Genomic DNA, 226,378 nt, shown 5'->3' with positions numbered 1-226,378 from the left:
CCGTCAGCCGCCTCCTCCTGACCGGCCCGGCGCCGGGTCCGCTTGGCGAGGCCGCGCCCGGTCTCATCCTCAGCCGCCCCACGACCGGCGACGATCTCGCACGGCTGACCGACAGTTTTCACCTCAACCTCACCGCCTTCGGCCTGCTGGCCTTCGCGGTCGGGCTCTTCATCGTCCACGGCACGCTCTCTCTCGCCTTCGAGCAGCGGCGGGCGATGCTGCGCACGCTGCGCGCGCTCGGGCTGCCGCTTCGCACCGCGCTGGCGCTCATGCTCGGCGAGACGCTCGCCCTCGCCCTCGTCGCGGGTGCGGCGGGCGTTGCGGCCGGCTACCTCGTCGCCGGCGTGCTCCTGCCGGATGTCGCGGCGACCCTTGGCGGGCTCTACGGCGCCGAGGTTCCGGGCACCCTCGCCTTCCGTCCCGGCTGGGCGCTGGGCGGGCTGGCGCTGGCGGGCTTCGGCACGTCCCTTGCCGCGGCGTCCGGCCTCGCGGGTCTTGCCCGGATGCCGCTCCTGCAGGGCGCCGTCCCGCGCGCCTGGGTCAGGGGCGGCACGGGCGCGCTCGCCATGCAGGCGGCGGCGGGCGGTCTTCTCATGCTTGCCGGGTTCGCCGCGGTGCAGTGGGGACAGAGCCTGACTTCGGGGTTCATCTTTCTCGGAGGACTGCTTCTCGGTGCGGCGCTGATCCTGCCGGCCGCCCTGGCCCTGATCCTCGCCGGCGCGCGGCGGCTGGCGCGGGGACCGGTGTCCGAATGGTTCTGGGCCGATACGGGACTTCAGGCGCGGGGGCTGTCGCTCGCGATGATGGCGCTCCTTCTTGCTGTGGCGGCCAATGTCGGGGTCTCGACCATGGTCGGCTCCTTCCGGCAGACCTTCACAGGCTGGCTCGATCAGCGCCTCGCTGCGGAGCTCTACGTCGCGGCCGAGACCGAGGCGGAGGCGACGCGGCTCGCCGCGTGGCTGGAGGGGCGCGCCGACGCCGTCCTGCCGATCCGCTCGGCCGAGGCGGAGCTCGGCGGCGCACCGGGCGCGATCAGCGGCGTGGTGGACGACCCTACCTACCGGGAGAACTGGCCGCTTCTCGCCGAATCGCCGGGGGCGTGGGACAGGCTGGCGGCGGGCGAGGCCGCGCTGGTCAACGAGCAGCTGGCGCGGCGCACCGGCCTCTCCGTCGGCGATCCCGTGGCGCTCGGGCCGGACTGGAGCCTGCCGATCGCGGGAATCTACTCCGATTACGGCAATCCCTCCGGCGAGGCGATGGTGTCGCTGCCGCTGCTGGAGGCCCGCCGCGCCGGAGCGGTGACCGGCCTGCGCTTCGGGGTCCGCACGCCCGAGGCGGAGGCGCTTGTGGCGGAGCTTCGGGAGTTCGGCCTGCCCCCGTCCCGGATCACTCGGCAGGAGGAGATCAAGGCCGCCTCCCTCCGCATCTTCGAGCGGACCTTCGCGGTGACCGGCGCGCTTGGCGTCCTCACCCTCGGCGTGGCCGGCTTCGCGATCCTGACGGGGCTTCTGACGCTCGCGACCATGCGCCTGCCGCAGCTCGCGCCCGTGTGGGCGCTCGGCCTCGGCCGGCGGCGGCTGGCGATACTGGAGCTGGTGCGCGCGGCGCTCCTCGCCGGGATCACCTTCGTCCTCGCCCTGCCACTCGGCCTTGCCCTCGCCTGGGCTCTGCTTGCGTTGGTCAACGTGGCGGCGTTCGGCTGGCGGCTGCCGATGGACATCTTCCCCGGGCAATGGCTCTGGCTTCTCGTCTCGACGCTCGCCGCCGCGCTGATCGCCGCGGCGATCCCTGCCCGGAAGCTCTGGACCGCGCCGCCCGCGCGGCTCCTCGCGACCTTCTCGGCCGAGCGCTAGCCCCGCCGGGCGGCGAAGAAATCCTTGAGGAGCCGGGCCGCCTCCCGCTCCCCCACGCCGTCGATCACCTCCGGGACGTGATGCGCCTGCGGGTGGGAGAAAATGCGCGGGCCCTGCGCGATGCCACCGGACTTGGGGTCGGAGGCGCCGTAGATCAGGCGTGCAATGCGCGCGGCCGAGATCGCCGCGGCGCAGATCGGGCACGGCTCCAGCGTAACGTAGAGAACATGGCCCGGGAGCCTGTCGGATCCGGCGGCGGCGCAGGCGGCGCGCAGGACGAGGATCTCCGCATGAGCGGTGGGATCGGACCGCTCCCGGGTGCGGTTGCCGTCCTGCGCCACCACGCGGCCCGCGGGATCGAGCAGCACGGCGCCGACCGGCACCTCGCCGCGCAAGGCGGCGGCTTCCGCCTCCCGGAGGGCGATGTCCATATGCGGGGCGAAGCGGCTCATCCTGCGACGCGCGGTAGCCGAGGTCTCGCAGCCTCCGCAAGCGTCATGGCGATTGCGTAGTCTGGCGCCCTCCCCTATGGCCGGAGCCATGACCGACAGCCCCACCCCCGCCGGCGAGCGCATCGCCAAGGTGATCGCCCGCTCGGGCCGTGCCAGCCGCCGCGAAGCCGAACGGCTGATCGAGGCCGGGCTCGTGTCCGTCAACGGCAAACGCATCGACAGTCCCGCGCTGAACGTGACCTCCGCTGACCGGATCGTCGTGGAGGGCAAGGCGCTCGAGGCGGCCGAACCGCCCCGGGTCTGGCTCTATCACAAGCCCGCCGGCCTCGTGACGACGGAGCGGGACGAAAAGGGTCGCGAGACCGTGTTCGACGCGCTCCCCGAGACCATGCCCCGGGTGATGAGCATCGGCCGGCTCGATCTCAACTCCGAAGGCCTGCTTCTTCTCACCAATGACGGCGCGATCAAGCGGCGGCTCGAACTGCCCTCCACGGGCTGGCTCAGGCGCTACCGGGTGCGGGTGAACGGCGCGCCGGGCGAGGCGGCGATGGCCGAACTCCGCGCCGGAATCGAGGTGGACGGCGAGCGCTTCCAGCCGATGAGCGTGACTCTCGACCGGCAGCAGGGCGCCAATGCGTGGCTGACCGTGGGCCTCCGCGAGGGACGGAACCGGGAAATCCGGCGCGCCGCCGAGGCGGTCGGCCTCGTCGTCAACCGGCTGATCCGGGTCAGCTACGGGCCGTTCCAACTGGGCCAGCTCAAGCGTGGCGAGGTGTCCGAGGTGAAGGGCAGGATCCTGCGCGATCAGCTCGGCATGGCTCCCGAGGATGTTCCGGAGGGCGCCCCTGTGAAGAAGGGACGCGGTCCCGCCGCCTCATCGCCCGCAAGGGACGCTCGCCCGGCAAGCGCCGGCGCGTCCGGGAAGAAGATTCGTCCGGCGGGCCGGGATGCACCCGAAAAGCCGGGCCGCGCGCCGCGCCGGATCTCCGGTGGAGGCTCGAAGCCCGGTCGCCCTCCCCGTTCGCGCTGAGGAGCACGCCGTCATTCGGGCGAAGAGGCCGCGCATCCTTCCAGTGATGTCATGCTCGTTAACCTGGTTTAACGGGGCGCATGTCTTGAAAGCTTGATTGCGGGGCACGTTGCTGGACGAATGGACCGGACGCTACAGGGCGTCTGTGCCCCCCCCGTTCCGACCGGCGAGGACTTCACATGCGCGCGCACCGCAACGAGACCGGACGACCATGATCGTCGATGCCCCCGAGGGCATCACCTCCGCCATGCTCGGGCGTCTCTATGTCGACGCCGAAGTCGGAATTTGCCTTTGCCGCCTCCTTCGGGACGATTCGGGGCGCGTCTCCGGCCTCACGGTCATCGACGGCAATCCCGTCTTCGTCGCGCTGGCCGAACGCGCGCCCCGGACCGCGGATGACGCGCTCGGCTTCCCCAGCGTCGAGGGGGATTCCCTGGAGCTCTACGCGTCCGCGGCGTCTGGCCTTCGGCAGTCCTTCACCGGCTACGCGCCGGAGCTGTCAGAGTGGCTGCGCGTCACGGCTGTCCCCGCGGGTCCGGCCGATCACGTCATCCTCATGATCCGCGACGTAACCCCGGAACGGCGGGCGGCGGACGCGCTCAGGGGTGAGTTGTATCACGCCGAAACGCGCCTCACGGACCTGAACCACCGGATGATGAACTCGCTGTCGATGATCGCCTCGATCATCGCGATGGAGAAGCGCGCCCGGGCGGAGGGGGCCGGCCTGCAGGTTCTGGAGCGGATCGAGGGGCGGGTGCGCGCGGTGGCCGATCTCTGCCGGATCCTGCTCACGAGCGGTGACGCGCCTGAAATCCAGGCCGACGATTACCTCGCGCGGGTCATCGCCTCGGCCTCCGACTCCATCGGCTCCCGCGACGGGATCGAGCTGGACACCGACCTCGCCCCCCTGATCCACAGCTCGCATACCGTCACGCTCCTCGGCCTCATCGCCAACGAGCTCCTCACCAACGCCTTCAAGTATGCCTTCGCGGAAGGCGACCGGGGGCGCATCTCGGTGCGGCTCTTAGCCGAGGACGGAAAGACCGTCCTGATCGTCTCGGACGACGGACGCGGGATGCACCGGACCGGCAGCGGAAACGCGGACGGCGAGCAGAGCGGCGGGATCGGCCACCGCATCGTCCGCGCCTTCGTGAGCCAGCTCGGCGGTGAGGTCGTGACCGACAGCGCAAGGACCGGCACCTGCATCACCGTCCGCATCGAGGGGGCCGGCAAGCCAGCTTCGCCGCCCGCCTGATCCCGGCCTCCGGCCCACGCCGCGATCACGGCAATGTTGCCCTCGCCGGCCTGCCGTGCCTTTCTGGACCCGACACACCCAATCAGGCGATGACCCTTTTTCCGATGACAGATCTCTTCACGCTCCAAAACGGCGGCAACCTCTTGATGCTGCTCTTCCTTCAGGCGGTGCTCGGCTTCGACAACCTCCTCTACATCTCCATCGAGAGCCAGCGCGCACCGCTCGCGCAGCAGCGCTCGGTGCGATTCTGGGGCATCATCATCGCCGTGACGCTGCGGATCGTCCTGCTGTTCGTGATGATCCAGCTTCTGGGCATGCTGACCGCTCCGTTCTACGTCTTCGACTGGGACGGGATCCTGACCGGCGGCGTGAACTTTGCGACCTGCGTCTTCCTGATCGGCGGCATCTTCATCATGTACACCGCGGTGAAGGAGATCGGTCACATGCTTCGGATCGAGCATCTCGATGTCGATCTCGACAACAAGTCCGGCAAGTCCGCCACGCGCGTCATCATGCTGATCGTGTTCATGAACCTGGTCTTCAGCTTCGATTCGGTGCTGTCGGCGATCGCCATCACCACCGTCTTCCCGGTCCTCGCCGCCGCGATCCTGCTGTCCGGCCTCGCCATGCTCCTGCTGGCGGATTCGGTGACGGCGTTCCTCGAGAAGAACCGCATGTACGAGGTGCTCGGCCTCTTCATCCTGCTGATCGTCGGCGTGGTGCTGATCGGCGAGGCGGGGCCCGCCGCGGCCCATGCCGCGCATGACGACGCGCTTCAGCTGCGGATCTTCGGGTACGAGCTGCTGCCGATGTCCAAGACGACGTTCTACTTCTCGGTGGTCGTCCTCGTGATCGTCGAGGTGGTGCAGTCCGGCTACAAGCGCAAGCTGGAGACGGAGAGCCGCTCCCGTCTCCGCGGCCACAAGCAGAAGTCCCGCATGGAGAGCGGAACCCGGCTCTGAGGGGCTCTGCCCCCGGCCGCCCGGAAAACGGGCGGCCTCCCCCGGGGTATTTCCGGGAAAGGCGAAGGGGGCCTTGGCCGCGCGGATCGGCAGCCCCATCTTGAAGGCCATGAATAACCCAAGCGAGAGGGGTGCGGCGTGCGCTTCGTGATATTTCTCGGCTTCATCGCCCTCGTCGGGGCGGCGCTCCTGCTCGGTATCGTCGCGGCGGGGCGGCTCCTTCTGAGCGCGCGCGATTCGCAGCCGGCCGAGGGGCCGATCGGGAGTGGAACCGTGCAGAAGGTGGCCTTCGGCATCCTGTGGCTCCTCGTTGCCGGCGTCTCCACCGGGCTGATCGGGGCGGAGTGATGGCCGAACGGTTCGGCGGACGCTATTCACCGGGTCCCGGCGGGACGGACAGGCCGCCGCGCGGCGCCGGTCGCCGGATGGCGGACACCCCGGCGCGCACGGGCCCGCGGCGCGGACGCGGCCGGACCAACCTTCTCTATCTCGCGCCGTTGCCGCTCCTCTGGACCGGTCTTGCGTCCTCTCCTCTCGGAATGGCAGCCGATTTCGCGGCCTGCGCCGTGCTCGTCTTCGCGGCCTGGATGCTGTCCGAAGGGCTCGAGGCGGAGCGCGCGTTCCAGGCGCGCAAGATCGCCCGTCGCCCGGCCCTGCCCCGGAAGATCCTCGCCTCGGTCCTCACCGGCGCCGGCGTGGCGCTCGCCGCATTCCCGGCCGAGGCGCCGGCGCTTCTCGGCCCGGCCATCCTCGGCCTCATCGCGACGATCCTGCACGTCACCGCCTTCGGTCTCGACCCCCTGCGGGACAAGGGCATGGGCGGGGCTGTCGGCGCGCAGGCCGACCGGGCGCAGCGGGCCGTCGAGGAAGGCGAAGCGGTCCTGTCGGACATGGAAGCCGCCGCCCGCCGCACCGGCGAGCGCAAGGTCGTCGTCCGCGTGGCCAGCTTCGCCGCCGCCGCCCGGCGCATGTTCCGCACCGTCGAGGAGGATCCGAGGGACCTTGCCGCCGCGCGGCGCTACCTCTCAGTCTACCTCGTCGGCGCACGGGACGCGGCGGTGAAGTACGAAGAGCTGGCCCGCCGCCGGCCCGATCCCGGGGCGCGCGCCGACTTCCTCTCGCTTCTCGACGATCTCGAGGCGAATTTCGCCGCCCGGACGACGAAGCTTCTCGACAGCGACCGGCAGAGCCTCGATATCGAGATCGACGTTCTGAGGGACAGGCTTGCCCGCGAGGGCGTGGACCCCGAGCGGAACTGATCCGCAGGTCCGGCGCTGAAGCGGTGCGGGACAAGTCAAGGAGACCGGAAATGTCGAGGATCAAGGAAAAGGGCCAGGGCGCCGAGACCGCGGCCGGCGACGTCACGAAGGTTGCGCTGCCGGAGCCCTCGCCCGCCAACGCCGTCACACCGATGGCACAGGCCGACCCCGCCGTTTCCGCCGAGATCTCGCGACGGATGGCGGAGATAGACCTGACCGATACCGGTTCCATCGTCTCCTTCGGCGCGGGCGCACAGGGCGAGTTGCAGAGCATCAGCCAGTCCATGCTCGCCGACGTGAAGAGCAAGGATGTCGGCCCCGCTGGCGACAGCCTCCGCAGCATGGTCACGGCCATCAAGGGCTTCTCCGTCACCGAGCTCGATACCCGCCGCAAGCGCACCTTCCTCGAGCGCATCATGGGCCGGGCCGCGCCGTTTGCCCGGTTCATGGGGCGCTTCGAGGACGTTCAGGACCAAATCGACCGGATCACCGATGAGCTTTTGTCCCACGAGCACCGCCTTCTGAAGGACATCAAGGCGCTCGACCTGCTCTACGAGAAGACCCTGGCCTTCTACGACGAGCTGGCCCTCTACATCGCCGCCGGCGAGGAGAAGATCGCCCGGATCGACGCCGAGGACATCCCGGCCAAGGAAGCGGAAGTAAATGCCGCCCCGGAAGACCGCCAGGTCATGCTGGCGCAGGAGCTGAGGGACCTGCGCGCCGCGCGGGACGACCTCGAGCGCCGGGTGCACGACCTGAAGCTGACGCGGCAGGTGACGATGCAGTCCCTGCCCTCGATCCGGCTCGTGCAGGAAAACGACAAGAGCCTCGTCACCAAGATCAATTCGACATTGGTCAACACCGTCCCGCTGTGGGAAACGCAGCTGGCGCAGGCGGTGACGATCCAGCGCTCCAGCGAGGCCGCCGAGGCGGTGAAGGGCGCGAACGACCTGACCAACGATCTACTGCGGTCCAATGCCCAGAACCTTCGGCAGGCCAATTCCGCGATCCGCACCGAGATGGAGCGAGGCGTGTTCGACATCGACGCGGTAAAGGCGGCGAATGCCGATCTCATCGCCACGATCAACGAAAGCCTCGCCATCGCCGACGAGGGCAAGGCCAAACGCGCCGCGGCGGAGAAGGATCTCGTGGAGATGGAGGGCGAGCTGCGGCAGACGCTCGCCTCCGCCCGCTCCCGCCAGACCGGCCCCGGCGACAGCGCCGCCACATCGCTTCCGCCCGGCTGAGAGGATCGTGACCGGGCGCACCCTCCTGCCGCTTCAGCGGATCGGCGCCCTCGCGGCGCTGGCGCTCCTGTGTGCCTGCACGGAGCCGCCGGAGGATGCGATGCGAACCGCGCCCGCGGCGACCTCCCCGCGTCCCGAGGCGCGAGAGGAGGCGAAGCCCGACCTTCCCGTCTCGACGGAGGACCTTCGCCTCGCCGCCTACTACAATCGCGTCCAGACCACCCTCAAGTCGCAGGGGCTTCTGCGCACAGATGGCGGCGGGCCGGACACGCCGCGCAGCGCCTTTCGCCTGACGGAGGACTTCGTCCGCGTCGCGCTCTATTCCGAGTATCGCTTCCTCAGCACCGGCCTCGTGCCTGAGGAGACCGCGTCCCGCCTGCACCGCTGGGACGTGCCCGTGCGCATCCGCCTGACTGTGGGGGATGGCGTACCGGCGCGGAAACGGGCGCAGGACCACAAGTCCCTCTCGGACCTCGTTCCGCGGCTGGCCGCCGCCACCGGCCACCCCGTGTCCGTCACGACAGGGTCCAACGCAAATTTCGACGTGCTGATCCTGACGGAAACGGAGCGCCGGTCCTCGGGCGCGCTCCTGCGCAACCTCGTGCCGGGCCTCTCCAGCAGCACCACGCGGGAAATCGAGAACCTGGCGCGGGAGACATACTGCGTCGTGTTCGCCTTCGCGGACGGTCCCTCGGCGCCCTACAATCGCGCCGTTGCCGTGATCCGGGCGGAGCATCCCGACCTTCTGCGGACGTCCTGCATTCACGAAGAGGTCACCCAGGGGCTCGGCCTTGCCAATGACAGCCCCACCGCCCGGCCCTCGATCTTCAACGATGACGAGGAATTCGCGCTGCTGACCCGGCATGACGAGGACATGCTGAGGATCCTGTACGACCCGCGCCTGCGGATCGGCATGGCGGAGCCGGAGGCACGCCCCATCGTGAAGCGGATCGCCGAGGGCTTGTTCGCCACCGGCAGCTGAGCCGCCCCGCTCACCGTCCCTGACCACACACCCCAGAAGAAGACCGCGGCCCGCAGGCTTTGCCCTTCGCGAGTGGCGCAAGGTCCCCTTTTGAGGATATACTTGCCGCAGCGCGCCCGTACCCGGGCACACCTGACAACCACGTCACGAGACGGATCGCATCCCATGGGCATTTTCGACTTCCTGTCCGGCCAGTTCATCGACGTCATCCACTGGACCAGCGACACCCGCGACACGCTGGTCTGGCGGTTCGAGCGCGAGGGGCACGAGATCAAGTACGGCGCCAAGCTCACCGTCCGGGAGGGCCAGTCGGCGGTGTTCGTGCACGAAGGGCAGCTTGCGGACGTCTTCAGCCCCGGTCTCTACATGCTCGAGACCAACAACATGCCGATCATGACCACGCTCCAGCACTGGTCCCACGGCTTCAAGTCGCCGTTCAAGGCGGAGGTCTACTTCGTCTCGACGAACCGCTTCACCGATCTGAAGTGGGGCACCAAGAACCCGGTGATGCTGCGCGATCCCGAATTCGGGCCGACGCGGATCCGCGCCTTCGGGACCTACGCCATCAAGGTCACGGATCCCGGCCTGTTCATGAGCGAGATCGTCGGCACCGACGGCGAGTTCACCATGGACGAGATCAGCTTCCAGATCCGCAACATCATCGTCCAGCAGGCGAGCCAGGTGATGGCGGCCTCCGGCATCCCGGTCCTCGACATGGCCGCGAATACCTCGGACATGGGCAAGATCATCGCCACGGAAGTCTCCAAGGTGCTGGCCGAGTACGGCCTGATCCTGCCCGAATTCTACATCGAGAACATCTCGCTTCCGCCCGCCGTCGAGAAGGCGCTCGACAAGCGGACGTCCATGGGCGTCGTCGGTGATCTCGGGCGGTACACCCAGTACCAGGCCGCCGAGGCGATGGAGCAGGCCGCGCGCAATCCCGGCGGCGGTGGCGGCATGGGCGCCGGTCTCGGCATGGGCATGGGGATGTCCATGGGGAACATGATCATGGGGCAGCCGGGCGGCATGGCCCGCGGACCCTGGGGCGCCATACCGCAATCGTCGCAGGGACAGGCAGGCGGTCATGGCGGTACGCACGCCCATCAGGAGGCGCATCAGCCCCCCGCGCAGGCCGCACCGCCACCGCCTCCCCCGGTGGAGAAGGTCTGGCATATCGCCGAGAACGGGCAGACCCACGGCCCCTACAGCAAGGCCCGTCTCGGGCGGATGGCGCAGGACGGCGGCCTCACCCGTGCCACGCTGGTCTGGACCGCCGGGCAGGATGGCTGGATGCCGGCGGACGACGTGGCCGAACTGGCGCAGCTCTTCACCGTCATGCCACCGCCCCCACCGCCACCGCCGCCTGCTGCGGGCTGAGGCGCCGGGGAGAAGAGAGCGGCGCGCGCCGCCCCTGATGCCTAGCGGAGAGCGGACCGGGGCTCGGGAGCCAGCATCGACAGGAGGGGCGCGGCGCGGCACGCGCCCTCCGGGAAGTCGATCGGAGCATCGGCGCGCAGCGCTGGAAACGGCGTCTGTGGCCGACGCTGGCTTTCGGTGACCAGACGGCCGTCGAGGCAGAGATCCTGCGCTGCATTGCCGATGTTAAATCCGAAACCGCCCGGCCCGCAATCGGTGCCGTACCCGTCCATGTTCCAGGCCTGCGGCATCCGGATCCCCTCGCCCTCGACGACGAAGGCTCCGGCGCCCGGGTCAAAGGTGAGGCGCCAGGTCGTGTCCGGCGTCAGATCGCCGAGGCCCCAGCGGCCGACCTCCTCCTCCCCGGCGAACCCGCGGATGGCGAAGCAGGAAACGTCAGCGCCCGTGACGAGCTCGCCGTCCTGCTCGGGGTAGGACATCGCGCCCTCGAGCCGCCAGTCGCCGGCCCCCTCCCAGTCGAATGTCCAGTAGGCCATGTCCGCCGCGGCTGGGATCGGCAGGAGGAGAAGCGCGAGGCAGAGACGGAGCATGACGATGGCCTGGTCTGGGATCGGCGGCCAGATGGGCCGGGGGGAGGCGCGCCGTCAAGCAGTTGCCCGGCGCGCATCGGCGGCACCGGATGATTGCCGCCGATGCGCGCCGGGCGGCTTGACGCGCTGCGCGGCTGGCGGGAACACTCCCCCCGCGCCGCGGACCGCGCCCTCGATCGGACTTGCGCGCCCGCAGGCCGCGCCCGTATGCCGCCCTCGTATGCCGCAGACCCGAACCGCCGGAGAATTCACGTGCCGCCTCCCCTGCCGCCAGCGCCCGCCACAGACGAAGCGGCCCCCGGAGGGATCGAGAAGCATCGCTTCCCCTGCCCCGCCTGCGGCTCGGACATGCGCTTCCGTCCTGGCGGGATGGAGCTTCTGTGTGACCATTGCGGACACGAGGAGGCGATCGAGGCGCCGGGCGGGGCGCGGCTGGCCGAGGCGCTGCGCGAGCTCGACTTCGCCGAGGCCGCGCGGGGCGGCCTGCCGGAGGCGCAGATGGAGACGACCCGCACCGTCCATTGCGACAGTTGCGGGGCGAATGTCGAACTGGGTGAGGCCGGGACGGCGCGGGAATGTCCGTTCTGCGGCTCCCCCCTCGTGGCGGGCGCCGCGGCGCACCGGCATGTCCGGCCATCCGCCGTCCTGCCCTTCAAGGTCACCGAGGAGGCGGCGCGGCGGCACATGACCGACTGGCTCGGCGGCCTGTGGTTCGCGCCGAACGGGCTGCGGGACTACGCCCGCAAGGGGCGCCGGATGCAGGGGATCTACGTGCCCTACTGGACGTTCGATGCGGCCACCGCGACCCGGTATTCCGGCCAGCGGGGGGACGATTACTGGACCACCGAGCGGCGCGTCCGCAACGGCAAGACGGAGACCGTGCGGGTGCGCAAGACGCGCTGGCGGTCGGTCTCGGGCCATGTCTCCCGCGCTTTCGACGACGTGCTCGTGGTCGCCTCGCGATCCCTGCCGGTGGAGCATACGGACGCGCTCGAGCCGTGGGATCTGGGGGCACTCAGGACCTATCTTCCGGCCTATCTCGCCGGGTTCCGGGCAGAGGGATACTCGGTCCCGATCGAAGAGGGGTTCGGTGTCGCGAAGGGCAAGATGGAGACGGTGATCCGGGGCGATATCCGGAGCGACATCGGCGGGGACCACCAGCGGATCTCCGGCCTGTCGACCGAGCATCGGCAGGTGACGTTCAAGCACATCCTGCTGCCCGTCTGGCTCGCTGCCTACAAGTTCCGCGGCGAGTCCTTCCGGTTCGTGGTCAACGGCCGCACGGGAGAGGTGAAGGGCGAGCGGCCGTGGTCGAAGTGGAAGATCGCATTCGCCGTCCTCGTGGCCGCGATCCTCGCCGGCGTTTTCGCTTACTTCTACGGGACGTACGGCTGAGCCGGGAGAGGGGCGAAGGTGGGGCGGATCGGTCACGCCCCCTGCCGCGGATGCCGCGCCGGGGCTTGCCCGGCCGGTCGGAGGCGCTCAGGTAAGGCGGGTAACAGTTTCATGACACTACCCGCCCGGAGAGCTCCATGGCGCCTGCCGCCCCCTTTCGTTCCCGCTTTTCCGCGAAGTGGGCCACGCTGCTTCTCGCGGCGGATATCGCCCTTATCGCAGTCTTCCTGATCGTCGCCTTCCGCAACGGCGGGGACCTTCCGAACCTCCTCGATATCGAGAAGCAGGACAGCATCGCGTCGTCCTACATCTACGCCAAGTGGCTGGCCGCGGCCGTTGCGCTCCTGATCGCGGCGAAGCGCGGCGCCGGCGAGATGACGAGATCCTTCGGCTACATCTTCCTGATCATCCTTTTCGACGACTCGCTGGAGCTGCACGAGCGGGTCGGCGAATGGGTCGCGACCGGCCTCGGCGTTCCGGCGCTGCCGGGTCTGCGGGTGGAGGATAACGGCGAGTTGATGATCTGGGCGGTCTGGGGCGTGATCGCGGCGCTTCTGCTCTTCCGCGGCTGGCGCCGTGACGGGCCGGAGGGGCGCCGGTTCGGCCTGATCCTGACGGGCCTGATCGGACTTCTCGCCGTCTTCGGCATCCTCGGCGACATGGCCCATGTCGTGGCCGCGCGCGGCGGGATGGACGACAGCGCGGCGGCCATCATCCTCGCCGCCGTCGAGGACGGGGGCGAGCTTCTCGTGGCCTCGCTGATGGTGGCGTTCGCGATCCCGCGCGTTCCGCCCAAGACGCGCGCCTTGCCGTAGGGGCCCGCCTTCGCTAATCGCGACTGCGCGAGTACCAAAAGGGTGATGCGATGATCCTCTGCGCGGGCGAGGCCCTGATCGACATGCTGCCGCGGACGAGCACCGCAGGCGAGGACGCCTTCGCGCCGGTTCCGGGCGGGGCCGTCTTCAACACCGCCATCGCGCTCGGCCGGCTCGGCATCCCTGTGCGCTTCTTCTGCGGCATCTCCCGCGATCTGTTCGGCACCCGGCTCATGGCCGCCCTCGAGGCGAGCGGGGTGGACGCCGCCCCCGCCCTCCGCTCGGACCGGCCGACGACGCTGGCCTTCGTCGAGCTCGTGGACGGACAGGCGCGCTACGCCTTCTACGACGAGGCCTCCGCCGCGCGGCAGATCCGCCAGCGGGACCTTCCGGGGGCGAGGAAGATGGAGGGCGTGGATGCGGTCTTCGTCGGCGGCATCTCCCTCGTGCCGGAGCCGTGCGGCGGGGCGTACGAGGCCCTCGCGAAGCGGGAATCTGGAAAGCGACTGGTGATGCTGGACCCGAATATCCGGCAGAGTTTCATCAAGGAGGAGCGCCCGTTCCGGGACCGCGTCTTTCGCATGATCGCCTCGGCGGATGCGGTGAAGGTCTCGGACGAGGATCTCGAATGGATCCTCGGCCCCGGCGACATCGCGACGCGGGCGGAGCAGATGCTGGCGCTCGGCCCGGATCTCGTCTGCGTCACCCAGGGCTCGAAGGGTGTCACGGCGTATCTTCCGGGACAGGAACACCTCGTCCTCGCGGACCGGGCCCAGGTGGTGGACACGGTGGGCGCCGGTGACACGTTCAACGCAGGGCTCTTGGCGGGGCTTCACAAGGCGGGGCGGCTGTCGCCCGGCGCGCTCAAGCGGATCCCGACGGACGACCTTCTGTCCGCCCTGCGCCTCGGAGCGCGAGCGGCGGCGATCACCGTCTCCCGCGCAGGCGCCAATCCCCCCTGGGCGGACGAGCTGGCATGAGGGCCCTGATCCAGCGCGCCACGGAAGCCGCAGTTGCCGTGGACGGCGAGACGATCGGACAGATCGGGCCGGGCGTCGTCATCCTGATCTGTGCCATGCGGGGGGATACCGAGGCGACCGGTCGGGCGCTGGCCGCGAAGATCGCGAAACTGCGCATCTTCCGCGACGAGGACGGGCGGATGAACCGCTCCCTCCTCGATGCGGGCGGCGCGGCGCTGGTCGTGTCGCAGTTCACGCTCGCAGCCGATACCAGCCGCGGCAATCGGCCGGGGTTCTCCGCCGCCGCGCCGCCGGAGGAGGGCGAGGCGCTCTACCTCTCTTTCGCGGAGGCGCTGAGGGCCGCCGGCATCGAGGTCGCCAAGGGGCGGTTCGGAGCGGATATGGCCGTCTCGCTGGTCAATGACGGGCCGGTGACCATCTGGATGGACACCGACGGGAGCTGATGCCGCGGCGTCATGTGCGGGGTGCGGGGGACCACGGGATCGTGGTGCGCAAGCCATGGAGAACAGGCGTCCGGACCGGGGAATGCTCCCCCTGCCGGGGCGCCGGTTGCGCAGCGCGCCTCACGTTCACCTCACGGCTGCTTGACTTACGTTACAGCGGCGCCATTCTGCTAACCCATGAACAGCGGCCAGAAATTTTTCGACGAGATGCTGGCGGCGGATGGCAGTGCCCGCTCCGCCTACGCCGGATACAGCCATTGGTACGAGGCCGAGGAACTCGCCCGTCTGCGCAAGAAGGCGAGCGAGGCGGAAGGCTTCTTCCGTCGCACCGGCATCACCTTCAACGTCTACGGCGAGACGGAAGCGAGCGAACGGCTCATCCCCTTCGACATCGTCCCGCGCATCCTCTCGGGGCGCGAATGGTCGCGCCTGACGAAGGGCATCGAGCAGCGCGTCCGCGCGATCAACGCGTTCCTGCATGATATCTACCACCGGCAGGAGATCGTCCGCGCCGGCCGGGTGCCGCAATCCCTGATCGAGAACAACGAGGCTTTCGAGCCGAAGATGATCGGCGTGTCGCCCCCGGGCGGTGTCTATACCCACATCGTCGGCGTCGACCTCGTGCGCACTGGGCCGGACGAGTTCTACGTTCTCGAGGACAATGCCCGCACGCCCTCCGGCGTCAGCTACATGCTGGAGAACCGGGAGACGATGCTGCAGATGTTCCCGGAGCTCTTCGGCGCGATCAAGGTGCAGAGCGTCCAGGATTATCCGCTGCGGCTCCGTCGCTCCCTTGCCGCTTGCGCGCCGCCTGCAACGTCCGGAAAGCCGCGCGTGGCGGTGCTGACGCCCGGCATCCACAACTCCGCCTACTACGAGCATTCCTTCCTGGCCGATCACATGGGCGCCGAACTGGTGGAAGGCCACGATCTGCGGGTCGACAATGGCCGCATCGCGATGCGCACGACGAGGGGGTACACGCCGATCGACGTGCTCTATCGCCGGGTGGACGACAATTTCCTGGACCCGCTCAATTTCCGTCCGGACAGCTATCTCGGCGTTCCGGGCATCATGGACATTTACCGAGCGGGGGGCATCACCATCGCCAACGCCCCGGGAACCGGCATCGCCGACGACAAGGCGATCTATTCCTACATGCCCGAGATCGTCGAGTTCTATACCGGCGAGAAGCCGATCCTGAAGAACGTGCCGACGCATCGGTGCTCCGATCCCGAGAGCCTCGCCTACGTGCTCGACAACCTGTCCGAACTCGTCGTCAAGGAGGTCCACGGCTCGGGGGGCTACGGGATGCTGGTCGGCCCGGCGGCCTCCAAGGAGGAGCTGGAGACGTTCCGCGCCAAACTGCAGGCGAAGCCGGGAAACTACATCGCCCAGCCGACGCTCGCGCTGTCGACCGTGCCCATCCTGTCCGAGGCGGGGCTCGCCCCGCGGCATGTCGACCTGCGCCCATTCGTTCTCGTCTCCCCCGACCGGATCGACATCACGCCGGGCGGACTGACCCGCGTGGCGCTGAAGGAGGGCTCGCTCGTGGTCAATTCGAGCCAAGGCGGCGGGACCAAGGACACCTGGGTGCTGGAGGAGTAACGCCATGCTGGGCAAGACAGCCGGCGGACTCTACTGGATGTTCCGCTATCTCGAACGGTCCGAGAACATTTCCCGCCTGATCGAGGCGGGTTTCAGGATCGCACTCACGCGCCCGTCGAGTTCCGAGGACGAGTGGGCCGGCATCATCGATGCCGCGGGCTGCCGCAGGGCTTACGAGGCGCGGCATTCGGAGTTCACGCAAGGGAACGCCATCGACTTCCTGCTGCGCGATCCCGCGAACCAGTCCTGCATCCTCAACGCCATCGAGAATGCGCGCAACAATGCCCGCCTCGTCCGGGTCGCCCTGTCTAGGGAGGTCTGGGAGGCGACGAACGAGTGCTGGATGGAGGTCCGCCAGGCGCTCTCGCAACCGGTGAAGGACAGGGACCTGCCCGAGGTGCTCGCCCTCATCCGCAAGCAGAGCGCTCTCGTGCGCGGCGCCCTCCACGGAACGATGCTGCGCAACGATGTCTTCAACTTCGCCCGCATCGGCACGTTTCTCGAACGGGCGGACAGCACGGCACGTATCCTCGACGTCAAGTATTACGTGCTTCTGCCCTCGGCGAGCCAGATCGGCTCCGCCCTCGACAACGTGCAGTGGGAGAACATCCTGCGCTCGGTCGGCGGAGCGCGGGCCTATCGCTGGCTGAACGGACCGGACATCTCGTCCGCCGGGATCGCGGAATTCCTGATCCTCGACCGGCAGATGCCGCGCTCGCTCATCTTCTGCGCCGAGAACATCGCTGGGAACCTGTCCTACCTCATGCAGCAATACGGCGATCGCCTGACCTGTCACGATTATGCCGACGGCCTCGTCGGGCGGCTCGGCTCCACAGCGATCCAGTCCATCCTCGATGCCGGTCTGCATGAGTTCATCGTCGATTTTCTCGAGACGAACGCGGCGCTCGGGCGGCAGATCGAAACCGAATACCGCTTCTACGGGTAACCAGATGCGCCTCAGGATCAGACATACCACGTCCTACGAGTTCGGGGCCCCGGCAAGCTACGGGCTGCAACAGATCCGGCTCACGCCGAAAAGCCGGATCGGGCAGAGCGTCCTGACCTGGGACACGCAGATCGAGGGCGGCAGGGTCGAGACCGAGTTCGACGACCACAACATGAACCGTGTCATCCTCGCCTCCTTCACACCCGGCGCCGAGCACGTGACGATAACCTGCGACGGCGAGGTGGAAACGGCGGACACCAGCGGCGTCGTCGGCCAGCACGCGGGCTACACGCCCCTGTGGTACTTTCTCTGGAACACCGATCTTAGCCGCCCCGGCGAGCGCATCACGTCGCTGATCGAGGGGCTGAAGGACGAGGGCGACCTCGTGACACGGATGCATGCCCTGTCCGGCAGGATCGCCGAGAGCGTCGCCTACGAGACCGGCCGGACCTCGGCCATCACCACGGCCGAGGAGGCGCTCGGCGAGGGCCGCGGCGTCTGCCAGGACCACGCCCATATCTTCTGCGCCGCCGCCCGCGCCATGGGACTGCCGGCGCGCTACGTCTCGGGCTACCTGCTCATGGACGACCGCACCGAGCAGGAGGCCACCCACGCCTGGGCGGAAACGCATATCGACGGGCTCGGCTGGGTGGGCTTCGACGTCAGCAATGCAATCTCCCCCGACATGCGCTATGTGCGGGTGGCGACCGGGCTCGACTACAAGGAAGCGGCCCCGATCGCCGGTCTACATTACGGCGCCTCCTCCGGTGCGATGCCGAGCGTGCAGATCGAGGTGCAGCAGCAATAAGGCGCCCCGTCGCCGGGGCGAACACGGGATCCATGACCTACTGCGTCGGGCTACGGCTCAACCGCGGCCTTCTCTTCATGTCCGACACCCGCACGAACGCCGGTGTCGACAACATTTCCACATTCCGGAAGATGCAAACCTGGCAGGGCGAGGGACGTTTCCTCACGCTTCTGTCCTCGGGCAACCTCGCCACGACGCAGGCCGTGGTCTCCCATCTCGAGGAGCGCACCAAGGCAGCCGAGGACCGCAGTCCGTCGATCCTCGAACAGCCGTCGATGTTCCAGGCGGCGCTGACCGTGGGCGAATGTCTGCGGGAAACGATCGCGCGCCAGAAGGGCGAGGGCCAGAAGGCGGCGAGCACCACTCCCTTCAACGCCACGCTCATTCTCGGCGGTCAGATCGAGCCCGGCCCGCCGCGGCTCTTCCTGATCTATCCCGAGGGCAATTTCATAGAAGCCTCGGATGACACCCCGTTCTTCCAGATCGGCGAAACCAAGTACGGCCGCCCGATCCTCGTGCGCGCCTACGATCCCGACATGAGCTTCGAAGCGGCGATCAAGCTGCTGCTGGTGAGCTTCGATTCCACCATCAAGGCCAATCTCTCCGTCGGCCTGCCCCTCGACCTTCTGACCTACGAGGCGGACAGCTACGCGCCGGGCGAGGAACGCCGCATCGAGGCGGACGATCCCTATTTCGCTCAGGTGTCCGAGGGATGGGGCGAGGCCTTGAAGAATGCGCTGGAATCGCTGCCCGATTTCGTTCTCGACTGACGCCGGGCGGACTTGCCTCCGGCGTGGGTATGCGCCGTTTGCATCGGGGCGCAGTCCGGGCTTCGATGTCCATAGGCTCGGGGCCGCACCCGGAGCATGGAGACTGGAAACCGCCGGAGCGCCCTACCCCGGGCCCGGCGCGTTCCGGGCGTAGTCGCTTTGCGGGTGTCCGGCGTCGGGTTCCGCTGGGCGGCGGATATCGGGGCCGGCGGCGAGGACGGCGGCGGGCAGACGGTCATCCCCCGCTTCGATGAGCGCGATGAGAGGGCGACGCATGCGGGGCTCCCAGAAGTCGTTCACATGCGCGGCGATCGAGCGGGCGGCCTCTCCTTCGGACAAGTGCGCGAAGGCCGTTGCGATCTGTCGGATCATCCGGATCAGTGTCTCGTCTTTCATCCATCGATCCTTTGAGGATGGGCGAGGCAGCGCGGCCCCGATTTGAGGTTGCAGACGAGCGTGAGCCCGGCCGCCTGCGCCATGCGCACGGCGCGCTCGGTGGGCGCAGAGACCGACAGGATCGCCTCGGCGCCGACGGCGCAGGCCTTCTGGACCATCTCCACCGAGACGCGGGAGGTCAGCACGATCGCGGAGCCGGCCCCCTGCTTGCCCGCGCGCGCCATTGCGCCGGCGAGCTTGTCGAGGGCGTTGTGGCGGCCGACATCCTCCCGCACCACCACGACCCCCTCCCCGGGGCGCCAGAGGCCGGCGGCGTGAACCGCACCCGTCGCATCGTGAAGGGGCTGACTGTCTCGCAGCGCATCCGCCAGTCCGGCAAGGGGAGGGCGGGGAATGCGCAAGGTCGCCGTCTCGATGCCGGGGGGCGTCCTCAGGGCGGAGGAGATGGATTCGATGCCGCAGAGACCGCAGCCCACGGGCCCCGCGGCGAGGCGGCGGCGCTCGGAGAGATGCGCCGCGCGGTCGCCTGAGAGCCACATCCGCAGCTCGATGCCCTCTCCGTGATCCACCGCCTCGAGATCCTCGATGTCCCCCTCGCGTTCCACGATCCCCTCGGTGAGCGAGAAGCCCACCGCGAAATCCTCGAGGTCCTGCGGCGTCGCCATCATCACGGCCTGCGTCGAGCCGTGATAGACCAGCGCGACCGGAACCTCCTCGGCAAGCGTACGGCCCTCGTGGGGCGGGCGGAGCGGGTCCATCCTCATTCGGCGGCAAGCACCCGGCGGGCGCGCGCGGCTTGCGCGGCATAGTCCTCCTGCCAGTCGGAGGGGCCGTTGGAGGGGGAGACCTGAACCGCCGTCACCTTGTATTCCGGACAGTTCGTCGCCCAGTCGGAAAACTCTGAGGTGACGACATTGGCCTGCGTGTCCGGGTGGTGGAACGTGGTGTAGACCACGCCGGGCGCCACGCGGTCCGTGATCTTCGCGCGCAGGGTCGTCTCGCCCGAACGGGAGGCGAGGCGGACCCAGCCGCCCTCCCTGACGCCCCTCTGTTCGGCATCGTGGGGATGGAGCTCCAGCACGTCTTCCTCGTGCCAGACGGTATTCCCGGTCCGCCGGGTCTGGGCGCCGACATTGTACTGCGACAGGATCCGGCCCGTCGTGAGCAGAAGCGGGAAGCGCGGGCCGGTGCGCTCGTCCGTCGCGACATATTCGGTGACGACGAACAGCCCCTTGCCGCGCACGAAGCCATCCATGTGCATGACGGGGGAGCCTTCGGGCGTGGTCTCGTTGCAGGGCCACTGGACGGAGCCCAGCTCCTCCAGCCGCTCGTAGGAGACGCCGGCGAAGCTCGGCGTGGTCGCGGCGATCTCGTCCATCACCTGGGCGGGATGCGTGTAGCGCCAGTCCGCGCCGAGCGCGCCGGCCAGGGCCTGCGTCACCTCCCAGTCGGCCAGACCCGCCTTCGGCGCCATGACCCGGCGGACGCGGTTGATACGGCGCTCCGCATTGGTGAAGGTCCCGTCCTTCTCGAGGAAGGTCGAGCCGGGCAGGAAGACATGGGCGTAATTCGCCGTCTCGTTGAGGAAGAGGTCATGCACGATGACGCAGTCCATCGCCGCGAGACCGGCTGCGACGTGCCGCGTGTTGGGGTCCGACTGGAGGATATCCTCGCCCTGGACGTAGAGGCCGCGGAAGGAGCCGTCGACGGCCGCGTCGAGCATGTTGGGGATCCGAAGGCCCGGCTCGTCCTGGATTGTGCCGCCCCAGATCGCCTCGAAGGTCGCGCGGACGTTGTCGTCGTGGACGTGGCGGTAGCCCGGCAATTCGTGCGGGAAGGAGCCCATGTCGCAGGCGCCCTGCACGTTGTTCTGCCCCCGGAGCGGGTTCACTCCGACGCCGGGACGGCCGATGTTGCCCGTCGCCATGGCCAGGTTGGCGATGGCCATGACGGTGGTCGAGCCCTGGCTGTGCTCCGTGACGCCGAGGCCGTAATAGATCGCGCCGTTGCCACCGCCCGCGTAAAGGCGCGCGGCGGCGCGCATCTCGGCGGCGGGCACGCCGGTCAGGGCTTCGGTCGCTTCGGGGCTGTGCCGCTCGCCCGCGACGAAGGCGGCCCAGTCCGAGAACGCGTCCCAGTCACAACGCTCGCGCACGAAAGCCTCGTCCACCAGCCCCTCGGTCACGATGACATGGGCGAGCGCGGTGAGAACCGCGACGTTCGTGCCAGGCGTCAGCGCAAGATGGTGGGAGGCGGCAACATGCGGGGACTTCACGAGGTCGATCCGGCGCGGGTCGATCACGATCAACTTCGCGCCTTCCCTCAGTCGCTTCTTCAGGCGGGAGGCAAAGACCGGATGTCCGTCCGTGGGGTTCGCGCCGATCACAACGGCCACGTCGCACTCCTCGACGCTGTCGAAATCCTGCGTTCCGGCGGAGGTGCCGAAGGTTGTCTTCAGCCCGTAGCCGGTCGGCGAGTGGCAGACACGGGCACAGGTATCGACGTTGTTGTTGCCGAAGACCTGCCGGATCATCTTCTGGACGAGGTAGGTCTCCTCGTTGGTGCAGCGCGAGGAGGTGATGCCCCCGATCGCGCCGACCCCGCTCTCGGCCTGTATGCGACGAAGACGGCCCGCGGCAAAGGAGAGGGCCTCTTCCCACGACACCTCGCGCCACGGCTCGGCGATGTCCTCCCGGATCATCGGGGACAGGATGCGGTCCGAATGCTCGGCATAACCATAGGCGAAGCGGCCCTTGACGCAGCTATGGCCGCGGTTCGCCTTGCCGTGCTTGTAGGGCACCATCCGCACGAGCCGGTCGCCTGACATCTGCGCCTCGAAGGAGCAGCCGACGCCGCAATAGGCGCAGGTTGTGACCACCTTGCGGTCCGGCACGCCCAGCTCCGCCACGGACTTCTCCTGAAGCGTCGCGGTGGGGCAGGCCTGCACGCAGGCGCCGCAGGAGACGCATTCGGAAGAGAGGAAATCGTCGAACCCCGTCCCGGCGGACACCCGGCTGTCGAACCCCCGCCCCTCGATGGTCAGCGCAAAGGTGCCCTGAACCTCTTCGCAGGCCCTGACGCAGCGAGAGCAGACGATGCATTTGGAGGGATCGTAGGTGAAGTAGGGGTTGCTGTCGTCCTTCGGGATATAGGCCGGGTTCGCGATCCCGTCCGGCATCCGCGCCCGTGCCTCGGCCTGGCTCCGCGCGCCCGTGGCCGATGGGTCGTAGTGGTTGACGCCCGGCTCGTAGCGCACATCACGCAGCCCCACGGCGCCGGCCATGTCCTGAAGCTCGCAATCGCCGTTCGCGGCGCAGGTCAGGCAGTCGAGCGGGTGATCGGAGACGTAGAGCTCCATCACGCCCTTCCGGAGCCGCCGCAGCCGTTCGGACTGGGTCGTCACCACCATGCCCTCGGCGACCGGTGTGGTGCAGGAGGCCGGCGTGCCGCGCCGCCCCTCGATCTCCACGAGGCAGAGCCGGCAGGAGCCGAACGCCTCGATGTTGTCCGATGCGCAGAGCTTGGGAATTCGCGTTCCCGCCACCGCCGCGGCGCGCATGACCGACGTGCCGTCCGGAACAGTGATCTCCGCACCGTCGATGATGAGCGTGACGGGCGCGCCATGCTTCTCCGGAGTGCCGAGATCGTAATCGGACGGGAACCTGAAGTCCTTCATGCGTGCCTCCCCTCGGCGCCCTGCGCCGGACGCTCTTCCAGCATACCCGCAGGCAGCTCGAAGAGATGATTGTCCTCGTCGCGGATGTAGATCGCCCGTCCCCCGCCGGCCACGTGCGGAGGCGGCGGGCGGATGTCGCCCCCGCGGATCGCCCCTAGCCGCGCCCGGCCACCGTCTCCTGCGAGGTCGCTCCGGCAGATGACGGCCGCGTGCGACAGGCCCCGGCTCACTCCGCAGCCTCCCTCGCCGGCGCGAACTCGCCGGGGAAGTGGCGGAGCGCGGAGAGGACGGGATAGGGGGTGAACCCGCCAAGGGCGCAGAGGGATCCGGACGTCATGGTCTCGCAGAGATCCTCGAGGAGCGGAATGGCAGCGGCGTCGCCCCGTCCGATCCGGTCGATGGTCTCCACGCCCCTGACCGCGCCGATGCGGCAGGGCGTGCACTTCCCGCAACTCTCCACGACACAGAATTCCATCGCGAAGCGGGCCTGTGCCAGCATGTCCGCCGCGTCGTCGAACACCACGATGCCGGCATGGCCGATGAGGCCGCCCTGCCCGTCGAACTTCTCGTAACCGAAGGGCGTGTCGAAGAGCGAGGGCGGGAAGTAGGCGCCGAGCGGGCCGCCGACCTGAACCGCCTTCACGGGCCGTCCGCTGGCCGTGCCCCCTGCGATCTCCTCCACCAGCGCGCCGAGCGTCATCCCGAAGCCCGCTTCGAAGAGGCCGCCGCGTGCGACGTTTCCGGCGATCTGGATCGGGATCGTGCCGCGGGACCGGCCGAGGCCGAAGGCGGCATAGGCCTCCGGCCCGTTCGCGAGGATCCACGGCACGGAGGCCAGCGTGATCACGTTGTTCACCACCGTCGGGCGCCCCATGAACCCTTCCAGCGCCGGCAGGGGCGGCTTGGCACGCACCACGCCGCGCTTTCCCTCGAGGGAATTCAGAAGGCTGGTCTCCTCGCCACAGACATAGGCGCCCGCCCCGATGCGGAGCTCGATGTCGAAGGCGCGGCCGCTGCCCAGCACCGACGCTCCCAGCATCCCGGCGCGCCGCGCGACATCGAGCGCCCGGCGGAAGGCGGCGATGGCCAGCGGGTATTCCGAGCGCAGGTAGACGAAGCCGCTCTCGGCCCCCGTCGCGAGGCCCGCGATCGCCATTCCCTCGATCAGGCAGAGCGGATCGCCCTCGATCATCATGCGGTCGGCGAAGGTTCCGCTGTCGCCCTCGTCGGCATTGCAGACGATGTGCTTGATGGCGCCCGGAGCCCCCCGCACCGTGTCCCACTTGATCCCGGCGGGAAAGCCGGCGCCACCGCGCCCGCGCAGTCCGCTCTGTGTCACCTCGCGGACGATCTGCCCGGCGGACAGCGAGGCCGCGCGGCGCAAGCCCGCGAGACCGCCCTCCGCCTCGTAGGCGGCGATATCGAACGGGTCGATCCGGCCGCAGCGGGCGAAGGCGAGCCGCGTCTGCGCGGCGAGAAAGGGGATCTCCTCCGTCGGACCGAGCGCCTTGGCGTGGCCATCCGGATCCGCGAGCAGCGCCGGCACGTCGCCCGCCTCGAGCGGCCCGAAGGCATGGCGCACGCCGTCCCGCTCCAGTTCAGCCATCGGCTCCAGCCACGCCATTCCGCGCGAGCCCGTTCGCACGGGGGTGATGCCGGCGGCCTCGAACGCCCCGGCCACATCTTCCGCGCCGAGCGCCGCGGCGAAGCTGTCGGCGGAGAGATACCAGGTCATTCCACGTCCTCCGCCATGTCCGAAAGCGCGCCGGCGGTCGCGCGACCGACGAGCCGCTCCCCCACCATCGCCGCCGGCGCCGCGGCGCAAAGGCCGAGGCAGTAGACCGGCTCGAGCGTCACGCCGTCCGCACTCGTCTCCCCCCAGCCGACGCCGAGCCGCTCCTGCACCTCGCGTTCGAGCGCCGCCCCGCCCATCGACTGGCAGGCCTCCGCGCGGCACAGCTTGAGGATCGTCCGGCCCGCGGGGGCCTCCCGGAAGTCGTGGTAGAAGGAAACGACGCCGTGCACCTCGGCGCGGCTGAGGTTCAGCGCGTCGGCAATCACGGGAATTCCGGAAGGCGGGACATGCCCGAACTCCGCCTGGACCGCATGCAGAATGGGAAGAAGCGGCCCCTCGAGGGCGCCATGCTCCGCCACGATCTCTCGCAGGCGGGTTTCCAGCCGGGTTGCATCGAGCGCCATGTGCCGCGCGCCTTTCGCTGCCTCGTATCCCCGTGCTCTACCCGCCCCATGCAGCGTCGATCAATATCGATGTTGCGTTGAACGATAGACGGCGCCTATCGATCAGGGGCCCGTCCGGGCGGCATCGAGCAGCGCGGCCAGCGCCGGCACCTGCGGCTCGCGCGCTGTCGCGACGAGGCCGACGACCGGGGCGGCTCCCTCCTGTGCGACGGGGCGGGACACGAGCGAGGGATCGCCTGCGAAAAGAGCCGCCGTCGCTTCGGGCAGGACCGTTTCCCAGCCACCGCTGCGCACATGAGCGATCAGGGCGATCACGGAATTCGAGGTCAGCCGCGGCGCCCGCCCTGCCCCGGCGCCCAGCATCAGCGCATCGAGGATCCGGCGGTTCTGCATGTCCTCGGTCAGAAGACAGAGCGGCCGGGCCGCGACCTCCTCCCACGGGATCGCGCCGTCCTCGGCGCCGGCCCCGCGGGACAGCAGGTAATAGCGCTCGGCATAAAGCGGGATCTCCACGCGCCGCGCGGAGGGGGTTCCGAGATAGGTGATCGCCGCATCCGCGTCGAGCCCGTCCAACCGCTGCGCCGCCTCGGCCGCGGTGGAGGACCGGATCTCGACGGTCAGCCCGGGGGACCGCGCGAGGAGAGGCCGGGTCAGCCGCTCTGTCATGGCAAGCGCCGTCGGGATGACCGCAAGGCGCAGATGCCCCGCGATGCCCTCCCGCGCGGAGCGCATGTCGTCCCGCAGGGCGCGGGCATCGGCGACGATCCGGTGCGCCCAGTCGATCGCCCGGCGCCCCTCCGGCGTCAGACCGCGGTAGCGCGAGCCGCGCTCCACGAGCCGGACGCCGAGCTGATCCTCCAGCCGCTTGATCGCCGCCGAGAGCGAGGGCTGGGTGACGCCGCACCGCTCCGCCGCGCGCCCGAAATGGGCCTCGTTGGCCAGAGCGACGAACATCTCGAGCTCGGCCAGCATCGGCGGTCAGCTCACGCCGTGCCTGGGCGCAGCACGCGCGCGACCACCGCCGGCAGCTTGTCGAAATGATCGAACGCCTCGTGATGCTCGATATCCCCCACCGCGGCGTGACGGTAGCCTTGGGTGTAGAGCGCGAAGGGAATGCCGGCGGCCGTGGCGGTCTGCGCGTCCACCTCGCTGTCGCCGACATAGAGAACCGGCCCGCCCCCCAGATCGCCGGCCGCCTTCAGAAGCGGCGCGGGATCGGGCTTCTGCACTCCGACCATGTCACCGCAGACGACGGTGTCAAATCGCGCCTCGAGATCGAAATTGGCGAGGACGGCGCGCGTGGGTCCCGTGGCCTTGTTGGTACACAGGCCGAGCGCGAAGCCGTACGTCGCCAGGAGCTCCAACGTGTCCACCACGCCGGGATAGACCTTGGTATTCTCGTGCTGGGTCTCGTAGCGATCGAGGAACGCCGCGGTGATCCGCTCCCGGAGATCCGAATCCTCGGGGTCGAGCCCGGCGGCCCCCATCGCCTTGCCGATGCAGTGATCCGTGCCCCAGCCGATGAAGCCGCGCACCTGACCCTCCGAGAGCGAGGTGCCGCCCTCCTCCGTCAGGATCGCGTTGAGGATGGCGTGGATCTCGGGCGCGCTGTCGATCAGCGTGCCGTCGAGGTCGAAGATGACGATTCCGCGGCTCACGAGGCGGTCCTTTCGAAACGGGCAAAGATCATGGGCGGCCTTTCAGGCGGTCAGGAGAGGGCGGCGCGAAGCGAGCGGATGTTGTCGGCATAGGGGCCCGGCGCATCGGCAGACCCGCCGCGGAAGACCGAAGAGCCCGCGACGAGCACGTCCGCCCCGGCCTCCACGCACAGCGGCGCCGTCTCGGGATCCACGCCGCCGTCGATCTCGATATGCACCGGCCGATCCCCCAGCGCCTCCCGGAGGCGGCGGATCTTGGCAAGCTGGGAGCGGATGAATTTCTGCCCGCCGAAGCCGGGATTGACGGTCATCACGTCGACGAGGTCCACGAGGTCCAGCACGTCCAGCACCGCCTCCACCGGCGTTCCGGGATTGAGCGCCACGCCCGGCCGCATCCCGCTTGCGCGGATGGCCTGCAGCGTGCGGTGGATATGCGGCCCGGCCTCGACATGGGCGGTCAGGATGTCCGCCCCCGCCTCGGCGAACGCCTCGATATAGGGATCGACGGGCGCGATCATCAAATGAACGTCCATCACCGTGCCGATATGGGGGCGCAGGGCCTTCGCGACGGGTGCGCCGAAGGTGATGTTGGGCACGAAATGCCCGTCCATCACGTCGACATGGATCCAGTCCGCCCCGGCGGCCTCGATGGCGCGGATCTCCTCGCCGAAGCGGGAGAAGTCGCTGGAGAGAATGGACGGGGCGATGAGAACGGGTCTGTCGTCGGGCACGGGGGAAACCAACTCCTTGGCGCTTTGCCGTCCTGTCGCACAGCGAGCGCGTCCAGGAAAGACCGCAGCCGCCCGGATCGCCCACGGCGATGGGTCTCACTGAAAGATGAAAAGGCGCCACCGGCACGGGTGGCGCCCCTTTCCTCTCAAATCGGCGGCAGACAGTCCCGCCCGAACGTGCCCCGCCTCCGCCCTCAGACGTAGCGGTTGACGATATTCTCGAGCCGCTCCTGCCGTCCCGAGACCGGCTCCGGATTGATCCCCTCGCGCAGGACCCGGGCGTGGATGTCCTCGATCGAGGCTGAGAGAAGCCCCTTGCCGGCCTCCGTCTCCCACCCGGCATACCGCTCCCGGCGGGCGTCTTCGAGAGCGCCGTCCTTCAGCATCGCCGCAGCCGCCTTGAGGCCGCGGGCGCAGACATCCATGGCGCCCGCATGGGCTGCGACGAGGTCGGCGGGCTCGAGGGACTGGCGGCGGAGCTTGGCGTCGAAATTGGTGCCGCCGGTCGTGAAGCCGCCGGCCTTCAGGATCTCGTAATAGGCAAGGGCGACCTCGGGGACGTTGTTCGGGAACTGATCGGTATCCCAGCCCGACTGGTAGTCGTTGCGGTTCATGTCGATGGAGCCGAGCATGTCCAGCGAAGCCGCAAGAGCAAGCTCGTGCTCGAAGGAATGGCCCGCGAGGATGGCGTGGCCCTGTTCGAGGTTCAGCTTCACCTCCTTCTCGAGCCCGTACCGCTGCAGGAAGCCCGCCACCGTGGCGACATCGTAATCGTACTGGTGCTTCGTCGGCTCCTGCGGCTTCGGCTCGATCAGGATCGTGCCCTTGAAGCCGATCTTGTGCTTGTACTCGACGACGGCATTCAGGAACCGGCCCATATGGTCCATCTCAAGGCGCAGGTCGGTGTTCAGAAGCGTCTCGTAGCCTTCCCGGCCGCCCCACAGGACGTAGTTTTCGCCGCCGAGCCGGTGGGTCGCGTCGAGGCAGTCCTTCACCGTCGCCGCGGAATAGGCGAAGACATCCGGATCGGGGTTCGTCGCCGCGCCGGACATGAAGCGGCGATGCGAGAAGAGGTTGGCCGTTCCCCAGAGGAGGCGCGGCCCGCCGTTCGCCATCTTCTCGCCGATATGATCGATGATGCGCGCGAGGTTGTCCGAGCTTTCGGCGAAGGACGCCCCTTCGGGCCGGATGTCCACGTCGTGGAAGCAGAAGAACGGCTGGCCGAGGATCGCGAAGAGGTCGAAGGCGGCATCCGCCTTGGCCTTGGCCGCCGCGATGTCGTCCCCGAACCAGGGCCGGTCGAAGGTGCGCCCGCCGAAGGGATCCCCGCCCTCCCAGGCAAAGGAATGCCACCACGCAACGGCGAAGCGAAGGTGATCTTCCATGCGCTTGCCATCGACCATCTCGTCCGGGTCGTAATGGCGGTAAGCGAGGTCGGTGGTTGCGTCCGGGTCGAAGGAGATGGGCGCGATGCCGTCGAAATAGGAGGTCATGGCTGGTCCTTGAGGGCCGTGTAGAGGGATTGAAAGGCCTGGAAGCTCTCGGTGAAGGCGTCCGCGAGGGCCGGATCGGGCTCGAAGGAGCGCGCGATCTGCGGCGGCGGAGCGAGCTCAGCCGCAGTGGCCGCATCGGTCACGCCGCCGCGATCCGCCATGAGGGCGAGCCGCGCCGCGCCGAAGGCGCCGCCGAAATCGCCGGAGACGGGGCGGTCGACCGGGCGGCCGAGGACGGAGGCGAGCATGGAGAGCCAGTGATCCGAGCGCGAGCCGCCGCCGACCGCCGTCAGACGCTCGATCTGCGTGCCGGTTGCGGTGAGCGCCTCGAGACTGTCGCGGAAGGCGAAGGAGACGCCTTCGAGGATCGCCCGCGTCATCGCGGCCCGGTGGGTGGCGTGTTCGATGCCGGTGAGAGCGCCGCGGATGTGGGCGTCGTTATGCGGCGTCCGCTCGCCGCCGAGATAGGGAAGGAAGCGCGTGCGCCCGGGCGCCTGCACGTCGCCAAGCTCGCTGGTGAGCTCGGCGGCGGGCGTACCGGTCAGCTGCGAATGCCATTCGAGCGCGTCCGAGGCCGCGAGGATCACGCCCATCTGGTGCCACGTCCGCGGGACGGCGTGGCAGAAGGTGTGGACGGCGGAGGCGGCATCCGGGGCATAGGAGCCGGCCGCGGCGAAGAGGACGCCCGATGTCCCGAGAGAGAGGAACGCCTGCCCCTCCTGCACCACGCCGACGCCGATCGCGGAGGCCGCGTTGTCCCCTCCGCCGCCGGCGACGATGACGCCCTCCGGCAGGCCGAACCGGGCAGCGAGATCGCCCCTGAGGGTGCCGGATGCGTCCGATCCCTCGACGAGGTCCGGCATCGCGTCGCGGCTGAGGCCGGTCGCGTCCAGGAGCGGCTCCGACCAGTCGCGTCCGCCCACGTCGAGCCAGGCGGTCCCGGCGGCATCGGACATGTCGGAGACGGCGGCCCCGGTCAGCCACAGGCGGAGATAATCCTTCGGCAGCAGCACCCGTTCGATCCTCGCCGCGATCTCGGGCTCGTTCGCCCGGACCCAGGCGATCTTGGGCGCCGTGAAGCCCGGGAACACGATGTTGCCGGTGATGTCGCGGAAGCGGGGATCCGCGTCGAGCGCGGCGGCCTCGACATGGGAGCGCGTGTCGTTCCAGAGGATGCAGGGCCTGAGCACCTCGTCCCCTGCCCCGAGGAGCACCGCGCCGTGCATCTGGCCCGACAGCCCGATGCCGCGCAGGCCGGAGAGGTCGGCGCTGTTTCCAAGCTCCTCCAGCACCGCCTCGGCGGCGGCGATCCACGCGGCCGGATCCTGTTCGGACCAGCCGGCATGGGGCCGGGAGACGGTGAGCGGAGCATGGGCTTCGGCGAGGACGGCCTGGTCCTCCCCGATCAGAAGCGCCTTGAGACCGGACGTGCCGAGGTCGAGACCGAGATACATCGAATATGTGCCTTCCTGCCGGGGCGGACGTCGCCCCGGCGTTCTTCGTTTGAGATCAGGCGGCGCGCTCGGGCGCCTTGCCGAGGATGATCATCGACAGGATGTCGTCCTCTGTCACGTCCTCGACGCGCTCGGTACCGACGAGCTGGCCGTTCTTCATCACGCTGACCCGGTCGCAGAGATCCAGCATCTCCCGCGTGTCGTGACTGATGAGGAAGATGCCGAGGCCCTGCTTCTTCAGCTCCTGGATGAGGTCCGCCACCATCTGCGTCTCGTGCACGCCAAGGGCCGCCGTCGGCTCGTCCATGATGAGGATCTGCGCGTTGAAGTAGACCGCGCGGGCAATGGCGACCGATTGGCGCTGACCGCCCGACAGGGCGCTGACGGGATCGTTGAGCTTGCGGAAGTTGGGGTTGAGGCGCTGCATGATCTTGCGCGTCTCCGACTCCATCCGCGCATCGTCCATGAAGCCGATGGACGTCGTCAGTTCCCGCCCGAGGAAGAGGTTCTGCGAGGCGTTGAGATTGTCCGCCAGGGCGAGCGTCTGGTAGATCGTCTCGATGTTGTGGCGCCGCGCGTCGCGGGGGGAGGTGATCTCCGCCCGTTCCCCGTTGATGCGGATCTCGCCCGAATCCATCCGGTAGGCGCCCGAGAGGATCTTGATGAGCGTCGACTTGCCGGCGCCGTTATGGCCGAGGAGCCCGACGACCTCTCCGGGATGCAGATCGATCGAGACGTGATCGACCGCCTGGACCCCGCCGAAGGACAGGCAGATGTCCTGCATCTCGACGAGGGGTGTGCCGCTATGTCCGGTCATGCTGTCAGGCCCCCGTCCGCTTGCGATAGATGATGTCGATGAAGACGGCGAGGACGAGGACCGAGCCCACCACGATGTTCTGCAGCGGCGCGTCGACGCCGACCATGGCCATGCCCGATTGCAGCGATTGCATGATGAGCGCGCCGAGGATCGCGCCGTAGATCGTTCCGATGCCCCCGGCGAGCGCGGTCCCACCGATGACGGCGGCGGCGATGACGCGGAGCTCGTCGAGCGTGCCGATATCGTTGCCGTGGTTAGCAAGGCGGGCCGAGGCGACCACGGCCGAGATCGCGCAGAGCGCCCCCATGATGGCGAATACCTTGACCGTCAGGAGCCGGGTGTTGATGCCGGACAGCTCCGCCGCGTCGGGATTGCCACCGGTGGCGAAGATGTACCGCCCGAGCCGCGTGCGCCGGGCGATGACGGTCATCACGATGGCGACCCCGATCAGCAGGAGCACCGAGACGGGAAGGCCGTAGCCGGTCGAGAAGCCCTCCGGAAGGGGCTCGCCGCGGGCCGCGAAGATGCGCTCGAGCCGGCCCGGGGGAATGTCGTAGGAGTTCAGGAGCCAGATGAAGCCGAGGATCGCGACGGCGATGATCGCCGCGACGACGGCTTCGGCCCAGATCGGCTTCACCGGCATGTCATGCGCCGTCTTGTTGCGCCGTGCCTGCATCAGCACCCAGACCGAGAAGGCGACCGCGACGAGACCGACGATCCAGGACCACGTTTCCCCCAGCGTGCCGTTCACCCCGCCGAAGAGAAGGTAGGGCTCCGAGAGCGGCCCGATGGTCTGGCCGTTGGTGAGGTACCACGCGACGTTGCGCCAAACGAGAAGCCCGCCCAGCGTCACGATGAAGGCAGGGATGCCCAAGTACCCGACGAGCCAGCCATGAAAGGCGCCGATCAGCGCGCCGCAGGCGACGCCGATCAGCACCGCGAGAAGCGCGTTCATCGGATCGTCGAGGGTGAAGCCGAGGAGCGAGGGCAGCCATGTCGTCTGGCTCATGGCCATGATGGCCGAACAGGTGGCGAGGAGCGAGCCCACGGACAGGTCGATATGGCGGGTGACGATCACGAAGACCATGCCCGTGGCCATGATGGCGACGGAGACGGTCTGGATCGACAGGTTGAAGACGTTGCGGGGCGTCAGGAAGCGCCCGTCCGACATCACGTTGAAGACGACGCAGATCAGAACGAACGCCCCGATCATGCCCACGAGGCGCAGATCGAGTTCGAGCTGATGGACAAAGGAACGACGGGGCCTCGCGGCGCCCTCGGAAATATCGGACATGCGGACGATCCCGTGTCGCAGAGGGAAGGAAAGGCCCCGCCTGGCGGGGGCCTTCTGGGAAGAGCCGGGGCCGCCGCCTGCCCCCGGGGGGGGGCCGGCGGCGGCAATCAGGGCTTACTGATCGCAGGGCGCGGGGCCGTCCTCGACGCCCTGGCAGAGCGCCTCCTGGCTGATCCAGCCTGCATCGACGACGACGCCCAGGTTGTCCTGCGTCACCGGGACCGGCGCGAGGAACTTGGCCCAGAGCGTCGTGCCGTCCGGGGAGGTCCACTCCTCGGCACCTTCGACGTCGCTCATTTCGGTGCCGCCGGCCATGGCGAGCGCGATTTCGCCGGCTTCGCGGCCGAGATCGCGGCTGTCCTTCCACACCGAGACCGTCTGCGTTCCGGACGCGATGCGGTTGAGCGCGGCATGGTCTGCGTCCTGGCCGGAGACCGGAATGCCCTGCATCCCTTGCGCGGTCAGCGCGGCCACGGCGCCGCCGGCGGTGCCGTCGTTGGAGGCGACAACGGCATCGACGTTGTTGTCCTCGGCCGTCAGGATCTGCTCCATGTTGCGCTGCGCGTTCGCGGGAAGCCACTGGTCGGTATAGGCTTCGCCGACGATCGTGATGTCACCGGAATCGATCGCGTCCTGCAGCACTTCCTGCTGACCGCCGCGGAGGAAATCCGCGTTGGGATCGGTGGGGGAGCCCTTGATCATGACGTAGTTGCCGGTGGGCTGCGCCTCGAACACCGCGCGGGCCTGCATCCGGCCGACCTCGACGTTGTCGAAGGTCAGGTAGAAGGCGCGGTCATCGTCGATGAGGCGGTCATAGCCCACCACCGGAATGCCCTCGTCCGCGGCGGCCTGGACGGCGGGGCCGATGGCCTGGCTGTCCTGCGCGAGGATGATCAGGGCATCGGCGCCCTGCGCGATCAGGCTTTCGATGTCAGAGAGCTGCTTGGAGGAGGAGGATTGCGCGTCGGTCGAGATGTAGGAGGCCCCGGCCTCCTCGAGCGCGGCCTGGATCGCGGCCTCGTCGGTCTTCCAGCGCTCCTCCTGGAAGTTGGACCAGCTCACACCGACGGTGAGATCGTCCTGTGCGGCGGCAGGAAGCGTCAGGCCGGCGACGGCGGCAAGCGCGGCAACGGATAGAATCGTGGATTTCATGAGTCTGGTCTCCTCCCAGGGTTCCCCACCCGGCTGGTTCCGGTTCGGGGGTCGTTTCTCCCACGGGGGATAGATGCAGGTTTTATTTCGTCTGTCAAAATTAATTTGACGCCTCAGACGCGGAGTGCTCTAGAATTGGGCACCGATCGGGCGCCGGAAGCGGAAACGTGCGCTGCATCGCAGCGATTTAGGGCGGAGCTTCGAAGGAATGACCGACTGGGCGACGATCGACGAGACGCGGGAGCGGCCGCCGGGCTGCGGCCCTATTTGGCCCGTCGCCGCCGAGCCCGCCGCCCCCTTGCGCCAGCAGGTCTTCGAGGCGGTGCGCTCCGCTGGTCAGATCAGCCGCGCGGAGATGGCGAAATCCCTGAATGTCAGCCCCGGCACCGTGACCCCGATCGTCTCGGACCTCATCGCTGAGGGGTACCTGGAAGAGACCCAGGCCACAGAGGCGCCGTCCGGCCGGGGGCGCCCCCCCGTCGCGCTTCGTGTGCGGCCGGAGGCAGGCTACGTCGTCGGGATGAAACTGTCGGACGAGGTACATACCGCCGTTCTCGTCGATTTCGCCGGTGAGCCGGTGGCCGAGGCGATGTTGCCGCTGCGCGATCCGCAGAAGAGCATGGAGCTGCGGCTGAACGAGGCGGAGGCGCTGTTTGCCGACCTTCTCGGCCAGTCGGGCCTTGCCCGCGAGCAGATTCTCTCCGTGGGCCTCGGCCTGCCGGGCGTGATCGACACCGGCGGGCGGGTCATCTGGTCCCCGGTGTCCGACCGGCGGGACGTGCCCTTGCGCGACTTGGCCGAAGCGCGTCTCGGCCTGCCCGTCCATGTCGACAACGACGCAAATCTGCTCACCATGGCGGAGCTCTGGTTCGGGGCGGGGCGCACCATGTCCGACTTCTGCGTCGTCACCATCGAGCATGGCGTGGGCATGGGCCTCGTGCTGAACCATCGCCTCCATCGCGGCGCCGGCGGCCAGGGCATGGAACTGGGACACACCAAGGTGCAGATGGACGGAGCGCTCTGCCGCTGCGGATCCCGCGGCTGCGCCGAAGCCTATGTCGCCGATTACGCCCTCGTCCGCGAGGCCGGCCTCGCGCTCCGCCGCCCGCATTCGGCGGCCCTCGGCGGCACGCAGGCGACGCTGGAGGCGCTCTTCGAGCAGGCCCGCGCCGGCAACGAGACGGCCCGCGCGATCTTCCACCGCGCCGGTCGCTACCTTGCCCTGATCCTCGCGAACACGGCGAACCTGTTCGACCCCTCGCTCATCATCCTGTCCGGCAGCCGGATGCGCTACGATTATCTCTACGCCGAGGAAGTGCTGGCGCTGATGCGGGACTGGACGCTGAACGAGGCGCCGAAGATCGAGATCAACGCCTGGGGGGATCACGTCTGGGCGCGCGGGGGCGCGGCGCTGGCGCTCGAGAGGGTGACGGCCTCCCTCATTGGCCGGGGGGCTTCATGAGGCTCTGTCTCGCGGGCGCCCTCGCCCTTATCGCCGCGACGCACGCCCATGCCGATCCGCGCTTCACCGATCGCGCAGGCGCCCTCGGCGCCGAGCATGTCTATTCCGGCGGCTGGGAGCATTTCGTGGGTGGCGGCGTCGCGGTGTTCGATTGCGACGGCGACGGCTGGCCCGAGATAGCCGCGGCCGGCGGCGCCTCCCCCTCCCGGCTTTTCCGGAACCTCGCGGATCCCGATCTCGCATTTTCCCCCGGCGATTTCCCGGCCCTGACCGGCGTCACCGGGATCTACCCCGCCGAGATCGATGGCGACGGGATCGGCGACCTCCTCGTCCTGCGCGCCGGCGGGAACGTCCTGCTCAAGGGAGGTCCGGACTGCGCCTTCACCCCGATGGGCCGCGGTTTCGAGGGGGGCGACGGATGGTCCACCGCCGCCTCCCTCACATGGGAGGGGGAGAACCTCCTGCCCACCATCGCGATCGGCAACTACGTCGATCGCACAGACCCGGACGGTCCCTTCGAGGCCTGCGACGAGAACGAGCTGCACCGCCCCGACGGGGAGACCTACGGTCCCCCGACCCTCCTCTCCCCCGGCTTCTGCGCCCTTTCCATCCTCTTCAGCGACTGGAACCGGGACGGAACGGCGGACCTGCGCCTGTCCAACGACAGACACTACTACGTCCGCGGCGGAGCGGAGCAGATGTATTCGCTGCGCGAGAACCGGTTCCTCGGCCCGGAGGATGGCTGGGACGGCCCCTCGATCTGGGGCATGGGAATCGCGAGCCGCGATCTGACCGGCGACGGCCTCCCCGAGATCGTGCTGACCTCGATGGGGGATCAGTTGATGATGATCGCAGGGCAGGACGGCTACACCCTCGCCCCCTATTCCATCGGCACGTTTGCGCACCGCCCGTTTCAGGGCGATGATGGGCGCCCCTCCACCGGGTGGCACGCCGCGTTCGGCGATGTCGACAATGACGGGCGCGACGATCTCTTCATCGCCAAGGGCAATGTCGACCAGATGCCATCGAATGCCATGGCGGATCCCAACAACCTGCTCGTGCAGAAGGCCGACGGCACCTTCGAGGAGCGCGCCGCGCAGGCGGGCATCGCCACCACCGACCGTGCGCGCGGAGCCGCCCTCGCTGACCTGAACCGGGACGGGCGCCTCGACCTCGTCGTCGTCAATCGCCGGGCCCCGATGGAGCTCTGGCGCAACGACACGGAAAGGACGGGTGCTTGGGTGGCCCTCCTGCCCCGCCAGCCCGCCCCCAATACCGATGCGGTCGGGGCCTGGATCGAGCTAGAGCGCGAGGGGGCGCCGACGGCCTTTCGCGAAATCACGGTCGGCGGCGGTCATGTCGGCGACACGCGCGGGCCGCTCCATTTCGGGCTGGGCGATGCGGACACCGCAAGAGCGCGCGTCATCTGGCCGGACGGAGCGATATCGCCCTGGGTCGTGGTGGAGGCCGGGGGGGAGGTCGCGCTGGAGCGCATCGACGCGGCCGGTGGAGTGCGGCTGGCGCCGATCCCCTGACCGGCCCCGCGGGGCGGACGCATCAAGGCGCCCTCCCCTCTCAAGTATGATCCCGGATCATGACGGGATCGGGACGCCATCGCCTAGCGTTCGACCGGCAGACCGCTTGGCACGCTCTTGGGGATCCCGAGCCGGCCGGTGGAGGCGCCATCGCCCGTGAGACTTTCGAGGAACGCAACGATCGCCGCCACCTCGTCCTCCGGGAGGGCGGTTCCGGGCGAAAGGCGCGCGCCGATGGCCCCCGTTTCATCCGCACTGTCCAGGATCTCCCAGTCGGACACGTGTGGGAGACGCGGAAGTGCCGCTTGCGTCCTGTCGTAGGAGAGAAGCGCCGTCGCGGGATCGGCATGGGCGGCCACGAAGCCCGCGAGATCCGGGTAGGCGCCGGTATGGCCGTACGGCGCGGTCAACTCGACATTTCGCAGCGACGGGGTCCGGAAGGCGTAGGCATCCTCCGGCTCACCGGTCACGCGCATCCGGCCGAGATCCCGGCTGTGCAGCTCGAACCGTTCCGACTTTCCCGGGCCGAATTGCGGCACTCCCATCGCGTGGAAATCATGGTCCGTCTGAAACGGCCCGGAATGGCAGGAGACGCAGCCTGCCTCCCCGTAGAAGAGCTGCAATCCCGCCCCCGCCGCTCCCTCGAGCTGTGCCGTGCCGCGCAGATGCCGGTCGAAGGGGCTGTCGTCACTGCGCCATTCGAATGCGACGAAGGCGGCGATCATGTCCGAGATGTCGGTGAAGCCGATGGGGCGGCCGGAGGCGATATCCGGGTCAGCGGCCTCGAACATCGCCCGGTATTCGGGGATGCCGCGCACGCGCACGGCGATCCTGTCCCATGCGCCGTCCAGCCCGGTCAGGCGGCCCTGCCGGACGGCCTCTGACACCTCGTTCTCGGAATAGTGCCCCGCCATCTCGTCCGGCGAGAGCACGGGGAACATCGTCTGCGCGGAGAGGAGGGAAGCGAAGCCCTGAACCATCTCGTCCTCTAGCGGCGTGCGCAGGCCGGAGGGCCGCCTTTCGTCCACCTCGATCCGTCCATCATGGAACAGGACGGTGAATTCGGTGGCACCGAGGTTCCAGAGCCCCTGGGCATTTCGCGGGACGCGCTCCTCGGGCATATTCTCAGGGTCGGCGATGCGCTCCGGGCCGAGGCCGATACCGCCCTCCCCGAGCGCGAGGCTGGTCCCGTCGGAGGTGCCGAACCTCGGGTGATGGCACGTCGCGCAGGAGATGTTGCGATTGCCTGACAAAATCGGATCGTAGAAGAGCAGCTGTCCGAGCCGCGCTTCCGCCTCAATGACCGGGGCGAACATCTCGTCCGTCACCGGGGGCGGAAGCTCCGGGCCCGCGAGGGCGGTCGTTCCGAGACAGGCGGCCAGACACGCCCCGCGCAGCAGATGCATCGAACTTGCGCCTCCTCCCAAAGGTCGCTCCTTGATGCACGGAGCCCGGCGACGAGACAAGACGCGTCCTACGGCTCCTTGACGCGGAACGTCCCCTGGGCGGTGGCAAGGACGGTGCCGTCCTCATCCCTTACGACGGCCTCGGCGAAGACGGTCGTTCGCCCGCCACCCGTGCGCCAGCCCTCGGCCGTGATGGAGGCGCCCGTCGCCGCGGCGAGGAAGCTCGTGGACATGTTCAGCGTCAGGCTGCGGTAAGGAGGCAAGCCCTCGCGGTGGGATACGGCCTCGCCCATGGCGCAGTCGAGCAGTGTGCAGATCAGGCCGCCATGCGGCCTGTCCTGGCGGTTCATGTGGTCGGGGCCGAGGACAAGCCGGATCGTCGCCCGCCCGTCTGCGATCACGGGCGCTTCGAGGCCGATCAGCCTCTGGAACGGTCCGGGGGCGAACCCCTCGCCCATGGGTGTCTCTCGCGCGCTCATGACCCCTCTCATGCGGCGGGAAGACCGGGCGTTCAAGGGCCTGAATGGTGACAGGACCGCCGCGCACCCTTCCCGTGCGCGGCCGCCAAGGAGAGTGCGAGGGCGTCAGATCCTGCGCAGGCCGGCGTCCACGGAGCGCGCGCGATGAGCGGCGACCGGATGGAGACTGCGCCGCTCGGACTCCCGGCGTGCCAGCATCGCCGCCGTCACGAGAACCGTGCCGCCGGGCGTACGGCGGAACCATGTCGCGTCCTCGGCGGGATCTTCACCGATGGTCACGCCCGAGGGGATGCGGGTGCCGCTGGCGACGATGGTCCGGCGGATGCGCGCAAGCGGCGAGACGAACGCGCCCGGAAGAACAACGCTGTCCTCGATGCTGCCGGTCAGACCTTCGCCGAAGCCCGCCAGGGCACGATGGACCTGAGCCGCGCCCCCGATCCGCTCAATCCGGTCCCGCCCCGTCTCGACCCGCCCGGACAGCGGCAGGTCGCACGGCGTCGTTCCACGGACGAAGTCCATCTGGGCCGCGCGGTAGGCGTCGAGAGTGCCGACGTCCCGCCAGTAGGCGGTCTTCCGGTTCCCCGTCGCGGTGAGACGGTAGGACTGGACGCCCCCCTCGGCGACGGCTGTTGGAAGGATGTCATGGCCGAAATCGTGGCTCGAATTGCGGTCCTCGGCGTCCGCGATCAGCCTTTCCCGCAACCAGCTCCAGGTGAAGATGTAGATCCCCATGCTGGCAAGCGAGTGCGTAGGGTCATCGGGAAGGCCCGGCGGATCGGAGGGTTTCTCGAGGAAGCGGATCACGCGGCCGCTGGCATCCGTGTCCGCCACGCCGAAGCCGCTCGCGGCCTTGCGGGGCACCACGTCCATCGCGACGGTGACGGGCGCGCCGGACGCGGCATGCTGGGCGAGCATCGCCCCGTAATCGATTTCGTAGACGTGGTCGGCAGCCAGGACGAGGACGTGCTTCGGCGCGGCCCTGTCTATGACGTCGATGTTGCGGGTGACGGCATCGGCCGTGCCGGCGTAGCCCGCCGCGCCAACCGATGCCCCGTCCCTGATCTCGAGACCCCGACCGGGTCCGGTGAACGCGCGCGACCATCTGGTCGCCATGTGCTCCGTCAGCGTCGCGGGGCGGTACTGCGTGGCCACGATCATTCGTCCGATCCCGGCCTTCACCACGTTCGCCATGGCGAAATCGCAGATGCGGTGGCGCCCGGCAAACCACAGCGCAGGCTTGCACTCGTCGTCCGTCAGCTCATGGAGGCGCGTACCCCGGCCTCCTGCAAGCAGCACGGCGAATGTGTCCTGGGCGGGATCGGGAGGGGAAACTGGCGCGCCTCTGCGCGCCGTGCTGACTTGGGGCATGAGGTCGACTTTCTGTCCAGTATTTTCCAACTGAACGCCGCCTCACGCCCCCTGTTCCCCACGCCGCAGTGCAGAATGTGGCAATAACTAGAGTGGTTTAATCTACCGTGAGGCGAACGGTGACGGAGCCTTCGCGATCCCGCTCATCCGTCGGATAAAGCAGGTCCCCGCCGGTTTCCTCACCGACGTCGTAGGGGTGCCCGGACAGATTGATTTCCACCGACAGGCGAGCTTCCTCCCCCTCCCGGCAGACGATGAGGCCGGCCTCCGTGGGGACGGCATCGGCCGCGCCGCCGGCGAAGAGGCCGGGACGTTCCCGCCGCAGTCGCAGGAGAACCCGCGTCAGCCTCGCCTTGCTCGCGGAGAACCCCTCTTCGTCCACCAGCGCGGCCATGCGGCCCCAGTCGACCGGCTGACGGTTGTCGGGATCGGTCAGGGCGAAGCTCGCGCCCTCGCACCCCTGGTAGATGTCGGGAATGCCCGGCATCGCCGCCTTGAGCGCGACCTGCGCCAGCGACAGGCGCTCGCCGCTCTGCATCAGTCGCATCGCCGGCGGAGGGACCTGGCCGCTCCAGCGTTCGGCAAGTGTGCGCGTGAAGCCCAGCGCCTTGCCCTCGGCCTCTTCGTCCGGGAAGGCCCAGGTGGTGATCTCCTTGGCCTCCCGGATCGCCTTCTCGACATGGGCGACGAGACGGTCCGGAATGTCCTCCCGGTCCGGCTCCCAGATGGCGAGGAACGCCTGCACGACGTACCAGCGCAGGTTCGGATCGACCTCGTCATGGCCGGGGATGAAGGCGCTGGCGTCGAAGAGGGAGATGAAGGCGTCCGCGTCGCGGGACATCGCGACGAGGCGCATCCGCGCGTCCTCGCTGCGCTTGGTGTCGTGGGAGGAGGTCAGCGTCAGCCCCTTCGGCTGCGCCTCCATCCGGCCTGTCATGTAATCTGCAAACGCCTCGATGCTCATCTCCGGCTCATCCGGCTCCGCGCCGACCTCGTTGGCCGCGAGATACCGGTTGAAGCGGAAGCCGGCCGTATCCTCCTGCCCTTTCGCAAGAAGCGCGCCCGTCACCTGCTGGAACCTTACGCGGAAGCGCTCCTCGGCCGGGGTCGCGGCGGCTCGAATCATGCGGGCGAGTTCCCGTACGATGGTTTCCGAGCGGATCACCGCGGCGGAGGCTTCGGCGACCGCATCCATGATCTCGTCATCGCCGTCCCGGCCCTCGTTGCCGGCGTAGTACGTCCGATAGCGGGGGAACCGGACCAGAAGCTCACGGACCGCCTGACGGAGGGCTTCGTCCCCCGGCTCGGCCTCTCCGGTGGCGAAGACCGCGGGACGGGCGAGATCGATGAGCTGACGCAGTTCCGCCGCCAGTTCCTCGGTCAGCACCTCGCGCTTGGAGGCGTCGAGCACCTCGCCGAACTCCTCCTCGCGCCCCGAGCGGTCGCGCCATGCCTCGTCCAGCTTCTCGATGCCCTCGGCCTCGGTCAGGACCCGGGCAATGGCGCGGCCGGCCTCGTACCCGGTCGTCCCCTCGATGGGCCAGTCGGGAAGCAGCTCCTCACCGACGAGGATCTTCTCCACCCAGACCGGCACATCGGGACCGATCCGTCCGCGCAGGCGATCCAGATAGGCGGCCGGATCCGCCAGGCCATCGATATGGTCGATGCGAATCCCGGTGACCTCGCCGGCCTCCACGAGATCGAGCACCAGCGCGTGGGTGTCCTCGAAGACCTGGCTGTCCTCCACCCGCATTCCGACGAGGCCGGTGATCTGGAAGAAGCGGCGGTGGGTCACGCCGTCCCGCTCGAACTCCCAGTGCGTAAGGCGCCATGGCTGCTTGCCATGTGCCTCCCTCAGCGCATCGGCATCATCGCCGTCGGGCTCGGTTCCGGGAGCCATCGGCACGTCGAGGCCACCGGCGCAGAAGACCGGGCCGTCCTCACGGCGATCCACCGACAACTGTCCCTCGCGCAGCATCTTCTCGAACGGCGCTGGCAGGAACGGCAGGACGAGCTTGTAGTCCCAGTTGATATCGAAATGCGGAGCGTAGCGGCTGTCCTGTCCGTGACGCAGGACGTCCCTCAGCCACGGGTTCTCGAGGCTGAAGGCGGTATGGTTGGGGACGATGTCGATGATGACGCCGAGGCCCGCTTCCTTCGCGGCGACGGCGAGGCGGGAAAACCCCTCCCGCCCCCCGAGGTCAGGCTCGATCTGGGACGGGTCGATCACGTCGTAGCCGTGCGTGGACCCCGACCCTGCCGCGAAGATGGGCGAAAGATAGATGTCCGAGATGCCGAGGTCGGTGAAGTAGGGGATGAGCTCCCGCACCCGGTCAAAATCAACACCCTCCCGAAGCTGAACACGGTAGGTGGCGGACAGATCTCTCATTTTCGGTTCACGCTCATGGCAAAGGCATAGGGATCCGCGGCGATGTCACCGCGGGCGAAATCGGGATCGAAGGTCGGGGCGCTTTCGGGCGGCGCGCCGAAACTGGCGGCGACGCGAAGCGTACCGTCCCGGAACGGCCATTCGGCGGCAACGGACCCGGGGCCGGTCCGCGACGCCGAGGCGCTCCCCGACCGGCCGGATCGCGACAAGGGCACGATGACGCCCGAGCGCAGGCGCAAGAGCTCTTTCGTCAGGCCGCGCCACCGATCCTGCTCCGCGGGATCGCCCCGGAACGGACGGCAGGCCTCGAAGGTCTCGCGGCTGCAGGGATCGGGGACCTGTCCGGTGAAGCCGGAGAAGTTGGCGAACTCAGCCTGACGGCCCTTCCGCGTCCCCTCGGCCAGGTCGCCGGTGAAGTCCGCGAAGAAGAGCCACGGCGCGCGCTCCCCGGCCTCCTCGCCCATCCACAGCATCGGCGTGAAGGGGGAGAGGCACAGCAGGCAATGCGCGATCTCCACCGCGCGGGGATCGTCCGCAAGCTCCAGAAGCCGCTCGCCGCGGGCACGGTTGCCGGTCTGGTCGTGGTTCTGGTTGAAATTGACGAAGGTACTCCACGGCAGATGCGCCGACGGCTCGCCCCTCGGCGGTCCCGCGGGCGCCTGCTCCCGCGTCTGTCCCTGCTCGATATACCCGTCCTTCAGCGCGATCACGAGATCATCGAGGGGCGCGACGGCATAGGTCGCATAGTAGTCCTCGCTCTCCCCGGTCAGAAGCGTGTGGATGGCATGGTGCCAATCGTCGTTCCATTCACCGGTATAGAGGTTCGCCTCGGGGTCGTGCAGCCGGGTGATGTTCCGGTTGTCCTCGGTGGTGAGGTGGATCGGGCGGCCCCAATCGCGGCGGCGGACCTCCTCGGCCAGCTCCACCATCAGTTCGGGATCGCTGCCGGGATCGCGGATCTGGTCCGTCGCGTCGAGGCGGAGCCCGTCGAGGCGGAACTCGGTGAGCCAGTAGAGCGCGTTCTCGATGAAGTAGCTGCGCACGGCAGGTTCGCGGTAGTCGATCGCGTCGCCCCACGGCGTCTGCCGGTCCTTGTCGAAGAAGCCGGGGGCGAGGGCGTGGATATAGGCGCCGTCCGGCCCGAAATGGTTGTAGACCACGTCGAGAAGCACCATCAGCCCCATGCCCTGGGCGGCTTCCACGAAGCGCTTGAAGTCCTCCGGCGTGCCGTAGGCATTGTGCGGCGCGTAGCTCAGGACGCCGTCGTATCCCCAGCCGAACGTCCCCGGGAACTGCCCCACCGGCATGATCTCGACAGCGGTAATGCCGAGGCGCTCCAGCTTCGGCAATTCGCGGGCGGCGGCGGCGAACGTTCCTTCCTCGGTGAAGGCGCCGACGTGAAACTCGTAGATCACCGCCTCGTCCCAGGCGCGCCCCTCCCACTCTGTCCGCCACTCGTATCCGCGCGGATCATGCAGGATCGAGGGGGAATGGACGTCCCCCGACTGCTGCCGCGAGGCGGGATCCGGAGCGCGGAGCCCGTCCACCTCGAACATGTAGGCCGAGCCGGTCTCGGCCGGGACCTCGGCCTCCCACCATCCGCCGTCGCCACGCTCCATGGCGTGGCGCGTCTCGCCGGCCGTGAGGATGACCTCCGCCACTTCGGCCTGCGGCGCCCAGAGCCGCGCGCGCCACAGGCCCTCACCGGCGGGCTCGGTACCCCACCGGCGCCGAAAATGATGGGTCGCGGGAGTTTGCTGGCTCATGGCTGGGGCTTTCAGTGGTCGGACGACGGCGCAACGTATGGCGCATGCCGAGCCGAAACACGCCGGCGGAAGCTCTGTTCCACGCCGGATCGCGCAAAGCCTGCGCTGCGGCAGATGCGTCACGGGCCGGAACAATGCCGCGCCTCGCGGGTCTTCCGCCCGGATGCGCCCGAAGCGGCGCGCAGCACGACATCATTTCAGGAGACGACCATGGATCTCGGCATCAAGGGCAAGACCGCCCTCATCACCGGCGGTAGCGGCGGAATGGGACGGGAAGTCGCCCGCGTCCTTCTGGGCGAAGGCGCGAACATCATCCTGTCCGACCTCAAGCAGTCCGACGTGGACGACGCGGTGAAGGAACTCGGCGACGAGCGCGTCACGGGCTGCGCCGCCGACCTCACGGCGAAGGACGGTTTCGACGACCTCGCCGCTCACGTGGAGGAGCGCGGCGGTGCGGATATCCTCGTCCACGGCGCAGGGATCACCGGCGCCAAGGGCGATCCGCTCGAGATGACCGACGAGGACTACGAAGAGGCCTGGCAGATCGACTTCATGTCCGCCGTGCGTCTCAGCCGGAAGGTCGTGCCGCACATGGTGGAAAAGGGCTGGGGCCGGGTCGTCTTCGTGACCTCCGAGAACGCCGTGCAGCCCTACCCCGACGAGGCGGTCTACAATGCGGCGAAGGCGGCGCTTCTCAACTTCACGAAAGCCGTGTCGCTGCCCTATTCGGAGAAGGGCGTCCTCTTCAACGCCGTCTCTCCCGCCTTCATCGAGACGCCGATGACGGACGGCATGATGGAGAAACGCTCCGAGCAGCTCGGCGTGTCGAAGGAGGAGGCCATCGAGAGTTTCCTCAAGGAGGAACGTCCCTTCCTGAAGATCGGCCGCCGCGGCAAGGTCGAGGAGGTCGCCCCCGTGATCGCGCTTCTGTGCTCCGCACGGGCAAGCTTCGTGGCCGGCTCCGCCTACCGCGTGGACGGCGGATCCGTCGGCGCGATGAACATCTAGGGATCGGCCCGGAACCGGACCGGCGCGCGCCATCGCACGTGCCGGCCCGGAGCCCTGGGAGATTACGCCTTCGACGGTTTGGCGCCGCCTGCTTGGCGGGCCTTGCTGTCTTGCCCGCAATGTCACGATCCATGATTGCGCGGCGGCATGGGCGTCGCCGGTGAACCCAGGAAAGGTGGTTCACCTTTGCCCGTCTGAGCGGAAAACGACGCTCCGCGCAGGATGCGACGCCCCTTTCCGCAATATCATAACGTCGGCGATATTCCGCTAGGTAAACTTCTTGCGCAAAGTCCTGCGACGCCGTACGTCATTGTTGCGATCCAATCAGTTGGGGAACAGATGGGCGCATACGCATCGGCCATGGCGCAGTGGCGCCGGGCTCCGGACGAATTCTGGCTGGAAGCTGCGAGAGCGGTGGACTGGGACACCGGTCCGGATCGCGCTTTCGACGACGGCCGGTCTTCGGTCGGGAGCTGGTTCGCCAGCGGGCGGATCAACGGATGCTGGAACGCGGTGGACCGGCACGTCGCTGCGGGACACGGCGAGCGGATCGCCATCATCCATGACAGCCCCGTCACAGGCCAGAACACGAAGATTACCTATCGCGAATTGCAGGACCGCGTCGCCGCCCTCGCCGGCGCGCTGAGAGCCCGTGGCGTGGTGGCCGGCGACCGCGTCGTGATCTACATGCCGATGGTTGTCGAGGCGCTCGAGGCGATGCTGGCCTGCGCCCGTCTGGGCGCGGTCCACTCGGTGGTGTTCGGCGGCTTTGCCGCGCACGAGCTGGCCGTCCGCATCGATGACGCGCGCCCGAGGGCGATCATAGCCGGCTCCTGCGGGATCGAACCGAACCGCGTTGTCGCCTACAAGCCCATGCTGGACGCAGCCCTCGAGGAAGCGGCGCACGCGCCCGATTTCTGCGTCATTCTCCAGCGAGCCGAGTTGCCGGCGGATCTGGTGGACGGGCGGGACCTCGATTATCGCGAGATTTGCGCGGCGGCCGAACCGGCGGAGTGCGTTCCCGTCGCGGGCGACCACCCGGCCTACATCCTCTATACATCCGGCACGACCGGCGCGCCCAAGGGCGTCGTGCGGCCGACGGGCGGGCATCTCGTATCGCTCGCCTGGACCATGGAACATGTCTACGGCGCCGCGCCGGGAGAGGTCTACTGGGCGGCCTCCGATGTCGGCTGGGTCGTCGGGCACAGTTACATCTGCTACGGTCCCCTGATCCGCGGATGCACCACGGTTCTCTTCGAGGGAAAGCCCGTGGGCACACCCGATGCCGGGACCTACTGGAGGGTGATCGCGGAGCACGGCGTGTCGATCTTCTTCACCGCGCCCACGGCCCTCAGGGCCATCAAGCGGGAGGACCCTGAAGGCAGGCTGGCGGCGGGCTACGATCTGTCGAGCCTCCGCACGCTGTTCCTCGCCGGAGAACGCGCGGACCCCGATACCGTGGACTGGGCCGCGCGGATGCTGGGCGTTCCGGTCATCGATCACTGGTGGCAGACAGAGACGGGCGCGGCCATCGCCGCCAATCCCGTCGGGCTCGAACAACTCCCGGTCAAGGTCGGCTCGCCATCCGTTCCGATGCCGGGCTACGACATCGCCATCCTGGGCGACGACGGCAGCCCCCTTCCGCCGGACACACTCGGCGCCGTGGCGATCCGCCTGCCCCTGCCGCCCGGATGCCTGCCGACGCTCTGGGACGCAGAGGACCGCTTCCGATCCGCCTATCTCTCCCGCTTCCCCGGCTACTACGACAGCGGCGATTCGGGCCTGATGGACGAGGACGGATATCTCTGGATCATGTCCCGCACCGACGACGTCATCAACGTGGCCGGGCACCGCCTGTCCACCGGCGCGATGGAGGAGATCCTCGCGGACCATCCCGACGTCGCCGAATGCGCCGTGATCGGCATCGACGACGCGGTCAAGGGGCAGGTTCCGCTCGGGTTTCTGTGCCTCAACCACGGCACGGCGCGTCCGGCGGAGGACATCGCCTGCGAAGCCGCCGACATGGTGCGCACCCGGATCGGTCCGGTCGCGGGCCTGAGCGCCGCGCTCGTCGTCGACCGCCTGCCGAAGACGCGATCGGGCAAGATCCTACGCAAGACCTTGCAGGAACTCGCGGGTGGCGGTCCCTTGCGGGTTCCTCCCACGGTCGATGACCCCGCGATACTTGAGGACATCGGCAAGATTCTGCGATCTTCCCAATTGCGCGCAGAAGGGACAGACATTTGTTAATTTTCGGCGGATACTCACGCCACAAGATGCGAGGATATGGCGGAGGACGGCTTCTTCCGGACACATCATGCCGGTGCAGCGCGATCTCGCGCCAGAAAGGACAATGACCGACACGTTGCAAATCCTGCCCGCCCTTCCACCCCGGACCGGGAGGGGCTGATGGTCGAGATCCTGATTCTCGAGCGCGCTGGCCCCGACCGGCAGCATCTGGATGCGATGCTGGCCGAGGAGGGGTACGAGGTGACGGCGGTGCGTGACGTGAGCGGCGCACTTGCCGCCGCGCGTGCCCGGCGTCCGGGACTTGCGATCGTCGAGCTGCCCTTCGCGGAAGAGGACGGCGAGGAGAAGTGGCGCGAGTTCTTCGAAATGCACGAGGGCCTTCCCGTCATCGCCATCACGGCGCCGAGCCGGGTTGCCCTCGCGATCAGTGCCCTGCGACAGGGCGCTTACGAATTCATGGTGCGACCGGTGCAGCCGCCCCGTCTCGCCGGCATCGTTGCCGATGCGCTGCGCACCGGCGGGGCGGACGCATCCCGGGACGGCTTCTCCCTGCCCTGTGCAACGATGGTCGGTGCCTCGCGCGAGATGCAGCTCCTGCAGCGCCGCCTCAGTGCCGCGGCCCGATCCATGGCGCCGATCTTTCTCATCGGGGAGAGCGGCACCGGCAAGGAGCTCAGCGCCAGGGCGATCCATGCTTTGTCCCGCCGGGCGGACGCGCCCTTCGTGACCGTCAGCTGCGCCTCGATCCGGCCCAACATGCTCGGACCCGAGATCTTCGGGTACCTGAAGGACGCCTTCGCCGGCGCCCTGTCGGACACCACCGGCGCCGCCGAACGGGCCGATGGCGGCACGCTCTTTCTCGACGAGGTCTGCGAGCTGGATCTCCAGATGCAGGGCAAGCTCCTGCGCTTTCTCGAGACGATGCAGATCAGGCCGATCGGATCATTCGACGCGCGCCAGGTGGACGTGCGCATCGTGTCGAGCACGAACCGCGACCCCGTGCAGGAAATGCGCGAGGGCCGGCTGCGCAAGGACCTGTTCTACCGGCTGCACGTCCTGCCGATCTTCCTGCCCCCCCTGCGCGAACGGGCCGACGACGTGATCGAGATCGCCCACAGCGTGGTCGCCGAGATCGCAGCCGAGGAGAGCCGCACCATTTTCGGCTTCACTCAGGACGCCGAGGCCGCGCTGCGGGAGCATTCCTGGCCGGGCAATGTCCGGGAGCTGAAGAACGTTCTGCGCAATGCCGTCGTCCTGGGGTCCGGGAACGAGATCGACGTGAACGCGCTCGGCCCGTTTGCCGATTCGCCGCCGTCTTCTCCGGATGAGGGCACCGATCCGGATCCCGGCCTGAACGGGCATGAGCCAAAGGACGATTTGTCCCATGACGAGGATCCCGCGCCGCGCGACGGCCTGTCCGGAAACGGGAGGCGCCCTATCGACGTGCGCCCGACGCCGGTGGTGGACGGACATGGGAAGGGGCTTCTCCACGATACGGGAATCGACGTGTTCGGTGTGCTCGAACGTGACCGGAGCGATGCACCGGTCGATCCGATCGCGGAGATGGAGGGCGACGCCCTTGTCCATGCGCTGGAACTTCTGGCCGGGCGATCCTGGGCGGAGGTCGAGGAGCTGATCATCGAGGCCACGATCCGGCGCAACGCCGGCTCGATCCCCCGCGCCGCGCGCGAACTCGGCCTCGCGCCATCCACGATCTACCGCAAGCGCACCTCCTGGAACGGAGAGGCCTGACAGGCGGAGCGCCGGGCCCTCGCCCCTCTCCCCTCAGACGAACTGCTCGCGGATCAGACGCTCGTCGAGACCGTGACCGGGATCGAAGAGGATACGGTGCCGCACCTCCGGCTCAGAGCGCACGAGAACGGTCACCACATCCTCCACCGACCGGCTGTCCGCATCTGCCATGACGGGGCGCTTCTGCGCTTCCAGCACGTCGATACGCACCTCGGAGCGTTTCGGGATCAGGGCCCCCCGCCAGCGCCTTGGCCGGAATGCGGCGACGGCCGTGAGCGCCAGCACGTCCGCGCCGATGGGCAGGATCGGGCCGTGGGCGGAGTAGTTGTACGCGGTCGATCCCGCGGGGGTGGAGACCAGCGCCCCGTCGCAGACCAGCTCCGGCAGGCGGACCTTGCCATCGACCGAGATCTTCAGCTTCGCGGCCTGCGGTCCGGCGCGGAGCAGGGAGACTTCGTTGATCGCAAGCCCGGTATGGCGTGATCCGTCGGCAGAGGTCGCCTCCATCACGAGAGGGTTGATGACCTGTTCCTCGGCCGCGGCGACGCGTTCGACCACGTCGGCCTCGCTGTATTCGTTCATCAAGAAGCCGATGGTGCCGCAGTTCATCCCGTAGACGGGCGCGTCGAGATGCTGGGTGGCGTGGAGCGTCTGGAGCATGAAACCGTCGCCGCCGAGCGCGACGATCACCTGCGCCTCTTCGAGCGAGGTGTCGCCGTGCCGCGCGACGAGGCGTTCGTGGGCATCCTGCGCCTGTACGGCCGGGCTGGCGAGAAAGGCGATCCTGATCACGCGTCGTGTCTCCCGGTCACGTCCTGCTTCGGTACAGGGTCAGTCTTTGCCCGCACCGGGCGCAACCACAAGAGGCAGGCAAGACCGGCCCCGGAGGACCACTCACTCGGCCGCGGGCGCCTCCGGCAGACGGGACAGGCCATCGGCGAGCCCTTCCGTCTCGAACTCGAAGACCACCGGCTCGGCGCCGAGGCCGGGCCGGTAGGCACCGATCTGGTCCGTTGCCTCCAGGCGGCCCGGCGCTTCGGCCTCGAGCCGGATGAGCGCTTCGCACCGTCCGCCGCGGCAGGTCTGCCATGTCAGCGGAATGCGCGCGTCGTCCTCGGCGCCGCCGATGGAGAAATCCGTCGGAAGATACGCGCCTTCCGGAACCTGGGCGGCGAAGAAGTAGGTGTCCGTCCCGGGCTCGGGGAAGACGAGAAACTTGGCCACGAGAGCGCCGCCCTCCCGCCGCGTCAGCGTCTGCGAGAGTATGCACCGCGCCTGCCCCTCGGGGCATTCGACGCGCCACCGGCCGATTTCGTCCCCCGGGGAGAGAGGGCCATCGCCAGTCCCTTCCTGAGCCGGAAGAGCAGCGGCGCCGGCGACGAGAAACGCCGCGCCGAGGGCGGCAAGGCGACTTGGGACGCGGAACATGAAAGGCCTCCTCGGGATCATCTGCATATCCTCAGCCCTATAACAGGCCGGCTTGCCTTGTCCACGCGCGCAGGCTGTCGCGCCCGCGCGGCACATCGGAGCTATACAAAGCGCGCGCGGCGCGGTAGAGAGCCGCCTTTCCTTCCTCCCGTTGCGGCATTCCACGCGCGCGACACGACGGCGGCTCCGGCCCCCCCGCAGATCGGCTACCTCCTCATGATCCAGACCCTCTCAGATGCGCTCGCGGAGCGCGGCTACGACACTTTGACCGCGGTGCAGGAGGCGGTCACGAACCCCGAACTTGCGGATGCCGACCTGCTCGTCTCGGCGCAGACCGGCTCCGGCAAGACGGTGGGCTTCGGCCTTGCCATCGGCTCGACGATCCTCGGGGAAGACGGCACCCTGGGGGACGCTGCGGCCCCCCTCGCGCTCATCGTCGCCCCCACGCGAGAGCTGGCCTTTCAGGTCTCGCGGGAGCTCGGCTGGCTTTATTCGAAGGCCGGCGCGCACGTTGCCTCCTGTGTCGGCGGGATGGACATGCGGGACGAACGCCGCGCCCTGGGGCGGGGCGCCCACATCGTCGTCGGCACGCCCGGACGCCTGCGCGACCATATCCAGCGTGGCTCCCTCGACATGTCCTCCCTGCGGGCCATCGTGCTCGACGAGGCTGACGAGATGCTGGACCTCGGCTTCCGCGAGGACCTGGAATTCATGCTCGGCGAGGCTCCCGAAGAGCGCCGGACGCTGATGTTCTCCGCCACGGTGCCCCCCATGATCGCGACGCTGGCAAAGCACTACCAGCGCGATGCCGTCCGGGTGACGACGCTGTCGGACAAGAGCCAGCATGCCGACATCGCCTATCAGGCCCTGCGCGTTGCGCAGACCGATGCGGAGAACGCCATCATCAACGTTCTGCGCTATCACGAGGCGCAGAACGCGATCGTCTTCGCCAACACTCGTGCGACGGTGAATCGCCTGACCGCCCGGTTCTCCAATCGCGGTTTCGCGGTCGTCTGCCTCTCAGGTGAGCTGAGCCAGGCGGAGCGCAGTCACGCGCTTCAGGCGATGCGGGACGGGCGGGCGAGGGTCTGCGTCGCCACCGATGTCGCCGCGCGCGGCATCGACCTGCCGAACCTCGAACTCGTGATCCATGCGGAGCTGCCGTCGAACGCCGAGGGCCTGCTGCACCGATCCGGCCGAACCGGCCGTGCCGGCCGCAAGGGCATCTCCGCCCTCATCGTGCCGCCGAAGGCGATCAAGCGTGCCGAGCGCCTGCTGCAGACCGCCCGCATCACCGCGGAATGGACGACGGCCCCCGATGCGGACGAGATCCTGCGCAAGGACGAGGAGCGACTCCTCTCCGACCCGACATGGTCGGCGGAGGCGACCGAGAACGAGGCAGAGTTCGCGTCGCGCCTTCTGGCCACGTACAGTGCCGAGCAGGTCGCGGCGGCCTACCTGCGCCTCTTCCGGGAGCGGCATTCCGCGCCCGAAGAGCTGTCCGCCCCCGATGCCCGGCCGGCCCCGCGCGAGCGCGCGCCGTTTGGCCCGTCGGGCTGGGTCGCGCTGAGCGTCGGGCGGGATGACCGTGCCGAGGCGCGCTGGCTTCTGCCGCTGCTCTGCCGGGCCGGCAACCTGGACAAGGACGCCATCGGCGCGATCCGCGTGCAGCAATCCGAGACCTTCGTGGAACTGACCGAGGCCGCCCTGCCGGGCCTCATGGACGCGCTTGGCGAGGCTGGGCAGCTCGAGGACGGCGTCTCGGTGCGCAAGCTTGACGGCGCGCCGGACCTTGGCCGCCCGTCCGCTCCTCCGAAGCGCCCCGACCGGAAAAGCGGCCCCAAACCGGGACCGCGCCGTGATCCGAAGCCCGCGGCCGAGCCCGCGCGTGAGGCACGGGGCCCCGACCACGACCCGAAACCCGAGCAACCGGCGGCACCGCCCGCGCCTGCCGCCCCCGCCCCGGCCCCTGCCCCTGCCCCTGCCCCTCGGCCGGACGCGGCTCCCGCGGAACGCCCGGCATGGAAAGAACGGACGGGCCGCAAACCGGCGGACCGCGACGAGCGTCAGCCGAAGGGCGGCAAGCCGGAGGGCGGCGGAGCGGACCGCAAGCCCCGCAAGCCGCATGGCGCCGCCCGCCCCGGCCCGAAAGGCGGCCCCGGACCCGACCGGGACGCGCGCCAGGATAGGGATAGCAAGCCATTCAAGGGCAAGGCCAAGTTCGGCGGCGCCCCCGGCCCCAAGGGCGCCGGGTTCAAGGGCGGCGACGCGAAGAAGGGCGGTCCGAAGGGCGCAGGCCCCAGGTCCGCAAGCCCGGGCCAGCCAAACGCGTCGGACACCTCCAAGCGATTCACGCCGGGTGGCGCGCGCCCGAAGCCCGGCAAGCCCGGCAAGCGTCCGACCGGTGGCAGCCAGCCGCCCCGCCGCAAGGACCGCTGAGACCTAGCCGGTCCGCGCCGAGGCCGCCACGAAGGCCTCGGCGATACGCGCATAGCCCGCCGCGTTCAGGTGGATCGCGTCGGAGCGCAGCGACCGAGGGACAAGGCCGACGGCGACGTCCGCCTGATCCCCGGCGCTGCCATCGCTGCCCGCCTGCAAGGCTGCGAGGCAATCGACGAAGCGCCCGCCGTGATCGGCAGCGAGATCGGCGTTCAGGGTCTCTATGGCAGCGAGCGCCGTGCTGCCATCCGCCGCGCTCGGCAGGACGGACCCCACGAGGTACTCCCCGTGGTCCAGATGCGCGACCATGGCGTCGATATCGGCCTTCACCGTCTCCGTCGCCGCCGCGTTGTTCCGCCCCGCCCAGATCCACGCGGCCCGATCCGCCATCGCCGCGGCGACGTCCGGCACGAAGGCCGTGCCGTCCGCCACCGTAACGGCAGGCCCCGTTCCCGTGCGCAGGAAGGTCCAGTGTCCGTCCGGATCCGTCACCATCGTCCCCGCCACGCCGGCCAGCCGTCCCTGCATCGCGCCGACATGGGCGCCGGACCGGGTAAGGACGTTGACCGAAACGTCCGACACGGCCGCTTCCGGCTGCGCCTCCTCAAGCGACACGTTGCCGATCCGCACCGTGCCGACCTGCGTATGCGTCATCACGCAGAGGCTGTTGGCGGTCTCCTCACCGTCCGATCCGACCGTCAGGTCGAAGCTCTTGAGCCCGCCCGAGGAGAAGCCCCGTCTGGCGGACCAGCTTCCGTTGAAGGTCGTGGCGCTGCCCGAATTGACGAGGCCGACCTCGATCCAGGACGCGCCGCCCATGTCGATCTCGAAGCTGAGGGTCACTGTCCGGCCCGCCTCCAACGTTTGTCCCAGCCAGACCTGCGCGCCCGAGAACGGCGTCCCCTCGGCCTCGATGACGAGCGCATCCTCCTCGGCGAGGATCGCGGCGGGCGGAGCCGCATGGCGGGGCGCCCATCCGGACAGCCCGTCTTGGAAACTCCAGTCCGCCTCGATCCAGCCCGGGATTGCGCCGTCCGTCAGCGAGACCGCGATGGGCACCGCGCCCTGCCGGGCGGCGATCTGCGTCGAGGTCTGCCCGCCGATACCCAAGTTCGCGATGCGCCGGCCGCTCCTCGCCTCGGCCACCGCCGGCCAGGCCGCGTCGAGGTCCGCCCCCGCGCCTTCCGTGAGACTGTCCCCCCAGGCCGCGACAGGCCGTGCGGCGAGACCCGTCCGATGGCGCCAGCTCCCATAGCCGAGCGCCAGCCCGCTCGTCGTCGCTCCGATCCCCAGCATGATCACCGCTCTCCTCGATAGGCCCCGCGCGGCGGGTCCTGCCCGGCCGCCGATGGAACGATCGGGGGGGCGGCTTGCCACCGGCTTAACGGGGCGGTCGGGCCATGTCCCGCGCCCGCACCTCCCGCGCGGGATTGCCGGCATGGATCATCCAGGGCGCAAGGCTGCGCATGGCAACGCCGCGCGCACCAAGGACCGCGCCCTCCCCCACGCGCACGCCCGGTCCGACGAAGGCCTCGGCGCAGATCCACGCCCGCTCCCCGACCTCGACGGGTCGCGTCACGAGTTTAAAGGACGGATCGGACGTATCGTGGGTGCCGCCGCAGAGATGCGCCCCCTGGGAGATGACGGCGCGCCGCCCCACGGCAATCCGCCCCATGGCATAGAGGCGCACGCGGGGACCGATCACCGCCTCTTCGGCGATGTCCAGGTTGCGCGGCAGCCAGATCGCGGCCGAGCCGTAGATCCGGGCGCCCGCCCCGATCCGCGCGCCGAAGACCCTCAGGAGACCCGCCCGCCACGTATGGAGGGGTGGCGGCGTCCAGCGCGCAAGGAGCAGCCAGACCGCCGCGAACATTATCCGTTCCAGACGGTTGGCGAGCGTGAAGGAAGCGCCGCCGGTGAAGATGTTCCGTCCCTCGCAGGCCTGGAGGGGATCAGGCCCGGCGCGCATGAGCGGCCTCCTGAAGAAGCTCCGCGAGCGCCTCCGCCGCGCAGGACACGGAGAAATGCCGCTCGTACGTCCTGCGCGCCTGCCGCCTCATCCCGTCCACGGCGGCGGGCGCGAGGGCGAGAAAGCGGGCAAGGCCCTCGACCGTACCGGCGTGGTCGTTCTCCGTCACGAGCCCCGCACCGCCGGCTTCGATTTCCCGCCAGATATTGACCCGCTTCGTCGTCAGGACCGGCGTGCCACAGGCCATCGCCTCGGCCAGGATGATGCCGAAATTCTCCCCGTGCGACGGCAGCGCCAGCGCCTCCGCGCTGAGAAGGGCTCCCCATTTCGCACATCCAAGAAGCGGTCCGGGCAGGTGGACCCGCCCGCCGAGCCCGACGGCCGCGGCGGTCGTCGCAAGTGTCTTCGCGATTCCCTCCTGATCCGGTCCCGCCACGACGAGGTGAAGGTCCGGCCGGCGCGCGGCGATCTCCGCGAAGGCATCGACAAGCAGATCCGCCCCCTTCTTGCGATGAAGCCGCGACAGGAACAGCACGAATGGCGCCGAGCCGAGGCCCGGACAGGCCGCGCGGAACGCGGCCGGCCCCTCCTTTCGGTCGCGACTGCCGGGCTGGGCCGCCCCATAGGGAACGACATGGCCGCGGTAGGGCCACATGCGGAACATGCCCTCGGCCAGCCGCTGCTCCTCCCCCGAGGTGAAGAGAACCTTGTGCGCCCGCGCCAGCACCCTGCCCTGGTACGTTGCCCAGAAGGCCTGCTTCAGGGCGTGTTTCGCCGGGTAGGCCGCCCGGAACCACGGATCGAGCATCCCGTGGGTGAACACCAGGTGCGGCAGTCCCGCCCGGATCGCGGCCTGCCCCCCGGCGACGGAAGCGTGGTTCCAGAGCCCGTGGATCACCGCCGCGTCATAGGCGGCCGCATGCTGCCGCATCCACATGCCGAGGCGCGGCGTGTACCCGTAGCGGTGCTGCACCGGCCCCAGGCCGAAGACCCGCGCCGGGAAGCACAGCGCGTGGGGGGAGGTCTGCTCGTCGAGGCACAGCACGTCCGTCTCGATGCCGAGCGCGGCCTGCGCCTTGGCGGAGTGGCGCAGCGCCTCGACGGGGCCGCCCTGCGCTGGATCGACCGAGGCGATGATACGAAGAACCCTCATGTCAGGGCGATCTCCGCCGCCTCTTCGAGGCTCGCCGCGATCGGCACCCCCTCGCGCCGCGCCCAGTCGACGTGGCACATGCCCTGGCCCGTCATCACGAGGATACCGGGAACGCCCCGCGCGCGCCCCGCCCCGATATCGCTCGGACGGTCTCCGATCATCCAGGATGCGCCGAAATCGATATCCGCAAGGCTCCGCGCCCGATCGAGGAGCCCCGGACTCGGCTTGCGGCAGGTGCAGCCCGCGTCCGGTGCATGCGGGCAGTTCTGCCAGTCCTGCACGAAGACCTTCTCGGCCACGAGCTGACGGTCCGTCTCCCGCATGACCTTCGAAAGCGCATCCCGCGGGAAGAGGCCGCGGCCGATGCCCGACTGGTTGGACACGATGACGATCCGGTAGCCGGCCTCCGCGAAGCGCCGCATCCCCTTCGCCGCGCCGGGCAGCAGGCGCACGCCGCGGGGATCGCTGAGGAAATGACGATCCTCGATCACCGTCCCGTCCCGGTCCAGAAAGACGGCCGGCCGCATCATCGGTAGGGATCCATCGTCGAAAGGTGCGTCTCGACGTAATCGGCGACGCCCGCCTCGATATCGCGAAAGGGCATGTCGATTCCGGCGCGGCGGAGCTTCGCCATCTGCGCCTCGGTGCGGTACTGGTAGCGCCCCTCGAGGGCGACCGGGAGCGGGATGTAGCGGATCTCCGGCTCCCGCCCGAGCGCACGGCCGAGGGCGGCGACGAGGTCCGCGAAGCTGCGCGCGACGCCCGTTCCGAGGTTGTAGAGACCTGACGGAACCGGCCGCTCCAGCATGGCCAGCATCGCCGCCGTGCAGTCCTTGACGTAGACGAAATCGCGCGATTGCTGTCCGTCCGCGATGCCGGGACGGTCCGACTTGAAGAGCTCGACAGTCTCCCCACGGGACAAGGGGCTGAAAAACCTGGTGACGACGCTCATCATGTTCTCCTTGTGATACTCGTTGGGGCCGTAGACGTTGAAGAACCGCAAGCCGGCCCAGAGCGCCGGCGCCTCTCCGGCGCGCGCCCGATCCAGCAGGATCCGGTCCGTGGCGGCCTTGGACCAGCCGTAGGCATTCAGGGGGGCAAGGGCTGCGAGGGCGGCGGGAGCCTCGTCATCGGCAAGGTCCGTCTCCCGCGCGCCGTAGCTCGCCGCCGAGGAGGCGTAGAGAAGGGGCACCCGTGCAGCGGTGCACCAGTCCCAGAGCCGGACCGTCGTGCGGATGTTGCGTTCGATCAGCAGGTCCGCATCGCGCTCCGTCGTGGCCGAGATCGCGCCCAGGTGGATCACCGCCTCGACGCCCTGCCGGCCCTCGAGCCAACGCGGAAGATCCTCCGGGCGCACGAACTCCGCGATCCGGCGCTTGCTCACGTTGCGCCACTTCTCACCCGTCCCGAGCCAGTCGCACAGAACGAGAGGCCCCGCGCCCGCCGCCTCCAGGTCGGCGAGCATGTTCGAGCCGATGAAGCCGGCGCCGCCGGTCACGAGGATCACGCCGCCCCCTCCCGCGCGCGGCGGATGATCGAGGTGGAGGACTTGCCGTCCACCAGCGGCGCAAGACGCACCTCGCCGCCGTAGCCGAGGACGATATCCGAGCCGACCACCGCATCCATGCTGTAATCCGCCCCCTTCACCAGAACGTCCGGCCTCAGGGAGCGGATCAGTCGGACGGGCGTGTCCTCATCGAAGATCACCACCGCATCCACCGTTCCGAACGCACCGAGGACTGCGGCGCGGTCGAGTTCGGGATTGATCGGGCGATCCGGCCCCTTGCCGAGGCGGCGGACGGAGGCGTCGCCGTTCAGCCCGACGATCAGCACGTCGCAGGTGCTGCAGGTGAACTCCAGAAGCGCGATGTGGCCCGGATGCACGATGTCGAAGACACCGTTGGTGAAGCCGATGCGGCGCCCCTCCGCCCGGCGTCGGGCGACGTAGCGCACAGCCTCCTCGAGCGACAGGAGCTGCGGTGCGCCGAGGCGCTTGCCGTCCCGCTCCGCCGCCTCCAGCCGATCCGCCAGTTCCTCCGGCGAGACGGTCGAGGTGCCTCGCTTGCCGACCACGATCGCGGCGGCCGCATTGGCGATGCGCGCGGCATCGGTCATCCCGACCCCGGCGGCGAGAGCGAGCGCGAGGGTGGCGATGACGGTATCGCCGGCACCGACCACGTCGAACACCTCCCGCGCCTCGGCGCGGATGTGGCACGGGGCCCGTCCGGGGCGCGCGAGCGTCATCCCGTCGCTCCCCCGGGTCACGAGGAGCGCCCCGACGCCGGCGCGTTGCGCCAGCTGCAGCGCCGCCGCCGCCAGCGCCGCCTCCTGCCCGAGGGGCGCGCCGAACGCCCGTTCCAGTTCCGGAAGGTTCGGGGTCAGGACGTCGGCCCCCGCATAGCGCTGGAAGCCCTGCGCCTTGGGATCGACGGCCACCGGAACGCCCTCCTTCCTCGCCGCCGCGACGAGATCCGCGATCACGCGCCCGGTCAGCACACCCTTGGCGTAGTCGGACAGGATCAGCGCTCCGGCCCCCGGCAGGCGCCGCCGCACGGCGTCGACGACGGCCGCCTCCTCGGGCGGCGACAGGGGCCGCAGCATCTCCCGGTCCACCCTGAGCATATGCTGGCCGAACGCGACGAAGCGGGTCTTGTGACTGGTGCAGCGGTCGGGCGACCGGATCAGGTCGGCCTCGATGCCGGGAGCCCCGTCCAGGAACGCGCCCAGGATCACGCCGGCTTCGTCCGTCCCGATCACGGAGACCAGCTCGCAGCACCCGCCGAGCGCCGCCACGCCGCGCGCGACGTTCGCCGCGCCGCCGGGCACGGATCGCTCCCGCCCCGCCTCGAAGACCGGGATCGGACGCTCCGGCGAGATGCGCCCGACATGCCCTTCGGTGAACGTGTCCAGCATAACGTCGCCGACACAGACGATCCGCTGGCCTGCGAAGGCGGCGACCCATGGCGCGAGCGACGTCATCGCAGAACCTCCTCGTAGACGGGCACCGCGCCGGCCATGACGTCCGCCGCCGAGACGATGTGGTAGAGGGAGGAGGCCCGCACCGGCTCCTCGACGAACGTGCCGTCCGGCTGCCGCACCTCGCGCCAGAGCCCCGGCCGGGGCCCCGACAGGAACCGCCCGAGGGCCCTGAGAGCGCAGTCCCGCCGGAGAATCGCATCTGCTCGTTTCGCGCCCGTCTCGCAGGACGCGACCTCCTGCCAGAACTTCGCCCGCTCCGCCTGCGGCCAGAGCCGGGCGCCCCGCGCACGCACCTCGAGCCGCTCGTTCAGCGCATCGAGGACGGTGCCATCCGCGGCGAGCCCGTGGGTCTCCGCCGTCCGGCCGAGGCGCTCGCCGTCCGCGACCGCCTCCTTGTCGTCGGACATGCGACCCCACCTGATCAGGAGCCAGCCCCATTCGAACAGGTGACCCGGCTCGATCAGCAGGCCGTCGGCGTCGGGCACCGGCGTCCAGTCGGCGGCATAGACTTCCGGGATCACGCCGACGCTGCGCTGGATCAGCCTTTGCCGCGCTAGCCGCGACAGCCCCGACGCCATGCCGCGCCACGGTCCCGGCCGGCCGGTCGCGGCCCAGGCGATGGCCGCCTCGAAAAGATGCATGTGCGGATTGGCGAGCCGTCGCCCCGGCCCGGCGTGACCGTCCGAGTAGCCGCCACCGGCAAGGGACCGATCCGCCAGCGCCAGCGTGACGCGCCGGGCCAGCGCTTCCGCCGCCGGATCGGGAGACAGGGCGGCGAGCGCGAAGAGGACGAAGGCATCGTCGTAGAGGTCATGCCGCGCGTTCATCGCCCGCCCGTCCGGATCGAGACGCGGGACCACCGTTCCGTCGAGCCGCACGAACTTGCGCGACAGGATCTCCAGTCCCGAACGCGCGACCCTCAGCCCCGCCCCCTCCCAACCAAGCCGTGCGCCCGAGGCGAAGACATAGACCTGCCGCGCCGTCAGCCGCGCGCGCCGGGGCCGCGCGATGGCGCGCAGATCCGCCGTCAGAAGCTCGGCGAACCCGCCATCCGCCTCGACGCCATGGGCGGCCCAGAGCGGCAATGCGGTCCCGTTCATCCAGCGCAGGAGCGCGGACGGTGTCATTCCGCCGCCTCCCGGACGGTGAGATGCGGATCCAGCATGTTCGCGACTTCCTCGACGGCGATGTCCCGCATGCCGGAGGTGCGGTGAATGACCTGGACGTCCTGACCCATCGGATGCCATTGCCGGGGCGCGTTATGGTCCCCGAAGAGACCGATCGTCGGTACGCCCAGGGCCGCGGCGAGATGCAGCGGTCCCGAATCGTGGCCGATGAACGCGAGCGCGCCCCGCATCGCCGCGCCGCTGACCCGCGGCGACAGGGTGCCGCAAAGGTTCGCCACCGGACCCGGCCAGGCCGAGAGGACGCAGTTCGCCGTCGCCCGGTCCTCCGCCGCGCCGATCGCCATCACGCCGATGTCGTACCGCCCGATCATCCGCGCCAGCTCCATCCAGTTGCCGGCGCCCCAGTCTTTCGTCGCCGCCTTGCCGCCCATGTTGATCGCGATGAAGGGCAGCCCGCCGAAGGGCGCCCGCGCTGCCCGCCCAGCCCGCACCTCGGCGTCGGTGAGCTTCAGATCGAACGCCATCCGCAACGGGATGTCCCCGGGCGCCAGGTCCGCACAGCACCGGAGCAGCCGGAACACCTCGCGTTCCGTCTCGCCGGTCTCGGGGTGTACGCGGGCGTGCCGCTCTTCATCTGTCTTCGGCAGGCAGTGAATCGTCCGGATCCCGGCGAGCTGGAAGAAGGCCACGTCCCGCCGGATCGCCCAGGTGCTCCGCTCCGGCATGAGCCAGACCGCTTCGTCGGCGCCGGTCTTGCGGATCTGCCGCGCCAGCCTCGCCAGCGCCCTGGGATCGCGCGTGCCCGCCGGGTAGGTCAGCACCCGGTCCACGAACTGGCCGTGCTGCCCCAGGACCGACATCAGCGGCGGCGCATCCGCGGCGACCGGCATGTTCGTCAGCACGATACGCTCGCGATCCGGGAAGGCGCGATTGATCGCGTGGAAGCAAGGCAATGCGACCACCGTGTCGCCGAAACTGCCAAGTCGATAAATCAGTATGGGCCGTGACATGGGTGCGCCTCCTCAGGTTGTATTCGGATCAGCCCGACTGCATGACGCAGGGCTGCAAGACAGGTGAGACCGTGGGCCAGAGCCACCGCCGCCGCGATCCCGGCGGGCGTGCCGAGCGTCGATGCCAGTGCCGCGCCCAGAACGGCGGCGAGACAGAAGGCCCGCGCGATGTCCCCGTGCCGGTTGATCGCGGCTATGGGAGCGAAGAGGCCCGACCAGAGGATCTCGAGAAGCGCGGCCGCGGCGAGGGCCGCCGTGAGGGCGAGACCGGGCGAAAGCGCGCCGCCCGAGAGCAGCGCCGCCCCGGCCGGGATGCCGAAGGGCGCCGCGAGCGCGTAGAGCAGCGCACCGCCCCCGAGAATCCTGCCCTGGACGCGGACGAGCCGGCTGTGACGCGCACGGTTCCTGGCGCCGTGGGCGTAACTGTATTCGGGTGTGAAGGCGTGGCAGATGGCGTTCGCCGCCGACACGCCGACCCGCGCGACGGTGCGGCTGACGGAGTACAGCGCGGCGGCAGCCGGCGATGCCGCGGCACCGAGGATCAGAAGGGGCGCCTGGAGGAGGAGCGCATGTCCAAGCGGTATCAGCATGCAGGCCACCGAGGGCCCCGCGAGCGCGCGGAGCCGCGTGCCGCTTGCCCGAGACAGCCCGAGCCTCAGCCACGGCGCTCTGGCCCCGAGCCACCCGGCAAGCACCGCCAGTGCCGCGAGGCGAGTCGCGAGGGCGCATGCGGCGGCCCACAGGAGCGAGCCGCCGAGAACGGCCGCAAGCGCCACCGCCGCCGCCTCCCCGAGCCGGGCCGTGGCGCCGAACGCCGCTTCCGTCGCCGGTCGCCCCGCCGCGCGCAGGCCGGCTGCCATCAGAAGGAAGAACTGGTACGACAACGCGCTCGCGATCTGGAGAAGCAGCACGGCGCGCACGAGGTCCGGCGCCACCGGCCCCAGATGCAGGATCCGCTCCAGCGGCAGCAGGAGCACGCCCGCCCCGAGGGTGATCGCCAGAAGGGCCGCGCCCGCGAGAAGAAGCACGAAGATGCTGTGGTAGGTCTCCACGGCGCCGTCCCGATCCCCGGCGGAGACGCGCAGGGCCATGTCGGTCTTGCCTGCGGAGGTGAAGCCGAAATCCGCAAAGGCGAACGCGGCCGGGATTGCCGTCAGCACGGCCCAGACGCCGAAGACCTCCACGCCCCAGGAGGCGATCAGGATCGGCAGGAGCCCGACCTGCACCGCGACGGTCACCGCCTGCCCGTAAACCTGGGCGCCGAGCGTTCGTTTCAGCCGGCTCATGCCCCCCGCTCCCTCCACCAGGTGGCCAGAAGCGCCGAGACGACCCACATCAGCACTGCGTTCCGCCCGGCAAAGGAGATCAGCGAATCCACGCCCTGCTCCGCCAGGTACCAGGTGATCGCGATGAAGCCGTGCCCGAGAGCGGAGGCCCTGAGATGACCGAACGCGATGTTGAAGGCGATCAGGATCGGCAACAGAACCAGGATCGGCGCTGCGATCACGGCGACGGGCCCGCCCATCGCGAGCGCCGTTGCGGTGAAGCCGAGGACCGGCCGCGCGGAGCTGCCGTATTCGCGGATCCCGTAAGCCCAGGCCACGCGATCGGAGCCGACCATCACGCTCTTGTCGATCAGGATCGACGGCAGGATCCCCTCCAGGGCCTCCCTCGCGAAGGGTCGCACCCCCATCACTTCGCCCTCGAGAGCCATCCGCGCGACCTGGTCGACGGGCAGGATGAGCATGAAGCGGTCGAAGGCGCCGCGCTCCGGGAAGACGTAGCTGCCCGCCTCGCGATAGGCGTAGGAGAAGCCGGCGAAGAACCTCGCCTCCTCTTCGGCAAGGGCGGCAGGGTCAAAGCCGTGCGCTTTGAGAATGGTCCAGCCCTCGAGCACGCGATCCATCAGCCCGATCTCGAGAAAGTCATTCCGCATCAGATGGATGACCGGCGAGACGTAGAGCGCGATGACGGCCGCGGCACCGATGGCCACAAGCGACGGCAGGATCCTCAGCCGGGCCCTTGCGGCCAGGAGCCCGAGGAGGAGGCAGACCCCGAACTCGAACACCTCCCGCTTCGTGTTCGCCACGAGCGACAGCGTCACCATCGCGATCCCGGCGAGGATGAGGACCCGGAACGGGCCTCGCGCGCCGTCGATCAGGAGCCGGCGGGAGGCTGCCGCGATGCCGAGGGTGAGCAGGAAGGTGAAGCCGCCGAAGCCGCCGAAGCCGTCCGTCTGGTGCAGGACACCGGCGACCATGCGCGGACGCACAGCGACGTGCAGAAGAAGGAACGCCGCTCCCGCCGCCAGGAGCCAGGGATAGGCGCGCGCGAGCAGCCCCGGATCCGCCCAGGCCCGCACCGTTGCCGGCCGAACGACATGGCGGGCGACGAAGCGCGCGATCTCCGCCGCGCCCGCGGCCGCCACGAAGCCGCCAAGGAGGATCGCGCAGGCCATTCCAGGCTGCTGGAGGTTCGACTGGAGGGGCTGGGCGTAGGCCAGCTTCACCGCGAGCGCGGCTGTCCCCGAATAGATGCCGAGTGCGAAGACGTAGTAGTCCCCGGGCCAGATCTCGTCCCGCATCAGCCGAGAGATCCCCCAGAGCGACATGGCCCCCATCGACGCCGTCAGGAACCGGTCCGAGCCGAGCGCCAGATGCCCCGCCGCGAGGCAGAGATGCGACGCTCCCGTCAGCCAGATCGCGGCGGCGAGGCGCGGATGCGCGGCAGGGAGGGTTCCGCCCGTCATCCGCCCCGCTCCGCATCGAGAGGGACGGACGCGCGCGCCGTGTCGGAGGCACGGGCCAGCGCCTCCATCTCCGCGGCTGCGCGCGCGAGGATCGCGGAGCCGTCCCAGCGCGACAGCGCGCGCGCGCGGGCCGCGCGGCCAAGGGAGAGACGCAAGGGCTCATCGTCCAGAAGGCGGCCGACCGCATGCGCCATCGCGGCGGCATCTCCCGGCGGCGTCACGATCCCGCAGCCGGCGACCTCTTCGGCAAGGGCGGTTCCCGGAGCGGCGGTGGCGACGACCGGGCGGGCCGATGCGAGCATGTTGGTGAGCTTGGACGGCAGCACGAGATCGGCGGCGCTGCCCATCTGCGGCAAGAGGTGCACGTCCGTCGCGCCGAGAAGCGCGCTCAGCCGCTCGGGCGGTTGGAGCGGGCGAAAGGCGACATTGTCCAGACCGCGGCACAGCTCCTCCAGCTCCGCCCGCGACGGCCCGTCGCCGCAGACGAGGAGGGTCAGATCGTCCCGCTTCTCCAGCGCCCGCGCCACGCCGGCCAGAAGCTCGACGCCCTGCTTACGGGAGAGGCTTCCCGAGTAGAGGGCGATGCGCGGGCGGTTGAGGCCGAGGATTTGCCGCATCGGGGACGGCCCCTCGAAGGGCGCGATGGCGGCGATGTCGGCCCAGTTGCGGAACTCCGTAAGTCGCGTCTCAGAAACGCCCTTGGCGGCGAGACGCCGCTTCATCGGGGCGGAGATCGTGCTCACCCGGTCGAAGCGCCTCAGGATCGCACGTTCGAGGGCGCGGGCAAGGCGCAGCACCGGCCCGTCCCTCATCAGCCCGGTCGCACCGGCCGCGTCCACCTCGAGATCCTGCACATGGAGCCAGGCGGGCGCCCCTGCGAGCGCGGCCGCGGCGAGGGCGACCGGGGCGGAGGCGAGGGAGGGTGCGACCGTGAACACGATGTCCGGCCGGAAGCGGATGGCGGACCAGGCGGCGGGAAGCGCGGACGAGGCCGCGAAGGACAGGTGATGCAGAATGCGAACGATGCCGTTCGGGCGAGGCGGAACGTAATGGGGGCAGTGGAGGACGCCGAGCCCCGGCGCGGCCTGGCGCCGCTGCCATAGAAAGCGCGAATGCCCCTCGGCGACGGCCCAGCCGGGATAGTAGGGTTGCCCGGCGATATGGCGGATCGTGGCGCCCCGCTCCGCGAGGTACCGTGCAAGTCCGCTGGTATAGACGGCGATCCCGGTTCGTTCCGGCTGGGAATTCAACCCCAGGATGAGAACCTTCACCGGGCCCGAGCCCGGATCCCGCAAGGAAGCGGTGCGGAAAGGATGCGTTGTTTGCCATTTTTGTACACACAGGACACACCGGTCGACATCTACGTACACCTAGCTAACGCACCACCTCCCTCAGGGTATTTTAGCTTTTTCATTTTGCAACTAGAGATTGCTCCCTCTTAGGTTGTTTCGTGCTGTTTCGCAAAGTTGATTGCGTGCCGCTACGTTCGATAACTTTCATTTATCAATTTCATGCGCGTTTCCCATTGGACAGCACCGTGATCAGACGCGAACATGGCAGCTATTATTCAAACCAGGCGGCATTCATGGCAGACAGGCAGCTCTACCTCACCTTCACCGACACCGATGTCAGCGGCATCATCACTCTTTATTGGGAGACGGCTCCGGAAACCTGCGCCGCGCTGTGGGGGGCTCTCGAATCGCCCATCACCGTGCCGGCCAGCCACGCGATCTTCTCCGGCCCCGAGATCATGATGGGCCTGCCGGAGGAGGCGCGGACCTTCGATCCCCGCGCCCTGCCGCCCGAGAACCAGACGATTCAGCCCGAAGCCGGCGACATGTTGTGGTTCTATCAGCCGAAGAACTTCTTCAAGATCGACCCCGACGAGTTCTGGGAGATCGGCATGTTCTACGCCCATGGCGGCCGCACGTTCGGGCCCACCGGCTGGATCTCCTGCTCCTACTTCGGTCGCATGACCGAGGGGCTCGACGCCGTTGCCGAGCAGTGCAAGGCGATCCGCAAGGACGGCATCAAGACCGTCGAGATCGGCCGGCTGAAGTGATACGGCAGGGCCGCGTGAGCGCGGCCCGCCGCTTCGTTCACCATTCTCTTTCAGGGAGACGCGACATGAAGACCATGACTTCCACCCTTGCCCTGGCGGGCCTCGCGGTCAGCGCCGGCGGCGCCTTCGCCCAGGGGCAGACGCTGACGATCAACTCCTTCGGCGGCGCCTATGAAGAAGCGCACCGCGAATGCGTGATCACGCCCTTCGAGGAGGCCACCGGCGCCACGGTGCAGATCGTCACCGCCTATTCGGCCGACGCCTTCGCGCAGCTCCGCGCCCAGGCCAGCGCCCCGCAATTCGACGTCATCCACTTCTCGGGCGGCCAGGAAATCGTCGGCGCCGAGGAGGGGCTTCTGTCTCCGATCGACCCCGCCGCGCTCGAGAATGCCGGCAATCTCTACGACTTCGCCAGGACCAACCTCGAAGGCGGAGAAGGCCCGGCCTACTCCATCGCGGCCATCGGCCTCGTCTACAACGAGGAGACCGCCCCCGAGACGCCCACCGCCTGGGCCGACCTGATGGACGGCACCTATGCCGACCACATCGTCCTCACGGATATCTCGAACGGCTACGGGATGCTCGGCTTCCTGATGCTGAACCAGGTTCAGGGCGGCTCGCTCGACGATATCCAGCCCGGCCTCGACGCGGTGTCGCAGCTGCTCGAGAACGGCGCCTTCGTCGTCTCGACCTCGCCGGAGATCCAGCAGGAGTTCGCGCAGAACGACGCCTGGATCGCGCCCTACGCGTCCGACTACGCCTACACCCTGTCCAGCGCCGGCCTGCCCGCGCGTTTCGTGCAGGGCGAGGAAGGCACGCCCGCGAGCTTCATCACGGCGAACCTCGTGGCCGGACGGGACAACCAGGAGCTGGCGACGCAGTTCATCGACCGGACGATCTCCGCCGAGGCGCAGGCGTGCTTCGCCGAAGCGCTGCGCTACTCCCCGACCAACAGCACGGTCGAGCTGGCCGATGACGTCGCCGCCGATGTCGTCCTGGGCGCAGAAGCCGTCGAAGGGCTGATCCGCTTCGATCCGATCAAGATCGAGGAAAACCGCTCCGACTGGGTCGACCAGTGGAACCGCACCATCGCGCGATAACTCGCCGCCGGCATATATCGCGCCGGGCCCCCGTCCGGGCCCGGCGCATCCCCTGGCTGCCGTCCCCTCCCGGAGAGATATCTTGAGCGACCGTGCGGAGAACCTGATCCTCGCCCTGCCCGGCCTGCTGTTGCTCGCCGTGGCCTTCTTCGTGCCCATCGCCCAGATGCTGCTTCTGTCGGTGCAGGGGGAGGAGGGTCTGACGTTTGCGAACTTCACCCGTTTTCTCGGCGATCCCTACTACCTCGGTGTGCTGTGGCGAACGGTGCGGCTCTCGCTCCTGATCACGGCGATCTGCGCCCTGATCGGCTTTCCGCTCGCCTACATCATGGCGCGAGTCGGGCCGCGGATGCGCCTGTGGCTGATCGTCCTCGTGATCCTGCCGCTGATGACCTCCGTCGTCGTGCGCACGTTCGGCTGGATGGTGCTCCTGGGCCGCTCCGGCCTCGTCCCCGACATCCTGCGCTCCCTCGGCCTCGCGGGGCGCAATTTCTCCATCATGCAGACGGAGAGCGCGATCGTCATCGGCATGGTCCAGGTTCTCTTGCCCTTCATGACCCTCTCCATCCTCGGCGTCGTCTCGCGGATCGACACCCGCCTCGAGGAAGCCGCGCGGACGATGGGATGCGGCTTCGGCGCGACACTGCGGACCGTGGTCCTGCCGCTCGCGCTCCCCGGCATCGTGGCGGGGTCGCTCCTGTGCTTCACCCTGTCGGCCAGTTCCTTCGTCACCCCGAACCTTCTCGGCGGCTCCCGGATCCAGGTCCTCGCCGCCTCGATCTACCGCTCGGTGACGCAGACGCTCGACTGGCCCTTCGCCGCGGCGCAGGCCGTGATCCTCTTCGTTGGGGTCCTTCTCATTCTCGTGCCCTATGCACGTCTCGGCGGGGGGACACGCTGATGGTCGGCGCAATCTCCCGGCCCGTTCGCATCGCCGCATGGATCTTCGTCCTCGCCACCGGCCTGTTCCTCCTCGCGCCGCTCGTCGTCGTGATCGGGGTATCGGTGTCCGAGAGCCAGTTCATCTCCTTCCCGCCGGACGGGCTGTCCCTGCGGTGGTACAAGGAGGTCCTGTCGTCGGATTCATATCTCGGCGCGGCGTGGATCTCCTTCCGGGTGGCGCTTCTCGTGACTCTGACCTCCACGCTCTGCGGCGGTGCGGCGGCCATCGCGATCAACCGCCGCGTCCTGCCCGGCTCCGGCGCCCTCGCGACGTTCTTCCTCTCGCCCCTCGTTCTGCCGACGATCATCTATGCCATCGGGATGCTGATGCTGTGGAGCGCGATCTTCGGCCCCGTCACCATCGTCACGATCTGGATCGGCCACACCGTGATCACCATCCCCTACGTCGTGCGCACGACGCTGGCGGTGCTGTCGGAGAGCGATCCCTTTCTGGAGGAAGCAGCACAGACGATGGGGGCGGGCCGCGTCCAGCGGCTCTGGCTTGTCGTGGTGCCGCAATGCCTTCCGGGCCTCGCCGCCGGCGCCTTCTTCGCCTTCAACATCTCGTTCGACGAGGCGGTCGTCTCGCTGTTCCTGCGCAAGCCGGGCCTCACCACCCTTCCGGTGCAGATCTACGGCCAGCTCGAATTCAGTCCCGACCCCTCCGTGGCCGCCGTCTCAACGATCATGATCGCCCTGACGGTCGGCCTCATCCTCATCATCGACCGCATGCTCGGCGTGCAGAGATTCGCGAGTTCCTGATCCGATATGGCAGACGTCAGACTACACCAGATCAAGAAATCCTTCGGCTCCGTCGAGGTGCTGCACGGCATCTCGCTGGACATCGCCTCCGGCGAGTTCATCAGCCTTCTGGGCGCCTCGGGCTGCGGCAAGACCACGCTTCTGAGGATCGTCGCCGGGCTCGAGGGCGCGACGGAGGGGCGTGTGGAGCTTGGCGGGCAGGACGTGACCGGACTGCCGCCCGAGAAGCGGGATATCGCGATGATGTTCCAGTCCTACGCTCTCCTGCCGCACCTGAGCGTCGCCGAGAACGTTCGCTTTCCCCTGCGGATGCGCAGGATTGGAACGAAGGCGGAGCAGCGTGAGAGGGTCGCCGACGCGCTGGAGACGGTTCAGCTGGGGCATCTCGCGGAGCGCAAGATCTCGCAGCTCTCGGGCGGTCAGCAGCAGCGGATCGCGCTCGCGCGCGCCATCGTCTCCAAGCCCAAGGTCCTGCTGCTCGACGAGCCCTTGTCGAACCTCGACGCGCGGCTCCGCGAAGACATGCAGGTCGAACTGATCGAGATCCACCGCCGGCTCGGTCTGACGACGATCTTCGTCACCCATGATCAGGAGGAGGCGCTGTCGCTGTCGGATCGCATCGTTCTTCTGAACAAGGGAAAGGTGGAACAGGAAGGCGCGCCGGATGAGATCTATTCCAGCCCTGCCACGCCTTTCGCCTCATCCTTCCTCGGCGCCTCGAACCTCTTGCCGGCGACCGTCCGCCGCGTCGGCGGGACAGCCATCGCCGAACTCGAGGACGGGCAGACCGTCGCGCTGCCCGCGGACACCGCCGAAGGGGCCTGCACCCTGGCGCTGCGACAGGAGGACATCACCCTGTCCGGGGAAGGCGACGCGAATTTGACTGCGGAGGTCGCGACACGCGTCTATCTCGGCGCGCGGAGCCGCTATATACTTCGCCTCGCCGGGCAGGATCTCCGCGTCCTGACCGGTACGACGCCGACGCATGAGGTGGGCTCGAAGGTCGGCCTCGTGTTCGACGCGGACCGTATCCGCATTCTCCCCCCTGAGACCGAAAAGACCTCCAAGGACACCTGACATGAGCGACTTCGAGACCCGACTGCTGATCGACGGTGACTACGTGGACGGAAGTGCCGCGCCGGAGCCCGCGCGCGATCCTTCGAGGGGCGAGGTGATCGCCGATGTCGGCTCCGCCGCGCCCGACCAGATCGACCACGCCGTCCAGGCCGCCCACCGCGCCTTCCAGGACTGGCGCCGCACGACGCCGAAGGAGCGCTCGCGCCTGCTCTGGACCATCGCGGACCGGATCGACGCGGAAGCCGAGGGTCTCGCAGCACTCGAATCGCTGAATGCCGGCAAGGTCGCGCGGTTCGTCGCCGGCGGCGAGATCCCGAACGTGACGGATGTGTTCCGCTACTTCGCCACAGCCGCGCGAAACATCCCCGGCGTCGCCGCGAACGGCTACCGCGCCCCCGGAATGACCTCCATGCTGCGGCGCGATCCGATCGGCGTCGTCGCCTCCATCGCGCCCTGGAACTACCCGCTACTGATGGCCGCCTGGAAGCTCGCCCCTGCCCTTGCGGCGGGCAACACCGTGGTCATCAAGCCGTCCGAGAACACACCGCTCAGCCTTCTCGCCCTCGGCCGGATCCTCAGCGACGTCCTGCCCAAGGGCGTGGTGAACATCCTCTGCGGCGGCGGCGAGGCGGTTGGCCGCAAGCTGATCGAGCATGACCTCGTGCGGATGATCTCCCTGACCGGGGACGTCCGGACCGGCCGCGCCGTCCTGCGCTCCGCCGCCGCGAACGTCATCAAGCGCACGCATCTGGAGCTCGGCGGCAAGGCCCCGGTGATCGTCATGAAGGACGCCGATCTGGACGCGGTCGCCTCCACGCTGAGGGAAGCGTCCTTCTACAATGCCGGTCAGGATTGCACGGCGGCCTGCCGCGTCCTCGCCGATGCCGCCATCGCGGACGAGCTGACCGCCAAGCTCGAGGCGATGGTGAAGGACATCACGTGGGGCGCACCGAACGACGAGGGCGTCGAGTTCGGCCCCGTGATCTCCGCCGCTCAGCGCGACCGGATCGACGGCTTCGTCTCCCGCGCCCGCGAGGGCGGCGCCGAGATCGTCGTCGGCGGCCACGCCCCGGACGGCAACGGCTATTTCTTCGAGCCGACGCTGGTACGCGCGCCGATCGATGCCGAAATCGTCCAGAAGGAGGTGTTCGGCCCCGTCGTGACCGTCACCCCGTTCTCGGAACCGGACGAGGCACTCCGCTGGGCCAACGCCTCCGAATACGGGCTCGCCTCCTCCGTCTGGTCGCAAAACGGCGCGGCGGCGATGCAGATCGCCGACCGGCTTGAGTACGGCGTCACATGGATCAACACGCACGGCGTCTTCGCCACGGAGATGCCCCATGGCGGCATGAAGAATTCCGGGTACGGTTCGGATCTGTCGATGCAGTCCCTCCTCGACTACACACAAGCGCGCCACGTGCTTCTTGCAGGCTGATCGGACCGCCGCTCCATGCGACTGATCGACATGCGCAGCTTCGTCGTCCTTGCGCGCAACCGCCATTTCGGGCGCACCGCGACGGAGATGAACACCACCCAGCCCGCGATCTCCGCGCGGCTGGCCGGGCTCGAGCGGGATCTCGGCCACCGCCTCGTGGAGCGGGGCGAGGGACGCTTCGCGCTGACCGCCGGGGGGCAGGAAACCCTGCGCCGCTTCGAGAAGATCCTCGGTGATGTCGACGATTTGCGGGAGACGCTGTCCGGCGGTCCCGCCCTTTCGGAGCCCATTCGCATCGGCGCCATCGACTCGGTGTCCTCCACCTGGATGCGGGCGCTGGTCGACGCGCTTCACATGCGGTTCCCCGATCTGCCGGTGGAACTGACGGTGGACACGACGAAGGCCCTCACGTCGGGGATGGAGAGGGGCGAGTTCGACCTGATCTTCTGCCTGCGTCCGGTCCTCGGGGAGAGCTATCGCAGCTACAGCGCCTGCGTCTTCCAGATGACATGGGCGGGCTCCGCGCGACTGATCGACCCCGACCGGACCTACACGGTGAGCGATCTGGCGAGGTTGCCGATCATCTCCTTCCCGGAAGGCTCTCCGCCCTACGAGATGATCGCGCCGTACTTCCACGACGAACGGGCGCTGGCCTCGAAACTGACAAGCTGCAATTCGCTCTACGCGATCATCTCGATGATGATGGACGGGTTCGGCGTCGGCGCCGTTCCCGCCGTCACCATCGACCGGGAGTTGCATTCGGGCGCCCTCTATCCGCTGGCTGTCGCGAAACGCTTTCCGGCGATGCCCATTCTCGCCAGCTTCCAGACCGCGACGCGAAGCGATCTCATCCGCGAAGTCGTCCGTGAAGCGCGGAAGGCGGCGGGAACCTACTGCGCCTCCGTCCGTCCGGACCTCGCCTGGGTCGACTGAGACCGTCCCCGGCTGAAAAGGGCGACCGGGCGCGTCGTGCAGGCGGTCCGCCGTCAGATCGGCATGACCACGCGATGACCGCCGATCTCGTGGACCTCGACCTTGCACTCGTAGAGCGCGCCGAGCGACGCGGCGGACATGACCTCCGGCGGCGGCCCGGCATCGTGGATGCGTCCGTCCTTCATCGCGACGACATGGTCGGCGAAGCGCGCGGCGATGGTCAGGTCGTGCAGAACCACGACGACGGTCTTGCCGGCGCGGGCCTCTTCGGCAGCAACGTTCATCACCCGGCGCGCATGGGCGAGATCGAGATTGTTCAGCGGCTCGTCGAGCAGCAGCACCTCGGTCTGCTGCGCCAGCGCCATGGCGATGAGCGCGCGCTGTCGCTGCCCGCCGGAGAGCGTGTCGAGGTGACGTCCAGCGAGCGGTTCGAGGTCGACGAGGGCAAGGCATCGCCGCACGATGTCCCTGTCCTCGGGCGTCAGCCGCCCCTGCGAATGGGGATAGCGGCCGAAGCCAGCGAGGTCCTCCACGGTCAGGCGCGTGGCGATCACGGTATCCTGCCGCAGGACGGAGAGCCGCCGGGCCAGATCCCGCGACGGGATCTGGGCGAGATCAGCACCGTCCAGCCGCACCGATCCGCCGGTCATCGGTGTCAGCCGTCCGAGCACGGAGAGCAGGGTCGACTTGCCCGCCCCGTTCGGCCCGACGAGAGCGGTGAGCGCGCCCCTCGGCAGGACGGCATCGATGCCGTTCAGGATCGGCGCATCGCCGAGGGAGGCGGTCAGGCTCTCGATCTGGATCATCGTACGGGCCTCTTGAGGATCAGATAGATGAAGACGATCCCGCCCAGAGCCTCGATGACGACGGAAACGGAGGTCTGAAGGCCGAGGACGCGTTCGAAGAGGGTCTGGCTCGCCACCAGGATCACCGCGGCCAGGAGGGCCGACAGCGGCAGGAGGACATCGTGACGGAATGTGCCCGCGATCCGGTGGGTGAGCGCGGAGACGAGCAGACCGAAGAACACCACCGGCCCCACGAGCGCGGTGGAGACGGAGACGAGGAGCGAGACGAGCAGAAGGAGCCGCTTCGCGGCACGGTCGTGGTCGACCCCGAGATTGATCGCCGCGTCCCGGCCGAGCGACAGCACATCCAGTTCCCGCGCGCGGGCCATGAGCGCGGCAGCGGCGGCGAGCGTGACGAGGGCGGCGATCCACAGAAGCCGCGTGTCCACCGCGTTGAAGCGGGCAAAGGTGGCGGACTGGATCATGGTGAACTCGGACGGGTCCATCATCCGGTTCATGAGCCCCGTCACGCTGCGGAACACCACGCCGATGATGATCCCCGTCAGCACCATGCGATTGAGGTCCCCTGCCCCGCGGAGCACGATGGAGAAAAGCGCCAGCGCCGCAGCCAGCATCAGCGCCGTCTCCGCGCCGAACTTTACCAGCGGATCGAGGGATACCGCGCCGACGCCGCTCAGCGCGAAGACGAGGCCGGTCTGGATCAGAAGGTACAGCGCATCGAAGCCCATGATCGAGGGCGTCAGGATCCGGTTCGCCGTGATGGTCTGGAACACGATGGTTGAGATCGCCACGGCCGCCGCGACAAGCGTGAGCGCGGCCAGCTTCTCGCCCCGGAAGGCCAGCACGAACCCCCAATCGCCCCGCGCGCCCCATGTGAGGAAGAGGGCAGCCGCGACGAGGTAGGCAAGCAGGGCCGGCAGGAGGAGTCTAGTGGCCACGGGAGCCCCGGCTGTGAAGCAGCCACAGGAAGATCGCCCCGCCGACGATGCCGAGGACCGTCCCCACCGGAATCTCGTAGGGATAGCGGATGACGCGGGCGAGGACGTCGCAGGCCAGGACGAGCGCCGCACCCGAGAGGGCGACGATCGGCAGCGAGTGGCGCAGGTTGTCGCCCCGGATCCGGCTCACGATGTTGGGGACGACGAGGCCGACAAAGGGGATCATGCCGACCGTCACCACCGTCAGCGCGGTGATCACGGAGACGATGAACAATCCGAAAGCCATGACCTGCCCGTAGGAGAGGCCGAGATTGACGCTCATGTCCCGCCCCATCCCGGCGATCGTGAAGCGGTCGGCGAAGAGATAGGCGAGCACGGTCAGGCCGCCGGAGATCCAGAGATACTCGTAGCGCCCGATCATGACGCCCGAGAACTCGCCGTTCATCCAGATGCCGATGTACTGCAGCAGATCGCGCTCGTAGGCGAGAAACGTCGTCGCCGCGCCGAGAATGCCGCCATAGACGATGCCGGTGAGCGGTACGAGAAGCGGCTCGCGCGGCGGCAGACGGCGGACCATCGCGAGGAAGCCGGCCGTCCCGGCGAGCGCCGTCGCCGTGGCCGCCAGCATCTTGAGCCAGATCGCGGAGGCGGGGGCGAGAAGCGTCACGGCGACGAGGCCGAGGCCGGCCGCCTCCCCCGTCCCGGCCGTCGCCGGCTCGACGAACCGGTTGCGCGCCAGCATCTGCATGATGACGCCCGCCACGGCGAGGCCGGCGCCGGCAAGGAGCGCCGCGACCGTTCGCGGCAGGCGGGAGACGGCGAGGAGCCAGAGCCCCTCGGGATCCGTCAGGAGCTGGAGCGGGCCGATGCCGCTCGCCCCGGTGCCGAGGCTCAGAAGAGCCAGCAGTGCCAGGGCGGGATATGCGGCCCGCGCCAGGGTCACGAGCCTGTGGACCCGAACGCGTCAGCCAGGATGTCGAGCGTGTTGCTCAGCGAGGTCGCGCCGCCGCCCGAAAGGTAGATGTCGGCGGCGTTCAGGTAGATGACCTGGTCGTTCTGCCACGCGGTGGTCTCGCGCACGAGCGGGTTGTCGAGCGTTGCGCGGGCGCTGTCACCCTCGGCGCCGATGGCCGCGACCCGGTCGATCACGAGAAGCCAGTCGGGGTTCGCCTCGCGGATGTACTCGAAGGAGACCGCCTCGCCGTGGGTGCCGGTGTCCAGTCCCTCGACAGCCTCGGGAAGACCGCTCACCTCGTGAATCCAGCCGAACCGGGAACCGGCGCCGTAGGCGGAGACCTTCGGCCCGTTGGTCAGGACGACGAGCCCCGTCCCCTTGCCCTCGCCAGCGGCGCGGACCTCCTCGATCTTGCTCTCGATCTCGGCGGAGAGCGCCGCGGCCTCGTCTTCGCGGTCGAAGAGCGTGCCGTAGGCGTCGATCCGGGACAGCGCGACCTCGAGGCCGTTTTCGCCGGGGACCGTCATGTCGAGGGTCGGCGCGAAGCGGGAAAGATCGTCCACCTGCGCAGCGGACCGGCCACCGGCGATGATAAGATCGGGCTGAAGTGCGTTGACCGCCTCGAAATCCGGCTCGAAGAGGGTGCCGGGAATGCCCGGATAATCGTTCGCGTAGTCCAGAAGCACGTTCTCGATCGTCGTGATGCCCTCGACGCCCAGCGCATCCATCGTGTCGAGAGCGGTCATGTCATAGACCAGTACGCTCTCCGGGGAGGATTCCACGGAAACGGGCCCGCGAGCGGTCTCGACGCTGACCTCTTCGGCGAGGACGGGAGAAGCGAGAACGGCGCCTGTCAAGGCGGCGCCAAGGGCGGTGCGAAACATCATTCGGACTCCTCGATTTTGATGAAGGACGCCCGCGAAGCGCGCGTCCGATCTTGTCCGGTCATCGCGATATGAGATGAGCGGCCGGGGGTCCAGACATAAAGTTTAGAGTTTTAGTCGGAAAGCGGCGCAGCCCCGGCACATGCGCTCGGGGAAAGACCAGCGCCCGCCGCCGATAGCGCTGGAACCCTCCAGACGAAAAAGGCCGCCCCAACCGGGGCGGCCTGCCTGAGATCAGATAGTTACGGGATCAGGCGAAGAAGTCGTGAACCTCGCGGGACTGTCCTTCCAGCGTCTTGCGCATCTTGCCGAAGGCCGCCGCCTCGAGCTGGCGCACGCGCTCCTTCGACAGGCCCAGCTCGTCGCCGAGGCTTTCGAGCGTGCGCGGCGCATCCCGCAGTTTCCGCTCACGAACGATGAACCGCTCGCGCTCGTTCAGATCGCCGAGGGCGGAGACCAGCCAGCCGCGGAGCGTGTCGATATCCTTGTCGCGGGCGACGGATTCGGAGGCCTGATCGCCGCCATCCTCCAGCGTCTCGATCCACTCCCGCCCCTCGTCAGCCGACGATTGGGTCGCGTTCAGCGAGTAGTCGGACCCAGACAGGCGGCCTTCCATCATCTCGACGTCATGGAGCGGAACGCCCACCTCGGTCGCGATCATCTGGCGAAGCTGATGGCCGTCGAGCTTCTCGCCGGAGGCCGCGGCCTCACGCTCGAGACGCGCCTGAACCCGGCGCATGTTGAAGAAGAGTGACTTCTGGCTGGAGGTCGACCCGGTCCTGACCATGGACCAGTTGCGCATCACGTGGTCCTGGATCGACGCCTTGATCCACCACACCGCGTAGGTCGAGAAGCGGACACCGCGATCGGGGTCGAACTTGTCGGCCGCCTTCATGAGGCCGAGGCTCGCTTCCTGGATAAGGTCGTTCATCGGTGCGCCGTAGCGCTTGAACTTCGCCGCCATCGAGATCGCGAGGCGCATATAGGCTGTAATGAGCCTGTGCAGTGCTTGCTCATCGCGATTGTCGCGCCACGCATAGGCAAGGGCAAGTTCGGTCTCGGCGTCCAGAAGCTCGGCCTGCATGGCGCGCCGGGAAAGTGAATGATCGTAGGAACCGTCCAAAGCCATCTTCAATACCCCTGTCTTCGCCCGTCTAAGCGGGCCATTCTTGACCGTTGGTGCACCCGGCAAGACCCACCGCCCGGAAACCGGTGGCCTTGCGGATCGCAGTTTGAAATGCCGATACATGACGCGCAGAACGAAGCCGCTGAACCGGCTGCGCGATGTTGTTCATTCGAGAGAATGGGGAGAGTGACCGTTCGGCTGCCGGGCGATACGCCCGCCGAGTGTCGACCCGGCTATAAGACAGCATTGAGAACATTTCGGTCTCCCATGTTTTCAGGAGACGAACGGCGCGTGACCAAAGTTGGTTCCACACTTTTACCGCAGAGATCGATTTAGCGCGCCCTGTCCCGATCTCAACAGAATTCTTTCGGGACAGGCGGGGCCTCCCGGCGCCCCTGTTTTCCATGGCGGAAGCGTCCTGCGCCCGCGACCGCCAGGGGGCGCGATGCCGAGCTCGTCGAGGGGGGAAACGCTGGAGAAGGACGGCCGGGAGTATCCCGTCAAGGACCGGCCCCTCCGAGCGCGTAACCACTTCTTAACCACGATCCGATTACCTCCGACGGTGCATGGCGGAGTGACGGGACAATGGTGGCGCGCACCTACACGGTGGCCTTCGAGGGAATCGAGGCGCGGGAAGTCGAGGTGCAGTGCGCCATCTCACCAGGGATTCCGGCGTTCACGATCGTCGGTCTGCCCGACAAGGCGGTCTCCGAAGCGCGCGAGCGGGTCCGCGCGGCATTGTCCGACCTCGCCATCGCCCTTCCGCCGAAGAAGATCACGCTCAACCTCTCCCCCGCCGACATACCGAAGGAAGGCTCCCATTTCGATCTGCCGATCGCCCTCGCCGTCCTCGCCGCGATGGAGATCCTGCCGGTCGACGAGGTAGAGCGGACGACCTCACTCGGTGAGCTGTCCCTCGCCGGAACACTCGTCGCCGTCCGCGGCGCCCTGCCAGCGGCCATCGCCGCCGCGGAAGCGGAACGTCGGCTGATCTGCCCGAAGGATTGCGGCGCCGAGGCGGCATGGGTCGCCGCGGCCGAGGTCATTGCCCCGGCGTCCCTCGGTGAGACCGTGCGGCACCTGACCGCGCAAACGGTCTTGCGGCCCGCCACCCCCGGCGAAGTGACGGGCGATCCGGGCGCGAAGGATCTGCGGGACGTGAAGGGTCAGGAACGGGCCAAGCGCGCCCTCGAGATTGCGGCCGCCGGGCGTCATCATCTCCTGATGGTCGGCACGCCCGGCTCGGGCAAGTCCATGCTGGCCGCCCGCATCGGCTCCATCCTGCCTCCGCTGAGCCCGGCCGAGGCGTTAGAGACCTCGATGATCCACTCCCTCGCCGGGCTTCTCGACAAGGGCGGCCTCTCCCGCGCCCGGCCCTTTCGCGAGCCGCACCACACCGCCTCCATGGCCGCCATCGTCGGCGGCGGGCGCGGCGCGAAGCCGGGGGAGATCAGCCTCGCCCATAACGGCGTCCTGTTTCTGGACGAGCTGCCCGAATTCTCCCGCGCCGTTCTCGAAACCTTGCGACAGCCCGTCGAGACCGGCGAAGTCGTGGTCGCCAGGGCCAACGCGCATGTGCGCTACCCGTGCGGTTTCATGCTGGTCGCCGCCGCCAATCCCTGCCGCTGCGGCTATCTCTGCGACCCGGGCAGGGCCTGCTCCAAGGCTCCGGCCTGCGGCGAGGATTACATGGGCCGGATCTCCGGCCCCTTGATGGACCGCTTCGATCTGCGCGTGGAGGTGCCGCCAGTGGCCTACGCCGATCTCGACCTGCCGGCGCCCGCGGAAGGCTCGGCGGAGGTCGCCGCGCGCGTGAGCGCGGCGCGATCCATCCAGAGTGCGCGCTTTGCCGGAATGGGCCGCGTGCGGGTCAATGCCGATGCGGACGGGGAACTGCTGGGCAGCATCGCGACGCCCGACGAGGCGGGGCGCTCGCTCCTGGCGCAGATCGCAGGGCGTTTCGGCCTCTCGGCGCGCGGCTACCACCGGGTGCTGCGGGTGGCGAGAACCATCGCCGATCTCGACGGGGCGGACGGCGTCACCCGGATCCACATTGCCGAAGCGGTGGGCTTTCGTCTCGCGATCGGCGGGATGGACGCCCCTGCTCAGTCGCGCGCGGCAACCGCGGCCTCGGCGGCCTCCCAGATCCGGGCGGTATAGTTCACCCCGTCGAACCGTTCCATTTCCTGAAGGCCGGTCGGCGACGTGACGTTGATCTCGGTAAGATAGTCGCCGATCACGTCGATCCCGACGAAAAGCTGGCCGCGCTCTTTCAGCGTGGGACCGATGGCGGCGCAGATCTCGCGATCCCGGTTCGTCAGTTCTGATTTCTCGGCACGGCCGCCCACATGCATGTTCGAGCGTGTCTCGCCCTCGGCCGGAACACGGTTGATCGCGCCAGCGGCCTCACCGTCGATCAGGATGACGCGCTTGTCGCCCTTCGTTACCGCGGGCAGGTACTTCTGCGCGATCAACGGCTCGCGGCTGAAGCTGGCGAAGAGTTCGTGGAGGGACGACAGGTTGCGATCCTCCTGCCCCAGCCGGAACACGCCTGCGCCGCCGTTGCCGTAGAGCGGCTTGAGGATCATGTCCCCATGCTCTTCCTTGAAGGCCCGCAGAACGTCCAGGTCGCGGGAGATCACCGTCGGCGGAATGAGGTCGGGAAACTTCAGGACCAGCAGCTTCTCGGGCGAGTTCCTCACCCAGAAGGGGTCGTTCAGGACCACCGTCCCAGCGGCTTCGAGCAGATGCGTCGTGGTGATGTAGAACATGTCGAACGGCGGATCCTGCCGCAGCCAGACGACGTCCATCGTCGCGAGGTCGAGTGTCTTTTCCTCTTCCACGGTCACATGGTTTCCCCGCTCGCGGCGCAGGGTCACGCGGCGCGCCCGGGCGACGGCCTTCCCCTCGACGAAACTCAGTCGCTCTGGAGCGTGGACCCAGATCTCGTGCCCGCGCGCCTGCGCTTCTTCGGCGAGACGAAAGGTGCTGTCGGCATCGATGTCGACCCGCTCGATCGGGTCCATCTGAAAGGCGATCCTGAGCGACATCGTGACTTCTCCTGACTGGCGCGCCTCTTGATGGCCGATGCCGCGGTCAGGCGCAACACGGGCAGACGTGGCGACGGGCCCCTGCGGATGGCGCCGGCCTCCGGCCCGGCGGGGACTGCCCGCGTGACCGCTGCCGCACGGGGCTGGAGATCAGGCGGTGAACGCGTTGCGAAGGATCTTCGTCCGCCCGGTCCCATCGACGAGCACCACGTCGAAGCGGGCGTCGCTGAGCAGCCCGTTCGGCGAGCTGGCGAGATACTCCGAAGCCGCCGCGGCGATGCGGGCCATCTGCCGCGCTCCGAGCCGCCATGCCGCCTCCTCGTGGGAGCGAGCGCTCTTCACCTCGGCAAAGACATAGGTCTCACCGTCCCGAGCCACGAGATCGATCTCACCGCCTGCCCCGCGCCAGCGCCGCGCCTCGATGGACAGGCCGGCCTCTTCGAGCGCGCGCTCCGCCGCGTCCTCGGCGGCGCGACCGCCATACCAGGAAACGCGCCCCGTCTCCCGTTTCCCTCCTGCCATGGACCGGCTCCGATCCCCGTCTCGCTCAGCCCTTCAGGCGGAGCGCCAGTTGATACATGTCCCGCTTCGCCGTCCCGAACCGCATGGCGATCTCGGAGGCGGCGGCCTTCATCGGAAGACGCTCGAGCGCGTCCAGAAGCGCAGCGTCGACTTCCTCCTGATCGATCGGCCGCGCGAGCGGCCTGTCCAGCACCAGAACGACCTCACCACGCAGGCCCTTGTCCGGGACGGCCTCCGCGAGCTCCGCAAGAGTGCCGCGGATCACCTCCTCGAATCGTTTCGTCAGCTCCCTGCAGATCGCGGCCTTCCGATCCGCTCCTGCAATATCCACCAGGTCCGCTAACAAACCCTTTATGCGTCTCGGGCTTTCGTAGAGCACCAGCGTCGAGGGAATATTCGCCAGTTCCTCCAGCACCTTGCGCCGTTCCGCCCCCTTGCTGGGAGGGAACCCGGCGAAGAGGAAGCGGTCGCTCGGCAGGCCGGACACCGACAGCGCTGCAAGCGCGGCGGACGGGCCGGGCGCGGCAGTGACGGGAAGCCCCTCGGCCACCGCGTCCTTCACCAATCGATACCCCGGATCGGCGACGAGGGGCGTGCCCGCCTCGGACACGCAGGCGACGGAGCCGCCGTCCCGGACGAGGCCGAGAAGGCGCGCGCGGTCCCCTTCGGAGCTGTGGTCGTGGTAGGCAACGATCCGCCGCCCCCGCGCCTTTATGCCATGCAGCTCCATCAGGTGCCGGGCCGTGCGGGTGTCCTCGGCGGCGATCGTATCCGCGGAGGCGAGAATATCGAGCGCGCGCAGGGTGATGTCGCGGGCCGAACCGATGGGCGTCGCAACGAGATAGAGGCCCGGCGCGAGAGCGACCTGCCGGGCAGGTGTTCCGCCGGCGCTGGCCTCGAAGCCGGTCTGATCGGTCTCGTCCGTCATTTACTTGCCGTCCCCCGTCACCTAGGCTCCCGTCCGACCCAATTGCCGAACTCCGGAAGAGTGAGACCTAGCCCATGACCGCCGTCCTGGACATCCCCCGAACGGCCTTAGCCCGCTTCGCAGCTCTGGCCTCCATCGTCCTTCTCGCCTCGTGCGGACCGCTGCCGATCACGAGTGGCGGCTCGGGCCCCTCCATCGACGCGAGCGCGCCGGTTCCCGTGGCCCTGATGATCCCGACGGGATCGGGCAACCCGCAGGACGCGCAGGTCGCCCAGTCCCTCGAGCGCGCCGCGCGCCTCGCGATGGCCGACCTGAACGGCGTCGAGATCGACCTGCGCACCTATTCGACCGGCGGAAGCGACGCACGGGCCGCGCAGGCCGCGAACACCGCCGTCGCCGAGGGCGCCAAGATCCTTCTCGGCCCGCTCTATTCCGGCGCCTCGAATGCCGCCGCAGTCGCCGTGGCCGACGAGGGCGTGAACGTCCTGTCCTTCTCCAACAATGCCGAGATCGCCGGCGGCAACCTGTTCCTGCTCGGCAATACCTTCGACAATACCGCCAATCGCCTCGTCGATTACGCGGCGCGGAACGGCCGCCGGAACATCTACGTCGTGGCCGGCGATTCGCCGGGTGAGGAAGTCGGCCGGCAGGCCATCGTGAACGCCATCGGCAGCTCCCGCGCGAGCCTCGCCGGCCAATCCCGCTTCACCGTCAGCCAGCAGGGCGTCGCCTCCGCCGCCCCGCAGATCGCCTCGCAGGCCCGTGCGGCAGGCGCCGACGCGGTCTTCTTCACCTCGGACAATGCCGGCGCCATGCCGCTCCTCGCCCAGCTCCTGCCGGAGAACGGCCTCGGCGCCTCTGCCGCGCAGTATATCGGTCTGGCCCGGCTCGACATTCCGTCCTCGGCGCTCAGCCAGCCGGGCCTTCAGGGGTCCTGGTTCGCCTTGCCCGATCCGAACACCACCACCGCGTTCCAGCGGCGCTACCGTGCCGCCTACGGCAGCGATCCGCATCCGCTTGCGGGCCTCGCCTACGACGGGATCGCCGCCATCGGCGCCCTCGTCGAGCAGCGTGGCTCGAATGCGCTGACCCGCTCCGCCCTGACGCAGGGCTCGGGCTTCACCGGCACGGGCGGCATCTTCCGCCTGCGCAACGACGGCACCAATCAGCGGGCGCTCGCCGTCGCCCAGATCCGCAACAACACGGTGGTTGTCGTTGACCCTGCTCCCAGAGGCTTTGGCGGCGCCGGTTTCTGAACCGGACCCGTCTGCCTACGTCACAATCCCGCCGGACAGCCTCATCTGTCCGGCGGTTGCCATTTTCGACCGTGATGCCGTGCGCTCCGAGATCGCCGAGGCGCTCTCGGACATCGAGGACCCGCGCGAGGGGGCCGGCGGACGCAACGCGGTCACCCAGGTCCTCGCGCGGGCCAGACGACGTGGCCGGACTGCGATCCAGACCGTGTTCGAGGCCGCGCCGAAGGAGTCGGCGGCGCTCGTCGCCTCCTATTCCTGGCTGACCGACGCGCTCGTCCAGGAGGCGTTCCGTGTCTCCTCCGAGATGATCCACCCACGGCAATCGCCGACGAAGGGCGAATCCCTCTCCGTCCTCGCCGCCGGCGGCTACGGGCGCGCCGAGATGGCGCCGCATTCGGATGTCGACCTGCTTTTCCTCACGCCGTGGAAGATCACCGGCTGGGCGGAGAGCGTCATCGAGACGATGCTCTATATCCTGTGGGACCTGAAGCTGCAGGTCGGCCACGCCGCGCGGACGGTCAAGGAGTGCATCCGGCTCGGCAAGGAAGACTTCACCATCCGGACCTCGATGCTGGAACTGCGCCCCGTGGCGGGGGACGAGGCGCTGTCGGTCGAGTTGTTCGAACGGCTCTGGGAGGAGCTGTTCAGCACCACCGCGAAGGAGTTCATCGCCGCGAAGCTCGAGGAGCGCTCCGCCCGGCACAAGCGCCAGGGCGGGCAACGCTACATGCTCGAGCCGAACGTGAAGGAGGGCAAGGGCGGGCTGCGGGACCTGCAATCGCTCTACTGGATCGCGAAGTACGTCCACTGCGTCATCCGCATCCGGGAGCTCGTCGCCCTCGGCGTCTTCACCGAGGCCGAGTACGGCGCCTTCCGCGAGGCGGAAACGTTCTTCTGGGCCGTTCGCGCGCATCTGCACCTGATCACCGGGCGGGAGATGGATCAGCTCACCTTCGATCTGCAGGTCGAGGTCGCCGCCCGGATGGGCTACAGCGACAGTGCCGGGCGCCGGGCGGTCGAGCGGTTCATGCAGGACTACTTCCGCCACGCGACGCGCGTGGGGGAGCTGACGCGGATCTTCCTGACGGCGCTCGAGGCGATCCATCTCAAGCCCGAGGGTACGATCGCCGGTTTCCTCAAGCGGCGTCGGCGGCGGAAGCTGCCGGAGCGCCTCGACGTGAAACAGGGACGTCTGACCTTCTCGGAGCCGGAGACGCTGCCGGACCATCCGCTCGACCTGCTCCGCATCTTCGACCAGTCGCTGCGCTCGGGGCTGCTCCTGCATCCCGAAGCGATGCGGATCATCGCGGCGAACCTGACCCTGATCGATGCCGCCGTGCGCAGCCGGAAGGAGGCCTCGCGGATCTTCCTCGACCTGCTGCTGAAGCATCGCAACCCGGAACCGGCCCTGCGGCGGATGAACGAACTGGGCCTCCTGGCGGCGTTCATTCCCGAGTTCGACCCGATCGTCGCGATGATGCAGTTCAACGTCTACCACAGCTACACGGTGGACGAGCACACCATCCAGTGCATCGGCCAGCTCGCGGCCATCGAGCGCGGCGAACTGGAAGAGGATCTTCCCCTCGCCACGGGGATCCTGCGGAACGGCGGCGTGAACCGGAAGGTGCTCTACGTTGCCATGCTGCTCCACGATATCGGCAAGGGGCGTCCGGAGGACCATTCTGTCGTCGGCGCCCGCATCGCGCGGACCGTCTGCCCCCGGCTGCATCTGAAGCCCGAGGAGGCCGAGACCGTGGAGTGGCTCGTCCGTTACCATCTGGTGATGTCCGACCTCGCGCAGAAGCGGGACATCTCGGATCCCCGCACGGTGCGGGACTTTGCCAAGGCGGTGAAGTCGAAGAAGCGGCTGGACCTGCTGACCGTCCTCACCGTCTGCGACATCCGCGGCGTCGGGCCGAACGTCTGGAACAACTGGAAGGCCATGCTGCTGCGGAGCCTTTACCGGCAGACCGACGAGGCACTGGAGAACGGCCTCGAAGCGCTGAACCGGGAGAATCGCGGCGCTGAGGCGAAGCGCGCACTGCGCGCGGCGCTGTCCGACTGGCCCGCGGCAGACGTGCGATCGGAACTGGCGCGGCACTACCCGCCCTACTGGCAGGGCCTTCCGACCTCCGCCCATGCGACGCTTGCCGGGATGCTGCGCGGGCTGCCGGCGGACGATATCCGGATCGACCTGACCCCGGATGCGGACCGTGACGCGACCCGCGCCTGTTTCGCCCTGGCGGACCATCCGGGGATATTCAGCCGTCTCGCGGGCGCGCTCGCCCTCGTCGGGGCGAACGTGGTGGATGCGCGGACCTATACCAGCAAGGACGGTTGGGCGACGGCGATCTTCTGGGTGCAGGACGCGGACGGCGCGCCGTTCGAGGAGGACCGCCTGCCGCGGCTGAACGAGATGATCCTGCGCACCCTCAAGGGCGAAGTCAGCGCCCGCGAGGCGCTGGTGTCCCGCGACAAGGTGAAGAAGCGCAACAGCGAATTCCGCTTCCCGACGTCGATCACCTTCGACAATGACGGATCGGAGATCTACACGATCATCGAGGTCGATACGCGGGACCGTCCGGGCCTGCTCTACGACCTGACCCGCACATTGGCGGAGGCGAACATCTACATCGCCTCGGCCGTGATCGCGACCTATGGAGCGCAGGTTGTGGATACGTTCTACGTCAAGGATCTGTTCGGTCTGAAGTTCTACACGCGGTCCAAGCAAGCCGCGCTGGAACGGCGTCTGAGGGAGGCGGTCGCCGACGGCGCCCGCCGGGCGGGACAGGGGTGAACCCGTCGTCTTCGGGCGGTGCCCGCCCGGGGCGCTCCGCCCACCGCCGCCCCTCACGGGGCATCTTCGTGAAACGTGAAGGGGCGCGCGCGTGAAACCCGTTCGTCTGATGTCGGGCTTCCTGACCGTCGGGGTCTGGACCCTCCTCTCCCGCGTGCTCGGCTTCACGCGGGATATCATTATCGCCGCTCGGCTCGGTGACGGGCCGGTGGCGGAGGCCTTTCTCGTGGCCTTTTCGCTGCCCAACATGTTCCGCCGGTTCTTTGCCGAAGGCGCTTTCAACATGGCGTTCGTGCCGCTGTTCGCGCGCAAGCTCGAGGCGGGCAAGGATGCGCTCGGCTTCGCGCGGGACGCGGCGACCGGCCTCGCCTCGCTCCTGATCGTGTTCACGCTGATCGCGCAGGTGGCGATGCCGGGGCTGGTCCTCGCCATGGCGAGCGGGTTTGCCGAGGATGAGCGGTTTCCCATGGCCGTCCTCTTCGGGCGGATCTGCTTTCCGTACATCCTCCTGATCTCCCTCGCGGCGCTCCTCTCCGGCGTGCTGAACGCTTCGGGACGCTTCGTGGCCGCCGCGGCGGCGCCGGTCATGCTGAACGTGGTCCTCGTGACGGCCGTCCTCGCGGCGGGCTGGGCGGGCTGGCCCTACGGCCTCGCGCTCTCGGTCGCGGTGCCGGTGGCGGGCGTCGCCCAGCTGGCGATCCTGTGGATCGCGGCGGCGAAGGCGGGGTTCCGGGTGATCCCCCGGCGGCCGCAACTCACGCCGGAGCTGAAGCGGCTGGCGCGGATCGCGGGGCCGGCCATGCTCGCCGGCGGCGTGATGCAGATCAACCTGCTCGTCGGCCGGCAGGTGGCGAGCTACTACGACGGCGCGATCCAGTACCTGAACCTCGCGGACCGGCTCTACCAGCTGCCCCTCGGCGTCATCGCCATCGCCATCGGCGTGGTGCTCCTGCCGGACCTGTCACGGCGCATAGCGGCGGAGGATACGGTCGGCGGCAAGGCGGCGATGAACCGGGCGGCGGAATTCGCGCTTCTCCTCACCGTTCCGGCGGCCCTAGCCCTCGTGGCGATCCCCGGTCCGATCGTCTCCGTGCTCTACGAGCGCGGCGCCTTCGATGCCTCCGCGGCGGCGCGAACGGCAATCGTCACCGCGATCTACGGCGCAGGCCTGCCCGCTTTCGTCCTGCAGAAGGTCTGGCAGCCGCTCTACTTCGCCCGCTCGGACACGAAAACGCCGTTTCACTACGCGCTGGTGGCGATGGTGGTGAATGCCGGCGTGGCGCTGGGGCTCGCGCCGTGGCTCGGGTTCTACGCCGCGGCCCTCGGCACGACGCTTGCGGGCTGGATCATGCTGGCGCTCTTGGTCAGGGGTGCGCGGGGCATGGGGGAGGCGACGCGCGTGGACGACCGCCTGCGCCGCCGCATCCCCCGGATCGCCCTGTCCGCGCTGCTGATGGCGGCCCTGCTCGTCGGCCTCGCCTGGCTTCTGCGAGAGCCTCTTGCGCAAGGCGGCTGGCGCTATCTTGCGCTCCTCGGGCTCGTCGCCTCCGGCATCCTCAGCTACTTCGCCTTCGCCCAGTGGCTCGGAGCGACGCGGCTGTCCGAGATCACCGGCGCGATGCGGAGAGGGCGCTGAGGGTCAGCGCGTCCGGATTGTGGCCAGGAGCCGGGACCAGCCTCCGGGGCTGAGGACACCGGACAGCACGAACCCCGTCAGGAAGCCGGTGATCTCCGCGATCCAGTCGTTCGTCGCACCGAAGAGCACGCCGAATATGAGTTGGAGCCCCATCAGGAACCCGATCAGCGTGAAGGCGCGGAAGCGGTTCTCCCCTCGCGCGCCGTAGCCCACCCAGAGCAGGAACGTGTAGCTGCCGATCAGCCCGTAGGCCGCCGGGAATCCGCCGAAGAGCGGGCGCGGATCGTTGGTGAGCAGCCCGAAGGCGCAGGCCCCGAGGATCGCCGAGGCGAAGAAGATCACGGCGACCGCGACGGGCGAGAAGACCTCGGCCACCATCTTGCCGAGCGCCAGCACGAAGACGGCGACGAAGACCATGTGCGTGAAGGAGCCGTGGACGAAGGGATAGGACACGAAGCGCAGAAGGTGCTCGGGCGGAAAGCGGCGTGTCTCCAGCATCCAGTCGAAGATCTCGCCGGAGAAGGCGAACCGTTCGAGCGCGAAGATGCGCAGATCGCGCGGCGGCCCCATCGCGGCGACGAAGCCCGAGGAGTTCAGGGCGAACCAGATCTCGACGGCGAACATGGCGCCCGCGAGGGCCAGCACCACCGGCGGGAGGCGATTGAAGGGAGAAGCGTCGTGGTCGGTGTCCATTCGGGCGCCGCCTTTCTTGACGGGAAATGCGCCCCCAAGTAAGCGAGCCTGTCAGCGAAATAAAGCCGGAGCCGATCCAATGTCCGCCCCCGTGACCGAATCCTCCGCCTTCACCCAACGGGTCTTCTCAGGCATCCAGCCGTCCGGCGGCCTGACCTTGGGGAACTACCTCGGTGCCATCCAGCGCTTCGTCGGGATGCAGGAGACCGGCGGCTACGAGACGATCTACTGCCTCGTGGACATGCACGCGATCACGGTCTGGCAGGACCCGGCGCGCCTCGCCGATGCCACTCGGGAAGCGGCGGCCGGCTTCATCGCCTCGGGTGTCGATCCCGAGAGATCCATTCTGTTCAACCAGTCCCGCGTGCCGGAACATGCGCAGCTGGCCTGGATCTTCAACTGCGTCGCGCGCCTCGGGTGGATGAACCGGATGACCCAGTTCAAGGACAAGGCCGGCAAGAACGCCGAGGCCGCCTCGCTCGGCCTCTACGCCTACCCTGCCCTCATGGCCGCGGATATCCTCGCCTATCACGCGACGCACGTTCCGGTGGGCGAGGATCAGAAGCAGCACGTGGAGCTGACGCGGGACATCGCGGCGAAGTTCAACCACGATTACGAGACGGACTTCTTCCCGATGACCGAGCCCGTGATCGAGGGGACCGCGACGCGCGTGATGAGCTTGCGGGACGGCTCCAAGAAGATGTCCAAGAGCGATCCGTCGGACATGAGCCGGATCAACCTGACGGATGATGCGGACACCATCGCCAAGAAGATCAAGAAGGCGAAGACGGACCCGGAGCCCCTGCCCGGGACGGCGAAGGAGCTGGACGGCCGCCCCGAGGCGCGCAACCTCGTCAACATCTACGCCGCCCTGTCGGGGCGGAGCATGGACGAGGCGATGACCGAACTCGCCGGTCAGCAATTCGGGCAGTTCAAGCCCATGCTGGCCGAGCTTGCCGTGGAGAAGCTCGCACCGATCTGGACCGAGATGAAGCGGCTGACGGACGATCCCGCCGAGATCGATCGGATCCTTGCCCGCGGCGCCGAGCAGGCCCGCGAGATCGCGGCGCCCATCGTGAAGCGCGCCTACGAGATCGTCGGGTTGTCGGCCGGCTGACACGCCGCGCCGGGGCCGGAGGGTCCGCCGCCGCGCGGGCCCCCTCCGTCCGGCTCACGCCCGACTGAAGGACGGAGCGCCGTCCCGTCCGGGAGGGCGCTCCGGTCGTTTCGCCCGGCGGACGAGGTCCGCCGCTGGGTCAGTCGTCGTCGGTGTTAGCGATGTTGAGGCCGACGGTGGGTTCGGCGCGCAGGAAGTCGTAGCCGAAGCTTCCGACCCAGCCATCGGAGACGTAGCCGACATTGGCGCCGATGCCGGACAGGCCGGTGTCGAGGTAGTAGGTCCCGGTCAGGCCGCCGGCGATGCTGTCCGTCTGGTCGGTGGACCACAGGCCCGCCGTGGCGCCGAAGCCACCACCACCGCCGAGAGCGAGGTTCAGGCCGAAGCTGAACAGGGCATCCGCGGATGCGGGGCCGGACAGGAGCATGACGGCCGATGCGGTCAGGGCGAGTTTCTTCATCGTGAGCGGACCTTTCGGATGGTGTTCGAGGAGGGGTTAAGCCCAGCCGCGCGAAGATGTCCACGCATCCGGCAGCGGCGATTCGCCTCTGCCCGCCAAAGGTGTGGCCAGCGCGCAACCGGCAGCGAGCCAGCCGCAACCCGGCCGCGTCAGCGGGACGCGGCGGCGGGGCTGGCATCCCGCCAGTGCAGCCAATACGGTCGCCTGCAGACTTCAGAGGACGGAACCGATGGCCACCGGAGACGCAATCCGCACCTATTACGAGGGGCGCTGGCAGGACGGCGACGCGCTGATCATGCGCGCGGCCGATCACGGCAGCTGGCTCGGCTCGACCGTGTTCGACGGCGCGCGCTACTTCGAAGGCGTCGCGCCCGATCTCGACCTTCACTGCGCGCGGGTGAACGCCTCCGCCAAGGCGCTGATGATCACCCCGACCGTGGACGCCGCGGAAATGGTGGATATCGTCCGCGAGGGGCTCGCCGCCTATTCCCCGGACGATGCCGTCTACATCCGTCCGATGTACTGGGCGCTCGAGGGTGGCGATCTCGGGGTCCTGCCGAAGGAAGGGGCAACGGGCTTCGCGATCTGCCTCGAGCGCATCCCGATGGCGCCCGAAGGCACATCCACCACGCTCTGCCGCACCCGCTTCCGCCGCCCGGTGCTGGAGACCAACGTGGTCAATGCCAAGGCCGGGTGCCTCTATCCCAACAATGCGCGGATGCTGGCCGAAGCGCGCTCCAGAGGCTTCGGCAACGCGCTCGTCGCCGATGCGGCGGGCAACGTGGCCGAATCCGCGACGGCCAATGTCTTCATCGTGAAGGACGGTGTCGTGAAAACGCCTGTGCCGAACGGCACGTTCCTCGCCGGCATCACCCGCGCCCGGCACATCGCCAATCTGCGCGAGGACGGGGTCGAGGTGATCGAGACCGTCCTGAGCTTCGAGGATGTCGCCGCGGCGGACGAAGTCTTTCTCACCGGCAACATGATGAAGGTGACGCCCGTCACCGCCTTCGAAGACGTCACCTACGCGCACGGACCGATGACGCGCCGCGCGCGAAAGCTATACTGGGATTGGGCGCATTCGCGATGAGCGTCGCGGATCAGGTGGACGAGCATCCCGCGAGACGTCATCATGGCCGGCGGAGCGGAGAGAGATGATGCGCAAGTTCCTGGTCGTGCTGGATGACAGTCGCGAATGTCTGAATGCCATGCGCTTCGCCGCGATGCGCGCGGCGAAGACGGGCGGTGGCGTGCAGATCCTCGCCATCATTCCCACCGACGAGTTCCAGCACTGGATCGGCGTCGGCGACGTGATGCGCGCCGAAGCCCGCGAGCGGATCGAGGCGCATTACGAGGTCTTCGCCAAGTGGATGCGGGACCGGCAGGGAATCAATCCCGAACTGGTGATCCGCGAAGGGGATGCCGTTCCCGAACTGATGGAGCTGGTCGAGACGGATTCCGAGATCGGCGTCCTCGTCCTCGGCGCAGGAACGGGCAAGGGCGGGCCCGGCCCCCTCGTCTCCCATTTGACCCGCACGGCAGGCAGCCTGCCGATCCCGATCACCATCGTTCCGGGAGAGATGTCCAAGGAGCGGCTCGAAGCGGTCACCTGAGGGCCGGGTGCGCCCTTCCCCGCGCGAATGCTTCGGAAGACTGCGAATGCGCCCCTGCGGGGGGCGGGCTCTCTTTAGAACCATTCCAGAAACGTTGACATTCCGCCTGCCCCTTCGCATATAGGGTCCAAGCCGAAAGGGGGCCGTCCGATGTTCATCCAGACCGAATCCACGCCGAACCCGGCAACGCTCAAGTTTCTTCCGGGCCAGACCGTGCTCGATGCCGGCACCGCCGATTTCCCGAGCCCGGACACCGCCGGGAAGTCTCCGCTGGCGTCCCGCGTCTTCGGGGTGGACGGCGTGACGGGCGTGTTCTTCGGCACGGACTTCATCACCGTGACCAAGGAAGACGGCCGCGAGTGGGAGCACCTGAAGCCCGGCGTGCTCGGCGCTATCATGGATCACTACCAGTCCGGCGCGCCGGTCATGGACGAGGGCACCGCCCCCGCCGCCGGTGACGGCCACGCCGTCCACGAGGGCGAGGACGGCGAAATCGTCGGCCAGATCAAGGACTTGCTGGACACCCGCGTGCGTCCCGCCGTGGCTCAGGATGGCGGGGACATCACGTTCCACGGCTTCGAGCGCGGCGTCGTCTACCTTCACATGCAGGGCGCCTGCGCCGGTTGCCCCTCCTCCACGCTGACGCTGAAGATGGGGATCGAGAATCTCCTGCGGCATTACATTCCCGAGGTGACCGAGGTTCGGCCCGTCGGTGTCTGAGGGGCCCCTCATACTCAGCTTCGACACGTCGGCCGCGCATTGCGCGGCCGCTGTCATGTCGGGCCACCGGGTTCTGGCAGCCTGTGTCGAGACGATGCAGACCGGTCAGGCCGAACGACTGATGCCGCTCTTGGCCGAAGTCCTTGGCGCCGCCGGCGCATCGCCGCAGGACGTGACCGCGATCGGCGTCGGCACGGGGCCCGGCAACTTCACCGGCATTCGCATCGCCGTCTCCGCCGCGCGGGGGCTTGCGCTGTCCCTCGGGCGGCCGGCGATCGGCGTGGGCGTGATGGAGGCCCTGGCGGAAGGGACAGGGGGGCGGGTGCGCTCCTGTCTCGACGGCCGGCGCGGCGCGGCCTACCTTCAGGATTTCGAGGGCGGCGCTCCCGCTGAACCCTGCCTCGCCGAGCTCGACCGCCTCCCGGCAGCGCCGGCCGGCACCGTCTGCATCGGCCCCTTCGCCGAGGAGATCGCCGGACGCCTTGGCCTGTCCGTCGCCGCGCCCGCCCTCCCCATCGCCGAGGCCATCGGACGGATCGCGCTCCGCCGTCATGCGCAGGAGGGCCTGACGCGTCCGGCCCCGCTCTACCTCAGGCGCGCCGATGCGGCGCCCTCCTCGGATCCCCCCCCGGCCATACTGCCGTGATCCCGGAGGACGCCGCGGGGCTGGCCGCGCTCCATGTCCGGTGCTTCGAGACGCCCCGCCCCTGGTCCGCCACGGAGATCGCCTCCCTCGCGCGTTCGCCCGGCGCCTTCCTCATCGGCGACGATGCCGCATTTCTGCTCGGCCGCGCGATTGCGGGCGAGGCGGAACTCCTGACCCTTGCCGTCGACCCTGCGCTTCGCAGGCAGGGACGGGCCGGCGCTCTACTGGCGGAATTCGAGATGGAAGCGCGGCACCGGGGCGCGGAGACCGCCTTTCTCGAGGTCTCGGAACGCAACGCCGCCGCCCGTGCGCTCTATGACGCGAGCGGCTGGAGCGAGGCCGGACGGCGGGGTCGCTACTACAGCGCCCCGGACGGCGCCTTGATCGATGCCCTCGTCCTCACCAAGCCCCTTTCCACGCCTCGGGCCAGGGGCTGAGGCCCGTACTCTCCCGGTTCCCCGGCGTCCAAGTCCTTTAAAAATGGTTGACCGTCCGGCGGCGCTGCGCCCTAATCCTCCGGCAGCGGCGGGCCTCCCTCAAGCATGACCGATGACAGGTCCGAAGGGATGGCCCCGACTGCACACAACCGGGAGATACAAGACCATGACCATGATGCGCACATTGCTCGGGGCGGCCACCGCAACCGCTCTGACCGCGGGGGCCGGACTGGCCGAGCCGGCGCTGATCTTCGACCTCGGCGGCAAGTTCGACAAGTCGTTCAACGAGAGCGCCTACATGGGCGCCGAGCGGTGGGCCGAAGAGACCGGCGGCGAGTATCTCGAGATCGAGATGCAGTCGGAGGCCCAGCGGGAGCAGGCCCTTCGCCGCTTCGCCGAGGCCGGGGCCAACCCAATCATCACCACGGGCTTCGCCTTCTCCGACCCGATCGGCCAGGTCGCGCCGGATTACCCCGACACCGATTTCGTGACCATCGACGGCTATGTCGATGCGCCGAACGTCCTGACCATCGGCTTTGCCGAGCACCAGGGCTCCTACCTCGTCGGCGTCATGGCCGCGATGGCCTCCGAAGGGGATACCGTCGGCTTCATCGGCGGCATGGACGTGCCTCTCATCCGCAAGTTCGCCTGCGGCTACGCGCAGGGCGTGAAGGCGGTGAATCCCGACGCCACGATCATCTCCAACATGACCGGCACCACGCCGGCCGCGTGGAACGACCCGGTCACGGGCTCCGAGCTGACCCGCGCGCAGATCGGCCAGGGCGCCGACGTGATCTATGCCGCCGCCGGCGGCACCGGCGTCGGCATCCTGCAGACCGCGGCGGATGAAGACATCCTCTCCATCGGCGTGGACAGCAACCAGAACTTCCTGCATCCGGGCCAGGTCCTGACCTCCATGACCAAGCGCGTCGACAACGCCGTCTACGACGTGATGATGTCGGGCGACGATCTCGAGACCGGCACCGTCCAGATCCTCGGCCTCGCCGATGACGGCGTCGGCTACGCGGTGGACGAGTACAACGAGGAGCTGATCACCGAAGAGATGGCCGCCCGCGTCGAAGAGGCGAAGGCGAACATCATCTCCGGCGACGTCGAGGTGCACGACTACACCTCGGACGACAGCTGCCCCGACCTGTCGTTCTGATCGCGACCGGCACCTGAACCCGGGCGGGCCGCGATCGGCCCGCCCTCCCCCGTCCGAAAGCTCTCCCTCCATGACGCAGACCGCCCCCGCCGCCGAGGCTGCCGCCGATGCGCCACCGGCCATCGAACTGCGCGGCATCTCCAAGTCCTTCGGCCCGGTCAAGGCGAACAAGGACATCTCGCTGAACATCCGCCGCGGCACGATCCACGGGATCATCGGCGAGAACGGCGCCGGCAAGTCCACGCTGATGTCGATCCTCTACGGCTTCTACAAGGCCGACCGGGGAGAGATCCTGATTGGCGGAAAGCCGGTCGACATCCCCGACAGCCAGGCAGCGATCCGTGCCGGCATCGGCATGGTGTTCCAGCACTTCAAGCTGGTTGAGAACTTCAGCGTTCTGGAGAACGTCGTCCTCGGCGCCGAGCAGGGCGGACTCCTGCGGCCCTCCCTCGCGCGGGCACGAACGCTCCTGACGCAGCTTGCCGCCGAGTACGAGCTGAACGTCGACCCCGACGCGAAGATCGAGAATCTCGGCGTCGGGATGCAGCAGCGGGTGGAGATCCTGAAGGCGCTCTACCGCCAAGCCGACATCCTGATCCTGGACGAACCGACCGGCGTTTTGACCCCCGCCGAGGCGGATCACCTTTTCCGCATCCTCCGCGGGCTCAGGGACGAGGGGAAGACGATCATCCTCATCACCCACAAGCTGCGGGAGATCATGGAAGTCACCGACACCGTTTCGGTCATGCGCCGCGGCGAGATGACGGGGACGGTAAAGACCTCGGAGACCAGCCCGCAGGACCTTGCCGAGCGCATGGTGGGGCGCGAGGTGCTCCTCAGGGTCGACAAGGCCCCGGCCACGCCCGGTGAGACCGTGCTCGACGTGAAGGACCTGCGCGTCGTCGACGACAAGGGCGTCGAGCGGCTGCGCGGGGTCTCGCTGAACGTCCGCGCGGGCGAGATCCTCGGCATTGCCGGCGTCGCCGGGAACGGCCAGTCGGAGATCCTCGACGTGCTCGGCGGCACCTGCACCGCGACCGGCACGGTCCTGATGAACGGCGAGGAAATCGACCTCTCCGGCAAGCATTCGGACGGGCGCTCGCGCCGCAGGCGCGGCATCGCCCATGTGCCCGAGGACCGGCAGCGCCTCGGGCTGATCATGGATTTCCACGCCTGGGAAAACACCGGTTTCGGCTATCACGACGACCCCGCCTACGGCTCCGGTATCCTGATGAACAACGCCGCTTTGCGCGAAGACACCGCCGGCAAGATGGAGCGGTTCGACGTGCGGCCGCCGAACCCGGCGCTCGCGGCCAAGAACTTCTCGGGCGGCAACCAGCAGAAGATCGTGCTTGCGCGCGAGATCGAGCGCAATCCGGCCCTCCTGCTCGTAGGCCAGCCGACCCGCGGCGTCGATATCGGCGCCATCGAGTTCATCCATCAGCGGATCGTCGAGCTCAGGGACGCCGGCAAGGCGATCATCCTCGTGTCGGTGGAGCTGGAGGAGATCCTCGCCCTGTCGGACCGCATCGCGGTGATCTTCGACGGGCGGATCATGGGCGAACGGCTGCCCGAGGAGACGGACGAGCGCGAGCTCGGTCTCCTGATGGCCGGAATCGACCACGCTCCGGGTGACAAGCCCGACTGGCAGGTCGTCGAAGAACAGCTGAAATCCAAGCGCGGCGAGGTGAACTGATGGACGTGATGCCTCGCTGGGCGGACGTGATCCTCGTCCCCGTCATCTCGATCATCCTCGCCTTCGCGATCTCCGGCCTCGTCATCCTCGGCATCGGCGAGAACCCGTGGGATGCACTGACGACCATGGTTTCGGGTGCCCTCGGTTCGACCTATGGCTGGGGATATACGCTCTATTACGCGACCAACTTCATCTTCACCGGCCTCTGCGTCGCCGTCGCGTTCCATGCGCGGCTCTTCAACATTGGCGGCGAGGGTCAGGCGGCCCTCGGGGGCCTCGGCGTCGCCCTCGTGTGCCTCGCGGTTCCGTGGCCGCACTGGGCGCTGGCCCTGCCCGCCGCCATCTTGGGCGGTGCGCTCTTCGGCGCGTTCTGGGCCGCGATCCCGGCCTGGGCGCAGGCCTGGCGCGGCAGCCACATCGTCATCACGACGATCATGTTCAACTTCATCGCCGCGGCGCTCCTCAACTACCTCCTGGTCAACACGTTGAAGCCCCAGGGCTCGATGGACCCCGCGACGGCCCGCTTCACCGAAGGCGCCCACCTGCCGACGCTGGCGGAGATGCTGAACCCGATCGGCATTCCGTTCTCCGGCGCCGGCCCCGCCAACGTCTCCTTCGTCATCGCGCTTCTGGCCTGCCTTCTCGTCTGGATCCTGATCTGGCGCACCCGGCTCGGCTACGAGATCCGCGCCTATGGCCATTCCGAGCCGGCAGCGGTCTATGCCGGGATCTCGCCGCGCAGGATCATCATGCTGACGATGATGATCTCCGGCGCGCTGGCCGGCCTGATGGCGATCAACAACGTCATGGGCGAGGCGGAGAGGCTGGTGCTGAACTCCGTCGAGGGCGCGGGCTTCATCGGAATCGCCGTGGCGCTGATGGGACGCTCGCATCCCCTGGGCGTCCTCCTCGCCGCGATCCTCTTCGGATTCCTCTACCAGGGCGGCGCGGAACTCGCGCTCTTCACCTCGATCCCGCGCGAACTGATCGTGGTGATCCAGGCGCTCGTGATCCTCTTCACCGGTGCGCTCGACAACATGGTGCGGATGCCCATCGAGGCGCTCTTCCTGCGGGCCCGCGACCGCCGCGCCGCGAAGGCGAGCGCCGAGCCTCCCGCCGGTCCAGAGGCCAAGACGGAGCCCGCGGCACGATGAGGATGGAGCCGACAGCCCGCACCCTCGCGACGACGACTGCCCCGCGCCCCGCGCGGGACCGCTCCGCCTGCCCGTTTCCCGCCAGATCGAGGACCTGATGGACTTCGCCACCCTGCTGCAGATCCTCGACTCGACGCTGCGCCTCTCGGCGCCGCTGATCCTCGCCTGTCTCGCCGGGCTCTTCTCCGAACGCGCGGGCATCCTGGACATCGGCCTCGAGGGCAAGATGCTCGTCGCCGCCTTCGCGTCGGGCGCCGTCGCCTACACCACGGGCAGCGTGTGGATCGGGCTCCTGGCCGCGATCGGCGCCTCGATGGTGCTGTCGGCCATCCACGGCGTCGCCTCCATCACCTTTCGCGGCAACCAGCTCATTTCAGGCGTCGCGCTGAACTTCCTCGCCGCCGGGATGACGGTCCTCATCGCGCAGTCCTGGTTCGGTCAGGGCGGTCGCACGCCGTCCCTCTTCGGCGGGGCGCGGTTCGAGCCGGTCACGCTGCCCTTCGCCGAGGCGCTGGCAGATGTGCCGATCCTCGGGCCGATCTATGCCGACCTGCTCTCAGGCCACTCGATCCTGGTCTATGTCGCCCTCCTCACGGTGCCGCTGACATGGTGGGTCCTCTTCCGCACCCGCTTCGGCCTGCGCCTGCGAGCCGTTGGCGAGAACCCGGCGGCGGTGGACACGGCCGGCGTCAGCGTCGTCGGTCTGCGCTATGCCTCCGTCGCCATCGCCGGCCTCCTCTGCGGCATCGCCGGCTCCTACCTCTCCACCGGCCTGCAGGCCGGCTTCGTGAAGGACATGACCGCCGGCCGCGGCTACATCGCGCTCGCCGCGCTCATCTTCGCCAAGTGGCGGCCGTGGTACGCGCTCGGCGCCTGCCTGCTCTTCGGCCTCCTGCAGGCGCTGGCCCTGCGCTACCAGAACCTCGACATCTTCGGCATCCCCTTGCCGACCCAGATCATGGACGCGGCGCCCTATATCCTGACCGTCGTCATCCTTGCGGGCTTCGTCGGCAAGGCCATTCCGCCGCGGGCCGGCGGCCAGCCCTACGTTAAGGAACGCTAAGCCGCCGACAGGGGGGCTTTCTGCCCCGGCGCCCATTGCCGCAGGGCAGAAAATCGGCGTATCAGGCGCCATGCAGATCTACCTGCCCATCGCCGAAATCTCGGTCAATGCCATCCTCCTTCTGGGGATCGGTGGCCTTGTGGGCGTGCTGTCCGGCATGTTCGGGGTCGGCGGCGGATTCCTGATCACGCCGCTGCTGTTCTTCGTCGGCATTCCGCCCGCCGTGGCGGTCGCGACGTCGGCGAACCAGATCGTCGCTTCCTCCGTCTCAGGGGTGCTCGCGCATCTCAGGCGGCGCACGGTGGACCTCAAGATGGGGACCGTCCTGCTCTGCGGCGGCCTCGTCGGGGCGGCGATCGGCGTGTGGCTCTTCAACATCCTGCGCAATGCCGGTCAGGTCGATCTGATGGTCCGGCTCTGCTATGTCGTGTTTCTCGGCGCAGTTGGCGCGCTCATGTTCGTCGAGAGCCTCAGGGCGATGGTCCGCAACCGGCGCGCACCGCCCAAGCCCCGGCGTCAGCGCGGCTGGGTCCATGCGCTTCCGTTCAAGATGCGCTTCCGGGTCTCCGGCCTCTACATCTCCGTCATCCCGCCCGCGATCGTCGGGCTGGCCGTGGGCATCCTGTCGGCGGTGATGGGTGTCGGCGGCGGCTTCGTCATGGTGCCTGCGATGATCTATCTTCTGGGAATGCCCACGAAGGTCGTGATCGGCACCTCGCTCTTCCAGATCATCTTCGTCACCGGCTTCACCACGATCCTCCACGCCGCCACGAACCGGACGGTGGACATCGCCCTGGCGCTCCTGCTCCTCATCGGCGGAGTGATCGGGGCCCAGTTCGGCACGCGGATCGGCGCGAAGATGAAGGCCGAGCAATTGCGGGTCCTCCTGGCGCTGCTCGTCCTGTCGGTCTGCATCAAGCTCGCGCTGGACCTCCTGATCCGACCGGACGAGCTCTTCTCCCTGCAGCCGGTGCTGCTATGAGCCGCCTTGCCCTGCTCCTTCTGTCGCTTCTTCTGCCGTCGCTGGCCGCGGCGCAGGACATCGTCGCCGATCTCAGCCAGAACCGCGTCTCCATAACCACGAGTTTCGACGGCTCGGAGCTGCTCGTCTTCGGGGCGATCCGGCGGGGCGGCGCCGAGCGGGAGGACGAGGATGTCGACGTCATCGTCACGCTCGAAGGGCCGCAGCATCCCGTCACCGTGCGCGAGGCGGAGCGCCGGGCCGGAATCTGGGTGAATACCGAATCCTTCGATATCGCCGCCGCGCCCGCCGTGTACCGCATCGCGACGAGCCATCCGCTGGACGACATCCTCTCCGACGGCTCGGACCTCGTCCACCGCGTGACCGTCGAGCGGGTGATCCGCACCGGTGGCATCCCCGATCATTTCGAGCAGTCGGGCGAATTCATCGACGCTCTGGTGCGCATCCGGGAGGCGTCGGGCCTCTACGCGATGCAGGAAGGCACCGTGCAGATCGCGGAGCAGTCGCTCTTCCGCACCACCTTCGAGCTGCCCTCCTCCATCGAGGAAGGGAACTACCGGGTGCGGATCTTCCTGCTTCGGGAAGGCCGCGTGGTGACGCAGCTGGAGCGGCTCGTCGGCGTCCGGAAGGTCGGAATAGAGCGCTTCGTCTACAATCTCTCGCAGGAACAGCCACTGGTCTACGGCATCCTTGCCGTGGTCATCGCGGTGATTGCCGGCTGGGCCGCATCGGCGGCCTTCGGGCGGCGCGGCTGAGGGATCAGGGCCCCCGCGCGGTCCGCTCTTCCAGCACGTCGAACGGCACGCCGGGTTCGGCCTTGGCGACGCGGATCACGAGGGACGTCTTCACGCTCTCCACCTTCGGCGCGGTTAGAAGCTCTCCCGTCAGGAAGGACTGGAATGCCGACAGATCCGGCGCCACGCATTTGAGGATGAAGTCGATTTCGCCGTTGAGCATGTGGCACTCGCGCACGAGCGGCCAGCTTCGGCACATCGCCTCGAAGGTCGCGAGATCGGCATCCGCCTGGGAGCCGAGGCCGACCATCACGAAGACCTGGACCTCGAAGCCGAGCTCCCTTGGATTGACGTCCGCGTGATACCCCCGCAGGTAACCCGCCTCCTCCAGCGATCGCACGCGGCGCAGGCATGGCGGAGCCGATATGCCCACCCGGCGGGCGAGTTCGACGTTGGTCATTCGCCCGTCCGCCTGGAGTTCGGCGAGGATCTGGCGATCTATTGGGTCGAGCTTGGCGCCGGCCACTGGGAGTCTCCCTGTTACAGAGTAGCGCGCTGTACCCCATGAAACGCGTGACGCGCAAGATTCGTTCATCGCTGCGCAAGATCTGGAACCGGCCGCGTCGACGTGACGCAAGGATTGCCCCGCCATTGCGGCCGCCGGATTCAATTTCTAGGTAGGGTGCGTGATAGAGGAATTCGGCCATGACAACGCGCATCGACACCAAGGTTCTGATCATCGGCTCCGGCCCGGCGGGTTATACCGCCGCCGTCTATGCCAGCCGCGCCATGCTGGATCCGGTCCTCGTCCAGGGCATCCAGCCGGGCGGCCAGCTGACGATCACGACGGAGGTTGAGAACTGGCCGGGCGACGCGATGGTCCAGGGCCCCGATCTCATGGTGCGCATGGAGGCCCATGCCCGCGAGGTCGGCACGAACATCGTCTCGGACCATATCCGCGAGATCGACCTTTCGGCGCGCCCCTTCGTCGCCACGGGAGACAGCGGGACCACCTATGTCGCCGAGAGCGTCATTCTCGCGACCGGCGCGCAGGCCAAGTGGCTCGGCCTGCCGAGCGAGGAGAAGTGGAAGGGCTTCGGCGTCTCCGCCTGCGCGACCTGCGACGGCTTCTTCTATCGCGGTAAGGAGGTCGTCGTGGTGGGCGGCGGAAACACCGCCGTCGAGGAAGCGCTCTTCCTGACGAACTTTGCCAGCAAGGTCATTCTCGTCCACCGCCGGGACATGCTGCGCGCCGAGAAGATCCTGCAGGACCGTCTGTTCCGGAACCCCAAGATCGAGGTGATCTGGGATCACGGCATCGACGAGGTGCTGGGCGCCGAGGGCGAGGGCGTCACCGGCGTCCGCCTCGCTCATACCGAGACGAAGGAAACGCGTGAGCTGGACTGCGCTGGCGTCTTCATCGCCATCGGCCACGCCCCGTCGAGCGAACTGGTGAAGGATCAGCTCGAGACGCATCACGGCGGCTACGTCGTGACGAAGCCCGACAGCACCGCCACGTCGATTCCCGGGGTGTTCGCCGCGGGCGACCTGACCGATCATGTCTATCGCCAGGCCGTCACCAGTGCCGGCATGGGCTGCATGGCGGCGCTGGAGGCCGAGCGCTTCCTGGCGGAGATCGGCGAGACGGATGGCAAGGTCGAGAGTGAGCCCCTCGGCTACGGCGCCGAAGTTCCGGGCACCGCGCCGGCGGAGTGATCGAAGGAGCGGCTCCGGCCCGGTTCGCGGGGGGCCCACTCCCCGAAGCAGACCGGGCGCGCGGGACGGACGGAATTGTCCTGCGCGTCGCGATCCGAGAACACACGTTCCGCCCGAATGCCGAGCTGCATCATCTGCGCCGTTTTTCCGCCGAAAGGCCCTTCGTTAACTTGAAATTTACCGTATTTGGCGACTAAGCCGCCGACCAACGCGCGGCGGGACTGTCCTGCCGGTGCACAAGATAGTGAAGTGGCCAAGATGCAGTTGCAGAACCTCGCTCCCATTCCGGAACTCTACGTTTCGTACGAAAGCGCCCAGAAGCTGAAGGTTGAGGCAGGCGATCTGCCCTCCTGGGACCTGTCCCCGCGCCAGACCTGCGATCTGGAACTGCTGATGAACGGCGGGTTCAACCCGCTCAAGGGGTTCCTCGGCCAGGAGGATTACGACAGCGTCGTCGAGGACATGCGGCTGAAGGACGGTGCGCTCTGGCCGATGCCGATCACCCTCGACGTGACCGAGAAATTCGCGGCCACCATCGAAGAGGGACAGGACATCGCGCTCCGCGACGCCGAGGGCGTCATCCTCGCGACCATGACCGTCACCGACAAGTGGGTGCCCGACAAGGCGCGCGAGGCCGAGAAGGTCTTCGGCGCGGACGATTCGGCTCATCCGGCGGTGAACTACCTGCACAACAAGGCAGGCTCCGTCTATCTCGGCGGTCCGATCACCGGAATCCAGCCGCCCGTTCACTACGACTTCAAGGCCCGCCGGGACACGCCGAACGAGCTGCGCGCCTTCTTCCGCAAGATGGGCTGGCGCCGCGTCGTGGCGTTCCAGACGCGGAACCCGCTGCACCGCGCACACCAGGAACTGACCTTCCGCGCCGCCAAGGAAGCGCAGGCGAACCTTCTGATTCACCCGGTCGTCGGCATGACGAAGCCGGGCGACGTCGACCACTTCACCCGCGTCCGCTGCTACGAGGCGGTGCTGGACAAGTACCCCGCCGCGACGACGACCATGTCCCTGCTGAACCTCGCGATGCGCATGGCCGGGCCGCGGGAGGCCGTCTGGCACGGGCTGATCCGGCGGAACCACGGCTGCACGCACTTCATCGTCGGCCGGGATCATGCCGGGCCGGGCAAGAACAGCGCTGGTGAGGATTTCTACGGCCCCTACGACGCGCAGGAGCTGTTCCGCAAATACGCGGACGAGATCGGCATCGAAATGGTCGACTTCAAGCACATGGTCTACGTGCAGGAGCGCGCCCAGTACGAACCGGCGGACGAGATCGAGGACGGCCTGACCGTCCTCAACATCTCCGGCACCGAACTGCGCCGCCGTCTCGCCGAGGGACTGGAGATCCCCGAGTGGTTCTCCTTCCCCGAAGTGGTGCAGGAACTCCGGCGGACCCGTCCGCCGCGGGCCGCGCAGGGCTTCACGGTCTTCTTCACCGGCTTCTCCGGCTCCGGCAAGTCCACCGTCGCGAACGCGCTGATGGTGAAGTTGATGGAGATGGGCGGGCGCCCGGTGACGCTGCTCGACGGGGACGTCGTTCGCAAGAACCTGTCGTCGGAGCTCGGCTTCTCCAAGGAGCACCGGGATCTCAACATCCGCCGGATCGGCTTCGTTGCCTCCGAGATCACCAAGAACGGCGGCATCGCCATCTGTGCGCCGATCGCGCCCTATGCCACGACCCGCCGTGCCGTGCGCGAGGAGATCGAGGAGCACGGCGCCTTTGTCGAGGTCCATGTCGCGACCTCGATCGAGGAATGCGAGCGGCGGGACCGGAAGGGTCTCTATAAGCTCGCCCGTGAAGGCAAGATCAAGGAGTTCACCGGGATTTCCGACCCGTACGACGTCCCCGAGACGCCGGAACTGCGGCTGGACACCGAAGGGTCCGACGTGGACCATTGTGCCCACCAGGTCCTGCTCAAGCTCGAAGGCATGGGCCTCGTCGCAGGTTGATAGCTGCGTAACCCAGGAAGATCAGGAAGGGCGGGACGACGGTTCCGCCCTTGATACTGCGCAAGATGCCGCCCACGAAAAAGGGCGCATCGCTGCGCCCCTTCGTGCCGTAAAAGCTGCGGCCTGACCGCCTAGTGAACGCCGACCGGCTCGAGGTCGTTCTGCCGGGCAAGGATGAAGGCAAGGGACTTGTCCTTCACGAGGGCCAGTCGCTCGCCCTCCTCGCTGTGCACGGCGTAGAGGGTGGCGATGTCGCCGACCTCGTTCTGGATGTCCTGCGGTAGCTCGGCGACCGCGACGGGGCGAACGTAGACGATCGGCTGTGGGCCGTCGTCGCGATGTGCTTCGAAATCGAACTGCTCGTTCATCTTGTCTTCTCCCCTTTCGAGGCCGCTTTGCCGCCTATGCGGATTGTTTTTACAACACTTTCGGGCTCAACCCGTTCCAGATCGACGTGCAACAACCCGTGTTCGAGCGTCGCGCCGGACACCTCCATTCCATCCGCGAGCACGAAGCTGCGATGGAATTGCCGTGCGGCGATGCCGCGGTGGAGGAAGACGCGGCCCTCGGCGTCGTCCGTCTGCCGACCGTGGATCAGGAGCTGCCTGTTCTCCACGGTGATCGCGATATCCTCCTCGGAGAACCCGGCCACGGCGAGCGTGATGCGGTAGCTGCGATCTCCGGATTGCTCGATATTGTAGGGCGGATAGCCCTCGTTGCCGGACTTCGCCGTCCGCTCGACGAGGCGTTCCAGCTGCTCGAACCCGAGTAGGAACGGGTATGAGCCGAGTGTCGGTTTCGTCATGTCTGCACGTCCTTGCTCAAGCGACCATGCCGTCATCGGCCCCGTTTCGGCGACCGTTACACACATATGGGACGCGGCCTGCTTGCCTGCAAGATGTTGGGGCGGACGCGTCAAAAGGCTATGCGGATCCATGGTTCCGGCCTATGATACGGCTCATTCACCACAATTCGACCCGCCGGGAATCGCCGCCATGAACGCCTTCAACGAAATGGACCCGATCGAGGTCAAGCGCGTGCGGCTGGACGTCCTTCAGCGGGAGCACCGGGACCTCGACGAGGCCATCGCGGCGCTGGAGGGCGCCCTCCGGCTGGACACCCTCGCGATCCGCCGTCTCAAGAAGCAGAAGCTGTCCATCAAGGACCGCATCGCGCATCTCGAAGACCAGATCACCCCCGACATTATCGCCTGAATGCCACATCGCCGGGGGGACGTCCCCCGTGGGTGACGATTTGCGCCCGGCCGCAATTGCCCCCTGACCCGCGGGCGATGTAGATCGGATCGCGACACGATCCTTTCCTTCATTGGAGCGAACATGGCCGATCCAGTCGTGGCGATCATCATGGGCAGCCAGTCCGACTGGCCGACGATGAAGGAGGCGGCTCTGATCCTGGAGGAGCTGGACATTCCGTTCGAGGCGCGCATCGTCTCCGCCCATCGTACACCGGACCGTCTCTGGGACTTCGGCAAGAGTGCCGCGGGGCGTGGCCTCAAGGCGATCGTCGCGGGCGCGGGCGGAGCGGCGCATCTTCCGGGGATGGTCGCGTCCAAGACGCGGGTGCCCGTGATCGGCGTTCCCGTTCAGACGAAGGCGCTTTCGGGCGTCGATTCGCTTTATTCGATCGTGCAGATGCCGCGCGGCTATCCCGTCGCGACCATGGCCATCGGCGCGGCTGGCGCCGCCAATGCCGGCCTCATGGCCGCCGCGATCCTTGCCAATTCGGATGCGGCGCTGGCCGAGCGACTGGATCGCTGGCGCGCCGATCTGTCCGCCTCGATCCCGGAGGTTCCGAGCGATGACTGAGATGCTGCCGCAAGGCGCCGTGATCGGCATTCTGGGCGGCGGGCAGCTCGGCCGCATGCTCTCCGTCGCGGCCGCACGGCTCGGCTACCGCACCTGCATCTACGATCCCGCCGGCAATCCGCCCGCCTCCCATGTCGCCAACGCGCATGTGAAGGCCGGCTGGGACGACGTCTCGGCTCTTCGCGATTTTGCCGCGGGCTGCGACGTCATCACCTACGAGTTCGAGAACATCCCGGCCGAGGCACTGGACCTCATCGGCGCGGAGACCCCGATTTATCCGGGTCGCAAGGCGCTCGAAGTCAGCTCCGACCGGCTGACCGAAAAGCGGTTCCTGGAGGGGCTCGGCCTCGCGGTCGCGCCTCATGCGCCGGTGCAGGATGCAAGATCCCTGCGGGAGGCCATCGCAGAGATCGGCTCGCCGGCGATCCTGAAGACCCGGCGTCTCGGCTATGACGGCAAGGGGCAGGCGCGGATCGACGGGCCCGAGGCGGCGGAACCCGCGCTCGAAGAGCTCGCCGGTGTGCCCGCCATCCTCGAGGGCTTCGTGAAGTTCGCCTGCGAGATCAGCGTGATCGCCGCCCGCGGGGCGGATGGACAGGTGAGCTGTTTCGATCCGGGGATGAACGTTCACCGCAACGGAATCCTGCACCAGACCACGGTACCGGCCCCGATCGCGTCCCGTCTGAATACCGATGCCGTGATCCTCGCGGGCCGGATCCTGAACGCGCTCGATTATGTCGGTGTTCTCGGGGTCGAGCTCTTCGTCACCGCGGACGGCCTCGTCGTGAATGAGATCGCGCCGCGGGTCCACAATTCGGGACACTGGACGCAGAACGGCTGCGCGGTGGACCAGTTCGAACAGCACATCCGGGCCATCGCGGGTTGGCCGCTCGGAGACGGATCCCGCCATTCGGACGTGGTGATGGAGAACCTGATCGGGGACGATATCGGCCGCCTGCCCGCGATGGCGGCGGAGACGAGCGCCGCGCTTCATCTCTACGGCAAGGCGGAGGCCCGCCCGGGGCGCAAGATGGGCCACGTGAACCGGGTGACCCCCATGCGAAAGGCGTGATGCCGGAGGTCCGGCGGAGGTTAGGCCCCGCCTCTTCGGCGTCCCACGGAGGATTGCAGGAAGAAACGAACGGGCCTCAGGGCTCGATGCGGAATGTCTTGTCCCGCGCGGAGTGCCCTCGCACGAGGGTCAGGCGCGACTTCGGGAGCCCCAGCGCGCGGGCGAGAAGCTTCTGAACGGCCTTGTTCGCCTGCCCGTCCGCAGGAGGAGCGGTGACGCGGATCGCAAGCCCCGCATCCGTCTCGGCGACACTCTCCGCGGAGGCGCCGGGGGTGACGCGGACGCTCAGCTCCCCGGTTTCGGCGAGATGTGACAGCGCGCCCTTCTTCATCTTTCCCCTCTCCCGCGATCCGCCTAGGTTCGGCCCTCTCACGAGGAGGCGCGCATGGCGACCGGATTTTTCACCGACGAACGCTGTTTCTGGCACGGCGGCGGCAATTACGCGATGAACCTGCCGGTGGGCGGCCATGTCCAGCCCCTTCCCGGCGGTCTGCCCGAGAATCCCGAGACGAAGCGGCGGCTGAAGAACCTCGTCGAGGTGACGGGGCTTGCGCGGCACCTCGACGTGCGAACCGCCGAGCCTGCCACGGAGGAGGAGCTCCGCCGGGTCCATCCCGGCTCCTACCTGTCGCGGTTCCGCGAGCTGTCGGGTCGGGGCGGCGGCGAGCTGGGATTGCGGGCGCCCTTCGGGCCGGGGGGCTACGGGATCGCCGCTCTGTCCGCCGGGCTTGCGCGGGATGCGGTCCTGTCCGTGCTGCGGGGGGAGCTCGAGACCGCCTATGCCCTGTCCCGGCCCCCGGGGCATCACTGCCTGCCGGACTGGCCCAACGGGTTCTGCCTTCTCGCCAACATCGCGATCGCCATCGAGGCGGCGCAGGCCGCGGGTCTCGCGGGCCGGGTCGCGGTGATCGACTGGGACGTGCATCACGGCAACGGAACGGAGGCGATCTATTACGGCCGGGCGGACGTCCTCTCGATCTCGCTGCACCAGGAGCGGAACTATCCCGTGGATTCGGGCAGCTTCGACATGCGCGGCGAGGGGGAGGGCTTCGGCGCGAACATCAACGTGCCGCTCCCTGCCGGGACCGGGCATGTCGGCTATCTCCAGGCGATGGACCGGATCGTCCTTCCCGCGCTTCGCCGTTTCGAGCCTGATGCCATCGTCGTCGCCTGCGGCTACGATGCCGCGCTGATCGATCCCCTCGGGCGGATGATGGCGACGGCCGGGACCTTTTCGGAAATGACCGGACTGGTGATGGAGGCGGCGCGGGATCTCTGCGGCGGGCGGCTGACGCTGGTGCACGAGGGCGGATACTCGGAGGTCTACGTTCCCTTCTGCGGTCACGCGGTCCTGGAGCGGCTCTCCGGCGCCGACGTCCATGCGCCCGATCCCCTGGCGCAGACATTCGCCGCAAGGCAGCCCGGCCCGGCCTTCGATCGCTTCGTCGAGGGGCAGATCGCCGAGATGGCCGAGGCGCTTTTCTGAGCCGCCTCTTGCGCGGCGGCCGGCTTTGACGGACACCTGCGCCCCGACCGAAGAGGAGCGCTAAAATGCCCGATCCCAGCCCCGCCGCGATGGACTTCCTCCTGACGCGCCGGTCCCGCCCCGCCAAGACGCTGGAGGCGCCCTACCCCGATCAGGCGACGCTGGAGACCCTGCTCACCGCCGCCGCCCGCACCCCCGATCACGGCGCCCTCGTGCCGTGGCGGTTCATCGTGCTCGGCAAGGGCGCACTGGAGCGGATGGCGGCGCTGGCGGAGACCCGCGGAACGGCCCTCGATCTGTCCGAGCGGGACCTCGGCAAGGGCGTCTCCCAGTTCGCGGACAGCGGCTGCGCCATAGCTGTGATCGGCTCGCCGAAAGACAGCGCCAAGGTGCCGCAGATCGAGCAGACCCTGTCCGTCGGGGCGGCCTGCTACGGCCTTCTGTCGGCCGCGCTGGCCTCCGGCTGGGGGGCGAACTGGCTCACCGGCTGGCCTTCCCATGACGCGGAGTTCTGCCGCGAGGGCCTGTCCCTCGGTGAAGGTGAGTACGTCGCCGCCTTCGTCCATATCGGCACCGAAACCGCCGCGCCGCCGGAGCGCCCCCGTCCGGAGCTTTCCGATATCGTGACGTTCCTGCCATGATTCTCGCCGACTTCGGCAAGGCGCTGGCGCAGATGGTGGATCGCCGCTTCCTGCGGGTCCTCCTGCTCGGTGTGGGCCTGACGCTCCTGCTTCTCGCCGGGCTCTACGGGCTGACCTTCTGGCTCGTGGGCTGGCTCGTCCCGGAAGCGATCTCGTTGCCCTATTTCGGCGAGATCTCCTGGGTGGACGACGTGGCATCGGTCGCCTCGGTGCTTCTCATGCTGGTCCTGTCCGTCTTCCTGATGGTGCCTGTCGCCTCGGCCTTTACCGGGCTCTTCCTCGAGGACGTGGCGGAGGCCGTCGAGGCGGAGCATTATCCGGGCCTGCCTCCCGCCGACGGGCTGCCTTGGTCGGAGGCGCTGGTGGACAGCGCCCAGTTCCTCGTCCTCATCGTCGCCGTGAACGCGGTGGCGCTGACGCTCTACTTCTTCGTCGGGCCGCTTGCGCCCTTCCTCTTCTGGGCGGTGAACGGCTTCCTTCTGGGGCGGGAATACTTCTCCATGGTCGCGATGCGCAGGCTAGGGCGCTCAGGGGCGCGGGCGGCGCGGCATCGTCACCGGCTGAAGATCTGGGGCGCCGGTGCCTTGATGGCAGCGCCCCTGACGATCCCGGTGGTGAACCTCTTCATTCCGATCCTCGGGGCCGCGACCTTCACCCACCTGTTTCATCGCTGGGAGGGGCAAGCGGCGCGTCGTTCGGACCGAACCGCTTATAGAGATCGAAGTCGTCCAGGGTGACGTAGTCCGTCACGATGAGGAACACCGACAGCAGCCAGAGCGGAATGGTGATGGCCGTGACGATGAGCGCGGTGCGTCCCACGCGGAAATCCTGAGGCGCGGACTTGTGCGTTCCGGGCACCAGTGCCCCGACGTCCCCTTGGGTCTTCAGTCGCACCGGCAGCACCAGAAAGAGGACGAGGAACCACAGGACCGCGAGCACCACGAAGACGGATGCGATGGACATTCAGACTTCCTCCAGTTCGATGAGCGTGCCGCTGAAATCCTTCGGGTGAAGGAAGAGCACGGGCTTTCCGTGGGCGCCGGCCTTCGGCGTGCCGTCCCCGAGAACGCGCGCGCCTGTCTCTACGAGACGATCCCGCGCGGCCCCGATATCCGCGACCTCGTAGCAGATATGATGGAGACCGCCAGAAGGCGAGGCCTCCAGGAAGCGCGCGATCGGGCTCTCCTCGCCGAGAGGCTCCATGAGCTCGATCTTGGTGTTGGGCAGCGTGACGAAGACGACGCGTACCCCGTGGTCCGGCAAGCTCAGAGGCGCGCCCGCATCGGCGCCGAGCGCGCCGCGATATTGCTCCGTCGCGGCGGCGAGATCCGGCACGGCGATGGCGACATGGTTGAGGCGGCCGATCATGGGCGGTCTCCGAGGCATCAAGGCTGCTTCCCTGCTATGAAAGCGCCAGAGCCTCATCGCAAGGGGCACCCCCCGCGACAGATTCTCCGGCGGCCTTTACTCCGTATTAGGGGGTTTGGCTGCTCAATCAGGTTGTTGGCCAGAAACAGCAACCCAGCCGGAAACGGGGGATACCATGAACGAGTTCGAGATCATCAACACCGCACCGAAGCGAACCGCGGACCGACCGCTTGCCGGACTGACGATCATGACGGTGGAGGACAGCCGCCTTGCCAGCGAGGTCCTGCGTTGTCTCTGCCTCAAGAGCGGAGCCCGGCTCCGGCGCGCGGATTGCGTGGCCTCGGCCCGACGTCATCTCGCGGTCTACCGGCCGAGCGCGATGATCATCGATATCGGCCTGCCGGATGGCTCCGGCCTCGATCTGGTGCGGGAGCTGTCGAGGGCCGAACCGCGCATTCCGGCGATCATCGCCACCAGCGGGGACGACATGGCCGAAGCCGACGCGCTGAAGGCAGGAGCGGATGCCTTCATGCCAAAGCCGATCTTCGGCCTCGCGGCCTTCCAGCAAACGATCCTGCGCTACCTGCCGATATCCTCCCCCGGCATGTCCGTCCGAACCGTATCGAACGAGATCATCCAGCCGGATCTGACGAGCCTTCAGGAGGACCTGCTGCACGCCGAGGAGGTCGCCCGAACCGGGGAGAACGAGGGGGCGCGGCTGGAGTACCTGACGCAGTTCCTCGCCTCCCTCGGCCGCGCGGCGGACGACCCCCATATCAGCGCCACGGCGCTGGACCTCGAAGGGAGTTGCCAGGAAGTCTTTGCCGCGCGGATCGGCGCCCTGGCACGGGAGCGGTTGTCGCTCTGAGGCGGAGGGATCCGCGCGTCAGAGGATGACCCTGTCCGTCCCGGCCATGTCGAGGCCGGGAAAGACCGCGCTTTCAAGCACGGTAGGGTCGAGCCCGAAGAGACCCTCCATCGCGCGTGCGGCGAATGCGCGGACGTCACCGGTCGGCATCAGGTCCCGACGGTCGTAGAGGTCCCCTTCGGACAGCCCCGGCCACGCCCCGAAGGCTTTCCCGCCCCGGACCGCACCTCCGGCCATGAGCATCGCGCCGCCGGTTCCGTGATCGGTGCCGCCGGACCCGTTCTCTCGCGCGGTGCGGCCGAATTCGGTCATCGCGAGGACCGCCGTCTTGCCCCAGATGTCGCCAAGTCCGACCTGCAGCACCTCGATCACGTCGCTCAGCTGCGTAAGCGCCTTGTCGATGCCGCCGATCTGCTTGTTGTGAGTGTCCCATCCGGTCAGCGAGAAGGCCGCGACGCGGGTGTCCCTGCGTAGGCGATCCGCGGTGAACCGGGCGAGATCGGCGTGGTTGCCGGCGCTCATCGACGTCATCCCGGACATCTCCTCCATCTCTTCGGCATCGAGGTCGGTCCCCTCGGAGGCCGCGAGGCTCTCCGTCAGCGCGATCGCCTCCCGCACGGAACTGGCGAACAGTGGATCGCCCGCATAGAGACGATGCAGGAGGCGCTCTGCCTGCGGCGTCAGGGTCAGCCGCTGCTCGGGGGCCCAGTTTGCCACCTGGGCGTCTCCCGTCAGCAGGAGCATGTCGTCCCGCCCGACGGCGAAGGCGGTTTCCGCCTCCATCCCCGGCACGACCTGCAACATCCGGTTGAGCCAACCGTCCCGCGAGCGCGGGGCGCCCGGAACGAAACCCGTCCCGGCTTCGAGGAGATCCTGCCCGTCGAAATGGCTGCGCTTGTCGCGATAGGGCGTGGAGACGGCATGGGCGAAGGCCAGCTCGCCCTTCTCCCAGAGCGGCACGAGACGCGACAGCGCGGGATGGAGCGCCCAGAAATCGGAGATGGGAACCCCCGGAGCGGCGGCGAGAAGACCTGGACGCAACTCGGCATAATGCGGATCGCCGACGGGCCGGATCGCGTCGAGCCCGTCCATAGCGCCGCGCAGGATGACGACGACGAGCCGGGCATCCCACGGGGCGCTCGCGAGGGCGACGGGGGTGATGAGGGGGCTTGCCGCCGCGGAGCAGCCGAGCGCCGCACCTCGCAGAAGAAGGGAGCGTCTGTCGATCATGTCCTCATCTCCTCTGGAAGTCGGGAGAGCAGATGACGAGCGCGACCCCGTCCTCCACCGTCTCCGCGGCATGGGCCGCGAAGATCGTCTCCTCGGACGCGAGTGTCCCGAGGGCATGGGTCAGGAAGTCCCGCGGGTCCGGCAGCTCGATCTCGAACTTTCGGGTCAGATCCATCGCCCAGGTGATCCGCGCCGCGAGGCCTTGCGGGGTGATCCAGCGCTCTGCCGCCTCCGGCCAGCCATCCGGACCGAGCGGGCGCTGCCACGGCTGCCCCATCGCGGCGAGCGGCCGAAAGAGGGTGCGGCGCACCCGGTTCGCATCGAGCGCCGTCAGGCGGGCGCCGTCCAGTCCGAGCGCGCGGAAGGCCGAGGTCATGAGCCCGAAGGGCAGCTTCGCCTTCTGCAGGGGGGCGCCTTGCGCCGAGGGATGCTCGAGGAGCGCCTGGTAGACGGCCATTAGCTCGCCGCCGGTGTCCGCCCAGCGGGTGGCCAGGTGATCGACGAGCGCCGGGTCCGGGGCATCCGAAACGAAGTGGACCGCGAGCTTGCGCGCCATGTGCCGGGCCGTCTCGGGATGAACCGAAAGGTCTTCGAGAACGGCGTGGATGTCTTCCAACTTCGGATCACGCCGCCCGTAGGATCGGCCGAGCACCGTTTCTGGCCCCGGCTCGCCGTAATCCACGAAGAACCGGAAGCCATTCTCGAGGTTGCCGCCGAGCCCGGCGAGGAGTTCGGCCAACTGGCGCACATCCTCCTGATCGTAGCCCGCGCCGACGCCCAGCGTATGCAGCTCGAGAAGCTCCCGCGCGAGGTTCTCGTTCATTCCGTTCATCTGGTTGCCCCGCCGCGCCTTGACCGAGTTCGGGCCGACCGAGCGGTTCTGATCGAGGTAGAGGAGCATGAGGGGATGCTGGATGACGGCGCGCAGCATATCCGCGAACCGTCCCTGAAGGTGGGGCCGGATGGCCGATTCGATGTAGGGCGCGACCGCGTAGTCCCCGAGGCCACCCATCCCGAGAACGGTGAAATGGTCCTGCCAGAACTGCACCAGCCGCTCGCGGAACGGGTCGGCAGTGTCCACGGCGCGGGCGAAGGTCGCGGCGGCCATCGCGGAGTGAAGATCGCGCAGGGCGTCCCGCCGCGCGCGCATCGCGCGGTCAAGCTCCTCCTCGCGATCCGGCTCGTCCCGTTTCTGGCGCACGAGCGTGCGGATCGCATGAACTTCGGCCTCGATTTGGGCGGAGCGCGGGATCGGATGCAGTGCGGCCATGTCGTCCGGCCCGGCGAGCGGACGCAGGAGCGCTTCGGGGGAGGTCGGCGGACGATGCGTCGGGCCGAGACCGGTGCCGAAGCGGATCGCGGCGATCTCTGGCTGGAACGTCACGGGATGGGTACGCCTTGGGCAGGTGGGATCGGACGAAGTCTCGCCGATCCGGCAGGCCCGATCCAGCCGCACCGCCCCGGCGCCGCGCACGATCGAGTGATGCCGTGCTCGCTGGGTCCTCGCGACCGTGGCGCGCTGCACATCAAGAGGCGGACGTTCGCTGAAGGTCCGCCTGGATGGCTAATGGGAAGCGTCGAGATCCGGGATCGCGCCGGCGATGCGGCGCCCCGCGGGACGCCGCATCGCCGATGGCCTCACTCCCGCGGCAGAACCCGCAGGGACAATTCGCGGAGCTGCTCGCCCGCCGGCTCGGACGGCGCGCCCATCATCAGGTCCTCGGCGCGCTGGTTCATCGGGAACATGATGACCTCGCGGATATTGTCCTCGCCCGCCAGCAGCATCACGATCCGGTCGATGCCGGCCGCGCAGCCGCCGTGCGGCGGGGCGCCGAAGCGGAACGCGTTGACCATGCCGCCGAAGCGCTTGCGCACCTCGTCCTCGCCGTAGCCGGCAAGCTTGAACGCCTTGAACATGATCTCCGGACGGTGGTTCCGGATCGCACCGGAGATCAGCTCGTAGCCGTTGCAGGCGAGGTCGTACTGGTACCCGAGCACCTTCAGCGGATCGCCCTCCAGCGCCTCCATCCCGCCCTGCGGCATGGAGAAGGGGTTGTGGGAGAAATCGACGCGACCCGTCTCCTCGTCCTTCTCGTACATCGGGAAGTCGACGATCCAGGCGAACGCGAAGCGATTCTGATCGGTCAGGCCCAGCTCGTCGCCGATGGTGGTGCGCGCCTTTCCGGCCACGCGCTCGAACTCCTCGGGACGACCGCCGAGGAAGAAGGCGGCGTCGCCCTTTTCGAGACCGAGCTGCTGGCGGATGGCCTCGGTCCGCTCGGGACCGATGTTCTTCGCCAGCGGGCCGGCCGCCTCGAGGCCCTCCCCGCCGTCGCGCCAGAAGATGTACCCCATCCCCGGCAGGCCTTCCTTCTGCGCGAAGGCGTTCATCCGGTCGCAGAACTTGCGGGAGCCGCCGCCGGGCGCGGGGATGGCGCGGATCTCGGTGCCGTCCTGCTCGAGGATCTTGGCGAAGATCGCGAAGCCCGAGCCTGCGAAGTGCTCGGACACGCGCTCCATCCTGATCGGGTTGCGCAGGTCGGGCTTGTCGGTGCCGTACCAGAGCGCCGCGTCGGCATAGGAGATCTGCGGCCAGACATCGTCGACCTTCGCCCCCTCGCCGAACTCCTCGAACACGCCCTGGACGACCGGCTGGATCGCCGCGAAGACGTCCTCCTGCGTGACGAAGGACATCTCCATGTCGAGCTGGTAGAAGTCGGTGGGCGAGCGGTCGGCGCGCGGGTCCTCGTCGCGGAAGCAGGGCGCGATCTGGAAGTACTTGTCGAAGCCGGACACCATGATCAGCTGCTTGAACTGCTGCGGGGCCTGCGGCAGCGCGTAGAACTTGCCCGGATGCAGGCGGGAGGGGACGAGGAAGTCCCGCGCGCCCTCGGGCGAGGAGGCCGTGATGATCGGCGTCTGGTACTCGCGGAAGGACTGGTCCCACATCCGCCTGCGGATCGAGGAGACCACGTCCGACCGGAGCGTCATGTTCTTCTGCATCACCGCGCGGCGCAGGTCGAGGTAGCGATAGCGCAGGCGCGTCTCCTCGGGGTATTCCTGATCACCGAAGACGATGAGGGGCAGCTCCTCGGAGGCGCCGAGGACTTCCATGTCCCGGGCGTAGACCTCGATCTCGCCGGTCGGCAGCTTGGAGTTGACGAGGCTCTCGTCCCGCGCCTTCACCTCGCCGTCGATCCGGATGCACCATTCGGAGCGCAGCTTCTCGATGTCCTTGAAGACCGGGCTGTCGGAATCCGCGAGGACCTGCGTCGTGCCGTAATGGTCGCGCAGGTCGATGAAGAGGACGCCGCCGTGATCCCGGATGCGATGGACCCACCCGGCGAGACGGACGGTCTGTCCGACATGCTCCTTGCGGAGATCGGCGCAGGTCATCGAGCGGTAAGGATGCATGGGGGCGAGCCTTTCGGGGCGGTGGCATGAAAATGTCCGCGCCGATACACCCCGCGCGGTCCCCCATGTCAAGCGAGGGAGGACGGACGGGCGCCGCTAGCGCAGGCGCGGCGGTGCTTCGGGGTCGCTTCCGGGGGCCGCGCGCACCGGTGTTTCGGCTTTCGGCAGGTCGAAGCGCAAGCCGACCCGGGCCAACCTGGCCGCCACGGGATCGGACGCGCGGAAGAAGGCGACATCGAGCGCGCCCGCCTCGATCCCCGAGAAGGTCAGCGCCTCGCCGGTCGCGCGGGCGAGCGACGGCTCCGCCCCCGGCACCGCGCCCACGAACGCCAGAAGGTGCCCCCTCGCGCCGCCCTCGTAGGTGACAGCCGCGAGGTAGGCCATGGGCGCGAGGCCGGCCGCGCTCGCCAGCTTGGCGTCCAGCGCGGTCAGGAGCGCCTCCGGCAGGCCGGTGGGCGCCGAAATCTCGTCCGGCTGGGCCGCCGCTTCGGAGGGGCGGTGGGCCAGGGTTTCGGCAAGCCAGCTCACGGCGGAGGCCGGCAGGAGGGTGGAGGACGGCGCGACCTCGAGATTGAGGCCAAGGCCCAGCCCCTGGCCCGCGAGAAGTTCCGACAGCGATCGACCCGACATCCCGGCATAGGGCGACGGCCCGGCAAATGCGGCCAGCCGTTCCTCCCGATCGAAGGCGAGGACGACCGGACCGTCCTCCAGCGGAAAGACGCGAGGCTCGATCGCGTCCCCCTCCGCCTCCTTCTCCAGCAGGAGGAACAGTTCCGCATCCGCCAGACGCTCGTAGAACCGGAGCCGCGCGGCATCGTCCCCTGGCGCGCTCTCCATGGCCGCATGGGCCGCATCGATTGCCGTCGCGCTCATGAGATCGCCTTTCCAACCTGCGCCCGGAGCTCGGGCAGGACGTCCGCCTCGAACCACGGATTGCGTTTCAGCCACGCGGTATTGCGCCAGGACGGGTGCGGCAAGGGGAAGATCCCGCGCGGCGCAAGCTCCTCCCATTTCGCGACCGTCTTCGTCACCCCGCCGGCGGCCATCGGTCCGAGGTGCCACTTCTGCGCGTAGCCCCCGATCAGCACGGTCAGGCGGAACGGCCCGGCATAATCGATCGCGTCCTGCCGCCACGTCTCGGCGCAGACCTTCGGCGGCGGCAGGTCCCCGCCCTTCGCGTCATAGCCTGGGAAGCAGAAGCCCATCGGAATGATGGCGACGCGTTTGCGGTCATAGAACGTGGCCTCGTCCAGCCCCAGCCAGTCGCGGAGACGGTCCCCGGAGCGATCCCAGAACGGCTTGTTCGCCTTGTGAACGCGCATCCCCGGCGCCTGCGACGCGATGAGCAGACGTGCCTCGTCGCGGAACCACACGACGGGATTGGGACGATGCGCCGAGGCCGTCGCGGCGAAGCGGTCGGCGCAGATCGTGCAGGCGCCGAGGCGCTCCGGAAGTGGGCGTGGATCGTTCATTGCCGCCATGAGCTAGGCCCCGCCCGGGGCCCGGGCAAGGGACAGCGCGCCTGCCGCGGTGTCGCCAGAATCCGGCGATCTTCGGTCAGATTACCTCACTTAGACGACATAATGCCGCCGAAAAGCCGCGTGATCCTTTACAGACTGGAAACGCCCCATGATGCATGGTGGCCCCACACGGCCGCGGCGGACGCCCCATGATCGAGTTCACCAATGTCAGCAAATCGTTCTGGACGGGCCAGCGCCGCAAGGTGATCCTCGACCGGGCCAACTTGCGTGTCGAACTGGGGCACTCGATCGGCATCCTTGCTCCCAACGGCACCGGGAAGACCACGCTGATCAACATGATGGCGGGGCTGGAGAAGCCGGACGAGGGGCAGATCACCCGCACCAGCCGCATCTCCTTCCCGCTCGGCTTCATGGGCGGCGTCGTCACCAAGCATACCGGCCGGGAGAACGCCCGCTACATCGCGCGCCTGTACCGGCTGGACCCGGATTACGTCGAAGCCTTCAGCCGGTGGCTCTGCGGGCTGGAGGAGTATTACGACCAGCCGATGGGCACCTACAGCGCGGGAATGAGGTCACGGTTCTGCTTCTCGCTCATGCTGGCGCTGGACTTTGACATCTACCTGATCGACGAGGGGATGCCGCATACCACCGACGTGGAGTTCAACCGCAAGGCGGGATCCATCCTGCGCGAACGGCTGAAGAGCACGACGGTGGTGATCGTATCGCACCAGCCAGAGACGCTGGAGAAATTCGCCCGCTCAGCCGCCGTCCTCCGCAACGGCAAGCTGCACATGTTCGACACCCTCGAAGAGGCCAAGGCACTGTATGACTACCAAGGCCAGGGCTAGGAAATACCGCCTGAGGCGCGGCGAGGCGCTGGCCGAGGGCGTGGTCCCGGCCGCTCAGCGCGCGTCCGCCGCCGAGGCCGAACAGGTGTCGGCGGCTGAGCCGGCCGAGACGGTGACCGCGGCAGAGGCCGCCGTCCAGCCGTCGGATGCCATGGCCGAGGCCGCAGCGCAGCCCCGCGCTCCGGCAGTCGAGGAGCTGCGGACCGGGACGGACGGCGCGGCGCCCGGCAGTTCGGGGCCCCTCGCGGGCAGCCGCAGCGCATTCTCGGGCGAGATCACGGACGCGGCCGAGATGGCCAGCGAGGTGGACATCGCCTCGATCCGCCGCGAGGGGCTGACGGGTCGGCAGCTGCGCATGGCGCGACGCGTCGCCCACAAGCACGGCCTCGCACCGACCTCCGATTTCGATGCCGTCCGGCTCCTTCGCGCCAAGGGGATCGACCCGTTCCAGCGCGCCAACATGCTCGAACTGGTCGTGCCGGAGGCGAATACGCCGGCGCGGTCGCAAGGCACATCGCTGGAGGCGGCCAGCGGCGGACTGCCGGCGACGGTCCCGCAGCACGGCCCGCCGGCCGTGGTGGAGCCGTCCTCGAACCCGCTCCGCCTGCCCGCGGACAGCGCCGCCGAGATCTGGAAGATCCAGCGCGATATCGGCCGCCGCCGGCGCCGCAAGTCGCTCCTTCTCATGGTGCGGCTCGCCTTCTTCGTGCTGCTGCCGACCATCCTCGCCGGCTGGTACTACAACGTCATGGCGACGCCGCTCTACGCCACCAAGTCCGAATTCGTGATCCAGCAAGCGGAAGCGCAGGGCGCCATGGGCCTCGGCGGGCTGTTCCAGGGCACCGGCCTCGCCGTTCAGCAGGATTCGACCACGGTGCAATCCTACCTCCAGTCGCGGGACGCGATGCTGCGGCTGGACCGGGATCTCGGCTTCCGCGCCCATTTCAGCCAAGACTGGATCGACCCACTCCAGCGGCTGGAGCCGGGCGCCTCGATGGAGGACGCCTACGGGATCTACCAGAAGAACGTGAAGGTCGGGTTCGACCCGTCCGAGGGCATTCTCAAGATGGAGGTGATCGCGGCCACGCCGGAGGCCTCCCAGTCCTTCTCCGAAGCGCTGATCGGCTATGCCGAGGAACAGGTGGACCAGCTGACTTCCCGCCTCAGGGACGATCAGATGGCCGGCGCGAGGGAGAGTTTCGAGGAAGCCGAGGAACGGGTGCAGCAGGCGCAGAACCGCGTGCTGGACCTGCAGGAACGCCTCGGCGTGCTCGATCCGGTCTCCGAAAGCAGCTCGCTCATGTCGCAGATCACGCAGTTCGAGCTGGAGCTGAACCAGAAGAAACTGCAGCTCGACCAGTTCCTCTCGACGTCCAGCCCCAACGAGGCGCGCGTCGCCGCCGTCCGCGGGGAGATCGCGCGGCTCGAGGAGCTGATCGCGCGGCTGCGCTCCTCGATGACCCAGGGCGCCTCGGGCGGCGCGTCCCTCGCGCGGATCACCGGGGAGCTGCGCATCGCGGAGGCGGATCTCGCCACACGGCAGCTCCTTCTCCAGCAGGCCGCGCAGCAGATGGAGGGCGCCCGCGTCGAGGCCAACCGCCAGGTCCGCTACATGGCGATGGGCGTGGCCCCGGTGGCTCCCGACGAGGCGACCTATCCCAGGGGCTTCGAGAATACGCTCCTCGCCTTCTTCATCTTCTCCGGCATCTATCTTCTCGTCTCGCTCACCGCCTCGGTGCTGCGCGAACAGGTAACGGCATGACCCCACAAAGATCCGTCGATCTCGGCGCCGGCGTGAGCTGCGGCAACGATCTTCCGCTCACCATCATCGCAGGCCCCTGTCAGCTCGAAGGGCTGGATCACGCCCTCTCAATCGCCGAGACGATGGCAGAGGCCTGCGCCGCGGCAGGCGCGTCCTTCGTCTTCAAGGCGTCCTACGACAAGGCCAACCGCACCTCGCTTTCGGGGCGCCGCGGCCCCGGCCTCGACGACGGCCTCGCCCAGCTTGCCGCGGTGCGCGAGCGGATCGGCTGCCCCGTCCTCACGGACATCCACGCGCCCGATCAGTGCGCCGCAGCCGCCGAGGCGGTGGACGTCCTCCAGATCCCCGCCTTCCTGTGCCGGCAGACCGATCTGCTCCTGGCGGCCGGACAGACCGGCGCGGCGATCAACGTCAAGAAGGGCCAGTTCCTCGCGCCCTGGGACATGGAGAACGTCGCCGCCAAGATCGCCTCCACCGGCAACGAGCGGATACTGCTGACCGAGCGCGGCGTCTCCTTCGGCTACAACGCACTGGTGACGGACATGCGTGGCCTGCCGACCATGGCGAAGACCGGCTGGCCGGTGGTGATGGACGCGACCCACGCCGTGCAGCAGCCCGGCGGCCTCGGTGGCGCCTCCGGCGGGCAGCGCGAATTCGCGCCGGTCCTCGCACGGGCAGCGGTCTCGCTCGGCATCGCGGCGGTCTTCATCGAGACCCATCCCGACCCGGACACGGCACCATCCGACGGCCCCAACATGATCCCGCTGGACCGGATGGCGGACCTCGTAGCCACCCTGATGCGCTTCGACGCAATCGCCAAGGAAGAGCCGGCCCGCATCTGAGGCGCTGGCGCGGCGGGCGGCGCGCGTCTACGCTTGGCCGGTCCCGCCCCCTGCCCCGGCTGTCCCATGCGCATCCTTTTCCTGCTCCTCGCCCTACTCCTGCCGTTGCCCCTCGCAGCGCAGACGACGACACCGGGCAACACGATCACCGTCGGGAGCGGGTCCGCAAGCGACGCCGCCATCGCAACCCGCATCCGCGGTATCCTCGGGCAACTCGACGGGTTCGACGAAGTCCGCATCGACGTCAGCAACGGCATCGTCACGTTCAGCGGCACGGTGCTCGATGCGACCCGGTCCGCCCGCGTGGAAGAGATCGCCAATCGCGTCGAGGGCGTCGTCGCCATCCAGAACGATCTGGTCGCGAGCACCGATCTGGGCGAGCGGCTGAACCCGGCGCTCGAGCGCTTCCAGGACCGGATCGAGCAGCTCATCGCGTTCGGCCCGCTCCTGCTCGTCGCGCTCTGCATCGCCGCCGCCATCGTCGCGCTCGGTCTCTTTCTCGGAACGCGCCGGCAGCCCTGGGACCGCATCGCTCCCAATGCCTTCATCGCCGAGATCTACCGGATGATCCTGCGGCTGGTCTTCTGCATCGTCGCCCTCGTGACGGCGCTCGACATCCTCAACGCCACGGCCCTTCTTGGCACGATCCTCGGGGCGGCGGGCATCGTCGGCCTCGCATTCGGCTTTGCGGTCAAGGATACGGTGGAGAACTTCATCGCCTCGATCATGCTGTCGATCCGGCAGCCGTTCCGGCCCAACGACCTGATCGAGATCGACGGGGACCTCGGCAAGGTCATCCGCCTGACGAGCCGCGCGACGATCCTGCTGTCTCTTGACGGCAACCAGATCCGCCTGCCCAATTCGACTGTCTTCAAGAGCCGCATCGTGAACTACACGCGCAACAAGGAGCGGCGTTTCTCCTTCGAGGTCGGCGTCGCCGGGGATGCCGATCTGGCCGCGATGCGCACCCTCGCCGAGGAGACGGTGGGCGCCCTGCCCTTCACGCTGAAGCAGCCCGCGCCGCTCGCCTGGATCGAACGGATCGGGGACGGCGCCATCTTCCTCATCGTCACCGGGTGGATCGACCAGGAAGTGACCTCCTATGCCCGCGCGCGCGGCGAAGCGCTGCGTCACGTGAAGGCCGCGATCGAAGCGGCGGGGGTCGAGGTGCCGGACACGACGTACCGCGTCCAGCTTCTGGGCAACGCATTGCAGGTGAGCGAAACGCACGAGGACGCCCCCGCGCCGGCGCCCATGCCTGCCCAATCCACCGCGCCGCGCCGGCCGGACACCATGCTCGATCCGGACACCGTGCTCAATCCGGTCGCCGTCGAGGACGCGGCGCTGGAGCGGATCGTCGAGGCAGAACGGGCGGATACCGGCCGGGACGACCTGCTCAGTCACGACGCCAAGGAAGAGTGATTTTTGCCGCGCCACACCCTTGCAGCCCGCGCAACTGGACGCTAGAACGCCCGCCACCTGCTGGGGTGTAGCCAAGTGGTAAGGCAGCGGTTTTTGGTACCGTGTACCGTAGGTTCGAATCCTACCACCCCAGCCAGGTTTCCCGTAATGTGATGTTCGCCCAAGGTCGGAACCTATCCGGTCCAACTTGGCATATCTCTCGAGCAAGACTGGCATCTGGTGGCAATCCGCTGGACTTGTCTTCCAGCATCCTTCCGCCGTGACAGACATTTGCCGACGCGAGACCTCGATTCTGGGGTCGAGGCTCCTTCTCTTTCAAAGCCGAAAGTTCACGGTCGCAACGAGTGCGTTTGATGGGAGTGAGATTTGCAGGCAGCGATCATAACGGGTCGCAAGCCTCCGCCGGTCCTTGAGCCTGCCGGACATGATCTCGATCGGGTTGCGACGCTTGTAGTAGCGAACGGGCGTCTTTCGTATCTTCCGGCCCGTCATGACGGGACGGATCCGGGAAACCCATGCAATGAAGGCGAACGGCGGGGGCAGTGTGCGCAGCCAATGTCCGGACCGGGAAGGCAGGAGAGGTCCGAGTGGGATTATGGACATCAATCGCGATGGCTCGCCTTGTAGCGTCGGGACCCTATTCGCAGTCCATTGTCGATTGCTTGCCGATAGGCCTGAACTTCATTCCCCACGAAATCCAGAAAGCCCTCCTTTCCATTCTCCAGATAGGCCGCGAAGCTCTCGATCATCGCGCTCGCAACGATTACGCCGTCCGCGATCTGTCCGACCGCTGCCGCTTTATCCGGGGTCTTGATCCCGAAACCGACCATTACCGGAAGCGGACTTGCCGCGCGGCAGCGTTCAACGCTGTCTGCAATGGCCTCGGTCGAAGCGGAAGGGCCGCCGGTCGGGCCGACAACCGGGATGCAGTAGAGAAAGCCGCCAACTGCCGGGTGATCGGAGGTGAAATCGGCCTCGTCCAGCGTAGGCGCGGCCATCAGGATCATTTTCAACCCATGCTCGGCAAGCGCGTCCAGCAGGGGCTTTGCCTCTCGCAGGGGAAAATCACCGGCGATCAGCGCGTCGATTCCGGCCTCGGCCGCGCCCGCGGCAAAGCTCTGGTAGCCCATCGCGGCGATCGGGTTGGCGTAGCCCATCAGCACCAGTGGCGTTTCGCTGTCTGTTTCGCGGAAAGCGGCACAGAGTGCGAACGTCCGCTCGAGGTTCCCGCCCGCTGCAAGCGCGCGGCGGTTCGCGGCTTGGATCGCGAGCCCGTCCAGGATCGGGTCGGAAAAGGGATGGCCGATTTCGATCATGTCGATCCCGCTGGCGACAAACGCATGCATCCGGGCGAGCGAGGCGTCGAAGTCGGGATCGCAGGCGACGGTGTAGGTGACGAAAGCCTTGCGCGATGTGCGTGACAGGCGTGCAAACATCGCTCCGATACGGTCTGCGCCCTGAATCATGCGATGTCTCCCGCCGCCAGTATTTCAATGTCCTTGTCACCGGAAGATTGCGCCATCACGACAACGGTCTCATCTGGCGTCAAGGTTGCGGCAATCCGTTCGGCGGCCGCCAGCGCGTGGCCTGCTTCGAGGCAGAGCAGGATGCCCTCGACCTCTGCGAGGCGCGATATTGCGCCACGTGCCTCGGCGTCGGTGGCGGTCGTGGTTTCGATCCGCCCGGCCTGGACGAGGTTGGCCAGCTGCGGGGCTGCGCCGGGGTAGGACAGACCGGGAGAGATCGAAGCTGCATGTTCGATCTGCCCCTGTGCATCGGCGAGCACCAGCGTCTCGGCGCCGTGAAAAATCCCGCGCCGCCCGCGTGACAGACGCGCCGAATGTCCCTCTCCCGCGCGTCCCGACCCTGCGCCTTCCACTGCGATCAGGCGCACTTGGGGATCAGCGAGAAAGGCGGAGAACAGCCCTATGGTCGAGGCTCCGCCGCCTACAGCCGAAACGCAAGCGGCGGGGGCCAGACTTTCCTCGATAAGCTGCAAACGTGTCTCGCGCCCGATCACGGCCTGAAACCGCGCCACGAGGTCCGGAAAAGGGTGCGGGCCAATGGGCGCTCCGGCGACATAGGCGGTCGTGTCGCTGTTGCCCATCCAGTGGCGGATCGCCGCGCTTGTCGCCGCACTGAGATGGCTGTCCGCGTCCGCGACGATGTCGACCTGCGCTCCAAAGAGCCGCATTTTCTTGACGGCCATCGCGTGGCGGGCGGCATCGCCGGCACCGATGGTGATAATGGCGCGCAGACCCAGCCTGGCGGCCACCGCCGCCGTGGCGACCCCGTTCTGCCCCGACCCGGTGTCGCAGACGACGGCGCTCATACCCATCCGCTGTGCAAGCAGGCACTGACCGACCGCTGAATTGGCGTAGTTGCCGCCGTTGAAGGTGAGGTCGTCGCGCTTGAGAAAGATCCTCGCGCCGCCTTTCTCTCTGGAGAAAGCGGGTATTTCAAAGATCGGTGTCGGACGCCCGACGTAGCGGTGCAACAGGGCCTCGAGGTCCCGGCGAAAGTCGGGCGCAGCCCAGGCTTGGGCAAAGGCACTCTCGAGCCGGTCCAGAACCGGCAGCAGGACCGGGGCGACGAACTGCCCGCCAAAGCTGCCGTAGCGGCCATCGATGGCGCGGTGTGCGGGGTGTTCGCTCATCGGCCATGCCCCTCCATGCCGGTTCTGCGCACCAGAACCGCCGCCAGAATGATCAGGCCGGTGATTATGTCCTGCATGAACGTCGAGACACCGAGAATCGTCAATCCGTTGCCGACCACCGCGATGATCGCGGCACCGACGAGCGTGCCCGGAACGTTTGCCTCGCCTTCCCGGAACGCGGTCATACCGAGGAACACCGCTGCATAAGCCGCCAGCAGAAAACCACCGCCGCCCGTGGGGTTGGCGCTACCGATCCGCGCGGTCAGCAACATGCCCACCAAGGCGGACAGCATCGCCGAGCCGACAAAGGCCATCATCGTGTTCGGCACGATCCGTACGCCCGCCAGTCGCGCGGCCTCCCGGTTTCCGCCGATGGCATACAGCCGTCTTCCCAGCTCCACCTTGTCGAGGACGACCCACGCCAGTACGGCGACGCCCAGCAGCCAGAGGGTGAGCGTGGGGATGCCCGCAATCTTGCCCCGTGCCAGGTCGCGAAAGCCTGCCGGGATGTCACCGAACAGCGTCGCGCCGCTCGACAACCAGAACGTCACACCGCCGATGATCGTGCCCATGGCCAGTGTCGTGATGAAGGACAGCACTTCGAAGCGGGCCACGATGAAGCCCGACACCGCACCGAAGACCGCCGCCCCGCCCAGCACCGCAAGACAGGCCAGCGGCGCGGGCACTCCGGCCTTGAAGAGGACCACTACGAGAATGCCACCGAAGGACACCAATGCGGCTGTCGAGAGATCGAATTCACCCACCGCCATCACCAGGGTCGCGCCGATGGCGACGATCGCCAACAGGGTCATCTGCTGGGTGATGTTGATGAGGTTCGAGGCCGTCCCGAACGCACCGGGAGAGGCAATGGAAAAGCCGATAACGATAGCCACGAGCGCGGCCAGCGTACCGTAGCGACGAACGAATGAGGTCATACTGAGGGTTCTTTCGGTGTTGTTCGTTGGCCTTGCTGAAAGGCCGCGTCGATCACCCGCGCGGGCATCAATGCGTCGCCGTCGAGGTCTGCGGTGATTTCACCACTGGCCATGACAAGCACCCGGCTGCTCAGGGCCATCAGTTCATCGAGGTCACTGGTCGTCATGAGGACCGCCGCGCCGTCGGCGGCAAAACGCTGCACCAGCTGATGAATTTCCGCCTTTGCACCGACATCGACGCCACGGGTCGGCTCGTCGAGGATCAACACGCGCATGGGCGTGCCCAACCAGCGGCCAAAGAGGAGCTTTTGCTGATTGCCGCCGGAAAGCGTCAGGGGGCCGTTCCAGGGCGCGTCCATTTTCACCGACAACGCCTTGCGCACGTCCTCGGCACGGGCAGCCATCCTGCCGCGCGAGGTCAAGGGCAAGCCCTTGGCGCGGCGGACCTGCCGCAGATCCGAGATCGCGAGATTGTCGGCGATGGAGCGGCTGACGATGAGCCCTTCGTGACGACGGTCCTCGGGCACATAGGCGGCACCGGCGGCGATCCGGTCGGTGATCCGGCCGGGCCGCAACGAGGTCCCGTCGAGCGAGATCTCCCCGCCCGCGTGAGAGCGCGCGCCCCAGATCAGCTTGAGCAGGGACGAGCGCCCTGCCCCCACCAGACCATAGAGGCCCAGCACCTCGCCCGCGCGGATGTCGAAGGAAACGGGACGCTTTTGCGCGCCGAAGGGGACATCACGCAGGCGCAGGACGGTGGGGCTCCCCGGCGCAGGAGGCTGCGCCTGACCGCGCATTTCCGCGCGGCCGGACATCAGCTGGACCAGACCTGCGCGATCGATTTCTGCGATCCGGCCCGCGCCTACGGTGCAGCCGTTGCGCAGCACGGTATAGCTGTCGCAGATCGCCATCACCTCATCGAGACGGTGCGAGATGTAGAGCACCGCCACGCCAGTGCGGGACAACCGCTCGACTGCCGCATGAAGCCGTGCCGCCTCCCCGTCGGACAAGGAGGCGGTGGGTTCGTCCATCACCACGAGGCGCGGCGGCTGGCCGACCAACGCGCGGATGATCTCCACCAACTGCTTTTGCCCGGTCGTCATCTGACCAACGGGCCGGTCGAGCGGCAGGTCGGGCGCAATGTCACCTGCGGCGGCGGCCACTCTGCGCCGCATCGCAGCCCAGTCGATAAAGCCCCCGCGCCGCGGATAGGGACGCCCGACGAAGGCATTCTCCACCGCCGTGAAATGCGGAACCAGACTCAACTCCTGGTGGATGAACCGAAACCCCAGAGCCTCGGCCTGGTTGACCCCCGCGATGGTCACAGGAGTGCCGTCGATGCGGATCTCGCCCGCGCTCGGGACCAGCAGCCCCGAGAGCGTCTTGATCAAGGTCGACTTTCCAGCACCGTTCTCGCCGACGATACTGTGCACGGATCCGGTCCGCAGGGTCAGCTCCGCCCCATCCAGCGCGCGAACGCCGCCGAAGTGTTTCTTGAGGCCCCGCAACTCCAAAAAGGGCGGTGTGCCTTCGGCCGGATCCGCATCGCTCATTCGCAGGTCGCTCCGAGGCTCTCGCGCGTCACCGGCACGGCGGCGACGTAGATCTCGTCCTGCTCCGGCGCGGTTCCGGCGAGGATTTTCTCGAGCTCCTGCACGCCGACGTCCGCCATCCCGGCAAAGTCCTGCCGCAGGGTCAGGCGGTAATGCGTGCAGGACGCGATCATGTCGACCGCCTGTTCATTCCCGTCGATGCCCATGATGATGGCCTGGGAGTCCGGCAGTTCGGCCTCGAAGGCAAGTTCGGCGCCGATCCCCGGATCATCGAAGGCTGCCCAGACGCCATCGATCTCATCTCCGTACTGGCGCAGGATGTTCTCCATCGCGACGCGGCCGTCGTCGACCGGGCCGGGCACCTGCACGAAGTGTTCGGCGATGACGTTGATGCCGGGATAGCTTTCCAGGGTCTCGTCGAGACCCTGCTCGCGCTGAAAGACACCCGGGTGGGCCGAGTGGTAGAATTTGACGATATCGCCTTCGCCGTCGAGCGCATCGAACAGCGCCTCGGACAGCTGCACCCCGAGGTCGAAATTATTCGAGGTGACGTTGACGGCAACATTCTCGGCCTTGGCTCCGTCGAGCGAGATCACGGGGATCCCGGCCTCGGCCGCCAGGGCGACCTGATCGGCGACCAGTTCGGCGCTGGTGGAGACCAGCACGATCGCATCGACCGAGGCGTTGACCGAGTCTTCAAGGCGGGAGGCCAGCTGCCCGAAATCATTGCGCGTGTCGATCACGGTCACGTTCCAGCCGCGATCCTCGCCCTCGGCCTTGAACGCCTGCACCATGTCGTTGGTGGGGATCGAGCTCATGTAGGGTGTCAGCATGTTGATATTCTGGGCGCATGCGGGCAACGCGAGGCCGGACAGCGCCAGCGCGGCGAGGGACATTCTGAAAAGCGTCATGGTCGTTTCCTCCTTGGGTTTTTTGGCGCTGACAAAGCCGCGCCGTTGGACTTCAGGTCTTGGTAATCGGTTCCAGCGCGGTGATCGCGCCGCGATAGGCGTCGAACATCTGCGCGTAGCGGTCTTGCTGGCCGGGATCGGGGGTAAAGACACGGTCCACGCGCGTCATACGGGGCACGGCGCTGGCCATGTCGGGAAAGGCCCCTATCCCGACGGCGGCGAGGATCGCGGCCCCCAGACAGCCGACATCCGTGCATTCGAACCGGTGCAGCGGCACGCCCAGCACATCGGCGCGGATCTGGCTCCACAGATCGGAGCGCGCGCCGCCGCCGCCGTAGAGCAAGAATTCGGGGCGGCAACCGGCCGCCTCAACCAGCGTCTCGAACAGATGGCGCGCTGAAAAAGCCACCCCCTCCAGAACGGCCATGGCAAGTTCAGGCCCGGCGCTTCGGCTGTCGAGCCCGACAAAAGCGCCGCGGAGGCTGGAGTTCCACAAAGGTGCGCGTTCGCCCTGGAGTTGGGGGAGGAACAGCACGCGCGACGCGCTCCGATCGGCGCTTTCCGCCAGCGTGACCAGCTCCGCCGGGGTTTTCCCCACCGTCTCCCCCCACCAGCGCAGACTGTCGGCACCGCTCTGGGTGGGACCCGCATTGACCGTCAGTCCTTCGACCGGGACAAAGGTCACCACGCCGGGCGCACCGACCCGCTTATCGTTAACGACAGCGAGAATTTCGCTGGTGCCGCTGACATACATCCCCTGCCCCGCGGCGAAACGGCCACAGCCAAAGAGATTGCCCCAAGCGTCCATCGTTCCCGCGACCACCGGTGCGCGCAAACCGGTCTGCCCCAGGGGCATGTCGCCCACGATATCGGTAAAGGCCCGCAGCTGCGGAAGCTTTTCACGTGCGCCGGGCAGCAGGTCCAGCAGCGGGGCGATATACTCCAGATCCAGGCCAACCTGCCCGAAGCTGGAGATCGGATCGGACACCGCCTGCCCGGTCAGTTTCAAGAGCACATAATCCTTGGGTGACAGGACGAGATGCGTGCGCTCCCACAGATCGGGGTGGTTTTCGGCCATCCAGAGCATCTTGGCGAGGACGTGACTGGCCCCGATCGGCATTTGTGCGCCCCACCAGGCCATCTTGTCAGCATCGCTGACACGGGCGTTGATCCAATCCGCCTGGGCGTGCGCGCGCCCGTCCTGCCAGGTGATCGCCGGGGCCAGCGCAGAGCCGTCCGCGCCGGCAAAAACCTCCGTGTTGACCTGACTGCACATGCCGACCGCGGCGACCCGGCGTGCATCACGCCCCTCTAGGACCGCGTCGATCCCGTCGCGCACGCCGTCGACCCAGTGCCGGGGGTCCTGCTCGACCCAGCCCGAGCGGGGCCGATCGGTCGGGTAGCTGCGGCTCCATTGCGCGAGCATCTGGCCTTCGTCGTCGAACAGGCCGACCTTCACGGCGGTCGATCCGATGTCGAAGCCGATGAACCAATCCGCTGCGGCATTCTCTCCCAATTCAGGCATCGAGACCTCCGCGCAGATCGGTGAGCGTGGCGGCCAGTGCCTGAGGTCCGGAGAATGCCGCCCGCAGCACCTGCGAGCCCACGATCACGCCGTCCGCGCCCAACGCGCGCGCCGAGCCTGCCTGCGCCCCGTTCGAGATTCCGAAGCCCAGCAGGATGGGGACCTCGACGCCCGCCGCGCGCAACCGCGCGATCCGGTCTTCCGCGTCGGGATCGACCTGAGCGCGCGGCCCCGTTTTTCCCGCGCTGGCCTGAAGCATGACGTAGAATGCAGAGCGCCGCGCCGCGTCCAGACCGGCCTCCTTGAGCGGCAGCGGCACGAAAGCCGACGCGGGAACGCCGGCGCTCTTGGCGCAGGCTTCGATCTCGGCGGCAACCGGGTCGGCCTCTCGCGCCACCACCAGAACGCTGCTCAGCCCGGCCCAGAATTGCGGGGTCACGCGGCCCGGATGATCGGCGTCGGCATAGCACATGAGTAGCGGCTTCGGCGCGTGCCTCTGCCGCGCAAGCTGGTCCAGTACCGCGTCGAGCTGTCGCCGGGCCTGCCCGCGATCCGCCCGCGCCATCGAAGCTGAAACATCCGGCCCATCGAGGAAGGGATCGGGCGAACTCATGCCGATCTCCAGGACATCGACGCCGCAATCGGCATAGATATCGAGCATTTCGACCGGCACCTCCGGATCACCCAGCGGATAGTAACAGCTCAGCAGCGGACGCGTGATTGTGGACAGAACGCCGGATCGTCTGGGCACTCCGGTTTGGCTGACGGACATCACTTCTCCCCGACCGCAGGGCTGATCTGCGCCTTGCTTTAAGCTCGAAGTAGTCTGGGGCTGTGATGTGCTGTCAAGGAAACCTGCCCGAGGCGCCATTTCCCCTGCAGGATTCGGATAAAACCGGCTTCAGCACCCTTAGGACGTACAGCGCGCCGCCCTGCGATCAGCTCTGGGTAGAACGCCGAAGGAGTTTTTGTATTGCGCCGAGAAGCGCCCTTGGTGCGGCATCCCGACACGCTCGGCAATCCGGGACAATGGCTCCGTGCCCTCGCGGACGAGAGGCCGGGCTGCCTCCATGCGCAGACGGGTCAGGATTTCGTAGGGCGGTGTCTGATAATAGCGCTCGAAGCCCTCGTAGAGCGCCCGCTCCGACACCCCGAGCCGCTGCGCCAATTCGGCAATGCTCACAGGATGCGCGAGCTCACGCCGCAGGATCATCATCGCATGACGCACATGCGTGGGCGTGGCGAAAAGCCGTTCCGGCACGAGTGAACGCCCTTCGAAATACGGCAGGTTGGACACCAGAAGATCAACGACCTCATCGACACGCAGTTGAAGTCCCGGCGCATTGCAGCCCTCGGCCCGTGCGGCCAATGCTGCCAGTTCGCGCATCGCCCGAGACAACGCCCGACCGTGCGCTTTCGTCAGATCAACCACCGGATCGAAGATGATCCCCTCGCCCATCGGTCGGTGGGCCCTTCGCTCAAAGGCCTCGGCCACGGCCTCACGGCTGATCTGCAACATGAGTTGATAGGTCTCGGCGCGCCAACGCGATCGAAGCTGTCGTCCGGGAGACAGGCACAATGCGCGTCCCCGTTCCGAGGCAACCTGTTGACGCCCGATCTCAACCTCGACGCCGCCCCGAATTGGCATTTCCAGCATGTAGAACCCGTCGAAACCCTCCGCCGTGACCTCGACCTCGGTGCCGTAGGTCAGCGTATTGAACACCTGCCCCCCAAAGGACGTGCAGTTGTGCGCGAAACCGATCGCCGCCCCGGACCGCGCCGCCAGTCGATGCTCGCAGTAGGAATTCGAAAGGTGACTCTGCGCCTCTGCCAGATGCGTCGTCGCAAAGCTGCTGAAACTGCCCGTCATTCATGCGGCTCCGTTTCGCGATGTGCTTGCCACCCGGTCGGTCCGATCCGGACACGGCTCCCAACCGAACGCTTGGCGTCCCTGTTATCGCAGGCTCCAGGAACGCGACTGTCCTGGAAAGGTAGCACAGGGGCCGGCGACCTTGTTGCACGGAATTCTGCCCGGGGTTCACATCCATGTCCATCGGCATGGCAGGTCGGCATGTCCGGGCCCGCCCCGGGCGCGACCGCACCGTCCGGTTCGATCCGAGGGCGCCCTTGGCATGCGAGGCCATCGAACAAGCGCGGCGGACCGGCGTCGTCGCGCGTGAAGTTGTCCATCCGGCCCCGCAGCTCTTGCCTCGACGCGCGGGCTGCCCTATCCCCCGCCCGGATCAGAAGGGCGCAGGCGAGACATGCCGCTACTCGTGATGAAATTCGGCGGCACATCGGTCGCCACGCTGGACCGCATCCGACGGGCCGCCAAGCGTGTCGGGCGCGAGGTGGCCAACGGGTATGACGTGATCGTCATCGTCTCGGCGATGTCCGGCAAGACCAACGAGCTGGTTGGCTGGGTCAACGAGACCTCACCCTTCTACGATGCCCGCGAATACGATGCCGTCGTCTCCTCGGGCGAGAACGTGACCGCCGGGCTCATGGCCCTGACCTTGCAGGAAATGGACGTCAACGCCCGCTCCTGGCAGGGCTGGCAGGTTCCGCTCCTGACCAACAGCGCCCATGCCTCGGCCCGGATCGAGAGCATCCCGACGGATAACCTCAACAGCCGGTTCGCCTCCGGCATGCGCGTGGCCGTGGTTGCGGGCTTCCAGGGGATCTCCCCCGAAGGCCGGATCACCACGCTCGGACGGGGCGGCTCGGACACCACCGCCGTCGCCTTCGCCGCCGCCTTCGGGGCGGAGCGCTGCGACATCTATACCGACGTGGACGGCGTCTACACGACCGATCCCCGCATCTCCCACAAGGCGCGGAAGCTCGACCGGATCGCGTTCGAGGAGATGCTGGAACTCGCCTCGCTCGGCGCGAAGGTGCTGCAGACCCGCTCGGTCGAACTCGCGATGCGCTACAATGTGCGCCTGCGGGTCCTGTCGAGCTTCGAGGACAATGGAGCCGATGCGGGCACGCTCGTCTGCCCCGAGGAGGATATCGTGGAAAGCAATGTGGTCTCCGGCATCGCCTATAGCCGCGACGAAGCGAAGATGACCCTCATTTCGGTCGCCGACAGGCCGGGCATCGCCGCGGCGATCTTCGGCCCGCTCGCAGAGGCCGGGGTGAACGTGGACATGATCGTCCAGAACATCTCCGAGGAGGGCCGGACGGACATGACGTTCTCCTGTCCCGTCGATCAGGTGAGGCATGCGGAGAAGGCGCTCGAGGCCTCCCGCGACAGGGGCGACGTCAACTTCGCGGATCTCGTGGCCGATACCGACGTGTGCAAGATCTCCGTCGTCGGCATCGGCATGCGCAGCCATGCGGGCGTCGCCGCCAAGATGTTCGAGTGCCTTTCCTCCGAGGGGATCAACATCAAGGTCATCACCACCTCGGAGATCAAGATTTCCGTCCTGGTCCACCGCAAGTACCTCGAACTCGCCGTCCAGGCGCTGCACGACGCCTTCGGCCTCGACAAGGCGGCCTGACCGCCCGGGGCGGATTGCCGTTCGCAGCCGACGCAATGTCTCATCGAGCGGCGGGAAGCGCCGGTCCGCCGACACCGGCGGCGCACCGTTTCGCGGGCCGCTCGAGACTGGTAGATATGCAGGCCATGGAGATGCAAGACGCCGGACCGCGGAACAGGCCGTCCTGGGGCACGATCTGGCAAAAGGCGTTCTGGACGGGGATCATCGCGCCGCCGCTTACTCCCTGTGCGCTCGGTCTCTATGCGCTCGTCGTCGCGCTGCTGCGCGGCGGGCCCGGGGCCATCCTCTCCGCCGCGGACCCCCTCTCCGTCTACATGTGGCTCTTCCTGCTGCCGGCCGGGTCCTATCTCGTGGGGTTCCTGCCGGCCCTGCTGACGGGCGGGATACTGGGCTGGGCCCTGCCCCGCTTTTCGCATCTGTGGCAGCGCGTCTGCGCCGCCATCGCCTGCGGAGCGCTGACGCCGATCCCGATCGCCCTCGCCTTTGTGCCCCCGGCCGGCGGGCGGGCACCGGTCCCGGAATTCATGGCGCTCGGCGCGTTCTCCGCCGCAGCGACCCTGCCGATCCTGCATCGCCGGCAACGCTCGAACACGGGACGCCGGACATGACCATCCTGCTTGCCTACCCCAGCATCGTGATCGTGCCGTTGATCGTGCTCATCGAGCCTTTGAAGGGATTGGCGCGCGGCAAGTTCCGGCGTCTCATGGTCCTGCAGCTGGCCCTCTTCGTGGTCTGGGCGGCCCTGGGCGGCACTCTTGTCGGAGGCCTTCTTTGGCGCCTTGGCGGCGGGTGCGCGGGTCACGGCGGCAGCTTCGATGGGGCGTGCGGTTATGCCGGTGTCGCGACGAGCGTGATCGCGGGCTACGGGACGGCGGTGGTCATGACGACGATCTGCGGCATTGTCTTCAGGCTCTGGATCCAGCGCCCGGCGAAGCCATGACCACCGCCCCGGCAAACGGCCCAAGGCGCTGACAAGACACTGTCTTCGGCCATGCCGGCGCTTTCGTCCCCGCCAACCTGTTCGCCGCCTTGCGCTCACCCCGTTTCGCGTTTGTTGCGGCCGCGGGGCTCTTTTGCCTCGCAATTGCGCTCGATGCCGCCTTTGGGCGCACGGGGGGCGCGCCCGGCGCCCGTCGCCATAGAAATTCGCGATGAACCGTACGGTTCTGTTTTTCTCCGAAGCGACGGTGCTCTATGTCAGGGGCGGGAGTGAGGATGCAGAGCGACCTCGATTGATGAGCGACAGAACCGAAAGCGCCAGCCGGCGACTGCTTGGGCGACTGAAGCAGGTGCTTGCCGAACCCGCCGAAGGGCAGGAGCGGCTGAACAAGATCGTGCGCCTCATCGCCGAGGAGATGAACACGCCCGTCTGCTCGATCTACCTCTTCCGCGATGCCGATACGCTGGAGCTCTGTGCCACCGAGGGCTTGAAGGAAGAGGCCGTGCACGAAACGCGGATGCGTCTCGGCGAGGGTCTCGTCGGCCGCGTCGCCATGCGCACCCAGCCGATCAATTCCGCCGATGCGACCAAGGAGCGTGGATTCCGGTACATGCCGGAGACGGGGGAAGAGATCTATTCCTCCTTCCTCGGTGTGCCGATCCAGCGCCTCGGGGAGCGGCTCGGCGTTCTCGTCGTGCAGTCCCGCGAGAGCCGGAAGCATTCGGACGACGAGGTCTATGCCGTCGAGGTCGTGGCCATGGTCCTGGCCGAGATGAACGAGCTCGGCGCCTTCGTCGGCGAGGGTGCGGCTCTCGCGGCGCCGCACCAGCAATCGGTCGTCCTGAGGGGCAACATCGCGCAGGAGGGCACCGCAGAGGGCCGCGCCTTCCTTCACGAGCCGCGTGTGGTCGTCACCAACCCATTCGCCGATGACAGCGACATCGAGCGCAAGCGCCTGCGGGACGCGATCGCCGCGCTCAACACCTCCATCGAGGAGATGCTGGTCGGCCTCGGATCCGCCGAAAGCGATCAGCGGCAGGTGCTCGAAGCCTACCAGATGCTCAGCCAGTCGAAGGGCTGGGTCTCCCGCATGGAGGAGGATATCGGCCGGGGCCTCTCCGCCGAAGCCGCCGTCGAGAAGGAACAATCCGCCGCCCGTGCCAGGATGTCGCGCGTTCTCGATGCATACTTGCGCGAACGGTTACAGGATCTCGACGATCTGTCGAACCGTCTTCTCCGGCTCCTGACGGGCCAGGGCGCCGATACCGGCGTGGAGATGCCCGAGAATCCGATCCTGATCGCGCGCAATATCGGTCCGGGCGAGCTTCTGGCCTATGGCCGCTCCCTTCGCGGCATCGTGCTGGAGGAAGGCTCGGTCGGCAGCCATGCCACCGTCGTCGCCCGGGCGCTCGCGATCCCGCTGGTGATCAACGCCAAGCGGATCACGGTGGAGGCCCTCTCGGGAGATCCGATCCTCGTCGACGGGGAGCAGGGCCTCGTCCATCTCAGGCCGGACGAGTATGTCCGCAACGCATTTCGCGACAAGATGGCGATGCAGGCCAAGGCACAGGAGCGCTACGCCTCGATCCGCCGCGTGCCTGCGACGACCGTCTACGGCCCCACCATCGCGCTGCACATGAATGCCGGCCTGATGGCCGACCTGCCGAGCCTGAAATCGAGCGGAGCGGAGGGCGTCGGACTGTTCCGCACGGAGCTTCAGTTCCTCGTGCGCAACAAGGTGCCCCGCAGGGCCGAGCTCGCGGCGCTCTACGCCCGGGTGATGGACGCCGCCGGGGAGCGGCCCGTGGTATTCCGCACCCTCGACATCGGCTCGGACAAGGTCCTGCCCTACATGAAGCCGCAGGACGAGCCCAACCCGGCCCTCGGGTGGCGCGCGATCCGCGTGGGGCTCGACCGCAAGGGCGTCCTGCGGATGCAGCTCCAGGCCCTGATCCGGGCGGCGAACGGGCGGCCGCTTTCGGTCATGTTCCCCTTCATCGCGCAGTACGAGGAGTTCTCCGAGGCACGGCGCCACCTTCTCGACCAGCTCGAGCGGGAGGAGGCCATGGGCCATGTCCTGCCGGAAAGCATCGAGATCGGCGCGATGCTCGAAACTCCGTCGCTGGCCTTCGCGCCACGCCGGTTCTTCGAGGAGGCGGACTTCATTTCCGTCGGCGGCAACGATCTGAAGCAGTTCTTCTTCGCCGCCGACCGGGAGAACGAGCTTGTCCGCCGTCGTTACGACACGCTCAACCTCTCCTTCCTGACCTTCCTCGAGGGCATCGTGCGCCGCTGCGAGGAAACGCGCACGCCCCTGTCCTTCTGCGGCGAGGATGCGGGGCGGCCGCTCGAAGCGGTCTGCTTCGCCGCGATCGGCTTCCGCTCGCTCTCCATGCGGCCCGCTTCCATCGGGCCGGTGAAACACCTCCTGCGCCGCAGCAACCTCGAAGAGGTGCGGGACCTCATTCAGGATGCGCGTCAGTCGGGTGTGCAGAGCGTTCGCGCCGACATGATGGAATGGCTCGGAGATCTGGGCTGAAGTCGTCCCGGACGAAGGCGTCTCAGGCGCCCGGCGCCGCTTGCTCCACCCATTTTTCGACCGGCCCCGCGACGCCGTCCCACTCGCCGGTCCCCAGAACGCGCTCCGGGTTCGTCGGAGGCGGCATGACGACGCCGTCCAGTCTGCGATAGCCGAACCGGCCGTAATACGGGGCGTCGCCGACGAGAAGGGTCCGGCGCCAGCCTTCCTTGCGGGACAGGATCAGCACTTCCCGCACCATCATCGCCCCCAATCCCTCGCCCTGCCGGGTGGGGTGAACGGCGACAGGACCGATGAGCGCGGCGGCATGGCCTGCGATGCGCACCGGCCAGGCGCGGATCGCCCCCGCGAGGATGCCGTCCCCGTCTCGCACGGTCAGGCAGAGGTCACGGACCGGCGGCACGCCGTTTCTCAGGCGATACGAGCTCAGCGCCTCGCGTCCGGGCGCAAAGCACGTATCGAGCAGCGCCTCGACCTCCCAGCCGTCCCCGGCCTCTTCCACGGCCATCACGTAAGGCACCCAGTCTCCCCGCTTTTTCGGAATTTCGGCTGGCGGTGCCACTAGCATGCGCTACGGTCGGCCGCAAAGACAGGAGCCCCAATGTTCTACGAACCCTCGAACGGCCACGGCCTGCCGCACAATCCCTTCAGCGCCATCGTGTCCCCCCGCCCCATCGGATGGATCAGCACGCGCGGCACGGATGGCCATGAGAATCTGGCGCCGTATTCCTTCTTCAACGCCGTGGCCTACACCCCGCCGCAGGTCATGTTCTCCTCGACATCGGCCAAGCCCGACCGGGAGGGAACGAAGGACAGCATGGCGAACATCCGCGACAGTGGCGTCTTCTGCGTGAACATCGTGGATTTCGCTCTGAAGGACGCGATGAACGCCTCTTCGGGACCGCTTCCGAAAGAGGTCGACGAGTTCGACCATGCCGGACTGGAACGCGCCGAATGCGAGACCATCGCCTGCTCCCGCGTCGCCGCGGCGCCGGCAAGCCTGGAATGCCGACTGACAGAGATCATCCGGCTGCCGGGGGAGACGAACCTCGTCGCGTTCGGCGTGGTGACCGGCATCCACATGCGGGACGATTGCCTGAAGGATGGGATCTTCGACATCACGAGCTATCGCGCGCTCTCCCGCTGCGGATACCAGGATTACGCCGCCGTCGACGAGGTGTTCCAGATGACCCGGCCCGGCTGAGGCAGAAACCGGAGCGTCTCCCGCACAAAGAAAAAGGGTGCCCGAAGGCACCCTTTCCCTAAACACACGAAGACGTATCGATTACTCGATGACAGCTTCGATTTCGGTCGCATCGGCATCGTCGCCGGAGGACAGGATCGCGTAGAGCGTGGAGACCTGCTCGTCCGACAGCGTGGCGGTGTCGACGTCGTAGTTGCGAACGGCCAGTTCGCTGGACACGTACTCGCGGATTTGGGTGGACTGACCCATCGTCACGTACATCGGGTCTTCCATGTCCATCTCGTACTGGCTGTCGGCGACGATGGACTCGACAGCGTTCTGCTGCTCGAGCGCCATGTCTTCGGACGACAGGATCACGTAGAGCGCGGACAGCTGGCGGGAGGTCAGCGCATCGACGTCGACATCGGGAGCGACCGTCGCGAGTTCCTGGGCGACCGTGTCGCGGAGCTGGTCGGTTCCGGTCGGGCCGGCGACTTCAGCGTCCTGGGCGAAGGCCATCGTGGACGTGCCGAGAACCAGTGCGGTCGTAATCATGAAACGTTTCATCGTGTCGTACTCCTATCGGTGTGCAGCGGCGGCGCCGCCCTTCGGATTGACAAGAGCGAGTCCCCCGGTTCGGTTCCCGGGGGATGACGAAATTATGTCGTCTCACGCACTTGCGAAGAGGGGCCGGCCGCGCGCTCAGTGGCCCCCGGCAAGCACCCCCGTACGCACCTGGTAATCCGCCGCGACGCCGTATTCGGGATCGTCGTCGCTGTCCGTCATGAGCTGCCCGGCCTTCTGCAGAAGGCGATGGCAGTCGCGGCTGAGGTGGCGCAGCTCTATGCGCTTGCCAGCATCCTCGTACTTCTTCGCCAGCGCCTCGATCGCGGTCAGGGCGGACTGGTCGGCGACGCGGCTGTCGGCGAAGTCGACGATGACGCGGCCGGGATCCTCGGGGATATCGAACAGCTCCGTGAACCCCTCGACCGAGCCGAAGAAGAGCGGCCCCTGCACCTGGTACACCTTGGCACCCTCGGGCGTGTAGTAGGTCTTGGCCCGGATACGGACGGCATTCTGCCAGGCATAGGTCAGCGCCGAGACAATGACCCCCACGACGACGGCGATGGCGAGGTCCGTCAGGACCGTCGTCACCGTCACGAGGATGATGACGAGCGCATCGGCCGCCGGCACCTTGAGCAGGATCGTGAGCGATTTCCAGGCGAAGGTGCCGATGACGACCATGAACATCACGCCGACCAGCGCCGCGAGCGGAATCTGTTCGATCAGCGGCGAGGCGGCAACGATGAAGATCAGCAGGAAGATCGCGGCCGACGCCCCGGACAGGCGCGTGCGCCCGCCCGATTTCACGTTGATCATCGACTGGCCGATCATCGCGCAGCCGCCCATGCCGCCGAAGAAGCCGGTCACGGTATTGGCGACACCCTGCGCCACGCATTCCTTGGAGGAGCCGCCCCGCTCTCCGACGATCTCGCCCACGAGGTTCAGCGTCAGCAGGCTCTCGATCAGGCCGATGGCGGCGAGGATGAGCGCATAGGGCGCAATGATCGTGAAGGTCTCCCAGGTCAGCGGGACCATGGGAATGTGGAACGCCGGAAGGCCGCCCTGCACCGAGGCCAGATCGCCCACGCGCGGCACGTCGATCCCGAAGAGGATCACGATGAGCGCGGTGATGCCGATGCCCGCGAGCGGCGCGGGAATGGCCGTGGTGAGCTTCGGCAGCGCCCAGATGATGGCCATCGTCAGCGCGACGAGCGCCAGCATCAGCATCAGCGGCACGCCCGACAGCCATTCGCCGCCGGAGCTGCCGTGCCCCGTGAGCTCCGCGCTGCCCGGCACCTGGAACTGGCTGAGCTGGGCGAGGAAGATGACGATGGCGAGGCCATTGACGAAGCCGAGCATGACCGGATGCGGCACCAGGCGGATGAACTTGCCCAGGCGGAAAATACCGGCGAGGAGCTGGAGTATCCCCATCAGCACAACGGCGGCGAAGAGGTACTCCACGCCATGCTCGGCCACGAGGGAGACCATGACGACGGCAAGCGCCCCGGTGGCGCCCGAGATCATGCCGGGCCGCCCGCCGATGAGCGCCGTGATCAGACCCACGATGAAGGCGGCATAGAGACCGACGAGCGGCGAGACGCCGGCAACGAACGCGAAGGCCACGGCTTCGGGCACCAGCGCCAGCGCGACCGTGAGACCGGACAGCACTTCGGTCTTCGCCTGGGACGGGCTCATCCGGCCCGGTACGCCCGTCGGCGCGTTCACCCGGTCGGCAAGGTTGGCAAGGAGGGCTCGGGCCATCGGACTACCTTTCACAAGCGATGCCCGGACGCCGGTGTCGCCCTCGGATGACGGGGCACGGCGGGACGATCCGGGGATGTCGGAGGATTTGGAAAAGCCCCTGCCACATTTTTCTGCACCGCAAAAGCCCTTTGCTGCGTCTTTCGAGCAACGCCGGGCCTCCATGTCCGACCGCCCTTCCAACCCGTTGCGTCACTTCCTAGGCTCCCCTTCGATGGGACGTCATCAGCGCGGGGCGGGAATGAGCGAGACGATGATCGGTGTGATCGGCGGCAGCGGCCTTTACGAAATCGAGGGGCTGGAGGGTGCCGAGTGGCGCGAGGTGACGACGCCATGGGGCGATCCGTCCGATGCGATCCTGACGGGATCTCTGGCCGGCGTGCCCATGGCCTTCCTGCCCCGCCATGGCCGCGGCCATGTCCATGACCCCGCAAGCGTGCCCTACCGCGCCAATATCGACGCGATGAAGCGGCTCGGCGTGACCGACCTCGTCTCCGTCTCCGCCTGCGGGTCCTTCCGCGAGGAGATGGCGCCGGGCGATTTCGTCGTCGTCGACCAGTTCATAGACCGCACGAAGGGCCGGCCGCAGAGCTTCTTCGGGCCGGGCTGCGTCGCTCATGTCAGCCTTGCCCATCCGACCTGCCCGCGCCTCGCGGAGGTCTGCGCCGCCGCAGCCGAGGCGGACGGCACGAAGGTTCACCGCGGCGGCACCTATCTCGCGATGGAAGGGCCGCAATTCTCGACCCTCGCGGAATCCAGGATGTACCGTGAGGCTTGGGGCGCCGACGTGATCGGCATGACCAACATGCCCGAAGCCCGCCTCGCCCGCGAAGCGGAGCTCTGCTACGTCACCGTGGCCATGGTCACCGATTACGACAGCTGGCACCCGGACCACGCCGAGGTGGACGTTGCCGAGGTGCTGAAGGTGCTCAAGGGCAATGGCGCGCGCGCCCGCGCCCTGATCTCCCGCCTCCCCGCCCTCCTCCGGGATCGCCCGGTCCCCTGCCCCGAAGGCTGCGGACAGGCGCTCGACCACGCGGTGATGACGGCGCCGGGCAAGCGGGATCCGGCACTTCTGGAAAAGCTAAATGCCGTGGCCGGGCGCATCCTCGGTCCCTGACCCGGAAGGGCGACGCAGGGCCGCCGCGGCCGCTCTAGTCCGCTCTCAGAACCGCGCCCGGATTGAGGATGCCGGAGGGGTCCAGCGCCCGCTTGATCGCGCGCATCGCCGCAAGTTTCACCGGGTCCTGGTAGCGCTCCAGATCCCCGACCTTGAGACGTCCGACGCCGTGTTCGGCGCTGATCGAGCCCTCCATCTCGTGCACCACGTCGTGGATCGCGGCGATCAGGCGCCGATCCGTACCGTTCGCGCGATAGGCGTCGCGGCTCTCCCCCTCCGGCGCAAAGACGTTGAAATGCAGGTTGCCGTCGCCGACATGACCGAAGCAGTTGATCCGGAACGGACCGATTTCGGCGACCGCCGCGCGGCCCGCCTCGATGAAGTCCGGCAGCCGCTCCAGCGGCACGGAGATATCCTGCGAGCAGATCGCGCCCACGTGCCTGTTCGCCAGCGGCATCGCCTCGCGGTAGTCCCAGAAGGCCTGCCGCTGCGCCTCGCTCCCAGCGATGACGCCGTCCGTCACCAGATCCTCCGCAACGGCGGCCTCGTAGAGCCCTGACAGCGCTTCCTTCGCATCCTGCCCCTCGGCCAGCCCGATATCGACGAGAACGGACCATTCCGGCAGCTCCTCGAAGGGCGCGCGTAAGTTCGGCAGCGCCTCCTTCAGGAACCTCAGGCCGGTCCGCTCCATCAGTTCGAACCCCGAGACCTGCTCCCCGAGCCGCTCCCGCGCCAGTCCCAGAAGCGCGAGGGCCGCCTTCGGAGAGCGCACGACGAGCATCGCCGCCCCCGTCTCCGCGGGGATCGGGAACAGCCTCAGGGCGGCGGCGGTGATGATCCCGAGCGTTCCTTCCGAGCCGACCAGCAGCCCTCGAAGATCATATCCGCTGTTGTCTTTCCTGAGGCGCTTCAGCCCGCGCAGGATCGAGCCGTCCGCCATCACCGCCTCGACGCCGAGGGTCAGCTCGCGCGCATTGCCGTAGCGCAGCACGTTCGTGCCGCCGGCATTCGTTCCCAGAAGCCCGCCGATCCGCGCCGAGCCTTCGGAGCCGAGGGAGAGCGGGAAGAGACGTCCCGCCGCGTCCGCCGCGCGGTGCACGTCCGCGAGGATCGCGCCGCCCTCGGCGATGAGCACGTTGGCCTCGGGATGAACCGCACGGATCCGCGTCATCCGCTCCAGCGAGACGATGAGCGGGCGGTCGAGCCCGTGCCCGATCTGCCCGCCGACCGTCCCCGTCCCGCCGCCATACGGAATGACGGAAATTCGGTGGCGTGCGGCGATGCGCATGGCGGCGGACAGCTCCTCGGCGGTCCGAGGGGCGATGAGAAGCCCGCCCGTGCCATGCCAGAGCCCCCGCCCCTCCTCGAGATAGCGGGGTTCGAGATCGCGGAAGGCGGATCCCGGAAGGGCGGCCCGGAGTTCGGCCTCCGCCTCGGTCGTCACTGGTCCCGCCACCTGCGTCCCTCCCCCGCGTCTTGCTGCGAGGCGGACCCTACTGCGCGCCGCCGCCGCTTTGAAGCCGGGCCGGCCTCAGGACCACGATGGTCGGACGCGAGGGAAGCGTGCGGAGGGACACCTCGATCTCGGAGCCCTGCCGGACGTCGACGGCAAACTCGCCCTGCATGTCCGAAAGGAACTGCTCCAGCGACGCGCCGGAGAACCAGTGCATCGGCAACACGATCGAGGAGCGCAGGCGCGAGACGATCTCCTTCATCACAGGCAACGGCACCGTCAGGCCGCCATCGACCGGCGCCATCAACACATCCAGTCGGCCTATCGCGGCGTAGGTCTCGGGCGACGGCTCATGATGCAGATGCCCCAGATGCCCGATGCAGAGCCCGTTCACCTCGAAGACGAAGATCGAGTTTCCGTCCTTCTCGATCCCGGTATAGCCCGAGCGAATGTCGGTCGTGACGTTCCGGACCAGCATTTCGCCGAGGTCGAGATGGTGGTCGGCCGGGCCCGCCGCGTCCCCCCAGCCAGTCAGCACATGCGGGATGCGCGGATCTGGGGATGTCGTCCAGTGGGACGAATGCGCGTGGTTCATGGTGGCGACATCGGGGACGGCTTCCGGCGCGCCGATATAGCCGTTGTAGTCGGTCACCACGTCAAGGCCGCCCGGCGTCTGCAGATAGAACATCGAATGGTCGATATAGGTGATGCGGACCATCTCGTCCGGCACCGGCTCGGTCCAGTTCGCCTGGATGATCTCGACGTCCGGCGCATCCTGCACCAGCGCGATGCAGTGTGAGGGGCGCCTGTCCTGCGCGGCGACGGGAAGCGCCGCGAGAGACAGGGACAAGGATATGGACAGAACAAGCAGAGGTCGCATGGGGCCGGGCTCCTCGAACGGTGGCTCGTCCCCTCAGCCTGCACGGCCAGGCGCCCTGTCGGCGGTAACATGTGCGTGGGTCAAGGCCCGGACAGCGCGCGCTTGCCGTCAGCCGACCCGGGTCTTGCCGCGCCTGTCCCCACGCAGGTTGGCGTAGAGCACATGGTTGCGCCAGCGCCCGGCGATCTGGAGATAGGACTGCGCGACGCCCTCGTACTTGAAGCCGGACTTCTCCAGCACCCCGCGGGAGGCGGTGTTCTCCGGCAGGCAGGCGGCTTCGATTCGCGACAAATCCATCGATTCGAAGGCATGGTGACACACCGCCTCGATCGCCTCCTTCATGTAGCCTCTGCGGGCGAAGGGCGCGCCGATCCAGTAGCCGATCGTCCCCGCCATGGCCGGGCCACGGCGGATGTTGTCGAGGGTGATTGCGCCGAGGAGCACCTCGTCCTCCGCCCGGATCATGAATAGAGGCACCGCGGAGCCCTGATCATGGCTCCGCTGGGACCAGTGGACACGGCCGGTGAAGCTCTTGCGGGTCAGATGGTCGTTCGCCCAGACCGGCTCCCATGGCTTGAGGAAGCCGGCACTGTCGCTGCGCAAGGCGGTCCAGGCGCGAAAGTCGTTGTGCACCGGCAGGCGCAGCAGCATCCGCTCTGTGTGGATCCGGATACGGCGCCGCGCCAGACGCATCAGGCCGCCAGCCTGCCCTGCAGTTCCGCGAGGGAGGGCGCAAGCTTCCCCGGACCGTAAAGCGCGAGCGCAGCGTTCGGGGACGTCGCAAGTCCCTCGGCGAAGGTCACGACACGGGCGCGGTCCACCGTCTCGATCCGCGCGACGGTCTCCTCCAGCGGCGGGACCCGGTTCCAGATCGAGACGAGGCGCGCGAGCCGCTCGGCGCGGGCGGACGTGCTTTCGAGCCCCATCAGCAGGCCGGCCTTCATCTGCGCGCGGGCGCGGGCGATCTCCACCTCGGTGACGTCGCCGCCGACGCGCCTGAGCTCGTCCACCGTCAGCTCCGCGAGGCCGCCGATATCCTGCGCCCCTGTCCCGGCGTAGATCGTGATCATGCCGGTGTCGGCATAGGCGCCGGCCTGCGCGAAGATCGTGTAGCACAGGCCCCGCTTCTCCCGGGCTTCCTGGAACAGACGGGATGACATTCCGCCCCCGAGGAGCGTGGAATAGACTTGGCTGGTATAGACGTCGTCGGACAGGTAGCCGGGGCTTTCGAACGCGAGGGTGAAATGTACCTGCTCGAGCGCCTTCTCCTCGCGCCGCTCGCCGCCGCGGAACCGGGCCACGTCCACCTCGCCGCCGCCGCGGGGCTCGAGATGACCGAACAGGGCCTCCGCCTGCCGCATGATCGCGTCGTGATCGACGGCGCCAGCGGCGGATAGGATGAGCTGGTCCGGCCCGTAATGCTCGGCGACGAAGCGTGTCAGGTCGTCCCGGCCGAACCGCTCCACGCGCTCCGACGGCCCGAGGATCGTGCGCCCGAGCGCCTGGCCGGGATAGGCCGTCTCCTGGAGCCAGTCGAAGATGATGTCGTCCGGCGTGTCGGCGGCCTGGCCGATCTCCTGCAGGATCACGCCGCGTTCCACCTCGATCTCGCTCTGCGCGAAGGCGGGGTTGAGCACGATATCCGCGATGACGTCGAGCGCCAGCGGCACGTCGGCGGCAAGGACGCGGGCGTAATACGCGGTCGTCTCGCGGGAGGTGTAGGCGTTGATGTAGCCGCCCACGTCCTCGATCTCCTCGGCGATCCGGGCGGCGCTGCGCCGCTCGGTCCCCTTGAAGGCCATGTGTTCGAGGAAATGGGCGATGCCGTTCTGTTCGGGCCGCTCGTGGCGCCCCCCGGCATTGACCCAGAGGCCGATGGCAGCGCTTTCGCGGCCCGGCATGTTCTCGGTAACGATGCGAAGTCCGTTCGGCAGTCGGTCCAGCTTGACGGTCAAGCGGCGCGCCTTTCCTTGATGAGGGTTTCGATGGCCTGGAGGTCGCCGGCGCAACGCTCCACGCGCTCGGGCCTGTCATAGAGGTCCGCCATCCGATGTGGAAGGGGCGGGCGCTCCTGCGTCGCCTCTTCCACGGCATCGGGGAATTTCGCGGGATGGGCGGTCGCGAGCGTGACCATGGGCACGTCCGAGACGTGATCCTCTGCCACCCGTGCGCCCACGGCGCTGTGAGGACAGAGCGTCATGCCGGTGGTCGCGTGAAGGCGCGCGATGGTCTCCAGCGTTTCCTCCTCGCTGCAGCGGCCGGAGGCATAACGCTCCTGGAGGCCCTCCATGATCCCCTGCGGGATACTGAAGCTGCCCTGCCCCTTGAGGTCCTCCATCAGGCCCTTCACGACCTCCCCGTCCCCGCCGGAGGCGAGGTAGAGCGCACGCTCGAAGTTGGAGGAGACCTGGATATCCATGGAGGGGCTCATGGTCGGTGCCACGCCCTCGACCGAATAGGAGCCGGTGGTCATCGCGCGGTGCAGGATGTCGTTGCGGTTCGTGGCAATGACCAGCTCCCGGATCGGCAGGCCCATCCGCCGGGCGATGTCCCCCGCGAAGATGTCGCCGAAATTGCCGGTCGGCACGGTGAAAGCGACTTCGCGATGCGGCGCGCCGAGGGCGGTCGCGGCGGTGAAGTAGTACACCACCTGCGCGAGGACCCGCCCCCAGTTGATCGAGTTCACCGCCGAGAGGCCAACGGAATCGCGGAAGTCGAAATCGTTGAACATGTCCTTCACGAGCGCCTGGCAATCGTCGAAATGCCCGTCCACCGCGACGGCATGGACGTTCGCCTCGGGCGGCGTCGTCATCTGGCGGCGCTGCACCTCGGAGACGCGACCGTGCGGGTAGAGAATGAAGATGTCGACGTTGTCCAGCCCGCGGAACGCCTCGATCGCGGCCGATCCGGTATCGCCAGAGGTGGCGCCGACGATGGTGACCCGTTCGCCGCGCTTCTTCATCGCGATCTGGAAGAGCTGCCCGATGAGCTGCATCGCGAAATCCTTGAACGCGAGCGTCGGGCCGTGGAACAGCTCGAGGACGAAATGCTGCGGCGCAACCTGCACGAGCGGCGCACGCGCCGGGTGGGCAAAGACGGAATAGGCCCGCGAAATGGCGCCCCGCAGCTCGTCCTCGCTGAAATCGTCGCCGATGAAGGGGCGGATGACCTGGAAGGCCACCTCCTCGTAGGGCAGGCCCGCGAGTGCCGCGATCTCGTGGGCGTCCATGTGCGGCACGCTTTGCGGAACGTAGAGCCCGCCATCGCGCGCGAGGCCTGTGAGCAGCGCGTCCTCGAAGCCGAGAATGGGGGCTGTCCCCCGCGTCGAGACGTATCGCATGGGTCCTACCCTCTCAATCGGTGCGGCGCCTGATACGCCAGAGCCAGAGCGCTGTCATCCCCAGCCAGACGATACCGAGGCCGAACCACTGGACCGCGTAGCCCAGATGGTTGTTCGGGATGCCCTGGGTGCCCACGGGGATCGGGCGCGGCGCGCCGGTCCCGGCGGGTTCGCGCAGGATGACGAAGGTCTCTTCCGTTCCGAGTTCGGCGGCCATGGCGGCGACGTCGCGGGCGAACCAGATGCCACGGTCTTCGTCGGGCTCGGGGGTAAAGCCGTCGGTCTCGTCAGGCCAGTGAAGGTTGCCCGTGAGGGAGACGGTCTCGCCACCGGGACGCGCGGCGCCCTTGTCCTCCTCCGCGATGAAGCCCCGGTCGACGAGGATGCGGCGACCGTCCCCTGTCTCGAACGGGGCGATGACGCGGTAGCCGGCCCCCTCGGGCGGCTGCGAGGTCAGAACGTCGAGCTCCTCCTCCCCGAACTGCCCCTCTGCCATGACGGGCAGGAAGCGGTCCGCCTCCGGATCTGGCTCGGCTGGCAGCGGCACGGGATCGGCCGCGATGCGCGCCTCGATCTCCGCCAGGATCTCGAGCTTTTCGTCCAGTCGCTGGAGCTGCCAGACGCCCAATCCGAACAGGACCGCGGCGCCGAGGCAGCCGATGAGGATGGGAGCGAGATAGCGCACGGGGAATCTTCCGGCTGTCGGAAAAAAGAGGCCCCGCCGGCGCCCATGGCGCGGGCGGGGCCCTGTCAGGTCATCGCGATGATCGCGGGACGGCTCCGATCAGCTGCCCCAGATGTAGATCGCGGCGAAGAGGAAAAGCCACACCACGTCCACGAAGTGCCAGTACCAGGCCGCGGCCTCGAAGCCGACATGCTTCTCGGGCGTGAAGTCCCCCATCCGCAGGCGGACGTAGCAGACGAAGAGGAAGATCGTCCCGATGATGACGTGCGCACCGTGGAAGCCCGTCGCCATGAAGAAGTTGGCGCCGTAGATGTTGCCGGCGAAGCCGAAGGCGGCGTGGCTGTACTCGTAGAACTGGAAGAACGTGAAGAGGATGCCGAGGCCGACCGCGAGCAGGAGGCCCGCCGCCATGTCCTTGCGGTTGTTCTCATGCACCAGCGCGTGGTGCGCCCAGGTCGCCGCCGCGCCGGAGCACAGCAGGATGAGGGTGTTGATCAGCGGCAGGTGCCACGGGTCGAACACCTCGATGGACGGGGGCGGCCACTGCCCTTCCGAGAACGTCTGCATCGGGTAGAGGGCATGCTTGAAGAACGACCAGAACCACGCCGCGAAGAACATCACCTCGGACATGATGAACATGATGAAGCCGTAGCGCAGGCCGATCCGCACGACGGGGGTATGGTCGCCGACCCGGCTTTCGCCGACGACGTCCGACCACCAGCCGAACATGGTGTAGACCGTCAGGATCGCGCCGATGGCGAACATCCACGGCATGGAGCCGTGCATCCACAGCACGGCGCCGAACAGCATGATGAACGCGCCCACGGAGCTCAGGAGCGGCCAGATGGACGGCGGGAGGATGTGGTAGTCGTGATTCTTTTCGTGGGCCATTGGCGGTCGGTTCCTTACCCGTCTGTCCCTAGTTGGAAGTGGCCAGAGCGGCTTGCTCTTGCGGCAGGTCGGTTTCGTAGAACGTATAGGACAACGTGATGTGCGGCGTCCACTTCGCGTCGCGGTCGTCGCGGATCTCCGGATCGACGTAGAACGTCACCGGCATGTTCACGCGCTGTCCCGGCTGCAGCACCTGCTCGGTGAAGCAGAAACAGTCGATCTTGGTGAAGAAGCCGCCCGCGTCGAACGGCGCGACGTTGTAGGTCGCGGTGCCGGCGATGACACGATCGGTCGGGTTGTAGGCCTCGTAGAAGGCGATGTTGGTCTCGCCGAGGCGGACTGTCATCTGATTCTGTGCGGGCTTGAACTCCCACGGCATGTCCTTGGCCCGGCTGCCGTCGAACCGGACGGTGATCGTCTCGTCGAGGATCACGTCGGAGCCGGCCTCGGCCGTGGCGGTTGTGCCGCCGTACCCTGTGACGCGGCAGAACAGGTTGTACATGGGCACGGCGGCCCAGGCCATCGAGCCCATGAATACGATGACGCCGACCGCGATCGCGGCGGTCTTCTGCTTGGGATCCATGCGGTGCTTGCCCATCCCGTCAGCCCCCGTTCCCTGCATCCGGATCGTCCGCGCGCATCTCGAGTTGCGGGCGCGCGACATGGTCGAAGCCCTCGGTCGGCCCCAGATTGGTGATCTTCACCACGGAGAGCCCAAACACGATGGCCGCGAAGCCCAGGAGAAGCGCTCCGACGCCGAAGTTCCGCCCGCGGCGGCGCCTGTGCAGCTCGTGTTCAGCGCGAATCATAGCCAGCCCCAGGCCGGCAGCAACCCGGCAGAGCGCAGCGACGCGTCGATGAGGAGCGCGCCGAACTGCAGGAAGAGGTAATAGAGCGACAGCTTGAAGAGCCCCTTCTCGGCCGCGAAATGATCTGCTTCCGCAACCGCCGTGCTGCGCCGGCTGACGATCCAGGCGCCGCGGATGAAGGCCGCGTTCAGCGCGAGGGCCGAGATGAGATAGACCGGGCCGCCGATCGGCGTCGCCGCGATGGCGAGCGCCGGGATGGCGAGGATCACGGCATAGGCGATGATGTGACGGCGGGTGCTGTCCGGCCCGTGGGTGACGGTCAGCATCGGCACGCCGGCATCGGCATAGTCGCTCTTCACGAAGAGGGCGAGCGCCCAGAAGTGGGGCGGCGTCCAGAGAAAGACCGTCAGGAAGAGCAGGACCGGCTCGAGGGACAGCCCCCCCGTCGCCGCGACCCAGCCGACCGCGGGCGGGAAGGCCCCGGCGGCCCCGCCGATGACGATGTTCTGCGGGGTCCAGCGCTTCAGCCACATCGTGTAGATGACGGCATAGAAGAAGATCGTGAAGGCGAGGAAAAGGCCGGCGGCGATGTTGGACGCAAGGCCCAGCATTACGACGGAAATACCGGACAGGGCGAGCCCGAGGCCCAGCGCCTCCCCGGGCGACACCCGCCCGGACGGGACGGGACGACGCTCGGTGCGGCGCATCTTCGCGTCGATATCGGCATCCCACCACATGTTCAGGGCGCCAGCGGCCCCGCCACCTACGGCGATGAAGAGGATGGAGACCGCCGCCACGAAGGGATGAACCGGAACCGGCGCCACGACGAGCCCGACCAGTGCGGTGAAGACGACGAGCGTCATCACCCGCGGCTTCAGGAGCGCGAAGTAGTCCCGCAGGTCTGGCTCGCCCGCGGCGGCGCCGGTGATCGGGGTGCTATGAAGGGACGCGTCGCTCATGCGCTCTCGATCACTCCGCGGAAGCGAGGGTGCGGGTCGCGGGAATGCCGGCATATTCCTCGCGGGCGCCCTCGAGCCAGAGTTGGTAGTTCTCGGGGCTCACGACTTTCACGGTAATCGGCATGTAGGCGTGGCTGATCCCGCAGAGTTCGGAGCACTGGCCGAAATAGACGCCCTCGACCTCCGGCTCGAACCACAGCTCGGCCAGACGACCGGGGACGGCATCCTGTTTCACGCCGAAGGCCGGGATGGTCCAGGAGTGGATCACGTCCGCGCCGGTGATCTGCATCACCACGGTGGCCCCGGTCGGAACGACGACGGCGGTGTCCGTCGCGAGCTTGAACTCGGCATCGGTATAGCCGGCCTCGGCGAGAGCGGCGCTCGTCTCCTCGGTCAGCATGTTCTGCTGGGCGGAGCCGATCATGTAGCTGTCGAACCCGATTCCCTCGTCGGGGTACTCGTACCCCCAGTACCACTGGTAGCCGGTCACCTTGATGGTGATGTCGGCTTCCGGGATTTCCTGCTGGTTGAACAGGACCGGGAGGGAGAAGGCGCCGATGAAGACGAGGATCAGGATCGGAACGAGCGTCCAGCCGATCTCCAGCGGGGTGTTGTGGGTGAACCCGGCCGGCGTGGGGTTGCGGCGGCGGTTGTAGAGGACGAGCACGGCCGCGAGCAGCAGCGTGACGAACACGACGATGCCGCCGATGATCCACAGCAGCATGCCGTCGAGCCAGTGTATGTCCTGCGCCAGCGAGGTCGCGGCGGGCTGGAACCCGATTCCGCCCTGCGCCGGTGCGCCGATGATCGGCAGACCCTCGGTGGCCTCGCTCATGGCGTCCTGTGCCCGCGCAAGACCGGGCGCCGCCAGTGCAGTGAAGGAAGCGGCAATAAAGCCGGTGAGGGTCGCTAACTTCATGGCTCTCTCATCCCGTACGTGGCGGCGCTGGCCTCGCGCCGGCCTTGTGCAGCCGTCCCCGGCGCAACAGCGCGGCGGACCGGCCCCTTGGTGTCTCCGGCGCTCTAGACCATATTACGCGAACCGTCTCAAGCGCCGGGTGTGGGACCCGGCGTCGCATGCGGCGGCGCGCCCTGCCCACGTCCGATCCCGGGACGGCAGGGCAGATCCGACGCCCGACGACCATCACCTCCCGGAAGGACCCACCCGATGCCCGATGATTTCCGCCCCTTCGACACGCGGCTCGACGAAGGCGCCGCCCTCGCGCTGCTCCGCAGTGCCACCGATGGCGCCGAGGATGGCGAGCTGTTCCTCGAGCGACGCCGTTCGGAGGTCCTCGCCTTCGATGACGGACGCCTGAGGACCGCCTCCTACGATGCCGCCGAGGGCTTCGGCCTCCGTGCGGTCAAGGGAGAGACGGCGGGTTATGCCCATTCGACCGAGATCTCGGAGGCCGCCTTGAAGCGCGCGGCGGAAACGGCGCGGCTTGCTGTCGGCGATGGCGGCGGCGTCCTGGCGGACAGCCCCCTGCCCACCAACCGGAAGCTCTACGGAGACGACGATCCCATCGCGGGGGCGAGCTTCGGCGTGAAGGTGGAGACGCTGCGGGAGATCGACGCCTTCCTGCGGGACCTCGATCCGCGCGTGGTCCAGGTGTCCGCCTCCGTCGCGGCGGGGCTCCAGGAGGTCGAGATCCTGCGCCCGGACGGGCTGCGCGTGGCCGATATCCGCCCCATGAGCCGGATCAACATTTCGGTGATCGTCGAGGAGAACGGCCGGCGCGAGCAGGGCGGCATGGGCGGCGGCGGCCGGGTGGGCCTGACCGGCCTGATCGCGCGGGACAGCTGGGAGCCGGTCGCGCGGGAAGCGCTGCGCATCGCCCGCGTGAACCTCCGCGCCGAGGCCGCCCCCGCCGGCGTGATGGACGTGGTGCTCGGGCCCGGCTGGCCGGGCATCCTGCTGCACGAGGCCATCGGCCACGGTCTCGAAGGCGATGCCAACCGCAAGCGGTCCAGCGCCTTCGCCGGGCTCATGGGGCAGCGTATCGCCGCGCCCGGCGTCACGGTGGTGGATGACGGCACGATCCCGGATCGCCGCGGCTCCATCACGGTGGACGACGAGGGCACGCCTTCGGGGCGTACGGTCCTGATCGAGGACGGTATCCTGAAAGCCTACATGCAGGACCGCCAGAACGGCCGGCTGATGGGAACCGGGAGCACCGGCAACGGCCGCCGGGAGAGTTTCGCGCACACGCCCATGCCGCGGATGACGAACACGGTGATGCTGGGCGGCGACAGCGACCCCGCGGACATCCTGGCGAGCCTCGGGGACGGGCTCTATGCCGTGGGGTTCGGCGGCGGTCAGGTGGACATCACCTCCGGCAAGTTCGTCTTTTCCTGCACCGAGGCCTACCGGGTGAAGGACGGCAAGGTCGGCGCGCCGGTGAAGGGCGCGACCCTGATCGGTGACGGCGCGACGGCGCTCAACCACATCCGCGGAATCGGCAACGACATGTCCCTCGACCCCGGGATCGGCAATTGCGGCAAGGCCGGACAATGGGTGCCGGTGGGCGTCGGCCAGCCGACGCTGATGATCGGCGGGCTGACCGTCGGCGGATCGGCGGCAGGCTGAGGCGCCTGTCAGGGACGTCGGCGGAAAGGACCCTGGGGAATGGCGGGCGGCAGTCCGGAATCCGGCTGACGTTAACTTTGGCTTAACCGGAATCGCGCTAGCCCTGTACCCGCAAGAGACGGGGAGCGCCGGATGGACTTGTTTTCTTCCCCACCCCCCCTCGCACCACCCACCCCGGAAGGAGATAGGCTGGCGCGCCTCCGTCTCTTGCGCTCCCGGCGCGTAGGACCCAAGACCTACCGCCGGCTCCTGCATCAGAGCGGCGGCGATCCCCACGCCGCCCTCGACGCCCTGCCCGGCATCGCCCGGAAGGCCGGCATGGAGGAGTACCGCCTCTGCTCCCGCGGCGAGGCCGAGGCCGAGCTGGAGGCCGGCCATGCCGCCGGCGCCCGGCTGATCCACGAGGGCGATCCGGATTGGCCCACGGGAATGGCCGATCTCGCCGAAGCGCCGCCGATGCTCTGGGCCCGCGGTCCCGGAATACCCAGCCTTTTCCGGCCCTCCCTGGCCGTTGTCGGCGCGCGGAACGCGTCGTCCCTCGGGCTGCGCATGGCACGGAAGCTGTGCGGCGAGCTTGCGGCGGAGGGCCTGACCATCGTGTCCGGCCTTGCCCGCGGGATCGACGCAGAGGCCCATCGCTGTGCGTTGCGGACGGGGACCGTTGCGGTCGTTGCCGGCGGGGTGGACGTGGTCTACCCGAAGGAGAATGCGGAGCTGACGGACCAGATCGCGGCCTCCGGCCTCATCCTGTCCGAGATGCCGTGCGGCATGCGGCCCCAGGCACGGCATTTCCCGCGCCGCAACCGGCTGGTGGCGGCGCTCCCTGAGGCGGTTCTCGTGATCGAGGCGGCGGCGCGGTCCGGCAGCCTGATCACGGCGCGCAATGCCGGTGAGCTGGGGCGGGACGTCCTGGCCGTTCCCGGCCACCCGCTCGACGGCAGGGCCGAGGGCTGCAACCTGCTCATCCGCGAGGGCGCGACGCTGATCCGGCGGGTCGAGGACGTCGTGGAGGCGCTGACCCCGCTATCCGGCCGGGCGGGCGAGACGGCCCGGGACGAGGGCATGGCGGGGGCCGATAGGGCTGAACCCGCCCCCCCGGTCGCCCGGCAGACCCCCGATTCCGGCGAGGCCGCGGTCCGGGAGCGCATCCTGGCCCTCCTCGGCCCCTCCCCCGTCGCAGAGGATCAGGTGATCCGGGATCTCGGCCTGTCCGCGCGGCAGGTCGGCGCCGCGCTGGTGGCGCTGGAGCTCGGCGGCGAGGTGGAGCGTCTCCCGGGCGGCCTTCTCGCCCGGCGCAAGGCCTAGCCGGCGCCGGCGCCAGTCATCGCACCGGCACGGGCGTCAGTCATCGCACCGGCGGCGGCGCCAGTCATCGCATTGACAAGGAGGCCGCCGCCGCCACATGGTCCGCCGCCATTCGCAAAGCCCCCGCAGGATTGATCCGCAATGCCAGTCGTCGTCGTCGAATCTCCGGCCAAAGCCAAGACAATCAACACCTATCTCGGCAACGACTACACCGTCCTCGCCTCTTACGGTCACGTCAGGGATCTGCCGCCGAAGGACGGATCGGTCGATCCCGATCACGACTTCGACATGCGGTGGGAGGTCGCGACCGAGAGCAAGAAGCACGTCAAGGCGATCGCCGACGCGCTCAAGGACGACAACGAGCTGATCCTCGCGACTGACCCCGATCGCGAGGGCGAGGCGATCTCCTGGCACCTCCTGGAGGCGCTCACGAGCCGCCGCGCGGTGAAGAAGGACACGCCGGTGGCGCGCGTCGTCTTCAACGCGATCACGAAGAACGCCGTGACGACCGCGATGCAGAACCCGCGGCAGGTCGACATGGAGCTGGTCCATGCCTACCTCGCCCGACGCGCGCTGGACTATCTCGTCGGCTTCAACCTCTCCCCGGTCCTCTGGCGCAAGCTTCCCGGGGCGAAGTCCGCCGGGCGGGTGCAGTCGGTCTGCCTGCGGCTCATCGTCGAGCGAGAGATGGAGATCGAGGCGTTCCAGCCGCGCGAATACTGGTCCGTCGCCGCCGGCCTGACGACGCCGCGCGGCCAGGAGTTCGAAGCGCGCCTGGCGGTTCTCGGCGGCAAGAAGCTGGACCGGTACGACCTCGGCAACGCGACCGATGCCGAGATGGCGGTACAGGCCGTCTCCTCCCGCGATCTCAAGGTGGCGAGCGTCGAGGCCAAGCCAGCGACGCGAAACCCCTCGGCGCCCTTCATGACCTCCACCTTGCAGCAGGAGGCATCCCGCAAGTTCGGCATGGGTGCCCGGGCCGCGATGAGCACCGCGCAGCGTCTCTATGAGGCCGGTCTCATCACCTACATGCGGACGGACGGGATCGACATGGCGCCCGAGGCGGTGATGTCCGCCCGCGACGCGATCAAGGAGATGTACGGAGAGAGCTACGTCCCCAAATCCCCGCGGATGTACAAGAACAAGGCGAAGAACGCGCAGGAGGCGCACGAGTGCATCCGGCCGACGGACATGATGGCGCGGCCCGACAAGGTGCGCATCTCCGAGCCGGACCAGCGCAAGCTCTACGACCTGATCTGGAAGCGCACCATCGCCTGCCAGATGGAAGCGGCGCGGCTCGAGCGCACCACGGTGGAGATCGCGAGCGCGGACAAACAGGTCGGCCTCCGCGCGACGGGCCAGGTGATCCTCTTCGACGGGTTCCTGAAGGTCTACGAGGAGGGGCGGGACGAGCCGGTCGAGGGCGACGACAAGCGGCTGCCGCAGCTGACCGAGGGCGATACGCTCGCCCGCGCGAAGGGCGCGCAGGAGGCCGCGTTCGAGAAGGCACGGCCCGAGAGCGGCTCTGGCGACGGGGCCGCGCGGGCCCACGCGGCCGCGGTCCTGTCCGACGACGCCTCCGTCATCGGCCTGCAGCACCACACCCAGCCGCCGGCCCGCTACACCGAGGCGACGCTGGTGAAGCGGATGGAGGAGCTCGGGATCGGCCGCCCCTCCACCTACGCCTCCATCGTCACGACGATCCAGGACCGCGAATACGTCCGGAAGGACAAGAACCGGCTCATTCCCGAGGACAAGGGCCGGCTCGTGACCGCTTTCCTCGAGAATTACTTCCGTCGCTACGTTCAGTACGACTTCACCGCCGAACTCGAGGATCAGCTCGACCACGTCTCCGCCGGCGAGGCCGACTACAAGGATGTGCTGACCAACTTCTGGAAGGATTTCCACGCCGCGATCGAGGAGACCTCCGAACTCCGGATCACGGAAGTGCTGGACAAGATCAACGAGGTCCTCGAGCCGCACCTCTTCCCGCCGAACGCGGACGGGACCGATCCGCGCCTCTGCCCCAATTGCGGCGCGGGCAGGCTCTCGATGCGCACCGCGCGTTCCGGCGGCGCCTTCATCGGCTGCTCGAACTACCCGGAGTGCCGGTACACCCGTCCCTTCGGCCCTCCGGGGACCGAGGAGAGCGGGATCGGTCCGGACGGCAAGTACCTGGGCGACGATCAGGGCGACAAGATCACCTTGAGGGACGGGCGCTTCGGCCCTTACGTCCAACGCGGCGAGCCGACGGAGGAAGAACCGAAGCCCCCGCGCGCCTCCCTGCCGAAGGGCTGGGCCGTCGAGGACATGGACCTCGGCAAGGCGGTCATGCTGCTGAACCTTCCGCGCGAGGTCGGCCCCCATCCGGAGGACGGCGAGATGGTCGTCGCAGGGATCGGCAGGTACGGGCCCTTCGTCCGCCACGGCAAGCTCTACGCGAACCTGCCCGAGGTGTCGGAAGTCTTCGAGATCGGGATGAACCGTGCCGTCGAAGTGCTGGCGCAGAAGGCCGCCGGCCGCGGCGGGCGGGGCCGCGCGGCGGCCAAACCCCTGAAGGAGCTGGGCGATCACCCCGATGGCGGTGCGATCGCGGTGCTCGACGGGCGCTACGGGCCTTACGTGAAGTGGGAAAAGGTCAACGCCACCATCCCCAAGGGCACCGATCCGCAGGACGTGACCATGGAACAGGCGCTCGAATGGATCGCCGAGAAGGCGGCCAAGAAGGGCACCAAGCGCAAGGCCCCCGCAAAGACCGCGGCCAAGAAGGCGCCAGCGAAGAAGCCGGCCGCGAAGAAGCCTGCCGCAAAATCCGCGACGAAGACCGCGGCGGCCAAGTCCACGGCGGCCAAGAAACCCGCCGCGAAGAAGCCGGCGGCGAAGAAGCCCGCCGCGGAGAAGCCGTCGGACGAGTGAGATCCGGGCGAGGCGGTCCCTGCGGCTTGCATGGGAGCACCGCCTTGCCGCAGGGTCGGATCGAAATGAGCTGATCGAGGCAACATGGACACGTGGGATCTGGACGGAATCCGGGTCGAGGATCCGTACGACACCTTCAGCCCGGCCCTTCGGCGGGCGATGGGCAGGGGACGTTACGAACGGCCCGAACGTCAGGCCGTCGCGGATCTCGTCCGCTCAGGCGACAGGGTTCTCGAGCTCGGCGCCGGCTGCGGCGTGATCGGCGTCGCTGCCGCACGGATCACCGGGCCGGACCGCGTCACGAGCATCGAGGCGAACCCGGCGATGGAGAGCACGATCCGGCATACGCACCGGATAAACGACTGCCCGGGGATCGACCTGCGCATCGGCGCGGTCGCCGCCGAGGGCGGCGGCACCGCGCCCTTCCACCTCTCGAGCGACTTCTGGGCGTCCTCCTTCGATCCGGAGACCCCGAACCTCACCGAAACCGTCTCCATCCCGCTGATCGGCATCGACGATCTGGTCCGGGAGAGCGCCGCGAACGTGCTTCTGTGCGACATCGAAGGGGCGGAGCACGAAATCGTCCCCGCGATGGACCTCGCGCCGCTCGACCTCGTGATCATGGAACTGCACCCCACTCCCGGAGGCCTTGCACGGATGGGCGCGCTCTTCGCCGCCCTCATCGGCGCGGGCCTCCATCCCGACATCGAAGCGGGGCGCAAGCCGCGCGTCGCGATCTTCCGAAGGCCCTCCCGTGACTGACATGCCGCCCCTCGCCGTCGTCACCATGGTGTACGACGACGACGTCTATCTCGACATCTTCCTGCGCCACTGGACCCGTTTCCTGCCGCGATCCAACATCTTCGTGCTGATGCATGCCAATTACGAGCGCTTCGAGGCGATGGCGGAGGGGTGCAACACGATGCGGATCCGCCGCCCCGAGACGAGCCCGGAGAGCGAGCAGCTGCGCTGGCGCATGGTTTCCCAGATCGTGAGCGGCCTGACCTACCAGTTCGGCCGGGCGCTCTACACCGATGTGGACGAGATCATCACCGTCGATCCGGACGTCGCGGCCTCCCCGGTGGAGTATATCTGCGGGCTGACCGACCCCGTCGTCGCGCCGATGGGGGTGGACCTCGTCCATGTCCCGGACCGGGAGCCCCTGCCCTACGATCCGGCCCGGCCGATCCTCGGGCAGCGGCGCTACTTCGCCTTCACCTCCTGGTACGCCAAGCCCGCCATCGTGTCCGAACCGATCCGCTGGGGGTCCGGCGGACATAATTGCAATCGCAAGCACGTCCTCGATCCCGCGCTCACGCTCTTCCACCTGCGCCTCTTCGACGAGGGCATCTACCGTGCGCGCGCCGACGCGCGGCTGGACCTCGTGACGGACGATGCGACGGGCGGGCTCATCCCCGGCCTCGGCGGTCGGACATGGCGCTCAGAGGGGGACCACCTCTCCCTCTACCGACGCGATACGATGGACGAGGAACTCGCCAGGATCGAGAAGCCGGGGATGATGCGCAACGCGATGCAACTCAAGAAGATGCACGACGACCTCTACATCCTGCATCACCGCGACAACAAACGCCTGCGCCGCCTGCCCAGCCGGTACGAGGGTGTGTTCTGAGCCCGCGGAAGAGCTTATCGCCCGCGCCGCACGGGACCATGCCGCCCCGGCGAACAAACGGGGGCCGTCGTTGACTTGGCTCGGCGACGCTGTGAATATGCCGCCTGCGGCAAGCTCAAGGGACGCGGAATGAAAAAAGTCTACGACACCGCCTTCGACGCGCTCGACGGCCTCCTTCACGACGGGATGCTCATCGCGGCGGGCGGGTTCGGCCTCTGCGGCATTCCGGAACTCCTGATCTCGGCAATCCGCGATGCGGGAACGAAGGACCTGACCGTCGCGTCGAACAATGCCGGTGTGGACGATTTCGGCCTCGGCATCCTCTTGGAGACGCGGCAGGTGAAGAAGATGATGAGCTCCTACGTGGGCGAGAATGCCGAGTTCATGCGGCAATACCTGTCCGGCGAACTCGAGCTCGAGTTCAACCCGCAGGGCACGCTTGCCGAACGGATGCGCGCCGGCGGCGCCGGCATCGCCGGCTTCTACACCAAGACCGGCGTCGGCACCCAGATCGCCGAGGGCAAGGAACACAAGGACTTCGACGGGGAGACCTACATCCTCGAGCGCGGGATCTTCGCTGACCTCGCCATCGTAAAGGCGTGGAAGGCCGACGAGACCGGAAACCTCGTCTTCCGCAAGACCGCGCGGAACTTCAATCCACCGGCCGCCATGTGTGGACGCGTCTGCGTTGCCGAGGTGGAGGAAATCGTGCCGCGCGGCGAGCTGGACGGGGACGAGATCCACCTGCCCGGCATCTATGTCCACCGCCTGATACAGGGCGATCACGAGAAGCGGATAGAGAAGCGCACGACCCGCGCGGCATGATCCGGCGACGACGGAGCGGCCCATGACGCAGCATCGATCCGACGGAAATTCGATCAGCGAAGCTGATGCGCTGGACCATTTCTCGCGCTCCAACCTCGCGATGGTGATCAGCGACCCGTCGCGGGACGACAATCCCCTCGTCTACGTGAACCGGGCTTTCGAGACGCTGACCGGCTACACCAGCACGATGGTTGTCGGCCGCAACTGCCGGTTCCTCCAGGGCGAGGACACCGAACCCGAAGAGGTCGCCAAGGTCGCCCGCGCCATCGAAGCCGCGGAAGAGGTCTCCGTCGAGCTGTGGAACTACAAGGCCGACGGCACCCGCTTCCGGAACCGGCTTCACATCACGCCGGTACGTGACAGGGACGGAACGAGCAACGCCTGTTTCATCGGCCTCCAGGCGGAGATTACCGGTCAGGGCGACGCGCGGGACACCTCCATCGACAACCAGCTTCAGGAGATCCAGCACAGGGTCAAGAACCACCTGTCGATGATCATCGGCATGATCCGGATGCAATCGCGCGACGCGTCCGACCCGGAGGACTTCGGTGAGCTGGCCCGGCGCGTGGAAACGCTGCAGCTTCTGTACGAGGAGATGTCCAATGCCGGCAGCAGCAGCAACGAGGATACGATCCCCCTCGGCGCGTACCTGTCGCGTGTTGCGAACACCATCAGCCATCTGGACGGTCGGCCCGGGGTCCGGATCCTCGTCGAGATCGAGCCCATCGATGCTCCCTTGCACACCGCCACGCAGATCGGCCTGATTCTCTCCGAGACGCTGACGAACGCGTTTCAGCACGCCTTCAAGGAGCAGGAGTCCGGCACCGTCGAGGTTCGCTCCCTCACGCTAGGCAAGACCGGCATGCGCCTGACCATTTCAGATGACGGCGCCGGACTTCCCGAGGGAACCGAATGGCCCACGCCCGGCTCTCTCGGGGGACGGATCGTCCAGGGGCTGGTCGAGAGCGTGGATGGATCGCTGGACGTCTCCGGCGGCGCGAACGGCACCATCGTCACGATCGACATTCCCGATGTCGACCCCATGAAGACAAAGTAACGACTAGGTAGGAGATCCCATGCCCTGGGACCGCGATCAGATGGCCGCCCGCGCCGCGGCCGAACTCGAAGACGGGATGTACGTCAATCTCGGCATCGGCATCCCCACGCTGGTGGCGAACTACATTCCCGACGGCGTCGAGGTGACGTTGCAATCGGAGAACGGGATGCTCGGAATGGGCCCCTTCCCGATCGAAGGCGAGGAGGATCCCGACCTCATCAACGCTGGCAAGCAGACCGTGACCGAGATCGACAAGACCGCCTATTTCGACAGCGCGACCTCCTTCGGCATGATCCGGGGCGGCAAGATCGCGATGGCGATCCTCGGGGCCATGGAAGTCGCGGAGAACGGCGATCTCGCGAACTGGATGATTCCGGGCAAGCTCGTGAAGGGGATGGGCGGCGCGATGGACCTCGTCGCCGGCGTGCGCCGCGTGATCGTGGTGATGGACCATCAGAACAAGGCCGGCGAGAGCAAGCTGCTCAAGTCGTGCACGCTGCCCCTGACCGGCACAGGCGTCGTGAACCGGGTGATCACGAACCTGGGCGTGCTCGATGTGGTCGAGGGCGGGCTGAAGATCGTCGAGACCGCCGACGGCGTGACCGAGGACGACATCCGCGCCGCCACGGAAGCGCATATCATCTGACCCGCCGCACCCCGCCTTCGGGCGGCGTGGCCGATTTGCCTGCGGTCCGAACGCACGCGCCCGCTGACCTTTCGCCGGGCGCACGTTCGCGACATATGGAGCCATGGCCGCTTCCCGGCTACAGATCCGCCCGATGACCACGCCTCCGCAAGATCTCAAGCCCCGCCCACGGGGCCGCTTCGGCATCCGCCGCGCCGGAACGACGATCATCACGATCGTCCTCGTCGGAGCGGTCATCGCGGGATTCGTCGCGATGGCAACGGCGACCGGCTGGGAGGATTCCTTCGCGCAGCTCGGAAAGCTGGAGTTCTGGCAGATCGCCGCGCTCTTGGGCCTCACCGTGGCCAACTACATCTTCCGCGGCCTCAGGTGGTACGTCTTCAGCCGCGCGCTCGGGCTGCCGAGGGGCCGCCGACGCGATGCGCGCCATTTCGCGGGCGGCCTCGCGATGACGGTGACGCCCGGCCGTCTCGGCGAGGTGATCCGGCTGCGCTGGCTCGCGCGGGAGACGGGATGGTCGATGGACCGTACCGCGCCGCTCATCCTCGTGGATCGCGCCGCCGACCTTGCCGCGATGGCGCTCATCCTCGCGGGCATGCTGGCGCTGTCCGCCGCCGGGATGGCCGGTGCCGTGCCGGCCGCCGTCATTGCCGCGATCGTGGCCGTGGTGCTCACGCGGCCTTCGGTGATCGGCGGGCTGGTCACGTGGAGCTACCGGATCCTTGCCGTCCGCCCGCGTCTCTTTGCCCGCGCCCGCTCCGCCGCCCGCTCCCTCCAGCGCTTCTCCTCTCCCCGCGTCTTCATCCCGGGCGTGCTCTACGGCACGATCGGATGGGCCATCGAGGGGGTTGAGCTCTATCTCATCCTGACCTGGATCGGCGCCGATATCGGCCTGCCCTCCGCCATCGGCATATTCGTCTTCGCAACCTTTGCCGGCGGCCTGACCGGAGCGCCGGGCGGTCTCGGGGGCGCGGAAGCGTCGATGATCGCGCTGATGCGGCTGCAGGGCGTCGCCATGGGTCCGGCCATCGCCGCGACCGCCGTGATCCGCCTGACCACCATGTGGTTCGCCGTGCTGATGGGCCTCGTCGTGCTGCCCTACGCGGAGCGCGTGTCGCGCCGGATCAAGCGGGAGCGCGAGGCCCAGGCCCTTCCGACCCGCTAGCCACCCGCCGCGGAGACGCGGAAGACGCAGCCATCCGAGATGTAGAGCGGCGGTGTCACGCACAGGCCCTTGGCCACGCTCCACGCCGCCAGCACCTTCGGCACGTAGTCCCGCGTCTCCGCATAGGGCGGCACGCCGCCATGCTCCCTCACCGCGCCTTCGCCGGCATTGTATCCGGCCAGCGCGAGGAGCGGATCGCGCCCGAACTCCGACAGAAGCCAGTCGAGATAGGCGACGCCGCCGCGGATGTTCTCGCCGGCATCGCGGGAATCGGCGACGCCGAAGCGGGTCGCGGTGTCCGGCATGAGCTGCATGAGCCCCGTCGCGCCGGCGTGGGAGACGGCATCGGTCCGGCCAGCGCTTTCCACCCCGATCACCGCAAGCGCGAAGGCGGGGGAGACCTGCGTGCCGATGGTGGCGCGCAGGATGTCCGTCCCGTGCCGCTCGGCGATGGTCTGGAGATGCTGAAGGCGCGGGCGGCGCACGGACGAGCCTTGCGTGGAGTCGAGCGCGGCGAGAGCCGCATCGAGCCGGCCGGGGCCGATGCCGTCGAAGCCGGGGGACAGCTGCGTCCAGAACCACGCATGGGCCGCTGGCGCATCCGCGTTCGGGAGCGTGCCGGGAGCCGCGGCGTCGCCGACCGCCGATTTCTCCGGCATCGCCGGCCGCGCGGCCAGAAGCGCGCGCTGCTCCTCCGGGTCGATCTGGATCGTGATGCGCCGCCCCGCGACGGGCGTGCCCACTCGCACGCGCTTGAAGGTGAAGTCCTTCGGCGCGGGCGGCGGCGCGGGCGGGGCGGCGGCATCCGAAACGAGGGGCTGCGGAGGTGTCCCTGCGGCGTCTTCGGCGGCCACGGATCCCGCGCAGAGGATCAGCGCGATGGGCCAGGCGGTGTGGAGTGGCGACATGGGCCCCTCCTTTTTGGGGAAACTGATCGGAGGAAAGGTCGCGCGAGTCGCCACCGCCAAGCCAGCCAAAAGAGGCGACAGGCCCGGATTCGCGACAGAATCTTGCCAATTTGCACCGCTCGGTTCGCCGCCTGACGCCCAGACGCGCCTATCTATCCATTATAAACAGCTACTTAGCCGATATTTCGGGTTTTACTCCCGCGGCTAAGAAATGGACGGATAGACGACAAAGTCGCGCCTCAATCCAAGGGCTTATTGGCGCCATGCCAAGACGGACACCGAGGCGGTTGAGAGAGAACCGCTCAGGCACCGACACCGCCGAGGCACCGTAGCATCGAGCAACCACGCGACCGAAAACTGAGGATTACCGATATGAAACTCGTCAACATGATCAAGACCTTCCGCGCCGACGAAGATGGTGCCGTCACCGTCGATTGGGTCGTCCTGACCGCCGCCATCGTGGGCATCGGCATTGCCGTTCTGACCGTCGTCTCGACCGGCGTGGACACGCTCGGCGATGGTATCGAAGCCGACCTGACGACCGCCGGATCGATCGGCGACGGCGAGTAAGTCTCGGACGTCTTCACCGTGCGGCCCCGGGTCCGCACGGACGAAACAGAGGCCGCTGCGCCGAAACATGCGCGGCGGCCTTCTTCCGTAATATCACGCGCGAAGCCGGTCCGCTCTTAGAGCCCGCATGACGCGGTTCCGGCCGTTGCAGGGAGCAGCCATGAAACTGTGGCTATTGAAAACGTTGCGAGACGACACCGGCGCAGTGACGGTGGATTGGGTCGTGCTGACCGGAGCCATCATCGTGATGAGCATCGGCGCGGCAATCCTGGCGACCACCGGCGTGTCCCCCTTCATCACGAAGATCGCCGGACTTCTCGCCGGCGTCTGATCGCCCTCTCCGCCTCGGAGACGACGGGGCCCCCCGGCCACGGGACCTCCACTCGTCGCCTCCGATCAAACGCCCCGGCGTCGCAACCAGCAAAGGAACAGGATCCATGCGTATCGTCTTCGCTCTCGTTCTCCTCGCGGGGCTCGGCCTTGCCGGGTTCGCGGTATACCTGTCCCAGGGCTTCATCGCCAACATGAGCGCCGAGCGCGACGCGCTTCTCGCCGCCCAGCGGGACATGCCGGCGACGGTGAGCGTCATCGTGACCTCCGCCGACAAGAAATACGGCGAGCAACTGACCGAAGAAGACGTGAAGACCGTCGTCTGGCAGAAGGACAGCCTGCCAGAAGGTGCCTTCACGGAGATGGACGCCCTGTTCCCCGAAGGCGAGGCCGCGCGCTATGTCGTCAGTGCGATGCAGGCGTTCGAGCCGGTGCTCGCGGCGCGGATCACCGAGCCGGGCGAAGATGCCGGGATCACGTCCCGCCTCGAGCGTGGCAAGCGCGCCTTTGCGATCAGCGTGGACGTGTCCTCCGGCGTCTCCGGCTTCCTTCGCCCCGGCGACCGGGTGGACATCTACTGGACCGGGACCTCCGGCAATCGCGGTGTGACGAAGCTCATCGAGACCGGCGTGAAGCTCATCGCCGTCGACCAGACGTCCGATACCGGCCGCACCTCTCCTGTCATCGCCCGTACCGTGACGGTCGAGGCCTCTCCGCAACAGGTCGCCTCCCTCGCCCAGGCGCAGAGCACGGGCCGTCTGGTCCTGTCCCTCGTCGGCGCCGAGGACACGACTGTCGCAGACGTGATCGAGGTGGATCAGAAGACGCTGCTCGGCATCGTCGAGGAACTGCCTCCCCCGCCGGAAGAGGTTGAGCGGGTCTGTACCACCAAAGTCCGCCGCGGCAACGAGGTCGTGCAACAACCGATCCCCTGTACCAACTGACGAACGGCATCGCCCGGGCCGGGGAACACGGCAGCACGAGGCGAGGCACGTTCGCAGCGAGCCCGCCCGGGGTGTTGCCGCAGGGACATAAACTCCGCCTCCCAACTCCCTGATTGTTGCATGCAAATCGTTTTGCGCGCAGCCTCGGGACAAAGCAGGCAAAAGACCTGCTCCCTTTTTCGCGTGATCGAGAGGCGGATCACTATGGCTTTCACGAGCATGTACAGGGCGGGCCGTCTCGGCCTCGCCCTCGCCGCCGGCGCACTGGTGATGGCTCCGGGCGTGGCCTCCGCGCAGGCGCTGCAGATCCAGGGCGGCACCCTCCAGCGCGCGCTCAACGTCCCGATCAACCGCGCCGTCGTTGTCGAAAGCCAGCGGCCCTTCGCCGAACTGTCGATCGCCAATCCTGGTATCGCGGACATCTCCACCCTGAGCGAGACGTCGATCTACGTCCTCGGCAAGACGCCGGGGCGGACCACGCTGACCCTGCTCGCCCCCGACGGCACGCTGATCACCAATGTCGAGGTCGTGGTGACGGCGGATGTCTCCGAGTTGAAGGAGCGTCTGCGAGAGGTCCTGCCGGGCGAGCCGGTCGAGGTGCGACCGGCCAATGACGGGCTGGTCCTGTCCGGAACCGTGTCCAGCGCGCAGATCATCGACCGCGCCATCGATCTTGCCAACCGCTACGCGCCGGGCCGCATCTCCAACCTGATGAACGTCGGCGGCACGCAGCAGGTGATGATGAAGGTCCGCTTCGCCGAGATGAACCGCTCGGTCTCGAAGAGCCTGTCAGCGAGCCTGGCGGTCAACGGCATCAGTTCGGACGGCAATGTCGGCGTTGCTGGCGGCAATGGCACCTACGTGGCGGGTGACAATTTCGGCAACCTGTTCGACGGCAGCTCCGCCACCGGAACCCAGCTCGGCAACGGAACGCAGGGCGCGATCTCCATCGGCGTGGGTGCCGGGAACGTGGAATTCGCCGTGCTCCTCGAGGCGCTGGAGAGCAAGGGCTTCGTGCGCACCCTCGCCGAGCCGAATCTCACGGCGCTCTCGGGCCAGGCCGCCAGTTTCCTCGCCGGCGGCGAGTACCCCGTCCCGACGGCCGATGCGGACGGCAACGTGAGGGTCGAATACAAGCCGTTCGGCATCCAGCTGGAGATGACCCCGCGGGTCACGGGAAGCAACATCAACCTGCGACTCTCCGCCGAGGTCAGCGGGATCGACCGGTCCATCGGCTATACCGATGCAGGCTTCACCGTGAACGGCTTCCGGACCCGGTCCACCTCGACCACGGTCGAGCTTCTGGACGGGGAGAGCTTCGCCATCGCCGGTTTGCTCCAGGACGATTTCCAGGACAGCACCTCCGAAGTGCCGTGGCTGGGGGACATTCCCGTCCTCGGCGCGCTCTTCCGCTCCGCCTCCTACCAGCGCAACCAGTCGGAACTCGTGATCGTCGTCTCGGCTCATCTCGTCACGCCGACACGGGGCGACACGCTGGCCCTGCCGACCGACCGGGTTCGCCCGCCGACCGAACGCGAACTGTTCCTGGGCGGCAAGGACGCGGCCACGCGCCGGCCGATCACCGGGGGCGCGGGCGAGGTCGCCCGGCAGGATTTCAGCGGCTCTTACGGCTACGTGATGGAGTGAGCGAGATGCGCTATTCCGACTGGACCATCCCCGCGCTCCTGTGCGCCGCGGCCCTCTCCTCCGCCTGTGCGCCGGAAGCCCGGCGGGACTTCGACGACGAGGCCGGGGCGTTCCTCGATCAGGGGGATTTCGGCATGGCGACCCGGAACAATCACCTGCAGATGACCTGCCGCCGTGTGACGAGCGCCACCATCTCGAAATATGGCCAACCCTTGTCCAGCGGCTGCCCCGGCCGCATCCAAGACGGCAAGTACGCCCTCTTCGCCTACACGGAATCGATCCGCAGTGCGACGGAGCAGCATGGCCCGGTCCCGTATGACGATTCCGCGCATCTGCCCTCCGGCGGCGGCCGCGGAGGCGACGCCGGAGGTGGTTGAGGCCATTCGCTTGGCGCGGGCGCGTCTGTAGCCTGCGCCAATCCGGCTGAGCTCGAAAGGGTGCTGCATCGCGCAGGCGTGATCGGAAACAATCGTCACAATTTACCAATCACCCTCCGGCGGCTTCGCACAATGACGATAATCCGGCCCCAATTTCGCCGGGTTCAGCCCGGAAAAACCGAGACTGAGGATAGGTGCGACCGCGGAAGCGGCTCAGCGCCGGCCGGGAGCGATCCCGGACGATCCGCAAAAAGGGTTTGAGGCCATGACGACGAGCAGTGCAGCCTTGCAGCCGGAACCGGCGCCGATCTCCGCCTGTACCATCAGCCGGGATGTGCAGAACTTCGATCTGCTGATTGAGGACATGGAGACCGAGCTTGGCGAGAACTGGGGGGACCTCTCGCTGGGGGACGGCCTGACCTTCCTCGGACAACCGGACGCGGGATCCCTCGAATTCGTCGTCGTCGCCATCGATGATCAGGACGAGGAGAGCGAGACGCTCGTGGGGGACGTGATCCGCGCCGCGCGGCGCCGCGACATCGCCGTCCTTCTCGTGGCGAAGGACGTGCGGCCGACCGCGCTGCACCAGCTCTTGCGTCTCGGGGCCCGCGAATTCCTCCCCTACCCGCTTCCCGAGAATGCCCTTCACGAGGCCATCGACCGCATCCGGACGCCGGAGCCGCAGCACACCGAGCCCGCCGGCCCCGATGCCGCGGCCGCCGCCCCGCGCGCAGGCAAGGGCGACCGGGACGGCGCGATCCTCGCGGTGCACGGCCTTGCGGGGGGTGTCGGCGCGACGACCTTCGCGGTGAACCTCGCATGGGAGCTGGCCGGTCAGGGCCGGAAGAAGGAAGAGCCGCCCAAGGTCTGCGTCATCGATCTCGACCTTCAGTACGGCTCCGTCTCCACCGCCCTCGACCTGCAGCGGCGTGACGTGGTCTACGAGATGCTGGCCGATACCGGCTCGATGGATGCGGAGGTCTTTCACGGCGCGCTTCAGACTCATTCCGAGAAGCTGCATGTCCTGACCGCTCCGCCGGACATCCTGCCGCTGGATCTCGTCGCGCCGGAGGATATCGCCGCCGTTCTGGACATGGCGCGCGCGCATTTCGACTTCGTCGTCGTGGACATGCCGAGCACGCTCGTCGCATGGTCCGAAACCGTGCTCCAGGCGGCGGACGTCTATTTCGCCCTGATCGAGCTGGACATGCGATCGGCCCAGAACACGCTGCGCTTCAACAGGCTCCTGAAGGGCGAGGATTTGCCAACGGAGCGGATCCGCTACGGTCTCAACCGCGCGCCCAAGTTCACCGATCTGCAAGGCAAGTCCCGTGCCAGACGCCTCGCCGAGAGCCTCGACATCACGATCGAGCTGCAATTGCCCGATGGCGGGCGGCAGGTGACCCAGTGCAACGACCAGGGCGAGACGCTGGCGGAGGGCGCGAGGAAATCGCCGCTGCGCAAAGAAATCCTGAAACTGGCCACCTCCCTCCACGATATCGCCAGAGTTCGCGCCGAAAGCTGACGCTCCATTCGCCCGGAGGCGACCCGATGTTCTCGAAATACAAGAAGCAGCGCCCCGCCCCCGATACGGCCGCGCCGACCCGCCAGGAGACCCCGCCCAAGGCGAACGCGGCAGCGCCCGTTCCCGCCGAGGCGCCCCGTCCCCCGCGGCGGGCGATGGAGGCCTCACGCCCCCGGATCGCCGCGCAGGCCGCGCCGGAGGACAGGGAGAAGAAGCGCAAGGAGAAGTTCTCCGAGATCAAGGTGGAGGTGCACAAGCGCCTCCTCGACAGCCTCAACCTCGCCGCGCTCGAAACGGCCACCGAATCGGACCTGCGCGCCGAGATCTCCGCCATTGCGCAGGAGAGCCTCGAGGAGATGTCCATCGTCCTCAACAAGGAGGAGCGGGCGACCCTCCAGAACGACCTCTACAACGAGGTGACCGGTCTCGGCCCCCTCGAGCCCCTGCTGAAGGACGACACCGTCAACGACATCCTCGTCAACGGTCCACGGCAGATCTTCGTGGAGCGGGACGGCAAGCTCGAACTGACCGAGATCACCTTCAAGGACGAGCGGCACCTGCTGCGGATCATCGACAAGATCGTCTCCGCCGTCGGCCGCCGGGTGGACGAAAGCAATCCCTACGTGGACGCCCGCCTCTCGGATGGCTCCCGCTTCAATGCCATGGTTCCGCCGATCGCGGTGGACGGCTCCCTCGTCTCGATCCGGAAGTTCAAGAAGGAGAAACTCGGGATCGACGATCTCGTCCGGTTCGGCGCCTTCACGGACGACATCGCCGCCTATCTCGAAGCCGCCGTCGCCTGCCGGCTGAACATCATCGTCTCTGGCGGCACCGGTTCGGGCAAGACGACCACGCTCAACGCGCTCTCCTCCTACATCGGCAATTCGGAGCGCATCCTGACCATCGAGGACACCGCCGAACTCCAGCTCCAGCAGACCCATGTCGGCCGGATGGAAAGCCGCCCGGCCAACGTCGAGGGGCGGGGCGCCGTCTCCCAGCGGGACTGCCTGAAGAACGCCCTGCGGATGCGCCCCGACCGGATCATCGTCGGCGAGACACGCGGCGAGGAGGTGATCGACATGCTTCAGGCCATGAACACCGGCCATGACGGCTCGATGACCACGATCCACGCCAACTCCGCGCGGGACGGGATCTCCCGCCTCGAGAACATGATCGCGATGGCCGGCATCGAGATGCCGCTCAAGGCCGTCCGCAGCCAGATCGCCAGCGCCGTGAACCTGATCGTCCAGGCCAGCCGCCTGCAGGACGGCTCCCGCCGCATGGTCTCGGTCACCGAGATCACCGGAATGGAGGGGGAGGTCATATCGATGCAGGAGATCTTCCGCTACGAGCGTCAGGGCCTCGGGCCGGACGGCAAGATCATCGGCCGGTTCAACGCATCCGGCGTGCGGTCCTACTACGCGGATCGCTTCAAGCAATGGGGGTATGATCTGCCCGCCAGCATTTACGATCCGATTGTCGGATAGAACGGGCGCATCATGACCATTTCGGCAGAACCGCTGATCTACGGGCTCATCTTCATCGCGGTCCTGGCGATGGTGGAGGGCATCTATCTCACCGTCTTCGGCAAGTCGATCAGCCTCAACAGCCGGGTGAACCGCAGGCTCGACCTGCTGGAGAAGGGCGGGCGCCGCGAAGAGGTGCTCGAACAGCTCCGCAAGGAAATGAGCCAGCACATGAACGCGAGGGGCATCCCGCTCTACGCGATCCTGGCGGACAAGGCGCAGAAGGCCAACATCGCCTTCACGCCGATCCAGCTCATCGCGGTGATGGCGCTTGTGAGCGCGATGGCCTTCGTCGGCCTGAGCGTCGCCACCGAGGCGGGGCTCGCCGTGCGCACCGTCGTCGCGATCGCGATGGGGGTCGGCGGGGTCTACACCTGGGTGAACAACAAGGCGAAGAAGCGCCTCGGCCTCATCGAGGAGCAGCTTCCGGACGCGGTCGAACTGATGGTGCGCTCACTGCGCGTCGGTCATCCCTTCTCCTCCGCCATCGGCATCGTCGCGAAGGAAGTCGCCGATCCGCTCGGCTCCGAGTTCGGCGTGATCGCCGACGAGGCCGCTTACGGTCGGGACATGTCCGAAGCCCTGAAAGCCTTCGCCGAACGGATGGACATGCAGGATCTTCGGTTCCTCGCCGTCGCGGTGACGATCCAGCAGCAGTCGGGGGGCAACCTCGCGGAGATCCTCGACGGGCTCGCGAAGGTGATCCGCTCGCGCTTCAAGCTTTTCCGCAGGGTGAAGGCGATCACGGCGGAGGCGAAGTGGTCGGGAATGTTCCTCTCGGTCTTCCCTGTCCTCGCGCTGATCGCCATCAACGTGCTTCAGCCGACCTACTACGACGCGGTCAAGGAAACCTCGCTGTTCATCCCGGCTTGCCTGGTCGTCGGCGCGTTCCTCGTGGTCAACATGATCTTCATGAAGATCATGGTCAACATCAAGGTCTGAGGGCGCTCATGGACTTTCTCGACACCATCAACGACGCCCTCGTGGATCGCTTCGGCGTTCTCGGGCCGCTCTACGCCATCGGTCTTCTCGGCGTGCTGCTCATCGCGTTGTCGCTTCCCGTCTTCCTCGCCCGCAAGCAGGATCCGCTCGACCGGCTGAAGGAGGAAACCCGCCCCCGCAAGGCCGCGCCGGACAAGGACGCGCCGAAGGGTGGCAAGGCGCTGAGGCAGGAGCGCAGCCGCACCACCGAGAAGCTCGACAAGTACGCCACCTTCCTCGAGCCGCAGGACGCAGAGGAAATGTCCTCCGCGCGGCTGACCATGATGCGCGCGGGCTATCGATCGAAGGCCGCGGTGCGCGCGTTCCATGCCGCGCAGTTGATCCTCGGCCTCGGGTTCCTCCTGATCGGCTGTCTCGCCGCCGTGCTGAAATCGGCCAACGGCGACGCCTCGATGCAGTCGATGATCCTCTACGTCCTGATCCCGGGGGCCATCGGCTACTACCTCCCCAAGTACTGGGTGCAGCGCCGCCTCCAGTCCCGGCAGCAGGAAATCGTGGAGGGGTTTCCCGATTCGCTCGACATGATGCTGGTTTGCGTCGAAGCGGGGCAGTCGCTCGAACAGGCGATCATCCGCGTCAGCAAGGAAACCCGCGCGGGCTACCCTGCCCTGTCCGAGGAATTCGAGATCGTCAGCCACGAGATGAAGGCCGGCAAGGACAAGGTCTCGGTCCTGAAGGACATGTCCGCCCGCTGCGGTGTGCCGGACGTCTCCTCCTTCATCACCGTGCTGATCCAGTCCGCTTCCTTCGGCACGTCCATCGCCGAAGCGCTCCGGATCTTCGCGGCCGAGATGCGGGACAAGCGCGTCATGCGGGCGGAGGAAAAGGCAAACGTCCTGCCCACCAAGCTGACGCTGGGCACGATGATGTTCACCGTGCCGCCGCTTCTCATCATCCTGATCGGCCCGTCGATCTACGACATTTACGTCATGATGATCCTGAACGGCTGAGACCCTCTCGCGAGAACGTGGGCTTGGCGTTCCGCCCGCTTGCGGCGATGGTCAGGGCGATGATGCGCCGCCAGCTTTCCCTTTTCCTCCTCGCCTTCGTGCTCGTCTCCTGCGGCCGGGGGCAGGAGGACATGCGCCTCGGCTCCGAGATCGCGGGGCCGGCGGCCCCGGAGGGCACGCCCGATGTGCAGGACGCCGTGGACGGGCTCGTGGTCGGACACAGGCTGATGGCGTCGGGGTATTACGAATTGGCGCTCAAGGCCTATTACCGCGCCGCCGCCGAGCAGGGGCTCAACGTGGACACGCTCTCGGCCATCGGTTCGGCCAATCTCAAGCTGGGGCGCCTCGGACAGGCGGAGCGCCTCCTGCGGCGTGCCATCGAGGAGGACGAGACCTTCCCGCCGGCATGGAACAACCTCGGCGTGGTCCTCATGGAACAGCGCGAGACCGGCGAGGCCGCGCGCACCTTCCGCACCGCCTTTGCGCTCGACAGTGGCCAATCTGCCCAGATCCGCGAAAATCTCCGCCGTGCACTCGCCCTGTTGGAGAATCCTGCCTACGCTGAGGAAAACGAGAATTACGACCTGGTGCGCCGGGGGAGCGGGCAATACCGCATCCTGGCGACGCCCTGAGGCAGAGCGAGCAAAAAGGACGCATTCCATGCGCCACCCGATCCTTGCGATCCTGGCCTTCGGCGGGGCGGCCCTTCTGGGTGCCTGCGGCGGGAAGGGCAGCGACGTGGACCGAGCGGTCCAGAGCGTCAACGCCATCGACGAGAACAACCTCTCCGACATCATGCTGTCGGTTGCCGATCCGGCAGAGGCTGTCGCCTACTTCAAGCGCGCAACGGCCGAGAAGCCCGAACGGATCGATCTCCAGCGCAACCTCGGCAAGTCGCTGGTGAAGGCGAACCTGAACGTCGAAGCCGCCGGCGCGTGGTCCAGGGTGACGACCATGGCCGGCGCGTCCGCCGGGGACCAGGTCTCCTACGCCGATGCGCTCATCCGCGCGGGCCAATGGGACAAGGCCGAGGCGGTCCTCGATGCCGTGCCGCCCACCCACGAGACCTACACGCGCTACAAGCTCGAGGCGATGATCGCCGACGGCAACAAGGAATGGGCCAAGGCGGACAGCTTCTACGAGACCGCCGTCGGCCTGACGACGCGGCCGTCCGGCGTTCTCAACAACTGGGGCTACTCGAAGCTCTCGCGGGGCGAGTATCTCGATGCCGAACGCCTGTTCGGGGAGGCGATAAAGTACGATCCCGGCCTCTTCACCGCCAAGAACAACCTCGTCCTCGCCCGCGGCGCCCAGCGCCGCTACCAGCTCCCCATTGTCGATGTGGACCAGACCGAGCGGGCACAGCTCCTGCACACGATGGCGCTGACGGCGATCAAGCAGGGTGATGTGGAAATCGGCAAATCCCTCCTCCGCGACGCCATCGATACCCATCCGCAGCATTTCGAGGATGCCGCGCGGGCGCTGACGGCGCTCGAGGGCGCACGGAGCTGAGCCGGTGCTCGCGATGCCGGCCGAGGCCGCAATCGTCTTTCTGATACCGATGCTGCCGATCTGCATCTGGGTGGCGGTGAGCGATTTGCGGCGCATGAAGATCCCGAACCGCGCCGTGCTGGCCGCCCTCGCGGTCTTTGCCGTTCTGGGTCCATTCGTGCTCGATTGGGGGGAGTATGCTGGGCGATGCCTCCATGTCGCCGTGGTCATCGTTCTGGGGTTCCTGCTGAACCTCGTCCGGCTCGTCGGCGCGGGCGATGCCAAGTTTGCTGCCGCCATGGCGCCGTTCGTGGCGCTGGCGGACCTCTTCGCGTTCGTCCAGCTCCTGGCGCTCGTCCTCATCGTCGTCTTCGCCCTCCACCGCGGGCTTCGCGCGATCGGTGCGGTCCGCCGCGCCTTGCCGGGCTGGGAAAGCATGACGCGCAAGGACTTTCCCATGGGTCTCGCCCTCGGTCCCACGCTCGCGCTCTATCTCGGCCTCGCCGCGGCCTGGGGCGTTTGAGGCGCCCGCCGGAGAAGCGGCGCGGAAGGTCCATCATTCGGCCATGAATCGGGGCTAGGGATCGGGGCAATCGGCCCCGCGACCGGCGGGGCGCCAAGCGATGGGGCCCAGTTTCGATGAACATGGAGATCGGCAACGTGATCGCGCCACCGGCGCCCCGCCGGCTGGACGACATGCAATTGGCGCCGGTGATGATGCGGGAGATCCTGCTCAAGACGATGTTCCGCAAGAATGCGGACCTCGTCAGCGACATCGCCCGCGCGATCTGCCTGCCTGTCCCGGTCACGCAGGAGCTCGTGGATCTCGTCCGCTCGCAGAAGCTGATCGAGGCGACCGGAACGCTCCATGCCAATTCGGGCGGAGAGATGGGCTACCAGTTGACCGATGCCGGCAAATCCCGCGCGCTCGACGCCCTCGCGCAATCCGAGTATTTCGGCGCCATGCCCGTCCCGCTGGACGTCTACCGCGAGCAGGTCGAGCGCCAGTCCATCCGCAACGTGCGCATCACGCGGGCCGAGCTGACCCGGGCGATGGGGCATCTCATCCTGCCGCCGACGCTTCTCGATCAGCTCGGCCCCGCCGTGACCTCGGGCCGCTCCATCCTGATGTACGGCCCGCCCGGAAACGGGAAGTCCTCCATCTCCAACGGTATCCGCGATGCGATGGGGGACAGGATCTACGTCCCCCGCGCCATCGAGTATGCCGGTCAGGTCATCACCGTCTACGATCCCATCGTGCACTCCGCCGCGGAGACGCAGGAGGATGATCCGACCCAGCTTCGCCGCAGCGGAACCCGCTACGATTCGCGCTACGTACGCTGCGAACGGCCGACCGTGATCACCGGCGGCGAGTTGTCCCTCGACATGCTCGATCTGGTCTACAATCCCACTGCGCGGACCTACCAGGCGCCCCTGCAGCTCAAGTCCACCGGCGGGATCTTCATCGTCGACGACCTCGGCCGGCAGGCGGAGCCGCCGCAGGCGCTGGTGAACCGCTGGATCGTGCCGCTCGAGGAAGGGCGGGACATCCTCGCCCTGCAATCAGGAGAGAAGTTCGAGGTGCCGTTCGACACGCTCGTCATCTTCTCGACCAACTTCCACCCGAACGAAATCTTCGACAAGGCGGCGCTTCGGCGGATCTTCTTCAAGATCAAGATCGACGGTCCGGGGCAGGAGGACTTCCTCAAGATCTTCGCGCTTGTGGCGCGGAAGAAGGGCATGCCGCTCGACCAGTCCGCCCTGGTGCATCTGTTGAAGTCGAAATACCCGGCCATCGACAACGTCTATGCCAATTACCAGCCGGTCTTCCTGATCGACCAGATGATGGCGATCTGCGATTTCGAGGGCATTCCCTACCAGATGTCTCCGGAGCTCATCGACAGGGCGTGGGCCAACATGTTCGTCAAGGAAGAGGCCATCACCCACTGACGAAGGGCCGGGAATCCCGCGCGGCCCGTCCCGGCCGGCGCGGAAGCCCCGCTACCCCTCCGGCTCTTCCAGGTAGCGCTGGAGGAGCATGATCTGGGTCCAGAGGAACAGGATCAGCGCGACGGGAAAGGCGAAGGTCTCGATCTTCACCCAGGCCTCGGTGGACATCGTCCGCCAGACCACCTCGTTTGCGATGGCAAGGACGGCGAAGGCGAGCGCCAGGCGGCGGGTCAGCTTCATCCAGCCCTCCTCCGCCATGGGCATGAACTCGTCCAGAACCCAGGCCAGCCAGGACTGACCGCGCAGAAGACCGATCCCCAGAAGCGCGGCGAAGAGACCGTAGACGATGGTCGTCTTCATCTTGAAGAACGTCTCGTCGTTGAACCACACCGTCAGCCCGCCGAAGATCACGACGAGGAGCGCGGTGACGGCCTGGAGCCGGGACAGCTTGCCCGTCAGCTTCCAGAGGATCGCCATGGACAGGAGCAGCAGCGGAACGAAGAGCGCGGCGGCGACGATGAAGCCGTCGTATCGGGTGCCGCCGACGAGGAAGCTGTCGTCCTTGATCCGCAGATAACCGACGAAGAAGAGCAAAGGTGGTCCAAGCTCGAGCGCCTGCTTGAGCCAGGGATTGATCTTCCGTGCCGCCATGGTCCGTCTCGCCTTTCTCGGGATGTCAGGGAGGACACCACAGGAGCGCCTGTTGTCAACCGTTTGCGCTGTCGCGCCGGGAGGCGGCGGCGGCGGCGGCGGCGGCCCGGCTTGCGCCGCGACCTTCCACCGAGGTCCCTCCGCGACCGATGATGTGCAGCCTATCCGAAGATCTCGACCACCACGGCGCCTGCTGCGATCAGCGACATGAGGATGAGGCGCCTCGGGCCGACCGTCTCGCCCAGAAAGAGGTAGCCGATGGCTGCGGCGAAGACGGTGGAGGTCTCGCGCAGGACGGCGGCCTCACCGACCTTGTCGAGCCATGTCGCCACCATCACCGAGCCGAAGGAGCCCCAGGCCACCACGGCCCCGATGAGGCCGCGAAGGGCGAGACCGTTCAGCGGCGGCGGCTGCGCGAGGCGGCGGTGGCGGATCAGGGCGATGACCGGAAAGTCGAGCGAGGAGATCAGGAAGAACCACGCCAGGTAGGTCAGCGGATTTGGCGCGGCGCGCATGCCGAATGCGTCCCACGTCGTGTAGATCGCGACGAGCGCCCCTGTCGCGACGGCCAGGAGGAGCGCGGCGACCAGTGTCTCGCGGGCCAGCGTCACCGTGCGCAGGTTGTAGAGGGCGAGACCGAAGATGCCACAGAGGAGGATGAGGACGCCGACCCACTGGCCGGGCGCGAAGGTCTCGCCGAAGATCAGCCACGCGCCGACGACGGTGAAGAGCGGGCCCGTCCCCCGCACGACCGGGTAGACCACGGTGAACGCGCCGCGGGAAAAGGCGAGTGCGACGCCGACCTTGTACACCAGGTGAATGACGAAGGTTCCCGCGAGGAGCCACCAGAGGTCCCCCTCGGGCCAGGGCACGAGGAAGAGCGCGACGGGCAGGGACAGCAGGACGAGCCAGGCGTCGATGGCGCCGCGGGTCGTCCACGGATCGAAGCGGCCCTTCTGGAGCGCCCCGAAGATCGCATGAAGCACCGCTGCTGCGAGGGCGAACCAGAGCGCCGCGACATGGCCGGCATCCGTGCCCTGAAGGGAGGTCAACCAGTCGGCCATGGGAGCGCCCTGTTCCTTGAGCGGCCCGTCAGGCCGGGTCGGCCCCTGTCAGGGCGCGGGCGAAGTCGGCCGGATCGAAGGGCGCGAGGTCGTCGATCTTCTCCCCCACGCCTATCGCGTGGATCGGAAGGCCGAAGCTGTCCGCCAGCGCGACGAGCACGCCGCCTCGTGCGGTGCCGTCGAGCTTGGTCATGACGAGCCCGGAGACGTCCGACAGTTCCTTGAACGTCTTGACCTGCGACAGGGCGTTCTGTCCGGTCGTGGCATCGAGCACGAGGACGGTATTGTGCGGCGCGTCCGGATCCTTGCCACGGATCACGCGGACGATCTTGGCGAGCTCCTCCATCAGGTCCGCCCGGTTCTGCAGGCGCCCGGCGGTATCGATCATCAGAAGGTCCGCACCGTCCTCCTGCGCCTTCGTCATGGCGTCGTAGACGAGGGAGGCCGGGTCGGTGCCCTGCGGCGCGGTGAGGACAGGCACGCCCGCGCGGTCGCCCCAGACCTGAAGCTGCTCGACGGCAGCGGCGCGGAAGGTGTCGGCCGCGGCAATGACGACCGACTTGCCGGCATCGCGGAACTGGCTCGCGAGCTTGCCGATGGTGGTGGTCTTGCCGGACCCGTTGACACCGACGATCAGGACGACCTGCGGACGCGAGGGGTAGAGCGGCAGCGGGCGGGCGACCGGCTCCATGATGCGGGCGATTTCCTCGGCCAGGAGCATCTTCACCTCGGCGGTGGAGACGCGGCGCCCCAGATGCGATTCCGCGAGGTTGGCGGTGACGCGAAGCGAGGTCTCGACGCCCATGTCGGACTGGATCAGCACCTCTTCAAGCTCCTCCAGCATCTCGTCGTCGAGGGTGCGCCGGACGACCGGTGCGGCGGCGGGCGCGCCGCGGCCGAAGAGGCGACCGATGAGGCCCGAGGGAGCGGCATCGGCACGGGTCTCGGGCTGGGGCGCGGGCTGATCGGAGCCGGGCGGCGGCGTGTCGGTCAGCGGGCTCGGCGTCGGCGGCGGGGAGCCGACCGGAGGTACTTCGGCGGGCGTGGCGGGGCGGATCCCGTCGCCCGGGGCCTGCGGGATCTCCTGCGGCGCGGGAGAGGCCGGGACCTCCGAAGGCGGTGCGGCCGGTGGAGCGGGCTGGGACGGCTCCGGGCGGGACGGCTCCTGCGGACGCTCGGGCCGGGGCGCTTCGGAAGACGCGACCTCGGCCGGCTCCTCCGTCCCACCCTCGCGCACGACGGCGTCGAGCCCGTCTCCGAGCTTCGAGGATGTCTTGAAGAGCCGCTCCCTGAGCTTGCCGAAAAGGGCCATGTTCGCATCTCCTTGCCTTCGTTCACCTAACCAGTCGCGGCGCGGGATGGAAGGGCGGCGGCCCCGAGGGGGCGCGGGGTGCCCCCATCCGGCCGTCGATCCTCGGGCGCGCAGGCGGCGCTCTTCCGCCGCCTGCTTCCCCTCCGCACGCAGGCGTGACGGGCACGGGGGCTTTTGCGACAGGCACCAAGCTGTCATCGTCCGCCCCGTGACGCCCCCCTCGCCCCCGGAGAGACCATGATCGCCGCCCTGCCCCGCCGCCTCGGCCTTGCCGCCCTCGCCGTCCTTGCCGCCCTTCCCGCGCTCGCCCAGACGCCGATGAGCGGCGAGGAGTTCGACGCCTATACCCGCGGCAAGACGCTCTATTTCTATTCGGGCGGCGTCGCGTACGGCGTCGAGCGCTACAAGGCGGACCGGCGCGTGACGTGGTCCTTCCTAGACGGGGAATGCAAGGACGGAACGTGGTACGAGGACGATGATCGGATCTGTTTCGTCTACGAGGATTTGGGGCCGGATCAGTGCTGGACCTTCTACCGCGAGGATGGCGGGCTGAGGGCGATGTTCCAGGACGATCCGCAATCGACGACGCTCTACGAGGCCGGCGAGGCGCAGGAGCCGATGTCGTGCCTCGGGCCCGAGGTCGGCGTCTGATCTAAAGAAGCGACCCTTGGTCGTCGTCCGGTGGCGGCGTCTTCCGGCGGGCGGGCTTTGCGGGGCGCATGGCGGCCCCTGTGGAAGCCGCTCCCGGCCCGCCGACCGGAAGGCGCCCGTCGCGGAATTCGAGCTCGAGCGCCCCCGCTTCGGCGGCGGCCTCCCGGGTGGTGACAACCTTGCCCTCCCCGGTGCGCACGATGGCGAAGCCGCGGGCCAGCGTCTCGCTGGGGCCGAGCGTCAGGCGCGTGCGGTCGAGCGCCGCGAGATGCCGGACGCGTTCGGCGCGCAAGGCCCCGGCGGCAGCGGCGAGGCGGGACCAGATCCGGCCGAGATCCGCGCAATTGCGGGTGACGGCGTGCAGGATCGGGTCCGGGCGGAGGCGCGCGGCCTTCTCGCGCAGGGTCCGGCGTTGCGCGGCGGCGTTGCGGGTCAGCGCCGGGCGCAGGCGGTCGGCTTGCGTCAGGCGGTCCCGCGCGGCGGTGACGCGGGCGCTTGCACCGGCCGGGCGGAGCGCCGCGGCGGCATCGGCAAGCCTCGCGCGGCGGTCGGTCACTCCCCTGGACAAAGCCGCCGGCAGGCGGTGTGAGGCGTGGTCGAGCCGCTGCCGGGGCGATTCCACCAGCCGCTCGGGCCGCGGCAAGGCGCGGGACAGGTCCCGTACCCGCTCCGACCGCCAGGACAGGTAGCGCGAGAAGCCGCCGGACAGGCGCGCGCCCTGCCCGTCCAGCGTCGCCACGAGATCGAGGCGCACGGGCACGGCCATCTCGGCGGCGGCGGTGGGGGTCGGCGCTCGGCGGTCGGCGGCATGGTCGATCAGCGTGGTGTCGGTCTCGTGGCCGACGGCGGAGATCAGCGGGATGGACGACGACGCCGCGGCGCGGACGACCGCCTCCTCATTGAAGCCCCAGAGATCCTCCAGCGAGCCCCCGCCGCGCGCGACGATCAGGACATCGGGCCGGGGCAGCCTCCCCCCCGCCTCGATCCGGTTGAACCCCTCGATCGCGGCGGCCACCTGACCGGCGCAGGCCTGCCCCTGGACCGCGACGGGCCATACGAGAACCTTGCGCGGGAAGCGGTCCCGCAGGCGATGGAGGATGTCCCGGATCACGGCGCCCGAGGGCGAGGTGACGACGCCGATCACCTCCGGCAGGTAGGGGATCGGGCGTTTGCGATCCTCGTCGAACAGGCCCTCCGCGGCGAGCGCCGCGCGGCGCTTCTCGAGCATCGCCATGAGGGCGCCCATGCCGGCCGGCTCGATCCGCTCGATGACGAGCTGATATTTCGACTGTCCGGGAAAGGTGGTCATGCGGCCGGTGGCGACGACCTCCATCCCCTCCTCGGGCTGATGCGCGAGACGAGCGAGCGTTCCCTTCCAGATCACCGAGGCGAGGGTGGAGCGGTCGTCCTTCAGGTCGAGATAGAGATGCCCCGACCGGGGCCGGGAGACCCGGCCGATCTCGCCTCGCACGCGGACATTGCCGAACGTGCCCTCGACGGTCTTCTTCACCGCGCCCGACAGTTCGGAGACGGTGAAATCGTAGGCGTTGGAGGGGCCGCTATCCGGGCCGTCGTCTTCGAAGAGTTCGGACATGGGCGGCAGAGTGCCCCCGGTGGCGGGCGGGTGCAAGCCGGGGCGACGGGCGACGCAGGGCCGCCCCATCGCCGCCGGCAGGGTGGGTCCGGGAAGGACGACGGCAGGGCTGCGCTTGAAGCGGGCGCGCGCGGTGACTAGTCAGGCGCGAGCCCGGCGCGGGCGGGCAACATCAGTTTCTGGAGATGGCGATGAACATCCTGATCCTCGGTGGCGGCGGGCGGGAGCATGCGCTCGCCTGGGCGGTGCTGCAGAACCCCAAATGCGACCGCCTGATCATGGCGCCCGGCAATGCGGGAACGCGCGCCATCGCCGAGAATTGCGACATCGACATCTGCGATCCCCCTGCCGTCGTGGCGCTCTGCGAAACGGAAGCGATCGACCTCGTGATCGTCGGGCCCGAAGCGCCGCTCGCGGCCGGCGTCGCCGACGAGTTGATCGCGGCGGGGATCCCCGTCTTCGGGCCGTCCGCGGCCGCGGCGCGGCTGGAGGCGTCCAAGGCGTTCACCAAGGAAATCTGCGACGCCGTGGAGGCGCCGACCGCCGGCTGGGCGCGGTTCACCGAGGCCGGCCCCGCGCGGGATCACGTGAAGGCGCGAGGCGCTCCGATCGTGGTGAAGGCCGATGGTCTCGCGGCAGGCAAGGGCGTCGTCGTCGCGATGACGGAGGCCGAGGCGCTGGAGGCGGTGGACGCGATGTTCGCAGGCGCCCACGGCACGGCCGGGGCAGAGGTCGTGATCGAGGAGTTCATGGCCGGCGAGGAGGCGTCCTTCTTCGTGCTGGTGGATGGCGAGACGGTGCTTCCCGTCGGCACGGCGCAGGATCACAAGCGCGCTCTCGAGGGCGACGAGGGACCGAATACCGGCGGAATGGGCGCCTACACCCCTGCCCCGGTGATGACGGACGCCGTAACGGAGGCCGCGCTCGAGCGGATCGTGCGGCCGACCATGGCGGAGATGGCACGGCGCGGGATCCCATATCGCGGTGTGCTCTATGTCGGTCTCATGATCGGACCGGACGGCGCGCCGCGGCTCGTCGAGTACAATGTCCGCTTCGGGGATCCCGAATGCCAGGCGATCATGATGCGTCTCGGCGCGCAGGCGCTGGATCTCTGCCAGGCCGTGGCCGAGGGGCGTCTTGCAGACATGACCGTGACATGGGCCGACGATCACGCCATGACGGTGGTGCTGGCGGCCGAGGGCTATCCGGGCGAGTACCGGAAGGGCACGCGGATCGGCGGGCTGGAGCATCTGCCCGAGAGTTCGCATCAGATGATGTTCCACGCCGGAACCGCAGAGGCCGGCGGCGCCGTGGTGGCCGCTGGGGGCCGTGTCCTGAGCGCGACGGGCCGCGGCGCGTCCCTCGCCGAAGCGCGGGACCGGGCCTACGCTTTGGCAGAGGCCGTGGACTGGCCGGAGGGGCGCTACCGGCGCGACATCGGCTGGCGCGCGCTTAAGTGAAACGGCCGGGACGCGGGCCCCGAGGAAGAGCCACGACGCGCATGGTCATGGCGAGTGACGTGAGCGTCGCCTCTCCTCAGCGGCACTCCATCGCCGCCGAAAGATCCCCCGCGTCGAGCACCTGCGTTCTCAAGGTCCCGCCCGACAGGCGGCTTGCCTGAACATCGGACCAGTCGGGGGAGGCGGTGATGATCTCGGGACCGGTGCCGCAGTCGCGGATGCCGCCCGAGATGGTGGTGTCGCCGATACGGTGATTGGTGTGGCCGTACGCCTCGGCGACGGGGCGCAGGCGGCTTCCCTGGAGGCGGACGATGCGCAAGGTCCGCGCAAGGTGGGGCCGGTCGACATAGGCAATCTCCGCGCGCCCGTCCCCGTCGAGATCGGCGGCGCCGAGGGGGGCGAGCCACCGGAAGCGCGTGCCGATGGCGGGGGTCGCGGCGATGCGGTCAAGCGCGCCCCGGCGAAGGCCCCAGATCGCGAGACGGGCGCCGAGATCCCTGTGACTTTCGACCACGATCACCTCGGGCGCGCCGTCGCCGTCGAGATCGGCAAGGCGGGGCTCGGTATCCTCGAAGACGCGGGTCTCCGGCAGGACGGCCACGAGGTCAGCATAGGGCCAGCTGCAGGGCGGCTGCCCCGCGATCCGGACCTTGAGCCGCCCCCATTCGAGATCGTCGCCGAGCGCGCCGTGGGGGTAGCGGCCGGTCGGCGCATCGTAGCTCGCATCCACGATGGGACCGATGCAGGCGGCGGGCAGATCGGCCCGGGCCGCGGTGGTAGTGGCGGCGGCGGCGAGAAGGCAGGCGGCCAGGGCCGCGAAGCGCCCCGCCCGCCGCCCCGGCATCAGAGCTGCTTCTCGGGCATCTGGACGACGAGGCCGTCGAGGGCATCCGTCACCTTGATCTGGCAGGTGAGGCGGGAGCGGACCTTGTCGGGTTCGAAGGCGAAGTCCAGCATGTCCTCCTCCATCGGATCCATCGCCGGCAGCTTTTCCGTCCAGTCGGGATGAACGTAGACGTGGCAGGTGGAACAGGCGCAGGCGCCGCCGCAATCGGCTTCGATGCCGGGGATGTCGTTGTCGCGCGCGCCTTCCATCACGGTCATGCCGTTGCGGACCTCGACGACATGCTCCGTGCCGCCATGCTCGATATAGGTGATCTTCGCCATCTGGCGTTCTCCGTCTGGCCGTTGCGCGGGAACTCGATATGTCATGCGGGGCGGCGATGCCAGCGGGGTTGCGTCCGTGCGCATATGTTCTACACTTGTTCTCATGTTTCGCCCCCTGCCCCCGCCAGACGCCCCGCCGAGCAAGGCGGCCATCGGCCATCCCATCCACCGCGAGAAGCCGCTGGGGAACGAGCGCTGGCCGCGACCGCCGAGCGCCTGCCCGGCACGGCTCCTGGAGATCGTGCCCACCGGCGCGCGGATCACCGTGGCGGGGCTGGTTCTGGTGCGGCAGCGGCCCGGCACGGCCAAGGGGGTGATCTTCATCACGCTCGAGGACGAGACCGGCACCTGCAACGTCGTGGTGTGGGCGAAGATCTACGAACGGTTCCGCCGCGCCGTCATTGCGGGGCGCCTCCTGCGCGTGACGGGACGGGTGCAGCGGCAGACCAACATCGTCCATGTCGTGGCGGAGGAGATCGAGGACATCTCCCCGATGCTGGACCTGCTGCTTTCGCCTCAGCTCACCCCGGACATCTGCCGCGCAGGGGATCAGCCCTGAGGACAGGCGCCGCCGCCCGGGAAGCGCGCCCTTGCGTCCGCCCGCTGCGGGGACGATATTTCGGGCTCGCGCGTTGCGGCGGCGCCCTCAAGGCCACTTGGCCGGCGGAAGCGTCCATGGAGCGCGGATGGCCCCTGACGGTTACAATGCGTCACGCCTATATGACGAAACGCGACCGGCCTTTGATTTGCGAACCGGCCGCGTTTGTAAAATGGTCCGCTACACGCATCGGCCCCCGTCCCGGGGCCGGGCCACCCGCTTCAGTTACGGCCCGGCCCGAGAGGGGCCGGCGCTCATCCAAGAAGGAGCAAACTTCGTGACCTCCAGATCCATCGCACTGGCACAGATGCCGGCCGCGCCCGCCCGGGCCGCCCAGGCCCTGTCCGCGATCGTCCTCGGCGCCGCCGTGGCCCTCGCCGGCGCGCTGCCCGCCCCCGCTCAGGACGCCGCAGCCCCCATAGAGGCGGAGACCAATCTCAACGACCGCCCGGCAAGCTTCGCCGAACTGGCCGAACAGATCAGCCCCGCCGTGGTGAACATCACCACCTCCACCATGGTGTCCACCGCGACCGACGGGATGCCGCAGGTTCCGGAGGGATCGCCCTTTGAGGACTTCTTCCGCGACTTCCTCGATCGCAACACCCCCGGCGGCGAGGCCCCGCGTCCGCGCCGCTCCTCCGCCCTCGGCTCGGGCTTCGTGATCTCCGAAGACGGTTACATCGTCACGAACAACCACGTCATCGAGCAGGCCGACGAGATCAACATCGAGTTCTTCTCTGGCGACGAGCTGCCGGCCGAAGTCGTCGGCACCGATCCGAACACGGACCTTGCGCTCCTCAAGGTCGATGCCGAGAGCTTGCCGCACGTTCCCTGGGGCGACAGCGACGATGCCCGCGTCGGGGACTGGGTCCTCGCGATGGGCAACCCGCTCGGGCAGGGCTTCTCCGTCTCCGCCGGCATCGTGTCCGCCCGCGGCCGCGCGCTGTCGGGAAGCTACGACGATTACATCCAGACCGACGCCGCCATCAACCGCGGCAACTCGGGCGGGCCGCTGTTCAACCTCGACGGCGAAGTGATCGGCATCAACACCGCCATCCTGTCGCCCACCGGCGGCTCCATCGGCATCGGCTTCGCGATGTCCTCCCGTGTCGCCACCGGCGTCATCGACCAGCTGATGGAGTTCGGCGAGACCCGCCGCGGCTGGCTGGGCGTGCGTATCCAGGACGTGACCGAGGATGTCGCCGACGCGATCGGCCTTGATGATGCACGCGGCGCCCTCGTCACGGACGTCCCCGAGGGGCCCGCCGAAGAGGCCGGCATGGAAGCCGGTGACGTGATCCTCTCCTTCGACGGCGGCGAGGTCGAAGACACCCGCCAGCTCGTCCGCCGCGTCGGCAACACCGAGGTCGGCAAGGAAGTCGGCGTGACCGTCTATCGCGACGGCGAGATGGAAGATCTGCGGATCACGCTCGGCCGCCGCGAGGATGCCGAAAGCGCCGTCCCCGCCTCTGTCGCGGGCCCGGATGAGGGCGAGGAAGAGCCCTCGCAATCGCAGGTCCTCGGCCTGACGGTGCAGCCCCTGACCTCCGAGATTGCCGAGGAACTCGGCCTGGACTCCGACGCCAGCGGTCTTGCCGTGACCGACGTGGACGAATCGTCGGAAGCCTTCGAGAAGGGCGTGAATGCCGGTGACGTGATCGTCGAAGCGGGGCAGGAGCCGGTCTCCGGCATCTCCGATTTCGAAGCCCGCATCGAGGAGGCGCGCGAGGCCGGCCGCCGGTCGGTCCTCCTTCTGATCCGCCGCGGCGGCGACCCGCGCTTCGTCGCCCTGCCGCTCGAGGACTGACGCGTCCCCACAGAAAACCGGTAGCAAGGGGCCCTGCGGGGCCCCTTTTTTCATGCGTCTCCCTTCATCCTCGCGGCGCAGACCCCGGGGGAGGCACGACAGGGCGGCGGAAGACAGTGCCCGGAGGGGCGGCGGGGCGGCCACCGCCCTGCCCTCGCCCGATCGTCCCGCGCTTGCCAGACCTCCGTGATCCTGCGAGCCTTCGCGGCATGAATGATCTCGACAGCACCGTCGCCCTGCTCGGCGACCTCATCGCCTTTCCCACCGTCTCGGCGGACAGCAATCTTGCCATGATCGAGCACCTGGCGGAGCGGCTCGAGGCCGCCGGGGCGCGAACGTCCGTCCTGAAGGACGACAGTGGCCGCAAGGCGAACCTCTTCGCGACACTCGGGCCGGACCGGGCGGAGGGCGGGCTGATCCTGTCGGGGCACAGCGACGTCGTTCCGGTCGAGGGCCAGGACTGGCACCGCCCGCCCTTCGAAATGACCGAGGACGATGCGGGCCGCCTGTACGGGCGCGGCACCTGCGACATGAAGGGCTTCATCGCCGCCGCCGTCCATCTCGCGCCCGAGCTCGCAAGGATCGCGACGCACCGCCCCGTCCATTTCAGCTTCACCTATGACGAGGAGGTCGGCTGCCTCGGCGCCCGCTCCCTCACGTCGGAACTCGCGAAACGCGGTCTGAAGCCGGCCATGACGATGATCGGGGAGCCCACGGAGATGCGGGTGATCGACGGTCACAAGGGCGTGTCAGAGTATACCGTCCGCTTTCACGGCCGTGCCGGGCACGGCTCCGACCCCGATGCGGGCGCCAGTGCCCTCGACGCCGCGATTCGCTACGCCGCGCGGCTCCTCGAATTGCGGGAGGAGCTGAAGCGTCGTGCGGCGGATGGTCTGCCGTTTCACCCGCCCTGGACCACGGTCAATCTCGGTCGTCTCTCGGGCGGCAATGCCCACAACGTCATCGCGGCGAGCGCCCTCTTGGAATGGGAGATGCGTCCCGCGCAGGCGGGGGACGCGGAGTTCGTCAGGGAGGCGCTGTCGAAGCACGTCGAGGAGGTTCTGTTGCCGCAGCTTCGGCGGACCGAGCCGGATGCGCGGATCGAGACGGAGGTGATCGGCGATGTCGTCGGGCTGGATCCGGAGAACGACAATGCCCTGCGCGATCTGCTCCTCGCGCTGACGGGGACGGCGGATGCCGGCACGGTGGCCTTCGGCACGGAGGCCGGGCTCTTCCGGGAACTGGGGGGCGATGTGGTCGTCTGCGGTCCCGGCTCGATCTCGCAGGCACACTTGCCCGACGAGTTCGTCACGCGAGACCAGCTGGATCACTGTCTTCGCACGATCCGGGGCCTGACGCAGCGCGTGGCCGGGACGGCGTAGATCGGGAGGGGGTGGGTCCGCCGCCTGGGAGGAAACGGCGGACCCTGTCTTTCCCTGGAGGTCAGGGATCAGTCGTCGCGGGCATTCTTCAGGATCACCAGCTCGTTGAGCGAGTGGTCGGCCGAGGAGACGCCCAGCTGGGAAGCGAGTTGCGTCTTGGCGGCGGAACCGTGGGCCTGCGCGTCGCGGAAGCTGTAGGTGCGGTCGTTCGAGATGTTGCCCTCGAGGATGTACTTCGCGGTCTGCTGATCGTTGTCGTCAAGCGCCTGCTTGAGGATCGTCAGCTCCGCGAGGGAGTAGGCGCCGGGCTCGACGCCCACGGAGGCGGCCAGCTGATCGTTGTCCGCGAGAGCCGGAGTTGCAACGGCAAGAACGGCTGCGGCGATGATGGAGATACGGGTCATGTGTCTGTCCTAACTGAATTTTCTGGGGAGGGGTGTGTCCCGTCCCTCGGATGAGACAGATTTATGACGCTGTGCACGGATCCGGTATTGGCGAAAGTTGTCTCGCACTCTGCGCATATTTGCACAGTGTAATTTGAAACTCCGAGACGGGGAATGAAGTAGGCGACGCCGGTCAGGCCGGCGCGGCCTTCGGTGCGAGTCCCAGCTCCTGCGCCGCGACGAGCGACAGGACGGAGGAGTTCAGACCGAGCGGCGCCTGGAAGGCACGGATCGCGGCGCGGGTGCCGGCATTGGCCTCTCCGTCCGCCGGCCCGCGGTAGAGGCCCCGCGCCGCCAGGGCCCGCTGGATCGAGGCGATGAAGTCTGGCGGCATCGCGCCTTCGCAGACCGTCTCGAACCAGACCTCCCGCCGCTCCACCACGATGCGCTGGATCTGGCGGCCGGTCTCCTCGGTGACGGTCTCGATGATTGCGGGGGTTTCGTCCCGGCTCCAGCAGGTGCCGGGGGGCGCTTGGGGCGGGCCGTCCGCGGCGCCGATGCTGGCCTCGTCCAGGCGCGTCACGTCCGGCCGGCCAAGGCCGCACCCGGCAAGCAGCAGAAGGCCGCAGATCAGGGGTCCGTGTCGCATCATCTCCGCCTCACTCCCGGGCCGCGCGTGGCCGCGGGAACGCTACCCTCGCCGTCGCCTGCCGAAAAGGGGCGCAGGGTCCGCCCTCTTCCGTCCGGGCGCGCCGCATGTCAGGTTGCGCGGAAACCGGCTGGCCGGATATCGGCGCCGCGGGCAGACTTTCCCCAAGGGGGCTTCATGGACCACTTCACCGCCGATGACGGCGCCCGGATCGCCTATCTGGACGAGGGCGCCGGACTGCCGCTCCTCTGCCTGCCCGGCCTGACCCGGACCCACGGCGATTTTCGCTACCTGATGCCGCATCTCGACCTGGCGACGACGCGCGTCATCCGGATGGATTACCGCGGCCGCGGCGGATCGGACTGGACTGGCGCGGAGAGCTATACGGCCTCCCGCGAGGGCCGGGACGCGATCCAGCTCTTGGATCACCTGGGACTGGACAAGGCCGCGATCCTCGGCACCTCGCGCGGCGGGCTGATCGGGATGCTGCTGGCGGCAACGGCGAAGGAGCGTCTGCTCGGCCTCGCGCTCAACGATGTCGGTCCCGTCCTCGAGGAAAAGGGCCTTTCTGCCATCGACGGCTATATCGGCCGGCGGCCCGCGGCGAAGACCCATGCCGAGGCCGCAGCCGCCATGGAGCGCACCCTCACGGGTTTCACCGATCTGCCCGAGGGCCGCTGGATGGAAGAGGCGGAACTCCATTACCGCGCTGGTCAGGACGGGCTGGAGCTGACCTACGATCCGGCTCTGAGGGACAGTTTCCTCGCCGCGTTCAAAGGCGGGACGACGCCCGCATGGGCGCTCTTCGATGCCGCCGAGGGCCTGCCTCTGGCGCTTCTGCGGGGCGAGAACTCGGATTTGCTGTCGCAGGAGACCGCGGACGAGATGTGCCGTCGCCGGCCGGACATGTTCTACGGCGCGGTGCCGGGCCGGGCGCATATTCCGTTTCTCGACGAGCCCCATGCGCTCGCCGTTCTGAACGACTGGATGGAGGCGATGCGATGAGCGATGCGATCGGAATCAAGGAGATAGAGGCAGCCGCCGAGCGTCTGGCCGGCCATGCACGGCGCACGCCGCTTCTGTCGTCGCCGCTCTTGGACGAGATCGCCGGGCGGCGCGTCTTCGTGAAGGCCGAGTGCCTGCAGCATACCGGCAGCTTCAAGTTTCGCGGCGCCTGGTCCGCCATCTCGAACCTTCCGAAGAAGACCAGGGGCGTCATTGCCTTCTCCTCGGGCAACCACGCGCAGGGCGTCGCGCTCGCGGCGCAACGGCACGGGCTGCCGGCCGTCATCGTCATGCCGCAGGATGCGCCGCAGCTGAAGCTGGCGAATACCGCCGCTCTCGGAGCCGAAGTCGTGCTCTACGTGCGGGGCAAGGAGAACAGGGACGAGATCGGCGAACGCCTGGCCGAAGAGCGCGGCCTCACGCTGATCCGGCCCTTCGACGATCCCGACGTGATCGCGGGACAGGGCACGGCCGGCCTCGAGATCGCCGAGCAGATGGCGGGGGAGGATGTGGGCGCGCTCGACGTCATTTCCTGCTGCGGTGGCGGCGGTCTGACCTCCGGCATCGCGCTGGCGCTCGCGGATCGCCGTCCGGACTGGAGCGTGCGCACCGCCGAGCCCGAGAATTTCGATGACGTGGCCCGGTCCCTCGAGACCGGGGAGGTGCAGGAAAACCCGCGCGAGGACGGCTCGATCTGCGATGCGATCGTCACGCCCCGCCCCGGCAAGCTGACCTTTCCGATCCTGAAGCGCCTCTGCGGCCCCGGCCTCGTCGCGACGGACGAGGAATGCCTGCAGGCCATGGCGATTGCCTTCCTGCGCCTCAAGATCGTCCTGGAGCCCGGCGGCGCGGCTGCCCTGGCCGCAGCGCTCTTTCGCAAGGATCAGATCGAGGGCGAGTCGGTGGTGGTGGTCGCCTCTGGCGGCAATGTCGATCCCGGCCTCTTCGCCTCCGCGCTTCAGCAGTACGGGCGGTAGCCGCCTTCAGGGTAGCAGGGCGCGCCCGGCTTGGGCCGGGCGCGCCATTGTGTCTCCACCTCACGCGGGCGGTCAGCTCGGCGACAATCCCCGGAGCCGTTCCGAGCGGCGGCGCAGGAATTCGAGGGTCGCGAGAAGCGTGATGGAAATGCAGACGAGGATCGTCGCGACGGCGAGGATCGTCGGGCTGATCTGCTCCCTGAGGCCGATGAACATCTGCCACGGCAGCGTCTTCTGCGACGCAGACCCGACGAAGAGCACGATCACCACCTCGTCGAAGGAGGTGATGAAGGCAAAGAGCCCGCCCGAAATGACGCCCGGCAGGATCAGCGGCATCTGGACCCGGAAGAACGTCTTCACCGGCCCCGCCCCCATGTTCGCCGCGGCGCGGGTGAGCGACCGGTCGAACCCGACGAGCGTCGCCGTCACCGTGATGATGACGAAGGGAATGCCGAGCGCGGCATGGGCGAGGACGACGCCGAAATAGGTCCCCTGAAGCCCGATGCGGCTGTAGAAGAAGTACATCCCGGCAGCCGAGATGATCAGCGGCACGATCATGGGGGAGATCAGGATCGCCATGATCGCGCGCCGGAAGGGCACGTGGGGCTGGCTGAGGCCGATCGCGGCGAGGGTTCCGAAGATCACCGACAGAAGCGTCGCCATCGGCGCGATGGTCACCGAGTTCCAGAGCGCGTTCTGCCAGTCGCTGCTGTTGAAGAAGTCGCGGTAGTGCCGGAGGGAGTAGCCCTCGGGATCGAACCGCAGCATCTCGGGCGTGAAGGTGAAGAAGTTCTCCGCGTTGAACGACAGCGGCATGACCACGATGATCGGCGTGATCAGGAAAACGAAGATCGCGCCGCAGATCACCCTGAAGGTATGGTGCCACAGCACCTGCCCTGACGTGGAATAAGGCGGCATGGGATCGCGGTAGCGGTTCATCGCGAGCCACCAGGTGAACCAGCCCACGAACCAGCCGAAGAGAAAGCCGATCACCAGCCCGGTGATCCCGGTCAGCAGCAGGCCGACGAGGCCGGCGAGGATCGCGAGCCCCCAGCGGCCCTCCTTCTCCCGCCCGAGGGCGAGGAGCCCGAAGCCGGCACCGGCGGCAAGCAGCGCGCCGGCGACGATGCCGAGGAGGCCGGAGCCGAGCGCGGTGCCCACGAAGAGCCCCATGACGGCGCCGAACGCGGCGACGATGCCGAGAACGAAGGGGAGCGGACGCTTGATATCGGTCATGGCCTCAGCCCCCCAGCTTCACGTTGTCGATGCCGACGATGCGGTCGTAGAGATAGTAGAGCACCAGGACCACGGCGAGCAGGATGGTGCCGAGCGCGGCCGCGAGGCCCCAGTTCAGAGAGCTCGAGATGTGATAGGCGATCCGGTTCGAGATGAACGTGCCGGACGTGCCGCCGACGATCTCGGGCGTGATGTAGTAGCCGATCGACAGGATGAAGACGAGGATCGAGCCTGCGCCGATGCCGGGCACGCTCTGCGGGAAGTAGACCCGCCAGAACGCCGTGGAGTTGGTCGCCCCGAGGGATTTCGCGGCGCGCAGGTAGGACGGCGGGATCGTCGACATCACCGAGTAGAGTGGCAGGATCATGAACGGCAGCAGGATATGGGTCATCGCGACGATGGTGCCGAACTGGTTGTTGATCATCACGAGGCGGTTCGCGTCGGAGACGATCCCGAGCCAGACCAGCACGTCGTTGATCACGCCCTGCTGCTGGAGCATCACCTTCCACGCGCTCGTGCGGACCAGAAGCGAGGTCCAGAACGGCAGTAGGACAAGGATCATCAGAAGGTTGGCGCGCCGCGCGGGAACGTTCGACAGCAGCCACGCCACCGGATAGCCGAGCAGGATGCAGGAAATGGTGATGACGCCGGACATGAAGAAGGTCCGCTTGAAGAGAAGGCCATAGATCCTCTCGCCCTCGGGCTGCGGCTCGACGCCCTCGGGCGTCAGCTTCAGGTCCACGGCATTGAGGAAGTAGCCCGCGGTGTAGGGCGCCGAGAAGGCGGCGAAGGTGCCCCAGACGTCGGTGCTGCCCCAATCCTCGTCGATCTCGAGGAACTGCGCCTTGTATGTGGGGACGTCCCAGCGTCCGGCGGCCTCTGCGGCGGTCGCGAGACGCTCAGCGCCCGGCCCCTCGTAGAGCGAAAGGGCGCCCTCGTTCTGCGTGATGTCGGTGTAGAGCGCCTGATAGGCGGGGGTCCAGACGTCCTCGTCCGCGGGGTCGTCCTCGTCCTCGCCCTGCGTGAAGCGCGCGAAATCGAGGTAGATGGAGGCGGTCTTCGGCAGCACCTCCTCGATGCCGTCCCGGAGTTCGAACCGGGGGAAATCCTCCGGGTCCGTGCCGTCGGCGATCGCCTCTTCGCGCTCTGCCAGCCAGTCGTCCGAGCCCATGATGGCAGCCCAGGTCGCAGGCTCCTCCCAGGCTTCGTCCAGCGCCACGAACTCGTCCATCGCGACCTCGCCCACATCGTCGACGGCGCGGCCGGTCTGACGGAAGAGCGAGGAGATCCCGGTTGTCTCGTAGTTCAGGCGGGAGCCGACGCGGGTATGGTTGCGTCGCTCGGCGGCATCGGTGAGGTCGAAGGCCAGCGCCTCGTAGACCGCCTCATCAGGCTCGCCGCTCTCGTAGCCGCCCAAGGCGACCACGGTGCGGGGCATGTTCTCGGAGATGATCTGGTTCTCGACCGAGCGGAACAGCATGTCCACGATCGGGGCGATGAAGGCGACGAGAACGAAGATCAGGAGGGGCGCGATCAGGAGGAGCGCCCGCATCTTCTCACGGCGCAGGGCGCGCGCGAGGCTCTTCTTCAGGGGCGTGCCGTCGGCCGCGACCATCGGCTCCGCGACGCCCTTCTCCTCGGCATCGGCGATGCGCAGAGCATCGTCCGGCGTGGGGGCTCGGCGCCCGGTTGTCGCATCGGTTACGTCGGCCATGGTCTTGTCCCCGCTGGTCCGTTCTGCACCGGCTCTGCGGCCGGCTTTTCTTGCGGGGAAGGGCCGCGAGCGGCCCCTCCCCTGTCATGTCGGACGGATCCGATTACTGCGCGAGCCAGGACTGGAACTTGGCGTCCAGATCGTCGCGGTAGTCGGCCCACCACTCGTAGTTCTGCACGAAGGCATTGGACGAGTTGTCGGGGTTGGTCGGCATGTGCGGCGCCATGTCGATACCGAGCGTGGCGTGCTCACCGACGAGCGGCGCCGAGGAGGACCGGGCCGGACCGTAGGAGATGTACTTCGCCTGATCGGCGAGGCGCTGGGTGTCCGTGGCGAACCACAGGAAGTCCTTCACGCGGTTGAGGGCTTCCTCGTCATCCTCGAGACCGGCGGGAATGATCCAGCCGTCGAGGTCGTAGGACTGGGTGTCCCACATCATTTCGACGGGCTGATCCTGCTCGACGATGAGGCTGAAGAGACGACCGTTATAGGTCGAGCCGAAGACGATCTCGCCATCCGCGAGGAGCTGCGGCGTGTCGGCGCCGGCGGTCCACCAGACGGTCTCGTCCTTGATCGTCTCGAGCTTGTCGAAGGCGCGCTGCTGGCCTTCGTCGGTCTCGAGCATGTCGTAGACGTCGTCCTGGGCGACGCCGTCACACATCAGCGCCCATTCCATGTTGTTGTGCGGACGACGCTCGAGGGACCGCTGGCCCGGGAAGGTCTCCAGGTCGAAGACGTCGCAGATCTCGGTCGGCGTCTCGCCGTTCCACGCGTCGACATCCGTGCGGTAGCCGAAGGTGTAGGAATAGGCGATCTGCGGGATGAAGCAGTCGCTGACGAGCATGTCCTCGCCGAAGTCATCGGAGGCGGGTGTGCCGTCGGGCGCCGGGGCCGTGATCTCGTCGATGTCGACTTCCATCGCGAGACCTTCGTCGCAGAGACGCATCGCATCGGCGGCGGTGACGTCCACGAGATCCCAGGTGATGTTGTTCGCCTCGGACTGTGCGCGCATGCCGGCCACGGCCTCGCCCGAGCTTTCGTCCCATACCACGTCGAGGTCGGGGTTCATCTCGAGATAGGGCTCGACATAGGCCATCCGCTGGCTGTCTTGGTAGGCGCCGCCCCATGACACGATGGTCATGTTGTCGGCCATCGGCTCGCCCGCGACGGGGCTCTCGGTCATCGAATCGTCGCTCTGCGCCCAAGCCATGCCGGCGACGGCCGTCATCACCGTGGAGGCGAGAAGTGTCTTGGTCAGTCGCATTTGGTGCTCCCTGTTTCGCCCGTTTGAAGAGTATGGGCCGGCGCCACGGACGATGCGCCTCAGCCCTTCGAGGTCGCGCATCCCGCCGCCCCGGAAGTCGGGGCGGGGCGGGATGGCGACCATTCGTCCTGCATTCAGGCGTCGAGCGCCCGGCAATCTTCCGGCTGCCATCCGATTTCGATCGTCGTCCCGGGATCGAGACGGATCTGGCCGGGGGCGTTCCGGGTCTTGACGATGAAGTCGTTGTTCCCGGCGACACGGAGCCGCGTCCGGAAGATATCGCCCATGTAGATGAACTCGAGCACTTCGGCGTCGAGGGTGTGCGCATCGTCGGTCAGGCGGTCCCGGCCGAACTCGACGCGCTCCGGGCGGATGGAGATCCGCGTGCGCTGGCCCGGCTCGGTGACGTTGACCGGCATGGCGTCGATCACGCTGCCATTGTCGAGGCGCACAGTGCAGCGCTCGCCGGCAATCGTCTCGACCACGCCTTCGAGCGTGTTGTTCTCGCCGATGAACTGCGCGACGAAACTGTTCTTCGGAGCCTCGTAGAGCTCGTCCGGCGGGGCGAGCTGCTGGATGCGCCCGTCATCGAACACCGCGACGCGGTCGGACATCGTCAGCGCCTCCGTCTGGTCGTGCGTGACGTAGACTACCGTGATGCCGAGATTGTCGGAGATGTGCTTGATCTCGAACTGCATGTGCTCGCGAAGCTGCTTGTCGAGCGCGCCGAGAGGTTCGTCCATCAACACCAGCTCCGGCTCGAACACCAGCGCCCGCGCCAGCGCGATCCGCTGCTGCTGACCGCCCGAAAGCTGCGCCGGACGGCGACCGCCGAAGCTGCCCATCTGGACCATGTCGAGCGCGCGGCGCACTTTCGCCTCCCGCTCGGACTTTCCCATCTTCCGAACTTCGAGCGGAAAGGCGAGATTCTCGGCCACGCTCATGTGCGGGAAAAGGGCGTAGTTCTGGAAGACCATGCCGATCCCGCGCTTGTGCGGCGGGATGTTATTGATCGAGTTGCCGGCCAGCTTGATCTCGCCATGGGTGGCGCTCTCGAAGCCCGCCAGCATCATCAGGCAGGTGGTCTTTCCGGATCCCGAGGGGCCGAGCATCGTGAGAAACTCGCCCTTCGGCATGTCTAGGTTGAGATCTTTGACGACGAGCGTCTCGCCGTCATAGCTCTTCTGCACGCGTTCGAATGCGACGAACGGCTCGTTGGATACGGCGTCCAGCAAGGGCGCTCCCTGTGTTGCGGGTGCCGGACATTCTGACGGTCCGGCTTTGTCTGTGTGGAATCAGTTAAGCAAGACCTCGCTCATATTGCAATCGAAACGGCGCATGCCGTCAGAACACAAAGTTATGGACGGGTGGGCGCACGGATCGCAGGCGGACCTGCGCAACGCTTTGGCACCTCGCGCATCGGCGCCTCTTCGCCCGTTCCCGCGTGCCGCAGGGCTCAGGGCACGGACAGATCTTGCAAACCTTGCGCGGCGGTGCACCTCTGCCTGATGACAATGACACTCACACAGCGGCCAGTTATCACGGACAGCGCCCCTCACGGGATCCGCGAGGTTCTGGCGCGTCTGGACGGGCTCACCGGGATGGACTCCGTCTCGGTGCGCGATATTGTCGCGGCGTTTGGCCGGGACGCGTTCCTACCGCTGATGATGATTCCCGCCCTCGTGGTCGTTTCGCCGCTGTCGGGCGTGCCGCTCCTGCCCACCTTCTGCGGCCTGATCGTCGCCCTCGTCGCGCTTCAGCACCTTGTCGGCCGGCACAGCCTGTGGCTTCCCGGCTTCATCACACGGCGGCAGGTCGCAGGCGCGCGCCTTCATCGGGCGGTGGTGCGGCTGGAGAATTCGGCCTCATGGGTGGACCGGCACAGCCGCGACCGCCTGCAGACCCTGGTGCGCCCGCCCGGCGCGACGATCGCCGTCGCCCTCGCGGCGCTGTCCGGCGCGACGATGCCGTTTCTCGAACTGATCCCGTTCTCGTCCTCGCTCCTCGGAGTGGCGATCGTCCTCATCGCGGCGGGACTTCTGGCGCGGGACGGTCTATTCGTTCTTCTCGCCTTCCCGTTCATAGCGATGGCCGGGTCGATCCCGATCGCGGTCCTCGCCGGAGTATTGAGTACGCTTTGACAGATACGACCGATCCGAACCTCGCCCTCGAACGCCGCACCGGTCTTCCCGACGCTCTCCGGGTCCTGCTCGAGGAATATCCCCGCGCGGGGTGGGAGGACGATCCGGGATACCAGGGCCTGATCGCCTTCTGGCTCGATCGGCACATGATGTTCCGCCGGTTGACCGAAGCGATGCGCGAGGCCTCCGAAGCCCGGCTCGACGGAACATCCGAGCCGGAGCGCTACGCGGCGGCCATGTCCCGCTACGGCTCCATGCTGGTCAGCCAGCTCCATGGCCACCACCAGATCGAAGACATGCACTACTTCCCCGTCCTCTCTGGAAAGGACGCCCGCATCGCATCGGGGTTCGAGCTTCTGGACAAGGATCACCACGCCCTCGACGGCCACATCGCGCGCTTCACCGAGACCGCGAATGCGGCGATCCGCGCCAGCGACGGACAGACGTTGCCCGGCCTCGCGAAGGACGCGACGGGCGCTTTCCACGAGGAAATCGCGCGCTTCGAGACCTTCCTCGACCGCCACCTCCTCGACGAGGAGGAGCTCGTGGTTCCGGTCATCCTGAAATACGGTGCGTCGGGCCTCTAGACGCCGGACGCCGAAGCGCACGGCCGGCGAATCGAACGCCAGGAGATGTCACTATGAGCAGAGCTTCGGACGATACCTATATCCTGACGGCCTCGGAGATCGCGAGCACGGAAGGGCTCGCGAAGACGCACTTCCTGAACACGAACGCCCGCCGCGCGAACAGGAGCCTGGGTGATTTGGCCGGACTGACCGGCTTCGGGTTTCATATCATCGAGGTGGAGCCGGGCCAGGAGACGACCGAACACCACGTCCACCATCACGAGGACGAATGCGTCTACGTTCTCGACGGAACAGCGACGGCAGTGATCGGAGAGGAAGAGCACCCGGTTGGTCCGGGGGACTTCATCGGCTACCGCAAGGGCGGGCATGCGCATTCGATCCGCAACACGGGCGACCGGATCTTGCGGTGCATCGTCGTTGGCGAGCGCTTGGCGCACGATGTCGTCGACTACCCACGCCGAGGGAAACGCCTCTATCGCAACCGAGGTTTGGCCTGGAACGTCGTTGATCACGACGCGATCAGTGAACCGAAGGCAGGCGCCAAGACTTAGAGACGTTCCGCTTAGAACGGCCCGGGCGCATACTCGATGTAAACTGGCGTTTGCCGGGGCTGCGGCGAAAGCCGAAATGTCCGTTCACCGGACCTCAAGCTCCGAAACAAGCGAGGCGGACAGGTCGGGTAGAGCCAAGAGGAGCGGTGCATCGTGCCGCAAAGGCGACCGGCAGGATGAAGCTTCGACACTCCAGCACGCGACGGAAGAGATTTTCCGGGAGGGGGGATAGCTGGGGGATCTACCGCTCGAGTGCGTACGATCCCCCAATCCTAGGGTCGGTCTGGTGCGGTTGAGAAGACTCGAACTTCCACGGGAGTTACCCCACAGCGACCTCAACGCTGCGCGTCTACCAATTCCGCCACAACCGCACTGTGACCGACAGGCGCGGTGTCTAGCGAAGGCACCCAGGATTGGAAAGAGGTTTTTTCGTCTTCCCCGGATCACGCCACGGCAAGCTTCGACGCGGCGGCGCGGGACGTCTGGCGAAGCCGCGCGGGGAGGGCTAGGACAGCCTTGTCGGCAAGGGACATTCCCCATGGTGGACTGGATCACCTCGAACGATTTGCAGCCCTACGAGGCCGCGCTGTCCACCATGGAGGCGCGCGCCGCGGCAATTCGCGAGGGCCGGGCGGCCGAGGCCGTGTGGCTCGTCGAGCATCCGCCCCTCTACACCGCCGGCACCTCCGCCAAGCTCGCGGATCTCAAGGAGCCGGACCGGTTCGACGTGCACTGGACGCGGCGGGGCGGGCAGTTCACCTATCACGGGCCCGGTCAGCGCGTCGTCTATGTCATGCTCGACGTGGCCGCGCGGGGACGGGACGTGCGCGCCTTCGTCGCCGCGCTCGAGGGATGGGTGATCGACACCCTCGCGGAGTTCGGCATTCGCGGTGAGATCCGGGACGGCCGCGTCGGCGTCTGGGTGACGCGACCCGAGAAGCCCCCCCTCGCCAACGGAAGCCCGCGCGAGGACAAGATCGCCGCCATCGGCGTGCGCCTTAAGAAGTGGGTGTCCTTCCACGGCCTGTCGATCAACGTCGAGCCGGACCTGTCCCATTTCGGCGGTATCGTGCCCTGCGGAATCACCGGCCACGGGGTCACCAGCCTCGTCGATCTCGGCCTTCCGGTCACCATGGCCGATCTCGACGATGCGCTTCGGCGGACCTTCACGGGGCGTTTTCCGCCGCTTGGTTGAGGCCTATGTGATCGCCGCGATCATGGCGCCGAGCGCCGCGCGCGGCAGGACGAGCAGCATCCCGGGCGCATCGAAGGCGAGCCGGACGGGTCCGGTGACGCGGTTCGAGGTGCCGATGCGTCCATCGGGGGAGAAGCCGATCCCAGAGATGGGCCATTCCAGCCCCTCCGAGAAGCCGCTGACCGGGGCGAGCGGAAAGAGCGACAGGCGGCTGCCCACCGGAAGGTTCAGGGCCATCTCCGGCCGCGCGGCGCAGATCACGTCATCGCTGCCGATCAGGATGCAGGGCCGATCGGCGCGACGGACAAGGATCGTGCAATTGGCGAGGGCATGATCCATCCGCCCGCCGAGAAATCCGGCCGCCAGGATCAAGGGCGCGCTGACATGGCGCAGGGTCTTGTCGAAATCGGTGCTGTCCTGCTCCTCCACGCGCCGCAGGACCCCGTCCGGGAGCCGGGCAGCGACATCCTCGGGCAGGGAATCGAGGTCCCCGAACACCGCGTCCGGCTCGTATCCCAGTTCGAGCGCGCGCACGGCGCCGCCATCCGCACAGATCAGGCGGGGCGCCAGGGACAGCGCCTCGGCCAGATCCGCGGCGCGGGCTTCGCCGCCACCGAGGAGCGTGATACTCTTGCTTGAATGGACGATTTGGTCCGTCATGTCTGCGCTGTCCCCATTCCTGCCGGAATCAAATCAAGGTTTCGCCCCGGAATGATACTCGAAATGACCCACCCACGCGGTCATCTCCGAGAAAGGCGCCAGTCCTGACGGACCCTTGCGCCGTGTTATCAGAAGGTGAGCACGTCGATGGTTGCAACGAGCAAGATTCTCACGGTTTCCTACGGGACCTTCTCGTGCACGCTGGAAGGCTTCGATGATTCCTTCGGGACGATGAAGGCCATTTCCGAGTATTTCCGGGACCTTGCGGCAGACGATCGGTATTTCGGCGCCGAGCCGCCGACCCCCGATGCGGAGATGCTCCAGCGCATCGTCGAGAAGGAAATCCACAGCCGCGTCGAGGCGCGGATGAGCGAACGCGGCCTGCTCCTGCGCCCCTCGGACGGACCAGAGGACGATTCGGAGGAGGAGGAGGCCCCGGAGACCGCGCCCGACGTGCCGGACGAAGCGACGGCCGCAGATCCCGCGCCCGATCCGGTCACTGCGTCTTCGACCGAGCCGGAACCTGAGCCTGAGCCAGAACCTGAGCCCGAGCCCGAGCCGGAATCGCTGCCGGAGCTGAGCGAACAGCCCGCGGACGCGGCGCGGATGGTCAGGCGCGATGCCCCCCTGCCCCCGTCGCATGACCGCCGGGACACGATCCCCGAAAGCGTCGCCGCGAAGCTTGCCCGCATTCGCTCCGTCGTCGGCACCTCCCGCCCGATGACGGCCGGGCCGATCATCGACACGGCGCCCTACGAGGACGAAGGCCCCGACCGGCCGCTCCCCGCCGAGCCCGGCCAGTCCCCGGCCGCCATCGCGGCGATGCCGGGCGGCTGGACCATTGCGGAAACGGCCGACGAGTCTGCGGACGAGCCGGACGAAGGGGCCTGGGACGATCCTGCCGAAGACGGGGGAGAGACCGAACCGTCCTCCACCGCCGCCGAGCAGATGGTATCCGGTCCCGACGGGGAAGATCCGGAGGATGCCTGGACGATCTACGGCGAAGACGATTCCTTCAAGGACAGCGCCGCGGACGCCGCGCCGGAGGATCCTGCGGACGCTGCGGATGAACCGCATGCAGTGGCTGACGCCGAGACCGGCCCGACCGCTCTGGAGAGCGCCGACCCCTCGGAGGACGAGCTTCTGGAGGCGGACCACGCGGCTCCAACGGATGGCGACGCGGAGGAGGATCTTGCCGAAGACGTCGAGGCGGCCTCCCCCGAAGCGGATGCCCCGATCGAGCCGGACGCCGGGCAGGACGCCGCCGCGACCGAAAGCGCGGATGCCACTGAAGGGCCCGTCGTCCCGCGGCGTCCCCGACTGATCCGCATGAAACGCCGGGCGCGGGAAGCGTCTCTCGCCGCGTTGCAGGAAGCCGCGAAGATCGTCGAAGAGGAAAGGGCGCTGGACGCGCCGACGGAGGCGGCTCCGCAAGCCAGCGCCCCCGCCGAACCGCCCGAGCCCGAGCCGCCCGTCGCGCCTGAGCCCGCGAAACCGGCGAGCGGCGGCCTCAGCGACGAGGAGGAGGCCGAACTGCTCCGCGAACTCGCGGCGCTTGAATTCGACGACGAGCCCCCCTCCCCCGAGGATCGCGCAACGGGGAACGACGAGAGCGCGGCGTTCGAAAGCGCCCCCGACGCTGACGCGGACGACGATACAGACGACGCGGCCGATGAGGATGCCGAGCGGGCCCTCGCCATGGCTCTCGGAGACGCGGTGGAGGAAGACGAGACGGAAGCGAAGGCGTCCGTTGCGTCCCCCGAGCCCGCCATTCAGGACGAGGATCGGTCCGATGCGGAGCTTGCGCGTATGCTGGCAGGCATCGGCGTTTCGACGACCACGCCGGAGCCTGTCGAGGCCAGAGAGCCTGCACGCGCCGTGGACGCCGACGCCGACGCCGACGCCGAGGACAGCGAGGAGGAAGAGGTAGAAGTCGCCGATCTCGCGAGCGACGAGGAGAGCGGCGCAGAGGACGACGAGGACGACGCCCCGGAAACGAGGAAAGAGGCCGCGGCCGAACGCCGGGCGCGCGCGCTTCCCGATGCCGAGGACGAGGGCCGCGTCTCCCGCCTGATGGACGACGCCGATTCCCGCCTCGCGGGACCGGAACTTCGTCGCCGTCGCGATGCCATCGCGCATCTCAAGGCCGCCGTCGCCGCCGCCCGGGCGGATGAGCTCGGGCCGCGCGAGAACGAAGCCGAGGTCGCCCGCCCCTATCGTGACGACCTTGCCGACATCGTTCGCACGCGGAGTGGTGCCGGAGACGAGTCAGGCCAGCAGGAGACGGATGACGCGGCGCCGGAACTTGACGGACCCTACGACGCCGATGACCTGACCCCTCAAACGGGGGGCGTGCGCGACACCGGCGGCCCCGTTCGCCCGCGTCGCCCGGCGCGCGGTGGCCGTCAGGCCCACCGCACTGCGCGGGAGGCTGCGCCCGGCCCCTCGCCGCTGATCCTCGTGTCCGAGCAACGCGTGGACCGGCCGAGCGAACCCGTCCGCCCCCGCCGCGTGGCCGGACAGCTCGATATCGCCCCCGAGGAGACGGAGGAGAGCGCCGAAGCGGCTGAGGTCGAGGCAAGCTTCGTCGAGTTCGCGGAGCGGATGGAGACCCGCGGGCTGGAGGACCTGCTCGAATGTGCGGCAGCCTATTGCAGCACGGTCGAGGGCCGGCAGCATATCTCGCATCCCGAGGTCATGAAGCGCGTGCGTTCGCTGGCCGGACACGAAGACCTGTCCCGCGAGGAGAGCCTGCGGTCCTTCGGACTGCTGCTGCGGCAGGGGCGCCTCGTGAAGCTCGGCCCGGGCCGCTTCGCCGTGGACCAGTCGTCGCGCTATGCGCGGGTGACGCACTCCATGGCTGGGCAGTAACGGGGGACGGCGCACGGCGGCCGAGGTGCCGGCGGGACCACCGCGCCACCCGCGCCCAAACCGTGATGAGAAGCCTGGACGGGCCGGGGCTGTTCCCCCGGCCCGTCTTGCGTTCAGCGCCCGGTCAGGAGCGAGTTGGGGCGGCGTTCGATGGCTCGGGCAAGGGAGCTGACCGCCGCCGCCGCCTGGGACACCTCGCGCAGCGCGGCGCGGGCATCGCGGTTGAGGTTGCCGTTCTCGCCATAGACGGAGAGCGTGCCCTCGGCCTGCGCCAGAAGCGTCCCGATGCGGTTCACGAGCGCCGGAAGCTGGTCCGCCGCGCCGGCGATGCTGTTCGCGGCGCCGCGCGCCGAGGCGAGAGTGGCGTTCACGTTCTCCACCGTTCCGCCCTCGCGCAGCTCCTCGAGCGCGAGGTTCAACTGGTCCAGCGCGCCGTTCAGCGACGCCGGCAGCGCCCTGGCGTCCTCCGTGCCGATCAGGGCGTCGGCCGAATTGACCAGCCCGGTCACTTCGGCGATCAGCTGCTCCACGGCCAGCGAGTTCGCCTTCGCCGCGACCGCCTGGATTTCAGCGACCAGATCCGGAACGCCTTCCACCGCGGAGGACACGTCCGTCGCGGCGTTGGTGGCGGCCGTTCCGGCGTCTTCGAGCGCGGTCACGAGCCGGCTGACGGCCTGCTGCTCGTTGATGTCCCGCAAGGCCTGCGTCACCTCGTTCACGGCAAGGTCGAGACTGCCCAGGGAGCGGGTCAGGTTGCCCGGGAGGGCGATCGTGGAGCTGTCCGACAGGAGCGTGTCAGCGCTGCGGGAGAGATCCGTCGCGGATGCAAGGAGGGACTCGATGTCGAGCGCTTCGGCCTTGGCCGCGACCGCGCCGATCTGGTCCACCAGCTCGGGCACCCCTTCGAGCGAGGCGCCGACATCGCGTGCGGCCGCCTCGGCGGCATCGAGTGCGCCGACGAGACGGCTCGCCGCTTCGGATTCGTTCAGGCTTGCAAGCGTCGTGTCCGCTTCGGCCAGAACGCCCGTCGCTTCGGTGGCAGCGCTCTGGACGCTGTCGAGCGCGGCGGAGAGGCTGGCCGGGATGGCTTGCGCCGCCTCCCCGCCCAGGATCCGGCCGGCCGACGCCACGACGCCGTTGGCCTCGTCGATCAGGGTTTCGAGATCGAGCGTGTTCACCTTCGCCGTGACCGCCTCGATCCCGGCCAGGACCTCCGGCACACCCTCGGCGACGACGGCGATACCGTCCGCCGCCTCACCGGCGCTGTCCACCGCGGCGAGAATCCGGGCTATACCCTCCTCCGCCTCGATCTGGGCGAGGATGGCCTGTACATCGGCCACCGCCGCACCGATCCGCTCGGGCAGTTCCTGTATCTCCTCGCTGCCGACGACGTCGCGGACATCGGCGATGAGCCCCGCGGCCTCGCCGGGGATGCGCTGGGTATCCTCGCTGCCGATGAGGGTCGCGGCGTTGTCCATCACCCGGATGGCGGCGCCGAGGAGTTCCTCGATGGGAAGGTTGTTGATCCGGGTGAAGACACCCTCGGCGGTCGCGGCGACGTCCCGTACATCGGAGGCGACGGTCGGCAGGACCGGGAACGGTTCCCCCTCGGGATCGAATGCGACCGGTTCGGCGTCGTCTATCACGGCAAGTTCGACCTTCAGCCCTCCGGTCAGGATCGAGCCGTTGATGAGACGTGCGCGGAGCCCCGCATCCACGCGATCGGCGAGGAAATCGAGGACCTCCTCGCGGCTGTCGGATGATCCGGCGAGGCCGAGTTGCTCGGCGCGGATCGAAATCGTCGCCACGAGGCGCACCTGATCGTCTCCGAACCGCTCCGGATCGACGAGGCCCGTCAGGTTGTCCACCTGACCGATCTGGAGCCCGTTGAGAACCACCGGCGCCTCGGCGGAAAGACCGCTGACATTGTCCTCGAAGACCACGGCCACCTGGATCAGGTTCTCTCCGTCGGAGCGGGAGAACAGGCTGCTCATCGCATCGGACTGGCTGGGGAAGAGCGAGAAGACCTCGCCGTTCTCGATCGACTGCCCGCCGGAGACGGCGGTCTCGAAACTGATGCCGCCCGAGATCAACGAGCCGACGCTCTCGAAATCGACCTCGGCCCCGCCCGGCCCGATGGAGAAGGTGAAACCGGAGGTATCCCAGAACCGGGTCTGCGAGGTGACGAGGCGATTGTGGGGCGCGGCGACGAATGCGTCCGCCAGCACCGACACGCCGTCCTCGGCGATGCGCGGCTCACCCACGCGACCGACCTCCAGCCCCTTGTAGAGGATCGACGTCCCGCCGGAGATGCTCTCCCCCGGCTCGGCCCTGAGAACGAAGCGCAGGCCCTCCTGGTCGGGCCGGGCGACGGGAGTGCGCTCCAGACCCTCGAACCTGTAGCCTGCGCCCTGCGCCTCCTGATCCCACGAGCCTTCGATGTAGACACCGGACAGCACGGTGGAGAGGCCGGTGACGCCCTGCGCCGTGACCTCGGGACGGACGACCCAGAAGACAGCGCTCTCGTCGATGTAGTCGGCGACGTCATTGTCCACGCGGATGGTGACGTTCACGCGGGCCAGATCGTAGGTGAAGCCCACCTCCTCGACGACGCCCACGGCCACGTCCCGGTAGCGCAGTTCCGTCTCGCCCTCGACGATGCCGGAGGCGTTCTGGAACGTCACCTCGATCAGTGGACCGCGGCTCTGGTAATTGTTCCAGGCGATGGCGAGCGAGATCACGAGAGCGCCGAACGGAACCACCCAGACAACGCTGACGCGCTCCCAGATGCTGCGCCGGACGGGCTTGGTCTCGGTCTGCGGTATGTCGCGGTCGGTCACGCGGAAGGTCCTTCGGGAATGGGCGCGTCCGCGGGGCTGGCCTCTTCGGGCGCGCTGTCCTGCTCGAGGCTGTCCCAGATCATGCGGCTGTCGAAGGAGCGCGCGGACATCATGGTCAGAACGACGGAGAGGGCGAAGGTCAGGGCGGCGGGGCCGGGATGGATCGAGGCAACCACGGAGAGCTGCACGAGAGCGGAAAGAATGGCGACGACGAAGACGTCGATCATGGACCATCGTCCGATGAACTCGACGAATTCGTAGAGCTGCATCCGCCGATGGCCGGAGGTCTGCCACCCGCGGCGGACGGAGATGGCGAGGTAGGCGATGGCCACGAATTTCGCGATCGGGATGGCCACGGAGGCGACGAGGACGATCAGCGCCACGCCGGCCGCGCCGTGCGCGTAGAGATCGATCGCGCCGCCGACGATGGTGCTCGCCTGGTCGGACTGCAGCATCTGGGTGCGCAGCATCGGATAGAGGTTCGCCGGCACGTAGCAGAACCAGCCCGCGATCCAGTAGGCCCAGACGCGGCTGAGGCTCCGCGTGTCGCGCGAGCGCAGGGGCTCCCCGCAGCGGCCGCAGAACTCGGTGCCGCGGGGCCAGACCTTGGCGCAGACGGTGCAGCCGATGAGGCCGGCGTCCTGCGCCGTCGGGGTATGCTGGGGCGCACTCATGTCAGGCGGATCCCGGCGCGGCGGGCGCGGCTGTCCAGCTCGTGCCAGATCGTCCAGCGGCACATGGAGACATCCTGGAACACGGTCAGGACCACGAGCGCACCGAACATCCAGAACGCCGGCCCGAACTCGATCCGCGCCAGATCCGCGACCTTCACCAGCGCCACGCCGACCCCGATCACGAAGATCTCCGCCATCGACCAGGGCCGCAACTCCTCCGCGAGGCGAAAGCAGCGCGCCGCGCCGGGAAAGGGCGTCCGGTCGGCGATGATCGGGGTGACGACGTAGAGCGTCAGGATCGCCCGCAGCATGGGAATGAGGATGATGAGCGCGGCCACCGCGATGGACAGGCCGACCATCCGCGGCCCGGAGAAGGCCAGCGCCGCGTCGAAGACCGAGCTTGCGTTGCGAAAGCCCTGCACCCGGATCTCGAGAAACGGAAAGAACGCCGCGCCGACGAGCAGGATCAGCACCGTAAGCGACAGGGTCGCGACGCGCACAACGGCCCCGGCCTTCGGCGCGATCAGGACGTGATGGCAGCGCGTGCACACCGCCCGCTCCCCCGATTTCGGGACATGAACGACGTAGAGTGCATCACATTTCGGGCAGGCGATCAGATCGTCCGTATCCGGGGGGCCGGCAACGGACGCGGGCGTGAGCGCGGCATCTTCCATGAAATCGGTTCCCCTTCGCGGCGCTCAACGTACCATGCGTGGGGGCAAAGGAAAGATCACGGCCGGTCACGGGACCGCCATCGCCCTTTCCTACAGTGCATCTGTTGCGATTTGGCATGCAAATGCGTCCGCGCTCATAACCCGGGGTAAGGGCGCTTTCGAAGAGGACAGGGGCCTGACAGCAGACCCGGAGATCTTTCGCCATGCCGAACCCGTTCGCAAACCGCTCCCTCTCCCTCTCCGGCCCTGCGCCGGACATCGCGCCTGTGGTGCCAGCGGATGGCGCGGATCTGCCCGCCTTCGCCGTGGCGCTCTATGTCGAGACCGGGGGCACGCTTGCGGTCGTGACGGTCGCCGGGGAGAGCCGCACCATCGCGGTCGGGGATTTCTCGCTCCTTCCCGTCGGCATCCGCCGGGTGGACGCGACCGGAACCACCGCGAGCGGGATCCACGCCCTGATCCACGGGTGAGGCCCGGGCATCGCGCGGCGGTCTTCGGCGGGCGATGCGACCTGCAAGGATGGCGGGGGGGCACCTCGCCGGCCATCCCGAAGGGCCCGTGGCCGGAGTGACCGGCCGGACCCTCAGAGCCGCGCGAGCTCGGCCAGGATCCGGTCGGCCGCGCGGTCGAGCCCGTCTTCATCCAGCGTGATCCCGATCGCCGCCTCGGCCTCCGGCAGCCGTGCGCGGGACTTGGCGTAGCGCGCATCGTAGTGCCGGGCGATCAGGTCGGCGGCCAGCGCCTCCATCTGCCCTGCCCGCGCCATGGCGATCCACCGCTCCACCGTTTCCCGTCCGCGCAGGCGCACGAGCTGGCCAAGGAGCGCTTCGAGATGCGGCAGATCCGCCGTCACGTCGCCATAGGCCCGCGCGAGATATCGCGCCCGCTCGGACTGTGCGGCCTCGACCGTCAGGCGCGGCGCCGCGAGCATCGCCTTCCAGAGCGACGGCGGCACGAGGCAGGCGCCGACCTTGCTGCTCTCCGCCTCGACCAGAACCGGCCTCTCGGGATCGAATCCCGAGAGCGCTGCCGCGATGCGCGTCTCGAACATCTTCTGCGCCGGTTGTCCGCCCGGCATCGGCCCGAGGACGGAGCCGCGATGGTTGGCCATCCCCTCGAGATCCAGCACCTGCCCGCCCCGCTCGGCGATGCGCGCCAGGATATCGGTCTTGCCGGTGCCGGTATCGCCGTCGAGCAGGACGATCCGGTGCGGCAGGTCCTCGTCGTGGAGCGCCTTCACGACGAGCCGCCGGAAGCTCCGGTACCCGCCCTCGACGATATCCACCCGCCAGCCGATCTGCGACAGGATCGACGCGAAGGAGCCCGATCGCTGCCCGCCCCGCCAGCAATAGACCAGCGGCTTCCATCCGCCCTCCTTGTCCGCGAGCGGGCCGGACAGGTGCCGCGCCGCGTTGGCCGCAATCAGCGCCGCACCGATCTTGCGCGCGCGGAACGGACTTTCCTGGGTGTAGATCGTACCGACCTCGGCCCGTTCGTGATCGTTCAGCACCGGCAGGCTGATCGCCCCCGGCACGTGATCCTCTGCGAACTCCGACGGCGCACGTACGTCGATCACCGTGTCGAACGGCAAGGTGGAGAGGTCCGAGAAGTCTGTGAGCTTGATGGCCATGCCGTCCTCTACAGCGCGCGCTCCCCGGGAGCAAAGCGTCCGGGCGCCCCTGTCACCGGTGCACCTGAATATCCCCCGGGGCGGGCGACAGCCCCCTATTCGCGCGCACGCAGAACACCCGCCGGCCGGACCGACAGCGGACGCCAGGCGAAGGCCAGTCCGGCAAGAAGCGACGCGAGCGCCCCGCCGAAGACGATGGCCAGCGCGGGCCCCGCCGCGATCGAGAAGTCCGCATCGAGGACGAAGGTCATGACCGCCCAGGCGGAGATCGTGCCGGCGAGAAGCGCCACCAGCCCAGCCGCCGCGCCGAGTAGTGCCGAGCGCAGGGCGAGATAGGTCAGCACCTGGCCCCGCACCGCACCCACCGTGCGCAACACGGCCGCCTCGAAGATGCGCGCCCGCACCCCGGCGGCCGCCGCGCCGATCAAGACGACGATCCCGGTGAGGAGGGTCGCCCCCGCCCCGGACGTGATCGCTGCAACGACGCTGCCCAGAACCTCCGAGACCCGCGCGATGGCATCGCGCACGCCGATGGCGGTGATGTTGGGATAGGCGCCCGAGATGTCCCGAAGGAGCGCCGCCTCGGCATCCGGCTCGGCATAAACGGTGGAAATCCAGCTATGCGGATAGCCTTCGAGCGCGGCCGGGTTCATCGACATGATGAAACCGATCCCGGCGGAGGAGAAATCGACCTCCCGGAAGGACGTGATCTCCGCCGTGATCTCGCGCCCGAGGATGTTGACCGTGATCGCATCACCGAGGGCGAGGCCCATCTCGGCTCCCTCCTCGGCCGCGAAACTGACCTGTGGCGGGCCGTCATAGCCCTCCGGCCACCACGTCCCGGAGGTCAGCGTCGTGCGGGCGGGCGGCGCTTCGGAATAGGTCACCCCCCTGTCCCCCGACAGCACCCAGTGATCCGCCACCTCGCTGGCCGGGCGTCCGTTGATCTGCGAGATCACGCCCCGCAGCATCGGCGCCGTATCGACGCGGGACACGCCCGGATCGCCTTCGACGCGGCTCAGATAGCCGTCGATCTGGGAGGGTTGGATGTCGAGGACGAAGAAGGCGGGCGCGACGTCCGGAAGCTCCGTCTCGATGGCGCTGCGCAGGTTGTGGTCCACCTGCCCCACCGCGGACAAGACCGACAGGCCGAGGCCGAGGGACAGGATGACCGCCGCCGTCTCCCCGCCCGGCCCTCCGACCGACCCTGCCGCGAGCCGGAGGGTCGTCCGCCCCCGCAGAAGCCGTGACCGAGTGAGCCGCCGCGCGACGATCCGTGTGCCCGCGGCTGCCAGCGCCAGAAGCGCGAGGGAGCCCGCCACGCCCAGCGCCGCGTAGAGCGCGAGGATCGGCTCGGGCGAGAGGATCGCGGCGGAGCCGACGAGGGCGCCAGCCAAGGCGAGCGTCGCGACGAGGTAGCGCGCCCGCGGCAGGGATCGCCGCTCCACCGAGCCGCGGAAGAGGGCCGCTGGCCGCACGGCCTCGGCGCGGGACAGCGGCCAGAGCGTGAAGAGCGCCGCCGCAAGGGCACCGTAGAGCGCCGCTTCGGCCAGCGGCTGAGGGTAGAGACCGAAATCGGCCGGGATCGGCAGCCGGTCTTCGAGAAGAGGCGCGGCAAGGAGCGGAGCGGCGGCGCCGATCGCGAGGCCCATGCCGATCCCGATCAGCGCCAGCGCACCGATCTGCATGAAATAGGCGAGGAAGATCGTCCGTCCGTCCGCCCCCAGCGATTTCAGCGTGGCGATGACCTCCGTCTTGCGGTCGAGATAGGCGTTGACCGCGGAGGACACGCCGATCCCGCCGACCGCCAGTCCGGCCATACCCACGAGAACGAGAAACGCGCTCATCTGCTCGACGAACTCGGCGATGCCGGGTGCGCCGTTGCGCCGGTCCCGCCACCTCAGGCCCTCGTCCGCGAACCGCGCCCGCGCCGCCGCTTCGAGCGCTTCCAGATCGGTGTCGGGCGGCAGGGTCATGCGGTACTTGCTGTCGAAGAGCGTGCCAGGCTCCAGAAGGCCCGTACCCTGAAGGTCGATCCGCCTCACGAGCGTCCGGGGGCCGAGGCCGAACCCGTCCCCGGCATCGTCGGGCTCCGCCTCGATCAACCCCGCAAGGACGAAGTTCCCGGTGCCGAGGCGGAACGTATCACCCGTTTCAAGGCCGAGGCGTGCGGCAAGGACAGGCGCCATGACGGCACCGGGCCGTGCGCCCCGCCCCGCGAGGGCATCGCCGAGCGGCTGACCGCCCTGGAGCCGGACTTCGCCATAGAGCGGGTAGGCATCGTCGACGCCCTTCACCTGGGTCAGCGCCCTGCGGGCCGCCTCCCCCTCGCCGGTGACGGCCATGGAGCGGAAATCGACAACCTCCGAGAGCGCCCCGGCGCGCTCCAGCATCCAGCCGATCTCCTCCGCGTTGGCGAAGCGATAGGTGAACGACAGCTCGGCATCACCGCCGAGCAGCGCCGCCCCCTCGCGGTCGAGACCACCCTCGATCCCCTCGCGCACCGTCCCGACGGCGGCGATCGCGGCGACACCGAGGGCGAGGCAGGCGAGAAAGACCCAGAATGCCCTGAGGCCGCCCCTCAGTTCGCGCCGGGCGATCCGGGCGGCGTTGGGCAGGCTCATTCCGCCGCCTCGGCCGTCGCGCCCTCACCGGCGATGCGCCCATCCTCGAGGCGGATCACGCGGTCGCACCGCCGCGTCAGTTCGGGGGCGTGGGTGACGAGCACGAGAGTCGCGCCATGCCGGTCCCTCAGACCGAAGAGAAGGTCCATGATGGCCTCCCCCGTAGCGCCGTCGAGATTGCCCGTGGGCTCGTCGGCAAGGAGGATGTCCGGCCGCGGTGCCGCGGCGCGCGCCAGCGCCACCCGCTGCTGTTCGCCGCCCGACATCTGGGCGGGATAGTGATCCTTGCGCTTGTCGAGGCCCACGGCGTCCAGCTCCTCCGCAGCGCGGCCGAAGGCGTCCTTGTGACCGGCGAGTTCCAGAGGCGTGGCGACGTTCTCGAGCGCGGTCATCGTGGGGATCAGGTGGAAAGACTGGAAGACGATCCCCATATGAGCGCGGCGGAACCGGGCCAGCGCATCCTCGTTCATCGCGGTCAGGTCCTGCCCCAGGGCGTGGACCCTGCCCGAGGTCGCGCGCTCCAGACCGCCCATGATCATGAGGAGAGACGACTTGCCAGACCCGCTCGGACCGATCAGCCCCAACGTCTCCCCCCGCTCCGCATGGGCGGACAGGCCGCGCAGGATCTCGACCTCCCCGGCATTGCTGCGCAGGCTGAGCCGCACGGTATCGAGGGAGAGGACGGGGTCTGGCATGACGGCTCCGGGGTGGCGCGGGCTTCGTGCCGCATATGGGGCATGGCGCCGGGTCAGCAAGGCGGCTCTCGCGGTCGTGGTTGCCGCATCCCTCCCCGCACTTGCCGTGGCGGACACGATCCGCGTCGCCGCGCTCGGGGATTCGCTGACCCAAGGGTACGGATTGCCCGCCGAAGACGGGCTCGTGCCTCAGCTCGAAGCCTGGCTGACCGAACGGGGACACGACGTCGACGTGCTCAATGCCGGTGTCTCGGGAGACACGACGGCCGGCGGCCTGTCCCGCGCGGCGTTCACCCTCGAAGACGACCTGGACGCGATGATCGTGGCGCTCGGCGGCAACGACATGCTGCGCGGGATCGATCCGGACGTGAGCCGCGCCAATCTGGACGGCATCCTGTCCGCGGCAAGCGAGGCCGGGGTGGAGGTGCTTCTCGTCGGCCTCACCGCGCCCGGCAATTACGGTCCGGACTTCGCGGAGCGGTTCGATGCGATGTACCCCGAGCTGGCCGAAACCTGGGGCACCCAGTTCCACCCGGACTTCTTCTCCGCCTTCCGTGCGGAGGCCGAGGCCGGCAACCTGCGGACCTACATGCAGGCGGACGGGATTCATCCCAACGCGACCGGCGTGAAACGTATCGTGGAGGCCATCGGGCCGAGCGTCGAGGAGCTGCTCGCGCGCGCCGCGGAGTGAGGGCCGGAAAACCGGTCGTACCGCGAACAGCGTGACGGGACGAAGATCGGCCATCTCGGTCGGCTTGCCGGTCCCCGCCTGCCGGGCTACGCCGAGGCCGGATGAACCGTAGCGGCACGGCGGGAGACGAGGATGGCGGCGAAATTCGGCACGAGCGGCCTCCGGGGCCTCGTCACGGAGCTCGGGGCCGACGTCGTCGGCGCCCATGTCGCGGCGTTCGCGCGGGCCTGCCCCACCGGCGGCAAGCTCCTGATCGGGCGGGACCTTCGTGCGTCCTCCCCCCGCATCGCCGGGGACGTGGCGGACGCGGCGCGCGCAGCCGGGCTCGAGGTGACGGAGTGCGGCGCGGTGCCCACTCCGGCGCTTGCCCTCGCCGCGAACAAGGGCGGCGCGGCCGCGATCATGGTGACGGGAAGCCACATCCCGGACGATCGCAACGGCCTGAAATTCTACACCCGAGGCGGCGCCGAGATCGGCAAGACGGACGAAGCCGCGATCACCGCCGCACTGTCCGAACCGCCTCTGCCGGTCCCCGGCACGGCACCGAACCGGGAGGCGGAGGTCCGGTCCGCTTATGCTGCACGGTATCTGGACGCGTTCGGGCCGGATGCGCTCTCAGGCTATCGGCTCGGTCTCTACGAGCATTCCTCCGTCGCTCGCGACCTCCTTGCGGAGCTTCTGACATCCCTCGGGGCTCAGGTCCTGCGCCTTGGCCGGGCCGATCGTTTCGTGCCCGTCGATACCGAAGCCGTGTCCCCCGAGACGGCGGAGCGCTTCCTCGGCTGGAGCGCAGAGCACGGTCTGGATGCGATCCTGTCCACCGACGGCGATGCGGACCGCCCGCTTCTGACCGATGGGCAGGGCCGCGTGATCCCCGGCGACCTTCTCGGCCTTCTGACGGCGCGCGCGGTGGACGCGCGCATCGCGGTGACGCCCGTGTCGTCCAATACCGCGATCGAGGCCTCGGGAGCCCTGGACCGGGTCATCCGGACGAAGATCGGCTCGCCTTACGTCATTGCGGGGATGGAGGGGATCGAGCGGGCCGTCGGGTTCGAGGCCAATGGCGGCTTTCTCCTCGGCTTCGATGCGCAACTCGTCCGCCCCCTGCCCCGCCTGATGACGCGGGACGCCGCTTTGCCCCTCATCGCGCCGCTCGTTCTGGCACGGCAGGAGGGAACGGACCTTGCCGGCCTTCTGGCAGACCTGCCGGCGCGCCACAGGGCGGCGGATCGCCTGCAGGAGATCGACACGGGCAAGGCGCAGGACCTGATAGCGCACCTGACCCGGGACGGCGACGCGCGGGAACAACTCCTCGGCGCGCCCGCCTCGGAGGTCGATCTGACGGACGGTCTCAGAATGCGGCTGCCGGACGGCGACATCGTCCATCTGCGTCTGTCTGGAAACGCGCCCGAATTGCGCTGCTATGCCGAGGCGGCAACGGACGAAGCCGCGCATGCGCGTGTTTCGGCAACACTGGCCGCCCTGAAGCCGCAGCTTTGATCCCGTCCGATGACGGACGGTCGAACGAGAAAAGGGGGCCGCGCTAGCGACCCCCCTTCTCCGTTTCTCGAGGTGAAACCGATCAGTCGTCCCAGACCGGAAGGGCTTCGACCTCGCCCGACGTCATCGTCGTGGTGTAGTGCCCGTTCTCCCAGGTGAGGGCGTCGAAGCCGATGACGACATCGGAATCGCCCAGATCGAGGAAACCGTCGTCGATCTCGACCACGTACGCCACCGGGACGCCCGAGTCGTCGAGCAGCACGCTCTCGATTTCGCCGACCTCTTCGCCGTCGGCGCCGATCACGTCGATATCGTCCATCTCGGTGTAGCCGGAGATATCGGCAGATTGAGCCATGGCGGCCGTTGCCAGCGGAAGGGACAGCGCTGCAATCATGATGCTTTTCATGGTCTTGCCTTTCGTTTCCATGTTCGCCGCCCAACACGCCGCCTCGGCGACATGTTCCACGACACGGCGAAAGCCGGCTGACGGACCTTTATCTCCGGCGGGCCGGCGGGTCCTGCCCGGAGCTGCGCGCAAGAGCAGTTCCCGCAGAGCGACGCAGGTTCAAAAGGTTGGTCGCGCGCAGACAGATCCAGGCACCGGCCTGCAAAGGGCTAGTAGCCCTGTTCCTCAAGCCCGGTTTCCACCTCTGCCCCGTCCCAATGCATGGTCGACTGGTGGCAGCGCAGAAGATGCCGGCGCATGGCCAGCCGCGCACCGGTGTCATCGCCCCGCACGATGCCCCTGTAGATGTCGCGGTGCTGTTCGCGAATGGCCGCGCCCTTCTGTTCCGGGGCCAGGCCCGAGGGGGAAATCGCCAGCAGCATCCCCTGCCGGATCACCGGCCGCAGAGTTTCCAGGCTCCGCGGGAAGTAGGGGTTGTGCGCCGCTTGGGCGACCGCCAGGTGAAACGCGAAATCCATCTCGAAGGAGTAGTCGCCCGCCTTGTGATGCGCCTCGAGGTCGGACATTGCCGCCTTCAGACGGATCATGTCGTGGCGCGTCCTGTGCAGCGCGGCGGCTGCGGCGGCTTCGCCTTCCACGCCGATCCTGAACTCGAAACAATGGGCCCGGGTGTTCACTGGACTGCGCTCCGCTCGATTGCCTTACGGTTGCAAAATGCCCATGGCCATTCAAGTTATTCCTCGGTTCGGCAGAGGTGGCGCGGGCCGTTCTCAGCCTAACGGCCGCCCGCGCATCAGGCGCGCGTGGGAATCGTGAATGTGCTTCCGCATGGCGCTGCGCGCCCGCTCCGGATCACCATCGCGGATCGTCTCGAGGATGGTCCTGTGCTCGCGATTCACCGTCTCGGTGAAGTCGGCGCTGACCACGGCGATGTTCCAGGTCAGGTTCATGCATATGCGCACCTGTTCGCGCAGAGACAACAACGTATTGATGTAGAACGGGTTTCCCGAGGCCGTGGCGACCTCCATGTGAAAGTCGAAATCCCGGTCCGCACCCTCTTCGCTTGTTCCGCCCTGCGGGCAGGCGGAGAAGGCCGTCAGCCGTTCCAGCTGCTCTTCGCTGCGTCGCTCTGCGGCAAGGGCGGCGGATTCGCTTTCGATACCTTCGCGGTACTTGGCCAGCGACGTGATGTCCGCGATGCTGGTGATCGAGGGGAACTGTGACTCGCTTGTCGGCGTGCGGGTCACGAAGCTGCCGGAACCGCGTCGGGACGAAATCAGCCCTTCCTCGCGCAGCCGGGCAAGAGCCTGCCGGATCACCGGGCGCGATACCCCGAAGCTTGCGGCCATTTCATTTTCCGAAGGCAGGCGCGACTTGGTCGCCCAGGTGCCGTCGCGGATCAGATCCAGCATTTCGCGGTAGGCAACATCCGACAACTTGGTCGTGGTATCCCTCACGGTCAAAGGTCATCTCCCGAGTGAAAGCGCTGGTCCGAGGGCCCGACGATGCGGGCGCCCGAGGCAAGGCGTGTAGCAGAGTTCAAAACATGGTCGCGGGGGTCCGGCCCTGAGCGTGCGATATCGTCGATATGTACCAACGTGGTAAGCCGCAGACAATATAGTTGCCGTATTTGTAAACAGCTGTGCCTGCCAGGGGGATTCCGATGGAGGGCAGGCGTTGCGCCGCACACCTGCGCCGCGGCCGTATCCATAATGGTCGGTGGGACCGATGGAGCGACGGGCCCGCCCGAGTCTCGAGGTGATTGGCAGGACCATCGTCCATGCCGGCGCCAGTGTCTGCACCCGGATCCAGATGATCCCGGGCGGCCAGATATGCCGCTGCTAAATCTGATATTGGGATTGCCAAGTTATTGCAGATGTCTAAAGGTGTAAAAATAAGTTGTATTTCGCAACCGCCCTTTCGCAGGAACTGGCGCGGCGGCGAACGAACGACCCGCGGGGAGGCGGACCGGCAATGATGTCTGAGGCAACCACGACCGAACTGAAAGTCCTGTCGCAAGCCTAGGACCACCGCTTCGCGCGATATCCGCAGGCCGGTGCACGGGCGCCCCCCGGGCAGTCCCGTCTGAAGTCCTGCGCGTCGTCCGGCGGGCGTTTCGACGAGAGGGAGACTCCATGTCACAGACCGATGAACTGGTGCGGTCAGCCACCGGAACCTCCGCAGCCGATACGGGCGGATGGTGGCGCAAGCCGTTTTCGGTGTTCCAGACGAACCTCCAGGAAATCGACGCCACCATGGACGTGGAGGCCGTGCTGGACGTGATCGAAGCCCAGGGCGCGACCACCTGGCTGATCAACACCGGAGGCATCTCGTCCTTCTATCCCACGGACCTGCCCTACCAGACCCGCATTCCCTTCCTGATCGACCGCCCCTCGGGCGACCTGATCGGGGATGCGGTCAAGGCGGCCAAGGCGCGCGGCATCCGCGTGCTCAGCCGGCTGGACTTTTCGAAGGTCGCCCCCCGCATCGCGCGCGAGCATCCCGAATGGCTGTTCGTCTCGCCCAAGGGCGCGCCGCAGATCTACAACACGCTCTACAGCACCTGCCCCAGCCGGCCCTATTACCAGGAGCGCTCGCTGGATATCCTGGACGAGGTCATCGACCGCTACGAGATCGACGGCTTTTTCTTCAACTGGTTCGACTTCTCCGAGATGGACTACAGCCGGGTCTACCACGGGGTGTGCCATTGCGATGATTGCCACGCGGGCTTTGCCGCCTACGCCGGTGGCAAGGCGCTGCCCGACGGCCCCGGCCACCCGCATTACAGCGAATGGCTGGCCTTTGCGGACGAGGTCGCCACCACGCTGTGCGCCAAGATCGCCACGCATATCAGCAACCGCCGCGCCGATGCGGCGCTGGTGCTGAAGCGCGGCGCGCCCATCGTCTATTACGAGGCGAACAACGCCTTCGGACGCGAGCCCTGGCATCACAATACTTCGGAGAACGTCAGCGCCCACATGACCGGCCTGCCGGAGGTCTCCCTGCTGGTGAACTCGGTCTCCTTCGTGGACATGCCCTATCGCATGTCCGGCGAGCAGCCGGAGATGTTCGCGCAGTACCTGCTGCAGGCAATCGCGCGCGGCGGCAATCCCTCGACCTACATCATGGGCGCGCCGGGGCGCATTCCCTACGCGAACCTGCCCGAGGCCGCGCGCATCGAGGGGTTCCACCGCGATCACCACGATGTCTATACCGGCCTGCAACCTGCCTCGAACATCGCGCTCGTGCGTCCGAACCCGGTGCGCCGCGCGGATCCCACCTATGCCCGCAGCGTGTCCGAGTATCGCGGGCTCTATTCCGGGCTGGTCGAGGCCAACCTGCCCTTCGATACCCTCTCGGAGGAGTTTCTGACCAAGATCGCCGTGGAAGGGCGCCTGGACGCCTACCAGATGGTGATCCTGCCGGATCGGCACCGAGGCGGCCGCTGCGCTGGATGGCTACGTTCGGGCGGGCGGCCATGTCGTGCTGACCGGCAACAGCGCCATCACCGACGAGGGAGAGGGCGAGCTGGCAACCGGTCCCGCCGTCATGCGTGCTGGCGAACCGATGACCGGTGCCGAGCTCTGGTCCACCTATGTCACCGATGCGGCGCAGGAAGAGGCAAATGCCTTCGCCTTCCGGCCCAACGTGGTGCCGGTCTTCGGCAGCTATGCCCATCACGTCTGGAAACCGCGCGCGGAAAAGCTGGGCCGGCTCGTGCCCCGGGCGCCCTTCGGTCCGCCGGAGAAATGCTATGGCCACGTGCCAAGTGACCATCCCGCCGCAGTTCGCATGACCAGCGGCTGCGGCAGCGTGACCCTGCTGCCCTGGACCATCGGCCACACCTACCGGGAGCTTGGCACCACCGAGATCCGCGAGTTCTTCCTGGATCAAGTCGCCGGTCTGGCACCCCCCGCCGTCACCGCGGATCTGCCCGACCAGGTGGAGATCATGGTCAGCCGGTCAGAGGCGGGGCTGGTGATCCACCTGCTGAACCAGAGCGGCTTCCGGACCCGCTCCGTCGGGCCACATCTGCCGATCCGCGGCGGCGTCCTGCGCATCGCAGGCGGCAAGGGCCCGGCGCGGCTGCTGCAGGCGAACATGCAGATCGAGGGGCGCCAGGACGACGGGGCGCTGGTGCTGGATCTGCCGGAGCTGAACCTGTTCGAGGTCATCGTGCTGGAGGAGAGCGCGGTGACGCCAAGGCAGCAATCCTGAGGTTGGGCAAGATCCCCCCGGCGCGTCGATCAAGCTGCCTGCGCCGGACCCGACCAGACCAGACAACTGAGGAGGAGAAACCATGAAACACTACATCCTGGGCACGGTTGCGGCTTTTGCACTGGCCAGCGCGGCCGAAGCGCAGCAGCGGGTCGTGATCGCGACGATCACTTCACCGACCTCTCACTTCGGGCTGGGCGCGGAGGCCTTCTTCGACACCCTCGAAGAGCTTTCGGACGGCAAATTCGTGGGCGAGCAGGCTCCGGCCGGACAGTTGGGCGGTGAACGCGACCTGATCGAGGGCCTGCAGATCGGCTCTGTCGACATGGCGCTGATCTCCAGCGGTCCGCTCGGCAACTTCGTCCCCGAAGCCTACGCCTTCGACCTGCCCTTCCTGTTCCGTGACTACGATCACGCCCGCGCGGTGCTGGACGGCGAGATCGGCCAGGAGCTGCTCGAGAAGGTGAATGAGCAGAACCTCGTCGGCCTGGCCTGGGGCGAGAACGGCTTTCGCCACGTGACCAACAACGTGCGCCCGGTGCTGGCTCCAGAGGACCTCGATGGCCTGAAGATGCGCACCATGGAGAACAAGGTGCACATGGCGGCCTTCACCGGCCTCGGCGCATCGCCCACGCCGATGGCCTTCCCCGAGCTCTTCGGCGCCCTGCAAACCGGGGTCGTGGACGGGCAGGAAAACCCCGTCACCGTGATCTCCGCGTCCAAGTTCTGGGACGTGCAGAAGTATGCGTCGCTCACCGGCCACGTCTATTCACCTGCGATCCTGCTGGCCTCGCCGGTGCTCTTCGACGGGCTGACCGAGGAAGAGCAGGGCTGGTTCTACGAAGCCGCGGCAGCCGCAGTCGAAGCCAACCGCGCCGAGGTCAACCGCCTGGAAGAAGCCGGAGTGGCCCTGATGCGTGAGAACGGCATGGAGGTCACCACGCAGATCGACAAGGCGCCCTTCGCCCGGCTGGCCGAGGAAGCCTCCTACGGGGTCTACACCGACGAATACGGCAGCGAGATGATCGAGCGCATCAAGGCAGTCGAATAATCATCGAGTGACGACACCGGGCCGGCGCCAGGGCGCCGGCCCTCTTTTTCGAAAGGATGCCCGCCGATGGCCCTGTTCCTGCGTCTTGAGACGCTTACCACGCGCATCGCTCTTGGCCTCGCGATCATCTTCCTGCTGATCGCCACGGGCCTCGCGGTCTACCAGGTCTCGGCGCGCTTCGTCTTCGGGCATCCCTCGACATGGTCGGAGGTCATCACCCGGTTCGCGATGATCTGGGGGGTCTTCATGGGCGTTGCTCCGGGGATCCGCGAAAGCGGCATGATCGCCGTGGACGTGCTGCAACGCAGCCTGCCGCAGAAGCTGGGGCTGGGGCTGCACCTGTCCGCCGCCGTGCTGACGATCATCTTCTTCTGCATCCTGTTCTGGCAGGGCTGGGCCATGGCCGAACGGGTCGCGAACCAGAAGGTCGCGGCGCTGGACATGTCGATGTCCTGGGCCTACGCGGCGCTGCCGGTCTCTTCCGTCTTCATCGTCCTGGCCGCCGTCGGCAGTGCCATCCGCGCCGCGCAGGGCCACTGGTGCCCCGAGGCGGAGGTCCTGCAGTGAATACCGCAATCGCCCTGTCGCTGATGATCTTCTTCGTCATCGGCGTGCCGATCGCCGTCGCCATCGGCCTCGCGTCCGTCATCGGGATCGAGGTGCAGGGAAGCCTGCCGCTTCTGCTGGTGGCGCAGCGGATGTTCACCGGGCTCGACAGCTTCCCGCTGATGGCCATTCCGCTGTTCATCCTTGCCGGGAACCTGATGTCCGCCGGAGGCATCTCTCATCGGCTGGTCGAGCTGGCGAAGTCCGTCGTGGGCGGCATCCAGGGCGGTCTGGCGGCCTCCTGCGTGCTGACCTGCATGCTCTTCGCCTCTGTCTCCGGCTCTTCCGTGGCCACCACCTTCGCCATCGGCGCGATCCTGATCCCGGCCATGGTCAAGCAGGGCTACCCGGCGCCGCTGGCGGCCTCCGTGCAGGCCAGCTCGGCGGAGCTCGGCGTGCTGATCCCGCCGTCGATCCCGTTGATCCTCTACGGTGTCTCCACCGAGACCTCGATCGGGGACCTGTTCCTGGCGGGCCTGGGACCGGGCCTGCTGGTGGCCGCCGCCCTGATGACGCTCGTGATCATCATGTGCCGCGTTCGGGGCATCGGCAAGATCGAGGCCGGCTCCCGTCCGCATTTCGCCCCGGCACTGCTGGGCGCGGCCCCTGCCCTGCTGGTCCCGGTGGTCATCCTGGGCGGCATCTACAGCGGCATCTTCACCCCTACCGAGGCCAGCGCCGCTGCGGTGGTCGCCGCGATCATCGTGGGGATGCTGTTCTACCGCGAACTGAAGCCGAGAGATCTGCTGCCGATCCTCAAGTCCACGGTGCTGTCGACCTCGGCGATCATGCTGATCATCTCTGCCGCCGCACTGTTCTCCTTCCTGATCGCGCGCTCCGGCCTGCCGCGCGAGCTCGCCGAATGGATCACCAGCGTCTTCGACAGCAAGCTTGCCTTCCTGCTGGCCGTGAACATCCTTCTGTTGATCATCGGCATGTTCATCGAGACTGCCGCGGCCATCCTGATCCTGGCCCCGATCCTGACGCCCATCGCGGTGGCCTACGGGGTCGATCCCGTGCATTTCGGACTGATTACCGTGGTCAACCTGGCCATGGGCATGATCACCCCGCCGCTTGGGGTGAACCTCTTCGCCGCCTGCGCCGTGGCCCGGCTGAAGATCGAGGAGATCATCCCCGAGCTGGTCTGGTTCGTGCTGACGGTGTTCGCCGCGCTCATGCTGATCACCTATGTCCCGGCGATTTCGCTCTGGCCGGTCGAGCTGATTAAGGGGAACTGAAGATGCGCCCGCGCAGAGACGGCAGGACGGCATGACCGCGACGCAGACCGAACCCGAAGCCAGCGATCGGGCGAGCGACCCGATCACTGCCCTCCGCCGCCAGGCGAGGGACATCTTCGCCGCAGCCGTCAGCCGGGCGGATCCGGCCCGCGCCCTGGCCCGCCAGTTGGAGCAGACCCCGCTGCCGCTGAAGCCCGGGGGCAGGATCCTGGCCCTGGCGGTAGGCAAGGCCGCCGTGCCGATGATGCGCGAGGCCCTCGGCCGCGTGCCGGATGTGGCCGAGGCGCTCGTGGTCACCAACACGGAGAACCACTGCGCCCTGCCCGGCGCACGGGTCCTTGCCGGATCGCACCCCGTGCCCGACGCCGCCTCGGCCGAGGCAGGGCGCGCCGTGATCGATGTCCTGAAGCGCGCCGGCGAAGGCGATAATGTCTTGGCCATGATCTCTGGCGGGGGATCGGCGCTGATGGCGGCCCCGGCCGGAGATATCCCGCTGGCGGACTACGCCACGTTCACCCGAGGGCTTCTGGCCAGCGGTCTCGGCATCGATCAGGTCAACCTGCTGCGCCAGCAGATCGACCGGATCAAGGGCGGGGGGCTGCTGCGATGTGCGGCTCCGGCGCGGGTCCACGGCTTCGTGCTCTCGGATGTTGTCGGTGATGACCTGCGGGCGATCGCCTCGGGTCCCACGGTGGCGCCGCTTGGGCAAGCTTGCGATGCCGTGGCCCTGCTGCACGAGACCGGGATCTGGGACCGCACCCCGGCCAGCATCAGGCACCACCTGATGAGCGCGACGCCCCCGGCGGGCCTGCCGGAGGCGACCAATCACCTTGTCGGATCCAACCGGCACAGCCTCGACGCAATGCTTCAGGCCCTGCCAGAGGGCCTGCCGGGGCGGATCGTGAGCGATCATCTCGTAGGCGATGTGCAGGATGCGGCGGTCGAGGTCCTTCGGGAGATGCGGACAATCCGGGGGCCCGTTGCACTGATCTTCGGCGGAGAGACGACGGTGCAGATCAAGGGCACCGGGCTGGGTGGACGCAACCAGGAACTCGCGCTGCGCGTGGCACTCAGCTGCGCTCGGGAGGCGCCGGGCCGGGACTGGGTCTTCCTGTCGGGCGGTACCGACGGGCGCGACGGCCCCACCGAGGCCGCCGGCGGACTGGTGGACCCCGGCACGCTGGAGCGGATCGCGGCGGCGGGCGGAGACGTTCAGGCGCTCCTGGACAATAACGACAGCAATGCCGCCCTGGCCCTGGCCGGGGACCTGCTGACGACAGGCGGAACGGGCACCAACGTGGCGGATGTACAAATTCTGATCCTCGCCTGAGCGCCCCGCCCTCACCACGGGGACCCGAGGGGAGGGACTTCGAATGCCCATTTCCGAGGTAACGCACCGGTACCCGCTGCAACGCAGCCGCATCGCACCCGGCCACGTGCGCTATCGCGCCCCCTCCCCGCGGAAGAGCGGGTCGATCGGTCAGGCGATGTCGCCGCAGGATCGCTGCAGGCGGCACAGTCGGCGGGGACCGAGGAATGGTATTTCCGCGCGTTGAAGGGAGGCTCTTGGCCAATCGAGACCGCCGGGATCAGGCAAAGCCAAGAATATCCTGACCTTGCGATCGCGAACTCAAACGGGCAACGCCGCTCCGCATTCTGGACGTTCCGCCTGCGGGGTCATGCACCTGACATGAAGTCGGCCTTGCCTGACAACTGAAAAGGTGAAGTGGCGCGCTGGGGAGAACTGCCCAAATCGTGAATTTTCAACGTGTTACGAGGAATTAGACAATATCTCGGCCCTATGCACCTCAATGATTTAGTTGGGCCGATGTCTAACCATCCGGCGCACGAAAGCTGTCAAGGCCTCTCTTGACTGAAGGCAACACGAGTCCGATCATAGAACGCCAAGGCCCTGATCAAGGATCGCGAATGCATCGTCAGTCTCGCTTCCCATGGCTACGATAGGCATATCCGGACGATGGTGTCTCAGCGCTTGCTCCAAGAGGTCGAAAATCGCACTCTTTATGGCAGGGTTTTATGACCATCACGTCGTTCGAAATCGCCTTCCTTTTGGTCTATTTCGTCGCAACTGTTCTTGGCCTGGTCTTCATAGCATATGTGCTGCGAACCTACGTGCGCGACAGGCCACACGATCCTGAGGCCGTGGATCGGCTGATCGCGATTGTGCATAAAGGGAAGAGTTCAGATCACGTCGCGAAAGATCGTGGACCAATTCCTGAGGACGACCGACCAGCTCCACATGGTTCCGATCTGCGTTCACCGTAGCCGCTCGACCGCAGCGGAATCTTGACTGCGTCCGGCCCATTGCAGACCTCCACATATCATACCGATGCCGCGGTGCAGCTTCGAAAGGCGGCCGTTGCTATACCCGCGCAGCATCGGGCGGCCAGTGTCCCGGATGGTGGTGTACCGGCGCGGTGCATTCTCGTCTTGCTCGAGCGGCAGGGGATCGTGAAGAATCTAAAGAAGATAAGACGGTTTACCGCGAGGAGAAGCTCCAAGTGCGCCGCAGGGACGGGCAGAAGCGCGCGCTCGGCACGCGACGACCGATGTTGCTGCCGGACGCGCCGAACATCTGTTGGAGCCTCAACTTCGTGAACGACGCGCTGACGGACGGGCGCCAGTTCCGGGTCCGGGCCGCGGGAGACGATTTCAGCCGGGAATCCTTGGCATTGGTGTCAGGCACATCGCTGTCAGGGCACCGTGTCGCCCCCGAACTTGATGCCATGATCGCCCGGCGCGGGCACGCTGGCATGGTGGTTTCCGGTAACGGCACGAAGCTGACCTCTTTGGCGATCCTGTCATGATGCCAGCGGACCGCGGTCGAATGGCACTATATCGCCCCGGGAAAGCCCAGCAGAAAGGTTTCTTCGAAAGCTTCAGCGGCCGGCACCGAGATGAGCTGTCGAACGAGACCCTGTTCCCGACGCTCAGCGAGACCCGGGAGAAAATCCGCGCCTGGCAACACGACTACAACCACCACCGTCCGCACTCAGTCCTCGGAAACATCCCTCCAGCCGAGTTAATAACAAGGAAAAGGCTGGAATTCAGCGCCGCATAGCCCCAGAATTCAACTCCCGGATTCACCGAAACGTCGGAGGAGAGTTTGGACCCAGTTCACCCGGCTCACGTTTCTCTAACAGAGCCCAATTCGGTGCTTTGATAACAATCCTTCACCGATTTCAAGGTGAAAAAAGCTCTTAAAAATACGCGGGAAGAAACCGCTGCAATAAGAAAATCGGAGATCTACCAAAAAGAGTTATATCCCATGTGAAGCGCTCCACTCCAGCCAAGGTGAAACGAGACCGATGACGGGTCGTCAGAAAAACGAATAATTTTCTAAAGTCTACAGATGCACGATCTCAACATCGTCTCGAGCCTCAGAGAGATAGTTGGCAGCCAGCCGTCGATGACACTGATCGGGCGTCGCTTCACTGCACAATAGACAGCCCTCATGCATACTGTCCAGATCGAAATGGTTTTCTACCCGGCGCGCAGCGAGGAGATCCAGATACCGTCGTTCATACTCCTGCCAGCTGATTTGATTCTTCCTGAACGCAGATAGGATGTCGGCAGTTGGAGCTAAAAGTGCGTCTACCGAATATTCGATTTCTCCAATATTGGCCAAAAAGAACTTCAGATCGTTTTGCTTGGCGAATCCAGAAAGTTGAGATGTTCGATTTAAGCGTGTGTCGTAAACGTGCTTGACTCTTGCCTTAGCCAGACGGCCAAAGAAATCTTTGGCCGAACTCTTGGTAAAACCAATCGTATACAGTTTCATTACCTCTTGATCCCTTTCAGCCTTCGCGGTACGCGATTCCCGCTGCTTGCTTTTCATATGCTTCTGTGACGGCGGATTCCCAATCTCCGGGTCTTTGAAGCAAGGGGGGCGGCGTCAACCCGTGAAGGTGAACAAGACGCTGCTCGAACCGATCTTGACACTCAAGGCTCCCATCGGGGTGGATGTGGTAGATATTTCCACGCAGGTCCGGAAGGTTATAGCATACAAGCACTGCGCGGTGGCACTCAATAGGGTCCTTTTCCGAACAGACCAAAGCCAAGTTCATTTTTCTTACGCCCACTCGGAGACGATTTATACCCTCATTGAAGAAATCGGTCCGTGCAATTCGATCATATTTCGCTTGTCCGGAGACATAGCAGCTTCTGTCCTTTGGACGTGCACCAAGCTGATCGCCAAAAAATGCGTACTTTATTCCCTCCGCATTCAGGTGCTGGCGGAGCGGGCCACGTGAAAAATCCGGTTTATAGTGTGAGTATGGAGTTGACCTAACGTCGCAGACCACTTCCACTTGGTGTTCGGATAGGAGTTTTATAAACCCATCGACCTCTTGGCCGGAATATCCGATGGTGAAGATTCGACTCACAAAAACGCCCCTACGCTGGAATGATTACGCCATTCAGCTGCATATAGCATCTCTTGGGATTAAAATGCTGTGACCCGCCATCCCATGCCCTTGCCAGGCCAAGCCTCAGGACAACAATGCTCCGCCCAGCACTTTCCAGTCGTTCAGACAAGGCTTTGCATCCTGCTTCCGGGTCGCCCGTTTTCTTTGTCAGGAGCTCAGTTACAGGTACATTATACCAGTTCCTCCAACGATCTCGAAAAGAAACTTGGATCTTATCATAGAAGACGCTGACATCAATCTTAGCGGCCGAGATCTCAAGGCCATGTAACGATCGGCACCTGCTATTGGCTTCAGTGTACTTTCGATCAATTAGACATCCATCAAAAACTGAATCGATGTCTCTTGTCGACGTTTCGGCGCATGCAGTATACAGTTCGCTCCCATTCGCTTTTCCTTTGATGCCGACGGCTTTGACTCGGAAATCCTCGCTCGCATGTGGAAATGCTGAAGTTACCTGCTCGGCTAGAGACAAGGACAATACGTTGCCGACCACCATATAACCTTCATCGACCCACTTACCCTCTTCCCAATTCGAACCATTCCCCTGCAACGGGCGAACCATCTGCCCTGAGTCTAAATCCAGCCCAGCGACGCAAACCAAATCACCAGACATTCGAGTTGTTTCTGTTACCAAAATTTGCCTGCTTTGGCCATCGGCAAATTGTTCTCTTAGTGCTTTCAACGACATAATTTCCCTTACCGTGCGGCTTTTCGAATGCAGTTTTCTTGTTGGGGAGAAAGGGCGTTGTGTTTGCTCAATATTGCTGGGTTTCCACTATGGTCATACTATCCGACTACGCCCTTGGGCGCGCTTATATCAAGGGCATTGCCCAAACTTTCCAGTATTCTCCAGAATTGGATTTTCGGCAACAATCTTGCCGTACAGGCAGTGGCTCGGTGAGGATACAAAGCATACGACGCATAAGTCCTTACTTAACCACACGCAATTGCGGTGCCGCGGTGGGAAGTGGGTGAAGCGCGCGCAAGTCAGCTTCACTTGATCGCAAGGCTTGGGCGAGGTCTGATACGCCGTATCCAAGCTCTTCGAGATGAAGCCTCACAATC

215 protein-coding genes, 2 tRNA genes and 1 pseudogene (2 of these 218 running past the window's edge) are annotated in these 226,378 nt (G+C 67.8%); 112 read left to right on the top strand and 106 right to left on the bottom strand.

Annotation, left to right across the window (positions count from 1 at the left end; translation table 11 throughout):
• Positions 1 to 1,853 carry the 3' portion of an ABC transporter permease gene (locus tag RM543_RS07485; RefSeq protein ID WP_311691340.1) on the top strand. The gene continues 538 nt to the left of window position 1, outside the view, so only the last 1,853 of its 2,391 coding nucleotides appear in the window; its start codon lies off the left edge, out of view; it ends in the stop codon at positions 1,851 to 1,853.
• Here the strand turns inward: RM543_RS07485 and RM543_RS07480 are convergent.
• The gene (locus tag RM543_RS07480; RefSeq protein WP_311690267.1) at positions 1,850 to 2,305 is read right to left on the bottom strand and encodes a nucleoside deaminase; all 456 of its coding nucleotides are present in this window, start codon (positions 2,303 to 2,305) and stop codon (positions 1,850 to 1,852) included. The two genes, RM543_RS07485 and RM543_RS07480, sit on opposite strands and share 4 nt — an antisense overlap.
• A gap of 88 nt (positions 2,306 to 2,393) precedes the next feature.
• Here RM543_RS07480 and RM543_RS07475 point away from each other — a divergent pair, with 88 nt between their 5' ends.
• The 8 genes from RM543_RS07475 to RM543_RS07440 all read left to right on the top strand — a co-directional run bounded on the left by RM543_RS07475 (position 2,394) and on the right by RM543_RS07440 (position 10,417).
• Positions 2,394 to 3,335 carry a pseudouridine synthase gene (locus RM543_RS07475; protein ID WP_432280443.1) on the top strand — a complete coding sequence of 314 codons (942 nt, stop codon included), beginning with the start codon at positions 2,394 to 2,396 and terminating at the stop codon, positions 3,333 to 3,335.
• A 211-nt stretch (positions 3,336 to 3,546) separates the two neighbouring features.
• Positions 3,547 to 4,590: a sensor histidine kinase gene (locus RM543_RS07470; RefSeq protein ID WP_311690265.1), complete on the top strand. Its 1,044-nt coding sequence runs from the start codon at positions 3,547 to 3,549 to the stop codon at positions 4,588 to 4,590.
• 104 nt (positions 4,591 to 4,694) lie between these two features.
• Complete coding sequence (locus tag RM543_RS07465) at positions 4,695 to 5,552, top strand: TerC family protein (RefSeq protein ID WP_311690264.1); 858 nt, start codon at positions 4,695 to 4,697, stop codon at positions 5,550 to 5,552.
• Positions 5,553 to 5,690: 138 nt separating this feature from the next.
• Positions 5,691 to 5,900: a hypothetical protein gene (locus RM543_RS07460; RefSeq protein WP_311690263.1), complete on the top strand. Its 210-nt coding sequence runs from the start codon at positions 5,691 to 5,693 to the stop codon at positions 5,898 to 5,900.
• The gene (locus RM543_RS07455) at positions 5,900 to 6,811 is read left to right on the top strand and encodes a 5-bromo-4-chloroindolyl phosphate hydrolysis family protein (protein WP_311690262.1); all 912 of its coding nucleotides are present in this window, start codon (positions 5,900 to 5,902) and stop codon (positions 6,809 to 6,811) included. The genes RM543_RS07460 and RM543_RS07455 overlap by 1 nt, the downstream gene beginning before the upstream one ends.
• Positions 6,812 to 6,861: 50 nt before the next feature.
• On the top strand, positions 6,862 to 8,058 hold the full coding sequence (locus tag RM543_RS07450; protein WP_311690261.1) for a toxic anion resistance protein: 1,197 nt from the start codon (positions 6,862 to 6,864) through the stop codon (positions 8,056 to 8,058).
• 7 nt (positions 8,059 to 8,065) lie between these two features.
• Positions 8,066 to 9,040 (top strand): DUF2927 domain-containing protein, encoded by a 975-nt coding sequence (locus RM543_RS07445; protein WP_311690260.1) that lies wholly within the window; start codon positions 8,066 to 8,068, stop codon positions 9,038 to 9,040.
• 165 nt (positions 9,041 to 9,205) lie between these two features.
• A complete protein-coding gene (locus RM543_RS07440; protein WP_311690259.1) occupies positions 9,206 to 10,417 on the top strand; it encodes an SPFH domain-containing protein in 1,212 nt (403 codons plus the stop codon).
• A 41-nt stretch (positions 10,418 to 10,458) separates the two neighbouring features.
• Here the strand turns inward: RM543_RS07440 and RM543_RS07435 are convergent, their stop codons facing one another.
• Positions 10,459 to 11,007, bottom strand: coding sequence for a hypothetical protein (locus RM543_RS07435; RefSeq protein WP_311690258.1), 549 nt, complete (start codon positions 11,005 to 11,007; stop codon positions 10,459 to 10,461).
• 207 nt (positions 11,008 to 11,214) lie between these two features.
• On the opposite strand from RM543_RS07435, the gene RM543_RS07430 reads away from it, so the two are divergent.
• The 8 genes from RM543_RS07430 (at position 11,215) to RM543_RS07395 (ending at position 18,769) form a co-directional block, all read left to right on the top strand.
• On the top strand, positions 11,215 to 12,402 hold the full coding sequence (locus tag RM543_RS07430) for a TFIIB-type zinc ribbon-containing protein (protein ID WP_432280442.1): 1,188 nt from the start codon (positions 11,215 to 11,217) through the stop codon (positions 12,400 to 12,402).
• 137 nt (positions 12,403 to 12,539) lie between these two features.
• Positions 12,540 to 13,217: a DUF8692 domain-containing protein gene (locus RM543_RS07425; protein WP_311690256.1), complete on the top strand. Its 678-nt coding sequence runs from the start codon at positions 12,540 to 12,542 to the stop codon at positions 13,215 to 13,217.
• 50 nt (positions 13,218 to 13,267) lie between these two features.
• Positions 13,268 to 14,197: a carbohydrate kinase family protein gene (locus RM543_RS07420; RefSeq protein ID WP_311690255.1), complete on the top strand. Its 930-nt coding sequence runs from the start codon at positions 13,268 to 13,270 to the stop codon at positions 14,195 to 14,197.
• A complete protein-coding gene (gene dtd / locus RM543_RS07415; protein WP_311690254.1) occupies positions 14,194 to 14,640 on the top strand; it encodes a D-aminoacyl-tRNA deacylase in 447 nt (148 codons plus the stop codon). The genes RM543_RS07420 and dtd overlap by 4 nt, the downstream gene beginning before the upstream one ends.
• A gap of 177 nt (positions 14,641 to 14,817) precedes the next feature.
• Positions 14,818 to 16,245: a circularly permuted type 2 ATP-grasp protein gene (locus tag RM543_RS07410; RefSeq protein WP_432280441.1), complete on the top strand. Its 1,428-nt coding sequence runs from the start codon at positions 14,818 to 14,820 to the stop codon at positions 16,243 to 16,245.
• A gap of 4 nt (positions 16,246 to 16,249) precedes the next feature.
• Positions 16,250 to 17,191: an alpha-E domain-containing protein gene (locus RM543_RS07405; RefSeq protein WP_311690253.1), complete on the top strand. Its 942-nt coding sequence runs from the start codon at positions 16,250 to 16,252 to the stop codon at positions 17,189 to 17,191.
• Positions 17,192 to 17,195: 4 nt separating this feature from the next.
• On the top strand, positions 17,196 to 17,999 hold the full coding sequence (locus RM543_RS07400) for a transglutaminase family protein (RefSeq protein ID WP_311690252.1): 804 nt from the start codon (positions 17,196 to 17,198) through the stop codon (positions 17,997 to 17,999).
• 32 nt (positions 18,000 to 18,031) lie between these two features.
• Positions 18,032 to 18,769 (top strand): proteasome-type protease, encoded by a 738-nt coding sequence (locus RM543_RS07395; RefSeq protein WP_311690251.1) that lies wholly within the window; start codon positions 18,032 to 18,034, stop codon positions 18,767 to 18,769.
• Between the two features lie 123 nt (positions 18,770 to 18,892).
• Here RM543_RS07395 and RM543_RS07390 read toward each other — a convergent pair whose 3' ends face one another.
• The 14 genes from RM543_RS07390 to xylF form a co-directional block, all read right to left on the bottom strand.
• Positions 18,893 to 19,165 (bottom strand): formate dehydrogenase subunit delta, encoded by a 273-nt coding sequence (locus RM543_RS07390; protein ID WP_311690250.1) that lies wholly within the window; start codon positions 19,163 to 19,165, stop codon positions 18,893 to 18,895.
• Positions 19,162 to 19,923 carry a formate dehydrogenase accessory sulfurtransferase FdhD gene (gene fdhD, locus RM543_RS07385; RefSeq protein WP_311690249.1) on the bottom strand — a complete coding sequence of 254 codons (762 nt, stop codon included), beginning with the start codon at positions 19,921 to 19,923 and terminating at the stop codon, positions 19,162 to 19,164. Before fdhD ends, RM543_RS07390 begins: the two co-directional genes overlap by 4 nt.
• A gap of 2 nt (positions 19,924 to 19,925) precedes the next feature.
• Positions 19,926 to 22,841 carry a formate dehydrogenase subunit alpha gene (gene fdhF, locus RM543_RS07380; protein ID WP_311690248.1) on the bottom strand — a complete coding sequence of 972 codons (2,916 nt, stop codon included), beginning with the start codon at positions 22,839 to 22,841 and terminating at the stop codon, positions 19,926 to 19,928.
• Entirely contained in the window at positions 22,838 to 23,071 is a 234-nt protein-coding gene (locus RM543_RS07375) for a VOC family protein (protein WP_311690247.1), read from the bottom strand. Before RM543_RS07375 ends, fdhF begins: the two co-directional genes overlap by 4 nt.
• Positions 23,068 to 24,576, bottom strand: a complete 1,509-nt coding sequence (locus RM543_RS07370) for an NADH-ubiquinone oxidoreductase-F iron-sulfur binding region domain-containing protein (protein WP_311690246.1) — start codon at positions 24,574 to 24,576, stop codon at positions 23,068 to 23,070. The genes RM543_RS07375 and RM543_RS07370 overlap by 4 nt, the downstream gene beginning before the upstream one ends.
• Positions 24,573 to 25,040 (bottom strand): formate dehydrogenase subunit gamma, encoded by a 468-nt coding sequence (locus RM543_RS07365; RefSeq protein WP_311690245.1) that lies wholly within the window; start codon positions 25,038 to 25,040, stop codon positions 24,573 to 24,575. Before RM543_RS07365 ends, RM543_RS07370 begins: the two co-directional genes overlap by 4 nt.
• Before the next feature lie 102 nt (positions 25,041 to 25,142).
• Positions 25,143 to 26,012, bottom strand: a complete 870-nt coding sequence (locus RM543_RS07360; RefSeq protein ID WP_311690244.1) for a LysR family transcriptional regulator — start codon at positions 26,010 to 26,012, stop codon at positions 25,143 to 25,145.
• Between the two features lie 11 nt (positions 26,013 to 26,023).
• Positions 26,024 to 26,698: a phosphoglycolate phosphatase gene (gph, locus tag RM543_RS07355; RefSeq protein ID WP_311690243.1), complete on the bottom strand. Its 675-nt coding sequence runs from the start codon at positions 26,696 to 26,698 to the stop codon at positions 26,024 to 26,026.
• A 50-nt stretch (positions 26,699 to 26,748) separates the two neighbouring features.
• Positions 26,749 to 27,429 (bottom strand): ribulose-phosphate 3-epimerase, encoded by a 681-nt coding sequence (rpe, locus tag RM543_RS07350; RefSeq protein ID WP_311690242.1) that lies wholly within the window; start codon positions 27,427 to 27,429, stop codon positions 26,749 to 26,751.
• A gap of 194 nt (positions 27,430 to 27,623) precedes the next feature.
• Complete coding sequence (gene xylA, locus RM543_RS07345; RefSeq protein ID WP_311690241.1) at positions 27,624 to 28,922, bottom strand: xylose isomerase; 1,299 nt, start codon at positions 28,920 to 28,922, stop codon at positions 27,624 to 27,626.
• A complete protein-coding gene (gene xylB, locus RM543_RS07340; RefSeq protein WP_311690240.1) occupies positions 28,919 to 30,376 on the bottom strand; it encodes a xylulokinase in 1,458 nt (485 codons plus the stop codon). Before xylB ends, xylA begins: the two co-directional genes overlap by 4 nt.
• 55 nt (positions 30,377 to 30,431) lie before the next feature.
• A complete protein-coding gene (locus RM543_RS07335) occupies positions 30,432 to 31,193 on the bottom strand; it encodes an ATP-binding cassette domain-containing protein (RefSeq protein WP_311690239.1) in 762 nt (253 codons plus the stop codon).
• Positions 31,194 to 31,197: 4 nt separating this feature from the next.
• A complete protein-coding gene (locus tag RM543_RS07330) occupies positions 31,198 to 32,487 on the bottom strand; it encodes a sugar ABC transporter permease (protein WP_311690238.1) in 1,290 nt (429 codons plus the stop codon).
• 114 nt (positions 32,488 to 32,601) lie between these two features.
• A complete protein-coding gene (gene xylF / locus RM543_RS07325) occupies positions 32,602 to 33,639 on the bottom strand; it encodes a D-xylose ABC transporter substrate-binding protein (RefSeq protein WP_311690237.1) in 1,038 nt (345 codons plus the stop codon).
• A gap of 208 nt (positions 33,640 to 33,847) precedes the next feature.
• On the opposite strand from xylF, the gene RM543_RS07320 reads away from it, so the two are divergent.
• Positions 33,848 to 35,101: an ROK family transcriptional regulator gene (locus RM543_RS07320; RefSeq protein WP_311690236.1), complete on the top strand. Its 1,254-nt coding sequence runs from the start codon at positions 33,848 to 33,850 to the stop codon at positions 35,099 to 35,101.
• Positions 35,098 to 36,636, top strand: a complete 1,539-nt coding sequence (locus tag RM543_RS07315) for a CRTAC1 family protein (protein ID WP_311690235.1) — start codon at positions 35,098 to 35,100, stop codon at positions 36,634 to 36,636. The genes RM543_RS07320 and RM543_RS07315 overlap by 4 nt, the downstream gene beginning before the upstream one ends.
• Before the next feature lie 83 nt (positions 36,637 to 36,719).
• On the opposite strand, the gene RM543_RS07310 is transcribed toward RM543_RS07315, so the two are convergent.
• The 5 genes from RM543_RS07310 to treZ all read right to left on the bottom strand — a co-directional run bounded on the left by RM543_RS07310 (position 36,720) and on the right by treZ (position 44,044).
• Positions 36,720 to 38,042, bottom strand: a complete 1,323-nt coding sequence (locus RM543_RS07310) for a cytochrome-c peroxidase (RefSeq protein ID WP_311690234.1) — start codon at positions 38,040 to 38,042, stop codon at positions 36,720 to 36,722.
• Positions 38,043 to 38,110: 68 nt separating this feature from the next.
• Entirely contained in the window at positions 38,111 to 38,521 is a 411-nt protein-coding gene (locus tag RM543_RS07305) for a PaaI family thioesterase (protein ID WP_311690233.1), read from the bottom strand.
• Positions 38,522 to 38,626: 105 nt separating this feature from the next.
• Positions 38,627 to 39,817: a sugar phosphate nucleotidyltransferase gene (locus RM543_RS07300; RefSeq protein ID WP_311690232.1), complete on the bottom strand. Its 1,191-nt coding sequence runs from the start codon at positions 39,815 to 39,817 to the stop codon at positions 38,627 to 38,629.
• 169 nt (positions 39,818 to 39,986) lie between these two features.
• On the bottom strand, positions 39,987 to 42,278 hold the full coding sequence (gene treY / locus RM543_RS07295) for a malto-oligosyltrehalose synthase (protein ID WP_311690231.1): 2,292 nt from the start codon (positions 42,276 to 42,278) through the stop codon (positions 39,987 to 39,989).
• Positions 42,275 to 44,044: a malto-oligosyltrehalose trehalohydrolase gene (gene treZ / locus RM543_RS07290; protein WP_311690230.1), complete on the bottom strand. Its 1,770-nt coding sequence runs from the start codon at positions 44,042 to 44,044 to the stop codon at positions 42,275 to 42,277. The genes treY and treZ overlap by 4 nt, the downstream gene beginning before the upstream one ends.
• 210 nt (positions 44,045 to 44,254) lie before the next feature.
• On the opposite strand from treZ, the gene RM543_RS07285 reads away from it, so the two are divergent.
• The 3 genes from RM543_RS07285 to RM543_RS07275 all read left to right on the top strand — a co-directional run bounded on the left by RM543_RS07285 (position 44,255) and on the right by RM543_RS07275 (position 49,054).
• Positions 44,255 to 45,052 carry an SDR family NAD(P)-dependent oxidoreductase gene (locus RM543_RS07285; protein ID WP_311690229.1) on the top strand — a complete coding sequence of 266 codons (798 nt, stop codon included), beginning with the start codon at positions 44,255 to 44,257 and terminating at the stop codon, positions 45,050 to 45,052.
• 339 nt (positions 45,053 to 45,391) lie between these two features.
• Positions 45,392 to 47,302: an AMP-binding protein gene (locus RM543_RS07280; protein WP_311690228.1), complete on the top strand. Its 1,911-nt coding sequence runs from the start codon at positions 45,392 to 45,394 to the stop codon at positions 47,300 to 47,302.
• 159 nt (positions 47,303 to 47,461) lie between these two features.
• A complete protein-coding gene (locus RM543_RS07275) occupies positions 47,462 to 49,054 on the top strand; it encodes a sigma-54 dependent transcriptional regulator (protein WP_311690227.1) in 1,593 nt (530 codons plus the stop codon).
• A gap of 33 nt (positions 49,055 to 49,087) precedes the next feature.
• Here the strand turns inward: RM543_RS07275 and RM543_RS07270 are convergent, their stop codons facing one another.
• Together RM543_RS07270 and RM543_RS07265 are read right to left on the bottom strand one after the other, a co-directional pair.
• Positions 49,088 to 49,846, bottom strand: a complete 759-nt coding sequence (locus RM543_RS07270) for an NAD kinase (protein WP_311690226.1) — start codon at positions 49,844 to 49,846, stop codon at positions 49,088 to 49,090.
• Positions 49,847 to 49,948: 102 nt separating this feature from the next.
• Positions 49,949 to 50,482 carry an invasion associated locus B family protein gene (locus RM543_RS07265; protein ID WP_311690225.1) on the bottom strand — a complete coding sequence of 178 codons (534 nt, stop codon included), beginning with the start codon at positions 50,480 to 50,482 and terminating at the stop codon, positions 49,949 to 49,951.
• Between the two features lie 216 nt (positions 50,483 to 50,698).
• Here RM543_RS07265 and RM543_RS07260 point away from each other — a divergent pair, with 216 nt between their 5' ends.
• Positions 50,699 to 52,921 carry a DEAD/DEAH box helicase gene (locus RM543_RS07260; protein ID WP_311690224.1) on the top strand — a complete coding sequence of 741 codons (2,223 nt, stop codon included), beginning with the start codon at positions 50,699 to 50,701 and terminating at the stop codon, positions 52,919 to 52,921.
• Positions 52,922 to 52,924: 3 nt separating this feature from the next.
• Here RM543_RS07260 and RM543_RS07255 read toward each other — a convergent pair whose 3' ends face one another.
• The 11 genes from RM543_RS07255 to RM543_RS07205 all read right to left on the bottom strand — a co-directional run bounded on the left by RM543_RS07255 (position 52,925) and on the right by RM543_RS07205 (position 65,203).
• Positions 52,925 to 54,217: an SGNH/GDSL hydrolase family protein gene (locus tag RM543_RS07255; protein ID WP_311690223.1), complete on the bottom strand. Its 1,293-nt coding sequence runs from the start codon at positions 54,215 to 54,217 to the stop codon at positions 52,925 to 52,927.
• 85 nt (positions 54,218 to 54,302) lie between these two features.
• Positions 54,303 to 54,890: an LbetaH domain-containing protein gene (locus tag RM543_RS07250; protein ID WP_311690222.1), complete on the bottom strand. Its 588-nt coding sequence runs from the start codon at positions 54,888 to 54,890 to the stop codon at positions 54,303 to 54,305.
• A complete protein-coding gene (locus RM543_RS07245; RefSeq protein ID WP_311690221.1) occupies positions 54,874 to 56,043 on the bottom strand; it encodes a glycosyltransferase in 1,170 nt (389 codons plus the stop codon). Before RM543_RS07245 ends, RM543_RS07250 begins: the two co-directional genes overlap by 17 nt.
• A complete protein-coding gene (locus tag RM543_RS07240; protein ID WP_311690220.1) occupies positions 56,040 to 56,573 on the bottom strand; it encodes a D-glycero-alpha-D-manno-heptose-1,7-bisphosphate 7-phosphatase in 534 nt (177 codons plus the stop codon). Before RM543_RS07240 ends, RM543_RS07245 begins: the two co-directional genes overlap by 4 nt.
• A complete protein-coding gene (gene rfaD, locus RM543_RS07235; protein WP_311690219.1) occupies positions 56,570 to 57,550 on the bottom strand; it encodes an ADP-glyceromanno-heptose 6-epimerase in 981 nt (326 codons plus the stop codon). The genes RM543_RS07240 and rfaD overlap by 4 nt, the downstream gene beginning before the upstream one ends.
• The gene (gene rfaE1 / locus RM543_RS07230) at positions 57,547 to 59,022 is read right to left on the bottom strand and encodes a D-glycero-beta-D-manno-heptose-7-phosphate kinase (RefSeq protein ID WP_311690218.1); all 1,476 of its coding nucleotides are present in this window, start codon (positions 59,020 to 59,022) and stop codon (positions 57,547 to 57,549) included. Before rfaE1 ends, rfaD begins: the two co-directional genes overlap by 4 nt.
• Positions 59,019 to 60,149 (bottom strand): AGE family epimerase/isomerase, encoded by a 1,131-nt coding sequence (locus RM543_RS07225; protein WP_311690217.1) that lies wholly within the window; start codon positions 60,147 to 60,149, stop codon positions 59,019 to 59,021. The genes rfaE1 and RM543_RS07225 overlap by 4 nt, the downstream gene beginning before the upstream one ends.
• Positions 60,146 to 61,159: a glycosyltransferase family 9 protein gene (locus RM543_RS07220; RefSeq protein ID WP_311690216.1), complete on the bottom strand. Its 1,014-nt coding sequence runs from the start codon at positions 61,157 to 61,159 to the stop codon at positions 60,146 to 60,148. The genes RM543_RS07225 and RM543_RS07220 overlap by 4 nt, the downstream gene beginning before the upstream one ends.
• Complete coding sequence (locus RM543_RS07215; protein WP_311690215.1) at positions 61,141 to 62,445, bottom strand: hypothetical protein; 1,305 nt, start codon at positions 62,443 to 62,445, stop codon at positions 61,141 to 61,143. Before RM543_RS07215 ends, RM543_RS07220 begins: the two co-directional genes overlap by 19 nt.
• On the bottom strand, positions 62,442 to 63,908 hold the full coding sequence (locus RM543_RS07210; protein WP_311690214.1) for a hypothetical protein: 1,467 nt from the start codon (positions 63,906 to 63,908) through the stop codon (positions 62,442 to 62,444). The genes RM543_RS07215 and RM543_RS07210 overlap by 4 nt, the downstream gene beginning before the upstream one ends.
• Entirely contained in the window at positions 63,905 to 65,203 is a 1,299-nt protein-coding gene (locus RM543_RS07205; RefSeq protein WP_311690213.1) for a WcaI family glycosyltransferase, read from the bottom strand. The genes RM543_RS07210 and RM543_RS07205 overlap by 4 nt, the downstream gene beginning before the upstream one ends.
• Before the next feature lie 290 nt (positions 65,204 to 65,493).
• Between RM543_RS07205 and RM543_RS07200 the strand changes: the two genes are divergently transcribed.
• From RM543_RS07200 to RM543_RS07170, 7 genes are all read left to right on the top strand, one after another.
• Positions 65,494 to 65,970 carry a DUF3830 family protein gene (locus RM543_RS07200; RefSeq protein ID WP_116083166.1) on the top strand — a complete coding sequence of 159 codons (477 nt, stop codon included), beginning with the start codon at positions 65,494 to 65,496 and terminating at the stop codon, positions 65,968 to 65,970.
• Between the two features lie 65 nt (positions 65,971 to 66,035).
• A complete protein-coding gene (locus RM543_RS07195) occupies positions 66,036 to 67,070 on the top strand; it encodes an ABC transporter substrate-binding protein (RefSeq protein ID WP_311690212.1) in 1,035 nt (344 codons plus the stop codon).
• A gap of 82 nt (positions 67,071 to 67,152) precedes the next feature.
• On the top strand, positions 67,153 to 67,971 hold the full coding sequence (locus tag RM543_RS07190; protein ID WP_311690211.1) for an ABC transporter permease: 819 nt from the start codon (positions 67,153 to 67,155) through the stop codon (positions 67,969 to 67,971).
• A complete protein-coding gene (locus RM543_RS07185) occupies positions 67,971 to 68,774 on the top strand; it encodes an ABC transporter permease (protein WP_311690210.1) in 804 nt (267 codons plus the stop codon). Before RM543_RS07190 ends, RM543_RS07185 begins: the two co-directional genes overlap by 1 nt.
• 6 nt (positions 68,775 to 68,780) lie before the next feature.
• The gene (locus RM543_RS07180) at positions 68,781 to 69,851 is read left to right on the top strand and encodes an ABC transporter ATP-binding protein (protein WP_311690209.1); all 1,071 of its coding nucleotides are present in this window, start codon (positions 68,781 to 68,783) and stop codon (positions 69,849 to 69,851) included.
• 1 nt (position 69,852) lies between these two features.
• On the top strand, positions 69,853 to 71,286 hold the full coding sequence (locus tag RM543_RS07175) for an aminobutyraldehyde dehydrogenase (protein WP_311690208.1): 1,434 nt from the start codon (positions 69,853 to 69,855) through the stop codon (positions 71,284 to 71,286).
• A gap of 15 nt (positions 71,287 to 71,301) precedes the next feature.
• The gene (locus RM543_RS07170) at positions 71,302 to 72,219 is read left to right on the top strand and encodes a LysR family transcriptional regulator (RefSeq protein ID WP_311690207.1); all 918 of its coding nucleotides are present in this window, start codon (positions 71,302 to 71,304) and stop codon (positions 72,217 to 72,219) included.
• Between the two features lie 53 nt (positions 72,220 to 72,272).
• On the opposite strand, the gene RM543_RS07165 is transcribed toward RM543_RS07170, so the two are convergent.
• From RM543_RS07165 to RM543_RS07145, 5 genes are all read right to left on the bottom strand, one after another.
• A complete protein-coding gene (locus RM543_RS07165) occupies positions 72,273 to 73,025 on the bottom strand; it encodes an iron ABC transporter ATP-binding protein (RefSeq protein ID WP_311690206.1) in 753 nt (250 codons plus the stop codon).
• Positions 73,022 to 73,963, bottom strand: coding sequence for an iron chelate uptake ABC transporter family permease subunit (locus RM543_RS07160; protein WP_311690205.1), 942 nt, complete (start codon positions 73,961 to 73,963; stop codon positions 73,022 to 73,024). Before RM543_RS07160 ends, RM543_RS07165 begins: the two co-directional genes overlap by 4 nt.
• The gene (locus tag RM543_RS07155; RefSeq protein WP_432280440.1) at positions 73,953 to 74,906 is read right to left on the bottom strand and encodes an ABC transporter permease; all 954 of its coding nucleotides are present in this window, start codon (positions 74,904 to 74,906) and stop codon (positions 73,953 to 73,955) included. The genes RM543_RS07160 and RM543_RS07155 overlap by 11 nt, the downstream gene beginning before the upstream one ends.
• Entirely contained in the window at positions 74,903 to 75,802 is a 900-nt protein-coding gene (locus tag RM543_RS07150; RefSeq protein WP_311691334.1) for a siderophore ABC transporter substrate-binding protein, read from the bottom strand. The genes RM543_RS07155 and RM543_RS07150 overlap by 4 nt, the downstream gene beginning before the upstream one ends.
• A 250-nt stretch (positions 75,803 to 76,052) precedes the next feature.
• Positions 76,053 to 76,931 (bottom strand): RNA polymerase factor sigma-32, encoded by an 879-nt coding sequence (locus RM543_RS07145; RefSeq protein ID WP_311690204.1) that lies wholly within the window; start codon positions 76,929 to 76,931, stop codon positions 76,053 to 76,055.
• Positions 76,932 to 77,513: 582 nt separating this feature from the next.
• Between RM543_RS07145 and RM543_RS07140 the strand changes: the two genes are divergently transcribed.
• On the top strand, positions 77,514 to 79,088 hold the full coding sequence (locus RM543_RS07140) for a YifB family Mg chelatase-like AAA ATPase (RefSeq protein WP_311690203.1): 1,575 nt from the start codon (positions 77,514 to 77,516) through the stop codon (positions 79,086 to 79,088).
• Here RM543_RS07140 and gshB read toward each other — a convergent pair.
• From gshB to rsmI, 3 genes are all read right to left on the bottom strand, one after another.
• Positions 79,034 to 79,978, bottom strand: a complete 945-nt coding sequence (gshB, locus tag RM543_RS07135; protein ID WP_311690202.1) for a glutathione synthase — start codon at positions 79,976 to 79,978, stop codon at positions 79,034 to 79,036. The two genes, RM543_RS07140 and gshB, sit on opposite strands and share 55 nt — an antisense overlap.
• Before the next feature lie 150 nt (positions 79,979 to 80,128).
• The gene (locus tag RM543_RS07130) at positions 80,129 to 80,500 is read right to left on the bottom strand and encodes a YraN family protein (protein ID WP_311690201.1); all 372 of its coding nucleotides are present in this window, start codon (positions 80,498 to 80,500) and stop codon (positions 80,129 to 80,131) included.
• Positions 80,501 to 80,525: 25 nt separating this feature from the next.
• Positions 80,526 to 81,428 carry a 16S rRNA (cytidine(1402)-2'-O)-methyltransferase gene (gene rsmI, locus RM543_RS07125; protein ID WP_311690200.1) on the bottom strand — a complete coding sequence of 301 codons (903 nt, stop codon included), beginning with the start codon at positions 81,426 to 81,428 and terminating at the stop codon, positions 80,526 to 80,528.
• A 74-nt stretch (positions 81,429 to 81,502) separates the two neighbouring features.
• Between rsmI and RM543_RS07120 the strand changes: the two genes are divergently transcribed.
• The 3 genes from RM543_RS07120 (at position 81,503) to murJ (ending at position 87,117) form a co-directional block, all read left to right on the top strand.
• Positions 81,503 to 82,684, top strand: coding sequence for a penicillin-binding protein activator (locus RM543_RS07120; RefSeq protein WP_311690199.1), 1,182 nt, complete (start codon positions 81,503 to 81,505; stop codon positions 82,682 to 82,684).
• Positions 82,644 to 85,481, top strand: coding sequence for a [protein-PII] uridylyltransferase (locus RM543_RS07115; protein ID WP_311690198.1), 2,838 nt, complete (start codon positions 82,644 to 82,646; stop codon positions 85,479 to 85,481). The genes RM543_RS07120 and RM543_RS07115 overlap by 41 nt, the downstream gene beginning before the upstream one ends.
• A gap of 91 nt (positions 85,482 to 85,572) precedes the next feature.
• Positions 85,573 to 87,117 (top strand): murein biosynthesis integral membrane protein MurJ, encoded by a 1,545-nt coding sequence (murJ, locus tag RM543_RS07110; protein WP_311690197.1) that lies wholly within the window; start codon positions 85,573 to 85,575, stop codon positions 87,115 to 87,117.
• Positions 87,118 to 87,120: 3 nt separating this feature from the next.
• Here the strand turns inward: murJ and RM543_RS07105 are convergent, their stop codons facing one another.
• Positions 87,121 to 87,810, bottom strand: a complete 690-nt coding sequence (locus tag RM543_RS07105) for a rhomboid family intramembrane serine protease (protein WP_311690196.1) — start codon at positions 87,808 to 87,810, stop codon at positions 87,121 to 87,123.
• 79 nt (positions 87,811 to 87,889) lie between these two features.
• Here RM543_RS07105 and trpS point away from each other — a divergent pair, with 79 nt between their 5' ends.
• Complete coding sequence (trpS, locus tag RM543_RS07100; protein WP_311690195.1) at positions 87,890 to 88,927, top strand: tryptophan--tRNA ligase; 1,038 nt, start codon at positions 87,890 to 87,892, stop codon at positions 88,925 to 88,927.
• Positions 88,928 to 89,066: 139 nt separating this feature from the next.
• Here trpS and RM543_RS07095 read toward each other — a convergent pair whose 3' ends face one another.
• Complete coding sequence (locus tag RM543_RS07095) at positions 89,067 to 89,387, bottom strand: hypothetical protein (protein WP_311690194.1); 321 nt, start codon at positions 89,385 to 89,387, stop codon at positions 89,067 to 89,069.
• A gap of 229 nt (positions 89,388 to 89,616) precedes the next feature.
• On the opposite strand from RM543_RS07095, the gene RM543_RS07090 reads away from it, so the two are divergent.
• The 11 genes from RM543_RS07090 to RM543_RS07040 all read left to right on the top strand — a co-directional run bounded on the left by RM543_RS07090 (position 89,617) and on the right by RM543_RS07040 (position 99,618).
• Complete coding sequence (locus RM543_RS07090; protein WP_311690193.1) at positions 89,617 to 90,477, top strand: branched-chain amino acid aminotransferase; 861 nt, start codon at positions 89,617 to 89,619, stop codon at positions 90,475 to 90,477.
• A 67-nt stretch (positions 90,478 to 90,544) separates the two neighbouring features.
• Positions 90,545 to 91,000, top strand: a complete 456-nt coding sequence (locus RM543_RS07085) for a universal stress protein (RefSeq protein ID WP_311690192.1) — start codon at positions 90,545 to 90,547, stop codon at positions 90,998 to 91,000.
• Between the two features lie 150 nt (positions 91,001 to 91,150).
• Positions 91,151 to 91,720 carry a NifU family protein gene (locus RM543_RS07080; RefSeq protein ID WP_311690191.1) on the top strand — a complete coding sequence of 190 codons (570 nt, stop codon included), beginning with the start codon at positions 91,151 to 91,153 and terminating at the stop codon, positions 91,718 to 91,720.
• The gene (gene tsaB / locus RM543_RS07075) at positions 91,713 to 92,366 is read left to right on the top strand and encodes a tRNA (adenosine(37)-N6)-threonylcarbamoyltransferase complex dimerization subunit type 1 TsaB (RefSeq protein WP_311690190.1); all 654 of its coding nucleotides are present in this window, start codon (positions 91,713 to 91,715) and stop codon (positions 92,364 to 92,366) included. The genes RM543_RS07080 and tsaB overlap by 8 nt, the downstream gene beginning before the upstream one ends.
• A complete protein-coding gene (locus RM543_RS07070) occupies positions 92,363 to 92,803 on the top strand; it encodes a GNAT family N-acetyltransferase (protein WP_311690189.1) in 441 nt (146 codons plus the stop codon). Before tsaB ends, RM543_RS07070 begins: the two co-directional genes overlap by 4 nt.
• A 166-nt stretch (positions 92,804 to 92,969) precedes the next feature.
• Positions 92,970 to 93,968, top strand: coding sequence for a BMP family lipoprotein (locus RM543_RS07065; protein WP_311690188.1), 999 nt, complete (start codon positions 92,970 to 92,972; stop codon positions 93,966 to 93,968).
• 70 nt (positions 93,969 to 94,038) lie between these two features.
• Positions 94,039 to 95,664 carry an ABC transporter ATP-binding protein gene (locus RM543_RS07060; protein ID WP_311690187.1) on the top strand — a complete coding sequence of 542 codons (1,626 nt, stop codon included), beginning with the start codon at positions 94,039 to 94,041 and terminating at the stop codon, positions 95,662 to 95,664.
• Positions 95,664 to 96,818, top strand: coding sequence for an ABC transporter permease (locus RM543_RS07055; RefSeq protein WP_311690186.1), 1,155 nt, complete (start codon positions 95,664 to 95,666; stop codon positions 96,816 to 96,818). Before RM543_RS07060 ends, RM543_RS07055 begins: the two co-directional genes overlap by 1 nt.
• Positions 96,819 to 96,915: 97 nt before the next feature.
• Complete coding sequence (locus tag RM543_RS07050) at positions 96,916 to 97,881, top strand: ABC transporter permease (protein ID WP_311690185.1); 966 nt, start codon at positions 96,916 to 96,918, stop codon at positions 97,879 to 97,881.
• Positions 97,882 to 97,951: 70 nt separating this feature from the next.
• Positions 97,952 to 98,863 carry a sulfite exporter TauE/SafE family protein gene (locus RM543_RS07045; RefSeq protein ID WP_311690184.1) on the top strand — a complete coding sequence of 304 codons (912 nt, stop codon included), beginning with the start codon at positions 97,952 to 97,954 and terminating at the stop codon, positions 98,861 to 98,863.
• Entirely contained in the window at positions 98,860 to 99,618 is a 759-nt protein-coding gene (locus RM543_RS07040) for a TIGR02186 family protein (protein WP_311690183.1), read from the top strand. The genes RM543_RS07045 and RM543_RS07040 overlap by 4 nt, the downstream gene beginning before the upstream one ends.
• A 4-nt stretch (positions 99,619 to 99,622) precedes the next feature.
• On the opposite strand, the gene RM543_RS07035 is transcribed toward RM543_RS07040, so the two are convergent.
• A complete protein-coding gene (locus RM543_RS07035) occupies positions 99,623 to 100,123 on the bottom strand; it encodes an Lrp/AsnC family transcriptional regulator (RefSeq protein ID WP_311690182.1) in 501 nt (166 codons plus the stop codon).
• Positions 100,124 to 100,302: 179 nt separating this feature from the next.
• On the opposite strand from RM543_RS07035, the gene trxB reads away from it, so the two are divergent.
• Both trxB and RM543_RS07025 read left to right on the top strand, forming a co-directional pair.
• Positions 100,303 to 101,313 (top strand): thioredoxin-disulfide reductase, encoded by a 1,011-nt coding sequence (trxB, locus tag RM543_RS07030; protein WP_311690181.1) that lies wholly within the window; start codon positions 100,303 to 100,305, stop codon positions 101,311 to 101,313.
• A gap of 258 nt (positions 101,314 to 101,571) precedes the next feature.
• A complete protein-coding gene (locus RM543_RS07025) occupies positions 101,572 to 103,278 on the top strand; it encodes a bifunctional sulfate adenylyltransferase/adenylylsulfate kinase (RefSeq protein ID WP_311691332.1) in 1,707 nt (568 codons plus the stop codon).
• 131 nt (positions 103,279 to 103,409) lie between these two features.
• On the opposite strand, the gene RM543_RS07020 is transcribed toward RM543_RS07025, so the two are convergent.
• Both RM543_RS07020 and RM543_RS07015 read right to left on the bottom strand, forming a co-directional pair.
• On the bottom strand, positions 103,410 to 103,646 hold the full coding sequence (locus tag RM543_RS07020) for a DUF1150 family protein (RefSeq protein ID WP_311690180.1): 237 nt from the start codon (positions 103,644 to 103,646) through the stop codon (positions 103,410 to 103,412).
• Positions 103,643 to 104,083: an Hsp20 family protein gene (locus RM543_RS07015; RefSeq protein ID WP_311690179.1), complete on the bottom strand. Its 441-nt coding sequence runs from the start codon at positions 104,081 to 104,083 to the stop codon at positions 103,643 to 103,645. Before RM543_RS07015 ends, RM543_RS07020 begins: the two co-directional genes overlap by 4 nt.
• A gap of 190 nt (positions 104,084 to 104,273) precedes the next feature.
• On the opposite strand from RM543_RS07015, the gene RM543_RS07010 reads away from it, so the two are divergent.
• The 3 genes from RM543_RS07010 to RM543_RS07000 all read left to right on the top strand — a co-directional run bounded on the left by RM543_RS07010 (position 104,274) and on the right by RM543_RS07000 (position 106,176).
• On the top strand, positions 104,274 to 104,492 hold the full coding sequence (locus tag RM543_RS07010; protein WP_311690178.1) for a YdcH family protein: 219 nt from the start codon (positions 104,274 to 104,276) through the stop codon (positions 104,490 to 104,492).
• Positions 104,493 to 104,615: 123 nt separating this feature from the next.
• A complete protein-coding gene (gene purE, locus RM543_RS07005; protein WP_311690177.1) occupies positions 104,616 to 105,104 on the top strand; it encodes a 5-(carboxyamino)imidazole ribonucleotide mutase in 489 nt (162 codons plus the stop codon).
• A complete protein-coding gene (locus RM543_RS07000; protein ID WP_311690176.1) occupies positions 105,097 to 106,176 on the top strand; it encodes a 5-(carboxyamino)imidazole ribonucleotide synthase in 1,080 nt (359 codons plus the stop codon). Before purE ends, RM543_RS07000 begins: the two co-directional genes overlap by 8 nt.
• A 76-nt stretch (positions 106,177 to 106,252) precedes the next feature.
• On the opposite strand, the gene RM543_RS06995 is transcribed toward RM543_RS07000, so the two are convergent.
• The gene (locus RM543_RS06995; protein WP_311690175.1) at positions 106,253 to 106,507 is read right to left on the bottom strand and encodes a DUF167 domain-containing protein; all 255 of its coding nucleotides are present in this window, start codon (positions 106,505 to 106,507) and stop codon (positions 106,253 to 106,255) included.
• Between the two features lie 54 nt (positions 106,508 to 106,561).
• Here RM543_RS06995 and RM543_RS06990 point away from each other — a divergent pair, with 54 nt between their 5' ends.
• The 3 genes from RM543_RS06990 to RM543_RS06980 all read left to right on the top strand — a co-directional run bounded on the left by RM543_RS06990 (position 106,562) and on the right by RM543_RS06980 (position 109,040).
• Positions 106,562 to 107,662 carry a class II histone deacetylase gene (locus tag RM543_RS06990; protein WP_311690174.1) on the top strand — a complete coding sequence of 367 codons (1,101 nt, stop codon included), beginning with the start codon at positions 106,562 to 106,564 and terminating at the stop codon, positions 107,660 to 107,662.
• A 65-nt stretch (positions 107,663 to 107,727) separates the two neighbouring features.
• The gene (locus RM543_RS06985; RefSeq protein ID WP_311690173.1) at positions 107,728 to 108,303 is read left to right on the top strand and encodes a nitroreductase family protein; all 576 of its coding nucleotides are present in this window, start codon (positions 107,728 to 107,730) and stop codon (positions 108,301 to 108,303) included.
• Positions 108,300 to 109,040: an EI24 domain-containing protein gene (locus tag RM543_RS06980; protein ID WP_311690172.1), complete on the top strand. Its 741-nt coding sequence runs from the start codon at positions 108,300 to 108,302 to the stop codon at positions 109,038 to 109,040. The genes RM543_RS06985 and RM543_RS06980 overlap by 4 nt, the downstream gene beginning before the upstream one ends.
• Here the strand turns inward: RM543_RS06980 and RM543_RS06975 are convergent.
• Both RM543_RS06975 and mce read right to left on the bottom strand, forming a co-directional pair.
• Positions 108,955 to 109,266 (bottom strand): DUF1467 family protein, encoded by a 312-nt coding sequence (locus RM543_RS06975; protein WP_311690171.1) that lies wholly within the window; start codon positions 109,264 to 109,266, stop codon positions 108,955 to 108,957. The genes RM543_RS06980 and RM543_RS06975 overlap by 86 nt on opposite strands.
• Positions 109,267 to 109,671 carry a methylmalonyl-CoA epimerase gene (gene mce / locus RM543_RS06970; RefSeq protein ID WP_311690170.1) on the bottom strand — a complete coding sequence of 135 codons (405 nt, stop codon included), beginning with the start codon at positions 109,669 to 109,671 and terminating at the stop codon, positions 109,267 to 109,269.
• Positions 109,672 to 109,846: 175 nt separating this feature from the next.
• On the opposite strand from mce, the gene RM543_RS06965 reads away from it, so the two are divergent.
• On the top strand, positions 109,847 to 110,539 hold the full coding sequence (locus RM543_RS06965; protein WP_311690169.1) for a response regulator: 693 nt from the start codon (positions 109,847 to 109,849) through the stop codon (positions 110,537 to 110,539).
• Positions 110,540 to 110,557: 18 nt separating this feature from the next.
• Here the strand turns inward: RM543_RS06965 and RM543_RS06960 are convergent, their stop codons facing one another.
• From RM543_RS06960 to RM543_RS06940, 5 genes are all read right to left on the bottom strand, one after another.
• Positions 110,558 to 111,769 carry a DUF1501 domain-containing protein gene (locus RM543_RS06960; protein ID WP_311690168.1) on the bottom strand — a complete coding sequence of 404 codons (1,212 nt, stop codon included), beginning with the start codon at positions 111,767 to 111,769 and terminating at the stop codon, positions 110,558 to 110,560.
• Between the two features lie 4 nt (positions 111,770 to 111,773).
• The gene (locus RM543_RS06955; RefSeq protein WP_311690167.1) at positions 111,774 to 113,153 is read right to left on the bottom strand and encodes a DUF1800 domain-containing protein; all 1,380 of its coding nucleotides are present in this window, start codon (positions 113,151 to 113,153) and stop codon (positions 111,774 to 111,776) included.
• Positions 113,154 to 113,407: 254 nt separating this feature from the next.
• Entirely contained in the window at positions 113,408 to 115,183 is a 1,776-nt protein-coding gene (gene aspS, locus RM543_RS06950; RefSeq protein ID WP_311690166.1) for an aspartate--tRNA ligase, read from the bottom strand.
• A 96-nt stretch (positions 115,184 to 115,279) separates the two neighbouring features.
• A complete protein-coding gene (locus RM543_RS06945) occupies positions 115,280 to 116,056 on the bottom strand; it encodes an SseB family protein (protein WP_311690165.1) in 777 nt (258 codons plus the stop codon).
• On the bottom strand, positions 116,053 to 116,655 hold the full coding sequence (locus tag RM543_RS06940; RefSeq protein ID WP_311690164.1) for a uracil-DNA glycosylase family protein: 603 nt from the start codon (positions 116,653 to 116,655) through the stop codon (positions 116,053 to 116,055). Before RM543_RS06940 ends, RM543_RS06945 begins: the two co-directional genes overlap by 4 nt.
• Before the next feature lie 197 nt (positions 116,656 to 116,852).
• Between RM543_RS06940 and RM543_RS06935 the strand changes: the two genes are divergently transcribed.
• From RM543_RS06935 to RM543_RS06915, 5 genes are all read left to right on the top strand, one after another.
• Positions 116,853 to 117,512: an ABC transporter ATP-binding protein gene (locus RM543_RS06935; protein ID WP_116083252.1), complete on the top strand. Its 660-nt coding sequence runs from the start codon at positions 116,853 to 116,855 to the stop codon at positions 117,510 to 117,512.
• The gene (locus RM543_RS06930) at positions 117,490 to 119,274 is read left to right on the top strand and encodes a KpsE/RkpR family capsule polysaccharide export protein (protein WP_311690163.1); all 1,785 of its coding nucleotides are present in this window, start codon (positions 117,490 to 117,492) and stop codon (positions 119,272 to 119,274) included. The genes RM543_RS06935 and RM543_RS06930 overlap by 23 nt, the downstream gene beginning before the upstream one ends.
• Positions 119,271 to 120,116: a 3-deoxy-8-phosphooctulonate synthase gene (gene kdsA / locus RM543_RS06925; protein ID WP_311690162.1), complete on the top strand. Its 846-nt coding sequence runs from the start codon at positions 119,271 to 119,273 to the stop codon at positions 120,114 to 120,116. Before RM543_RS06930 ends, kdsA begins: the two co-directional genes overlap by 4 nt.
• A gap of 66 nt (positions 120,117 to 120,182) precedes the next feature.
• A complete protein-coding gene (locus RM543_RS06920; RefSeq protein WP_311690161.1) occupies positions 120,183 to 121,538 on the top strand; it encodes a mechanosensitive ion channel domain-containing protein in 1,356 nt (451 codons plus the stop codon).
• A 61-nt stretch (positions 121,539 to 121,599) separates the two neighbouring features.
• Positions 121,600 to 121,674, top strand: a tRNA-Gln gene (locus RM543_RS06915).
• Between the two features lie 179 nt (positions 121,675 to 121,853).
• On the opposite strand, the pseudogene RM543_RS06910 reads toward RM543_RS06915, so the two are convergent.
• From RM543_RS06910 to RM543_RS06870, 9 genes and pseudogenes are all read right to left on the bottom strand, one after another.
• A pseudogene (locus RM543_RS06910) lies at positions 121,854 to 122,042 on the bottom strand (IS5/IS1182 family transposase); the annotation flags it as partial.
• 98 nt (positions 122,043 to 122,140) lie between these two features.
• Positions 122,141 to 122,974 (bottom strand): tryptophan synthase subunit alpha, encoded by an 834-nt coding sequence (gene trpA, locus RM543_RS06905; protein ID WP_311691330.1) that lies wholly within the window; start codon positions 122,972 to 122,974, stop codon positions 122,141 to 122,143.
• A 26-nt stretch (positions 122,975 to 123,000) separates the two neighbouring features.
• A complete protein-coding gene (gene trpB / locus RM543_RS06900; RefSeq protein WP_311690160.1) occupies positions 123,001 to 124,194 on the bottom strand; it encodes a tryptophan synthase subunit beta in 1,194 nt (397 codons plus the stop codon).
• Positions 124,191 to 125,129, bottom strand: coding sequence for an ABC transporter permease (locus RM543_RS06895; protein WP_311690159.1), 939 nt, complete (start codon positions 125,127 to 125,129; stop codon positions 124,191 to 124,193). Before RM543_RS06895 ends, trpB begins: the two co-directional genes overlap by 4 nt.
• Positions 125,126 to 126,682: a sugar ABC transporter ATP-binding protein gene (locus RM543_RS06890; protein ID WP_311690158.1), complete on the bottom strand. Its 1,557-nt coding sequence runs from the start codon at positions 126,680 to 126,682 to the stop codon at positions 125,126 to 125,128. Before RM543_RS06890 ends, RM543_RS06895 begins: the two co-directional genes overlap by 4 nt.
• Positions 126,679 to 127,593: a sugar ABC transporter substrate-binding protein gene (locus RM543_RS06885; protein WP_311690157.1), complete on the bottom strand. Its 915-nt coding sequence runs from the start codon at positions 127,591 to 127,593 to the stop codon at positions 126,679 to 126,681. Before RM543_RS06885 ends, RM543_RS06890 begins: the two co-directional genes overlap by 4 nt.
• 52 nt (positions 127,594 to 127,645) lie before the next feature.
• Entirely contained in the window at positions 127,646 to 129,118 is a 1,473-nt protein-coding gene (locus tag RM543_RS06880) for a xylulokinase (protein ID WP_311690156.1), read from the bottom strand.
• The gene (locus RM543_RS06875; protein ID WP_311690155.1) at positions 129,111 to 129,890 is read right to left on the bottom strand and encodes a tryptophan synthase subunit alpha; all 780 of its coding nucleotides are present in this window, start codon (positions 129,888 to 129,890) and stop codon (positions 129,111 to 129,113) included. The genes RM543_RS06880 and RM543_RS06875 overlap by 8 nt, the downstream gene beginning before the upstream one ends.
• A gap of 138 nt (positions 129,891 to 130,028) precedes the next feature.
• Positions 130,029 to 130,988 (bottom strand): AraC family transcriptional regulator, encoded by a 960-nt coding sequence (locus tag RM543_RS06870; protein WP_311690154.1) that lies wholly within the window; start codon positions 130,986 to 130,988, stop codon positions 130,029 to 130,031.
• Positions 130,989 to 131,382: 394 nt separating this feature from the next.
• On the opposite strand from RM543_RS06870, the gene RM543_RS06865 reads away from it, so the two are divergent.
• The 4 genes from RM543_RS06865 to ptsP all read left to right on the top strand — a co-directional run bounded on the left by RM543_RS06865 (position 131,383) and on the right by ptsP (position 136,100).
• On the top strand, positions 131,383 to 132,621 hold the full coding sequence (locus tag RM543_RS06865) for an aspartate kinase (protein WP_311690153.1): 1,239 nt from the start codon (positions 131,383 to 131,385) through the stop codon (positions 132,619 to 132,621).
• 125 nt (positions 132,622 to 132,746) lie between these two features.
• Positions 132,747 to 133,229, top strand: a complete 483-nt coding sequence (locus RM543_RS06860) for a hypothetical protein (RefSeq protein ID WP_311690152.1) — start codon at positions 132,747 to 132,749, stop codon at positions 133,227 to 133,229.
• On the top strand, positions 133,226 to 133,561 hold the full coding sequence (locus RM543_RS06855; protein ID WP_311690151.1) for a hypothetical protein: 336 nt from the start codon (positions 133,226 to 133,228) through the stop codon (positions 133,559 to 133,561). Before RM543_RS06860 ends, RM543_RS06855 begins: the two co-directional genes overlap by 4 nt.
• Before the next feature lie 295 nt (positions 133,562 to 133,856).
• Positions 133,857 to 136,100 (top strand): phosphoenolpyruvate--protein phosphotransferase, encoded by a 2,244-nt coding sequence (ptsP, locus tag RM543_RS06850; protein ID WP_311690150.1) that lies wholly within the window; start codon positions 133,857 to 133,859, stop codon positions 136,098 to 136,100.
• Between the two features lie 22 nt (positions 136,101 to 136,122).
• Here the strand turns inward: ptsP and RM543_RS06845 are convergent, their stop codons facing one another.
• The gene (locus RM543_RS06845) at positions 136,123 to 136,608 is read right to left on the bottom strand and encodes a GNAT family N-acetyltransferase (protein WP_311690149.1); all 486 of its coding nucleotides are present in this window, start codon (positions 136,606 to 136,608) and stop codon (positions 136,123 to 136,125) included.
• Positions 136,609 to 136,701: 93 nt separating this feature from the next.
• Between RM543_RS06845 and RM543_RS06840 the strand changes: the two genes are divergently transcribed.
• Positions 136,702 to 137,304, top strand: a complete 603-nt coding sequence (locus RM543_RS06840; protein WP_311690148.1) for a flavin reductase family protein — start codon at positions 136,702 to 136,704, stop codon at positions 137,302 to 137,304.
• An 81-nt stretch (positions 137,305 to 137,385) separates the two neighbouring features.
• On the opposite strand, the gene RM543_RS06835 is transcribed toward RM543_RS06840, so the two are convergent.
• The gene (locus tag RM543_RS06835; protein WP_311690147.1) at positions 137,386 to 137,850 is read right to left on the bottom strand and encodes a hypothetical protein; all 465 of its coding nucleotides are present in this window, start codon (positions 137,848 to 137,850) and stop codon (positions 137,386 to 137,388) included.
• Between the two features lie 135 nt (positions 137,851 to 137,985).
• Complete coding sequence (locus RM543_RS06830) at positions 137,986 to 139,608, bottom strand: SulP family inorganic anion transporter (protein WP_311690146.1); 1,623 nt, start codon at positions 139,606 to 139,608, stop codon at positions 137,986 to 137,988.
• Positions 139,609 to 139,849: 241 nt separating this feature from the next.
• On the opposite strand from RM543_RS06830, the gene RM543_RS06825 reads away from it, so the two are divergent.
• Positions 139,850 to 140,728, top strand: a complete 879-nt coding sequence (locus tag RM543_RS06825) for an S-methyl-5'-thioadenosine phosphorylase (protein ID WP_311690145.1) — start codon at positions 139,850 to 139,852, stop codon at positions 140,726 to 140,728.
• Positions 140,729 to 140,762: 34 nt separating this feature from the next.
• On the opposite strand, the gene RM543_RS06820 is transcribed toward RM543_RS06825, so the two are convergent.
• The 11 genes from RM543_RS06820 to coxB form a co-directional block, all read right to left on the bottom strand.
• Positions 140,763 to 142,184 (bottom strand): FAD-binding oxidoreductase, encoded by a 1,422-nt coding sequence (locus RM543_RS06820; RefSeq protein WP_311690144.1) that lies wholly within the window; start codon positions 142,182 to 142,184, stop codon positions 140,763 to 140,765.
• A gap of 37 nt (positions 142,185 to 142,221) precedes the next feature.
• Complete coding sequence (locus RM543_RS06815) at positions 142,222 to 143,061, bottom strand: MBL fold metallo-hydrolase (protein WP_311690143.1); 840 nt, start codon at positions 143,059 to 143,061, stop codon at positions 142,222 to 142,224.
• 108 nt (positions 143,062 to 143,169) lie between these two features.
• On the bottom strand, positions 143,170 to 143,754 hold the full coding sequence (locus RM543_RS06810) for a GNAT family N-acetyltransferase (RefSeq protein ID WP_311690142.1): 585 nt from the start codon (positions 143,752 to 143,754) through the stop codon (positions 143,170 to 143,172).
• Positions 143,754 to 145,016, bottom strand: a complete 1,263-nt coding sequence (locus RM543_RS06805) for a M16 family metallopeptidase (RefSeq protein WP_311690141.1) — start codon at positions 145,014 to 145,016, stop codon at positions 143,754 to 143,756. Before RM543_RS06805 ends, RM543_RS06810 begins: the two co-directional genes overlap by 1 nt.
• Positions 145,013 to 146,401 (bottom strand): threonine synthase, encoded by a 1,389-nt coding sequence (gene thrC / locus RM543_RS06800; protein ID WP_311690140.1) that lies wholly within the window; start codon positions 146,399 to 146,401, stop codon positions 145,013 to 145,015. The genes RM543_RS06805 and thrC overlap by 4 nt, the downstream gene beginning before the upstream one ends.
• A gap of 13 nt (positions 146,402 to 146,414) precedes the next feature.
• Positions 146,415 to 147,086: an SURF1 family protein gene (locus RM543_RS06795; protein WP_311690139.1), complete on the bottom strand. Its 672-nt coding sequence runs from the start codon at positions 147,084 to 147,086 to the stop codon at positions 146,415 to 146,417.
• 99 nt (positions 147,087 to 147,185) lie between these two features.
• Complete coding sequence (locus RM543_RS06790; RefSeq protein WP_311690138.1) at positions 147,186 to 147,977, bottom strand: cytochrome c oxidase subunit 3; 792 nt, start codon at positions 147,975 to 147,977, stop codon at positions 147,186 to 147,188.
• Between the two features lie 28 nt (positions 147,978 to 148,005).
• Positions 148,006 to 148,599, bottom strand: a complete 594-nt coding sequence (locus RM543_RS06785; protein WP_432280439.1) for a cytochrome c oxidase assembly protein — start codon at positions 148,597 to 148,599, stop codon at positions 148,006 to 148,008.
• A complete protein-coding gene (locus tag RM543_RS06780) occupies positions 148,580 to 148,786 on the bottom strand; it encodes a cytochrome c oxidase system small membrane protein (RefSeq protein WP_311690137.1) in 207 nt (68 codons plus the stop codon). The genes RM543_RS06785 and RM543_RS06780 overlap by 20 nt, the downstream gene beginning before the upstream one ends.
• Positions 148,783 to 149,745, bottom strand: coding sequence for a heme o synthase (cyoE, locus tag RM543_RS06775; RefSeq protein ID WP_311690136.1), 963 nt, complete (start codon positions 149,743 to 149,745; stop codon positions 148,783 to 148,785). The genes RM543_RS06780 and cyoE overlap by 4 nt, the downstream gene beginning before the upstream one ends.
• 10 nt (positions 149,746 to 149,755) lie before the next feature.
• Positions 149,756 to 150,664, bottom strand: a complete 909-nt coding sequence (gene coxB, locus RM543_RS06770; protein ID WP_432280438.1) for a cytochrome c oxidase subunit II — start codon at positions 150,662 to 150,664, stop codon at positions 149,756 to 149,758.
• Between the two features lie 249 nt (positions 150,665 to 150,913).
• Between coxB and RM543_RS06765 the strand changes: the two genes are divergently transcribed.
• The 9 genes from RM543_RS06765 (at position 150,914) to RM543_RS06725 (ending at position 161,879) form a co-directional block, all read left to right on the top strand.
• Entirely contained in the window at positions 150,914 to 152,335 is a 1,422-nt protein-coding gene (locus tag RM543_RS06765; RefSeq protein WP_311690135.1) for a TldD/PmbA family protein, read from the top strand.
• Positions 152,336 to 152,467: 132 nt separating this feature from the next.
• Complete coding sequence (gene dprA, locus RM543_RS06760) at positions 152,468 to 153,640, top strand: DNA-processing protein DprA (RefSeq protein WP_349254811.1); 1,173 nt, start codon at positions 152,468 to 152,470, stop codon at positions 153,638 to 153,640.
• Positions 153,641 to 153,781: 141 nt separating this feature from the next.
• The gene (gene topA, locus RM543_RS06755) at positions 153,782 to 156,556 is read left to right on the top strand and encodes a type I DNA topoisomerase (protein WP_311690133.1); all 2,775 of its coding nucleotides are present in this window, start codon (positions 153,782 to 153,784) and stop codon (positions 156,554 to 156,556) included.
• An 84-nt stretch (positions 156,557 to 156,640) separates the two neighbouring features.
• On the top strand, positions 156,641 to 157,318 hold the full coding sequence (locus RM543_RS06750) for an FkbM family methyltransferase (protein WP_311690132.1): 678 nt from the start codon (positions 156,641 to 156,643) through the stop codon (positions 157,316 to 157,318).
• Entirely contained in the window at positions 157,311 to 158,186 is an 876-nt protein-coding gene (locus tag RM543_RS06745) for a hypothetical protein (protein WP_311690131.1), read from the top strand. The genes RM543_RS06750 and RM543_RS06745 overlap by 8 nt, the downstream gene beginning before the upstream one ends.
• Positions 158,187 to 158,315: 129 nt before the next feature.
• Positions 158,316 to 159,011 (top strand): CoA transferase subunit A, encoded by a 696-nt coding sequence (locus RM543_RS06740; RefSeq protein WP_311690130.1) that lies wholly within the window; start codon positions 158,316 to 158,318, stop codon positions 159,009 to 159,011.
• 22 nt (positions 159,012 to 159,033) lie between these two features.
• Positions 159,034 to 160,068 (top strand): PAS domain-containing protein, encoded by a 1,035-nt coding sequence (locus tag RM543_RS06735; protein ID WP_311690129.1) that lies wholly within the window; start codon positions 159,034 to 159,036, stop codon positions 160,066 to 160,068.
• A 19-nt stretch (positions 160,069 to 160,087) separates the two neighbouring features.
• Entirely contained in the window at positions 160,088 to 160,714 is a 627-nt protein-coding gene (locus RM543_RS06730) for a CoA transferase subunit B (protein WP_311690128.1), read from the top strand.
• Positions 160,715 to 160,847: 133 nt separating this feature from the next.
• The gene (locus tag RM543_RS06725; protein WP_311690127.1) at positions 160,848 to 161,879 is read left to right on the top strand and encodes a lysylphosphatidylglycerol synthase transmembrane domain-containing protein; all 1,032 of its coding nucleotides are present in this window, start codon (positions 160,848 to 160,850) and stop codon (positions 161,877 to 161,879) included.
• On the opposite strand, the gene RM543_RS06720 is transcribed toward RM543_RS06725, so the two are convergent.
• Positions 161,876 to 162,787, bottom strand: a complete 912-nt coding sequence (locus RM543_RS06720) for a lytic transglycosylase domain-containing protein (protein ID WP_311690126.1) — start codon at positions 162,785 to 162,787, stop codon at positions 161,876 to 161,878. The genes RM543_RS06725 and RM543_RS06720 overlap by 4 nt on opposite strands.
• Before the next feature lie 372 nt (positions 162,788 to 163,159).
• Here RM543_RS06720 and RM543_RS06715 point away from each other — a divergent pair, with 372 nt between their 5' ends.
• The 13 genes from RM543_RS06715 (at position 163,160) to RM543_RS06655 (ending at position 175,099) form a co-directional block, all read left to right on the top strand.
• The gene (locus RM543_RS06715; RefSeq protein ID WP_311690125.1) at positions 163,160 to 163,357 is read left to right on the top strand and encodes a Flp family type IVb pilin; all 198 of its coding nucleotides are present in this window, start codon (positions 163,160 to 163,162) and stop codon (positions 163,355 to 163,357) included.
• A 160-nt stretch (positions 163,358 to 163,517) separates the two neighbouring features.
• Positions 163,518 to 163,688, top strand: a complete 171-nt coding sequence (locus RM543_RS06710) for a hypothetical protein (RefSeq protein WP_311690124.1) — start codon at positions 163,518 to 163,520, stop codon at positions 163,686 to 163,688.
• A gap of 106 nt (positions 163,689 to 163,794) precedes the next feature.
• Positions 163,795 to 164,631, top strand: a complete 837-nt coding sequence (gene cpaB, locus RM543_RS06705) for a Flp pilus assembly protein CpaB (protein ID WP_311690123.1) — start codon at positions 163,795 to 163,797, stop codon at positions 164,629 to 164,631.
• A gap of 204 nt (positions 164,632 to 164,835) precedes the next feature.
• Positions 164,836 to 166,278 (top strand): type II and III secretion system protein family protein, encoded by a 1,443-nt coding sequence (locus RM543_RS06700; RefSeq protein ID WP_311690122.1) that lies wholly within the window; start codon positions 164,836 to 164,838, stop codon positions 166,276 to 166,278.
• 5 nt (positions 166,279 to 166,283) lie between these two features.
• Positions 166,284 to 166,655, top strand: coding sequence for a hypothetical protein (locus RM543_RS06695; protein ID WP_311690121.1), 372 nt, complete (start codon positions 166,284 to 166,286; stop codon positions 166,653 to 166,655).
• Positions 166,656 to 166,920: 265 nt separating this feature from the next.
• Positions 166,921 to 168,180, top strand: coding sequence for a CpaE/TadZ family protein (locus RM543_RS06690; RefSeq protein ID WP_311690120.1), 1,260 nt, complete (start codon positions 166,921 to 166,923; stop codon positions 168,178 to 168,180).
• 26 nt (positions 168,181 to 168,206) lie between these two features.
• Positions 168,207 to 169,667 carry a TadA family conjugal transfer-associated ATPase gene (locus tag RM543_RS06685; RefSeq protein WP_311690119.1) on the top strand — a complete coding sequence of 487 codons (1,461 nt, stop codon included), beginning with the start codon at positions 168,207 to 168,209 and terminating at the stop codon, positions 169,665 to 169,667.
• 12 nt (positions 169,668 to 169,679) lie between these two features.
• The gene (locus RM543_RS06680) at positions 169,680 to 170,648 is read left to right on the top strand and encodes a type II secretion system F family protein (protein WP_311690118.1); all 969 of its coding nucleotides are present in this window, start codon (positions 169,680 to 169,682) and stop codon (positions 170,646 to 170,648) included.
• Between the two features lie 8 nt (positions 170,649 to 170,656).
• On the top strand, positions 170,657 to 171,658 hold the full coding sequence (locus RM543_RS06675; protein WP_311690117.1) for a type II secretion system F family protein: 1,002 nt from the start codon (positions 170,657 to 170,659) through the stop codon (positions 171,656 to 171,658).
• 62 nt (positions 171,659 to 171,720) lie between these two features.
• Positions 171,721 to 172,290 (top strand): tetratricopeptide repeat protein, encoded by a 570-nt coding sequence (locus RM543_RS06670; RefSeq protein WP_432280449.1) that lies wholly within the window; start codon positions 171,721 to 171,723, stop codon positions 172,288 to 172,290.
• A gap of 28 nt (positions 172,291 to 172,318) precedes the next feature.
• Positions 172,319 to 173,170: a tetratricopeptide repeat protein gene (locus RM543_RS06665; RefSeq protein ID WP_311690115.1), complete on the top strand. Its 852-nt coding sequence runs from the start codon at positions 172,319 to 172,321 to the stop codon at positions 173,168 to 173,170.
• A 13-nt stretch (positions 173,171 to 173,183) separates the two neighbouring features.
• Positions 173,184 to 173,672 carry a prepilin peptidase gene (locus RM543_RS06660; protein WP_311691324.1) on the top strand — a complete coding sequence of 163 codons (489 nt, stop codon included), beginning with the start codon at positions 173,184 to 173,186 and terminating at the stop codon, positions 173,670 to 173,672.
• Between the two features lie 116 nt (positions 173,673 to 173,788).
• Positions 173,789 to 175,099 (top strand): DUF8689 domain-containing protein, encoded by a 1,311-nt coding sequence (locus tag RM543_RS06655; protein WP_311690114.1) that lies wholly within the window; start codon positions 173,789 to 173,791, stop codon positions 175,097 to 175,099.
• Between the two features lie 51 nt (positions 175,100 to 175,150).
• On the opposite strand, the gene RM543_RS06650 is transcribed toward RM543_RS06655, so the two are convergent.
• The 3 genes from RM543_RS06650 to ftsY all read right to left on the bottom strand — a co-directional run bounded on the left by RM543_RS06650 (position 175,151) and on the right by ftsY (position 178,126).
• Entirely contained in the window at positions 175,151 to 175,750 is a 600-nt protein-coding gene (locus RM543_RS06650) for an inner membrane-spanning protein YciB (RefSeq protein WP_311690113.1), read from the bottom strand.
• 161 nt (positions 175,751 to 175,911) lie between these two features.
• Positions 175,912 to 176,814: an EamA family transporter gene (locus RM543_RS06645; protein WP_311690112.1), complete on the bottom strand. Its 903-nt coding sequence runs from the start codon at positions 176,812 to 176,814 to the stop codon at positions 175,912 to 175,914.
• Positions 176,815 to 176,842: 28 nt separating this feature from the next.
• The gene (gene ftsY, locus RM543_RS06640) at positions 176,843 to 178,126 is read right to left on the bottom strand and encodes a signal recognition particle-docking protein FtsY (protein ID WP_311690111.1); all 1,284 of its coding nucleotides are present in this window, start codon (positions 178,124 to 178,126) and stop codon (positions 176,843 to 176,845) included.
• Positions 178,127 to 178,363: 237 nt separating this feature from the next.
• On the opposite strand from ftsY, the gene RM543_RS06635 reads away from it, so the two are divergent.
• Positions 178,364 to 178,777, top strand: a complete 414-nt coding sequence (locus RM543_RS06635) for a hypothetical protein (protein ID WP_311690110.1) — start codon at positions 178,364 to 178,366, stop codon at positions 178,775 to 178,777.
• 1 nt (position 178,778) lies between these two features.
• Here RM543_RS06635 and xseA read toward each other — a convergent pair whose 3' ends face one another.
• Positions 178,779 to 180,371: an exodeoxyribonuclease VII large subunit gene (gene xseA / locus RM543_RS06630; protein ID WP_311690109.1), complete on the bottom strand. Its 1,593-nt coding sequence runs from the start codon at positions 180,369 to 180,371 to the stop codon at positions 178,779 to 178,781.
• 191 nt (positions 180,372 to 180,562) lie between these two features.
• Between xseA and purD the strand changes: the two genes are divergently transcribed.
• The gene (gene purD, locus RM543_RS06625; protein ID WP_311690108.1) at positions 180,563 to 181,831 is read left to right on the top strand and encodes a phosphoribosylamine--glycine ligase; all 1,269 of its coding nucleotides are present in this window, start codon (positions 180,563 to 180,565) and stop codon (positions 181,829 to 181,831) included.
• 76 nt (positions 181,832 to 181,907) lie between these two features.
• Here purD and RM543_RS06620 read toward each other — a convergent pair whose 3' ends face one another.
• The gene (locus RM543_RS06620) at positions 181,908 to 182,675 is read right to left on the bottom strand and encodes an FG-GAP repeat domain-containing protein (protein WP_311690107.1); all 768 of its coding nucleotides are present in this window, start codon (positions 182,673 to 182,675) and stop codon (positions 181,908 to 181,910) included.
• Entirely contained in the window at positions 182,675 to 182,998 is a 324-nt protein-coding gene (locus tag RM543_RS06615; RefSeq protein WP_311690106.1) for a 2Fe-2S iron-sulfur cluster-binding protein, read from the bottom strand. The genes RM543_RS06620 and RM543_RS06615 overlap by 1 nt, the downstream gene beginning before the upstream one ends.
• Positions 182,999 to 183,101: 103 nt before the next feature.
• On the opposite strand from RM543_RS06615, the gene RM543_RS06610 reads away from it, so the two are divergent.
• From RM543_RS06610 to argE, 3 genes are all read left to right on the top strand, one after another.
• On the top strand, positions 183,102 to 183,557 hold the full coding sequence (locus tag RM543_RS06610) for an OB-fold nucleic acid binding domain-containing protein (RefSeq protein ID WP_311690105.1): 456 nt from the start codon (positions 183,102 to 183,104) through the stop codon (positions 183,555 to 183,557).
• A 316-nt stretch (positions 183,558 to 183,873) separates the two neighbouring features.
• Complete coding sequence (locus tag RM543_RS06605) at positions 183,874 to 185,403, top strand: DegQ family serine endoprotease (RefSeq protein WP_432280437.1); 1,530 nt, start codon at positions 183,874 to 183,876, stop codon at positions 185,401 to 185,403.
• A 209-nt stretch (positions 185,404 to 185,612) separates the two neighbouring features.
• Positions 185,613 to 186,785 (top strand): acetylornithine deacetylase, encoded by a 1,173-nt coding sequence (gene argE / locus RM543_RS06600; RefSeq protein WP_311690104.1) that lies wholly within the window; start codon positions 185,613 to 185,615, stop codon positions 186,783 to 186,785.
• Positions 186,786 to 186,853: 68 nt separating this feature from the next.
• Here argE and RM543_RS06595 read toward each other — a convergent pair whose 3' ends face one another.
• On the bottom strand, positions 186,854 to 187,189 hold the full coding sequence (locus tag RM543_RS06595; RefSeq protein WP_311690103.1) for a hypothetical protein: 336 nt from the start codon (positions 187,187 to 187,189) through the stop codon (positions 186,854 to 186,856).
• A 172-nt stretch (positions 187,190 to 187,361) separates the two neighbouring features.
• On the bottom strand, positions 187,362 to 187,817 hold the full coding sequence (locus RM543_RS06590) for a peptidoglycan-binding domain-containing protein (protein ID WP_311690102.1): 456 nt from the start codon (positions 187,815 to 187,817) through the stop codon (positions 187,362 to 187,364).
• Positions 187,818 to 187,994: 177 nt separating this feature from the next.
• Between RM543_RS06590 and RM543_RS06585 the strand changes: the two genes are divergently transcribed.
• Together RM543_RS06585 and RM543_RS06580 are read left to right on the top strand one after the other, a co-directional pair.
• Positions 187,995 to 188,822 (top strand): alpha/beta fold hydrolase, encoded by an 828-nt coding sequence (locus RM543_RS06585; protein WP_311690101.1) that lies wholly within the window; start codon positions 187,995 to 187,997, stop codon positions 188,820 to 188,822.
• Complete coding sequence (locus tag RM543_RS06580; protein ID WP_311690100.1) at positions 188,819 to 189,799, top strand: threonine ammonia-lyase; 981 nt, start codon at positions 188,819 to 188,821, stop codon at positions 189,797 to 189,799. Before RM543_RS06585 ends, RM543_RS06580 begins: the two co-directional genes overlap by 4 nt.
• Before the next feature lie 72 nt (positions 189,800 to 189,871).
• On the opposite strand, the gene RM543_RS06575 is transcribed toward RM543_RS06580, so the two are convergent.
• The 4 genes from RM543_RS06575 to RM543_RS06560 all read right to left on the bottom strand — a co-directional run bounded on the left by RM543_RS06575 (position 189,872) and on the right by RM543_RS06560 (position 195,203).
• Entirely contained in the window at positions 189,872 to 191,035 is a 1,164-nt protein-coding gene (locus tag RM543_RS06575; protein WP_311690099.1) for an ABC transporter permease, read from the bottom strand.
• Between the two features lie 4 nt (positions 191,036 to 191,039).
• Positions 191,040 to 192,749, bottom strand: a complete 1,710-nt coding sequence (locus RM543_RS06570) for an ABC transporter permease (RefSeq protein WP_311690098.1) — start codon at positions 192,747 to 192,749, stop codon at positions 191,040 to 191,042.
• Between the two features lie 103 nt (positions 192,750 to 192,852).
• A complete protein-coding gene (locus tag RM543_RS06565) occupies positions 192,853 to 194,013 on the bottom strand; it encodes an extracellular solute-binding protein (RefSeq protein WP_311690097.1) in 1,161 nt (386 codons plus the stop codon).
• A 134-nt stretch (positions 194,014 to 194,147) separates the two neighbouring features.
• Positions 194,148 to 195,203, bottom strand: coding sequence for an ABC transporter ATP-binding protein (locus RM543_RS06560; RefSeq protein ID WP_432280448.1), 1,056 nt, complete (start codon positions 195,201 to 195,203; stop codon positions 194,148 to 194,150).
• A 318-nt stretch (positions 195,204 to 195,521) separates the two neighbouring features.
• Here RM543_RS06560 and RM543_RS06555 point away from each other — a divergent pair, with 318 nt between their 5' ends.
• The 3 genes from RM543_RS06555 to RM543_RS06545 are packed head-to-tail and all read left to right on the top strand — an operon-like array spanning position 195,522 to position 197,292.
• The gene (locus tag RM543_RS06555) at positions 195,522 to 196,154 is read left to right on the top strand and encodes an exopolysaccharide biosynthesis protein (protein WP_311690095.1); all 633 of its coding nucleotides are present in this window, start codon (positions 195,522 to 195,524) and stop codon (positions 196,152 to 196,154) included.
• The gene (locus RM543_RS06550) at positions 196,151 to 196,741 is read left to right on the top strand and encodes a hemerythrin domain-containing protein (RefSeq protein ID WP_311690094.1); all 591 of its coding nucleotides are present in this window, start codon (positions 196,151 to 196,153) and stop codon (positions 196,739 to 196,741) included. The genes RM543_RS06555 and RM543_RS06550 overlap by 4 nt, the downstream gene beginning before the upstream one ends.
• A gap of 53 nt (positions 196,742 to 196,794) precedes the next feature.
• Entirely contained in the window at positions 196,795 to 197,292 is a 498-nt protein-coding gene (locus RM543_RS06545; RefSeq protein WP_311690093.1) for a cupin domain-containing protein, read from the top strand.
• Positions 197,293 to 197,576: 284 nt separating this feature from the next.
• On the opposite strand, the gene RM543_RS06540 is transcribed toward RM543_RS06545, so the two are convergent.
• Positions 197,577 to 197,663: transfer RNA gene (locus RM543_RS06540), tRNA-Leu, on the bottom strand.
• A 167-nt stretch (positions 197,664 to 197,830) separates the two neighbouring features.
• On the opposite strand from RM543_RS06540, the gene lipB reads away from it, so the two are divergent.
• On the top strand, positions 197,831 to 198,487 hold the full coding sequence (gene lipB / locus RM543_RS06535) for a lipoyl(octanoyl) transferase LipB (RefSeq protein WP_311690092.1): 657 nt from the start codon (positions 197,831 to 197,833) through the stop codon (positions 198,485 to 198,487).
• Positions 198,488 to 198,490: 3 nt separating this feature from the next.
• Here the strand turns inward: lipB and RM543_RS06530 are convergent, their stop codons facing one another.
• Positions 198,491 to 199,147 carry a thiamine diphosphokinase gene (locus RM543_RS06530; RefSeq protein WP_311690091.1) on the bottom strand — a complete coding sequence of 219 codons (657 nt, stop codon included), beginning with the start codon at positions 199,145 to 199,147 and terminating at the stop codon, positions 198,491 to 198,493.
• 147 nt (positions 199,148 to 199,294) lie between these two features.
• Between RM543_RS06530 and RM543_RS06525 the strand changes: the two genes are divergently transcribed.
• The gene (locus RM543_RS06525; RefSeq protein WP_311690090.1) at positions 199,295 to 202,018 is read left to right on the top strand and encodes a hypothetical protein; all 2,724 of its coding nucleotides are present in this window, start codon (positions 199,295 to 199,297) and stop codon (positions 202,016 to 202,018) included.
• A gap of 113 nt (positions 202,019 to 202,131) precedes the next feature.
• On the opposite strand, the gene RM543_RS06520 is transcribed toward RM543_RS06525, so the two are convergent.
• From RM543_RS06520 to RM543_RS06510, 3 genes are read right to left on the bottom strand one after another with little or no spacing between them, the layout of a single operon-like run.
• The gene (locus RM543_RS06520; protein ID WP_311690089.1) at positions 202,132 to 204,858 is read right to left on the bottom strand and encodes an MlaD family protein; all 2,727 of its coding nucleotides are present in this window, start codon (positions 204,856 to 204,858) and stop codon (positions 202,132 to 202,134) included.
• Entirely contained in the window at positions 204,855 to 205,532 is a 678-nt protein-coding gene (locus RM543_RS06515) for a paraquat-inducible protein A (RefSeq protein ID WP_311690088.1), read from the bottom strand. Before RM543_RS06515 ends, RM543_RS06520 begins: the two co-directional genes overlap by 4 nt.
• Positions 205,529 to 206,206, bottom strand: coding sequence for a paraquat-inducible protein A (locus RM543_RS06510; RefSeq protein WP_311690087.1), 678 nt, complete (start codon positions 206,204 to 206,206; stop codon positions 205,529 to 205,531). Before RM543_RS06510 ends, RM543_RS06515 begins: the two co-directional genes overlap by 4 nt.
• Before the next feature lie 203 nt (positions 206,207 to 206,409).
• Between RM543_RS06510 and RM543_RS06505 the strand changes: the two genes are divergently transcribed.
• Positions 206,410 to 206,676 carry a spike base protein, RCAP_Rcc01079 family gene (locus tag RM543_RS06505; RefSeq protein WP_311690086.1) on the top strand — a complete coding sequence of 89 codons (267 nt, stop codon included), beginning with the start codon at positions 206,410 to 206,412 and terminating at the stop codon, positions 206,674 to 206,676.
• Positions 206,677 to 206,789: 113 nt separating this feature from the next.
• Here RM543_RS06505 and mnmH read toward each other — a convergent pair whose 3' ends face one another.
• From mnmH to RM543_RS06490, 3 genes are all read right to left on the bottom strand, one after another.
• Positions 206,790 to 207,836 carry a tRNA 2-selenouridine(34) synthase MnmH gene (mnmH, locus tag RM543_RS06500; protein ID WP_311690085.1) on the bottom strand — a complete coding sequence of 349 codons (1,047 nt, stop codon included), beginning with the start codon at positions 207,834 to 207,836 and terminating at the stop codon, positions 206,790 to 206,792.
• Between the two features lie 95 nt (positions 207,837 to 207,931).
• Complete coding sequence (locus RM543_RS06495) at positions 207,932 to 210,460, bottom strand: ABC transporter permease (protein WP_311690084.1); 2,529 nt, start codon at positions 210,458 to 210,460, stop codon at positions 207,932 to 207,934.
• Positions 210,457 to 211,155: an ABC transporter ATP-binding protein gene (locus RM543_RS06490; protein ID WP_311690083.1), complete on the bottom strand. Its 699-nt coding sequence runs from the start codon at positions 211,153 to 211,155 to the stop codon at positions 210,457 to 210,459. The genes RM543_RS06495 and RM543_RS06490 overlap by 4 nt, the downstream gene beginning before the upstream one ends.
• Between RM543_RS06490 and RM543_RS06485 the strand changes: the two genes are divergently transcribed.
• Positions 211,154 to 211,846 carry an arylesterase gene (locus RM543_RS06485; protein WP_311690082.1) on the top strand — a complete coding sequence of 231 codons (693 nt, stop codon included), beginning with the start codon at positions 211,154 to 211,156 and terminating at the stop codon, positions 211,844 to 211,846. The two genes, RM543_RS06490 and RM543_RS06485, sit on opposite strands and share 2 nt — an antisense overlap.
• Positions 211,847 to 211,978: 132 nt before the next feature.
• The gene (locus RM543_RS06480; RefSeq protein WP_311690081.1) at positions 211,979 to 213,346 is read left to right on the top strand and encodes a phosphomannomutase; all 1,368 of its coding nucleotides are present in this window, start codon (positions 211,979 to 211,981) and stop codon (positions 213,344 to 213,346) included.
• An 82-nt stretch (positions 213,347 to 213,428) separates the two neighbouring features.
• On the opposite strand, the gene RM543_RS06475 is transcribed toward RM543_RS06480, so the two are convergent.
• The 3 genes from RM543_RS06475 to RM543_RS06465 all read right to left on the bottom strand — a co-directional run bounded on the left by RM543_RS06475 (position 213,429) and on the right by RM543_RS06465 (position 215,209).
• Entirely contained in the window at positions 213,429 to 213,752 is a 324-nt protein-coding gene (locus tag RM543_RS06475; protein ID WP_311690080.1) for a PRC-barrel domain-containing protein, read from the bottom strand.
• A 209-nt stretch (positions 213,753 to 213,961) separates the two neighbouring features.
• Positions 213,962 to 214,429 carry a FadR/GntR family transcriptional regulator gene (locus tag RM543_RS06470; protein ID WP_311690079.1) on the bottom strand — a complete coding sequence of 156 codons (468 nt, stop codon included), beginning with the start codon at positions 214,427 to 214,429 and terminating at the stop codon, positions 213,962 to 213,964.
• 93 nt (positions 214,430 to 214,522) lie between these two features.
• Positions 214,523 to 215,209 (bottom strand): FadR/GntR family transcriptional regulator, encoded by a 687-nt coding sequence (locus tag RM543_RS06465; RefSeq protein ID WP_311690078.1) that lies wholly within the window; start codon positions 215,207 to 215,209, stop codon positions 214,523 to 214,525.
• Between the two features lie 678 nt (positions 215,210 to 215,887).
• Here RM543_RS06465 and RM543_RS06460 point away from each other — a divergent pair.
• The 9 genes from RM543_RS06460 to RM543_RS18935 all read left to right on the top strand — a co-directional run bounded on the left by RM543_RS06460 (position 215,888) and on the right by RM543_RS18935 (position 223,947).
• The gene (locus RM543_RS06460) at positions 215,888 to 217,525 is read left to right on the top strand and encodes an alpha-amylase family protein (protein WP_311690077.1); all 1,638 of its coding nucleotides are present in this window, start codon (positions 215,888 to 215,890) and stop codon (positions 217,523 to 217,525) included.
• 19 nt (positions 217,526 to 217,544) lie between these two features.
• The gene (locus RM543_RS06455) at positions 217,545 to 217,970 is read left to right on the top strand and encodes a hypothetical protein (protein ID WP_311690076.1); all 426 of its coding nucleotides are present in this window, start codon (positions 217,545 to 217,547) and stop codon (positions 217,968 to 217,970) included.
• A gap of 82 nt (positions 217,971 to 218,052) precedes the next feature.
• Complete coding sequence (locus tag RM543_RS06450; RefSeq protein ID WP_311690075.1) at positions 218,053 to 219,021, top strand: TRAP transporter substrate-binding protein; 969 nt, start codon at positions 218,053 to 218,055, stop codon at positions 219,019 to 219,021.
• Between the two features lie 66 nt (positions 219,022 to 219,087).
• Positions 219,088 to 219,588 (top strand): TRAP transporter small permease, encoded by a 501-nt coding sequence (locus tag RM543_RS06445; protein ID WP_311690074.1) that lies wholly within the window; start codon positions 219,088 to 219,090, stop codon positions 219,586 to 219,588.
• On the top strand, positions 219,585 to 220,865 hold the full coding sequence (locus RM543_RS06440) for a TRAP transporter large permease (protein WP_311690073.1): 1,281 nt from the start codon (positions 219,585 to 219,587) through the stop codon (positions 220,863 to 220,865). Before RM543_RS06445 ends, RM543_RS06440 begins: the two co-directional genes overlap by 4 nt.
• A gap of 31 nt (positions 220,866 to 220,896) precedes the next feature.
• Positions 220,897 to 222,195, top strand: a complete 1,299-nt coding sequence (locus tag RM543_RS06435; protein ID WP_311690072.1) for a glycerate kinase type-2 family protein — start codon at positions 220,897 to 220,899, stop codon at positions 222,193 to 222,195.
• A 707-nt stretch (positions 222,196 to 222,902) separates the two neighbouring features.
• The gene (locus RM543_RS06430; RefSeq protein ID WP_311690071.1) at positions 222,903 to 223,151 is read left to right on the top strand and encodes a hypothetical protein; all 249 of its coding nucleotides are present in this window, start codon (positions 222,903 to 222,905) and stop codon (positions 223,149 to 223,151) included.
• A gap of 236 nt (positions 223,152 to 223,387) precedes the next feature.
• Positions 223,388 to 223,693: a hypothetical protein gene (locus RM543_RS06425; RefSeq protein ID WP_311690070.1), complete on the top strand. Its 306-nt coding sequence runs from the start codon at positions 223,388 to 223,390 to the stop codon at positions 223,691 to 223,693.
• The gene (locus RM543_RS18935) at positions 223,690 to 223,947 is read left to right on the top strand and encodes an integrase core domain-containing protein (RefSeq protein WP_432280436.1); all 258 of its coding nucleotides are present in this window, start codon (positions 223,690 to 223,692) and stop codon (positions 223,945 to 223,947) included. The genes RM543_RS06425 and RM543_RS18935 overlap by 4 nt, the downstream gene beginning before the upstream one ends.
• 285 nt (positions 223,948 to 224,232) lie before the next feature.
• On the opposite strand, the gene RM543_RS06420 is transcribed toward RM543_RS18935, so the two are convergent.
• From RM543_RS06420 to RM543_RS06405, 4 genes are all read right to left on the bottom strand, one after another.
• A complete protein-coding gene (locus RM543_RS06420) occupies positions 224,233 to 224,667 on the bottom strand; it encodes a DUF488 domain-containing protein (RefSeq protein WP_311690069.1) in 435 nt (144 codons plus the stop codon).
• Between the two features lie 16 nt (positions 224,668 to 224,683).
• A complete protein-coding gene (locus RM543_RS18930; RefSeq protein WP_432280447.1) occupies positions 224,684 to 225,190 on the bottom strand; it encodes a DUF488 family protein in 507 nt (168 codons plus the stop codon).
• A gap of 91 nt (positions 225,191 to 225,281) precedes the next feature.
• Complete coding sequence (locus RM543_RS06410) at positions 225,282 to 226,001, bottom strand: dual OB domain-containing protein (RefSeq protein WP_311690067.1); 720 nt, start codon at positions 225,999 to 226,001, stop codon at positions 225,282 to 225,284.
• A gap of 241 nt (positions 226,002 to 226,242) precedes the next feature.
• Positions 226,243 to 226,378 carry the 3' end of a helix-turn-helix domain-containing protein gene (locus RM543_RS06405; protein WP_311690066.1) on the bottom strand. 935 nt of this gene lie beyond the right edge of the window, so 136 of the gene's 1,071 nt are visible here — the last part of the coding sequence; its start codon lies beyond the right edge, outside the window; the stop codon is at positions 226,243 to 226,245.

The sequence above is a fragment of the Tropicimonas omnivorans genome, from assembly GCF_031846565.1.
GTDB lineage: Bacteria > Pseudomonadota > Alphaproteobacteria > Rhodobacterales > Rhodobacteraceae > Tropicimonas_B > Tropicimonas_B omnivorans.
This window is presented reverse-complemented; position numbering and strand designations above follow the sequence as displayed.

Coding starts and splice junctions, on each gene's coding strand:
- RM543_RS06750 (WP_311690132.1), top strand. CDS start 156,641: ATGGACACGTGGGATCTGGACGGAATCCGGGTCGAGGATCCGTACGAC.
- RM543_RS07315 (WP_311690235.1), top strand. CDS start 35,098: ATGAGGCTCTGTCTCGCGGGCGCCCTCGCCCTTATCGCCGCGACGCAC.
- RM543_RS07015 (WP_311690179.1), bottom strand. CDS start 104,083: ATGACGAAACCGACACTCGGCTCATACCCGTTCCTACTCGGGTTCGAG.
- trpA (WP_311691330.1), bottom strand. CDS start 122,974: ATGTTTGCACGCCTGTCACGCACATCGCGCAAGGCTTTCGTCACCTAC.
- RM543_RS06555 (WP_311690095.1), top strand. CDS start 195,522: ATGACAATGACACTCACACAGCGGCCAGTTATCACGGACAGCGCCCCT.
- RM543_RS06825 (WP_311690145.1), top strand. CDS start 139,850: ATGAGCGAGACGATGATCGGTGTGATCGGCGGCAGCGGCCTTTACGAA.
- RM543_RS07060 (WP_311690187.1), top strand. CDS start 94,039: ATGACGCAGACCGCCCCCGCCGCCGAGGCTGCCGCCGATGCGCCACCG.
- RM543_RS06700 (WP_311690122.1), top strand. CDS start 164,836: ATGGCTTTCACGAGCATGTACAGGGCGGGCCGTCTCGGCCTCGCCCTC.
- RM543_RS06655 (WP_311690114.1), top strand. CDS start 173,789: ATGAACATGGAGATCGGCAACGTGATCGCGCCACCGGCGCCCCGCCGG.
- RM543_RS07120 (WP_311690199.1), top strand. CDS start 81,503: ATGACCGCCGTCCTGGACATCCCCCGAACGGCCTTAGCCCGCTTCGCA.
- RM543_RS06935 (WP_116083252.1), top strand. CDS start 116,853: ATGATCGAGTTCACCAATGTCAGCAAATCGTTCTGGACGGGCCAGCGC.
- cyoE (WP_311690136.1), bottom strand. CDS start 149,745: ATGAGCGACGCGTCCCTTCATAGCACCCCGATCACCGGCGCCGCCGCG.
- RM543_RS06875 (WP_311690155.1), bottom strand. CDS start 129,890: ATGTCCGTCAGCCAAACCGGAGTGCCCAGACGATCCGGCGTTCTGTCC.
- RM543_RS06565 (WP_311690097.1), bottom strand. CDS start 194,013: ATGCGACTGACCAAGACACTTCTCGCCTCCACGGTGATGACGGCCGTC.
- RM543_RS06840 (WP_311690148.1), top strand. CDS start 136,702: ATGTTCTACGAACCCTCGAACGGCCACGGCCTGCCGCACAATCCCTTC.
- ftsY (WP_311690111.1), bottom strand. CDS start 178,126: ATGGCCCTTTTCGGCAAGCTCAGGGAGCGGCTCTTCAAGACATCCTCG.
- RM543_RS06460 (WP_311690077.1), top strand. CDS start 215,888: ATGTCACAGACCGATGAACTGGTGCGGTCAGCCACCGGAACCTCCGCA.
- RM543_RS07010 (WP_311690178.1), top strand. CDS start 104,274: ATGAACGCCTTCAACGAAATGGACCCGATCGAGGTCAAGCGCGTGCGG.
- RM543_RS06710 (WP_311690124.1), top strand. CDS start 163,518: ATGAAACTGTGGCTATTGAAAACGTTGCGAGACGACACCGGCGCAGTG.
- treZ (WP_311690230.1), bottom strand. CDS start 44,044: ATGAGCCAGCAAACTCCCGCGACCCATCATTTTCGGCGCCGGTGGGGT.
- RM543_RS06645 (WP_311690112.1), bottom strand. CDS start 176,814: ATGGCCGACTGGTTGACCTCCCTTCAGGGCACGGATGCCGGCCATGTC.
- RM543_RS07405 (WP_311690253.1), top strand. CDS start 16,250: ATGCTGGGCAAGACAGCCGGCGGACTCTACTGGATGTTCCGCTATCTC.
- RM543_RS07425 (WP_311690256.1), top strand. CDS start 12,540: ATGGCGCCTGCCGCCCCCTTTCGTTCCCGCTTTTCCGCGAAGTGGGCC.
- RM543_RS07140 (WP_311690203.1), top strand. CDS start 77,514: ATGGTGGCGCGCACCTACACGGTGGCCTTCGAGGGAATCGAGGCGCGG.
- RM543_RS06945 (WP_311690165.1), bottom strand. CDS start 116,056: ATGAGCGCGACGGCAATCGATGCGGCCCATGCGGCCATGGAGAGCGCG.
- RM543_RS07420 (WP_311690255.1), top strand. CDS start 13,268: ATGATCCTCTGCGCGGGCGAGGCCCTGATCGACATGCTGCCGCGGACG.
- RM543_RS06830 (WP_311690146.1), bottom strand. CDS start 139,608: ATGGCCCGAGCCCTCCTTGCCAACCTTGCCGACCGGGTGAACGCGCCG.
- RM543_RS06430 (WP_311690071.1), top strand. CDS start 222,903: ATGACCATCACGTCGTTCGAAATCGCCTTCCTTTTGGTCTATTTCGTC.
- RM543_RS06960 (WP_311690168.1), bottom strand. CDS start 111,769: ATGATCGACAGACGCTCCCTTCTTCTGCGAGGTGCGGCGCTCGGCTGC.
- RM543_RS07245 (WP_311690221.1), bottom strand. CDS start 56,043: ATGAGGGTTCTTCGTATCATCGCCTCGGTCGATCCAGCGCAGGGCGGC.
- RM543_RS06965 (WP_311690169.1), top strand. CDS start 109,847: ATGAACGAGTTCGAGATCATCAACACCGCACCGAAGCGAACCGCGGAC.
- RM543_RS06990 (WP_311690174.1), top strand. CDS start 106,562: ATGGCGACCGGATTTTTCACCGACGAACGCTGTTTCTGGCACGGCGGC.
- RM543_RS07175 (WP_311690208.1), top strand. CDS start 69,853: ATGAGCGACTTCGAGACCCGACTGCTGATCGACGGTGACTACGTGGAC.
- RM543_RS07395 (WP_311690251.1), top strand. CDS start 18,032: ATGACCTACTGCGTCGGGCTACGGCTCAACCGCGGCCTTCTCTTCATG.
- trpB (WP_311690160.1), bottom strand. CDS start 124,194: ATGAGCGAACACCCCGCACACCGCGCCATCGATGGCCGCTACGGCAGC.
- RM543_RS07335 (WP_311690239.1), bottom strand. CDS start 31,193: ATGACCGGACATAGCGGCACACCCCTCGTCGAGATGCAGGACATCTGC.
- RM543_RS07225 (WP_311690217.1), bottom strand. CDS start 60,149: ATGACACCGTCCGCGCTCCTGCGCTGGATGAACGGGACCGCATTGCCG.
- RM543_RS06720 (WP_311690126.1), bottom strand. CDS start 162,787: ATGTCGCCACTCCACACCGCCTGGCCCATCGCGCTGATCCTCTGCGCG.
- thrC (WP_311690140.1), bottom strand. CDS start 146,401: ATGCGATACGTCTCGACGCGGGGGACAGCCCCCATTCTCGGCTTCGAG.
- trpS (WP_311690195.1), top strand. CDS start 87,890: ATGTCCGCCCCCGTGACCGAATCCTCCGCCTTCACCCAACGGGTCTTC.
- RM543_RS18935 (WP_432280436.1), top strand. CDS start 223,690: ATGATGCCAGCGGACCGCGGTCGAATGGCACTATATCGCCCCGGGAAA.
- xseA (WP_311690109.1), bottom strand. CDS start 180,371: ATGTCCGAACTCTTCGAAGACGACGGCCCGGATAGCGGCCCCTCCAAC.
- RM543_RS06660 (WP_311691324.1), top strand. CDS start 173,184: ATGCCGGCCGAGGCCGCAATCGTCTTTCTGATACCGATGCTGCCGATC.
- RM543_RS07250 (WP_311690222.1), bottom strand. CDS start 54,890: ATGCGCGCCGGGCCTGATCCCCTCCAGGCCTGCGAGGGACGGAACATC.
- RM543_RS06530 (WP_311690091.1), bottom strand. CDS start 199,147: ATGACGGACCAAATCGTCCATTCAAGCAAGAGTATCACGCTCCTCGGT.
- RM543_RS06855 (WP_311690151.1), top strand. CDS start 133,226: ATGACCATCCTGCTTGCCTACCCCAGCATCGTGATCGTGCCGTTGATC.
- RM543_RS06790 (WP_311690138.1), bottom strand. CDS start 147,977: ATGGCCCACGAAAAGAATCACGACTACCACATCCTCCCGCCGTCCATC.
- RM543_RS06865 (WP_311690153.1), top strand. CDS start 131,383: ATGCCGCTACTCGTGATGAAATTCGGCGGCACATCGGTCGCCACGCTG.
- RM543_RS07430 (WP_432280442.1), top strand. CDS start 11,215: ATGCCGCCCTCGTATGCCGCAGACCCGAACCGCCGGAGAATTCACGTG.
- RM543_RS06735 (WP_311690129.1), top strand. CDS start 159,034: ATGACGCAGCATCGATCCGACGGAAATTCGATCAGCGAAGCTGATGCG.
- RM543_RS07045 (WP_311690184.1), top strand. CDS start 97,952: ATGCAGATCTACCTGCCCATCGCCGAAATCTCGGTCAATGCCATCCTC.
- rfaE1 (WP_311690218.1), bottom strand. CDS start 59,022: ATGACGTCGCTCGCGCCATGGGTCGCCGCCTTCGCAGGCCAGCGGATC.
- RM543_RS07280 (WP_311690228.1), top strand. CDS start 45,392: ATGGGCGCATACGCATCGGCCATGGCGCAGTGGCGCCGGGCTCCGGAC.
- argE (WP_311690104.1), top strand. CDS start 185,613: ATGAATGATCTCGACAGCACCGTCGCCCTGCTCGGCGACCTCATCGCC.
- RM543_RS06930 (WP_311690163.1), top strand. CDS start 117,490: ATGACTACCAAGGCCAGGGCTAGGAAATACCGCCTGAGGCGCGGCGAG.
- RM543_RS06695 (WP_311690121.1), top strand. CDS start 166,284: ATGCGCTATTCCGACTGGACCATCCCCGCGCTCCTGTGCGCCGCGGCC.
- RM543_RS06765 (WP_311690135.1), top strand. CDS start 150,914: ATGCCCGATGATTTCCGCCCCTTCGACACGCGGCTCGACGAAGGCGCC.
- RM543_RS07480 (WP_311690267.1), bottom strand. CDS start 2,305: ATGAGCCGCTTCGCCCCGCATATGGACATCGCCCTCCGGGAGGCGGAA.
- gshB (WP_311690202.1), bottom strand. CDS start 79,978: ATGTCGCTCAGGATCGCCTTTCAGATGGACCCGATCGAGCGGGTCGAC.
- RM543_RS06420 (WP_311690069.1), bottom strand. CDS start 224,667: ATGAAACTGTATACGATTGGTTTTACCAAGAGTTCGGCCAAAGATTTC.
- RM543_RS07360 (WP_311690244.1), bottom strand. CDS start 26,012: ATGCTGGCCGAGCTCGAGATGTTCGTCGCTCTGGCCAACGAGGCCCAT.
- purE (WP_311690177.1), top strand. CDS start 104,616: ATGGCCGATCCAGTCGTGGCGATCATCATGGGCAGCCAGTCCGACTGG.
- RM543_RS06575 (WP_311690099.1), bottom strand. CDS start 191,035: ATGACCGATATCAAGCGTCCGCTCCCCTTCGTTCTCGGCATCGTCGCC.
- RM543_RS07255 (WP_311690223.1), bottom strand. CDS start 54,217: ATGCTGGGGATCGGAGCGACGACGAGCGGGCTGGCGCTCGGCTATGGG.
- RM543_RS07285 (WP_311690229.1), top strand. CDS start 44,255: ATGGATCTCGGCATCAAGGGCAAGACCGCCCTCATCACCGGCGGTAGC.
- RM543_RS07220 (WP_311690216.1), bottom strand. CDS start 61,159: ATGTCACGGCCCATACTGATTTATCGACTTGGCAGTTTCGGCGACACG.
- RM543_RS06475 (WP_311690080.1), bottom strand. CDS start 213,752: ATGAAAAGCATCATGATTGCAGCGCTGTCCCTTCCGCTGGCAACGGCC.
- aspS (WP_311690166.1), bottom strand. CDS start 115,183: ATGCATCCTTACCGCTCGATGACCTGCGCCGATCTCCGCAAGGAGCAT.
- RM543_RS06675 (WP_311690117.1), top strand. CDS start 170,657: ATGGACTTTCTCGACACCATCAACGACGCCCTCGTGGATCGCTTCGGC.
- RM543_RS06515 (WP_311690088.1), bottom strand. CDS start 205,532: ATGAGTGCGCCCCAGCATACCCCGACGGCGCAGGACGCCGGCCTCATC.
- xylA (WP_311690241.1), bottom strand. CDS start 28,922: ATGACCTCCTATTTCGACGGCATCGCGCCCATCTCCTTCGACCCGGAC.
- RM543_RS06595 (WP_311690103.1), bottom strand. CDS start 187,189: ATGACCCGTATCTCCATCATCGCCGCAGCCGTTCTTGCCGTTGCAACT.
- RM543_RS07105 (WP_311690196.1), bottom strand. CDS start 87,810: ATGGACACCGACCACGACGCTTCTCCCTTCAATCGCCTCCCGCCGGTG.
- RM543_RS07150 (WP_311691334.1), bottom strand. CDS start 75,802: ATGTTTCGCACCGCCCTTGGCGCCGCCTTGACAGGCGCCGTTCTCGCT.
- RM543_RS07475 (WP_432280443.1), top strand. CDS start 2,394: ATGACCGACAGCCCCACCCCCGCCGGCGAGCGCATCGCCAAGGTGATC.
- RM543_RS06870 (WP_311690154.1), bottom strand. CDS start 130,988: ATGACGGGCAGTTTCAGCAGCTTTGCGACGACGCATCTGGCAGAGGCG.
- treY (WP_311690231.1), bottom strand. CDS start 42,278: ATGAGAGATCTGTCCGCCACCTACCGTGTTCAGCTTCGGGAGGGTGTT.
- xylF (WP_311690237.1), bottom strand. CDS start 33,639: ATGAAATCCACGATTCTATCCGTTGCCGCGCTTGCCGCCGTCGCCGGC.
- RM543_RS07200 (WP_116083166.1), top strand. CDS start 65,494: ATGGCAGACAGGCAGCTCTACCTCACCTTCACCGACACCGATGTCAGC.
- RM543_RS07215 (WP_311690215.1), bottom strand. CDS start 62,445: ATGAGCCGGCTGAAACGAACGCTCGGCGCCCAGGTTTACGGGCAGGCG.
- RM543_RS07095 (WP_311690194.1), bottom strand. CDS start 89,387: ATGAAGAAACTCGCCCTGACCGCATCGGCCGTCATGCTCCTGTCCGGC.
- fdhF (WP_311690248.1), bottom strand. CDS start 22,841: ATGAAGGACTTCAGGTTCCCGTCCGATTACGATCTCGGCACTCCGGAG.
- RM543_RS07370 (WP_311690246.1), bottom strand. CDS start 24,576: ATGACCTGGTATCTCTCCGCCGACAGCTTCGCCGCGGCGCTCGGCGCG.
- RM543_RS07310 (WP_311690234.1), bottom strand. CDS start 38,042: ATGCATCTGCTGCGCGGGGCGTGTCTGGCCGCCTGTCTCGGAACGACC.
- RM543_RS07265 (WP_311690225.1), bottom strand. CDS start 50,482: ATGTTCCGCGTCCCAAGTCGCCTTGCCGCCCTCGGCGCGGCGTTTCTC.
- coxB (WP_432280438.1), bottom strand. CDS start 150,664: ATGAAGTTAGCGACCCTCACCGGCTTTATTGCCGCTTCCTTCACTGCA.
- RM543_RS06580 (WP_311690100.1), top strand. CDS start 188,819: ATGAGCGATGCGATCGGAATCAAGGAGATAGAGGCAGCCGCCGAGCGT.
- RM543_RS06585 (WP_311690101.1), top strand. CDS start 187,995: ATGGACCACTTCACCGCCGATGACGGCGCCCGGATCGCCTATCTGGAC.
- RM543_RS06885 (WP_311690157.1), bottom strand. CDS start 127,593: ATGACGCTTTTCAGAATGTCCCTCGCCGCGCTGGCGCTGTCCGGCCTC.
- RM543_RS06610 (WP_311690105.1), top strand. CDS start 183,102: ATGTTTCGCCCCCTGCCCCCGCCAGACGCCCCGCCGAGCAAGGCGGCC.
- RM543_RS06650 (WP_311690113.1), bottom strand. CDS start 175,750: ATGGCGGCACGGAAGATCAATCCCTGGCTCAAGCAGGCGCTCGAGCTT.
- RM543_RS06445 (WP_311690074.1), top strand. CDS start 219,088: ATGGCCCTGTTCCTGCGTCTTGAGACGCTTACCACGCGCATCGCTCTT.
- RM543_RS07410 (WP_432280441.1), top strand. CDS start 14,818: ATGAACAGCGGCCAGAAATTTTTCGACGAGATGCTGGCGGCGGATGGC.
- RM543_RS06815 (WP_311690143.1), bottom strand. CDS start 143,061: ATGCGACCTCTGCTTGTTCTGTCCATATCCTTGTCCCTGTCTCTCGCG.
- dprA (WP_349254811.1), top strand. CDS start 152,468: ATGGACTTGTTTTCTTCCCCACCCCCCCTCGCACCACCCACCCCGGAA.
- mce (WP_311690170.1), bottom strand. CDS start 109,671: ATGATCGGCCGCCTCAACCATGTCGCCATCGCCGTGCCGGATCTCGCC.
- RM543_RS06545 (WP_311690093.1), top strand. CDS start 196,795: ATGAGCAGAGCTTCGGACGATACCTATATCCTGACGGCCTCGGAGATC.
- RM543_RS06880 (WP_311690156.1), bottom strand. CDS start 129,118: ATGCCTGAATTGGGAGAGAATGCCGCAGCGGATTGGTTCATCGGCTTC.
- RM543_RS07440 (WP_311690259.1), top strand. CDS start 9,206: ATGGGCATTTTCGACTTCCTGTCCGGCCAGTTCATCGACGTCATCCAC.
- RM543_RS06435 (WP_311690072.1), top strand. CDS start 220,897: ATGACCGCGACGCAGACCGAACCCGAAGCCAGCGATCGGGCGAGCGAC.
- RM543_RS07450 (WP_311690261.1), top strand. CDS start 6,862: ATGTCGAGGATCAAGGAAAAGGGCCAGGGCGCCGAGACCGCGGCCGGC.
- RM543_RS07130 (WP_311690201.1), bottom strand. CDS start 80,500: ATGGCAGGAGGGAAACGGGAGACGGGGCGCGTTTCCTGGTATGGCGGT.
- rsmI (WP_311690200.1), bottom strand. CDS start 81,428: ATGACGGACGAGACCGATCAGACCGGCTTCGAGGCCAGCGCCGGCGGA.
- RM543_RS06995 (WP_311690175.1), bottom strand. CDS start 106,507: ATGAAGAAGGGCGCGCTGTCACATCTCGCCGAAACCGGGGAGCTGAGC.
- RM543_RS06665 (WP_311690115.1), top strand. CDS start 172,319: ATGCGCCACCCGATCCTTGCGATCCTGGCCTTCGGCGGGGCGGCCCTT.
- RM543_RS07000 (WP_311690176.1), top strand. CDS start 105,097: ATGACTGAGATGCTGCCGCAAGGCGCCGTGATCGGCATTCTGGGCGGC.
- RM543_RS07185 (WP_311690210.1), top strand. CDS start 67,971: ATGGTCGGCGCAATCTCCCGGCCCGTTCGCATCGCCGCATGGATCTTC.
- fdhD (WP_311690249.1), bottom strand. CDS start 19,923: ATGGACCCGCTCCGCCCGCCCCACGAGGGCCGTACGCTTGCCGAGGAG.
- RM543_RS06690 (WP_311690120.1), top strand. CDS start 166,921: ATGACGACGAGCAGTGCAGCCTTGCAGCCGGAACCGGCGCCGATCTCC.
- RM543_RS07040 (WP_311690183.1), top strand. CDS start 98,860: ATGAGCCGCCTTGCCCTGCTCCTTCTGTCGCTTCTTCTGCCGTCGCTG.
- RM543_RS06615 (WP_311690106.1), bottom strand. CDS start 182,998: ATGGCGAAGATCACCTATATCGAGCATGGCGGCACGGAGCATGTCGTC.
- RM543_RS07170 (WP_311690207.1), top strand. CDS start 71,302: ATGCGACTGATCGACATGCGCAGCTTCGTCGTCCTTGCGCGCAACCGC.
- RM543_RS06740 (WP_311690130.1), top strand. CDS start 158,316: ATGAAAAAAGTCTACGACACCGCCTTCGACGCGCTCGACGGCCTCCTT.
- cpaB (WP_311690123.1), top strand. CDS start 163,795: ATGCGTATCGTCTTCGCTCTCGTTCTCCTCGCGGGGCTCGGCCTTGCC.
- RM543_RS06980 (WP_311690172.1), top strand. CDS start 108,300: ATGATTCTCGCCGACTTCGGCAAGGCGCTGGCGCAGATGGTGGATCGC.
- RM543_RS06505 (WP_311690086.1), top strand. CDS start 206,410: ATGCCGAACCCGTTCGCAAACCGCTCCCTCTCCCTCTCCGGCCCTGCG.
- RM543_RS06785 (WP_432280439.1), bottom strand. CDS start 148,599: ATGCAGGGAACGGGGGCTGACGGGATGGGCAAGCACCGCATGGATCCC.
- RM543_RS07050 (WP_311690185.1), top strand. CDS start 96,916: ATGGACTTCGCCACCCTGCTGCAGATCCTCGACTCGACGCTGCGCCTC.
- lipB (WP_311690092.1), top strand. CDS start 197,831: ATGGTGGACTGGATCACCTCGAACGATTTGCAGCCCTACGAGGCCGCG.
- RM543_RS06570 (WP_311690098.1), bottom strand. CDS start 192,749: ATGGCCGACGTAACCGATGCGACAACCGGGCGCCGAGCCCCCACGCCG.
- RM543_RS07470 (WP_311690265.1), top strand. CDS start 3,547: ATGATCGTCGATGCCCCCGAGGGCATCACCTCCGCCATGCTCGGGCGT.
- RM543_RS06510 (WP_311690087.1), bottom strand. CDS start 206,206: ATGGAAGATGCCGCGCTCACGCCCGCGTCCGTTGCCGGCCCCCCGGAT.
- RM543_RS07240 (WP_311690220.1), bottom strand. CDS start 56,573: ATGATGCGGCCGGCCGTCTTTCTGGACCGGGACGGGACGGTGATCGAG.
- RM543_RS06890 (WP_311690158.1), bottom strand. CDS start 126,682: ATGAGCGATGCGGATCCGGCCGAAGGCACACCGCCCTTTTTGGAGTTG.
- xylB (WP_311690240.1), bottom strand. CDS start 30,376: ATGTATCTCGGTCTCGACCTCGGCACGTCCGGTCTCAAGGCGCTTCTG.
- RM543_RS06450 (WP_311690075.1), top strand. CDS start 218,053: ATGAAACACTACATCCTGGGCACGGTTGCGGCTTTTGCACTGGCCAGC.
- ptsP (WP_311690150.1), top strand. CDS start 133,857: ATGAGCGACAGAACCGAAAGCGCCAGCCGGCGACTGCTTGGGCGACTG.
- RM543_RS06485 (WP_311690082.1), top strand. CDS start 211,154: ATGACGGCTCCGGGGTGGCGCGGGCTTCGTGCCGCATATGGGGCATGG.
- RM543_RS06620 (WP_311690107.1), bottom strand. CDS start 182,675: ATGCCGGGGCGGCGGGCGGGGCGCTTCGCGGCCCTGGCCGCCTGCCTT.
- purD (WP_311690108.1), top strand. CDS start 180,563: ATGAACATCCTGATCCTCGGTGGCGGCGGGCGGGAGCATGCGCTCGCC.
- RM543_RS07260 (WP_311690224.1), top strand. CDS start 50,699: ATGATCCAGACCCTCTCAGATGCGCTCGCGGAGCGCGGCTACGACACT.
- RM543_RS07180 (WP_311690209.1), top strand. CDS start 68,781: ATGGCAGACGTCAGACTACACCAGATCAAGAAATCCTTCGGCTCCGTC.
- RM543_RS06670 (WP_432280449.1), top strand. CDS start 171,721: ATGCGCCGCCAGCTTTCCCTTTTCCTCCTCGCCTTCGTGCTCGTCTCC.
- RM543_RS06975 (WP_311690171.1), bottom strand. CDS start 109,266: ATGTCCATCGCATCCGTCTTCGTGGTGCTCGCGGTCCTGTGGTTCCTC.
- RM543_RS07090 (WP_311690193.1), top strand. CDS start 89,617: ATGGCCACCGGAGACGCAATCCGCACCTATTACGAGGGGCGCTGGCAG.
- mnmH (WP_311690085.1), bottom strand. CDS start 207,836: ATGGCCATCAAGCTCACAGACTTCTCGGACCTCTCCACCTTGCCGTTC.
- RM543_RS07465 (WP_311690264.1), top strand. CDS start 4,695: ATGACAGATCTCTTCACGCTCCAAAACGGCGGCAACCTCTTGATGCTG.
- trxB (WP_311690181.1), top strand. CDS start 100,303: ATGACAACGCGCATCGACACCAAGGTTCTGATCATCGGCTCCGGCCCG.
- RM543_RS06480 (WP_311690081.1), top strand. CDS start 211,979: ATGGCGGCGAAATTCGGCACGAGCGGCCTCCGGGGCCTCGTCACGGAG.
- RM543_RS07165 (WP_311690206.1), bottom strand. CDS start 73,025: ATGATCCAGATCGAGAGCCTGACCGCCTCCCTCGGCGATGCGCCGATC.
- RM543_RS06680 (WP_311690118.1), top strand. CDS start 169,680: ATGACCATTTCGGCAGAACCGCTGATCTACGGGCTCATCTTCATCGCG.
- RM543_RS06455 (WP_311690076.1), top strand. CDS start 217,545: ATGACCAGCGGCTGCGGCAGCGTGACCCTGCTGCCCTGGACCATCGGC.
- RM543_RS06715 (WP_311690125.1), top strand. CDS start 163,160: ATGAAACTCGTCAACATGATCAAGACCTTCCGCGCCGACGAAGATGGT.
- RM543_RS06845 (WP_311690149.1), bottom strand. CDS start 136,608: ATGGCCGTGGAAGAGGCCGGGGACGGCTGGGAGGTCGAGGCGCTGCTC.
- RM543_RS06725 (WP_311690127.1), top strand. CDS start 160,848: ATGACCACGCCTCCGCAAGATCTCAAGCCCCGCCCACGGGGCCGCTTC.
- RM543_RS07455 (WP_311690262.1), top strand. CDS start 5,900: ATGGCCGAACGGTTCGGCGGACGCTATTCACCGGGTCCCGGCGGGACG.
- RM543_RS06920 (WP_311690161.1), top strand. CDS start 120,183: ATGCGCATCCTTTTCCTGCTCCTCGCCCTACTCCTGCCGTTGCCCCTC.
- RM543_RS07210 (WP_311690214.1), bottom strand. CDS start 63,908: ATGACGGGCGGAACCCTCCCTGCCGCGCATCCGCGCCTCGCCGCCGCG.
- RM543_RS06490 (WP_311690083.1), bottom strand. CDS start 211,155: ATGCCAGACCCCGTCCTCTCCCTCGATACCGTGCGGCTCAGCCTGCGC.
- RM543_RS07320 (WP_311690236.1), top strand. CDS start 33,848: ATGACCGACTGGGCGACGATCGACGAGACGCGGGAGCGGCCGCCGGGC.
- RM543_RS07275 (WP_311690227.1), top strand. CDS start 47,462: ATGGTCGAGATCCTGATTCTCGAGCGCGCTGGCCCCGACCGGCAGCAT.
- RM543_RS07435 (WP_311690258.1), bottom strand. CDS start 11,007: ATGCTCCGTCTCTGCCTCGCGCTTCTCCTCCTGCCGATCCCAGCCGCG.
- RM543_RS07025 (WP_311691332.1), top strand. CDS start 101,572: ATGCAGTTGCAGAACCTCGCTCCCATTCCGGAACTCTACGTTTCGTAC.
- RM543_RS06590 (WP_311690102.1), bottom strand. CDS start 187,817: ATGCGACACGGACCCCTGATCTGCGGCCTTCTGCTGCTTGCCGGGTGC.
- RM543_RS07400 (WP_311690252.1), top strand. CDS start 17,196: ATGCGCCTCAGGATCAGACATACCACGTCCTACGAGTTCGGGGCCCCG.
- dtd (WP_311690254.1), top strand. CDS start 14,194: ATGAGGGCCCTGATCCAGCGCGCCACGGAAGCCGCAGTTGCCGTGGAC.
- RM543_RS06730 (WP_311690128.1), top strand. CDS start 160,088: ATGCCCTGGGACCGCGATCAGATGGCCGCCCGCGCCGCGGCCGAACTC.
- RM543_RS06685 (WP_311690119.1), top strand. CDS start 168,207: ATGTTCTCGAAATACAAGAAGCAGCGCCCCGCCCCCGATACGGCCGCG.
- RM543_RS07145 (WP_311690204.1), bottom strand. CDS start 76,931: ATGGCTTTGGACGGTTCCTACGATCATTCACTTTCCCGGCGCGCCATG.
- RM543_RS06895 (WP_311690159.1), bottom strand. CDS start 125,129: ATGACCTCATTCGTTCGTCGCTACGGTACGCTGGCCGCGCTCGTGGCT.
- topA (WP_311690133.1), top strand. CDS start 153,782: ATGCCAGTCGTCGTCGTCGAATCTCCGGCCAAAGCCAAGACAATCAAC.
- RM543_RS07080 (WP_311690191.1), top strand. CDS start 91,151: ATGTTCATCCAGACCGAATCCACGCCGAACCCGGCAACGCTCAAGTTT.
- RM543_RS06985 (WP_311690173.1), top strand. CDS start 107,728: ATGCCCGATCCCAGCCCCGCCGCGATGGACTTCCTCCTGACGCGCCGG.
- RM543_RS06525 (WP_311690090.1), top strand. CDS start 199,295: ATGGTTGCAACGAGCAAGATTCTCACGGTTTCCTACGGGACCTTCTCG.
- RM543_RS07390 (WP_311690250.1), bottom strand. CDS start 19,165: ATGAAAGACGAGACACTGATCCGGATGATCCGACAGATCGCAACGGCC.
- RM543_RS06835 (WP_311690147.1), bottom strand. CDS start 137,850: ATGAAACGTTTCATGATTACGACCGCACTGGTTCTCGGCACGTCCACG.
- RM543_RS06860 (WP_311690152.1), top strand. CDS start 132,747: ATGGAGATGCAAGACGCCGGACCGCGGAACAGGCCGTCCTGGGGCACG.
- RM543_RS07330 (WP_311690238.1), bottom strand. CDS start 32,487: ATGTCCGATATTTCCGAGGGCGCCGCGAGGCCCCGTCGTTCCTTTGTC.
- RM543_RS06810 (WP_311690142.1), bottom strand. CDS start 143,754: ATGCGTCTGGCGCGGCGCCGTATCCGGATCCACACAGAGCGGATGCTG.
- RM543_RS06635 (WP_311690110.1), top strand. CDS start 178,364: ATGATCGCCGCCCTGCCCCGCCGCCTCGGCCTTGCCGCCCTCGCCGTC.
- RM543_RS07065 (WP_311690188.1), top strand. CDS start 92,970: ATGACCATGATGCGCACATTGCTCGGGGCGGCCACCGCAACCGCTCTG.
- RM543_RS06940 (WP_311690164.1), bottom strand. CDS start 116,655: ATGAACGATCCACGCCCACTTCCGGAGCGCCTCGGCGCCTGCACGATC.
- RM543_RS07305 (WP_311690233.1), bottom strand. CDS start 38,521: ATGAGCGCGCGAGAGACACCCATGGGCGAGGGGTTCGCCCCCGGACCG.
- kdsA (WP_311690162.1), top strand. CDS start 119,271: ATGACCCCACAAAGATCCGTCGATCTCGGCGCCGGCGTGAGCTGCGGC.
- RM543_RS07020 (WP_311690180.1), bottom strand. CDS start 103,646: ATGAACGAGCAGTTCGATTTCGAAGCACATCGCGACGACGGCCCACAG.
- RM543_RS06780 (WP_311690137.1), bottom strand. CDS start 148,786: ATGATTCGCGCTGAACACGAGCTGCACAGGCGCCGCCGCGGGCGGAAC.
- RM543_RS07365 (WP_311690245.1), bottom strand. CDS start 25,040: ATGGCGCTCGATGCAACCCGGCTGGAAACCCGCCTGCGAGAGATCGTG.
- RM543_RS07195 (WP_311690212.1), top strand. CDS start 66,036: ATGAAGACCATGACTTCCACCCTTGCCCTGGCGGGCCTCGCGGTCAGC.
- RM543_RS06495 (WP_311690084.1), bottom strand. CDS start 210,460: ATGAGCCTGCCCAACGCCGCCCGGATCGCCCGGCGCGAACTGAGGGGC.
- RM543_RS07085 (WP_311690192.1), top strand. CDS start 90,545: ATGCGCAAGTTCCTGGTCGTGCTGGATGACAGTCGCGAATGTCTGAAT.
- RM543_RS07055 (WP_311690186.1), top strand. CDS start 95,664: ATGGACGTGATGCCTCGCTGGGCGGACGTGATCCTCGTCCCCGTCATC.
- RM543_RS06410 (WP_311690067.1), bottom strand. CDS start 226,001: ATGTCGTTGAAAGCACTAAGAGAACAATTTGCCGATGGCCAAAGCAGG.